Here is a 226567-nt window from a genome sequence, read left to right as displayed (position 1 = left end):
TGTCCCCGACCGACCCCATGAGCCGGGGCCAGCTGCGCCGCATGGCGGACCTGGCCCGGGACGAGGGGTACCGGGTGCGCTGGGAGAACGCGCGGGGCGGCACGACCGCGCCCTTCTCGACGATCGGCGGCCTGGCGGGGGCGCTCCGCCGGGCCGACCGCATCGTGATGGGAGACCCGTTCTCCCGCTACGTACAACTGCTGCTGACCATCACCCGGGCCCGCGACCTGGTCGTGGTGGACGACGGCACGGCGACGATGGAGTTCGTCGCCCAACTCGCCCGTGGCGAACGCCTGGTCCGCTGGCACCGCAAGGGCGGCCGCCCCGGCGCACGCGACCTGCTCTTCGCGCCGGTGTCATCCTCGGCCCGCCGCCGCCTCACGCCGAGCGCCCACCGCCGGGTGGAGGTCTTCTCCTCCATGCCGGTGACGGAGACCCCGGAGGGCGTGACGGTCACGGTGAACGACTTCTCCTGGACCCGGGCCCGCTTCGGCCCGCCGCGCATCACCAAGGGCGCGGACATGGTGGGCACGTCCCTGGTGGAAACGGGCGTCGTGGACGGCGACCGCTACGTGGAAGCGGTCCGCACCCTCTCCAAGGCCCACGGCGCGACCCGCTACTTCGCGCACCGCCGGGAGAGCGCGGAGAAACTCCACCGCCTGGCCGCCGAGACCGGCCTGCAGATCGTCCGCCCGGACCTCCCCCTGGAACTGATCGCCCGCCGCGGTCCCATCGGCCGTACGATCCTCAGCTTCCCGTCGACGGTCGTCCACACCCTGCCGCTGGCCCTGGTGGGAACCGGGGTGCGGGTGGCGGTCTGCGACATCGACCCGACATGGCTGACCGAGAACGCCTCCCCCCGGGCCCAGGGCTTCCTGGCGGGGGTCACCGGGACGGCCCGGGACGTACACAGGCTGGCGGCGGTGAGCCCGGCGTAGCCGGTGCCGCGGCGAGGGAGAGGGCCGTACGGCGCATCAGGCCGGTTCTTCGTCGGCTTCGTCCTCTTCGTCGGCTTCCGCCGCGGCCATGATCGCCGTCTCGTACACGTCGACGACCTGCTCCACGGTCCGGTCTGTGTACTTCGCGAGGTCGGCGACCGCCGCGACCGCCCAGTTCGCCAACGACAGGGCGAAGGCCAGCATTTCGTCCTCACTGCGAGTGCGCTTGACCGCCAGCAGGTAGGCCAGGTTCAGATAGGGCACGAGATCGGGCTCGGCGGCCTGTCTCCCGCTCGTCCGCACCATTTCGATCGTGGTCCGCGTCGCCTCCGCGCGGAGCGGCAGCAGCCGGTCCCGTTCGGCGTGCACCTCGCCGAGAAACCGCCGGCGCTCGTGCTTCTCCATACGTTCCTCCCGGACTTCGTCCCACCCACTGTTGCGGATCGGAGGGGGGCGGCACAGCCGATTCGATCCAACTGCTCGACTTGTCGGGTCGGCCGAGGGCACCGAGGAGGAACGGCGGGTGACGGGCGCCGGCGCCCGGGTTCAGGCGGGGTGGACCGGAGGCGGTTCAGTGCAGTTGGGGCGGGCCCAACAGCGGGTCGTCGGGGCCGCACACCTGCGCCCGCACATGGTGCCCCCGCGTGTCGGTCAGCTGCACGAGGGAGCCGTAGTCGTCGTGCGGGGCGCGGTGCGGTGGCGTCACGGAGATGCTCGGGTCGTACTCCGCCGAGATGTCGCAGCTCTCGGACGGCGAGCCGACCGCGTCGTAGAAGACCGGGAACGCGATGCTGTGGCCCGGCTTCAGTACCAGATGGACCGGCGTGGATTTCTTCGGCTTCGCGTCGCTCGCCGGTCCCTTGCCGACGAAGTATTCGAGCCCCGGGTAACCGTCGAAGGCGCAGGGCTTCGCTCCCTTGTGCGCGGCGCTGAGCATCGCAGTCGGCGTGTTGTGCGGCTTGCCCGGCAGAAGGGTCAGCTTCCAGCTCAGCTGGGACGATCCGCACACGGCGGGACGAGCGTCCGAAGAGCCTCTGGACGGCTGGGTGGCGGTGTCGTGCTCCTTGCCGCAGGCAGCGGCACCCAGCAGCACCACCAGGCTGAGAGCGCAGACCGCCCGTGTCCGCCGCGCCATGAGACTTCCCCCTGGTGAAGACATCCCCACGGGACCCGGTGTCACCGCTCCAGCCCCACCGCACGGAGAGATGCGGACCCTTCCAGGGAGGTTCCAGAAAGAAGTCTCAGTGGCAGGCGCCGGTACGGATGGCCTTGATGAAGGGGGTGAAGGCTTCGGTGGGGATGGTGAGGGTGCCGAGGGCGGGGTCCTTGGAGTCTCGGATGGCTATGTGGGTGGGGCGGGGGGCGATTTCCACGCAGTTGGCTCCGTCGTTGCCGCCGGAGTAGGACGACTTCCGCCAGTTGTCAGGTGCGGGCATCGCAGCTCCTTCGCCATGTGGTGGACCGGGTCGTTTCGCAGCGTCAGCCACCTCCTTCACACACGTGGCGTACTCGACGTATGCAACGAGCGCCGATGCCTCGCCAGGACGGTGCCTAGGCGCGCTGCGCCTCCTTCAGGGCTTGGATGAAGGGGGTGAAGGCTTCGGTGGGGATGGTGAGGGTGCCGAGGGCGGGGTCCTTGGAGTCTCGGATGGCTATGTGGGTGGGGCGGGGGGCGATTTCCACGCAGGAGTCTCCATCGCCGGGCCCGGAGTAGGACGACTTCCGCCAGTTGTCGGGGGTGCCCATGGGTGCCTCACAGCTCTTTCGCCAGCCTGTGGATGAAGTCACGTGAGCGCTCGGGGTCGAGCGACACGGTCTCCATTTTATGAAAGAGCGTTCGAAAGGCGCTGAGCTGGGCTTCTGAGTCGATGAAAGCCGCTCCATAGGGGCCGTCGCGCACGACCGTGTCCAACCTGGGTACGGCGCCCCCTGCGTACGTCATCGCGTTCGCGGCACCGGTGAAACCCTCTAGGCGGAACGGGATGACACGTACGGTGACGTGCCCTGCTTCAGAACGCTCCACCAAGTGCGCGAGTTGAGCCCGTGAGGCGGTGCGGTCGCTAACCATGATCCGCAGTGCGGCTTCGTGGATGACCGCCTCATATGGGGTACCTACGATGGCTGTCTTGCGTTGCATCCGGTGACGGACGCGCAACTCAATCTCCTCAGAGGGGAGTTCTGGAACTCTGTCGGAGAAGACGGCACGCGCGTAGTCCTCCGTCTGGAGGGGGCCGGGGACGAAGAGGAACTGGACCTCCCGCAGGCAGGTGGCGTGGTGCTCCAGCTCGGACAGGTCGAGGAACGGCTTGGGCAGTAGCCATCGGTACTCCTCCCACCAGCCGCGTGTCCGGTCGGTTGCCATGGCCACCAGGGCTGAGATCAGCTCCTCGTCAGTGCACATGTAGTGAGTGGCAAGCCGGCGCAGCCGCGCTTCGCTGACGCCTGCGAGTCCCGACTCGATCTGGTTGATCTGGACGGAACTCACGCCGAGCAGGTCTGCTGCCTCACGACCCTTGAGACCGGCCGCGTCGCGAAGTCTGCGCAGTTCGGCACCCAGACGCATCTGGCGTGCCGTCGGTTCGCGCCTCAAGCCCATCAACTGCTCCTCGGTCCAACACGCCTGAGTGTGTGACTCGTTCAGGGGCAGATTACGCGATCCGCTTGCTCGGTCTGCAAATAAAGGTCTACCGTCAGTGACGTAACACACGCAGAGCGGAAGTGCACCGCGCTGTCCTGCCATGACGGCTGCGGCAATGCCACCGCGCGCCAAATCCCCTCCTTTGTACCGGAGTTGATGACGCATGCCCGAAAATGAAGCCTGGGACTACACCCTCTACATCCCCAACGACCTCAGAGCCGTCACCGTCTGCCGCCGCACCCTGCGCCTGATCCTCACCCTGCACGGGCTGATCGGGATCGTGGACACCGCAGAACTGCTGGCGGCTGAGCTGGTCTCCAACGCCGTACGCCACACCAAGGGGCCTGCAGCCCTCAGGGTCCGCCGTACCCCGGAGGGCACCGTGTGGATCGGGGCGTGGGACACCGATCCCGCTCCGCCGGATCCGCCACGGTCGCTGGAGCAGGTGGCGGAGCTGGAGGACGGGCGGGGGCTGGGGCTGGTGAAGGCTTGTGCGGAGTACTGGGGGTGGCAGCCCACGGCGCGGTTCGGGGATCGCGGGAAGTACGTGTGGTGTGAGCTCGGGGCCGCGTGACCGTGGCAAACGCCGTACTCCGGTCCCGCGACCAGGCGAAACCCGGTCGTGGCGTCCACGGCCCGGTGGTGCGAGTCGTTCATCCTGTCTGATCCGAACAGTCGGTCGAGGGGCAAGGGGACGGCGCATGGAGTCGAACGGCAGCACGCTGCGCACGTCGCGGCGTGGGTTCCTCGTGGCAGGCGGCGTACTGGGCTCCGCTCTGGCCGAGGCTCCCGTGGCGCAGGCCCTCGACCGGCTCGGGGAGGACGGTCGCGGTGACGTGCCCGAGTCGCTCCAGCGGCCCGTGGCGACGCTCCCGGCGGACTGGCAGCCCGTGGCCGAGGCGCTGCGCGGGGTGGGTGGGCTGGGTGCGGACGGACTCGTGTTCCGCCTGACCTTTCCCCGCTACGACCTGAATCTGACCTCGCACGGGGTCGGTGGCCTGGTGGAGGGGTCGTTCGCGGCGTTCGCCCGTTACCCGGACGGCAGCACGATGCTCATGGGCGACGTGGTCGCCACCGAGGACGAGCTGCAGAGTGTCACCGACGCCCTGCAGGCCCATGATCTGGCGCAGACCGCGATTCACAAGCATCTCCCCGCCCATCGGCCGCCACTGTGGTGGACGCATGTCCACGGTGTCTCCGCCGATCCGCTGTCCCTCGCCCGCGCCATGCGAGCGGGGCTGGACGCCACGGCCACCCCCGGGCCCCGGGAGCCCGACACATCGCCGCCGGCCGGTCTCGACACCGCCGCCATCGACGCCGTGCTGGGTGCGAAGGGAAGGAGCGAGGACGGCTACCGTTTCTCCTTCGCCCGCCGGGAGACGGTCAGCGACGGCGGCCGTGTCGTGCCGGGCGCCATGGGAGTCACGACCGCTGTCACCTTCTTCCCCACAGGGGGTGGGCGTGCCGCCGCCACCGGGGACTTCGTCATGATCGCCGGCGAGGTGCAGCGGGTCATCAAGATCCTGCGAACCGGCGGGATCGGCGTGGTCGAGCTGCACAATCACTTTCTGGACGACCAGCCCCGCCTCTTCTACCTGCACTTCTGGGCCGTCGGTGACGCCGTCGCCCTGGCCCGAACCCTCCAGAGCGCCAAAGCGGCCACGAATCTCGTCTCCGGCTCGTGACCGCCGGACTGGTTCAGGCTTCGCCGGCGGGCCTGCGGGCCAGCACGAACGCCCTCGCCCGGCTCTCCTCCCCGGTCGGTTCCCGGCGTACGGTCGCCACCAGCTCCAGGCCCGCCTCCGTCAGCGCGGCGCTGACCTGGTCCGGAGTGCGCCAGTAGTAGTCGAGGTCGATCTCGTGGCCGAAGCGCTCGGGCAGGTGCAGACGGCCGGGCTCCGTGCCGGTCTGGAAGGCGAGGAGGACGTGGCCGCCGGGCAGCAGGGTGCGGTGGAATTCGGCGCAGGCCGCCGGCAGGTGGGCGTCGGGGACGTGGATCGTCGAGTACAGGGCGAGGATGCCGCCCAGGGTGGCGTCCGGCAGGTCCAGCGACGTCATCGAGCCGATGTGGAAGCGTAGTTGGGGGTAGGCGTCGCGGGCCAGCCTCACCATCGAGGGGGAGAGATCCACGCCGAAGGCGGGCACGCCCAGCTCGTCCAGGAGCGCGGTGACGTGGCCGGGGCCGCTGCCCAGGTCGGCCACGGGGGCCGAGCCGTGCTCGGTCACCAGCTCGGCGAAGGCGGTGATCAGGGTGCGGTCGAGTGGGTGCCGGCCGCCGGCCGGGAACTGGGCCGCGTAGTCCTTGGCGATCGTGTCGTAGGAGGTGCGGGTCGTCTGCAGGAAGGTCTCGGCCGCGGCGGAGGCCTCGGTCGGGCCGGTCAGGACGTTCTCGGTCGCGTCGGTCACGGGTGCGGACCCTACCGGCGGCGACCTCGGCACGGGGCCGGTTCGGCGGGGGCCGGTTCGGCGGAGTGGGGCTACGGCCCAGGTCAGCGGTCCGGGGTGGGGTGGATCCGGAGCGTGGACGCGGTCCGGTACCTGGACAAGTCGAGCGGGACTATGGCGAGGCGTGGTATGCGTGGAAGGAGAAACAGAGGTTTTACCCACCAGAGTCCGCCGCCATGCGTCCGCCGGTCAGATTTTCTTCCCCTAACGGGCTGAACTTTTGTTGATCGAGGGGTAGTTGACCATCCGGGCGTCCTACCCTTCAGAGGGTGAAGCAATTGATGTCCCTAGAGTCCGAGGCCGGTCTTGCGGGGGATGTGCTCCCCGGCGTGCTGAGCGAAGCCCTGCACGCCGAACTCGTCGCCTTCCGTCGCGACTTGCACATGCACCCTGAGCTGGGCAATCAGGAGTTCCGTACGACCGCCGCGATCAAGGAGCGGCTGGAGCAGGCAGGGCTTCGGCCCCGCGTGCTCGCCAAGGGAACCGGACTCGTCTGTGACATCGGCCTGACCGAGGGCAAGCGCCCGGCCGTGCCTCTCCTGGCCCTGCGCGCGGACATCGACGCCCTGCCCATCCCGGACACCAAGACCGACTGCGCCTATCGGTCGACCGTGCCGGACCGGGCGCACGCCTGCGGTCACGACGTGCACACGACCGTCGTACTCGGCACCGGGCTGGTCCTCGCCGACCTGCACGCCAAGGGCCTGCTGCCCCGGCCGGTACGGCTGCTCTTCCAGCCCGCCGAGGAGGTGCTGCCCGGCGGCGCCCTGGACGCCATCGAGGACGGGGTGCTGAAGGGGGTCGGGCGGATCCTCGCCGTGCACTGCGACCCTCGCGTCGACGCCGGGCGGATCGGGCTGCGGCACGGGGCGATCACCAGCGCGTGCGACCGGCTCGAAGTCGCCCTGGACGGGCCGGGCGGGCACACCGCCCGGCCGCATCTGACCACCGACCTGGTGAACGCCGCCGCCCGCGTCGCCGTCGACGTGCCCGCCGTGATCGGCCGCCGCGTCGACGCCCGCGTCGGCCTCGTCCTCACCTGGGGCCGGATCGAGTCGGGCCACGCGCCGAACGTGATCCCGCAGCACGCCGAGCTGTCCGGCACCGTGCGCTGCCTGGACCTGGAGGCCTGGCGGGACGCGCCCGACATCGTGCACGCGGCCATCGACGAGGTCGCGACCCTGCACCGGGCCAAGTCCGAGATCACCTATGTACGCGGGGTGCCGCCGGTGGTGAACGACAAGGAGTCCACCGAGCTGCTGCGCCGGGCGATGGTCGCGCGGCGCGGCCGGGACTCCGTCGAGAGCACCGAGCAGAGCCTCGGCGGCGAGGACTACTCCTGGTATCTGGAGCACGTGCCGGGCGCCATGGCCCGCCTCGGGGTACGGCGCCCCGGCGAGCGCACCGTGCGCGACCTCCACCAGGGTGACTTCGACGCCGACGAACACGCGATCAAGGTCGGCGTGGAGATGTTCACGGCGGCGGCCTTCCTGGAACCGAACGGCGTTCAGGGCTGAGCCACGTTCGGCCCCACGAGTCGGGCGGTCCGGCGTCACGCCGTTCGGCCCGACTCAAAAGGCGGTGGCGTGGGGCGCCCGGTCTTACGGGAATTCAAAAGTCATATTTATTGGCGTGACGTCCCGACGGCCGTTAGTTCGTGCGTCCGTGAGTCCGTGATCACTCCGTGCGGAGCCGCTGCCCGCAGCGCTCCCGCACCGCTCCCGAGGTGGGAAGCCGGGGCGGCGCTGAGGATGGACGGTGAGGGCGGACGCTGAGAGCGGGCGGTCCTGACGTGGGCTGCTCCGCCGTTCGGCGCAACATGCTCATAAGCCTTTTGCACATCGTGCGCAATAGCGGCGCGGCAGGGCTAAGACCCCGAGTTCAGGTGCTGTTTGCCTCGAATCGATAACGGCTTCGAGAGAGGGTTTTTTGCGACATCTACGCGCGTTACGATGCCGCGAAGCCGACGCCGAAGGGGCGTTTCGGCTCGAGCACTGGCATGGTGCTCACATCAAGCGCCTCCAGGGCGCTCAGGTCAGGTGAAGGAGCCTCCCGTGCGCCGGGTAGCCAAGCTTTCCGCTGCGTGTATCGCGACCGCAGCACTCGCCGTGACTGCCACCGCGTGTGGCAGCACGTCCTCTGACAACACTTCCTCTTCCTCCTCCTCGGGCGGCGGCAAGGGCGTCAAGATCGGTCTCGCCTACGACGTCGGCGGCCGTGGTGACCGTTCCTTCAACGACTCCGCCGCGCGCGGTGCCGACAAGGCCGAGAAGGAGTTCGGCGGTTCCATCAAGGAGCTGACCGCGAAGACCTCCGACACCCCGGCCGACCGCGAGCAGCGCCTCACGGACCTCGCCCAGGCCGGCTACAACCCGGTCATCGCGATCGGTTACACCTACGCGCCCGCCGTGGAGAAGGTCGCCAAGCAGTTCCCGAAGACCTCCTTCGGCCTGGTCGACTCCGTGGTGAACGGCACCAACGTCGACAACATCACCTTCACCGAGGAGCAGAGCTCCTACCTCGCCGGTGTCGCCGCCGCGCTGAAGACCAAGAAGGACCACGTCGGCTTCATCGGCGGTGTGGACATCCCGCTGATCAAGAAGTTCGAGGCGGGCTACGTCCAGGGCGTGCACGACACCAACCCCAAGGTCAAGGTCGACACCCAGTACCTGAGCCACGGCTCGGACACCTCCGGCTTCGCCAGCCCCGACAAGGGCAAGGAGGCCGCGCAGGGCATGCTGGACAACGGCGCGGACGTCATCTACTCCGCCGCCGGCTCCTCCGGCAACGGTGCGATCGAGGCCGTCAGCGGCGTCAAGGGCGCCTGGGCCATCGGCGTGGACTCCGACCAGTACAACATCCCGGGTCTGGCCAAGTACAAGAACGCGATCCTGACCTCGGCCGTCAAGAACGTCGACGTCGGTGTCTACGACCTGGTCCAGTCCGTGCACAACGGCAAGCCGCTGACCGGCAACAACGTCTACTCGCTCGCCAAGAACGGTGTCTCCCTGGCCACCAGCGGCGGCTTCCTCACCGACATCCAGCCCAAGCTGGACGCCGCGAAGCAGAAGATCGTCTCCGGCCAGATCAAGGTCAAGACCACCCCGTGACCCCGTGATCCGACGGACACAGGCTCGGCGCGGGGCGCCCTCAGGGAGCCCCTCGCCGAGCCATAACAATGTGTCAACTCTACGCGTGTAGCGTGGAGTTGCCGCGCTAGCGTCGCCGACGCCTGCCACCTCCCCTATGCAGCCCCTTTTCCCCGAGGAGAGTGCGCCATCAACGCGTCCAGCCCTCCCGCTGCCGTCGAACTGCGCGGCATCACCAAGCGTTTCCCCGGTGTCGTTGCCAACAAGGACATCGACATCACCGTCCGCACCGGAACCGTCCACGCCCTGTGCGGTGAGAACGGCGCCGGCAAGTCGACCCTGATGAAGATCCTCTACGGCATGCAGCAGCCGGACGAGGGCACCATCACGGTCAACGGGGAGCAGGTCGTCCTGCACAACCCCGGCGACGCCATCGCCCGCGGCATCGGCATGGTGCACCAGCACTTCATGCTCGCCGACAACCTCACCGTGCTGGAGAACGTCGTCCTCGGCGCGGAGAAGCTGTACGGCATCGGCGGCAAGGCCCGCGCCAAGATCAAGGAGATCTCGGACGCGTACAGCCTGAACGTCCGCCCGGACGTCCTCGTGGAGGAGCTGGGCGTCGCCGACCGCCAGCGCGTGGAGATCCTCAAGGTCCTCTACCGCGGCGCCAAGACCCTCATCCTCGACGAGCCGACCGCCGTGCTCGTGCCGCAGGAGGTCGACGCCCTCTTCGCCAACCTGCGCGAGCTGAAGGCCGAGGGCCTCACCGTCATCTTCATCTCCCACAAGCTGGGCGAGGTGCTCTCCGTCGCCGACGAGATCACCGTCATCCGGCGCGGTACGACGGTCGGCACGGTCGAGCCGCGGGGCACCACTCCCAAGCAGCTCGCCGAGCTGATGGTCGGCAGCGAGCTGCCCACCCCGGAGACCGCGGAGTCCACCGTCACGGACGTCCCGATGCTGAAGGTGGACGCGCTGCACCTCGCGCAGACCGACCTCGAGGGCATCGAGCGGATCATCCTGGACCAGATCTCCTTCACCATCCACAAGGGCGAGGTCCTCGGCATCGCCGGTGTGGAGGGCAACGGCCAGTCCGAGCTGGTCGAGGCGATCATGGGCATGCGCCACCCGGACGCGGGCGTGATCACGCTCGACGACGCCGACATCTCCCACGCCGCCACCCGCCACCGCCGCGAGGCCGGCATCGGCTACATCCCCGAGGACCGCCACCGCCACGGCCTGCTCCTCGAAGCCCCGCTGTGGGAGAACCGCATCCTCGGCCACGTCACCGAGAAGCCCAACTCCAAGGGCGGGCTCATCGACATCAAGGCCGCCCGCGCCGACACCGAGCGCATCGTCGAGGCGTACGACGTCCGCACCCCCGGTATCGACGTCACCGCGGCCTCGCTGTCCGGCGGCAACCAGCAGAAGCTGATCGTCGGCCGCGAGATGAGCCACAACCCCAAGCTGCTCATCGCCGCCCACCCCACCCGCGGTGTGGACGTCGGCGCCCAGGCCGCCATCTGGGACTACATCCGCGAGGCCCGCCGCGAGGGCATGGCCGTCCTGCTGATCTCCGCCGACCTGGACGAGCTGATCGGGCTCTCCGACACCCTGCGGGTGATGTACCGCGGCCGTCTGGTCGCCGACGCCGACCCCGCCACGATCACCCCCGAAGAGCTGGGCTCCGCCATGACGGGTGCGGCCACCGGCCACCTGGAGCACACAGAGGACGACGAGCGATGAACAAGCTGACCCAACGCATCGACAAGGAGCGGCTGCTCCTCGGCATCGCCGCGCCGCTGCTCGCGGTCGTCGCCGCGCTCGTCGTCACCGCCCTGGTGATCCTCGCGACCGGCAAGAACCCCGGCAGCGCGTTCAGCGACATGGTGACCTACGGCTTCGCCAGCGACAGCCAGGTCTACATCCTGAACAAGGCGACGACGTACTACCTCGCGGGTGTCTCGGTGGCCATCGGCTTCCGGATGAACCTGTTCAACATCGGTGTCGACGGCCAGTACCGGCTCGCCGCGTTCGTCGCCGGCGTCCTCGGCGGCGCGCTGACCATGCCCGGCTGGATCGCCATCCCGCTGATCATGATCTGCGCCATGGGGACCGGCGCCCTGTGGGCCGCCATCGCCGGCATCCTCAAGGTGACCCGGGGCGTCAGCGAGGTCATCGCGACCATCATGCTGAACTCGATCGCCACCGCGATCATCGCCTACCTCCTCCAGCCCGGAAGGCTCGGCGAACTCCAGCAGGGCGGCACCCTGGTCTCCACCAAGCCGCTGCCGTCGTCGTCGTACTTCTTCACCATCAACACGGGCCCGGCCGGCATCCTCGACGGCTTCATCATCGTCGCCGTGGTGGTCGGTCTCGCGTACTGGTTCGTGCTCGGCCGCACCCGCTTCGGCTTCGACCTGCGCACCGTCGGCCAGTCCGAGTCCGCGGCCTCCGCGAGCGGTGTGTCGGTGAAGAAGATGGTCGCCACCAGCATGATCATCTCGGGTGCGGTGGCCGGTCTGGTCGGCCTGCCCACCCTGCTCAACGAGAGCCACCAGTACGACGCGAGCTTCCCCACCGGCATCGGCTTCACCGGCATCGCCATCGCGCTGCTCGGCCGTAACAACCCGATCGGCATCGCACTCGGCGCCCTGCTGTGGGGCTTCCTGGAGCGCACCACCAACCACCTGGAGTTCCAGGGCTACGACAAGGAGATCCTCGGCGTCATCGAGGGCGTCATCGTCCTCTGCGTCGTGATCGCCTACGAGGTCGTCCGCCGCTACGGCCTCAAGCGCCAGCAGCAGAAGGTCGGCGCGGAACTCGCCGCTCAGGCCGCCGCGACGAAGAAGCAGGAGGTGGCGTGATGACTGCCACGATGACCGACACGCCGCCCCCCGCGGCCCCCAAGGCGGCGGGCGCCCCCCAGAGCACGGGCCGGTCGCTGGGCCAGATCCTCATGATCGTCGCCGGCGCCCTGCTGCTCGTCTCCGCCGTCCGCATGATCACCGGCTCCGACTCGCTCGACTCCGCCGGGCAGATCAGCGCCGCCCTCGGTCTCGCCGTGCCGATCGGCCTCGCCGGTCTCGCCGGCCTGTGGTCCGAGCGGTCCGGTGTGGTCAACATCGGCCTCGAGGGCATGATGATCCTCGGCACCTTCGGCGCCGGCTGGATCGGCTGGCAGTCCAGCCCCTGGCTCGGCCTGCTGATGGGCATCGCCTTCGGTGTCCTCGGCGGTCTGGTGCACGCCGTCGTCACCGTCACCTTCGGCGTCGACCACATCGTCTCCGGTGTCGCGATCAACCTGCTCGCGCTCGGCGCCACCCAGTACCTCGCCAAGCTGTTCTTCAACACCGGCAAGGCGGCCGACGCGGGCGGCAACCCCAAGCAGTCCCCGCCGGTCGACTCGCTGCCCCAGGTCACCGTGCCCGGCCTGTCCAGCGGCCTGAACTCGATCGAGAAGCACCACTGGTTCCTGGTCTCCGACCTCGCCGGCATCCTCGGCGGCCTGGTCACCAACCTGTCCGTGGTGACGATCATCGCCGTGCTGCTGTTCGTCGGCAGCTGGTGGCTGCTGTGGCGCACGCCGTTCGGTCTGCGGCTGCGCTCCTGCGGCGAGAACCCGACCGCCGCGGAGTCGCTCGGCGTCAACGTGTACTCGTACAAGTACGTGGCCGTAGCCGTCTCCGGTGGCCTCGCCGGCCTCGGCGGCGCCTTCCTGGCCCTGGTCACCTCGCACACCTACCTGGAGGGCCAGACCGGTGGCCGCGGCTACATCGGCCTCGCGGCGATGATCTTCGGCAACTGGCGTCCGGGCGGCCTGGCGATGGGCGCCGGCCTGTTCGGCTACTCCGACGCGCTCCAGCTGCGCAACGGCGGTACGACCGTGCACGCGCTGCTGCTCCTGCTGGTGGTCCTGCTCGTGGCCCTGGCAGGCTGGAAGCTGTACCGCAAGGCGATGCTGCAGGGCCTGATCAGTCTCGTCATGGCCGCGGTGATCCTGGTCTGGTACCTGCTCACCGACACGGTCCCGAGCGACTTCGTGGGCGCCACCCCGTACGTCGTCACCCTGCTGGTGCTGTCCCTGTCGGCGCAGCGCCTGCGGATGCCGAAGGCGGACGGTATGCGCTACCGGAAGGGCCAGGGCAAGTGACACAGCAAGCCGCCGAGTTCGACTGGGAGGCGCTCAGGGAGGTGGCGCGGGAGGCGATGTCCCACGCCTACGCCCCCTACTCCGGCTTCCCGGTCGGTGTGGCGGCCCGGGTCGACGACGGCCGCACGGTCACCGGCTGCAATGTGGAGAACGCCTCCTACGGCCTCGGACTGTGCGCCGAGTGCGGCCTGGTCTCGGATCTGCAGCGCTCGGGCGGCGGCCGCCTCACGCACTTCACCTGCGTGGACGGCACGGGCGCCCTGCTCGTGCCGTGCGGCCGCTGCCGCCAGCTGCTGTACGAGTTCGGCGGCCCGGACCTCCTCATGGACACCCCGGCGGGCGTCCTGCCCCTCTCCGAGATGCTGCCGCAGGCCTTCGGCCCGAACCATCTCACCAAGTAACGCCGTACGGCCCCTCCGAGCGCTGGTTTCGCCTTCGGAGGGGCCGTACGTTTCGCACTTCTTCGAAGGGAACGCCATGGCCATGGACGCCATCTCCGTCATCCGCACCAAGCGGGACCGCGGCGAGCTGACCGACGAACAGATCGACTGGGTCATCGACGCGTACACCCGCGGCGAGGTCGCCGACGAGCAGATGTCCGCGCTCGCCATGGCGATCCTGCTCAACGGCATGAACCGGCGCGAGATCGCCCGCTGGACGGCGGCGATGATCGCCTCCGGCGAGCGCATGGACTTCTCGGCCCTGTCCCGCCCGACGGCCGACAAGCACTCTACGGGCGGCGTCGGCGACAAGATCACCCTGCCGCTGGCCCCGCTCGTCGCGGCCTGCGGCGCCGCGGTCCCGCAGCTCTCGGGCCGGGGCCTCGGCCACACCGGCGGGACCCTGGACAAGCTGGAGTCGATCCCCGGCTGGCGCGCGCTGCTCTCGAACGAGGAGATGCTGCACGTCCTGGACACGACGGGCGCGGTGATCTGCGCGGCGGGCGACGGCCTGGCCCCGGCGGACAAGAAGCTGTACGCGCTGCGGGATGTGACCGGCACGGTGGAGGCGATCCCGCTGATCGCCTCGTCCATCATGTCGAAGAAGATCGCCGAGGGCACGGGCTCGCTGGTGCTGGACGTGAAGGTGGGCAGCGGCGCCTTCATGAAGACGCTGGACGACGCCCGCGAACTGGCGTCGACGATGGTCGGCCTCGGCACGGACCACGGAGTGAAGACGGTCGCCCTCCTGACAGACATGTCGACCCCGCTCGGCCTCACGGCGGGCAACGCGCTGGAGGTCCGCGAGTCGGTGGAGGTCCTGGCCGGCGGCGGCCCCGCGGACGTGGTCGAGCTGACGATCGCCCTGGCCCGCGAAATGCTGGACGCGGCGGGCGTGAAGGACGCCGACCCGGCGAAGGCCCTGGCCGACGGCTCGGCGATGGACGTCTGGCGCCGGATGATCGCGGCCCAGGGCGGCGACCCGGACGCGGCGCTGCCCACGTCCCGCGAACAGCACGTGATCAAGGCCCCGTCCTCCGGCGTCCTGACCCGCCTCGACGCCTACGACATCGGTGTCGCCGCCTGGCGCCTGGGCGCCGGCCGCGCCCGCAAGGAGGACCCGGTGCAGGCGGCGGCAGGCATCGAGATGCACGCCAAGCCGGGCGACACCGTGACCGAGGGCCAGCCCCTCCTCACCCTCCACACCGACACCCCCGAGCGCTTCGAGTACGCGCTGCAGTCGGTGGAGGGCTCGTACGACATCGCGGCCCCCGGCACCGACTTCACGGCATCGCCGGTGGTGCTGGAGCGCATCGCCTGAACAGGTAGTTTCTCGTTCGGGTGAAGGGGATCGGTGGACCCGCACCGGTCCCCTTCGGCATGCTGGGATCGGTGACGCACCGATAGGAGACCGCCATGAGCGCACTCACCGTGAGCCAGGACCCCGACCAGAACTGGGACGACCTCGTCCGGTACTGGGAGGAGATGGAATGGCCCGAGGGCAGCAAGGTGGAGATCATTGAGGGGATCATCACCGTGTCACCTTCTCCCGCGTTCCGCCACAACGTGATCGCGGAACGTATCCAGCGTCGCCTCTACTCCGTGATTCCGGACGACTGGGGGATCTTCCAGACACTGTCGATCGCCGTACCGTCACGGCTGGGCATGCTCGTCCCGGACCTGCTGGTCATGCCGGTGCAGGAGCACCTGGAGACGGACTCCTACGTCCCCGCCGCCCTCGCCGAACTCGTCGTCGAAGTGACCTCCAAGTCCAACGCCCGCCACGACCGCGTCAGCAAGGCCGCCGCCTACGCCACCGCCGGGATCCCGCTCTACCTCCTCATCGACCGCTGGGCCCCCGGAGGCCCCACCGCGACCCTCTACGGGGAACCGAAGGGCGATGTCTACCGGGTCCTCAGCGCCGTGAAGTTCGGCGATCCCATCAAGCTCCCGGCGCCGTTCGACGTCACGATCGACACCGGCGAGTTCCCCGTCGACTGACCTCACCTCGGGCCCTTGCCGAGGCGATGAGTTCGGTGTGCCCCGTCGGTCTACCGCACGTGGATGCCGAAACTCCCGCCGTGCTCGTGCCGGCCGGCCCCGTCGCCCGGGACGCGGTGGCGGCGCTGTGTGAGCAGGTGCGGACGAGGGTGGCGGGGGACGGGGAGCGGGTCGCCGTGTGTGATGTGGCCGGGGTCGGGCCGCCGGGGCTGGGGGTGGTGGATCTCCTGGCCCGGCTGGAGCTGGCCGCCCGCCGCAGTGGCGGGCGGATCCGGCTGCGGGACCCCGATCCCGCGCTACTCGGCCTGCTCGGCCTCGTCGGGCTCCGCTTCCAGGTGGAGGGGCAGGCCGAAGAGCGGGAACCACCGCTTGGTGTCGAGGAAGCAGTGGAAACCGGTGATCCGGCCGTCTGACAGCTCCAGCACCTGCACGGCCCAGGGGCTGAAACCGCCCTTCTCCTCGTCCGGCTTGTAGTGCGCGAACCCCGGCAGGCCGTTGACCTGCACCGGCAGCAGACGGGAACCGGCGCAGGAGGCACCGAGGGTGGTCATGAAACCGGTGATGTCACCCGGGCCGCGCAGCCACAGGTCGAACGGCGGCATCGTCATGACGGCGTCCTCGTGGAGCAGCGCCGTGAGCGCCGTCATGTCGTAGCCCTCGAAGGCTTTGACATACCGCTCCAGGAGTCTTTGCTGCTCCTCGTCCAGCGGGTCGGACACCGCGCCCTCGTCACCCGTGTCCGCGCGCTCCGCGAGCGTGGCCCGGGCCCGCTGCAGCGCGCTGTTGACCGAGGCGACCGAGGTGCCCAGCAGCTCGGCGACCTCGCTCGCCTTCCAGGCCAGCACCTCGCGCAGGATCAGCACCGCCCGCTGCTTGGGCGGCAGTTGCTGCAGGGCCGCCATGAAGGCCAGCCGGATCGACTCCTTGGCCACCGCCGCCTCCGCCGGGTCGTCGACCGACGGCAGTACGCGTGCGTCCGGCACCGGCTCCAGCCAGGTGTTGTCCGGGCGGGGGGACAGGGCCACCTGGGCGAGCGGCGTCGACTCGGTGAGGTCCATCGGCCGCGCCCGCTTGTTGCCCGCCGTCAGCATGTCCAGGCACACGTTCGTCGCGATCCGGTACAGCCACGAGCGCAGCGAGGAGCGGCCCTCGAACTTCTCGTAGCTCCGCCAGGCCCGTACCAGGGTGTCCTGCACCGCGTCCTCGGCCTCGAAGGAGGAGCCGAGCATCCGGTAGCAGTACCCGGTCAGCTCGGTCCGGTGTTTCTCCAGTGCGACGTCGAGGTCCGCCGTCGCCGTGCCCTTGCCCATCGTCCACCCACCCCTGTGGCCGGTCCTGTGACGCTCCTTCGCGCCACTTGGGAAGCTACCGCAGGGCACTGACAATGGCGCCCGGAGTGCGTAGAAGTGCAGGTGAGGGGTGGTGTGCCGGAGAACTCGGGTGGTGCGGTCCGCGGGCGGCCGCGGCTTCGCCGCGTGGTCGCCCGCACCCACGCGGCGAAGCCGCCCATCGATACGGCCCGCGCCCCCGAGGGCGCCTCAGTGTGCGTTGGCCACCAGCGAACTCCGGGCCGCCACCCGGGCCGCCCGGGTGCCGAACACCGTGATGGTGACGACGCCCAGCACCGCCAGCAGTCCCACGCCGACCGTGCCGCTCCAGCCCTCCGTGTGGAAGGCCGTCGCACCGACCATGCTGCCGGCGCTGGAGCCGATGTAGTACATGGACTGGTACAGGGCCGAGGCCTGGGCGCGGCCCTCGGTGGCCGTCTTGCTGACCGCCGAGGAGGCGACCGCGTGGCCCGCGAAGAAGCCCGCCGTGATCAGCACCAGGCCCAGCAGGACCAGCGGCAGCGCGGGAGCCAGCGAGAGCAGCAGGCCCGCCGCCGTCGTACCGCCCGCCAGATACAGCGCGCCCCGGCGGCCGAGCCGGCCCACCAGCCGGCCCGCCACGGACGCGGAGACCGTGCCCACCAGATAGACCAGGAAGATCGAGCCCGCGATGCCCTGCGGCAGCCCGAACGGCGCCTCGGTCAGCCGGTAGCCGATCACCGTGTAGACCCCGCCGAACACCGTCATGAACAGCGCGCCGATCGCGTACAGCCTGCGCAACAGCGGGTTCGCGAGATGGTCGCGGACCGTGCCGAGCAGGACGCGGGGCCGCAGCGAGCCCGCCGTGAAGTGCCGCGGAGCCGGCAGCAGCAACCGGAACGCCACCGCACAGCCGACCGCGATCACGCCGATCGCCCCGACGGCGACCCGCCAGCCCCACTCCTGGGCCACCCAGCCCGTGATCACCCGGCCGCTCATGCCGCCGACGCTGTTGCCCGCGACGAACAGGCCGATCGCCGTGATCAGCGCCTTCGGCCGGACCTCCTCGGCCAGATAGGCCTGCGCCGAGGCCGGCAGACCGGCGAGCGCCGCGCCCTGCACCGCCCGCAGCACCACCAGCGCGCCGAGCGACGGCGCGAACGGCACCAGCATGCCGACCGTGACCGCGACGGCCAGCGAGGCCGTCATCACCGTACGGCGGCCGTAGCGCTCGGACAGGGCGCTCATCGGCAGTACGAACAGGGCCAGTCCGCCGGTCGCGGCCGCCACCGTCCAGCTCGCCTCGCCCGGCGCGACCCCGAACTCACCGGAGATCAGCGGGAGCAGGGCCTGGGTCGAATACAGGAGGGCGAAGGTCGCGACTCCGGCGAGGAAGAGGGCGAGGCTCATCCGGCGATAGCCGGGGCCGCCCGGGGTCATACGGGTGTCGGAGTCGGTGGCGTCGACGGACGGGACGGGCAGGGTGGCGCCCACGGTGGTGGACGCCCCGGTACTGGCGGGAGACATACCTCGACCGTATGGACGGGCCACTCATCCGTCCAATGCATGGACTGGCCATAATCGTTCCCATGGCGCATCAGCAAAGCTCACAGGCTCGCCTGTCATCGAACAGTGACACAGAAGACATGTCTGAGATGTCGAGGGTGCTCGCGCCCCGCCTCGCCTACTTCGCCGGCGTGGCCCGCACCGAGCACGTCACCCGGGCCGCCCACGAGCTGAACGTCCCGCAGTCCACCCTCTCCCGTGCGATGGCCCGCCTGGAGCAGGACCTGGGCGTCGACCTGTTCGCCCGGCACGGCCGTACGGTCTCGCTGACCCCCGCGGGGCGCACCTTCCTCACCTCAGTCGAACGCGCACTCGCCGAGGTCGAGCGGGCCGTCGAAGAAGTGCGCGCCGACACCGACCCGGCCGCCGGCAAGGTCGCCTTCGGCTTTCTGCACACCATGGGCGCCGAGACCGTCCCCGGCCTCCTCCACGCCTTCCGCGCCGACCACCCGCGCGTCCGCTTCAGCCTGGTCCAGAACTACGGCGAGGCCATGCTGGAGCGCCTGCGCGCCGGTGAGCTGGACCTCTGTCTGACCTCGCCGGTGCCCGACGCCCCCGACCTGGTCGCGCGCCGCCTCGACGAGCAGAAACTCCGCCTGGTCGTCCCCGCCGACCACCGCCTGGCCGCCCGTCGCCGCATCCGCCTCGCCGAGGCGGCCGAGGAAACCTTCGTCACCCTGGAACCCGGTTACGGCCTCCGCCGGATCTTCGACGCCCTGTGCCGAGAGGCCGGCTTCCGCCCGCGAGTCGCCTTCGAGGGCGAGGAGGCCGAGACCCTGCGGGGCCTGGTGGCGGCGGGCCTGGGGGTCGCCCTCCTGCCCCCGCCCACGGTCCCGCGGCCGGGGGTGGTGGAACTGACGGTGACAGCCCCGAGGGCGGTCCGGGAGGTGGGTGTCGCCTGGCTGGCGGGCCGCCCGGACACACCCCCGGTGGCGGCCTTCAAGAAGTTCCTGCTGTCAAGAAGGGGCAACTTGCTGCCCACCTGAGGGGCAACCTGCTGCCCACCTGAGGGGCGAAGACGACATCCCCGGGCCCTACCACCGCAAAGACCGGCCGAATCCCACAGCCAGCGGCATCCGAAGCCCGATGGGCGGCGGAGCCGCCAGCGCATCCTCGACAGGCCGCGACACATGGTGCCCGAACAGCGCCCCCATCATGAAGTCGACGGCCAGATGGGCGACTTCATCCCGATGCCCGTTGAACCCGTGTCCGTCGGAGTGCACTTCGAACCGGCACACCTCCCGGTTCGCCTTCTTCGCCCGCGCCGCGTAGCGGAACGACAGCTCGGGGTCGGTCCGTTCGTCGTTCGTGCCGTGCACGATCAGCACCCGGCGCCCGGCCAGCTGCCGCACCGGCTCGGCGGGCGCGGCCACATCGTCCTCCGGGAGCCAAGGGGCAAGCGCCACGACCGAGTTGACGGCTTCGTGCCCGCCGGCCCGCAGTGCCGCCCGTCCGCCCATGTCCACTCCGACGAGGCATACGGGGACGTCGCCGTACCGTCGTACGACCTCGTCGGCGGCCCACTCCGCGTCCGCCGCCAGGTGGGCCTCGCTGCCGTTCCAGCCGCGGTACCGGTAGTGGACGGTATGGACGGCCAGCCCCTCGGCCCGCCCGGCGCGAGCGAGCCGGCGGCTCAGCGAGCGCAGCGTGATCGTCGCCCATACGGGGGACGGCTTGCGGGCGGAGACCTCCTCCCCGCCGGGGAGCAGCAGGACCGCTCCGCTCACCGCCGTCGGCGCCGGGCCGACCGCCTTCCCCAGCCCGGCCGTGCGGACCGGTGTCGCTTGCTGTCCCATGACAGAACAGTGTCAGAAGGGGCGGTGTACGAAACCCGTACATGCGGTCACCGTTGCGTATCGACGGGAAAGCGCCGGAAAAGTGCTGTGAACGAGCCGACGCGTTCACCGGGCCCTCTACGCGCGTAGGCGTTACAGTGCGGAGATGACGAGCGAGACCGCACCGACCGGGACCGTCTCGGCGAGTGTCCCGGCGCACGTTCCGACGCCGGACCAGATCCGCCGCGCACCCAAGGTTCTGCTGCACGATCATCTCGATGGCGGGCTCCGCCCCGGAACCGTCGTCGAACTCGCCCGGGAATCCGGCTACTCGGAGCTTCCCGAGGCCGATCCGGACAAGCTGGGCATCTGGTTCCGCGAGGCCGCCGACTCCGGCTCGCTGGAACGCTATCTGGAGACCTTCACACACACCGTCGGCGTGATGCAGACCCGGGAGGCGCTCGTCCGCGTCGCCCGGGAGTGCGCCGAGGACCTCGCCGAGGACGGGGTCGTCTACGCCGAGGTGCGCTACGCCCCCGAGCAGCATCTGGAGGGCGGGCTGACCCTGGAGGAGGTGGTCGAGGCCGTCAACGAAGGGTTCCGGCAGGGCGAGCGGCTCGCCCGGGAGAACGGCCGTCGTATCCGGGTCGGTGCCCTGCTGACCGCCATGCGGCACGCGGCCCGCTCCCTGGAGATCGCCGAACTCGCCAACCGCTACCGGGACGCCGGCGTCGTCGGCTTCGACATCGCCGGCGCCGAGGCCGGCTACCCGCCCACCCGGCACCTGGACGCCTTCGAGTACCTCAAGCGCGAGAACAACCACTTCACCATCCACGCCGGAGAGGCCTTCGGGCTGCCGTCCATCTGGCAGGCGCTGCAGTGGTGCGGCACCGACCGGCTCGGGCACGGTGTGCGGATCATCGACGACATCGAGGTCCGCGAGGACGGCTCGGTGCGGCTCGGCCGCCTGGCGTCGTACGTCCGTGACAAGCGGATCCCGCTGGAGCTGTGCCCCAGCTCCAACCTGCAGACCGGGGCCGCGCCCTCGTACGCCGAGCACCCGATCGGGCTGCTGCGCCGGCTGCACTTCCGGGCCACCGTGAACACCGACAACCGGTTGATGTCGCACACGAGCATGAGCCAGGAATTCGCGCATCTCGTCGACGCCTTCGGTTACACGCTCGAGGATCTGCAGTGGTTCTCCGTCAATGCCATGAAATCGGCGTTCATTCCTTTCGATGAACGGCTGGCGATGATTAATGACGTCGTCAAACCCGGATATGCGGAGCTGAAATCCGAATGGCTGTTTCAGTAGACGGCCTCCACCAGGGCATCTGGCGGGACTGAGAGATAGGGGCGGTGCGAGGGGGCTCGGGTTGTGAACAGCGCGTTCACAACCCGTCCGCATTTCGGTGTTTGCGGCGAGTGTTCGGCCGTGTTTACGGTCGAGGACCATTCATCGTTTTTGTTCCCCCGCCCCCTCGTTTCAAGGATGCATTTACCATGAAGCACTCCGCTGTCAGGACTCTCGGTGTCGCCGCTCTCGGTGCCGCCTTCGCCGCCCTCGGCGCGGGCGCGGCGGGCGCGGCCACGGCCGTCCCGGACGCGACCCCCCCGGCGCTGGACACCGTCACCCAGACTCTGCCGGGCGAGAACGTAGCCACGGCTCAGCCGGGCACCGCCGGCGCCCTGACCCGTGGGCAGGACGCCCTCAGCCGTGGCCAGGACGCCCTGGGCGCCGGGGTGGCCGCCACGCGGCCGGCCGTCGAGAACGCGCTGCAGGGCGGGCCGACCGCGCCGCTCCACAGCCGCATCGGCGGACTGCAGGCGCCGAGCCTGCCCGCGCAGGGCTTGCCGACGCAGGGGCTGCCCACGCCAGGGCTGCCGAAGGGGGTCACGCTCGGCTGACGTCCACCGCCTGCCGCACTACGCCGTCGGGGCGCTCCGGTCCGGTCCGGGAGCGCCCCGACGGCGTAGTGCGCAGAGCGGTCACCAGGCGGTGCGGGTCTTGTCCTCGGCCGGCAGCAGGATCCACAGCGCTATGTAGAGCAGGAACTGCGGGCCGGGCAGCAGGCAGGACAGCAGGAAGATCACCCGCATCGTCGTCGCGGAGGTGCCGAAGCGCCGGGCCAGCGCTGCGCACACTCCACCGATCATGCGGCCGTGGGTGGGACGGGCAAGGGCGGTCATGACGGCTCCTCCGTGGTCGTCGATTCGCTGTCCTTCAGCTGCTTTCGACGATACGGAGACGAACCGGGCGAAGCGTCACTCTACGGAGCTATTCCGACCCTGGGAATCGTCGGGGTGCGCCCCTGAGACAGCTCCTCCTGGACGGTGCCGGGCCGGGCCTCGGCGTCGTCGCCCGGCTCCCGCCGCCTGCGCAGCCGGGCGCGGCCCGCGGGCACGACGAGCAGGTGGGCCAGGAGCACGCCGGCGGTGTTGAGCAGCAGCGAGTCGACGTCGACCACCCTGCCGGGTACGCCGGTCTGCAGCAGGGCGATACCGGCGGAGATCAGGGCGCCGGCGGCGGTCGTACGGATCAGGGAGGCGAGCGGGGAGACGTCGAGCCTGCCGTGGGCCATCGGCAGCAGCACGCCCAGCGGGGCGAGCAGGGCGAGGCCCTCGCCGAGGGGCCGGGCGGCCTGCGGCCAGCCCAGGGCCAGGTCGGCGCGGATGCCGGCCAGGGGGTGCACGTTGGGCGGTGTCACCCAGGGCACGTCCAGAGGGCGCAGCATCAGCCAGGCGACGAGGGCGAGATGGGCGGCGAGGAGGATGCCGCCGGTCGCCCGGATGCGGATCGCGGCGCTGCCGCCGATGGAGCCTTGACGCTGCACGCCACCCAAGACGCGGCGCCGGGCCTTGGCGGTTCCGGGGGAGCCTGCGCTTCTTGGGCACCCGCTGGTCGTGCCCATGCGGCGGAGCCGCATATTGATACAGCCCGCGTCGATACAGTCCCGCGCCCCTTCGGGAGCTGCCGTGCCGTCGGCCCGGGACCCCTGCTACCTGCCCGCGACCCCGCTGGTGGGCGGCGCGTTGGTGCCCGGGCGGTCGCGGACGTCCGTGGTGCATTCGTAGCGGTGGAGGGGCCCGGTGTCGGGGCCGCCCAGGATGACCGAGCCGTCGCCTTCCGTGGCCGCCGAGTCGGACAGGGTGCAGACCAGCTGGGCGAGGGCGTAGGAGGTGAGACGGGACGGGGCCGTGCTCAGGCGGAGCGCGTCCTCGGGGTCCCTGGGGTGCGGTCCGGTCACGCTCAGCGCGCCCGGCACATAGGTCGTATAGCCCGCGGAGCGCTCCGCGGGCGACGGGGACGCCGCGAGCTGGTCCAGCAGGCCCTGCGCCACGATCACCCGGCGCCGGGCGTCCGGGGTGCCCACCGGGACGCGTACCGTCCGGTCGACGGCCACCAGGGACGCCCCGCAGAGCAGGAAGACCTGCACGGGGACGCCCTGCGTGCCCTGGGCGGACCGCTCCGGTCCGGCCAGCGAGCACGGCACCCGCGAGGGCGCGGCGCCGAAGTCGGTCGGCACCTGCGTGGAGCGGATGCCGCAGCCGCTGAGCAGCAGGCCCAGGAGGGGCAGCGCCAGCATGCGTCGTACGGTCACGACCCCTCCTTCCCTGAACATCCCGAGCTTCCCGAATTTCCTGCGTTGCCTGCGTTGCCTGCGTCTCCTGGAGCCGCTGGATTTCCTGCGGCGCCCTTGCCGCCGTTCCCGCCGTTCCCGTTCCCGCCGTTCTCGCCGTCGTCCGGCTCCTCCGTCAGCCGGGAGGCGTCCCGCGGCAGCCGCAGGGTGAACACCGCGCCGCCGTCGGGCGAGTTGGCGGCGGTGATCTCGCCGCCGTGGATGTGGGCGTTCTCCATGGCGATGGACAGGCCCAGGCCGCTGCCCTCGGAGCGCGGGCGGGAGGCGCTCGCCTTGTAGAAGCGGTCGAAGACGTGGGGGAGGACGTCCTCGGGGATGCCGGGGCCGTGGTCGCGGACCTGGATCACCATGTCGGCGTCCTCCGCGTCGGACACGCGCACCGACACCCGCACCGGCGACCCGCCGTGCTTGAGCGCGTTGCCGATCAGGTTGGCGAGGATGACGTCCAGGCGGCGCGGATCGAGGCGGGCGTGGATGCCGCGTTCGGCGTCCAGCTCGACCGCGTCCAGCCACGCGCGGGCGTCGATGCAGGCGGTGATCTGGTCGGCGACGTCGACGTCGTCCAGGACCAGCCGGGCGGTGCCCGCGTCGAAGCGGGTGACCTCCATCAGGTTCTCGACGAGGTCGTTGAGGCGGCGCGTCTCGCTGACGACCAGCCGGACGGCGGGCTCGATCATCGGGTCCATCGACCCCGACTCCGCCTCCAGCTCCTCCTCCAGCACCTCCGTCACCGCGGTGATCGCCGTCAGCGGGGTGCGCAGCTCATGGCTCATGTCCGCCACGAAGCGGCGGGACGCCTCGTCCCGCGCGGCCATCTCGGCGACCCGCTGCTCCAGCGCCTCGGCCGCGTTGTTGAACGTCCGGGAGAGGTCGGCGAGTTCGTCCGTGCCGGACACCCGCAGCCGGGTGTCCAGCCTGCCCTCGCCGAGCCGACGGGCGGCGACGCCCAGCCGGTGCACCGGCTTCAGTACGGTCGTGGCGGCGGCCTGCGCGAGCAGCGCGGCGCCGATCAGCGCGAGCCCGGTGGCGATGCCCAGCGACCAGGCCAGCGAGTCGAGGTCCTTCGCCTCCGGCTCCAGGGACTTGGCCATGTAGCCGGTCGGACCGCCGCCGATCACCTTCGAACCGGCCACCAGATACGGCGTGCCGTGCTCCACGACCCGCTGCCAGTACAGGTGGTACGGGTCCTTGTTGGTGTCGGACACCGCCTGCTGCTTGTTCACGGCCTTGCGCAGCGACTTCGGCACGTCCTCCAGCGAGAAGCCGTTGATGCCGCCCGAGTTGCCGTACACCGTCTTGCCGTGGGCGTCCTGGGCGACCAGGAGCACGCTGAAGCGCTGGCTGCTGGCCGCCATCTGGCCCGCCGCACGCTGCAGTTGGTCCTGCGTCGGATGCTCCGGCAGCGCGCCCGCGCGGTTCTGCATCTCCTGCCGGAAGTCACGCAGAACCGCGTCCTGGGCGCGGGTGAGCACCGCCTCCCGGTTCAGCCAGTACGCGATGCCCGACGCCGAGACGGCCGCCGTCAGCGCCACCAGCCCGAAGACGACGACCAGCCGCAGCCTGAGGCTGGTGAAGCGCAGTCGCGCCAGACTCTTCGCACGCCCCGCGGCCCAGCCGCGCAGCCCGCCGTGCTCTTCCGTCACTGAGGCGTGTCCAAGCGGTAGCCGACACCACGGACGGTACGGATCAGGGTCGGGGACGAGGGCACGTCCTCCACCTTGGCGCGCAGCCGCTGCACACACGCGTCCACCAGGCGCGAGTCACCCAGATAGTCGTGCTCCCACACCAGCCGCAGCAGCTGCTGGCGGGACAGCGCCTGACCGGGCCGCCGGCTGAGCTCCAGCAGCAGCCGCAGCTCGGTCGGGGTCAGCTGCAGATCCTCGCCGTTCTTCGTCACGGTCATCGCCGAACGGTCGATGATCACGTTGCCGAAGGTCGCCGAGTCGCTGGACTCGCGCTCCCCGCGCCGCAGCACGGCCCGGATCCGGGCGTCCAGCACCCGGCCCTGGACGGGTTTGACGACGTAGTCGTCGGCTCCCGACTCCAGCCCGACCACGACGTCGATGTCGTCGCTGCGCGCGGTCAGCAGGATGATCGGCAGCTGGTCGGTGCGCCGGATGCGCCGGCACACCTCGAAGCCGTCGATGCCGGGCAGCATGACGTCCAGCACGATCAGGTCGGGCCGCTGCTCGCGGAGCAGCTTCAGTCCGTCCTCACCGCTGGCAGCGGTCGCCACCCGGTGGCCCTGGCGCGTCAGAGAGAGCTCCAGGGCCGTCCGGATGGCGTCGTCGTCCTCGATCAGCAACAGGGAAGGCACGGGCTCATTCTGGCCCATGGACGGGGTGTCGTACGACCTGCGCGCACCAGGCCTTTCCTGCCGCCACCCACTGCGCACTTCCTGTGACAGCCCTGGGCAGGGCCCCTGTGACAGGTCTGTGACAGTCGACGGACACGGCCATGAACTGGCCCCGGCAGTCTTTTGGTCACGGGCAGGGCGGCCCACCGAACCGGCCCGGCAAGACCGAACCACCGCAAGTCCACGACGGGGAGCGCGAGATGAACACGCTGCACAGCATCAGCACCAGCGCCGTAATCACGCGTCTGCACGACGTGCACCGGGGTTCCGAGAAGTCCGGTGCCGATGGGGGTCCCTCCCGCGCGAGCGTGTTCGAGCGTGGGGGAGGGCGGGGGTGCGCTCGCGGCACCGGGCGTCAGCACACCACGTACATGACGGTGGTTGACGGCCACACGGGGGAAACGCACGGGGGAACCGCGTACAGGGAGGACTCGGGGGAGCAGCGCCGCTCCCTGACGGAGGCGGAGTTCACCGCCTACGTCCAGGAGCGCCGCGCCTCCCTGTACGCCACCGCCTACCACCTGACGGGCGACCGCTTCGAGGCCGAGGACCTGCTGCAGAGCGCGCTGTTCTCGACGTACAGGGCGTGGGACCGGATCAGCGACAAGGCGGCGGTCGGCGGATACCTCCGCCGCACCATGACGAACCTGCACATCAGCGCCTGGCGGCGCCGCAAGCTCAACGAGTACCCGACCGAGGAACTGCCGGAGACGCCCTCCGACACGGACGCGATGCGCGGCACCGAGCTGCGCGCGGTCCTGTGGCAGGCGCTGGCCCGGCTGCCCGAGCTCCAGCGCACCATGCTGGTCCTGCGCTACTACGAGGGCCGTACGGACCCGGAGATCGCGGAGATCCTCGACATCAGTGTCGGCACGGTGAAGTCCAGCATCTGGCGGTCGCTCCGCCGGCTGCGCGACGACGAGGTCCTCAGCTTCGGCCGTGACGAGGAGAACGCCTTCGGCGAACTGGTCGCCTGAAGGTCCGGGGTCACTGGGGGGTGACCCGCGGGGGGACACGGGGGAAAACGGGGGCCACCGGGGGGTGGGCCCACGGGGGACGGACGAGGGAGGGGAACGAGGGAGGGGAACGGGGAAACGGGGGAGCACCAGGAGCGGGACTGGAGGGCTGGGGGGCCTGTCCAGTCCCGCTTTGCGTGTCCGCCGCTGCTGCTTCTACGGCGGCTTCTACGCCGCCGTCTGCTGACGTGCCTGACGGCCCGCCGCTGCCGCCGCCAGCCGGCCCAGCGCCTCGTCCCGGCCGCACGGATGCGCGCCCAGGGACACCTGGCGGGCGACGATCGACCGCTCCGTGCGCATCAGCCGCCAGCCGCGGCGCAGCAGGAACGGCACCGACTTGCGGCCCTCCTTCAGGTCGCGCAGGAAGCGGCGGCGGAAGGTGGTGACGGGGCCCCGGGTCAGGCAGAGCGCGTCCGCCAGCATGCCCCGTTCACGGCAGCGCTCGACGATCTCCGCGGCGAAGATGCCCTCCGCGACGAACAGCGGGGTACGGCCGATGTGCAGCTGCTCCTCGCCCGTGCGGGCGCTCAGCGCGATGTCGTACACCGGTATCGGCGTGGAACCGGTGGCGCACAGCCGGGCGATGGCCTCGACCGCCCCGTCCGCGTCCCAGGACTCGGGGTGGTCCCAGTCGATGTCCGCGCTCCCGGCCACCAGGGGCAGCGTCGGGTCGTCGCCCTCCTTGTAGAAGTCGTCGAGGCGCAGCACGGGGAGCCCGGAACGGGCGGCGACGAGTGACTTGCCCGAGCCGGAGGGGCCGCACAGCAGCACGACACGGGCGGGGGACGGGAGATGAAGGCTCACGGAACACCAGTTTGACGCATGGGGGGCCGCCTGCCGACCCCGCGGGTCGGCTTTTGAGCGTGACCCTCACCTCAACTACTCTTCGTGTCGAAGTCGTTACCCAGTGCACAGGTAAGGTGGCCCCAGATGGCACGACACGCGTCCCCCCTCAACCGCACCGCGCAACGCGCCCTGATCGTCCTCGCGACCGCCTCGGCGACGCTGGGCGCGGGGGCGATGACGGCGTCCGCGGACGCGCCTCGCGCCACGGACGCCGCTCCCGCCGCGGAGGCACCCGGGCTGCCCGGCTCGTTCGGGGCGACGGCCGCGCCGGCCCGCACCCCGCTCGGGTCGATGGCCCCGCAGGGCGGCGCCCAGGTGCCGGGGGTGACCGACTACGCCGCCGTTCCCCTCCAGGCGCTGCAGTACACCCCGGTCGCCCACACCCGGGTCCTCCCGGTGGACGAGGGCGACCTCGGCGGCCTGACCGGTCCGCTCGCCCGGACCGGTCCGATCGGTGTCGCCCCGGTGGCGGAGGGGCTCAGCGGCGTGCTGGGCGGCATGGCCGGAATGGAATAGCCGACCGCAGGCGTCGGTGGGCGACCGCAGACGAGAGAGCCGCGCCTTCCCCGGACGGAGGGAAGGCGCGGCTCTCGGTCGTGCGGGCCGCGGTGCGGCCTCGGTGCGGGCTCGGTGTGAACTCAGTACGACGAGCCGGACGCGCCCAGCGAGCCCGTCGGGTGCCACACCGTCTTGGTCTCCAGGAACGCCGTCATCCGCTCGATGCCGGGCGTCTCGAAGTAATCCACAGCCTGTGGACGGAGCACCCGCTTCAGATTGTCGGCCGCCGCGATCTCCAGCTCCTTCGCCAGCGCCTCGTCGGCGCCCGCGAGGTCGATCGCGTTGACGTCCTGGTGCGCGGCCAGCGGGGCCGCGATCTCCGCCGTACGGCCGGACAGGACGTTGACCACGCCGCCGGGGACGTCGGAGGTGGCCAGCACCTCGGCCAGGGAGAGCGCCGGGAGCGGGGACCGCTCGCTCGCGATCACGACCGCCGTGTTGCCGGTGGCGATCACCGGGGCGACGACCGACACCAGGCCCAGGAAGGACGACTCCTGCGGGGCCAGGACGGCGACCACTCCGGTCGGCTCGGGCGAGGAGAGGTTGAAGTACGGGCCCGCGACCGGGTTGGCGCCGCCGGTCACCTGGGCGATCTTGTCGGTCCAGCCTGCGTACCAGACCCAGCGGTCGATGGTCGCGTCCACGACCGCGGCCGCCTTCGGCTTGGTCAGGCCCTCCGCGTCGGCCACTTCGCGCACGAACTGCTCGCGGCGGCCCTCCAGCATCTCCGCGACGCGGTAGAGGATCTGGCCGCGGTTGTACGCCGTCGCCCCGGACCAGCCGCCGAAGGCCTTGCGCGCGGCCACGACCGCGTCACGGGCGTCCTTACGGCTGGACCGCGGTGCGTTGGCCAGCCACTTGCCCTTCGAGTCGGTCACCTCGTACACCCGGCCGCTCTCGGAACGCGGGAACTTCCCGCCGACGTACAGCTTGTAGGTCTTGAAGACCGACAGTCGCGGTTCGGTCTTTTCGGTCTTCTCAGACATCGAGGTACGCCTCCAGGCCGTGGCGGCCGCCCTCGCGGCCGAAGCCCGACTCCTTGTAACCGCCGAACGGCGAGGTCGGATCGAACTTGTTGAACGTGTTGGACCAGACGACACCGGCGCGCAGCTTGTTCGCGACGGCCAGGATCCGCGAGCCCTTCTCGGTCCAGATGCCCGCCGACAGGCCGTACTGCGTGTTGTTCGCCTTGGCGACCGCCTCGTCCGGCGTACGGAAGGTGAGGACCGACAGCACCGGGCCGAAGATCTCGTCGCGGGCGATGGTGTGCGCCTGGGTGACGTTCGTGAACAGCGTCGGGGCGAACCAGTAGCCGGAGCCCGGCAGTTCGCAAGCCGGGGACCAGCGCTCGGCGCCCTCCGCCTCGCCCCGCTCGGCCAGCGCGGTGATCCGGGCCAGCTGCTCGGCGGAGTTGATCGCGCCGATGTCGGTGTTCTTGTCCAGCGGGTCGCCGAGGCGGAGCGTGGACAGGCGGCGCTTGAGGGAGTCCAGCAGCTCGTCCTGGATCGACTCCTGGACCAGCAGCCGGCTGCCCGCGCAGCAGACCTGGCCCTGGTTGAAGAAGATGCCGGTCACGATGCCCTCGACGGCCTGGTCGATCGGGGCGTCGTCGAAGACGATGTTGGCGCCCTTGCCGCCCAGTTCGAGGGTGAGCTTCTTGCGGGTGCCCGCGACGGTCCGCGCGATCTCCTTGCCGACGGCCGTGGAGCCGGTGAAGGCGACCTTGTTGACGTCCGGGTGCGCCACGAGGGCGGCGCCCGCGTCGCCGTAGCCCGGAAGGATGTTGACGACGCCCTTGGGCAGGCCCGCCTGGCGGCAGATGTCCGCGAAGAACAGGGCGGACAGGGGGGTCGTCTCGGCGGGCTTCAGGACGACCGTGTTGCCGGTCGCGAGCGCCGGGGCGATCTTCCAGGCCAGCATGAGGAGCGGGAAGTTCCAGGGGATGACCTGGCCCGCCACGCCCAGCGGACGCGGGTTCGCCCCGAAACCGGCGTGGTCGAGCTTGTCGGCCCAGCCCGCGTAGTAGAAGAAGTGCGCGGCGACCAGCGGGAGGTCCGCGTCGCGGGTCTCCTTGATCGGCTTGCCGTTGTCCAGCGTCTCCAGGACGGCCAGCTCGCGGCTGCGCTCCTGGATGATCCGGGCGATGCGGAACAGGAACTTGGCGCGCTCGGAGCCCGGCAGCGCCGACCACTTCTCGAAGGCCTTGCGGGCGGCCTTGACCGCACGGTCGACGTCCGCCTCGCCGGCCTGGGCGACCTCGGACAGCACTTCTTCCGTGCTGGGGCTGACGGTCTTGAAGACCTTGCCGTCGGCCGCCTCGGCGAACTCGCCGTCGATGAAGAGGCCGTAGGAGGGGGCGATGTCGACGACGGAGCGGGACTCGGGCGCCGGTGCGTATTCGAATACGGAAGCCATGTCGATCAGTCCACCGTCACGTAGTCGGGGCCGGAGTAGCGGCCGGTGGCCAGCTTCTGACGCTGCATCAGCAGGTCGTTCAGGAGCGAGGAGGCGCCGAAGCGGAACCAGTGGTTGTCCAGCCAGTCCGCGCCCGCGGTCTCGTTGACCAGGACCAGGAACTTGACGGCGTCCTTGGAGGTGCGGATGCCGCCGGCCGGCTTCACGCCGACCTGGACGCCGGTCTGGGCGCGGAAGTCCCGCACGGCCTCCAGCATCAGCAGGGTGTTGGCGGGCGTGGCGTTGACCGCCACCTTGCCCGTCGAGGTCTTGATGAAGTCGGCGCCGGCGAGCATGCCGAGCCAGGAGGCGCGGCGGATGTTGTCGTACGTCGACAGCTCGCCGGTCTCGAAGATGACCTTCAGCCGGGCGCGGTCGCCGCAGGCCTGCTTCACGGCGACGATCTCGTCGTACACCTTCAGGTACTTGCCGGCGAGGAACGCGCCCCGGTCGATGACCATGTCGATCTCGTCGGCGCCCGCGGCGACGGCATCGCGCACGTCGGCCAGCTTCACGTCGAGGGCGGCGCGGCCGGCCGGGAAGGCGGTGGCGACGGAGGCGACCTTGACGCCGGAGCCGGCGACGGCCTCCTTGGCGACGGCCACCATGTCGGGGTAGACGCAGACGGCCGCGGTCGTGGGGGCCGTCCGGTCCGTCGGGTCCGGGTGGGCCGCCTTGGCGCCGAGCGCCCGGACCTTGCCCGGGGTGTCCGCGCCTTCCAGCGTCGTCAGGTCGACCATCGAGATGGCGAGGTCGATGGCGTACGCCTTCGCGGTGGTCTTGATGGAACGGGTGCCGAGAGACGCGGCGCGCGCCTCCAGGCCGACCGCGTCGACGCCGGGCAGCCCGTGCAGGAAGCGGCGCAGCGTGCTGTCGGACGCGGTGACGTCCGAGAGAGCGTGAGCTGTGGGTGCGGTAGTGGGCATGGTCACCAGACGAGCATATCTACGCGCGTAGCGGCTGTACACCCCCGGCGCTCATATCCACTCGGAAGATCACAGCTGAGCGCCGGTTCCGGGGCGCATGGCGGCGCCGCCACCGGTGTCGTGCAGACTTGGGCCATGAGCACCCCGGACCACCCGTCCCCCGCGTCACCGCCGCCGGCTCCCGCCGCCAAGGACCGGATCTACCGCTCGCCCATGGCGCTCGTGGGCGGTGTGCTGCTGTTGCTCGTCGTCGGCTGGCTCGGCTTCGACGCGCTGTTCCAGGGCCATGGCCGCACGCCGTGGCTGGCGCTCGCCGGAATGATCCTGATCGTGCCGCTGGTGATCGCCTTCACGCTCCGCCCGGCGGTCTTCGCCGGCGAGGACCGGCTGCGGATCCGTAACCCGTTCCGGGTGATCGGCCTGCCCTGGGGCGAGGTCGCCGGGCTGCGCTCCGGCTACTCCAACGAGGTCGTCGCCAAGTCGGGTCGCAAGTACCAGCTGTGGTCCGTCCCCGTCTCGCTGCGGGCCCGCAAGAAGGCGGAGCTGCACAGGTCGCGGGCGGCGGCGGAGGCGGCACGCGGTGGCGCGGCGTCGAGCCGGGGGCTCGGCGGCCTGGGTGCCTTCGGCGGCTCCGGTGGCTCCGGCGCGGCGGGCGGACCGACCCGCGCGGACACCGACCAGGTCATGGACGAGCTGCGGGAGCTGCTGGAACGGCGCGGCACGGAGGAGACGGCACAGGGCGAGGTCACCGTGCGCTGGGCGTACGAGGTGATCGCACCGGCGGTGGCGGGCGCGGTGCTGCTCGTGATTCTGCTGGCGACCGGCTGAACGGGCGGGCCGACGGCCTCGTCGCGGAGTACGCGGCGTGCGCGGGGTGTACGCGGCGGAAGAAAGGGGTGCCCCGGGCTGGGGGCACCCCTTTGACGTGTTCGACGTGTGTACGGCTCAGAGGCCCGCGGCCGTCGACAGGTCGCGCTTCAGCGCGGTCAGCAGCTTCGCCGCGTGCGCGTGGGCGGCCGGCAGGCCGGCGTGCGCGGCGACCGGTACGACGACCTCCAGGTAGCACTTCAGCTTCGGCTCGGTGCCGCTCGGGCGGACGATCACCCGGGCCCCGTCGAGGGTGTAGCGCAGGCCGTCCGTGGGCGGCAGCCTGTCCGTGCCCCGGGTGAGGTCCTCGGCCCGGGTGATGGCCAGGCCCGCCAGCTCGGTCGGCGGCTGCTCGCGCAGGCGGCGCATCGCGTCCGCGATGACGGACAGGTCCTCGACGCGCACCGAGAGCTGGTCGGTGGCGTGCAGGCCGTGCTGTACGGCGAGGTCGTCGAGGAGGTCCAGGAGGGTACGGCCCTCCTCCTTGAGCACGGAGGCCAGCTCGGTGATCAGCAGCGCGGCCGTGATGCCGTCCTTGTCGCGCACGCCCTCGGGGTCCACGCAGTAGCCGAGGGCCTCCTCGTAGCCGTAGCGCAGGCCCTCCACGCGGGCGATCCACTTGAAGCCGGTCAGCGTCTCCTCGTACGGCAGACCCGCCTTCTCGGCGATGCGGCTGAGCAGGGAGGAAGAGACGATCGACTCGGCGAACACACCGGTCGCGCCCCGGCGGACCAGGTGGGCGCCGAGCAGCGCGCCGACCTCGTCGCCGCGCAGCATCCGCCAGTCGGCGCCGTCCTTGACGGCCACCGCGCAGCGGTCGGCGTCGGGGTCGTTGGCGATGATCAGGTCCGGGTCGGTGGCGCGGGCCTGCGCGAACGCCAGGTCCATCGCGCCCGGCTCCTCCGGGTTGGGGAAGGCGACCGTCGGGAAGTCCGGGTCCGGGTCGGCCTGTTCGGCGACCAGTACCGGCTCGGGGAAGCCGGCGCGGGCGAAGGCGGAGAGGAAGACGTCCTTGCCGACGCCGTGCATCGCCGTGTAGACGGTGCGGGCGGTGCGGGGGGAATCAGGGGCCAGTACGGCGTCCGTACGGGCCAGGTACGCCTCCAGCACGGAGTCGTCCAGGATCTCCCAGCCGGCGTCCGGGCGGGGTACGTCGTGCAGGGAGGCGATCGCGTCGATCTCGGCGGCGATCTCCGCGTCGGCGGGCGGCACGATCTGGGAGCCGTCGCCGAGGTAGACCTTGTAGCCGTTGTCCCGGGGCGGGTTGTGGCTGGCAGTGACCTCGACACCCGCGACCGCGCCGAGGTGCCGTATGGCGAACGCGAGGACGGGGGTGGGCAGGGGGCGGGGGAGTACGGCGGCCCGCAGACCGGCGCCGGTCATCACGGCGGCGGTGTCCCGGGCGAAGTCGGCGGACTTGTGGCGGGCGTCGTAGCCGATGACGACGAGGCCGGCTCGTCCTTCCCTCTGGGAGGGCTCGTTCTTCTTCAGGTACGCGGCGAGGCCGGCGGCGGCGCGGATGACCACGCTGCGGTTCATGCGCATCGGGCCGGCGCCCAGCTCGCCGCGCAGGCCGGCGGTGCCGAACTGGAGCGTGCCGCTGAAGCGGGCCGACAGTTCCGTGACGTCCCCGGCGTCGATCAGCTCGGCGAGTTCGTCACGGGTCTCCGTGTCGGGGTCCTCGGCGAGCCACGCCTTGGCCCGGGCGATGAGATCGTCGTGCACCTTGGGATCAACCTCTCCTAGTCTCCGCTGGGGGCTCCGCCCCCAGACCCCCGCTCGGCCCACCCGCCCACCCGACTCGGTCGGCTGGAAAGCGGGCGGGCAGGATCGCACTACCGCCACCGCGGCGCGCACCGTCGGCTTGCGCCACCGCGGCGTCCGCCTCGGCCGTGTGTGACCTTGGCGTCCGCCTTGGCCGTGTGTGACCGTGGCTTCTGCCTCGGCCATGTGTGACCGCAGCGTTTGCTACTGCCCTACTGCCCTACTGCCCTTCGGCATCGCAGCGTCCGCGACCGCCTCTCGCCATCGCAGCATCCGCGACTGCCCTGCGCTACCCACAGTGTCCGCGAGCGCCGTGGCTACCCGCAGCGTCTGCCTGAGCCGTGGCGACCGCAGTGTCCGCCTCGGCCGTGTGTGACCGTGGCGTCCGCCTTGGCCATGTGTGACCGCAGCGTTTGCTACTGCCCTACTGCCCTACTGCCCTTCGGCATCGCAGCGTCCGCGACCGCCTTTTGCCATCGCAGCCTCCGCGACCGCCCCGCGCCACCGCAGCGTCCGCGACTGCCCCGGGCTACCCGCAGCGTCCGCCATGGCCACGTGTGACCACATCATCCGCGACCGCCCACCGCCGCCGCGGTTGCAGCAGGGCGACCGCCCACCGCCACCGCAGTGCAGCCAGTACAACTGCCCTGCGTCACCACAGTGCAGCAGTAATAACCGCCCTGCGCCACGCAGCGCAGCAGTACAGCCGCCCCGGGCCACGCAGTACAGCCGCCCCGCGCCCCGCAGTGCAGCCGCCCCGCGCCCCGCAGTGCAGTCATCCCGCGCCCCGCAGTACAGCGGCGCAGCAGCACAACCGCCCACGCCCCGCAGCGCAGCGACACCACGGCCCTCTTACAGCTTGCCCAGAACCTGCGTCAGCAGCTCGCCCATTCGTGCGGCGGAGTCGCGGCCCGCCTGGAGGACCTCCTCGTGGTTGAGGGGCTCGCCGGTCATGCCGGCCGCGAGGTTGGTGACCAGGGAGATGCCCAGCACCTCGGCGCCCGCCTCACGCGCGGCGATGGCCTCCAGGACCGTGGACATGCCGACCAGGTCCGCGCCGATGACGCGGGCCATGCGGATCTCGGCCGGGGTCTCGTAGTGCGGGCCGGGGAACTGTGCGTAGACGCCCTCCTCCAGGGTGGGGTCGACCTCCTTGCACAGGGCGCGCAGACGGGGGGAGTAGAGGTCCGTCAGGTCGACGAAGTTCGCGCCGACGATCGGGGAGGTGGCCGTCAGGTTGATGTGGTCGCTGATGAGGACCGGCTGGCCGGGGCGCATGCCCTCGCGCAGGCCGCCGCAGCCGTTGGTGAGGACCACGGTCTTGCAGCCGGCGGCCACGGCGGTGCGCACGCCGTGGGCGACGGCGGCGACGCCACGGCCCTCGTAGTAGTGGGTGCGGCCCAGGAAGACCAGGGCGCGCTTCTCACCGAAGGAGTACGAGCGGATCTTGCCGCCGTGCCCCTGGACGGCCGGCGGCGGGAAGCCGGGCAGCTCGGTGACCTGGAACTCGGCGTCGGGTGCGCCCAGGGCGTCGACGGCCGGAGCCCAGCCGGAGCCCATCACGAGGGCGACGTCGTGGGTCTCGGCGCCGGTGAGTTCGCGCAGGCGCGCGGCGGCGGCGTCGGCGGCGGCGTAGGGGTCGCCCTGGATGTCGTCCGGAAGAAGAGATGCGTTCACGCCGACGAGAGTAGCTCGTCTTCGCCTACGCGCGTAGATGACAGAGCCCACGGGATGGCGATCGTTGTCTTGTCGTTTCCAACGAAAGAGCCCGCTTGATCGGCGCGGCGCGTCAGCAGGGGCGCTTGCGGAGTTCCATCACATAGTCGTGGGGCGCCCCGGCGGACTCCGCCGCGTCGGCGATCTCGCCCAGATAGCGCGCCGAGGGCAGACCGCCCTCGTAGCCGTTGAGGACGTACGTCCACGCCGCTTCCTCGCCGTCCAGGGTGTGCACGCGCACGCGGACCCGGCGGTAGAGGTCGTCGCCCACGCCCTCCCACCGGTCGAGGGACTCCTCGTCCAGCGGTGCGATGTCGTACAGCCCGACGAAGACCTGGGCGAGCGGGTCCTCGACGATCGTCGCCAGCGCGCCCTCCCCGGCCGGCTGCTGGCCGCCGAACGTCAGCCGCCAGCCGTTCAGCCAGCCCGTGGCACGCAGCGGGGAGTGCGGCGCGCGGAAGGCCATCAGGCGCGCGTCGAGATTGCCGGCGTACGCGGCATAGAGCGACATGGAGAGAGGGTACGGCAGGGATAGTAGGGAAAGTCCCGTCACTCGTGCCCCGGCAGACACTCTTGTGCGCCCCCGGGCAGTAGCACCTTGAAGCGTGCGGGACAATGGGGTACGTGACTCGGATCGTGATCATCGGTGGCGGACCCGGCGGATATGAAGCGGCCCTGGTAGCCGCACAGCTCGGTGCGGAGGTGACCGTCGTCGACTGCGACGGTCTGGGCGGAGCGTCGGTGCTGACCGACTGCGTGCCGTCGAAGACCCTGATCGCCACGGCCGAGGTGATGACCACCTTCGATTCGTCGTACGAAGAGCTGGGGATCATCGTCGCCGACGACACGCCGCCGCTGGAGCAGGCCGCCCGGGTGGTCGGCGTGGACCTGGGGAAGGTCAACCGCCGGGTGAAGCGGCTGGCGCTCGCGCAGTCGCACGACATCACCGCCTCCGTCACACGCGCCGGCGCCCGGGTCATGCGCGGGCGCGGCCGCCTGGAGGGCATGCAGGCCCTCGACGGGTCCCGCAAGGTCGTCGTCACCGCCGCCGACGGCGCCGAGGAGACCCTCACCGCCGACGCCGTCCTCATCGCCACCGGTGGTCACCCGCGTGAGCTGCCCGACGCCCAGCCCGACGGCGAGCGCATCCTCAACTGGACCCAGGTCTACGACCTCACCGAGCTGCCGGAAGAGCTGATCGTGGTCGGCTCCGGTGTGACCGGTGCCGAGTTCGCCGGCGCCTATCAGGCGCTGGGGGCCAAGGTCACGCTGGTGTCGTCGCGCGACCGGGTGCTGCCCGGCGAGGACCCGGATGCCGCCGCCGTCCTGGAGGACGTCTTCCGGCGCCGCGGCATGAACGTCATGGCCCGCTCCCGCGCGCAGTCCGCCAAGCGCGTCGGCGACCGGGTCGAGGTGACGCTGGCCGACGGCCGGGTCATCACCGGCTCGCACTGTCTGATGGCCGTCGGCGCCATCCCGAACAGCGCGGGGCTCGGCCTGGAGGAGGCCGGCGTCAAGCTGCGCGACTCGGGTCACATCTGGACCGACAAGGTCTCGCGTACGACCGCCCCGGGCGTGTACGCGGCCGGTGACGTGACGGGCATCTTCGCGCTCGCCTCCGTCGCCGCCATGCAGGGACGTATCGCCATGTACCACTTCCTCGGCGACGCGGTCACCCCGCTGAACCTGAAGACCGTGTCCTCCAACGTCTTCACCGACCCTGAGATCGCGACGGTCGGCTACACCCAGGCCGACGTCGACGCGGGCAAGATCGACGCCCGGGTCGTGAAGCTGCCGCTGCTGCGCAACCCGCGCGCCAAGATGCAGGGCATCCGGGACGGCTTCGTCAAGATCTTCTGCCGGCCGGGTACGGGCATCGTCGTCGGCGGTGTGGTCGTCGCGCCCCGCGCCTCGGAACTGATCCACCCCATCTCGATCGCCGTCGACAACAATCTGACGGTCGAGCAGATCGCGAACGCGTTCACGGTGTACCCCTCCCTTTCGGGGTCGATCGCGGAGGTGGCCCGGCAGCTGCACACCCGCAAGACGAGCGCGGAGGCCTGACGGCCGGATCCGACTTCCCGCTGGTCACGGGGAGTTGCCGCGCGTGCGTACGGCATAGTCGGGGCGGATCGGTCCTATACCACTTCCCGCCCCGCCATGCGAACAACTTCTGTTATTCGGCGCAAACTGCTGAAAGCAGACGGTCGCTGGGGTTACTGTCAGTTTCGTGTTCGCTGCTGAACGTCGCCAATTGATCCTCGAAATGGTGCGAGCGAACGGTGCCGTGTCGCTCCGTGAACTCGCCCGCGTCGTCCAGACCTCCGAAGTGACCGTACGGCGGGACGTGCGGGCACTGGAGGCAGAAGGACTCCTCGACCGCCGGCACGGCGGTGCCGTACTACCGGGTGGATTCACCCGCGAGTCGGGCTTCCCGCAGAAGTCCCATCTCGCGACCGCCGAGAAGACGGCCATCGCCGATCTCGCCGCGGGTCTCGTCGAAGAGGGCGAGGCCATTGTGGTCGGCGCGGGTACCACCACACAGGAGCTGGCCCGCCGGCTCGCGCGGGTGCCCGGCCTGACCGTCGTCACCAACTCCCTCCTGGTCGCCCAGGCGTTGGCCCATGCCAACCGGGTGGAGGTCGTGATGACCGGAGGCACCCTGCGCGGCTCCAACTACGCCCTCGTCGGCTCCGGCGCGGAGCAGTCCCTGCAGGGGCTGAGAGTGTCGAAGGCGTTCCTCTCGGGGAGCGGCCTGACCGCGGAGCGGGGTCTGTCCACGTCCAACATGCTCTCGGCGTCCGTCGACCGGGCCCTCGTCCAGGCCGCCGCCGAGGTCGTCGTCCTCGCCGACCACACCAAGCTCGGCACGGACACGATGTTCCAGACCGTGCCGACGGACGTCATCACCCGCCTGGTCACCGACGAGCCCCCGCCGCACGACGACCGCGCCGGAACCGAGTTGCAGGCCCTCGCCGACCAGGGGGTGCAGATCGCCGTGGCCGGGGCGAGCGGGGCCCCTCCGGGGGGTGAGCAGGCCCCGGCGCGGCGTGCGTCCCTGCCGGGGCCCAGGCGGGGTGCCCCGGGAAGTGGGCTGCGTGGAGTGCTCGGGGATCAGCCGACGGGGGCTGAGCGGGGGCGCGTCGCTGATCTGCGGCGCCGGTAGCTGTCGGGCTCGGCCGACTCTCGGTGCCCAATCGCCGTAGGACTCCGGGTTGTTGGGCGGGTGCGGGTTCGCCGTGGCTTGTCGCGCAGTTCCCCGCGCCCCTGGGTCGGCTGCCCCTCGCGTACTCGAAAAAGTGACGCCCGGTGGACCGAAAGCGGTCGGTCCACCGGGCGTCACTGTGAAGCGTGCCGTCAGTCCTTGATCTCGCAGATCGCCGCGCCCGAGGTGATGGAGGCGCCGACCTCCGCGCTCAGCCCCTTGATGGTGCCCGCCTTGTGGGCGTTGAGGGGCTGTTCCATCTTCATGGCCTCCAGGACGACGACCAGGTCGCCCTCCTTGACCTCCTGACCCTCCTCGACGGCCACCTTGACGATGGTGCCCTGCATCGGTGAGGCGAGGGTGTCGCCGGAGGCCACAGGCCCGGACTTCTTGGCCGCGCGGCGCTTCGGCTTCGCGCCCGCGGCGAGGCCGGTGCGGGCCAGGGACATGCCGAGGGAGGCCGGCAGGGAGACCTCGAGGCGCTTGCCGCCGACCTCGACGACGACCGTCTCGCGGCTCGTGTCCTCCTCCGCCTCCGTGTCGGCGGGGGTGGCGAAGGGCTTGATCTCGTTGACGAACTCGGTCTCGATCCAGCGCGTGTGGACCGTGAACGAGGCCTCGCTGCCGGTGAGTTCCGGGGCGAACGCCGGGTCCTTCACGACCGCGCGGTGGAACGGGATCGCGGTGGCCATGCCCTCGACCCGGAACTCGTCCAGGGCGCGCGCGGCCCGCTGCAGGGCCTCCTTGCGGGTACGGCCCGTCACGATCAGCTTGGCCAGGAGGGAGTCCCAGGCCGGGCCGATGACCGAGCCGGACTCCACGCCCGCGTCCAGCCGGACACCGGGGCCGGACGGCGCGTGGAACGTGGTGACGGTGCCCGGGGCGGGCAGGAAGTTGCGGCCCGGGTCCTCGCCGTTGATGCGGAACTCGAAGGAGTGGCCGCGCAACTGCGGGTCGTCGTAGCCCAGTTCCTCGCCGTCGGCGATGCGGAACATCTCGCGGACCAGGTCGATGCCGGAGATCTCCTCCGTCACTGGGTGCTCCACCTGGAGGCGGGTGTTGACCTCAAGGAAGGAGATCGTGCCGTCCTGGCCGACCAGGAACTCGCAGGTGCCCGCGCCCTCGTAGCCGGCCTCCTTCAGGATGGCCTTCGAGGCGTGGTACAGCTCGGCGACCTGCTCGTCGGAGAGGAACGGCGCAGGGGCCTCCTCGACCAGCTTCTGGTGCCGGCGCTGCAGGGAGCAGTCACGCGTCGACACGACGACCACGTTGCCGTGCTTGTCCGCCAGGCACTGGGTCTCCACGTGCCGCGGACGGTCCAGGTAGCGCTCCACGAAGCACTCGCCGCGGCCGAAGGCGGCGACCGCCTCGCGGACCGCCGACTCGTACAGCTCCGGGACCTCTTCGAGGGTGCGGGCGACCTTCAGACCGCGGCCGCCGCCACCGAAGGCGGCCTTGATCGCGATGGGCAGGCCGTGCTCCTCGGCGAAGGCCACGACCTCCTCCGCGCCGGAGACCGGGTCGGGGGTGCCGGCCACCAGCGGGGCGCCGGCGCGCTGGGCGATGTGGCGGGCGGCGACCTTGTCACCCAGGTCGCGGATCGCCTGCGGCGGGGGGCCGATCCAGATCAGACCGGCGTCCAGGACCGCCTGCGCGAAGTCGGCGTTCTCCGAGAGGAAGCCGTAACCCGGATGGACGGCGTCCGCGCCGGACTCGCGCGCCGCGTTCAGGACCTTCTCGATGTCCAGGTAGCTGGTGGCCGGGGTGTCACCGCCCAGGGCGAACGCCTCATCCGCGGCGCGGACATGCAGAGCGTCCCGGTCCGGGTCCGCGTAGACGGCCACGCTCGCGATCCCTGCGTCCCGGCAGGCCCGGGCCACGCGGACAGCGATTTCGCCACGGTTGGCGATGAGCACCTTGCGCACGATTGAGGCTCCCTCCTTGAAACAAGCCGAGTTTAGGGACTGCCGACACGGCACTTCGACCCGTCCCCAATGGTGAGCTTGCCCACACGGAGCGTGATTCGAGGCTCGCTCGACCCGCGAAAAGCCTTGTCGCACCTCGGTACGCAGCTCTCCTCCCGGAAACCCTAGCCCCGTCGTGTGGTCAAGGTCTCTGTGAGGGCGTGCTGCGGCCCACTCTGTTTCTTTGTCGAGTCCCTACGAATGGCCCAATGATTCTTTGCTGCCGCACGAACCCTTGTCCCGGGGTTTACCCGTTAGTAGCGTTCGTGATGTCCCGTACGTACCTGGGGTAACAGGCGCTGGCTTGAGAGTGGGTGGGGACCGGTGGTGCGCAGACCGGTGGCGTGGGTCGTCGCGATCGTCCTCCTGGCGGAGGCCTTCTTCATCGCGGCGCTGAACTGGTTCCTCGGCGTGGTCGTCGACCGTCAGGACATGTCCCTGGCCGGCCTCGACCCGTCCGTGATGGCGACGTCCTCGAAGATCGGCGGCGTCGTCTTCGGCCTCTACTTCGCGCTGTGCGCGCTGGTGGCCGTCCTGGTCGCGATACGGAACCGCGCGCCCGCCGGATTCGGCCGCGTCCTGCTGATCAGCGTGGCCGTCGTGCACGGCCTGCTCGGCGCGTTCGCCTGGAGCATGGTCGGCTGGACGGCGTTCCTGTTCCTGATGGTGGTGCTCGGTCTCGTCGTCCTGCTCCTGATGACGTACGACCATGAGGGCGGACCCCAGCCGGGTGCCTCCGGCGGCGGGGCGGGGGAGGGCGGCGCCCCGGACACCTTGACCGGGCCCGGGGCGGCCACGGCACCGGGCGCGGGCCCGGGTGCGGGCTCGGGTGCGGCTTCGAGTGAGGGCCCGGGTGCGGGCCTGGGGGCGGCCTTCGGGTGAGGCCCCGGGCGTGGCTTCGGGTGAGATGCCGGGTGCGGGCCCGGGTGCGACACCGGGTGTGGCCCCGGGTGAGGGCCTGGGGGCGGCTTCGGGTGTGGGCCTGGGGGCGGCTTTGGGTGAGGCCTCGGGTGCGGCTTCGGGTGGGATGCTGGGTGCGGGCTTGGGGACGGTGGCCCCGGGTGAGGGCCGGGGGACGGCTCCGGGTGCGGGCCTGGGTGCGGCTTCGGGTGTGGGCCCGGGTGCGGGCCTGCGGACGGCTTTGGGTGAGGCCTCGGGTGCGGCTTCAGGTGGGATGCCGGGTGCGGGCCTGGGGACGGTTTCGGGCGTGGCCCCGGGTGCGGGCCTGGGGACGGCTTCGGGTGCGGCTTCGGGTGGGGTGGCCGGGGCGGTGCCTCGTGCGGAGCGTACGGGCGGGGGCGAGGGGGCGCGGGGCTCCGTGTCCGGTCAGCTCATTCGGCCGGCGACCACAACTCCGTGATGCCGATGCCCAGTTCGGCCAGCAGCTTGCGCACCAGGGGCAGGCTGATGCCGATCACATTGCCGTGGTCGCCGTCGATGCCCTTGATGAACGGCGCCGAAAGGCCGTCCAGGGTGAAGGCCCCGGCGACGTAGAGCGGTTCGCCGGAGGCGACGTACGCGGCGATCTCCTCGTCCGTCGGCTCGCCGAAGTGGACGACGGTCGAGGCGGTCCCGGAGACGTAGCGCTTGGCCGCCGTGTCCCAGATGCAGTGGCCCGTCTGGAGGGTTCCGGCCCGGCCGCGCATCGCCTTCCAGCGGGCGGTCGCCTCCTCGGCGTCGGCGGGCTTGCCGAGGGCCTGGCCGTCCAGCTCCAGCACCGAGTCACAGCCGATCACCAGGGCGCCCTGCACCTCCGGCTTCGCCGCCACGACCGAGGCCTTCGCCTCGGCCAGCGCGAGCGCCAGCTCCGCCGGGGTGGGTGCGGTGAGGGCGTCCTCGTCGACCCCGCTCACGATCACCTCCGGTGAGAGGCCGGCCTGCCTCAGGAGGCCCAGGCGGGCGGGGGAGGCGGAGGCGAGGATCAGGCGGCGGCGGTGCGTTGCAGTCATGCGGTCAGGTTAGCCACGGCTGCCTGCCGGCTCACCTCAGGCCGATCACCAGCATCGTCAGGATCATCGCCACGGCCATGAAGAGGCCGAGCCGCCGAAGCATGTCCTGCGCTTCGCGCAGGTCCTTCGGCGGCTCGTCGTCCGGGTCTGACCACAGCATCCATCCAGCGTGCGGCCCGGTGGGGGGTGGGCGCCTGAGTAGCGGTACTCAATTGGCGCCCCGTGTTGTCCTGCTAGCTCGGCCAGTACGTGCGGGTCCAGGACGTCGGACCGGGCTTGGGCAGGTGGGCCGACGCGATCCGGGACGGGTCGGACCACGCGTCCCGCGGGGGCTCCGCGCCGGACGGCGTTGCCGCTGCCGCCGCGGCGCGGGCGCGGACCACCGCCAGGGCGGCGGCCAGCTCCTCGGGGGTCGGGTTGCCTCGTACGACCTTGATGTTCATGACGCTCCCAGGGGCAGCACGGCTTGGAGGGGACTAGAGGGGGATGTTGCCGTGCTTCTTCGGAGGCAGGGATTCCCGCTTCGTGCGCAGCTGACGCAGGCCGCGGACGATGTGGGCGCGAGTGTCGGACGGCATGATCACCGCGTCGATGTAGCCGCGCTCGGCCGCGATGTAGGGGTTGAGGAGGGTGTCCTCGTACTCCTGGATCAGCCGGGCCCGGGTGTCCGCGCCGTTTCCGGCGGACTCCGCCTCGGCGATGGTGCGGCGGTGCAGGATGTTGACCGCGCCCTGGGCGCCCATGACGGCGATCTGGGCGGTCGGCCAGGCCAGGTTGAGGTCGGCGCCCAGATGCTTGGAGCCCATGACGTCGTACGCCCCGCCGAAGGCCTTGCGGGTGATCACCGTGATGAGGGGGACCGTCGCCTCCGCGTAGGCGTAGATCAGCTTGGCGCCGCGGCGGATGATGCCGGTGTGCTCCTGGTCGACGCCGGGGAGGAACCCGGGTACGTCGACGAACGTCAGCACCGGGATGTTGAAGGCGTCGCAGGTGCGCACGAAGCGGGCGCCCTTCTCGGACGCGTCGATGTCCAGGCAGCCGGCGAACTGCATCGGCTGGTTGGCGACGATGCCGACGGGGTGGCCCTCGACCCGGCCGAAGCCGGTGACGATGTTCGGCGCGAACAGCGACTGGGTTTCGAAGAACTCGGCGTCGTCCAGGACGTGTTCGAGCACCGTGCGGATGTCGTACGGCTGGTTCGCGCTGTCCGGGACCAGGGTGTCCAGCTCCAGGTCCTCGGCGCTGACGGCGAGGTCCGACTCCTCCGGGAAGACCGGGGGTTCGGAGAGGTTGTTGGACGGCAGGTAGGAGAGGAGCTGCTTGACGTATTCGATGGCGTCCTTCTCGTCGCCCGCCATGTGGTGCGCCACGCCGGAGGTGGCGTTGTGGGTGCGGGCGCCGCCCAGCTCCTCGAAGCCGACGTCCTCGCCGGTGACGGTCTTGATGACGTCCGGGCCGGTGATGAACATGTGCGAGGTCTGGTCGACCATGACCGTGAAGTCGGTGATCGCGGGGGAGTACACCGCGCCGCCCGCGCAGGGACCGACGACCAGGCTGATCTGCGGGATCACACCGGAGGCGTGGGTGTTGCGGCGGAAGATCTCGCCGTAGGCGCCGAGGGAGGCGACTCCCTCCTGGATGCGGGCGCCGCCGGAGTCGTTGATGCCGATGACCGGGCAGCCGGTCTTCAGCGCGAAGTCCATGACCTTGACGATCTTCTGGCCGTAGACCTCGCCGAGGGCGCCGCCGAAGACGGTGAAGTCCTGCGAGAAGACGGCGACCGGGCGGCCGTCGACCGTGCCGTAGCCGGTGACGACGCCGTCGCCGTACGGGCGGTTCTTCTCCAGCCCGAAGTTGGTGGAGCGGTGCCGGGCGAACTCGTCCAGCTCGACGAAGGAACCCTCGTCGAGGAGGAGCTCGATGCGCTCACGGGCCGTCAGCTTGCCCTTGGCGTGCTGCTTTTCGACGGCGCGTTCCGAGCCGGCGTGCGTCGCCTCGTGGATACGGCGCTGCAGGTCCGCGAGCTTGCCCGCGGTGGTGTGAATGTCGATCTCTTCCGGCTCGGACATCGGGATGCGGCTCCCTGCCTGCTCAAAAGGGGGGACGGTTACTCATCCGTAGAGTAGTGCTGGGGCTTCGGGTCGGCAGTGCGGCGTTTCCCACACCTAGGGTGACTTGCATGACGCCGAACAATGCATCAGATGACGGCCGGGGCGACCGCCGGGGCGACCCCCAGGGTGAGAGTCGCTGGTCCGATCTGGATCGTCCGCCCCTGAACGCCGCGGCGCTGCGGCGTGCGCTGATCCGCGAAGGAAGTCTGTACCGGGCGGTGGACGTGGTGCAGCGCACCGGCTCCACCAACTCCGACCTGGCCGCCCGGGCCGTCGCCGGTCAGGCCGGCGAGGCCGACGAGGGGGTCGTGCTGGTGGCCGAGGAGCAGACCGCGGGCAAGGGGCGGCTGGACCGGCGGTGGACGGCGCCGCCGCGCTCGGGGCTCTTCTTCTCCGTGCTGCTGCGGCCCGCCGAGGTGCCGGTGGCCCGCTGGGGCTGGCTGCCGCTGCTCACCGGGGTCGCCGTGGCGACCGGGCTGTCCCGGGCGGCGGGCGTCGACACGGCCCTGAAGTGGCCGAACGATCTGCTCGTGACGGTCGGGGGCGAGGAGCGCAAGGCCGGCGGGATTCTCGCGGAACGCGCCGGGGAGGACGGCGTGGTCATCGGCGTCGGCATCAACGTCACGCTGCGGGCGGACGAGCTGCCGGTGCCCCAGGCGGGTTCGCTGGCGCTGGCCGGGGCGGTGGAGACGGACCGGGATCCGTTGCTGCGGGCCGTGCTGCGGGCGCTGGAGGAGTGGTACGGGCGGTGGCGGGCGGTGGCAGGTGACCCGGTGGCCTGCGGTCTGCAGGAGACGTACGCGGCCGGGTGCGCGACGCTGGGGCGCGCTGTGCGGGCCGAGCTGCCTGGGGAGCGGGCGATCGTGGGCGAGGCTGTGGCGGTCGACGGGGACGGGCGCCTGGTCATCGCGACGGAGGAGGGGGTGCAGGAGCCTGTGGGGGCGGGGGACATCGTCCATCTGCGGCCTGCGTGAGGGGGCGGGGGCGTCGTCGTGTCGCTGCGGCGGGTGTGTGGATGCCTGCGGCGCCGCTGCGGGTGGGTGGGGGTGCGTGTAGCGCCCAGTGCGGGGTTTGGGGTCGGGGCCGCGCCGGGGGGTGTCCGTCCTCGGAACGGCGCGGAATCGGTTGGCTGTCCAGGGCCCTGTGTTGACGCGCCAACCGCTGCGGGCGGACACCCCCCGACACGTCCCCTTCCCGCCGTGCGCGGCCGCCGCGCCATCGCCGTCGGGGCGCGTCGATCCGTCTTCCCGCCGTGGGTGGCTGCGGTGCCTTGCGGTCGACGGCACTGCAGCTCCCCAAGGGGCGCGGGGAACTGCGCGACCGGCCACCGTGGGCCCTCGCTCGGCGATGGCGGAGGCGTCCCCGGGCATGGCCCGATGCGGGGGTCTGGGGGCGGCAGCCCCCGGGGTGGCCAGCGGCAACGGCGGTGTGCGCGCCCGGCACCGGGGAGCGTGTCGTCGGCCGAACCCAACGGAGTGAGCTGGCGCACACCTGCCGTAGAGTTGAGGCCGGTCGATACCTGACCGCGGCAGATCGGAAGGGCAGCAGGCGTGACCGTCGACGACACGGGCTCCGGCGCGGACGCGGACGGCCGGGTGGACCCTCCCCAGGACGGGGGGAACGCCCATGCCGCCGATCCCGGTGAGGACCCGCTGGCCCTGCGCCTCGAACAGCTCATCCTGGGCGCCGAGCGCCGCTACACCCCGTTCCAGGCGGCCCGTAGCGCCGGTGTCTCCATGGAGCTGGCGTCACGGTTCTGGCGGGCCATGGGGTTCGCCGACATCGGGCAGGCCAAGGCGCTGACGGAGGCCGATGTGCTCGCCCTGCGCCGGCTCGCCGGTCTGGTCGAGGCGGGGCTGCTCAGCGAGGCCATGGCGGTGCAGGTGGCCCGGTCCACGGGGCAGACCACCGCCCGGTTGGCCGAGTGGCAGATGGATTCCTTCCTGGAGGGCCTGACCGAGCCGCCCGAGCCCGGCATGACCCGCACGGAGGTGACGTACCCGATCGTCGAGCTGCTCCTGCCCGAGCTGGAGGAGTTCCTGGTCTATGTGTGGCGGCGGCAGCTCGCCGCCTCGGCCGGGCGGGTCGTGCAGTCGGCCGACGACGAGGAGATGGTCGACCGGCGGCTCGCCGTCGGCTTCGCCGATCTGGTGGGGTTCACGCGGTTGACCCGCCGGATGGAGGAGGAGGAGCTCGGCGAGCTGGTCGAGGCCTTCGAGACCACCGCGGCGGATCTGGTGGCCGCGCGTGGCGGGCGGCTCATCAAGACCCTCGGCGACGAGGTGCTGTACGCGGCGGACGACGCCGGTACGGCCGCGGACATCGCGATGCGACTCGTCGAGACCCTGGCGAACGACGAGACGATGCCGGAGCTGCGGGTCGGCATGGCGTTCGGCACGGTCACCACTCGTATGGGTGATGTGTTCGGTACGACCGTGAACCTGGCCTCCCGGCTGACGTCCATAGCGCCCCGGGACGCCGTGCTGGTGGACAGCGCCTTCGCCGAGGAGCTGATCCGCAGCGGTGAGGCGCCCGTCTCCGAGGCGGAGGCGGCCGAGGCCGCCGCGGCCGCCGAGAAGGAGGGCGAGGAGCCGCCGGTGTACCGCTTCGCGCTCCAGCCGATGTGGCAGCGGCCGGTGCGCGGGCTCGGTGTGGTCGAGCCCTGGCTGCTGAACCGCCGTGAGGGGCAGTCGTAGTCTGGTCGGCTCCTAGTGGCTGGTGCCGTCGCGCAGGCTCACGCAGATGCCGAGCATCGGTACGCACAACCCGCCCGGACCGGGGGGCGTCGTGCTGTGGCTGGGCGCCGGGGTCGTCGGCGTGGGCCGGGGCGTCGGCGGGGCGGATGTCGGCTCCGGGGAGTGTGGGGTCGTGGCGGGCGGCCCGGACGGGAGCGTGGTCGGGGGCGGCGTAGTGGTCCCGGCGGATGGTGCGGGCGGTTTCCTCGGTCGCGTGCCGGTCGTGGGCGCGAGGCTTCTGCCGCCCATGGCCGACGTCGCCGAGGACAGTGCGGTCGGGGCGGTGGCGGCCGTGCCGGCGGTGTTCGCCGCGTGGTCCGTGCCGCCGTCGCTCGTGCTCGTGCCCAGGCGGGGCTCGGCCTCCGCCGTGCCCGGGGAGCCGGCGCCCGGATCCGGTGTGACCCGGACCAGGCTGAGCACCCCCGCGGCCAGGGCGAGACCGCCCGCGGCGAGCAGCACCTTGCGCGGGCGCGGCTTGCGGTGACGTCCGCGCCGTACGCCGGATGCGCCGCCTTCCGGATCGTCCGGACCGGACTGTGCAGGTATCGGTGACATGGTTCCCCTCCCCGCCGCGCGCCCGGGGCGCGCCGTGGCGGACGCACGCTATGCGGTCCTGTGGGCGATGTGGGGTGAGACGGGTGGGATGTCACTCGAACGGGCGTAGCCCCCTGGGGTTTCCCGAGCTCGGGTACGGCTGCGATGATCGGGCCGACAGGGCGTTAACCGGCGTTAACACGTGACGGAGGGTGTCATGAGCGAGGAGCGGTTCGGGGAGTTCGTGCTGGTACGGCGGCACGGGCCGGTCGCGGAGCTGGTGCTGGACCGGCCCAAGGCCATGAACGCCGTCTCGACGGAGATGGCCCGATCGCTCGTGGCTGCGTGCACGGCGCTGGCCGCCGACCGGGAGGCGCGTGTGGTGGTCCTGACCTCGTCCCATGAGCGGGCGTTCTGCGTCGGGGCGGATCTGAAGGAGCGGAACTCCTTCAGTGACGCGGACCTTCGGCGGCAGCGGCCGGTGACGCGCGGGGCGTACACCGGAGTGCTGGAGCTGCCGATGCCGACGATCGCGGCGGTGCACGGGTTCGCACTGGGCGGCGGTTTCGAACTGGCCCTGTCCTGCGACCTGATCGTGGCCGACCGTACGGCGGTGGTGGGGTTGCCGGAGGTGTCCGTGGGGGTGATCCCGGGCGGTGGCGGTACGCAGCTGCTGCCCCGGCGCGTGGGTGCGGCCCGGGCGGCCGAACTGATCTTCTCCGCGCGGCGGGTGGAGGCGGCGGAGGCGGCCCAACTGGGGCTGGTCGACCAGCTCGTGGACGAGGGCCGCGACCGGGAGGAGGCGCTGGCGCTGGCCGCCGGGATCGCCGCGAACTCCCCGGTCGGACTCCGGGCCGCCAAGCGGGCGCTGCGGCTGGGGCACGGGCTCGATCTGCGCGCCGGCCTGGAGGTCGAGGACGCCGCCTGGCGAACGGTCGCCTTCTCTGCGGACCGGGCGGAGGGCGTGGCGGCATTCAACGAGAAGCGCACGCCGCAGTGGCCGGGGGAGTAGTCGGCGCCATCGCGGTTCCCCACCGACGTAATCTGCGCCTGGCAACGGAGATGCCTGCTCAAGCTGGTGGGCGCGCGCGTATCCACCTGTTCGCCATGCCCATCTCCCCATCACCCCATATCGTCCCTAACCTGGAGTAATGGGTGAGGACAAGCGGCTCGCGGCCGTAGTCGCGCTGGCGCAGGGCATGGCCGCGGCACGCACCCCGCGGGACGCGTGGCAGGCCGCCGCACTCGGCGCCTGCCGGGCGCTGGACGGCAGCTTCGCCGCGCTGTCGGTGTGGGAGCGGGAGCTGGGCCGGCTGCGCGTCCTCGTCAACGTGGGGGACCGGCGCCCGGACGAGGAGGAGTTCCCCGCGGCCGAGGCCTACCCGGTGCACCAGTTCCCGGAGATCACCGAGTTCCTGCATGAACGGTGGGCCGGCGGGGGCGGGCCCAACGCCTGGGTGGAGACCGCCGAGGGGACCGCCGCCGGCACCCCCGGCTACTTCCATCGACGGGTCGCCGCCCTGCGTCGCCGGGGGCGCGGCTGCTGTGTCGTCGCCCCGGTCGTGTTGCACGGCAGGGCCTGGGGCGAGTTGTATGTCGCCCGCGCCGTCAAGGCCCCGGTGTTCGACCGGTCCGACGCCGACTTCGCCACCGTGCTGGCCGCCGTCGTCGCCGCCGGGCTTGCGCAGGCCGAGCGGCTGGAGGAGGCCCGCCGGCTCGCGTACACCGACGCCCTCACCGGGCTCGCCAACCGCCGCGCCGTGGACGTACGCCTGGAGGAGGCCGTCGAGCGGCACCGCAGGGAGGGTGCGGTCGTCAGTCTCGTCGTCTGTGATCTCAATGGGCTGAAGCGGGTCAACGACACCCTCGGGCACGCCGTCGGCGACCGGCTGCTGGAGCGCTTCGGCTCCGTGCTGTCGCTGTGCGGGGCGATGGTGCCGGGCGCGCTGGTCGCGCGGCTCGGCGGGGACGAGTTCTGTCTGCTGGCCGTCGGGCCGGCGGCCGATGACGTGGTCAAGGCCGCCGACGAACTGTGCCGCAGGGCCGGGGAGTTGGAGCTGGGGGAGGGGGTGGCGTGCGGGGTCGCGTCGACCGAGGACCCGATCGGGGAGGTGTGCGACGCCCGGCGGTTGTTCCGGCTCGCCGACGCCGCCCAGTACCGGGCCAAGGCCCTCGGCGCCGGGCGGCCGGTGGTCGCGGGCCGGGAGGGGCCGGAGGATCCGGTCGTGCGGCTGGCGGACGAGCCCTCGCCCTCGCGCGCCGAGCGGCGCCGGTTCCGGGGCCGACTGCCCTGAGGGTCGTGGTGCTGCGGGGCGTGACCCGAAGCACACCGGGTGGTAAGGGTTGCCCCCAGTTCCCACTAGTGACATCCCCGCATTCAATGCGTACGCTCCTGAATATGGATATGCACACTGTGGTGGTGGGGACGTCCGGTGTCACGGCGTCCGACGTTCTCGCCGTGGCGCGCGGCGGTGCTCGCATCGAGCTGTCGGCGGAGGCGGTCGCGGCTCTCGCGGCGGCCCGGGAGATCGTGGACGCCCTGGCGGCCAAGCCGGACCCGGTCTATGGCGTCTCCACCGGCTTCGGCGCCCTGGCGACCCGGCACATCAGCCAGGAACTGCGCGCCCAGCTGCAGCGCAACATCGTCCGCTCGCACGCCGCCGGCCTGGGGCCGAGGGTCGAACGGGAAGTCGTACGGGCCCTGATGTTCCTGCGGCTCAAGACCGTCTGCTCGGGGCACACCGGTGTCCGGCCCGAGGTCGCGCAGACCATGGCGGACGTGCTGAACGCCGGGATCACCCCGGTCGTGCACGAGTACGGCTCCCTCGGTTGCTCCGGCGATCTGGCCCCGCTGTCCCACTGCGCCCTCGCGCTCATGGGAGAGGGCGACGCGGAAGGGCCCGACGGGGTCGTACGGCCCGCCGGGGAACTGCTCGCCGCGCACGGGATCAAGCCGGTCGAGCTGCGCGAGAAGGAGGGCCTCGCCCTGCTCAACGGCACCGACGGCATGCTCGGCATGCTGATCATGGCCCTCGCGGATCTCGACACCCTCTACAAGTCCGCCGACGTCGCCGCCGCCCTCAGCCTGGAGGCGCTGCTCGGCACCGACAAGGTGCTCGCGCCGGAGCTGCACGCCATCCGGCCGCATCCGGGCCAGGGTGCCTCCGCCGCCAACATGCTGGCCGTGCTGAAAGGTTCCGGCCTGACCGGGCACCACCAGGACGACGCCCCGCGCGTCCAGGACGCCTACTCGGTGCGCTGCGCCCCGCAGGTCGCCGGCGCCGGACGCGACACGGTCGCGCACGCCCGGCTCGTCGCCGAGCGCGAGCTGGCCTCAGCGGTCGACAACCCCGTCGTGCTGCCCGACGGCCGCGTGGAGTCGAACGGCAACTTCCACGGCGCGCCCGTGGCCTACGTGCTGGACTTCCTCGCCATCGCCGCCGCCGACCTCGGCTCCATCGCCGAGCGCCGCACCGACCGGCTGTTGGACAAGAACCGCAGCCACGGGCTGCCGCCCTTCCTCGCCGACGACGCGGGCGTCGACTCCGGGCTGATGATCGCCCAGTACACGCAGGCCGCGCTGGTGAGTGAGATGAAGCGGCTCGCCGTACCGGCTTCCGCGGACTCCATCCCGTCCTCCGCCATGCAGGAGGACCATGTGTCCATGGGCTGGTCGGCCGCGCGCAAGCTGCGCACCGCCGTCGGCAACCTCACCCGGATCATCGCCATCGAGATGTACGCCGCCACCCGCGCCATAGAGCTGCGCGAGGGCCTCACCCCGGCGCCCGCCTCCCAGGCCGTCATCGAGGCCGCGCGCGCCGCCGGTGTGCGGGGTCCGGGACCGGACCGGTTCCTGGCGCCCGACCTGGCCGCCGCCGACGCGTTCGTGCGCGCCGGTCACCTCGTCGCCGCGGCGGAGAAGGTCACCGGCCCGCTGCAGTGACGCCCGTACGGAAACAGGGGCCCTGCCATGCGCGGGGCCCCTGTTCCTGTGTCGGCTCAGAAGCCCATGCGTTCGCGGCGCACCGAATACAGCACGAAGCCGGCGCCCACACCGAGGAAGAGGGTGCCGCCGACGACGTACGGCGTGGTGTCGGGGCTTCCGGTGTCGGCGAGTTGGGTGTCCTCCGCGGCCTCCCGGGCGGTCTCCGCGGTCGCCTGCGACACCGCCCTGGCCTGCTGGGTGACCTGCGTGAGCTGTGTCGTCGAGGAGGCCGACGAAGCCGCGGAAGTCGAGGAACCGGATGCGCTCGCTCTCGTCGTGGAGTCCTGCGAGGCGTTCGCGGACGGGACGAACCACAGTGCGCAGAGCAGGGTGCCCGCGGCGGTGGCGGTCAGCAGCGGACGGCGAGCGGATGACACGGAATATCGATCCCCTTGTGACGCTGGCGAATTGGCCGTGTGGAGCGATGTTAGTGAAAGTCGCGGGTCACAGGAAAGTCACGGGAGGTTTCGGTCGTACGCTCGCGCCATGAACGCTGAAGAGACATCACGTTTTGTACGGCTTCGGGTGGAGCTGGTCCTCGAAGTGGAGGACGAGGACGCGGTGGCCAAGGCCGCGTTGCGCCGGATCGCCGCCGATCCGGAGCTGCCGCAGGCCGAGCGGAGCCAGGCCGAGGGGGCTGTGACGGAAGACACCGCGGAGGCCCTCGCCTATCTCGTGGACCCGTTCGACCTGGTCAGCGAGGTGCCCGGGGTGGAGTTGCAGCAGGCGTCCTGGTCGAGCGAGCGGATCGACTACGACCCGGATTCGCCGGACTGGGAGCGGGACGAGGATGATGAGGAGGACGAGGACGAGGACGAAGGCGGGGGCGGCGTCGGCTGAGCGTTCCGGGGGGCTCTTCCCGACCCCGGACGGCAACCGCCGTCCGGGGTTTCGTCGTCTCAGGAAACGCACGGACCGATTCCCGCACCACGCGCGCACGGTGGACGTGGTGTGCCCCACAGATCCAGCGGATGGGGAACGGGGCGGTACGGCCGTAGCGTTGAAGGTTCTTACGGGGGCACTCGGGGTTTTTGGCGATCGGCGATGATGGAGAAGCGTGTGATGACGGTCAGTAAGCGGCGCAAGGGCCTGATGGCCGCGTCCGCTCTGCTCGGCGGTGTGCTGGTGCTCACGGCCTGTTCCGGCGGCGACGACAAGTCCTCCGGCAACGGCAAGGGCGACTCCTCACAGGCCCAGGCCGACGCGGCGGCGGCGAAGAAGTCCTCCCAGGCACAGATCACGATCACGCCGAAGGACGGCTCCAACAACGCGTCGATCAACAACTCCGGCACCGTCACCGTCAGCAAGGGCACTCTCACCGGCGTCACCATGACCACCGAGAGCGGCACCGCCGTCGCCGGCCAGCTCTCCGCCGACAAGGCGAGCTGGAAGCCCAGCGCCCAGCTGGACCGCTCCACCACCTACAAGGTCGCCGCCGAGGCCAAGGACTCCGAGGGCCGCATAGCCCACGAGAACGCCTCCTTCACCACGGTCTCCCCGGCCAACAGCTTCATCGGCACCTACACCCCGGACGACGGCTCCACGGTCGGTGTCGGCATGCCCGTCTCGATCAACTTCGACAAGGCGATCACCAACAAGGCGGCCGTGCAGAAGGGCGTCACGGTCAGCACCAGCAGCGGCCAGGAGGTCGCCTGCCACTGGTTCGACGCCAACCGCATGGACTGCCGCCCGGAGCAGTACTGGAAGGCAGGCTCCACCGTCACGCTGAAGCTGGCGCTCGACGGCGTCGAGGGCGCGCCCGGCGTCCACGGCGTCCAGCAGAAGACGGTCACCTTCCACATCGGCCGCAACCAGGTCTCGTACGTCGACGCGAAGACCAAGCAGATGAAGGTCACGCAGGACGGCAAGGTCGTCAAGACCATCCCGATCTCCGCCGGTTCCCCCGAGCACACCACGTACGAGGGGCAGATGGTGATCTCCGAGAAGTTCACCCAGACCCGGATGAACGGCGCGACGGTCGGCTTCAAGGACTCCGACGGCAAGGGCGAGTACGACATCAAGGACGTGCCGCACGCGATGCGCCTGACCAGCTCCGGCACCTTCATCCACGGCAACTACTGGGGCGCGTCGTCCGTGTTCGGCAACGTCAACACCAGCCACGGCTGTGTCGGCCTGCAGGACACCAAGGGCGCGGGCGACCCGAACACCCCGGCCGCCTGGTTCTACGGCCACACCCTGATCGGTGACGTGGTGGTCGTCCAGAACACCGGCGACAAGACGGTCGCGCCGGACAACGGCCTCAACGGCTGGAACATGGACTGGGCCCAGTGGAAGGCCGGTTCGGCCGTCTGACGGTCCGTCCGACAGCCGGTTCACAGCTCCTCCGGTGCCGCCCTTCGGGGCGGCACCGGTGTTTCCGGGCCCGGCCAGGGCCTTCTGACGCGCGCCGGGCATCGCGCTGGTCATCGTGTCAACTCCGTGTCCAGCGGCATGGGGAAGGCCCAGGACAAGGTCCTGCAGTCGCTGTACGGCCTGGGCACGGACATGACCGTCACCAAGGCGCAGTCGCCGAGCGGCAGCAGCTCGCAGTGGCCCCGCTTCCGGTTCGACGCGCGGGGCAACGACGACACGTCGACCCAGAGCAGCGACCGGGTCATGGTGCAGGGCTTCACCACCCTGGCCTCCTCGACGGTCGGCAAGGTCGCGAGCCAGACGGGCGTCTCGCAGGCCGTCGGCGGGCTCAGCCTCAACGTCTTCCGGGTGGACGGCCAGTTCACCCGCGGCCAGTTCCAGCAGAACGGAAGCGGCGGCGCCGGCGGGTTCCAGCGTGGCGAAGGCCAGCCGCAGGGCGAGGTCAGGGGCGGCGGCGCCGACTTCGCCATCAAGGTCGGCAGGTGGCTGTCGGTCGCCGTCCTGGTGGCCGCGTTCCTGGTCGCCGGCCTGCTGACCTCCTCCGCGGTCTCCCGCCGTCCAGATGCCCGGCGGCCTGGACCGCCCCACCTCGGGCGAGGTCGTCCTGGACGGCACCGACCTGGCCAAGCTCAGTGAGGCCAGGCTGACAAGGGTCCGCAGCGAGAACATCGGCTTCGTCTTCCAGTCCTTCAACCTCATCCCCACCCTCACCGCCCAGGAGAACGTCGAGACGGCCCTCGTCCCCCTCGGCATCAAGGCCAAGGAGCGCCGCGAACTCGCGGCCGACGCGCTGAACTCCGTCGGCCTCGGAGAACGCCTGGGCCATCTCCCCGGCGAAATGTCCGGAGGGCAGCAGCAGCGCGTCGCGATCGTCCGGGCCGTCGTCAAGAAGCCCAAGGTGCTGCTCGCCGACGAGCCGACCGGCAACCTCGACGAGGGCATGCGCGACGAGATCGACGAGATCATGGACGTACTCGAACGGCTCTGGAAGGAGCACGCCAAGGCAAGATCTCGGTGAAGGAGAACGCCGGCGCCTGAGCGCGGTCAACACCGCTTGTTCACCGCGCGTTTCGCGGGTCTGTAACGGTGTCCCGGCCACGGTGTTACAGTTTTCCTTCGCTCTTTCTTACCCTCCTTTTGTCCATTGAGCCGTCCGACGACCCCCCGGCATACTGCGTGCTCCCGGGGGGCGACGCGCCGGACGGACGCACGAGAACGCCCCCGACCGGGTCGAACGGGGGAATTCGCCCGGTACCTCCATCTCCAGGGGGAGAACTTGCGCAGACAAGTGAAAAGAGCTGCTGCGGCCGGCGTGGCCACGGCCGCAGTCCTCGCCCTCGCCTCGGGCATGACCAGCCCGGCGTCGGCGAAGCCCGCGGAGCGCACCCCGACCGCCGCCGCCGCGCTCGCCACGAAGACCTACGTCACCCTGATCACCGGTGACCGGGTCGCCCTCGACGCCAGGGGCCGGATCGTCGGCCTGGAGCGGGCCAAGGGCCGTGAGCGCATACCTGTCCAGGTCCGCCGGACCGCGGGCCACACGCTGGTCATCCCGGTCGACGCGGCCCACCTGGTGGCCTCCGGCACGCTGGACCAGCGGCTGTTCGACATCACCGAGCTGACCAAGGCCGCCACCCGCAGGGCCCAGAAGAACGGCCTGAAGGTCATCGTCGGCTACACCGGCTCGGCAGCGGCCGCCAAGGCGGACGTCCGGGCAGCCGGCCGGCTGCGCCGCAGCCTGTCCGCCCTCGACGCCGACGCCGTACAGACGCCGGTCCAGGACACCGCCAAGCTGTGGCATGCCGTCACCGACGGCGGCCGGACCGCCTCCGGTATCGCGCACGTCTGGCTCGACGGCGTCCGCAAGGCCTCCCTCGACAAGTCCGTGCCCCAGATCGGCGCCCCGGTCGCCTGGCAGGCCGGCTACACCGGCAAGGGCGTGAAGGTCGCCGTCCTGGACACCGGTGTGGACACCCGCCACCCGGACCTCAAGGACCAGGTGACCGCGTCCAGGAACTTCACCTCCGCCGCCGACGCCACCGACCACTACGGGCACGGCACCCACGTCGCCTCCATCGTGGCGGGCACCGGCGCCGCTTTTCCCGCGGGGTCCGGCGGCAAGTACAAGGGTGTCGCCCCGGACGCCGAGATCCTCAACGGCAAGGTCCTGGACGACACCGGATCCGGCGACGACTCGGGCATCCTCGCCGGCATGGAGTGGGCGGCCGCGCAGGGCGCGAGCATCGTCAACCTCAGCCTCGGCGGCACCGACACCCCCGGCACCGACCCCCTCGAAGCCGAGGTCGACAAGCTCTCCGCCACCAAGGGCATCCTGTTCACGATCGCCGCGGGCAACGACGGCCCCCACTCGATCGGTTCGCCGGGCAGCGCGGACGCCGCGCTCACCGTCGGCGCCGTCGACAAGCAGGACAAGCTCGCCGACTTCTCCTCCACCGGCCCGCGCCTCGGCGACGGCGCCGTCAAACCGGACGTCACCGCGCCCGGTGTGGACATCACCGCCGCCGCGGCCAAGGGCAGCGTCCTCGACCAGGAGGTCGGCGAGAAGCCCGAGGGCTACCTGACCCTCTCCGGCACCTCGATGGCCACCCCGCATGTCGCGGGCGCCGCCGCGATCCTGAAGCAGGAGCACCCCGACTGGGGCTACGCCGAGCTGAAGGGCGCGCTGACCGGCTCCGCCAAGGGCGGCAACTACACGCCGTACCAGCAGGGTTCGGGCCGGATCGCGGTGGACAGGGCCATCGGGCAGACCGTGATCGCCGACCCGGTGTCGGTGAACTTCGGGACGCAGGCGTGGCCGCACACCGACGACAAGCCGGTCACCCAGCAGGTCACGTACCGCAACCTCGGCGACAAGGACGTCACGCTCACCCTCGCCGGCACCGCCCTCGACCCCAAGGGCCACGCGGCCCCGGTCGGCTTCCTCAGGCTCGGCGCGCGCAAGCTGACGGTCCCGGCGCACGGCAAGGCCTCCGTCGGCCTCACCGTCGACACCAGGCTGGGCGGCACCCTCGACGGCGCCTACTCCGGGTATGTCACTGCGACCGGCGCCGGCCAGACCGTCCGCACGGCCGCCGCCGTACAGCGCGAAGTGGAGTCGTACGACGTCACGCTGAAGTTCATCGGCCGGGACGGCAAGTCGGCCACGTTCTACAACGCCGACCTCAGCGGTGTGTCCGGGGCGGCGAACGGCGTGGAGGTGAGCCCGTACGACCCGTCCGGCTCGGTGAAGGTGCGCGCCCCCAAGGGCACGTACATCCTCAACTCCTCCGTCTTCGTGGACCGGAACGGCACGAAGGGCGTCGACTGGATCGCCCAGCCCAAGCTGACCGTCGGCAAGAAGCAGACGGTCACCATCGACGCGCGCAAGGCCAGGCCGGTGGACGTCACCGTCCCGGCCGCGGGCGTGACGTCGCGGTTCGCCGCGCCCGGGTACGCCGTCACGATCGGCGGCAACCAGTACGGCTACAACTGGATCCTGGACTCCTACCAGGGCTTCCGCAGCGCCCACCTGGGCCCGCAGCTGCCCGCCGGCCTGCTGTTCCAGCAGTGGGACGGCCACTGGATCAAGGGCACCGGCGAGCAGTACGACGTGACGACCGGTGGCCCGGTCAAGAAGCTCGCCACCGGCTACACCAAGCACTACAAGGCGAGTGAGCTGGCCACCGTCAAGGCCCGGCTCGGTGCCTCCGCGAGCGGCAAGACCGGCTCGATCAGCGCCGCGGGCTGGCTGCCCGGCAGCCTGGGCGCCTCCTCGATCGACGTACCGCAGCAGCTGCCCGGCGCCCGCACCCTGCACCTGTCCGCCGGCGGCGGGGTCCTGTGGAACCTGGACTTCACCCAGTACGGCGGGACCGACCAGGACGGGTTCCCGGTCCCGGACGCGGGCTACTCGCTCGGCGAGTCCTCCTTCAGGGCCGGTCACACCTACACCAAGACGGTCGGCACCGCCGTCTTCGGCCCGCACATCGGCAAGGACCTCGGCCTCTTCCGCAGCGGCAACGAGATCTACGGCTCACTGCCGCTGTTCGCCGACGCCGCCCAGCACACCGGGTACTCGGACTTCAGCTCGGTGCACACGACCCTGTACCGCGACGGTGCCAAGGCCGGTGCCAACGACGACCCGCTGTTCGGCGAGGCGACCTTCAAGGTCCCGGCCGGTGACGCCGCGTACCGGCTGACCACCTCGGTCAGGCGCGCGGCGAAGGTCGCCCGGGCCTCCTCCCGGATCGACGCGACCTGGACCTTCCGCTCCCGGCAGGAATCCGGCACCCCCGTGCAACTCCCCGCCTCCGCGCTTCGCTACGGCATCACGACCGGCCTGGACAGCCGGGTCCCGGCCGGCCGGACGCTCACCTTCCCGGTCACCGTCGAGGGCGCGGCGGCGGGCGGCAACCTCAAGTCGCTGACCGTGTACGTCTCCTACGACGGCAAGACCTTCCAGCAGGCCGACGTCCGCGGCGGCAGGATCACGGTGAAGAGCCCGGCGAAGGGCAAGTCCGTCGCCCTGCGCTCGCAGATCACCGACAAGAAGGGCAACACGTCGGAGATCACGATCTACGACGCCTACTTCGGCCAGTGAGCGCGTAGCACCTTCTGACGAGGCGAGGGGCACCCGGAGGACATCTCCGGGTGCCCCTTGTCGTACGGCGACCGGCTAGGGCGAGGGCACGGTGGTGTGGGCCGCGTCCGTGCCCCAGCTGGCCAGGAGGCGGAGGGAGTCGGCGGACCGGGAGCCCGGCTCGGCGTGGTACGTGAGCAGCGACTGGTCCGAGCCGTCCGTCAGGCGGAAGGACTCGAAGTTCAGGGAGAGGTCGCCCACCAGGGGGTGGTGCAACCGCTTGACGCCGTGGTTCTTCTCCTTGACGTCGTGCGTCGCCCACAGCCGGCGGAACTCCTCGCTCTTCACGGAGAGTTCGCCCACCAGCGCCGACAGCCGCTGGTCGTCCGGATAGCAGCCCGCGTCCATGCGCAGGGCGCAGACGATGTCGATCGCCTTCTGCTCCCAGTCGACGAACAGATCGCGGTAGTCCGGGTGCAGGAACACCAGCCGGGCCCAGTTGCGCTCGCCCGGCGGCAGCTCCGCCCAGTCACCGAAGAGCGCCGCCGCCATCCGGTTCCAGGCGAGGATCTCCGAGCGGCGTCCGACGACGTACGCCGGTACGCCCTCCATCGTGTCCAGCAGCTGGCGCAGCGAGACACGGACCTGCTGCTGCCGCGCCGCCGGCTTCTTCTTGTGCGACTTCGGCTTGGCCAGGTGCGTCAGATGCGCGTGCTCCGCGTCCGTCAGCCGGAGCGCCCGCGCGATCGAGTCCAGGACCTCCGCCGAGACGTTCCGCCCGTTGCCCTGTTCGAGCCGGGTGTAGTACGCCACCGACACCCCGGCCAGCTGCGCCAGCTCCTCGCGGCGCAGCCCCGGCACCCGGCGGTGCCGGCCGAAGTCGGGCAGGCCCACGTCCTCCGGCTTCAGCCGGGCCCGCCGGCTGCGCAGGAACTCGCTCAGTTCGGCCCGCCGGTCCAGGGGCGGGGAGGAGGGCACGGGCTGGTTTTCCATACATCCAGTATTCACGGTCGTACGCGCAGGAACCTGACCCCGCCAGTGGTAGGCACGGGGGACGTACGCAGAAGCGTGGTCTGGGTGGCCGTCGTAGCGTGGGAGAGGCTGGTCGCGTACCCGGTGGAAGGCAACCGGGCACGCTGAACATCGCTAGGAGAACCCGGCATGACCACCACTGTTGCTGCTTACGCCGCGCCCGCCGCGAAGGCTCCGCTGGAGCGGACCACCATCGAGCGGCGCGCGGTCGGCGAGTTCGACGTCCTGATCGACATCGAGTTCGCCGGTATCTGCCACTCCGACATCCACCAGGCCCGGGAGGGCTGGGGCACGGCGATCTTCCCGATGGTGCCCGGCCACGAGATCGCGGGCGTCGTCGCCGAGGTCGGCGCGGGTGTCACCACGTACGCCGTCGGCGACCGGGTGGGTGTCGGCTGCATGGTCGACTCCTGCCGTGAGTGCGACAACTGCCGGGCCGGTCTGCAGCAGTACTGCACCGGCGGCGGCCCGACCTGGACGTACAACGCCGTCGGCAAGGATGGGCAGCCCACCTACGGCGGCTACGCGCAGAAGATCGTCGTGGACGAGAACTATGTCGTCCGCATCCCCGACGGCCTCCCCCTGGACGTGGCCGCGCCGCTGCTCTGCGCCGGCATCACCACGTATTCGCCGCTGAAGCACTGGAACGCCGGTCCGGGCAAGAAGGTCGCGGTCGTCGGCCTCGGCGGTCTCGGCCACATGGGCGTGAAGATCGCGGCGGCGCTCGGCGCCGAGGTCACCGTCCTGTCCCAGTCCCTGCGCAAGAAGGACGACGGCCTGAAGCTGGGCGCCACGCACTACTACGCGACCAGCGACCCGAAGACCTTCGAGGACCTCAAGGGCACCTTCGACATCATCCTCAACACGGTGTCGGCGCCGCTGGACTTCGACGGGTACCTGTCGCTGCTGCGCACGGACGGCGCGATGGTCAACGTCGGCATCCCGGAGGAGCCGGTCCGCATCCCGCTCTCCTCGGTCTTCGGCCACCGCCGCAGCCTGAGCAGCTCCGGCATCGGCGGCATCCCCGAGACCCAGGAAATGCTCGACTTCTGCGCCGAGCACCACCTGGGCGCAGAGATCGAACTGATCCGCGCCGACCAGATCAACGAGGCGTACGAGCGGGTGGTGCACAGCGACGTCCGCTACCGGTTCGTGATCGACACGGCGACGATCTGACGCCGTCACGCCTGCCGGGGCCCGCGGCCCAGCAGCCACAGCAGGTACGGGCCGCCGACCAGCGCGGTGAGTGCGCCGACCGGTAGGTCCAGCGGCGACGGCAGTGTGCGCGCCGGGAGGTCGGCGGTCACCAGCACCAGCGCGCCGGTCGGCGCCGAGCACAGCAGGGGCAGGGGCTGGGGCAAGGGCAGGGGCAGGTGCGGGGTGCGGGCGAGGCGGCGGGCCGGCTGCGGCGCGGTCAGCGCGACGAACCCGATCGGGCCCGCCGCGCCGGTCGCGGTGGCGGCGAATACGACACCGAGCACGGTCGGCGCGAGCCGGGTCCGGTCGACCCGTACCCCGAGCCCGGCCGCGGTCTCGTCCCCGAGCGCCGGCGGCCGGGCGGCCCGGCCGGCCCAGATCAGCCCGGGCAGACACAGCGCGAGGACGGCGGCCTGCGGCCCGGCCTGTTCCCAGCTCCGCCCGTTGAGGGAACCGGTCAGCCACAGCTTCACCTGCTCGGCCGCGTCCAGCTCGCTGTCCGCGAGATACAGCTGTACGACGGCCGACAGGACGACGCCGATGCCGACACCGACGAGCATGAACCGGCCGGCCTGGATGCCGCGCCGCCAGGCCAGCGCGTAGACCAGCGCGTAGACCAGCGCGTAGACCAGCGCGTAGACCAGCGCGGCGGCCGCGAGTCCGCCGGCGACGGACACGGCGGGCAGGGCGCCGGGGGACTTCGTCATGCCGGTGGCGAGCGCGAGCACGGTCGCCGCGGCGGCGCCGTGTCGTGCGACGCCGGACCCCGGGCGAAGCCCGCATTCCCCGACCCGGGCGGGCGTGGCCCGGACCGGTTCGACGGCCTCCATCCAGTGCAGTCCGCCCAGCCGGCCGACGACGAGCGGGACACGCGGGTGGCGGCGGGAGGGCGCGGCGAGCGTGCGCAGGTCCTCGGCGGTGGTGGGCGCGAACCCGTGCACGACGACCGGCAGCCCGCCGTGGTCGGCGGCGGACCGCAACATTGGTTCCAGCCGGTCCGCCGGCCCCGGCGCAGGCGTCAACTCCCCGATCCCGCACAGCCCCCGCCCCACCACGTCCTTGGCGACGGCCGCGGGCCTGCCGACCCGGGTGGTCGCCGCCCTGCTCCCCTGCACGGCCGACAGCGGCACGGGCCCCGCCCTCGCCCCCTGCCCCGGCGTCCCCGAGGCGCTGCGCAACCGACTGGCCGAACTGGACGACAGGGCGGCCCGATTGGCGACCGAGCGGGCGTAACTCCGCTTTCTGCTCGCGGATCTGACGGGAGCGGCCCCGGATTCCGGGCCTCACCCTCGCGGGTCCAGGCAGGCGTGAGCAGGCGGTCGGGGGCGAGCAGGGCATCGGGGCGGAGTTCAGCGGCATAGGGGCTGAGCGGGGCTGAGTTCAGCGGCGCGCCCGGCGTGCCCGGCCCGGCCGACCGAGCCGACGGACTCCCGCCGACGGCTCACCGGAGTGAAGGGGCTCGGTTCTCGCGAGCCGTCCGGTCGTCGGCCTGGGCTGTTGGAGTGGTCCTGAGGCCGACGGCACGTGCTGTCGGGGCGGGGGCCGGGCACTGCCGGTATGCAATGTCACTGTCCGTAACGCCGCCCGCCCCCATCCGGCTTCACCGCCCTCATCCGGCCTTGCCTGGCCCTACCCAGCCGCACCCGGCCCGGTCGGCCGCACCCGGCCCTGTCCGGACCCGTTCAGCTCCATCCGTCCCCGTTCAACCCTGCCCCGAAGAGGAGACCACAGGTGCCCAGGATCCGAGCCTCCATCGTGTCGCGAGTCGCTCTGGTCGTAGCGTTGTGTGCGGCGGGAGCGGCACCGGCCGCCGCCGACCAGCTACGGCCCCACCCGCGCACAACGACCGTGCGGCAGGAGTCCCCGAGGTCCCAGCGTGCCCTCGACGATCCATCCGACTCGGATCTGGCCGTCGTCTCCGTCAGCATCGGCGGCGCACAGCCCGGCGGCACGACCAAGCTGCGTGTACTCATCGCCAATTTGGGGCCGGACGTGACGGCTTCCCCTGTCACCGTCACTGTCACCGTGCCCAGCGGCGCCTCGGCCGTGGGGCCGTTCTTCCCCTCGTCCTGCACACCCAACGCGAACGCGAGCAGGGTCGTGTGCACCTTTGCCCCGGGGCTCTACCTGCTGAAGACCGCCACCGCGCAGATCCCCGTCCACGTTCAGTCCACCGCCGCGCACGGGTCCGTCCTGATGGGCGGCAGGGTGATGGTGAGCAGCCCGGACGACACGAACACCGGCAACAACACGGCGTCCTACGCCGTGCGGGTGGGGTGATGGTGATCCGCCGCCGAACCACTCCGCGCGCCGTCCTCTCGTTCCGCCTGTCGTTCCGCCATCGTGTCGGCCTCCTTGCGACGGCGATGCTGCTGGCCTTGGTCCCCGCCGGCCCTGCCTGGGCCGCACCCAGGGTCATCGAGGACTCCCTGACCCCCACGACCGCCTCGACGACCACACCGGTGAGCGCGAGATTGCGGGTCCACACCATCGGAGGATGCCTGACGGTCCAGCAACTGGGCGTGGCCGTACGCGACTCGGCCGGCAACAACCTCGACTTCCCAGGCTCGCGCGGCACCACCACGATCTGCGGCAACGGCCTGACCATGACCACCGCTCCGCGTACCTTCGCGCCGGGCACCTACACCGAGTTCGGCTACTACAAGACGTCCAGCGGCTATCACAGCCTGCCCTCCCGTACCCTCACCATCACCGGCCCCGGGCCGGGCTCACCCGCTTCGGGCAAGTCCCTCGCATTCGACGAGGAATTCGACGGCCCCATCGCCTTCGGCACCCGCTGGAACGGCTCCACCACCAGCGCCTACGAGTACGGCAACCACAACCCCAAAGACAGCAAACTCGACTGGCTGTCCCCCTCCGCCATCACCGTGACCGGTGGTCTGAGCACCTTCACGGCCACACCGGGCAGCAACATCCTGGAAAACGGCATGAGGTCGTGGAACACCGGATTGCTGACCACCGAGGGCACCACGCAGAACTTCCGGACTCGTCCCGGCGACTACGCCGAAATGCGCGTCAAGCTGCCCAGCGCCATCGGAGCCTGGCCCGCCGGCTGGACCTGGCTCGACGGGAACAACGAGGTCGACAGTTTCGAGTACCACCCCGACAACCCGAACCTGCTGGAGATCACCAACCACGTCCACCCGGCGGCCATCTACTACACCAACGCCAACAGCGTCTATCCGGGAGCGTGGATCACCGTAGGCGTCCACTACGGCGAGACCAACGACGACTGGTACGTGAACGGCACCCTGATCTACTCCGACCACACCGGCGTCGGCTCCACCTGGTCACCCAACATCATCCTCAACCTCTCCATCTCCGACGGCACCTACCACCCCGCCCCCGCATCCACCCCCATCATCTTCAACGCCGACTACGTACGCGTCTGGCGCTGACCGACCGGGTGGGACACCCCCGTAACCACAGGGGTGTAGGTGCGTGCCGGCCTGCGGGTGGTGCGGGACGTGACCCTTACGTCTCCCGGAGGTGTGCAGGTCGTCCTTGTACATCTCCGAGGGGATGTCACTTCCCTCTCTGTACGGACGTCACTTCGACACCCGCACCTACGTCGCGGCCTTCTTCGACCTCCACCTGCGGGGCGTCGCGGAGCCCCTTCTGAACGGACCCACCTCGGCCTATCCGGAGGTCGGCTTCCACACACCGTGACGAGCGACCGCCGAACACTGCTCCCCTCGCCCCCCAGCCGGCTCCAGATGTCCCTCGAACGTGAACTCGCTCGTCTGGCGATCAACGGATGTGTTCATGCGGGCGGCAGAGACTGCTCCGTCCAGACGGTCTTGCCGTCGTGGGTGTAGCGGGTGCCCCACCGCTCCGTGAGCTGGGCGACCAGGAAGAGTCCGCGTCCGCCCTCGTCCGTGCTCAGGGCCCGTCGGAGGTGCGGGGAGGTGTGACTGGTGTCGGACACCTCGCAGATCAGGCAATGCGTACGTATGAGGCGCAGGGTGACGGGGCCGGCCGCGTACCGGTAGGTGTTGGTGACGAGTTCGCTGGCGACCAGTTCGGTGGTGAAGGCCAGCTCGGACAGCCCCCATTCGGTCAGTTTCGCCGTGGTCAACTCCCTGGCACGGGCGGCGGAGGTCGCTTCCAGGGGCAGCTGCCACGAGGCGACATTCCGTGGCCGTAGCGCCCGGGTGCGGGCGATGAGCAGCGCGATGTCGTCGGTGGGGAGGTGGTCCTTGGGCAGCAGCGCCTCGACCACCATGTCGCAGGTGTGGTCGAGAGGTTCCGTGGTGCGGGTGAGACACGCGCGCAGGTTCTCCAGCGCGGTGTCTATGTCGCCGTTGCGTGCCTCCAGGAGGCCGTTGGTGTAGAGCGTGAGCAGGCTGCCCTCGGGGAGGTCCAGATCGTACGTCTCGAAGGGCAGTCCGCCCAGGCCCAGCGGCGGACCCGCGGGCAGATCGAGCACGGTCACCTCGCCGTCGGGGGTGGTCACCACCGGCGCCGGGTGGCCGGCGCGGGCGAGGGAGCAGCGCTGGGAGACCGGATCGTAGACGGCGTAGAGGCAGGTGGCCCCGAGCACCTGCTCGATGGCCGACTGGCTGCTGTCGTCGTTCGCCTCCTGTTCGGCGGCCAGCAGACTGACCAGATCGTCCAGCCGCGCCACCACCTCGTCCGGTTCCAGGTCGAGGCTGGCCAGGGTGCGCGCGGCGGCGCGCAGGCGGCCCATCGAGGCCGCGGCGTGGATCCCGTGGCCGACCACGTCTCCCACGACGAGGGCGACCCGGGCCCCTGACAACGGGATCACGTCGAACCAGTCGCCGCCGATGCCCGGTTCACCGCTGGCCGGGAGGTACCGGCAGGCCACCCCCACGGCCGGAAGGTCGGACGCCGCGCTCGGCAGCAGACTGCGCTGAAGCGTCAGTGCGGCGCTCTGCTGCTGGGTGAAGCGGCGCGCGTTGTCGATGCAGACGGCCGCGCGCGAGGAGAGCTCCTGGGCCACCGTGGCATCGGCGTCCTCGAAAGGCTCCGCGTTGCGTGACCGCCACAGGCTCACCACGCCCAGTACCAGGCCGCGCGCGGCCAGGGGCACCGCGATCAGCGAATGAACGCCCAGCCCCAAGGCGATCTCGACCCGCCGCCGGTCCATGGCGTACCACTCGGGGCGCAGGGCCAGCAGCCCTTCGAGGATCGGACGACGCTCGGCCATGCACCGGGCCTGCGGAGATTCCGGAAGCAGCGGGACCACATCGCCCTCCCGGAACGGGACGCGCTGTTCCGGCGGTGAGAAGGCGACCCGGAGCAGCGGAGCCGCCGTACCGGGAACCGGTTCGTCACCGAGTGTCACCGGCTTGAGGAGGTCCACCGAGCAGTAGTCGGCCAGGCCGTGGGTGGCCACCTCGGCCAGTTCCCGAGCGGTCTGTGTCACGTCCAGTGAGGTCCCGATCCGGGCGCTCGCCTCGTTCAGCAGGGCGAGCCTGCGTTGCGCCCGGTGGCGATCCGTCACGTCCTCGATCGTCTCGGCCACGCCGAGAACCCGGCCCGAGGGGTCCTCCATCCGGAACGCCGAGACGGACACGATCCGTTCCCGCCCCGGATCGTGGCGTGCCCGGGCGGACTGCTCCGTGAAGATCAACGGCTCGCCGGTCTCCAGGACGTGCCGTACCCGTTCCTCTGCCGGACCTGCGTCCTCGTCGACCATGAATTCGCGGGGGCGACGGCCCACCGGCGCCTCGGCCGGGACGCCGCTCGCCTTTTCGACCGCTCGGTTGACCCGTATCACCCTCCTGTCCGTGCCGTGGACGACGAGGCCGATCGGGGACCGGTGGTACAGGCCGTCCAGCAGCGCACGGTCCCGCTGCCAGGCGATCACCTGCGCGGCGGGAGCACCGACCAGGAGCCACTCCTGACCGCCCCCTTTCCTGGTGACCGCACGGGCCCGGAAACCCATCTCCACACGGCGTCCGTCGCGGTGCCGGACCGGCAGGACGCCGAACCATCCCCCCGCCTTCATGGCGTCCACGACGACGGACCGTACGACGGGCAGGTCACGGGCGTCGACCAGGAGGTCCTGCCACGCGCGTCCGAGCACTTCCTTGGCCGGATAGCCGAGCAGTTCCTGCGCACGTGGGGTCCAGCCGACCACAGTTCCGTGATCGTCGAGCACGGCCGAGGCACCACGGCCGAGGGCGAAAGGATCCTCGGGACTCTCGCTGAAATGCATCGACGGCGTCCCCATAGCCACCACCTTGCTTCCGTGACTCCGATGTTCCTCCCTGCGTTCTCCGCCCGCGACTCTCCTGTTCCTCTCTGTCCGGAGCTCCCCGTTGGCGTGGTCAGGTGCCAGGTCGGCTCTCTCCTGTCTCTCCTGTCTCTCCTGGCGGATCGTCCGTGGACGCGCAGTCCGAAGGCGCCGTCGGCGGTTCGGTGGGGGCGGGAGTCCAGGAGCAGGCCAGGGAGCCGCCGATCAGACCGGCGATCAGTCCGAGGAAGAGGCCGCCGAGGTTCGCGACCGGGAAGGAGAGGAGGGTGAGCAGGAGAGTGGCGATCCCGGCGAACACGCGGAGGTGCGGTTGGTACCAGAGGATGAGCCCCAGGGCGATGAGCAGGACCCCGATGACCAGGGCTCCGGCACCGGACGTGGTCGACATGGCCAGCGGAATTCCGCCCAGGTCCAGACGGGCGTACGGCCAGTACAGGATGGGCAGGCCCGCCATCGAGGTGAAGAGCCCGGCCCAGAAGGGGCGTTCGCCACGCCAGTCTCTGAACCTGTGCCGGGCGCGCGCCGCGGTGACGCGCCATCGGGTTCCTCTGCCGAAGAGATTGGTGATCACGTGTCTTCCTGATCAGCGGTGCGGCGAGCGCAGGGGCCGTGTGCGGCGGATGCGGGGGCATTCGGCAGGTTCGGCCCGCCCGGGGCTCAGGAGCATTCGTGGCGGCCTCGCTCGATCTGCACGCGCAGGCCGGGGATGTTGAACGTACCGGCGGAGAGCGCGACCGCGGTCACGTGCACGTCGGTCAGGGTGACCGACGTGGCCTGCTGCGCGAAGCCGTTGGGGTCGAACAAGCGCGAGTTGCCGTCGCCCGGGTTGATCGGCCCCTTGGAGATCTGCCCCTGCGCGATCCCCTGGTCGAGGCCCTTGAAATCCGCCTGGCCGGCCGACTGGAACGTCGTGTCGAGGAACAGGTTCGACGCCTCGACCGGTCGTTCGTTTCCGCCGGTGATCTTCAGCGTCTGCGGGCCCAGCACCGGGACCTCGATCAGCACGGACTGGCACAGCCTGGTGATCGTCGTGTGCCGGGATCCGGTGACCTGGACCGGCACCCGCTCGCCCTGCCTGGTCACGTCCAGCATGCCGTAGATGCTGAGTCCGCGAGCGGTCAGTTTGTCCGCGGTGACCTGGAACTTCTGGCCGGAAATGAGGAACGACGCGGCCAGTGCCCCCTGCCCCATGGCGATGCCCAGGGCTGCGCAGGCTGCGACGCTGGGTACCAGGACTGCCGCGAAGCGCCGCCAACGGGTTTTGCCGGCACGGTGCGACATCCCGTCTCCTTCGGTCATGGCGCGAAGTCGCCATACCTTGACAAAGCGCGCATTTCTCTCGACATCCCATGACGGATCCTAGGCTTCCGGCTGCGGCGACCGGCTGCATGCCGGGGCTGCCGTACGGGTGACGCACCTGTTGATCGGCCCTTCGGGCGACAGCCGGCGTCGAGTGCCTCATCCGGTCGGCAGACGTTCGGGGGGTGGTTCCGGACGACCGGGACGGGGGCCGGTCGTCCGGTCAGGGGTCAGGACGCCCTCGCCGCCGCCTGTGCCGTCTCGTTGCGGACCCGGCAGTAGTACGTCGCCGCCTCGTCGCCCCGGTAGCGCCACGGCACTGCGTCCACATACCCGTCGACCAGCCTGAACTGCTCCAGCGCGGCCTCGTGCCGGTCCTGCAGATGCAGATAGAACGCCAGCAGATGGCGCAGCTGCGCGAGGCCCGGCCGGCCGGGATCGGCGGCTGCCGCTGCGGCCGCGTCCGCAAGACCGGCGTCGACCCGGGCCACCATCTCGGGTGTGCCGTCGGCCGCGACATCGGTCGACCTGTCGTGCTCGAAGTGCGCGATCAGCGGCAGCGACGTCAGCAGACTGCCCACCGGCGCCTCGGCCGCCGCCCGCTCGGCGAAGTCGAAAGCCAGCTCCTTCGACCCCCGCCACTTCGCGCACCAGTACTGCAGGGCCGCGTGGTGGGCGCCGTAGTGGTGCGGGGCGCGGGTCGTGATCTCCGCCCACAGCTTGTCCATCTCCGCGTGCGGATAGCCCAGCCCGAGCGCCACCCATATCTCCGTGATGTACGGCGTCGGGTCGTCGGGGAGCAGCGCGGCCGCCCGTGCGATCTCCTCCCGCGCGGCGGCCAGTGTGCGGTGGAAGCCGTCGAACTGCTCACGCGTCGTGCTCTCGGCCCGCAGCGCACCCCGCAACTCCCAGGCCAGATACACCGTGCTCTGTGCCCGGACCACCGCCGCGTCCGGGTCCTCGGGGCGTGCCGCCTCCCAGTCGAGCAACCAGGCGTCCTCCTCGGCCGCGGCCGTGCCCAGCAGACCGGTGACCGTCGAACGGCGCTCCCAGTCCCGGCCGACGGCCCGCAGCAACTCGGCCGCGGGCTGCCAGTCGCCGCCGCGCACCGCGGCGAGAGTGGCCGACCACTCGTCCGGCAGCGGCGCGGAGTGCTCGGTGTCCTGCCGCTCGGCGGGCAACAGGCCGAGCCGCTCCGCCGTCTGCGCCGCCTCGTCCGGGCCGGGAGGGCTCGGTGAGAAGAGTTCCTTCACGAACGCGCCGGTGAACCACACGGCGGCGATCACGACGGGGAGAGCCAGGATCCCCAGGATCCAGAGGAGGACGGTCATCGGCGGTTCGATCCGTTCTTCGTTGTCGACAGTTGTTCGTCGTCGGTTGTTCGTCGACAGTTGTTCGTCGAGAGTCGTCACGTCGCGCGGTGGTGGTCGTGCGGCGCGCTTGTGCGTCGTTCGGCGGCGTGAACGTGCTGGTCGGATACGTGCTGGTCAGGCGTTCTGTGTCGCCGGTGGCAGCAGGGCCCTGAGGGGCGCGGTGTCGGGGTGGTCGGCGAGTGCCGCGGCCACCGCCGCGTCCAGTGCCGCTTCGGGGCCGTCGTTCCGCGTGGTCTGCGAGCCCCAGCCCGGCAGTCGTACGGCGGCCGGGCTGGACCAGGAGAACTCCCAGTGCAGCAGCGCACGCGCGCTGAACTCGGCCAGCACCATCGTCCGCACCGAACCGCGCATCACGGGCCGTGCGAACTCGCGGAACGCCCGCCCCTTCGCCGCTGCCGCCTCCTCCGACAGCGGCAGCTGCTCGGCCAGCTGCCACAACCGGCCCTCGTCGATGACCTCCAGCAGCGAGGCCAGCGTCGGCCGCTGCCCGGTGCAGGCGGCCAGGGCCCGGTGCAGCGGGGTGTTCGCCGAGGACAGGCCCGCCGCCATCGAGGCGTCCAGCAGCTCCGCCCAGTCGGCGGTGCGCCGGAAGGCGAGCACCTCGTCGACCAGCACGGCCTCCTCCAGCGCGGCCAGGGTCCGCTCCGGGTCGGTGAGGAGGGCGAGCGCCGCGCCCTTGGCATCCTCGGTGCGTCCGTCGGCGGGCAGCGCCTCGATCCGGCGCACGCGTTCGGCGATCGGCGGGTGGGAGTCGTACGGCGACGTCGGCTCCTCCGGCAACTCCGTGCGCAGCCGCACCAGTTCCGGCTCACGGGCCGTCAGCAGCTTTCCGAAGCCGCCGAAGAACTCGCCGCGCGGCGGCAGCAGTCCGGCCTGCAGACCCAGGGTGGCGTAGGAGTCGAGGTAGAAGCCGTGGGAGGCGGACAACACCGGGATCTCGCGCAGCGCCGACGCCGTCGCGTCGCGTCCGGCGACCCGTGCGGCGGACAGGTCGGCGGCGAACTCCTGACCGCGTGCCGTGGAGAGCGAGGCACGCATGTAGAGCTTGGCGTACGCGGTGTAGATCGCCGCCATCAGGCGGTACGTCGCCCCGGACCCGGAGGCGTCGACCTGCTTGGCCTTCTTGCCCTTGGCGATCCGCCTGGCCGCGGCCTGCTCCTGCCGGGCCCGTTCGGCGGCCACCTTGCCGTCCGCCTGGGCGTGGAACTGCCCGATGACCCGGGCGAGTTGTACCCGGCCACGCACGACCAGCGCGGACAGCCGGGTGTCGCCGCCGGTGAAGTGGCCGTATTCATGGGCGAGTACGGCCCGCAACTGGGCTTCGGTCAGGCCGGTCATCAGCGGAACGCCGAGGTGCAGGCGGCGCGGTCCGGGGAGCAGGCCGAGCAGCCGCGGCTCCTCGCTGACGGACGCGTTGACGTCGCCGGTGAGCAGGATCCGGTCGGGGACTCGGGTGCCGGCCGCGGCCGCGACGTCCCGGACGAGGGCCCACAGCCGGGGCTCGGTGGCCTCGGTGACCGGGATGCCGGGCTCGCCCTCGCCCTTGGGCGTGCGCAGCATGAACATGCCGCGCACGACGGGGGCGGCGAGCAGCACCGACACGATGGCGATCTTCACGGCGACCAGGCCGTGCCCCCAGCTGAACGCGACGACATCGAGACCGAGCAGTGCCGCAAGCAGTACGAGGCTCAGCAGATGGAAACCGAGCAGCAGAACGAGAGCACGCAGCGCGCGCAGAGTTGCGCCCATCGGGCAGATCCCCCCACAGGACCTCGGAAAACACAGGACCAGGACAACGGTGCAGCCGACACCACGCGGCACGTGCCGAGGCGACGGCGGCCGGTGTGTGTGGTGCGGTGTGGGGGGATGCCGGAGTATGCCCTACCGCAGGTCAGCAGGGCAACGCGGATTCGAGACCGGGCGGCGCCGGGCGGCGGGGGCACCGGGCTCACAGCGGCTGGGGCACCGGGTGGGACGGACGAGGTACGCCGGTGGTGGCAGCTGGTGGCTCAGGGGGATGGGTCACCGGGGCGGCGGTCGGCGGCCCGGTGGGGGAGGGGCGCTGGGGTGCCGCTCGTGGCCAGGGAGGGGCGGGGCACCCGGCTGCCGCTGTTCGGGCAGCCGGGCAGGGTGGCCGCGGGCCGGCGCCGGTGGCTCAGCCGGGCAGCGTGGCCGGGCTGCCCCCGTTGGCCTCGTAACCGGCCACCGCCAGGGCGCGGTAGACGGCGAACTCGGCGGCCGGGTCGGCGGACAGGATCCAGGGCAGCGCGCCGATGTGCCCGTCGACGTGTATCAGCTGGTGCATGGCCTCCTGCCAGCGCTCGGCGCGGACCAGGAAGAAGACCAGCAGATGGCGGACGTGCGCGAGCATCGGGTCGTCGGGGCGGGCGGCGTGCACCGCGTGCAGGGCGCCGTGCATCGCCTTGGTGACGACCTCGCTCTGGTAGAAGCTCGCCACCAGGTTCACCTCGGGGAGGTGTTCGTAGACCGCGAACAGCGGGAGCGCGGCGAGCAGCGAGCCCTGCGGGGCGCGGGCCGCGGCGGCCTCGGCGAAGGAGTACGCCTGCTCGCGCGAGCCGTGCCACTTCTCGCACCAGTAGTGCAGCGCGGCCAGATGCGCGCCCATGTGATGCGGGGCCCGGTCGAGGATCTTCAGCCACAGCTGGTCGAACTCGGCCTGCGAGTAGGCGAGTCCGCGGGCGATGGACAGCTCGATGATGTACGGCACCGGGTCGCCGGGGGCCAGCAGCGCCGCCTGCCCGCACGCGTCTCTGGCCTCCTCCATGATGATCCGGAAGTCGTCCGTGCCCGGCGTCGACGTCCGCCAGGCCTGCTGCACCAGGAACTCCGCGTAGACGGCGGCGGCGCCCGCGTCCTTGGGCTGCTCGGCCCGCCACACCCGCAGCCACTGGCCACCCGGCGTCTCGTGCACCCCGCCGGGCCGCTGCTGCAGCTCCAGCGCCGCGGCTCCCGCGAAGGCCTGCACCCGCTGCCAGCGCCGCTCTCCCGCGGACTCGGTGCCGGCCAGCAGCTGGGAGGCCGCGCGATAATCCTGTGTGCGCTGCACCAACTCCAGGACGTCCAGCAGGTCCTGGTCCGGGCCGGGCATGCGCACGTCCAGCTCTTCCTGGCGCACGAAGCCGTAGGCCGCCGGGTCGGCGGCGTCCGGGTGTCCCGGGGGAACCTGCTCGATCACCCCGCGCCTGCGCCGCATGAGCGGGAGCAGCACGAAGCTCAGCATGAGCAGCGCCATCAGCAGCCAGAGAATCGCCATGCACCAAGCGAACCAGACGCCGCCGACAAATGGCGAACCCCGCCACCAGGCTGTGGAAAACTCCGGTCCGGGTCATGACAGGAAGGCCATGACAGGAAGGTCATGGCAGGAAGGTCATCGCAGGAAGGCCCGACGGCCGGGCCGCCCGGGACAAGGCCCGGCCCGCACAAGGCTCGGCCCACACAGGGAAATCCCTCCGTCTGGAGCTCCCCTCGCCTCGGGGACGTCAGCGACCGGCCGAGCGGGCTACGCTCGGTGCACATGAGCGACAGGCACATCAGTCAGCATTTCGAGACCCTCGCGATCCACGCGGGCAACACCGCGGATCCCCTCACCGGCGCGGTCGTCCCGCCGATCTACCAGGTCTCGACCTACAAGCAGGACGGCGTCGGCGGGCTGCGCGGCGGCTATGAGTACAGCCGCAGCGCCAACCCCACCCGCACCGCCCTTGAGGAGAACCTCGCCGCGCTGGAGGGCGGCCGCCGCGGCCTCGCCTTCGCGTCCGGCCTGGCGGCCGAGGACACCCTGCTGCGCACGCTGCTCAGCCCCGGTGACCACGTGGTGATCCCGAACGACGCCTACGGCGGCACGTTCCGCCTCTTCGCCAAGGTCGTGACCCGCTGGGGCGTGGAGTGGTCGGTCGCCGACACCAGCGACCCGGCCGCCGTACGTGCCGCGATCACCCCGAAGACCAAGGCCGTCTGGGTGGAGACCCCCTCCAACCCGCTGCTCGGCATCACCGACATCGCCGCCGTCGCTCAGGTCGCGCACGACGCGGGCGCGAAGCTCGTCGTCGACAACACCTTCGCCACGCCGTACCTCCAGCAGCCGCTGTCGCTCGGCGCGGACGTCGTCGTCCACTCCCTGACCAAGTACATGGGCGGTCACTCGGACGTGGTCGGCGGCGCGCTGATCACCGCCGACCAGGGTCTCGGCGAGGAGCTGGCGTACCACCAGAACGCGATGGGCGCCGTCGCCGGTCCCTTCGACTCCTGGCTGGTGCTGCGCGGCGCCAAGACCCTCGCGGTGCGGATGGACCGGCACAGCGAGAACGCCACGAAGATCGCCGACATGCTGACCCGGCACGCGCGCGTGACGCAGGTGCTCTACCCGGGCCTGCCCGAGCACCCCGGCCACGAGGTCGCCTCGAAGCAGATGAAGGCGTTCGGCGGCATGGTGTCCTTCCGCGTCGAGGGCGGCGAGGAGGCGGCGGTCGAGGTGTGCAACCGCGCCAAGGTCTTCACCCTCGGCGAGTCGCTCGGCGGCGTCGAGTCCCTCATCGAGCACCCCGGCCGTATGACCCACGCCTCCGTGGTGGGCTCCGCCCTGGAGGTCCCGGGCGACCTGGTCCGCCTGTCCGTGGGCATCGAGAACGTCGACGACCTGCTGGCAGACCTGCAGCAGGCCCTGGGCTAGCCGAACGGACCCGGTTCCCGCCGGGCGGTGGCCGGTCGCCGGTCCGACGGCATACCCCGTCGGACCGGCGGCTCGGCTCACCAGCCGGTGACCGGCGGTGTCGTCTGGGAGGGCGGCTCCACCCACGGGTGCACCCGGGCCGCCCACACGCTGAACGCGACGGCCGCGGCACAGGCCAGCAGCCACAGCACCCGGCGGACGAGCAGCCTGCGCCGCAGCAGGCGCTCGCCACGGCGCACCGCCTCGGCGCACAGGTCCGGCGGCACCGGCGCCGGCGTCCGCTCCATGATCTGCCGCGCCGCAGCTTCCCGCTCGGCCCGGTTCACCCCGCCCTCCACATACGCCGAGGGCCCGATATCACCGCGCCCCGAGGGCCGTACGTGCCGCGAGGGCCGTCCACGCTCAAGGCACCCGCGACGCCCCTGAGGCTCTCTGCGCCGGGACCCCTCATGACGCCCGGCTCCCCCCTGGCCTCCCATCTCCTCACGGCACCCCACCCCGTCACGACGGTGCCACCTTCGGGCCCGCTGTTCTCGGGGGCGTCGGGCGGGCCGGATGCAGCAAGGTGGCTGTCGCGCGGTCGCACATGGTGTGAATGCGTTCCGTCGGCAGACCGAGGAGGGCCGCCGTCTGTTCTTCGGCGACGCCTTCGTAGAGGCGCAGTACGAGGATCAGTCGTTCCTGCGGGGTGAGCGCGGCGAGCGGGCTGCGTGGATCCGGGCGGGCGCGGCCGAAAGCGACGTACGGGTGGAGGTACTGGTGCACGTACTGGTGCCAGGTCGCGCGTGCGAAGCGCGTGGCGAGGTACTGGCGGGCACAGTCGTACGGGTCCTCGCCGTGCAGCCGGTCCCAGCGCGCGTAGGTGTGGGCGAGCGCGTGTGCCAGCAGACGCCGCGCGCGCGGGTTGGCGTCCGGCGCCTCCGCCGTGAGCAGTGTGGCGGCATGCAGCAGTCGCCCGGCCGCGCCCGCGACGAACGCCTCGAACTCCCGGGCCCGGCGGGTACCTCGGGACACCTGCCGATCACGCACCGCGCCTCCCCCTGCGGAGCCCTGTCCGGTACGGGACAGGTAAACCGCGTACGACACAGGACCCGGTCTCATATGAGGCCAGGGCGGGCCCGGGGTCAAGACTCCGGCACCGACCGGTGCGGGCGGGGAGGCGCCGGGGCGGCCGGTGCCCGTTGTGGCCGTAGTGGCCGCGGCCGGTGTGGCGGCTGCGTGTGGCCGCAGTGGCTGTGGCGGCCGCCGCGGTTCAGGACGCCGGAGGCTGGTCCGACACGGGCCCCTGCACCGTCATCCGGGCGGACAGCGCGCGGTTGAAGCGGGTCAGGAGCGTGCAGAACTGCTCGCGCTCCTCCGGGGCCCAGTCCTGCGTCAGCTCGGCCATCAGCTGACGCCGGGAGGAGCGCACTTCCTCCAGCCGGGCCACCCCGCGCGGGGACAGCTGCAGCACCACGGCACGCCCGTCCTCGGGGTGCGAGGTGCGCTTGACGAGCCCGGTGTCGACCAGCGGAGCCACCTGGCGGGTGACCGTGGAGGAGTCGATGCCCATGCTCGCGGCGAGCGCCTTGACGCCCATCGGGCCTTCCTTGTCGAGGCGGTTGAGCAGCAGATAGGCCGCCCGGTCCATGGAGTTGCGCACCTGCCCGACACCCCCGAGCCGCGTCTGTTCGGCACGGCGGGCGAACACCGCCACCTCGTGCTGGAGGGTGTCGAGAAGACCGGTGTCACCGACGGTCGTCATGTCCATCGACATTTCAGGTGTTGTGGGCATGGCCGGAGGCTCGCTTCATGAAGGGCTGCTGGGTTGGGGGACAGGGTACGCGGCCCGGCGGCGGGCCGTACCGGCGCTGCACAAACCGGTCTCGGAGCTTGGTCACACCCGTCGTGTACGACCGTGAACTGCGATGCTGGAGTCATGAGCTACGGCACGACTGACTCCTTGCGTTCCGTCACTCTCGACGATGTGCGCGGAGCCCGGAAGATGCTCTCGGGCGTCGCACGGGTGACGGCGATGGAGGGCAGTCGGTACCTGTCCCAGCTGATCGGTGCACCGGTGCAGCTGAAGTGCGAGAACCTTCAGCGGACCGGCTCGTTCAAGCTGCGCGGCGCCTACATCCGGATCGCCGGGCTGCTGCCGGAGGAGCGGGCGGCCGGGGTGGTGGCCGCGAGCGCCGGGAACCACGCGCAGGGCGTGGCGCTGGCCTCCGCGCTGCTCGGCGTGCACTCGACCGTGTTCATGCCGAAGGGCGCGCCGTTGCCGAAGATCAGCGCGACCCGGGACTACGGCGCCGAGGTGCGTCTGCACGGCCAGGTGGTCGACGAGACGCTGGCCGCCGCCGAGGAGTACGCGGCCGAGACCGGCGCGGTGTTCATCCACCCCTTCGACCACCCGGACATCATCGCCGGTCAGGGCACGGTCGGCCTGGAGATCCTGGAGCAGTGCCCGGAGGTGCGCACGATCGTCGTCGGGATCGGCGGCGGCGGGCTCGCGGCCGGGATCGCGGTGGCGGTGAAGGCGATACGGCCGGACGTCAGGATCGTCGGTGTGCAGGCGGAGGGCGCGGCGGCCTACCCGCCCTCGCTGGCCGCCGGGCACCCGGTGTCGGTGGAGAATCCGGCGACGATGGCCGACGGCATCAAGGTGGGGCGGCCGGGTCTGGTGCCGTTCGGGATCATCAGCGATCTGGTCGACGAGGTGCGCACCGTCAGCGAGGACCAGCTGTCGGCGGCGCTGCTGCTGTGCCTGGAGCGGGCCAAGCTGGTCGTGGAACCGGCCGGGGCGAGCCCGGTCGCGGCGCTGCTGGCCGCGCCGGACGCCTTCGAGGGGCCGGTCGTCGCGGTGCTCTCCGGCGGGAACGTGGACCCGGTCCTGATGGAGCGCGTGCTGCGGCACGGCATGGCCGCGCAGGGCCGCTACCTGGCCGTTCGGCTCCGGCTCACGGACCGCCCGGGCGCCCTCGCCACGCTGCTCGGGGTGTTGTCAGTCGTCGACGCCAATGTCCTCGACGTGAGCCACGTACGAACCGACCCCCGGCTCGGGCTCACGGAGGCGGAGGTGGAGCTGCACCTCGAGACGAAGGGCCCGGCACACTGCGCCGAGGTCGGCCAGGCCCTGCGGGACGCCGGTTACACGGTCATCGTCTAGCTAGAGCCTTCGCCCCCCGCCCCGCCCCGCCCCACAACCCTTGGCCCCTCGCATCGCAGGTCCGGGACACTCGTTCGAGTCAACACCGGACAAACCCATTGAGGAACGCGATACATCGCGTTATGGTGTGTGGCGTGGCCGTCGCGGCGCTTTCCCGCACCCGTAAATCAGGGGCGGCTCCGCGCCCGCAAACCTGGCCTTTCCGAGGAATCCCGGACGACAGAATCCCGGACGACTGAGATACCGGGCGACGAACCCCAAGGACGTGGAGGCAGACATGCCAGGCGCCATCCATGCCGAAGGCCTGGTCAAGACCTTTGGTGACGTAAGGGCTCTCGACGGCGTAGACCTTGACGTGCCCGAGGGCACCGTCCTCGGCCTGCTCGGGCCGAACGGCGCCGGCAAGACGACGACCGTCCGCTGCCTGACGACCCTGCTGCGCCCCGACAGCGGCAAGGCGGTCGTGGCGGGCGTGGACGTGCTGAAGCATCCCGACACAGTGCGTCGCTCGATCGGCCTGTCCGGCCAGTTCGCCGCGGTCGACGAGTATCTGACCGGCCGGGAGAACCTGCAGATGGTCGGGCAGCTCTACCAGATGAAGCACAAGGCGGCCAAGGCGCGCGCTGCGGAGCTGCTGGAGCAGTTCAACCTCGCGGACGCCGCCGACCGCCCCGCCAAGACCTACTCCGGAGGCATGCGCCGCCGCCTCGACCTCGCCGCGGCCCTCGTGGTCTCGCCGCCGGTGATGTTCATGGACGAGCCGACGACCGGCCTCGACCCGCGCAACCGCCAGCAGCTGTGGGAGGTCATCGAACAGCTCGTCTCCGGCGGTACGACCCTGCTGCTGACCACCCAGTATCTGGAGGAGGCCGACCACCTCGCTCACGACATCGCGGTGGTCGACCACGGCCGGGTCATCGCCCAGGGCACCTCCGACCAGCTCAAGGCCCGCACCGGCGGCGAGCGCGTCGAGGTCGTGGTGCACGAGCGCGACCACATCGCGAGCGCCGCCGAGGTGCTGCGCGGCTTCGGCAAGGGCGAGGTCACGGTGGAGGAGCACACCCGCAAACTCACGGTCCCCGTCACCGGCGGCGCCAAGCTGCTCGCCGAGATCATCCGCGAGCTGGACACCCGCGGGATCGAGATGGACGACATCGGGCTGCGCCGCCCGACCCTGGACGACGTCTTCCTGTCGCTGACGGGGCACGTGGCCGAAGCCGCGGGCCAGGACGGCCAGGACGGCCAGGACGCGAGTCACGCGAAGAACGGCGAGGAGGCCGCGAAGTGAGTGCCGTGAACGATTCCCTGGTGATCGCCCGACGGAACCTGATCCGGATGACCCGAATTCCTGAGATGGTCCTGTTCGGCCTGGTCCAGCCGGTGATGTTCGTGGTCCTCTTCACGTACGTCTTCGGCGGATCGATGAAGATCGGCAACAGCACCGACCCGGACGTCTACAAGAACTTCCTGATGGCGGGGATCTTCGCGCAGACCGTCACGTTCGCCACGGCGGGCGCCGGTGCGGGCATCGCCGACGACATGCACAAGGGCCTCATCGACCGCTTCCGCTCCCTGCCGATGGCGCGCGGGGCGGTGCTCACCGGGCGTACCCTCGCCGACCTGGTGCAGACGGCGGTGACGATGGTGGTGCTGGCCGTGGTCGCCCTGCTGGTCGGCTGGCGGGCCGGATCGGTCGGCTCCACGAACGTCGGCAAGGTGCTCGCCGCCTTTGGTCTGCTGCTCCTCCTGGGGTACGCCTTCACCTGGATCGGCGCCGTCATCGGGCTCTCCGTGCGTACCCCGGAAGCGGCGACTTCGGGTGGTCTGATCTGGCTGTTCCCGGTGACCTTCCTGTCCAACGCCTTCGTGGACTCCAGCAAGATGACGCCCTGGCTGCGGCACATCGCCGAGTGGAACCCCTTCAGCGCCACCGTCCAGGCGTGCCGTCGGCTCTTCGGCGACCCCGGCGTCTCCCCCTCGCACGCCTGGCCCATGGAGCATCCGGTCTGGGCCTCGTTCCTCTACTCGATTGCGATCATCGCGGTCTTCCGCACGCTCGCGGTCCGCAAGTACCGCTCGGCGGCCGGTTGATGGCTCTCCCGGCGCCTGGCCCCTGCGGCACCCCGTGCCGGCCTCGCCGATCTGGGCGCGCATTGGGGGGTTTTCCCCAGTGAGAGCGGGAGTGCGGCTCCGTAGGATCCCGGTGACCGATCGACGATTCAACTCGCTCCACACGGGGGACTTTCATGCGACGCCCGCAGACGCGCATTCTCACAGCGGTGGCTCTGGCTGCTCTCACTGCCGGCGGGCTGTCCGCATGCTCGACGCTCAGCCAGAAGACCTTCAAGGACGACACCAAGGTGTCGCAGAGAGTCACCTCGATCCGTGTCGACAGCAGGGACGGGGATGTGAAGGTGGACGCTTCGGCCGACGCCTCCACCGTCTCCGTGCACCGCAAGGTCAACTACCGCGGTGACAAGCCGAGCGGTACGTCCTTCCGCGTCAGCAACGGCGTCCTGACGCTCTCCGGCTGCGGCAGGAACTGCGGTGTCGACTACATCGTCAAGGTGCCTGCCGGTCTTCCGGTGACGGGAGGCAGCTCCAACGGTGACCTCACACTGAGCGAAGTCGGCACGGTCGACGTGCACACGAGCAACGGTGAGATCGCGGTGACCAACGCGACCGGCCCGGTGAAGCTGCGTACGTCCAACGGTGACGTCGACGTCAAGGACGTCAAGGGCGGCGGCATCGACACGCAGACATCGAACGGCGAGGTGACGATCCGGACGGCCACCCCGCAGAACATCCAGGCCCGTACGACCAGCGGCAACCTCACGGTCACGGCACCGTCCGCCAAGTACCGGATCTCGGTGAACGACTCCAACGGCGAGAAGCACGTGGCGTTCGCGAATGACCCGTCAGGCACGTACGGCCTGGACCTGTCCACGACGAACGGTGACGTGACCGTGAAGTCGGCTGCCTAGTCCGTGACCGTTCCCGAGGCCGGCCGCTGGATGCCGTCCTCCGCGGGACGGGCTCGGGCATGGCGAAGCCCCCGGTGTCCGGCCGGATCGGCGGGCACCGGGGGCTCGGGGGTCACTGGGGCTCGGTCAGCCCGAGTACGGATCGGCCTTCAGGATCTTCACCGAGGCCGTCTTGCCGTTGGGCAGTTCGTACGCCGCGTCCTCGCCCACCTTGTGGCCGATGACACCGGCACCGAGCGGGGACTGCGGCGAGTACGTCTCGATGTCGGCGCTCGCGTACTCGCGGGAAGCGAGCAGGAACGTCAGCGTGTCGTCCTCGTCACCGTCGAAGGCGATCGTGACGACCATGCCCGGCGCGACGGCACCGTCGGCGGAGGCCGGAGCCTCGCCCACCTGGGCCTTCTCAAGAAGCTGGGTCAGCTGCCGCACACGCAGCTCCTGCTTGCCCTGCTCCTCCTTGGCCGCGTGGTACCCGCCGTTCTCACGCAGGTCGCCCTCCTCGCGCGCGGCCGCGATCTTGGCGGCGATCTCCGTGCGCGCAGGACCAGTAAGGTGCTCAAGCTCGTCCTTGAGCTTGTTGTACGCCTCCTGGGTCAGCCAGGTGACGTTCTCGCTGGTCTGGGTCACAGGGTGCTCCTCGTCGGTACTGGGAATACAAAGCATCGCCCTACCCAGAAGAATGTTCCCTCTCGGGTGGGCGAAACCACGAGCCTAACAATTCAAGGCCGGAAGGGGGAGGACATAAGGCATCAGAATTACATCAACGCAGGTCAGCGTGTACGTATTCCGGGTGACGGCCGGGGAGTGTCCGGCTGCCGTCAGCCGTTTCGGGCTGCCGTCCCCCGGTGTGCCGCTGCCGTCACCCGGTGTGGCAGCCGAGCAGCTCGGCCGTCGTGCCCTTCGCCGTCGTACGGAGCGTGACGACCTGGTCGATGCGCGTGGCCGACCCGGTGAAGCGGAAGTCGGCCCGGCCCACCTCGGAGCCGTCCGCCGCCTGCGAGCGCAGGGTGCAGTAGCCGTCGGTGCCGGAGTCCTTGTGGACCTCCAGATGCACCTTGACCGCGTTGTCCGTGGCGTCGAAGGTGATCACCTGGGCGCTGATCCTGCTCTCGACGACATAGTGGTAGGCGAAGTAGCCGACCAGTGCGAGCAGGGCGGCGCCGAGCACCGCACCGGCGATCTTGAGCTTGCGGTCGGCACGCTCGTCCGAGGAGCGGCCGTAGCGGCCCTCGGGCAGCCGCGTGCTCGCCGTACTCATGATCGTCCTCTCGGCAGCAACCGGTCCGGAATTATTCGCCCCCCGATTCCGTCACTATAGAAGCCGCCGATCGCGCCGAGACCACGGGGCGCCGAGTTACCGAGGATTGAGTCTTGACTGACCAGCTGCGACTGATGGCCGTTCACGCGCACCCCGACGACGAGTCGAGCAAGGGCGCGGCCACCATGGCGAAGTACGTGTCCGAGGGGGTGGACGTGCTGGTGGTGACCTGCACCGGCGGAGAGCGCGGGTCCATCCTCAATCCCAAGCTCCAGGGCGACACGTACATCGAGGAGCACATCCACGAGGTGCGCAAGAAGGAGATGGACGAGGCCCGCGAGATTCTCGGGATCAAGCAGGAGTGGCTCGGCTTCGTCGACTCGGGCCTGCCCGAGGGCGACCCGCTGCCGCCGCTGCCCGAGGGCTGCTTCGCCCTGGAGGACGTGGACAAGGCGGCCGGCGAGCTGGTGCGCAAGATCCGCGCCTTCCGCCCGCAGGCGATCACCACCTACGACGAGAACGGCGGCTACCCGCACCCCGACCACATCATGACCCACAAGATCTCCATGGTGGCGTTCGAGGGCGCGGCGGACACCGAGAAGTACCCGGAGAGCGAGTTCGGCCCGGCCTACCAGCCGCTGAAGCTCTACTACAACCAGGGCTTCAACCGCCCCCGCACCGAGGCGCTGCACCAGGCGCTGCTCGACCGCGGCCTGGAGTCGCCGTACGGGGAGTGGCTCAAGCGCTGGAGCGAGTTCGAGCGTGCCGAGCGCACGCTGACCACGCACATTCCGTGCGCGGACTTCTTCGAGATCCGCGACAAGGCGCTGATCGCGCACGCCACGCAGATCGACCCCGACGGCGGCTGGTTCAAGGTGCCGATGGAGCTGCAGAAGGAGGTCTGGCCCACGGAGGAGTACGAACTGGCGAAGTCTCTCGTCGACACCTCCCTCCCCGAGGACGACCTCTTCGCGGGCATCCGCGACAATGCCTGACATGAGTGCAAGCGTGAGCCTGGCAGTGACGCACCTCGTTCCCCTCGCCAAGGAGGTCGACCAGAACAAGGTCACCCCCGGCGTCCTCGGCTTCATCGTCTTCGCGGTGATGGCCCTGGCGGTGTGGGGCCTGATGAAGTCGATGAGCAAGCACATGAACAAGGTCGACTTCAAGGAGTCATCGGAGTCCTCGGACGCCGAGGCGAACCAGGCCGAGAAGGCCGACTCCGCGGCGAAGCGGGGCTGACCCCGGCGTCAGCGCCCCGCCGGTACCGCCACCCCCATCACATCCCGGGCGTGGCGGTCCGGAGTCATGTGCAGGCGCCAGGCCTGCCAGCCGTCCTCCAGGCTGATGCCGCGCTCCAGCAGCAGGGTGTACGCCGAGACGTAGTCGGTCAGTTTCTCGTCCCGCAGCGGATGGCCGGCGAGGGACAGCTGGGACAGCTCCTCCTGGGCGACGGCCGTGCCCACCTCCACCCCGCCCGGCGCCGCGTACGGCAGCAGGGTGCAGCGCAGGAAGCGGGCCCAGTCCTCGCCGCGCCGGTCGCCGTAGGAGACGAACAGGTCCAGCGCCTCGTCGGACAGGGCCAGCGCCTGCTGGGTGCGGGCGTTGCCCGCGTCGACCACCGCCAGCTCCAGACAGGTCCAGGCCTCGCCGTGGGCGACGCCGATGCGCTGGAAGTCGGCGCGGGCGTCCACGAGGAGCTGCCGGGCGAAGCCGGAGTTGCGCAGCGAGCCGGTCTGCGCGGCCCGCTGGTCGCGGGTGACCCGGGCCGAGTGGTGCCGGGCGCAGGCCAGGCCGTAGACGTCCCGCATCCGGGAGAACATCGTGCGGGACCGCTCCAGATCGCGCACCGCCTGGTCCAGATCGCCGGTCTCCTCCAGCGCCTGGCCCAGGTAGTACAGGCTCCAGGCCTCGCCGCGCGCGTCCTCGTTCTCCCGGTGCCGGGCGGCGGCCTGCCGCAGCTCCTCGGCGGCCGGTGAGGCGTCGCCGGCCACCAGACGGGCCCGGGCCAGCTGGGTCAGCGCCCAGGCCTCGCCGCGCGCGTCGTGCGTCTGGCCGTACCGCTCCAGGGCCGCCCGCAGCTCCGTCCGGGCGCGCGGTACGTCGCCCATCCGCAGCGCCAGCTGGCCGAGCTGGAAGTGCGCCCACGCCTCGCCGTGCACCGAGCCGCCCTCGCGGTGCAGGACCAGGGAGCGGGTGAGCAGCTCCAGCGCCTCCGCGAGGCGGCCCCGGTCGCGCTGGACGGCGGCCAGCGCGTGCATCGTCCAGGCCCGGTCCGTCGCCAGCTCCGGTGGCGCCTGCAGCTCCAGCGCCTCCTGCAGCTTGGCCGCGCCCTCGGTGAGGTTGCCCTGGTGGTGCAGGGTGATGCCGAGCGAGCACAGGGCGCGGGCCGCTCCCGCGTCGTGGTGCGCCTGCCGGTACAGGTCCACCACCGAGGCCAGCGTGGTGCGCGCCTTGTCCAGCTCGCCCAGCTGCCGGGCCGCGATACCGGTACGCCACTGCACCGAGCGCACCAGCAGCCCCTGGTCCACGGACTGTGCCAGCTCGCTGATCTCGCCGAGCCGGTACAGGTCGCCGCGCAGCAGGCAGTAGTCGCACAGTGCGCCCAGCAGGTTCTGCACCGCCGACTGGTCCACGCCCTCCGCGTGCCGCAGGGCCGCGGTGATGAAGCTGGACTCGTCGTCCAGCCAGCGCAGCGCCTCGTCCAGCGAGGGGAAGCCGTGCGAGCCGAACTGGTGCGAGCGCGTCGACATGTTGCCATCGACCAGGCGCAGCACCGAGTCGGCCAGCTCGGCGTAGTTCACGATCAGCCGTTCCTGCGCCGCCGTGCGCTCGGCCGGGTCCTCCTCGTCCAGCAGCCGGGCCTGGGCGAAGGCGCGCACCAGGTCGTGCAGCCGGTAACGGCTGCCCCGCACATGGTCGAGGAGGCCGCCCCGGGCGAGGGCGGCCAGATGGCGCGCGGCCTCCGCCTCGTCCGTCGCGAGCAGGGCGGCGGCCGCGGCGGTGCCCAGCGAGGCGCGGCCCGCGAGCGCCAGCCTGCGCAGCAGCCGGCGCGCGGGCTCCGGCTGATCGGTGTAGCGCAGCCACAGGGCCCGCTCCACCGGTTCCACGGGGCCGTACGCCGCCAGGTCCGAGGCCAGCTGCCGGGGTGAGCGCGGGCCGAGCGCGGAGCCCGCGATCCTGAGCGCCAGCGGCAGCCCCGCGCACAACACGCGGATCCGCTCGGCGGACTCGGCGTCGTACGGACCCGAGGCGTCCTCGGCGGCCGCGCCGAGCAGTTCCTCGGCACCGACCGCGTCCAGCGCCTCGACCGGCAGGTGGTGCACCCAGGCCGGCAGGTCCGCGGGCAGATCGAGGGCCGTACGGGCCGTCACCAGGACCAGGCTGTCGGAGCGCTCGGGCACCAGCGCCCGCACCTGCTCCGGGTCCGAGGCGTCGTCCAGCACGATCGTCACCGGCAGGCCGGCCAGATGCCGGTGATACAGCTCGCCGAGCCGCTTGACCTGCTGGTCGGGGGCGGAGCGCTCCCGGAACAGCAGTTGCTCGCGGGGCGCGCCGAGCCGGTTGAGCAGATGCAGCAGCGCGTCCCGGGTCGCCAGCGGTGCCTCCTCGCGCCTGCCGCCGCGCAGATCCACGACCACCGCGCCGCGGAAGTGGTCCCGCAGCTCGTGGGCCGCGCGTACCGCGAGTGTGGTCCGGCCGGAGCCGGGCTCGCCGTGCAGCACGACCACCGTCGGCCGGGTCTCCGTGGCCGCCCGCGCCGCCTGCGCCCACTGCCGGATCCGCGCCACCTCCGCCCGCCGCCCCGCGAACGGCCCCTCCGCGTCGGGGAGTTGACCGAACGACTGCTCCAGCACCGTACGCCGGCGGGCCGCCGCGCTCTTGTCCGTGCCGCGCAGCGCCGGGCCGCCGGTCTTCTTCGGCCCCGTGGACGCGCTGAGCACCCGCTGCTGGTCGAGGAAGGGGCGGATGCCGCGCACCTCCAGGGCGGTCAGCCACTGCAGCCGCAGCTGCTGGGGCCCGCCGGGCTGGCCGGCCGCGCCCGCGTGGTGGTGCGCGGCGGGCAGATGGGAGCCGGCCACTCTCACCACGGAGGCGGCGGCGCCGACCACGCCCGCGGCGACGCCCGCGCCGACGGCCGTACCCGTACCGGTACCGAGGGACAGGTCGGCCACGGCGGCGGCCACCGCGGCGACGGCCGCCACCAGCAGGGCGGTGCCGGCGCCCGCGCGGGCGTACCGCTGCCCGAAGGTCAGCCGGCCCGCCTCGGCCTCGTCCAGCGCCCGGGTGTACGCCTCGTACTCCTCGCCGGCCGCGCCCGCCATCGCGTCCAGCGCGCCGCGCGCCCGCGACAGCAGCACCTGCCCGTCGATCCGCCCGCCCGAGCGCCGCACCTCCTCCTCGACGGCGCGCGCGAGCAGCCGCTCGGCCTCCGCCCGATGGCCGTCCTGCATGTCCCGTCCCCCCTCCGGCGTCAACTTCCTTGCCTATGAGTGTCCTTCGGGGGAGACGGGATGGCGAGGGGCTGGCGATCAGCGGGTGCGGTGAGGGTTTCGTGTCGACTTCCTGACGGGCGCCCACGAATGTCGTCAGATGGCTGCCAGGTCCACGGTGACGGGGAAGGGTGCGGCAGCCTTGATCACGCCGGTGAACATCTCGCCGTCCCGGTAGGCCTTGGTGGCGGGGTCGAGAACGTAGGTGTAGACGATCGGGACACCGGTGGCGGCCTGCTCGATCCGCCAGTAGAAGGGGATGCCGGCCTTGGCGTACTGGTCCACCTTCACGATCCGGTCCGTGGTCTCCGAGCCGGGCGACACGACCTCGACGACCAGGAGTACGTGTTCGGGGCGGGTGGGCGTGAGGTCGATGGTCTCCGCCCGGTAGACGATGACGTCCGGACGGCGGTTGGTGAGTGGAACGTCCTGCAGACGGACGTCGAAGTCCGTGTCGGCGTTCCAGTCCGTGCCTGCGGCGGCGTCGAGGGTATTGGCCAGGATCCGGGCCAGCCGGTTGTGCCGCTTGGAGGCGCTCGGGCTCACGACGACCATCCCGTCCACGATCTCAATGCCGGCACACTGTTCTTCGGACCAGGAGTCGTACTGCTCCGCAGTGATCTGGGTGTGCATCCACGCGGGCGCCACCATCTCGGCGGTCATGGTGTGCCTCCTTCGAGGAGCCTCGACAGTCCCAGCGCTGCTGGGCTCAGCCTACTGTCCCGCGATGCCGGGACGCCCGATTCCGGAAGAGCGCACCGGTCGTCCACCACGTCATGACGCATAGGCCGACGGGGCCGGGCGTTGTGAGAGGCTGGGCCGTATGAACCGGTTGGCTGGTGTGACCTCGCCTTATCTGCTTCAGCACGCTGACAATCCGGTCGACTGGTGGCCCTGGGCGCCGGAGGCTTTCGAGGAAGCACGACGGCGCGACGTACCCATTCTGCTGTCGGTCGGCTACTCGGCGTGCCACTGGTGTCATGTCATGGCGCACGAGTCCTTCGAGGACCACGCCACCGCCCGCTATCTCAACGAGCACTTCGTCAGCATCAAGGTCGACCGTGAGGAACGCCCCGACGTCGACGCCGTCTACATGGAAGCCGTACAGGCCGCCACCGGGCAGGGCGGGTGGCCGATGACCGTCTTCCTCACCCCGGACGCCGAGCCCTTCTACTTCGGGACGTACTTCCCGCCCGCGCCGCGACACGGCATGCCGTCCTTCCCGCAGGTGCTGGAGGGTGTGCGGCAGGCCTGGGACACCCGTCGTGACGAGGTCGCCGAGGTCGCCGGGAAGATCGTCCGGGACCTTTCCCAGCGGGAGATCAGCCACCAGGCCGCGCAGCCGCCCGGCGAGCAGGAACTCGCGCAGGCGCTGCTCGGGCTGACCCGCGAGTACGACCCGCAGCGCGGCGGATTCGGCGGGGCGCCGAAGTTCCCGCCGTCCATGGTGCTGGAGTTCCTGCTGCGCCAGCACGCCCGGACCGGCGCCGAGGGCGCGCTGCAGATGGCCCAGGACACCTGCGAGCGCATGGCCCGCGGCGGGATCTACGACCAGCTGGGCGGCGGGTTCGCCCGGTACTCCGTCGACCGGGACTGGGTCGTGCCGCACTTCGAGAAGATGCTCTACGACAACGCGCTGCTGTGCCGGGTCTACGCCCACCTCTGGCGGGCCACCGGATCGGATCTCGCCCGGCGCGTCGCCCTGGAGACCGCCGACTTCCTCGTCCGCGAACTGCGCACGGAAGAAGGCGGATTCGCCTCCGCGCTGGACGCCGACAGCGACGACGGCAGCGGGCGGCATGTCGAGGGCGCGTACTACGTGTGGACGCCCGAGCGGCTGCGCGCCGTCCTCGGCGACGCGGACGGCGACCTCGCCGCCCAGTACTACGGCGTGACCGACGAGGGCACCTTCGAGCACGGCCTGTCCGTCCTCCAACTGCCCCAGCAGGACACCCTCTTCGACGCCCGGAAGATCGCCTCCGTCAAGGAGCGGCTGCTCGATGAGCGGCGGCAGCGCCCCGCACCAGGCCGGGACGACAAGGTCGTCGCCGCCTGGAACGGCCTCGCCGTCGCCGCGCTCGCCGAGACCGGCGCCTACTTCGACCGGCCCGATCTGATCGAGGCCGCCCTCGGCGCCGCCGACCTGCTCGTCCGCGTGCACCTCGACGAACACGCCCGGCTCGCCCGCACCAGCAAGGACGGCCGGGTCGGCCCCAACGCCGGTGTCCTGGAGGACTACGCGGATGTCGCCGAGGGCTTCCTCGCGCTCGCGTCCGTGACGGGGGAGGGCGTCTGGCTGGACTTCGCCGGGCTGCTCCTCGACCATGTGCTCGCCCGCTTCACCGACCCCGAGACCGGCGCCCTGTACGACACCGCCGCCGACGCCGAACAGCTCATCCGCCGGCCCCAGGACCCCACCGACAACGCCACCCCGTCCGGCTGGACCGCCGCGGCCGGAGCCCTGCTGAGCTATGCCGCGCACACCGGCTCCGAGCCGCATCGGACCGCCGCCGAGCGGGCGTTGGGCGTGGTGAAGACCCTCGGGCCGCGCGTGCCCCGGTTCATCGGCTGGGGGCTCGCCGTCGCGGAGGCGCTGCTCGACGGGCCGAAGGAGATCGCCGTCGTCGGATCCGATCCCGCGGACGAAAGGACAACGGCCCTGCACCGTAAGGCACTTCTGGGCACCGCCCCCGGCGCAGTCGTGGCCATGGGTGTTGCGGAGAGTGATGAATTCCCGCTCGTTGCCGGCCGTCCACTGGTGGGCGGTCAACCTGCGGTTTACGTCTGCCGTCATTTCGTCTGTGACGCGCCGACGACCGATCCGGAACGGTTGCGGGCCCTGCTCAACAGTCACTGAGCTGCGCAAACGCAGGAGTAAAAGGATGGGCGAACTGTCCGAAAGTGAGCGGGTGTTCGGATAGATACCGCTTCCCATACCACCGTTCCGAAACAAGCTATTTATCGGAAGAGCTCCCGCACTTCACAGATCCCCCCTACGCTCTCCACAGCGACGCGACGGATGTGACCCACTGTCGCGTGCGCTGGGGGATATCAGGGGATCTGGGGGGATCTTTTTGCTGACGTCTGTCTTCATCGCTGCCGTCTCACTGGCCTTGTTCTGGATGGCGGCCTTCACCCTGTGGTGGCAGATGCACGCGTGGCGCACGCCCGAGGTGCTGGCCTCCACCCGGTTCGGCAGACCGGACGGGGGCGAGCACCTGTCCTTCTCGCTGCTCCTGCCGGCCCGGCACGAGCAAGCCGTGCTCGACCACACCATCCAGCGGATGCTGGAATCCACACACACCGACTTCGAGATCATCGTGATCGTCGGGCACGACGACCCCGAGACCACGGAGGTGGCCGAGAGAGCCGCCGCACGCGACGGGCGGGTCCGGGTCGTCGTCGACACCCACGAGAAGAAGAACAAGCCGAAGGCCATGAACACGGCGCTGCCGCACTGCCGCGGCGATGTCGTCGGGGTCTTCGACGCCGAGGACCAGGTCCATCCGGAGCTGCTCGCCCACGTCGACCACGCCTTCCGGACGACCCGGGCGGACGTCGTCCAGGGCGGCGTCCAGCTCATCAACTTCCACTCCAGCTGGTACAGCCTGCGCAACTGTCTGGAGTACTTCTTCTGGTTCCGCTCCCGGCTGCACCTGCACGCGCAGAAGGGGTTCATCCCGCTCGGCGGCAACACCGTCTTCGTACGGACCGACGTCCTCAGGGAAGCGGACGGCTGGGACCCCGACTGCCTCGCCGAGGACTGTGACCTGGGCGTCCGGCTCTCGTCCGTCGGCAAGAAGGTCGTCGTCGCCTACGACTCCGACATGGTCACCCGCGAGGAGACGCCCGGCAGCCTCATGTCGCTGCTCAAGCAGCGCACCCGCTGGAATCAGGGCTTCCTGCAGGTGTACCGGAAGAAGGACTGGCGGCAACTCCCGGGATTCGGGCAGCGGTTGCTCGCCCGGTACACGCTGATGACCCCGTTCATGCAGGCCTTCTCCGGCGTCATCATCCCGCTCAACGCGGCCGTCGCGCTCTTCCTCGACGTCCCCGTCGGCGTCGCCTTCCTCACCTTCCTTCCGCTCGTCACCGCCGTCGTCACCTTCGTCTTCGAGGTGGTCGGACTGCACGACTTCGGCGTTCAGTACGGCCTGAGGGTCCGCTTCGCCCACTACGTGAAGCTCATCGTGGGCGGCCCCTTCTACCAGGTCCTCCTCGCCGGAGCCGCGATCCGCGCCGTGTGGCGCGAGCAACGCGGCCGGAATGACTGGGAGTTGACCTCGCACGTCGGCGCGCACCTCACCGCGGCCGAGTCCCTTCGAGAGGACCTTCCTGCGTGACCTCCACACTTCCCGCGGTGACCGCAGCGACGGTCCCCGCGCAGCGCCAGGCTGCGCCCACGACCTGTTCGACCGGTCGAACGCAGCCTCCGGTACGACTCCGCTCCTCCCGCCCCGACCTGCTGCTCTGCGGCGCTCTGCTCACCGCGATCCTGGTCGTCCAGGGCTGGAACATCGCCGACTACCCGACCCTCAGCGACGACGAGGGCACCTACCTCGCCCAGGCCTGGGCCGTCCAGCAGGGCCGGGGCCTCGCCCACTACACCTACTGGTACGACCACCCGCCGCTCGGCTGGATCCAGATAGCCCTGGCCGGCTGGATACCCTCGGCCCTCAGCCCCGGCTCGATGACCGTCGGCACCATGCGGATCACGATGCTGCTGGTCGGCGGGGTCAGCGCGGTCCTCGTCTATGTCCTCGGGCGCCGGCTCTCCCTGCCCCGCTGGGCCGCCGGGCTCGGCATGGCCCTGTTCGGGCTCTCCCCGCTCGCGGTCGTGCTCAGCCGGGAGATCTTCCTCGACAACATCGCCGTGATGTGGCTGCTGCTGGCGTTCTGCCTGGCCGCCTCGCCCAGCCGCCACCTGTGGCACCACTTCGGCGCCGGCCTCGCCGCCGCCGCGGGCGTGCTCACCAAGGAGACGATGCTCGTCGTCCTGCCCGCCCTGTTCGTCACCATGTGGCGGCACAGCCACCGCGACACCCGCAAGTTCGCCCTCACCGGAGCCGTCACCGCCTGCGTCCTGATCGGCTTCTCCTACCCGCTGTTCGCCCTGCTGAAGGGGGAGCTGCTCCCGGGCGCCGGGCATGTCTCGCTGTGGGACGGCATCACGTACCAGATGTCCAGGCCGGGTTCGGGTTTCATCCTGGACCAGGGCTCCGGCTCGTACGGCGTCCTGCATTCCTGGCTGTACTACGACCGTGTCCTGCCCCTCGGAGGCCTCGCCGGAGCCCTGCTCCTGCTGCTCACCTGGCGCTGGTCGGTCACCGCCCGCGCCCTCGCCGGACCGGCGCTGACGGTCGCCGTCCTGGCGGTGGTCGCGCTGCGCCCGAACGGTTATCTGCCCGCCATGTACGTCATCGGCGCGCTGCCCTTCCTCGCGCTGGTGCTGGCCGGCGGCGCCGCCTCCGTCGCACACGCGGTCGTCCGCAGGTGGCGGGCCGAGAGCGAGAACAGGTACCTCACCGGCAGCCGGTACGCGCTCGCCGCCGTGCTCGCCCTCGCCGCCGGCGGCTACGTCGTACCGCACTGGTACGACGGCGACCGCACCGCCGTCACCGCCGACGCCAACAAGCCCTACCGGCAGGCCTCCCACTGGCTCAGCACGAAGGTGGCGGACCCGAAGGACACCCGGGTCCTCGTCGACGACGCCCTCTGGCTGGACCTCGTGCACGCCGGATACCGGCCCGGACTCGGCGCCATCTGGTTCTACAAGGCCGACCTCGACCCGGCCGTCACCAAGACCCTGCCGCACGGCTACCGGGACCTCGACTACGTCGTCGCCTCGCCGACGGTCCGCCGCGACGCCAAGGACCTGCCGAACGTCAGGGCCGCCATCCGGCACTCCACGCCGGTCGCCACCTTTGGCAGCGGCCCGGACCGCATCGAGATCCGCCGGATCCAGGCCGCGGGAGGCGCCCGATGAGCGAGTACACCGCCCCGATACCCGGCCTGGACGCCGCGGAAATAGCCGAGCCCGGCGCCGTCACCGTCGTGGTCCCGACCTTCAACGAGTCCGCGAACATCCGGCAGTTGCTGCGCCGGATCACCGAGTCGGTGCCCGCGCGGCTGCCCTGCGAGGTCCTCTTCGTGGACGACTCCACCGACGACACCCCCGAGGTGATCCGCGCGGCCGCCCAGGACTGCCCGTTCCCGGTAGCCGTACTGCACCGCGAGGAACCCGCCGGCGGGCTCGGCGGGGCGGTCGTCGAGGGGCTGCGGGCGGCGACCTCGGAGTGGATCGTCGTCATGGACGGCGACTGCCAGCATCCGCCGTCCCTGATACCGGAGTTGGTGGCCACGGGCGAGCGGGGGAACGCCGGACTCGTCGTCGCCTCCCGGTACATGGAGGGCGGCAGCCGGGCCGGGCTCGCCGGCGGCTACCGGGTGGCCGTCTCGCGCGGCGCGACCTGGCTCGCCAAGGCCCTCTTCCCGCGCCGGCTGCACGGCATCAGCGACCCGATGAGCGGCTTCTTCGCCATCCGGCGCAGCGCCGTCACCGCCGATGTGCTGAAGCCCCTCGGCTACAAGATCCTCCTGGAGCTGGCCGTCCGCAGCCGTCCGCGCCGGGTCGCCGAGGTGCCGTTCGTCTTCGAGGACCGGTTCGCGGGCGAGTCCAAGTCGACCGCGCGGGAGGGCTTCCGCTTCCTGCGCCACCTGGCGGGCCTGCGCACCGCGTCCCCCGTGGCCCGCCTGGCCGGCTTCGGGCTGATCGGCGCGAGCGGCTTCGTACCGAACCTCGTCGGACTCTGGGCGCTCACCGCCCTCGGCATGCACTACCTGCCCGCCGAGATCCTCGCCAACCAGCTCGGTGTCGCCTGGAACTTCCTGCTCATCGAGCAGCTGCTGTTCCGCGACCGGCGCGCGCACCGCCGCTGGTGGGACCGGCTCGGCCGGTTCGCCCTGCTGGCCAACGCCGACCTTGTCCTGCGCATCCCGCTGATCGCGCTGCTGGTCGGCCGGTTCGGCATGGGCGCCCTGCCGGCCACCGCACTCGCGCTGGTCATGACGTTCGTCCTGCGCTTCGTCGGGACCGAAGCGCTGGTCTACCTCCCCCGCCGCCGGGGGAGCCGAGCAAGGAGAGCCGCTTGAGCAAGTACCGCAGACGGACCGCGCTGATCGGGGTGGGCGCCCTGACCGCCGGTCTGCTCCTGGCCACGCCGCAGAGCGCCGAGGCCGCCAACCTGATCAAGAACCCGGGTTTCGAGACCGCCGGTACGGACGGCATGCCGTACTGCTGGGAGAAGTCGGGCTGGGGCGACAACGACTTCAGCTTCGAGACGACCTCGGACGCGCACTCCGGGGCGAAGGCCATGAAGGTCACGCTGACCCGCCGGGTCGACGGCGACCGCAAGGCGATGCTCACCGAGTCCGCCGACTGCGCACCGGCCGTGACCGTCGGCAAGCAGTACGACCTCGGGGTCTGGTACAAGACCACCACCCCGGACGCCAACGTCACACTGTTCCGGCACGATGCGACCGCCGGCTGGCAGTACTGGACCGACGTCAAGACCCTCGACATGGCCTCGGCCTGGACGCAGGCCACCGTCCGCACCCCCGAGATCCCGCCCGGCACCGACCGCATCACCTGGGGTGTCTCCGTCTACGGCACCGGCTCGGCGACCACCGACGACTACACCATGGACCAGGTCCCGGACGTGACCCCGCCGGCCCAGTGCACCGGCACCAACGACCAGTGCGCCAACGGAAGCTGGTCCGTCCTGCCGACGCAGAACCCGGTCCGCTCCATGCACTCCGTCGTCCTCAGCAACGGCAAGGTGCTGCTGATCGCCGGCTCCGGCAACAGCCAGGACGCCTTCAACGCGGGCACGTTCACGAGCGCGGTGTACGACCCCGCCGCCGGCACCTACAAGGTCATCCCCACGCCGAAGGACATGTTCTGCGCGGGGCACGTCCAGCTGCAGGACGGCCGGGTGCTCGTGCTGAGCGGCAACAAGTCCTATCCGGACCCCAACGGCACCCACGGCTACGAGGGGTTCAAGGACTCGTACCTCTTCGACCCGAAGACCGAGACGTACACCAGGACCAACGACCTCAACGACGGCCACTGGTACCCGTCGGCGACCGAGCTGGGCAACGGTGACGTCATCACCTTCGGCGGGCTCCGCGAGGACTCCACCGGGTCGGTGACCGCCGAGCGCTGGTCCGACAAGGACCAGCAGTGGCTGCCGACGTGGAAGGTCAACCAGACCTGGTCGTTCTGGGGCCTGTACCCGGCGATGATCCTGATGCAGGACGGCCGCCTCTTCTACTCGGGCAGCCATGTCTTCGGCAACAACATCCCGGGCACGGGCTCGGCGGTCTACGACTACGGCGCCAACACGATCACCCAGATCCCGGGCCTGCAGAACAAGGACCAGCGCGACCAGTCGTCGTCCGTGCTGCTGCCTCCGGCGCAGGATCAGCGGGTGCTGACGGTCGGTGGCGGCAACATCGACTCCAACCCGGACGCGAACCGCCTCACCGACGTGATCGACCTCAAGCAGCCGAACCCGTCGTACGTCGCCGGGCCGCCGATCCCGCAGGGCACGGTCGACCTGGGCAACGGCAAGGTCCCGGAGACCGGCAGCCAGGGCAAGATGTACGTCTCCACCGTGCTGCTGCCCGACGGCAAGGTGCTGGAGACCGGCGGCGCCCTGCACAACCGCGCCAACCCGGTGTACGAGTCCTCGCTCTACGACCCGGCCGCCAACACCTTCCAGCAGGTGGCCGCCGACCCCGAGGCCCGCGGCTACCACTCCTCGGCGTTCCTGCTGCCCGACGGCCGGGTGATGGCCACCGGCGACAACCCGGGCAACGGCAGCTGGAACCACAACGTGTCGATCTACACCCCGCCCTACCTCTACAAGGGCACGCGCCCGACGATCACCTCGGTGATCAGCCAGGAGTGGAAGTACGGCGACACCCAGCGGATCACCGTCGACCGCCCCATCGCCAAGGCGGAGTTGATCCGTCCGGCGGCGGTCACCCACTCCTCCGATCCCAACCAGCGCTTCGTCGACCTGCCGCTCTCGGTCAACGGCAACAACGTCGACCTGAACGTGACGAACAACCCCAACCTGGCGCCGCCCGGCTGGTACATGCTCTTCGCGGTCGACGCCAACGGGGTGCCCTCGGTGGCCCAGTGGGTGCATCTGACGGGCCCGGCGGCCCTCACCGCCGCCACCGCCTCCCCGCACATCCACGCCTTCGCCGACGGCCTCACCGGCAAGGTGTCGGGCCCCGCCAAGAAGCGCACGTCGCAGCAGGTCAGCCCGACCCTGTCCGGCTGCGACCGGCACTACGGCTCGATCAACGTGTGCGTGCCGACGGCCTTCCCGGCGCAGGTGAAGAAGACGACGGCGGCACGCTGTTCCTGGCTGCAGCGGAACGACTACGGCCGCCTGAAGGTCAACGGTGCGGACGATCCACTGGGGTTGGACCCGGACCGGAACGGAATCGCCTGTGACAAGGGCGATGTGAAGGGCGGTGGGAGCAGGCGCTAGCCGTGTTCCGCCAGGGCGCGCTCCACGATGGCCTCCAGCTGGTCGTGGTGCGCGCCCTTCCAGTACGCGCGGCCGCAGTCCGTGCACTGGGCGAAGACGTCGTACGACCGCTGGGTGCCGTGCTTGAGCTGGGCGGCGACCTCGTCCTTGGTGGCCTCCCTGAGCAGGCCGTTGCAGGCGGTGCAGCGGGTCCAGGGGGCGAGGGCGGGGGCGAAGCGGTCGAGGACGTCGTGCAACTGGTCGTCGGGGCGGGTGCTGTAGACGAACGCACCGGCCCACAGTTCACGGCGGTGCAGCAGGCCCCGGTCGCGGCTGAGCATGACCCGCTTCTCGGCCGCCGAGCGGGCGGCCAGCGCCGGGTCGCCGATGTCGGTCGACTCGTAGGCCGCGTCCACGCCGAGCAGCCGCAGTCGGCGGGCCAGGGTGCCGAGGTGGACGTCGAGGAGGAAGCGGAGCGGGGCGCCGGGGACCCGCTGGGGGCGCTCCACGGCCCGGACGCTCACCGTCTCGCCCGCCTTCGGGATGTGCGAGACCGGCACCGCGCTGCCGTCCACGACCAGTGAGCCGACCTCGGTCAGCGGGACGCCGAGGGACTCGATGACATGGCCGAGCGTCGAGACGCCGTCCGTGCCGAGCGGCGTGGCGCCGGCCCGTCGGGCGGCCGGCACGAACAGGTGGAGCGCGGGGGCGACTTCGACGTGGATCTCGACTCCGTTCACCTGGTCAGCATGGCACGGCCGGCGGCCGGAACCTCAGGGATTTCCGGCGGGCAGGCCGTGCTCCAGGACGCCGAGGGCACGGATCATGAGGTCCGACAGGTCGCCCTGGTGGTCGTTCTCCGCCCAGTACATGGAGACCTCCATCAGACCGCCGATGAGGGACATCGCATAGACCCGCACCTCCAGGCTGTCCTCCGCCAGACCCGAGCGTTCCGCGATGGCCCGGCGGAGCAGCAGGCCGGTGGCCGACATGCTCTCGATCATGCGGGCGCGCACGGCGGGGACCTTCGCGGTCAGGCTGGTCCGCAGCCGGGTCACCTCGGGTTCCTCGCTCATGCCCAGCGTGACGGCCTTGCGCATCACGTACTGCAGGGAGTCCGTCAGCGACTCGTCCGCGGGGCGGGCGCGCAGTTCCTCCAGCAGGATCGTGTCGTACTCGTCCGTGAGGACGATGTCCTCCTTGGTCGGGAAGTAGCGGAAGACGGTGGACGGCGACACCTCCGCCCGCTCGGCGATCTGGTCGATCGTCGTGGCGTCGTAGCCCTGTTCCTCGATCAGGGCGTACGTCGCCGCGCGGATCGCCTGCCGGGTCTTGATCTTCTTGCGTTCGCGCAGGCCAAGACGGGGCCGGTCGGCGGGGGAAGCGGAGGACTGTGCGGCCGTCATGCCCGTCATTGTCCGGCATGCCCCGCAGGCTCGGCCACGACCGGGGTCTCCTCGCGTTCCGTGCGTCGCGCGACCGCGGTGTTCGGCAGGAACGCGGCGGCCGCCAGGGCCGAGACCAGGGCCGCGATGCCGCACACCAGCAGGACCACCGTCATGCCGTGCACGTACGCGCCGTTCGCGGACGCGGCGAGGTGCGCGGATCCGGTCTTCTCGGCGATCAGACGCGCGGCGACGACCGAGTCCCCGGCGGTGCGGGCGGCCGGCGCGGGCAGGCCGGTCACGTCCAGCCGGTCGCGGAAGACGTTGGCCAGCAGGCTGCCGAGCAGGGCGATGCCGATCGCGGAGCCGACCTGGCGCAGGGTCATCAGCAGGCCGGAGCCACTGCCGGCCCGGTCCCGGGGCAGGGTCGCGAGGGCACCGGTCATGGCAGGCACGAGCGCGAGGCCGAAGCCGAGGCCCGCGACGGAGAGCCACAGGGCGGTGAAGCCGTAGCCCGAGCCGGTCGTCGTACGGCTGCCGAGCAGGGCGGCGAAGGCCAGCACGACCAGGCCCGCGGTGACCGCGGCGCGTGCCCCGAAGCGCGTCGCGAGCGGGGGAGCGAACTTCGCGGCGAGGGACAGGCCGACGACCATCGGCAGCATACGGACGCCGGTGCCGAGGGTGTCGTTGCGGAGGACGGCCTGCAGATAGGGCGGCAGCACGAACATCAGGCCGGACAGCACGAACATCACCAGGGTCGCGGCGACGGTGTTGAACAGGAAGCCGCGCTGGGCGAGCAGGCTCATGTCGAGCATGGGGCGCCGCACCTGGCGCGAGCGCAGCACCAGCCCGGTGATCAGGACCGCTGCCGCGGCGAACATGCCGAGGATCAGGGGATCGCCCCAGCCGCGGTCGGGGGCCTCGATGATCGCGTAGATGAGGGCGCCGAGCCCACCGGTGGTGAACGCGGTGGAGAGGCTGTCGACCCTGGGGGAGGCCGGGTCGCGGGTCTCGGGCAGCAGCAGGACGCAGGCGAGGACGCCGATCGCGACCATGGGGATGTTGATGAGGAAGACCGAGCCCCACCAGAAGTGGTCGAGCAGCCAGCCGCCGATGATCGGTCCCAGCGGCAGGCCCAGTGCCGAGCCGGTGGAGACGAGGCCGAGGGCCTTGCCCTGTTCGTCGGGGGTGAACAGCGACGGCAGCACGGACATCGCCAGCGGGGTGACCAGCGCGGCGCCGACGCCCATCACCGCGCGGGCTGCGATCACCAGGCTCACCTCGCCGGCCAGGGCGCCGAGCACGGAACCAACCAGGAAGATCACCAGCCCGGTGATCAGGATCAGCCGCCGCCCGAACCGGTCGCCGAGCAGGCCCGCCGGGAGCATCAGGGCCGCGAAGACGACGACGTAGGCGTCCGCCATCCACTGCTGCTGGCCGGTGGTGGCGCCGAGCTGCCCGACCATGGTCGGCAGGGCCACGTTGAGGATCGTCATGTCGAAGCCGAGCACCAGCATGCTCGCGACCAGGGCCCCGAGGGCCCACCAGCGGCGGCGGTCGTGCCGAGTGTCGTCGGTATGCGTGACAGTCATAAAATGAGAGTAGCTCTCAAAAGCTAGTATCTGTCAATCGAATTCTTCTGTCGGAACAGCGAAAGGCCACGGCTCGCGAGCCGTGGCCTGGGGTGGGAGGGGTGGAGAGGGTGGGGAGCGGAGGAGCTATGCGTGCTGGTACGCCACCAGCGAGATGCCGACGTAGTGGACGATGAACGCGGCGAGCGTGAAGGAGTGGAAGACCTCGTGGAAGCCGAACCAGCGCGGTGACGGGTTCGGGCGCTTGATGCCGTAGATCACGCCGCCGGCGCTGTAGAGCAGGCCGCCGACGATCACCAGGATCAGGACCGCGATGCCGCCGGTGCGCAGGAAGTCGGGCAGGAAGAAGACGGCCGCCCAGCCCATCGCTATGTAGCAGGGCGTGTAGAGCCAGCGCGGGGCGCCGACCCAGAAGACGCGGAAGACGATGCCGGCCGCGGCGGCGGCCCAGATGCCCCACAGCAGCCACTGCCCCTTCGCGCCGGGCAGGAGCAGCATGGTCAGCGGGGTGTAGGTGCCCGCGATGATCAGGAAGATGTTGGCGTGATCCAGGCGGCGCAGGACGCCGTCCATCCGGGGGCTCCAGTTGCCCCGGTGGTACAGCGCGCTGACACCGAAGAGCAGGCAGGCCGTCAGGACGTAGATCCCGCAGGCGATACGGCCTCTGGTGGAGTCGGCGAGGGCGGTGAGCACGAGGCCCGCGATGAGTACGGCCGGGAACATGCCGAGGTGCAGCCAGCCGCGGAGCCTGGGCTTGACCGGGTGCGGCAAAGAGAGCGCGACGGGACCGCGGCCGGCGGCCGGCGGGTCCATGGGCGCGTCGGGAGCGGACGCAGTCATGAGCCGCATCGTACCTACGGAACCGTAAGTTACGGATCAGTCTCGCACCCCGGAGTGGTCCGGAGTGGCCATCGTCTCATGAGCGACCTGGCCGACGTGTTCAAAAAGTCTTTCAGGCGAACTCAACGTGCACGTAAAGGAACGTGGAGATACGCAGGAAAGACGTGAAAACCGTGGCCTTCCTCACGCCGCTCACCTGTGACACCCCCTGGACATATGGGCACTCGGGACGGATGATCAAATGAGTGCGGTCGGCACCGGATGAGCGCCCACAGCCGAACAGGCTGCGAAGCATCCGGGCCGCAGCCCCCACGGGGCCCAAGGACAAATCCCTCACCAGGGCAAAATCCCTCATTTAGGAGCAATCGTGGCGCGCGACATCGCGGCTCCCGCCCCCACCAACCACCAGGAACTGATCTCGTGGGTCAACGAGATCGCCGAACTGACCCAGCCGGACAGCGTGGTCTGGTGTGACGGCTCCGAGGCCGAGTACGAGCGGCTTGCCGAAGAACTGGTAGCCAAGGGCACCTTCAGGAAGCTCGACCCGATCAAGCGCCCCAACTCCTACTACGCCGCCTCCGACCCGACCGATGTCGCGCGGGTCGAGGACCGGACCTTCATCTGCTCCGAGAAGGAGGAGGACGCGGGCCCGACCAACCACTGGAAGGCCCCCGCCGAGATGCGGGAGATCTTCAGCGGCGAGAAGGGCCTGTTCCGCGGCTCCATGCGGGGCCGCACCATGTACGTCGTCCCGTTCTGCATGGGCCCGCTCGGCTCCTCGCTGTCCGCGATCGGCGTGGAGATCACCGACTCCGCCTACGTCGCGGTCTCCATGCGCACGATGACGCGCATGGGCCAGGCCGTCCTGGACGAACTCGGCGACAACGGCTTCTTCGTCAAGGCCGTGCACTCCCTCGGCGCCCCGCTCGAAGAGGGCCAGGACGACGTTCCGTGGCCGTGCAACTCCACCAAGTACATCTCGCACTTCCCCGAGTCGCGCGAGATCTGGTCCTACGGCTCCGGCTACGGCGGCAACGCCCTGCTCGGCAAGAAGTGCTACGCGCTGCGCATCGCCTCCGTCATGGCGCGTGACGAGGGCTGGCTGGCCGAGCACATGCTGATCCTCAAGCTCACGCCGCCGCAGGGCGAGTCGAAGTACGTGGCGGCGGCCTTCCCTTCGGCCTGCGGCAAGACCAACCTCGCCATGCTGGAGCCCACGATCTCCGGCTGGACCGTGGAGACCATCGGCGACGACATCGCCTGGATGCGGTTCGGCGAGGACGGCCGCCTCTACGCGATCAACCCCGAGGCCGGCTTCTTCGGCGTCGCGCCCGGCACCGGTGAGCACACCAACGCCAACGCGATGAAGACCCTGTGGGGCAACGCCGTCTTCACCAACGTCGCGCTCACCGACGACGGCGACGTGTGGTGGGAGGGCATGACCGAGGAGCAGCCCGCCCACCTCACCGACTGGAAGGGCAACGCTTGGACGCCCGCGTCCGAGACGCCGGCCGCCCACCCCAACGCCCGCTTCACCGTCCCGGCCTCCCAGTGCCCGATCATCGCGCCGGAGTGGGAGGACCCGAAGGGCGTGCCGATCTCGGCGATCCTCTTCGGCGGCCGCCGGGCCACCGCCGTTCCGCTGGTGACGGAGTCCTTCGACTGGAACCACGGCGTCTTCCTCGGCGCCAACGTGGCCTCCGAGAAGACCGCCGCCGCCGAGGGCAAGGTCGGCGAGCTGCGCCGCGACCCGTTCGCGATGCTGCCGTTCTGCGGCTACAACATGGGCGACTACATGGCCCACTGGATCGAGGTGGCCAAGGGCAAGGACCAGTCCAAGCTGCCGAAGATCTACTACGTCAACTGGTTCCGCAAGAACGACGAGGGCAAGTTCGTCTGGCCGGGCTTCGGCGAGAACTCCCGTGTCCTGAAGTGGATCGTGGAGCGGCTGGCCGGCCGGGCCGAGGGCGTGGAGACGCCGATCGGCGTGCTGCCGACGCGGGACGCCCTGGACACGAACGGGCTCGAACTGGCCGACTCCGACCTGGACTTCCTGCTCTCGGTCGACAAGGAGGTCTGGCGCGAGGAGGCCGCGCTCGTCCCCGACCACCTCAACACCTTCGGCGGCCACACCCCGAAGGAGCTGTGGGACCAGTACCACGCGCTGGTGGCGCGCCTGGGCTAGTCCCGACACGGACTCCACGGCCGGCCGCCGTGCCCTGACCAGCGATCGTCCCGGCCGGCCGTGGTGACATGCCGGCGAGGCCCGCACAACGGAGTGGGGGTCCTGGGCCTGTCGTCACGTTTCCCGCTCGCCTGCGGGGAACACGACGGCAGGCCCTCGCCTGTCCAAGGGGCGCGGGGAACTGCGCGACCAGCCACGGCGGACGGGCAGTCGCAGGACGACACGAGCCACCACGGCGAGACGCGGGCCCGACCCACCGCACCGAAGAAACGCCCCGCCCCCAAGGAGCCGGCCAAAGCAAACGCAGTGCCATGGCTCCCGGTCCGCGCGTCGCTGCGGGTGCACGCGGACCGGGGCCGACAAGGGGACCCCGGGTGGGGTCAGTGGGTGGCGCTGAGTTCCTTCGGGTCGGCCAGCGCCGCGGTGTGGGCGTCCATCCGCTCGGCGGCGAGGATCGCTGCCGCGGTGTCCGCGCGGGACGCCGCGACGACGAGGGCCCGGCCGGCGAGGGCGTGCGCCCGCTGGTGCAGCGCCGCAGGGTCACCGGCCGCGGCCGGCACCGCACGCGCCGGTGCGTGGCTGCCCCGGAGCCGGCTCAGCTCGCCCGCCAGACGTTCCGCCGCGGTGTCCAGGTCGGCCGACGGAGTCAGTCCGCGCAGCTCGTCCGTCACGGCCAGCAACGCGGCGAGGTGGCCGGCGAGCTGGATGTCCAGCTCCTCCCCGCGCGACCGGTGGGGGAACTCGGAGGCGCTGTCGGCCACCGTGCTGTGGACCGACTTGGTGCGGATCGGTTCGTACATGGGGGATGGCCTCCTGTGCTCTGACAGGAAGCCATCCTAGCTTGGATTCCGTCTAAAGTTGAGTTGGATCACGGAATGGAGTCAATGGAATCCGTCGGCTACGGCTGGCTGTATCCGTCCAGGAAGGTGCCGATCCGGGTGATGGCGTCCCGGAGATCGCCGACCGTGGGCAGGGTCACCACGCGGAAGTGATCCGGCTCGGGCCAGTTGAAGCCCGTACCCTGGACGACCATGATCTTCTCCTGGCGCAGCAGGTCCAGGACCATCTGCCGGTCGTCCTTGATCTTGAAGACCTGGGGGTCGAGGCGCGGGAAGAGGTACAGCGCGCCCTTGGGCCGTACGCAGCTCACGCCCGGGATCTGCGTCAGTAGCTCGTACGCGGTGTCCACCTGCTCCTTCAGCCGGCCGCCCGGCAGCACCAGGTCGTTGATCGACTGGCGTCCGCTGAGCGCGGCGACCACGCCGTGCTGCCCCGGCATGTTGGCGCACAGGCGCATGTTCGCCAGGATCGTCAGGCCCTCGATGTAGGAGTCGGCATGGGCGCGTGGCCCGGAGATCGACATCCAGCCCACCCGGTAGCCGGCCACCCGGTACGCCTTCGACATGCCGTTGAAGGTCAGGGTGAGCAGATCCGGGGCGACCTTCGCGGTCGGGGTGTGCGTGGCGCCTTCGTAGAGGATCTTGTCGTAGATCTCGTCGGAGCAGACCAGCAGATTGTGCCGGCGGGCGATGTCGGTCAGGCCCTTCAGCACCGCCTCGTCGTACACCGCGCCCGTGGGGTTGTTCGGGTTGATGATGACGATCGCCTTGGTGCGGTCGGTGACCTTGCGCTCGATGTCGGCGAGATCGGGCATCCAGTCGGCCTGCTCGTCACAGCGGTAGTGCACGGCCGTGCCGCCGGAGAGGGAGACGGCGGCGGTCCACAACGGGTAGTCCGGGGCCGGTACGAGGACCTCGTCGCCGTCGTCCAGCAGGCCCTGCATCGCCATCACGATCAGCTCGGAGACGCCGTTGCCGATGAAGACGTGCTCGACGTCCGTCTCGATGCCGAGGGTCTGGTTGTGCATGACGACCGCGCGGCGGGCGGCCAGCAGGCCCTTCGCGTCGCCGTAGCCGTGTGCCGTCGACACGTTCCGGAGGATGTCCTCCAGGATCTCCGGGGGGCACTCGAAGCCGAAGGCGGCCGGGTTGCCGGTGTTGAGCTTGAGAATGCGGTGACCGGCAGCCTCCAGCCGCATCGCCTCCTCGAGCACCGGACCCCGGATCTCGTAACAGACGTTGGCGAGCTTGGTCGACTGGATCACCTGCATGCTCGTGAGCTTACGGCTCGAATTCGCTTCCCGGGGGGTGTTTCCCGCCACGCGAGACGCGGAGGTCTGCCCGGATATCGCCGTAAGCTGTCTCAGGAGCCACTTGCGTCCCTAGAATCCGCCGTCATGGCCACCGAGCGGGAGTACGAGTCAGGGGCGCGCGGCACGCGAAAGCGGGGCGACGCACTCCGGGGGCACCCGGACACCCCCCACGAGCAGTCGTCGTCTCCGGCCCAGCCGTACGTGTCCCACGAGCGGTCGTCGTCTCCGGACCAGCCGTACGTGTCCCACGAGCGGTCGTCGTCTCCGGGCCAGCCGTGCGTGTCCCGCGAGCCGTCGTCGTCCTCGGTCCAGCCGTGCGTGTCTCACGAGCCGTCGTCGTCCTCGGCTCAGCCGTGCGTGTCCCACGAGCGGTCGTCGTCTCCGGGCCAGCCGTGCGTGTCTCACGAGCCGTCGTCGTCCTCGGCTCAGCCGTGCGTGTCCCACGAGCGGTCGTCGTCTCCGGGCCAGCCGTGCGTGTCCCGCGAGCCGTCGTCGTCCTCGGTCCAGCCGTGCGTGTCCCGCGAGCAGTCGTCGTCCTCGGCCCAGCCGTACGCGCCCCGCGCTCAGCTCTCGTCCCCGGCCCGGCCGAACGTCTACCTCCCGCAGGCCCCCGCCCCGGCGTACGAGGGGTATGCCGACCCCGCTGCTGCTCACGGCTGGCAGAGCGCCTATGACGACACGCGCGAGCTGCCCCCGCTGATCGAACCGACGGAGCTGACGGAGCCGACCGAGCCGACTGGGCCGACAGGGCTTGCTGAGCCCGTAAGGCCGGTCGGGCCCGCGGCAGGGTTCGTTGAGCCGTCCCGGCTGGGCGAGGGGCGGGGTGCGCGTCGGCGGGCCGAGCGGCGCACGGGCGGTCGCCGCCGGGTGGTGGCCGTCGCCGGGGCGCTGGGGGCGGCCGGTGCGGTCGCGGTGATCGCGGCGCTCGCGGGCGGCTCGGATTCCGCCGCCCCGGACGGATCGGGTCGGGCCGGCGGCGGACGCGTCGCCGTCGACCGCTCCGCCACCGCGAGCCCCCGCACGGACACCGGCTCCCCGGCCGCCCCCGCCATGTCCCCGTCGGCCGCGCCGTCCCGCACGACCGTCAACCCGGCGGCCCGTAAGTCCCAACCTTCGGTGACCGCCGGCCCGGCCACCCCGCCCCCCACCGCGTCCCGCCCGCCCGCGTCCACCGGTACGACGGCGAGCCCGACGGCCTCCGCGTCCGGTTTCCCCGAAGGCTGGCGGCACGGTCACGGTGCCGGACGGCACCAGCACTGAACGGCGGGCGGCGGGAGGTGGCTTCGCGTCAACCGTGGTTCGTTACCGGCCACTTGGCCGACCGGCGTGCGGTGGCGGGTCGGCCGGCGGGTGAGAGTGGCCCGTATGACCGAGCACTCTGCTTCCTCTCCCGTCGGCAAGCCGGCGTCCTCTTCGGCTCCTTCCGACCTGCTCGCCTCCGACGAGGATCGCTAGCGCGTCGTCGAGCGGGTCAAGGCGGCCGTGGCGGACGGCCGTCTGCCGCTGGGCGAGTTGGACGACCGGCTCGGTCAGGTCCACGGGGCGCGGACGCTCGGCGAACTGGCGGTCGCCGCCCGCGGGCTGCCCGAACCGGGGCCCAGGGACTCCCTGGTGGTGGACGCGGCGCCCACATCCCGTTTCGCGCTGTGCCGGACGACATCGACGTCGACGTCAGGGGGGAGGCGCGTCACCCGGCCCGTGGCGCACAGGGAAACCCCTACGGCCTGAGCCGGCTTCTTGTTCGCATCCGCTTCCTACCTCGACAATGCGCATGACAAGCGAGCGGGCGGCCGGAAGATCTCCGGTCGCCCAAGTCGTCACAAGAGGGGACCCCCACATGAACAAGCCTCTCCTTGCCGCGCTCTCCTCCCTGGCCCTGGCCGGGCTGGGCGCCGCCCCCGCGGTCGCCGCGCCGCACACCGCCGTCAAGCCCAAGGCGACCGTCGACTTCGCCGGGACCGTCGCGCTGAGCAACTGCTCCGGCTCCGTGATCCGCTTCCCCAACTCGGCCGACAGCGACCCGGCGCTCGTGCTGACCAACGGCCACTGCCTGGAGACCGGCTTCCCGGACCCCGGCCAGGTCATCACCGGCCAGTCCTCCAGCCGTACCTTCGGCCTGCTCAACTCCTCCGGCAGCAAGGTCGCCACCCTCCGCGCCAACCAGGTCGTCTACTCGACCATGACGGACACGGACGTCACGATCTACCAGCTGACCACCACCTACGCGAAGATCAAGAGCGCGTACGGCATCAGCCCGCTCACCGTGAACGACAGCCACCCCACCGCCGGCACCGCCATCAAGGTCGTCTCCGGCTACTGGAAGCGCACCTACAGCTGCAGCGTCGACGGGTTCGTGTACCGGCTGAAGGAGGGCGACTGGACCTGGAAGGACTCGGTCCGCTACACCTCCGCGTGCAACACCATCGGCGGCACCTCGGGCTCCCCGGTGATCGACACCAGCACCGGCAAGGTCGTCGCCGTCAACAACACCGGCAACGAGGACGGCGAGCGCTGCACCGAGAACAACCCCTGCGAGGTGGACGAGAACGGCAACGTCACCATCCACCAGGGCATCAACTACGCCGAGGAGATCTACCAGATCCCGGCCTGCTTCACCACGGGCAACAAGCTGAACCTCGACGCGGCCGGCTGCACCCTGCCGAAGCCGTAAGGGCCAGCCGTCACACCGGTGTACGGCGGACGGACCGGCCCGCGAGCACGTCCGTCCGCTTCCCGTCCTCGATGACGAACCGGCCGTCGACGAGGACGTGCGGGATCCCGGTGGGCAGCGCCTTGGGCGCGGCGAAGGTCGCGCCGGGCGCCACCGTCGCCGGGTCGAACAGCACCAGGTCGGCCCGGTACCCCTCGCGCACCAGACCGCGGTCCGGCAGTCGCAGCCGGGCCGCGGGCCGTGCGGTGAGGTGGGCGACGCACTCCTCCAGCGAGAGCACGCCCAACTCCCGTACGTAGTGGCCGAGATAGCGCGGGAAGGTGCCGTAGGCGCGCGGGTGCGGCTTGTCGCCCTGGAGGATGCCGTCGGAGCCGCCGGTGTGGCCGCGGTGCCGCATGATCGTGCGGACGTTGTCCTCGTGGCCGACGTGCTGGAGGATCGTCGTACCGAGCCGGTCCTCGATCAGGAGCCGACGGGCCGTCTCCCAGGCGGAGTCGCCGCGCAGTTCCGCCGCCTCCCGGACGGTACGGCCCACCAGGTCCCCCAGTGCGGGGTCGCGGACGCCGGAGATCTCGATCGTCTCCCACTCCACGCGCACGCCGTGGCAGCCGTCCGAGCCGGTCACCTCCAGATGGTGCCGGATCCGCTCGGCGGTCGCCGGGTCGGCGAGCCGGGCCAGGATCTCCGCCGGGCCGCCCTCGCTCGCCCAGCTGGGCAGCAGCGCGGCCAGGGTGGTGCAGCCGGGGGTGTAGGGATAGGTGTCCAGGGTGATGTCCGCGCCGGAGTCCAGCGCCTGGTCGAGCAGGGCCAGCAGCTCGGGCGCCCGGCCCTCGTTCACGCCGAAGTTCATGGTGGCGTGCGCGAGGTGCAGCGGACAGCCGGCGTCCCGGGTGAGAGCGACCATCTCGGCGTACGCTTCCAGAGCGCCGGCGCCGTAGGAGCGGTGGTGCGGGCAGTAATAGCCGCCGTACGACGCCACCACCCGGCACAGTTCGGTCAGTTCGGTGTCCGGGGCGTACATGCCGGGCGTGTAGGTGAGCCCGGAGGACAGCCCGACCGCGCCCTGCGCCATCCCCTCGGCCACCGACTGCCGCATCCGGTCCAGCTCTTCGGGGGTCGCCGGGCGGTCCTCCCAGCCGACGACGAGGGCGCGGACCGTGCCCTGCGGGACGAGATAGGCCGCGTTCACGGCGATCCCGCGGTCCAGCCGGTCGAGGTACTCGCCGACCGACCGCCAGTCGAAGTCGAGGTCGTCGCCGTATCCGTTCCACCCGGTGATCGCCCGCCGCACCTCCTCCAGCGTGCGGTCGTCCACCGGCGCGTACGACAGCCCGTCCTGGCCGAGGACCTCCAGCGTGACCCCCTGCGCGGCCTTCGCGCTGTGGTCCGGGTCGCGCAGCAGGGCGAGGTCGGAGTGGGCGTGCATGTCGATGAAGCCGGGGGAGAGGACCAGGCCTTCGGCATCCAACTCGCGTACGGCACGCGGTCGTTGGCAGCCGGCCGCAGCGGCCTCCTTGACGATCGAGACGATCCGGCCGCCGTCGAGCACCACATCGGCCCGGTACGAGGGTGCCCCGCTGCCGTCGACGACATCGGCGTCCCGGATGACCAGGTCCTCCATGCCCCGCCTCCCTTTCCCCGGCTCCCTTTCCCGGGCTCCTGTAATTCCCCGGCTGCTAGAAGAACGTACGGATGTAGTCGACGACCGTGCCGTCCGCCTCCGCCACCGGGATCAGCTGCCACTTGTCGAAGGACGTGCACGGGTGGGACAGCCCGAGGCCGATCCAGTCGCCGACCTCGACGTCCGCGTCCGGGGCGGTACGCAGCCACAGGTGCTGGTCGGACAGGGCGCTCACCTCGATGCCGGTCGCCGGGCGCTCGGTGCCGTCCCGGCGTACCACGTGCGCCACCGGAAGGTCGAGGTCGTAGGCCGCGTCCCGCTTGCCGGCGTTGAGGAACGCCTGGTCGGCGGAGGGCCGGGAGACGACCTGGGCCCACAGCCGGAACGCGGGCTCCAGCGCGCCCTCCGCGGGCACCCGGTTGAACGGGGTGAGCCTGCGGTAGTGCACGTCGTCGTGGGAGACGTAGGCGCCGGAGCGCAGCAGCTTCAGGACGGGCAGCGAGAGGCCGGGGATCCGGGCGAAGACGTCGGCGACGGCGTCGAACCACTCGCTGCCGCCGGCGCTCACCACGATCTCGCCGGCGCCGGCGAACCGCCCGGCCTTGTCGAACTCCACGGCGAGCGCGACCAGCCTCTCCAGCCACTCGCGCACCAGCTCCGTGTCGGCGCCGGGCACCTGGGCCTCGTACCCCGCGACACCCACGAGCCGCAGGGTCCGCGTCCGGGCCACGGCATCGGCCACGGCGCGGGCATCCGCCTCCGTGCGCACACCGGTACGGGCGCCGTCGCCGGCGCCCAGCTCGATGACGACGTCCAGCGGGCGCCCGGTGTCCCCGAGGGCCGCGTCCATCAGCTCGACGCCGCGGACGGAGTCGACGTAGCAGATGAACCGGAAGCCGGGGTCGGCGGCGAGCTCGCCGGCGATCCATCGGAGGGCGGCGGCGTCCACGACCTCGTTTGCGAGAAAGATCCGCTGGACCCCGAACTCCCGGGCGACCCGCACCTGGTGCGGCACGGCCAGCGTGATGCCCCAGGCGCCGTGCTCGATCTGGCGCTGGAAGAGCCGCGGGGCCATGGACGTCTTGCCGTGCGGGGCGAACGCGAGGCCGTGCCGGGCGGTGTAGGTCTCCATGAGCGCGAGGTTGTGCTCCAGGCGCTCGGCGGACAGGGCGAGGACGGGCGTGGTGAAGCCGTCCGCCGGGCGGAAGAGGTTGCGGCGCTGGGCGGCCAGTTCGCCGACGGTCAGGCCGTCGGCGTCGGGCGGGAGGCCCTTGAAGCGGTGGTCGACACGTTCCCCGGCCAGTCGGGCGAGCGCTTCGGTGCGCATGGAGCCCCTCTCCTGATCGTTGCAATATGTGCAACGGTCATTGCATGTCTTGCTAACTGGTGTCTAGCATCTCGCGAACACCGGGTCAACGGAGCCGTCACCCGGACATCGACAGGAGCCATCATCGACGACGCTGCTTACGCCGGGATCGTTGCGCACGCGTGGGTGGACGTCGTAGCGCTCGGCGAGTCCATGGTCACCTTCCTGCCCAGCCGCCCGGGGCGCCTCGCGGACGTGCCCTCCTTCGACCGCGCGATCGGCGGTGCCGAGTCCAACGTGGCCTGCGTGCTGGCCGCCGCCGGGCACTGCGTGCGGTGGGTGAGCCGGGTGGGGGCGGACGGGTTCGGGCAGCACCTGGTGGAGGCGGTCGCCGGGTACGGCGTCGACGTCATGTCGGTCGACCGGGACCCGGCCCGGCCCACGGGGGTGTACTTCCGCACGGCCGCCGACCGGGGCACGGGCGAGCACGAGGTGGCGTACTACCGGGCGGGCTCGGCGGCATCCGCGATGAGCGTACGGAACGTGGACCTGGCGGCGGTACGGGCCGGGCGGGTCCTGCATCTGTCCGGCATCACGGCGGCGCTGTCGCCCGAGTGCCACGCGCTGCTGCGCGAACTGACGGCTCCTGGCCCGCACCGCCCCCTGCTGTCCTTCGACGTGAACCACCGACGGGACCTGTGGCGTACGGCCGAGGGACCCCTCGCGCTGCTGGAACTGGCCCGGCGCGCGGATCTGGTCTTCGTGGGCGAGGACGAGGCGGCGGAGGCCTGGGGCGTCAGCGGCGGACCGGAGGCGATCCGGGAAGCGCTGCCCGAGCCGGGAGTTCTGGTGGTGAAGCAGGGGGCGAAGGGAGCGACGGCGTTCGCGTGCGGTCGGCCGCCCGCCTCCGAACCGGCCCCGGCCGTGGACGTCGTGGCCGCCACCGGCGCGGGTGACGCCTTCGCCGCGGGATTCCTCTCCGCGACCCTGCGCGGCCTCCCCCTCGCAGCCCGCCTTCGCCAAGGCCACCTCTTCGCCGCCGCCGCCCTCACCACCCCCGGCGATGTGGCCCCGCCCCCCACCCGGGACCACGCCGACCGCCTGACCGCTCTGGACGGCACCGCATGGGGGAGACTTCGACTCGCCCCCGGCTGGACGCAGGCCGAGCGGGTCACCGAGGAGGCGAACACCCCATGAGTCAGACCGTCGACCGCGCCCTGAGCATCCTGCCGCTGCTCGCCGAGGGCCCCGCCGACCTCGGCCAGGTCGCCGACCGCCTGGGCGTGCACAAGTCCACGGCGCTCCGCCTCCTGCGCACCCTGCACGAGCACGGCCTGGTCTACCGCCAGTCCGACCAGCGCTACCGCCTCGGCGCCCGCCTCTTCGCCCTCGCCCAGGAGGCGATGGAGAACCTCGACATCCGCGAGATCGCCCACCCCCACCTCGTACGGCTGAACGAGGCCTGCGGCCACACCGTGCACCTCGCCGTGTACGAGGAGGGCGAGGTCCTCTACATCGACAAGGTGGAGAGCCGCTACCCGGTCCGCATGTACTCGCGGATCGGCAAGCCCGTCGCCATCACGGTCGCGGCCGTCGCCAAACTCCTCCTCGCCGACCTGCCCGAACCCGAGCGCCACGCCCTCGCGGACAAGCTCGACTACCCCCTGTACACGGCCCGCTCGACCCCCAACGCCCCCGCGTTCCTGCGGGAGTTGGAGAAGGTCCGCGAACAGGGCTGGGCCACCGACCTCGGCGGCCACGAGGAGTCCATCAACTGCGTCGCCGCCCCCATCCGCGGCGCCGATGGCCGGGTGGTCGCCGCGATGTCGGTGTCCGCGCCGAACGTCGTCGTCACCGCCGAGGAACTCCTCACCCTGCTCCCGCAGGTCCGCCGCACCGCGGACGCGATCAGCGGGGAGTACTCCGGAAGAACGCCAGTAAGGGACCCCGAATGACGGACAAGATCGCGCTCACCCCGAAGACCCACACCACCCCGCCCGCGAAGTTCTCGCACGGCGTGAAGAAGGGCAACATCCTCCAGGTCGCCGGCCAGGTCGGCTTCCTGCCCGCCGAGGAGGGCAAGCCCCCGACGCCGGCCGGTCCCACCCTGCGCGCACAGACCCTGCAGACCCTCGCCAACGTCCGGGCGATCCTCGAAGAGGGCGGCGCGAGCTGGGACGACGTGATGATGATCCGCGTCTATCTGACCGACGTGGACCACTTCGCCGAGATGAACGAGATCTACAACGGCTACTTCGAGGAGCAGGGCCTCACCCAGCCGCCCGCCGCCCGGACCACGGTCTACGTCGGTCTCCCGGCCGGCCTCCTCATCGAGATCGACGCGCTCGCCGTACTCGGCTGACGGCCGGTCAACTCCCGCACTCCGTACGTCTGTCACGGCACGGCGCCTTCCGAGGTGCCGTGCCGCGCTCCCCCCTACCCAGAAGCAGGATGCATTCAAGAAGAGGACCCCCGTATGTCCCACTACGTTGCCGCAGCCACCCCCACCGCACCGCCACCACCCCACACCGGAGGCCTGCTCCTCCTCCTCGACGGCACCCCCGGCCTCCTCACGGTCGCGGCACTGGGCATAGCCCTCCTCCTCTTCCTGATCATCAAGGTCAGGCTCCAGCCGTTCGTGGCCCTCCTCGCCGTCTCCATAGCCGTGGGCCTGCTGGCCGGTCTGTCGGTCACCGAACTCTTCGGCACGGTCCAGCGCTCCGACGCCGTCTCCACCATCGAGTCCGGCATGGGCGGCATCCTCGGCCACGTCGCGATCATCATCGGCCTCGGCACGATGCTCGGCGCGATCCTGGAGGTGAGCGGCGGAGCGGAAGTGCTGGCGGCCCGGCTGCTGGCGTTGTCCGGCGAGAAGCGCGCCCCTCTCGCCATGGGCCTGACGGGCCTGGTCTTCGGCATCCCGGTCTTCTTCGACGTGGGCATCTTCGTCCTGGCCCCGCTGGTCTACGCGGCGGCGAAGCGCGGCGGCAAGTCGATCCTGCTCTACTGCCTGCCCCTGCTGGCGGGCCTGTCGATGACCCACGCCTTCCTGCCACCGCACCCCGGCCCGGTGGCGGCCGCCGGTCTCCTCCACGTCCAGCTCGGCTGGGTCGTCCTCATGGGCATCGTCTGCGGCATCCCGGCCGTGCTGGCGGCCTGGGCGTTCTCGGCCTGGATCGGACAGCGGATCTTCGTCGCCGTACCGCAGGACATGGCCGAGGCGGCGGAGGAGGCGAAGCGGGCGGTGGTGGCCGAGCAGCGCGCGCAGGGCGTGGAGCCGCAGGAGCATCCGGCACCGCTGGGCACGGTGTTGCTCATCATCGGAACGCCGCTGATCCTGATCCTGGCCGCGACCTTCTCCTCGATCGCCCTGGCCCCGTCCCCCACCCGCTCGGTCCTGGAGTTCTTCGGCAGCCCGTTCGTGGCCCTGACACTGGCCCTGCTGCTGGCGTACTGGCTGCTGGGACTCCGCCGCGGCTGGTCCCGCAAGTCCCTGGAAACGGTGTCCACTTCATCCCTGAAGCCGGTGGGCAACATCCTGCTGGTGGTCGGCGCGGGCGGGATCTTCGGCGCGGTCCTGAAGACGAGCGGGGTGGCCCAGGCGCTGTCGGACACGTTCCACGGCGTGGGCCTGCCGGTGATCGTCCTGTCGTACCTGATCTCACTGGTCCTGCGGGTGGCGCAGGGCTCGGCGACGGTGGCGATCGTCACGACGGCGGGCATCGTGGCCCCGCTCCTGACGGAGGGCGACCACTCTCAGCCATTCGTGGCCCTGGTCATCATGGCCGTCTCGGCGGGCTCCATCTTCGCCTCGCACGTCAACGACGGAGGCTTCTGGATGGTGGCGAAGTACTTCGGCATCAGCGAACGCGACACCCTGAGGACCTGGACGGTCCTGGAGTCGGTGCTGTCGGTGGCGGGGTTCGCGGTGGCGGCGGTGGTGAGCGTGTTCGTGTGAACGTGACGTGAGTGCACCCTGGGATGGGCGGGCTGACTGGTTCCGGCACAGGGATGTCGTCCATACTGCCGCCGTGGAGCAGCGCATAGGAGCGAACAGCAAGCCGTCCGAGGCCGAGCCGATGAAGGCCGAGCCCGTGACGGGCGCCGGTTTCGACCCGGCGTTCATCCCCGGACTCACGGTCCCGTCCCAGGCCAAGCGCGAGGAGCCGGAGCCGCAGGACACGGAGGCCTCGGCAGAGCCGGAGGACGCGACCGTGTCCGAGGGGTCCGAGGGGCCCGAGGAGCCCGAGGAGACCACGGAGGACGACGGCCCGGACGCCGACGGCCCGGACGACGGCCCGGTCTTCGAGGCCTCCGACCGCCGAGCGAAGATCGCGGCCGACCGCAAGGGCGTCCGGCTCCGCCTGGACGAGGAGTCCTGCGAGTTCACCTGGGACGAGATCGCCGCGGTCGAGACCGAGTCCCCCCGCTTCGGCAAGCGCTACACGATCACCGTGCACACCCCGGACCGCCGCTGGTACCCGATCGAGATCGAGGCGACGGCCAGGTCCCGCTTCAAGGAGTGGGACGACCAGCTGGACGCGGTGCTGGACGCGTACTTCGAGGACGGCGACTGACCACCCGGGCGGTGGGAGGCATCCTCAGGACCGGCGCCGCTCGACACGGTCGAGGTCGCCGGCGAGCAGATCGCGGTGATCGACAGCTCCGGCTGGAGCACCGGTCGCCGTTGCCCGGGCACGCGAGCGAGGGCGGCCCCCAGTCCATGCCGTCGGTCTCCGCCTCCTGCGGGGCGACGGCATCGACCATCCGGCGCAGGACGTCGTCGGCACTCCCGACGGAGACGAACTGCTCAGGCGCCGGCTGCCGGGTGGGCAGATACAGGCGTGGTCGGTCATGCGTGCCGCACCGTTCCCCGGTCCGGGGCCGCGGCCGCCAGATCCGCGATGCTGCCGGACATGATCGTGCGCACGTGCTCGGTGATGTGCTCCACGGGCCAGTCCCACCAGGCCACCGCCGGCAGGCGGGCGATGTCCCGGTCGTCGTAGTACGAGTACTCCCCGACCTCGATCAGCGGGGACTTCACCAGCGGCTTGAGCAGCACCACCCGCGGCTGCTCGGGCATCGGATGGAGGACCGTCGGGTCGGCGGGTACGGGCATGGCGGGCTGTTCCTCAGTGGTTGGTCGTGTGTCGGTGGCGTCGGTTCATGATCGCAATGTGCGGCCGTCCGGGCCACTGAAATGACAGAGCCCGGGCCGCCGTTGCGGACCCGGGCTCGTCGTCAGCCGATTCTCATGTCACGGCAGTACGTGCACATGCGCCCCCACCGAGCCCGACCACGCGTTCCCCGCCGCCGCGTCCCAGTTCGTGGACCAGGTCATCGCGCCGCGCAGGTCCGGATACGTCTTCGACGGCTTGAAGGAACCGCAGTTCGTGCCCACCGTCAGGCAATCCAGCGCGTTGTTCACCACCGAGGGAGATACGTAGCCGCTGCCCGCCGCGCTCGTGGAAGCCGGGAGGCCGAGGCCCACCTGGGACGGGGCCAGGCCGCCCTGCAGCTGGATGCAGGCCAAGGCCGTGAGGAAGTCCACCGACCCCTGGCTGTACACCTTGCCGTCGCAGCCCAGCATGGAACCGCTGTTGTAGTACTGCATGTTGACGACGGTCAGGATGTCCTTCACGTTCAGCGCCGTCTGGAAGTAGGCGTTCGACGTCGACTGCATGTCGATCGTCTGGGGGGCCATCGTGATGATCAGGGACGAGCCCGCCTTCGCCGACAGGTCGCGCAGCGCCTGCGTCATGTACGTCGCGTTGAGGCCGTTCTCCAGGTCGATGTCCACGCCGTCGAAGCCGTACGTCTGCATCAGCGAGTAGACCGAGTTCGCGAAGTTCGTCGCCGAGGCGGAGTCGTTGATCGACACCGTGCCGTTCTGGCCGCCGATCGAGATGACGACCTTCTTGCCGGCCGCCTGCTTCGCCTTGATGTCCGCCTTGAACTGGTCGACCGTGTAGCCGCCCAGACCGGACGAGTCCAGGGTGAAGGTCACCGCGCCCGGCGTCGACGCCGCGTCCGCGAAGGCCACCGCGATGATGTCGTACGACGACGGGACGTCCGACAGCTTCTGGACCGTCGCGCCGTTGTTGAAGTTCTGCCAGTAGCCGGTCACCGCGTGCTTGGGGAGGGCCGCTCCGGTTCCGCCGCCACCGGTGCCGGTGGACGCCGTCGTGCCCGTCACCGACGCCGACTTCGCCGACTCGCCCGCCGCGTTCGCCGCCGTCACGGAGAAGGTGTACGACGTGGCGGCGGACAGTCCGCTCACCGTGGCCGACGTTCCCGTCACCGCCGTCACCTTCGTGCCGTCGCGGTAGACGTTGTAGCCCGTCGCGCCGGAGACCCCGGTCCACGCCAACGACACCGACGAGGACGTCGTACCGGAGACGGACAAGCCTGACGGCGTCGCCGGGACCGTCGGGGCCGGATCGCCGCCCGAGCCGCCGTCGGGGCCGTAGACCGAGACGTCGTCGGCGTAGTAGGCCGCCTGGCCGTACCAGCCGTGGGTGTAGACGGTGACGGAGGTCGTGGACGCGCCTGTGGTGAAGGTCGTCGACAGCTGTTTCCAGGCCGTGGTGTCGGGAGTCCAGGTCGAGACGTCCGTCGTGCCGGTGCCCGTCACGCCCAGGTAGGAGTAGCCGCCCTGCACCCACGCGCTGAGCGTGTACGTCGAGTTGGGCTTGACCGCGACCGTCTCGGTGCACTGGGCGTCGTCCTGGCCGGCCGGGGTCGCCTTCAGGGCGGCACTCCCGCTGTGCACCGGGGAGGAGACCGTCGTGCCGCTGCCCGCCGTACAGGTCCAGCCGGACAGGCCCGACTCGAAGCCCGCGTTGCTGACGTTGTTGACGTCCGCCGCGGAGGCCGGGCCGGCGGCCGCGGTGAGGCCCGCGACGGAGAGGGCGAGCGCGGTGGCGGCGGACCACAGGGTGATTCGCCGTCCGCGGGGTCGGGGTATGCCTGGTGCGTGGTCCACTGGGGCCTCCGGTGGGGAGTTCGGCTGGGGGGCCGGAATCGAATGGGCTTCGCGATACATCGACTTCGCGGCACTTGAGCGCGCGGGGAGGGGTGAGAGACGGTGGCCACCGTTGGCGTACAAGTTGGTCCAGACCAATCGGGGTGTCAAGAGGTCCAGGCCAGACGCGTTACCGTGTGCTCGCTCAACCTGTCCGGATTTGGCGGGACTTGCGCAGAGCGAGTTCCACGCGAGCTTCACAAACGCTGTTCTCCGGTCATTCGGCCGTGGATACAGTGCTCACGTAGTCACGCAGTGAAGTCGTCCCGGGCCGCGGGAGTTGCTCCGGTGGACCGGCGGGTGTGAAGAGCGGGGAGCTGCGCGTGCCAACTGCCATTGCCGTGACCAGTGCCGACATGGCACTGCCGGCGCAGGACGAACGGACCATGCCGGCCGTCGTGCTCAGCGGCCTCGACCAGCGGCCGCTGGAGCACGCGCTCACCGAACTCCACACCCTGACCGAGCAGTACGGGTATGTGGTGGTCGTCTGTTCCGCCGCCACCCCGGAGCCCGTCCTGCGGCGGCTGCACACCCTGCGCTCGCTGCTCGAAAGCGACCGCATTGCGTTCTTCCGGCCCGATCTGCCGCCCCTCGGCATCGCCGTACTCGCCCGGCAGCTGCGCCAGCTCGCCTCCTGCGATCTGAGTCCGGGGGTGCTCGCCTCCGCCGGACGGCTGCTCACCCACTACATCCACGCCGGGGCCGTGCTCGGCTCCGTGGCCCGGCTGGACCGGGTGCCGGTCGGGCTGAAGGCGCACGCCAAGTCCTGGATGCCCGGCAGCCAGTTCGCCGTCCTCGCGCATCCGGAGCCGCAGCTCGTCAAGGTCGGTCCCGGCGCCACCCTCAAGGGGCCCGAGTTCAACACCTGGATGCTCGTCGCCCGAGGGCAGCAGACGCAGGGTGACTGGGTCGCCGGGCTCGCGGGACAGTGGAGCGTGCACGGACTGCGCGAAGTCCCGCTGCCCGCCGAGTCCCCGGTGTGGTGGGGGACCGGCCGCATGACCGAGTTCTGCAGCTACCTCGCCGATCTGTCCGTGCTGTACCAACTGGTCACGTCCGTACGGCAGACCAGCTGCCACTGGTGCGGCATGGACGTCATCGGCGACAGATGCGTCTTCTGCTCCGCCACCCCGCCCGTGCACGAACCCGCCCCGCTCCGCGCCCTGGAACAGCGCACGCCCGCCTGACCCGCCCGCACCTGATCCGCATCCCGCTCGACCGATTCCCCCCAATGAGGTTGCACGGTTCATGAACTCCCGTCAGCGCCGCGGCGTGATACTCCTGATCCTGTCGGTCCTGTGCGCTCTCGGCGCGTTCGCCGGCGTGCTCTCCGTCGTCCACGACGTGAATTCCAAGGTCGGGCCCGAGGTCACCGCCTATCGGGTCAGGTCCGACGTCAAGCCGTACACCGCGCTGGACACCGGCCAGTTCGAGAAGGTCAGGATGCCCCGGCGGTGGCTGTCCGGTACGGCCGTCACCGATCTCCGCCAGATCCAGGGCAAGATCGCCGTCACCACGCTGCGCGCCGGGTCCCTGCTCCAGTCCGACATGATCGTCGACCAGCCCGCCCTCCAGCCCGGAGAGCAGGAGGTCGCCATCATGATCGACGCGGCGACGGGCGTGGCGGGCAAGATCACTCCGGGGTCCCGGGTCAACGTCTACGCCACCTTCGCCGGGAAGAAGGACGCCGACGCCGACCAGTCGAAGATCATCGTGACGAACGCGCGCGTGCTCGACGTCGGCCGGATCACCGCCCTGGACCCCGCCAACAGCAAGAACCAGCAGCAGCCCAGCCAGGCCGTCCCCATCACCTTCGCGCTGTCCACCCTCGACGCCCAGCGCCTCACCTACGCCGAGTCCTTCGCCCAGCGCGTCCGGCTCGCGCTGGTGGGCCCCGGCGGCGAGACCAGCGTCCCCGGCAAGGACCGCACCTACGAACTCGCGACGGACAAGTGAGAGGCGGCCCGCATGCCCACCAGGATCCTCCCGGCCGGCGCGGACCCCGACGCGGTCCGCTCCCTCGTCACCCTCCTCAGCCAGCTCCCCGACGCCGAACCACAGCCACCGGTCGGCGACTCCACCCAGCTGGTCGACACCCTCGCCCACCTCGCCGCCGAGTCCGTGGACGAACTGCCCGAGGTCGTGGTCGTCCACGAGCGGATCGGCCCGGTACCGGCCCTGGAGCTGATCCGCGAGGTCGCGCTCCGCTTCCCGGCCGTCGGCGTCATCCTCGTCACCACCGACGCGAGCCCCGGCCTGTTCTCCGCCGCCATGGACTCCGGCGCCCGCGGCCTGGTCGCGCTCCCGCTGTCGTACGAGGAACTCGCCAGCCGGGTCCAGGCCGTCGCCCAGTGGTCGACCGGCGTACGACGCCATCTCGGCCACGGCGCCGACGTGTTCGGCGGCGTCGGCGGTACGGTCGTCACGGTCAGCGGCGCCAAGGGGGGTGCCGGAGCCACGCTGGCCGCGATCCAGCTGGCCCTCGCCGCGCAGGCATCCGGGCGGCCCACCGCCCTGGTCGACCTCGACCTCCAGACCGGGGACATCGCCTCCTACCTGGACATCCAGTTCCGGCGGTCCGTGGTCGACCTCGCCACCATCACCGACATCTCGCCGCGCGTCCTCGCCGACGCCGTCTTCCGCCACGACACCGGGCTCGTGCTGCTCCTCGCCCCCGCCGAGGGCGAACGCGGCGAGGAAGTCACCGACCGCGCCGCCCGCCAGATCGTCAGCGCCCTGCGCTCCCGCTACGAGGTGGTCGTGGTCGACTGCGGCGCCCAGCTCAGCGGGGCCGGGGCGGCCGTGATCGAGATGGCCGACACCGCCCTGCTGGTGACCACCCCGGACGTCATCTCCGTACGCGCCGCCAAGCGGACGGTACGGATGTGGGACCGGCTGCAGATCCGCAAGGCCGAGGAGACGACGACCGTCGTCAACCGGCATTCGCGCCATACGGAGATCCAGCCCGCGCTGGTGCAGCGCATCACCGGTACGGCGCTCGCGCGTACCGCCGTACCCGCCAATTTCAAGGAACTCCAGGGCGTCGTGGACGCGGGGCGGGTCCATGAACTGGACAGCAGGAGTTCCGTGAAGCAGGCGCTGTGGGCGCTCGCCGGGGAACTGGGGCTGGTGAAGGCCGGCGAGGGCGGCCATCGCGGGGGCCCGGGCCGGGGCACGGTCGGATTCCGGCGGCGGAAGGAGTGAGCGGGCCGTGAGAAAGCCGGATGGGGACCGGGGACAGGTCAGCATCGAGTTCCTCGGGATGACACCGCTGATCATTCTGACCTTGGTGCTCGTGTGGCAGGCCGTGCTCGTGGGGTACACCTTCACGCTCGCCGGGAATGCTGCCGACGAGGGGGTGCGGGCGGGTACGGCCGCGGCGCCGGGCGGCGCGCGACAGGCGGCCTGCTCGGCGGCGGGGATGAAGCATCTGTCGGCGGCGTGGAAGGGGGACGCGACGGTGAACTGCAGCCCGTCCGGCTATGTCACGGCCGACGTCTCGCTCCGGGTCCCGGTGCTCTTTCCCGGGGTGTTCTCCCTGCCCGCCACCGTGCACGGCCACGCGGGCGCGGTCGAGGAGGTGAAGCACTGAGATGCCGCAGAGGCGCAGAGGGCGCGACGCGGGCCAGGTCGCCATCGAGTACCTCGGGTTCATCCCGGTGCTGCTGATCGTGGGCATGGCGGGCATCCAGATCGGCGCCGTCGCGTACGCCGCCGAGCAGGCCGGTACGGCGGCGCGGGCGGGGGCGCGGGCGGCCTCTCTGCGGCAGGACGCGCAGCAGGCGTGCGCCGGAGCCGTCAGCGGCGCGCTCACCGTGACGTGCGGCGAGACCGGGGGAGGGGGCGGCTCGGTCACCGTCACCGCCAGGGTGAAGATCCCGAAGATCGTCTGGGACTTCGGCTACGCCACCAAGTCCGCCACCATGCCGCTCGACCACTAAGCGAGGAGCCATGAGTCTGCGGGCACGCATCAGCACTCCGGAGGAGCACGGCAGCCGGGGCGAGGACGGGCATCTGGTCGCCTCCTACCGGGCCAAGCTGCTGGAGGAGATCGACCTCGCGGAGATGAGTTCGCTCGCCGCCGCCGACCGCCGCGCGCGCCTTGAGCGGGTGCTCGGGCACATCATCAGCCGCGAGGGCCCGGTGCTGTCGACGGTCGAGCGCTCACAGCTGATCCGCCGGGTGGTGGACGAGGCGCTCGGCCTCGGCATCCTGGAGCCGCTGCTGGAGGACGCCTCGATCACCGAGATCATGGTGAACGGCGCCGACGCGATCTTCGTGGAACGCGGCGGCCGCGTCGAGCAGTTGCCGATCCGGTTCGCCTCCGCCGACCAGCTGATGCAGACCATCGAGCGGATCGTGTCGACGGTGAACAGAAGGGTCGACGAGTCGAACCCGATGGTCGACGCCCGCCTGCCCTCCGGCGAACGCGTCAACGTCATCATCCCGCCGCTGTCGCTGACCGGACCGATCCTCACCATCCGCCGCTTCCCGCGCTCCTTCACCCTGCAGGAGCTGATCTCCTTCGGCTCGCTGGACGAGCACCTGGTGTTTCTGCTGGCGGGGCTGGTGCAGGCGAAGTTCAACATCATCGTGTCGGGCGCCACGGGCACCGGGAAGACGACCCTGCTCAACGCGCTCTCGGGGCTCATCCCGTCCCACGAACGCATCATCACCATCGAGGACTCCGCCGAACTCCAGCTCCAGCAGACGCATGTGGTCCGCCTGGAGTCGCGGCCGCCGAACGTCGAGGGCAAGGGCCAGGTCACCATCCGCGACCTGGTCCGCAACTCCCTGCGGATGCGCCCGGACCGGATCGTGGTCGGCGAGGTCCGCGGCGGTGAGTCCCTCGACATGCTGCAGGCGATGTCCACCGGCCACGACGGATCGCTGGCGACCGTGCACGCGAACAGCGCGGAGGACGCGCTGACCCGACTGCAGACCCTCGCCTCCATGTCCGACGTCGAGGTCCCCTTCGTAGCGCTGCACGACCAGATCAACAGCGCCGTCGACGTCATCGTCCAGCTCACCCGGTTCGCCGACGGCGCCCGCCGGATCACCGAGATCGCCCTCCTCGACAGCCACGGCGGGGAGCCGTACCGGCTCGCCACCGTGGCCCGGTTCGACGCCCAGCCCATGACCCCCGACGGCCGCGTGTACGGCGCCTTCCAGTACTTCCCGCTGCCCCGCCGCACCGCCGACCGGCTCTACATGGCGAGCCAGCCCATCCCGCAGGCCTTCGGCGTCGCTCACACGGCGGCCCAACTCACCACCCGAGAAGCCAGGTAGGTCCAGGACCATGGAACTCCACACCCTCGTCCAGCTCACCACCGGCGTGGCGCTGCTGACCTGCGTCCTGGCGGTGGCCGGCGTGCACACCTACGCCTCGGGCCGGGCCCAGCGCGCCGCCCTCGTGGACCGCCTCACGCACACCGGCCCGGTGCCGGCGGGCGGCCGCAGGCGCCGCTTCCGCGATCTGGACCGGCGGCTGCGCCGCACCCGCTTCGGCCGCTGGCTGGAACTGCGCCTCGCGGCGACCGGGCTGGACGTCACCCCGGGCGAGTTCTTCGTCTACATGCTGGCCACGGTCGCCGCGCTCTGGCTGATCGGCCAGGCCACCCTGGCCCCCTTCTTCGGCCCCCTCGCCGGAGTGCTCGGCATCTGGGCGGCGGTCCAGTTCCTCAACTGGCAGCGTCAGAAACGCATCGAGCGCTTCATCAACCAACTCCCCGAACTGGCCCGCATCCTGGCCAACGCCACCCAGGCGGGCCTGGCCCTGCGCACCGCGATCGGCATGGCGGCGGAGGAGCTGGAGGCCCCGGCGGGCCAGGAACTGGGCAAGGTGGCCGACCAGTTGGCCATCGGCCAGTCTCTGGACGACGCGCTGGGCGAGCTGGCCGACCGCCTCCCCTCCCGCGAACTGGTCGTCCTGGTCACGACGCTTGTGCTGTCCAACCGGGCCGGCGGCCAAGTGGTCGGCGCCCTGCGCAACCTGACCGAGACGCTGGAGGAGCGCAAGGAGACCCGGCGCGAGATCCGCACCCAGCTTTCCCAGGTGACCATGACGTCGTACGCCGTCCCCGTCCTGGGCGTCGGCGCGCTGTTCCTGATGAACGGTGTCAAGGACGGCGCGCTGGCGCGGATGACCGGCTCACCGGTCGGCCAGGCCTGCGTGATCATCGCGTTCGGTCTGTACGCCGTCGGTTTCCTCCTCATCCGCCGCCTGAGCCGTATCGACGTCTGAAGGGGGCTCGGACTCCATGGCATTCCTGCTCGCGCTGCTGATGGGCCTCGCCGTCGGGGGCGCCTTCACCGGTATCCGCATGTACCGCGCGGACGCCAAGCTCCCCGGAGACCTCGCCGTCGCCCTGGAGGTCGGCGCCACCCGCACCGGCGCGGTCGGCTCGGTCATCGACCGCATGGGCATGCGCTACGCCCCCGCCGTACTGCGGCTGATGGGCCCGCGCCTGGTCGCCAAGTACCGCCGCAAGATCGACGCCGCCGGCAACCCCGGCGGCCTGACCATCGACCGCTACGCGGCCCGCCGGGCGGTCTACGGCGCGCTGGGCGCGGTCGGTTTCCTGGTGTTCCTGCTCCGGGGCCAGTGGTTCGTGGCGGTCTTGTTGCTGCTCTTCGGGGCGTTCTGGACGGAGGTCGGCATCTGGTCGGCGATCCGGGTCCGCAGGGACGTCATCGAGCGCACCCTGCCGGACTTCCTGGACGTGCTCGCGGTGGTCGTGAGCGCGGGGCTCGGCTTCCGCCAGGCCCTGGACCGGGTGGCCACCCGCTACGAGGGCCCCTGGGCCGACGAACTCCGCATCACCCTGCGCCAGATGGACCTCGGCATGAGCCGCCGCCAGGCCTTCGCGGAGCTGCGGCGCAGGAACGACTCCGAGCAGGTGGCGATGTTCGTGACGGCACTGCAGCAGGGGGAGGAGCTGGGCGCGCCGATCGTCGACACGCTCGTCTCCCTGGCGAAGGACATGCGCCGCACCGACGCCCAGAACGCTCGTCGCAAGGCCGCCCGCGCGGTGCCCAAGGCCACGCTGATGATCACCACGTTCATGGTCCCGGCCACGATGCTGCTGCTGGCCGCGGGCCTGATCCTGGGCTCCGGGGTGGACTTCGGCTCACTCACGGGGAAGTGAGGCGGCGATGGCGGTGGCCGGGATGACCGGGAGGGGCGGGGGGTCTCTCGGTGCGTGGCCGAGGCTGAAGGGGATCACCGGCCGGTTCCTGGGCCGAGTGAAGGCGACGGGCGCTACGAGGGCACCCGCGGCGGGGGCCGAGCACGCCGCCCCGTCAGGTGCTGCGCATGCCGCTCCGACCGGCGCCACGGCGGCCGCCGCGCCGGCTGTCACGGCGGCCACCCTGCCCGAACCCTCCATGAAGATCCAGGTCAGCGCGTTGCAGGCGATGTGCCGGCAGGTCTTCGGCTTCCGTCTGGCCATGATCGCCGTAGCCGCCCCCGCCGCGCTGCTCCACGCGGCCCCGGGCCTGGGCGTCCGTCTGGTCGGCGCGGCCGTGGTCGTCACGTTCATGGTGTCGTACGTCCTCTTCCGCGACTGGGAGCGCTTCGGCCCGCTCCTGCTGCGCCACCCGTCCCTCCTCGCGGCGGACACCCTCTTCGGCTCCCTCCTGCTGATCTCGGCGGGTCCGGACACCACCCTCGCCTACGTCAGCGTCTGCACCCCGCTGCTCGCGGGCCTGGTCTACAGCTGGCGGGGCGCGGCCTTCTTCGCCTCCCTCCAGTCGCTGATCCTGCTCCTGGTCCACGCCACCCTGAAGGCCGACCGGCACGCCCCCGTCGCCGAGGCCCTCCTCCTGCCCGGCCTGTGCGTCATCGCCGGCGCCATGGGCTCGACCCTGCGCAACCTGATGCTCCGCTTCGGCGCGGCGACCCAGGCCCTGACGAGCGTCCAGGCGCGCCTCGCGGCGGCGGAGGCGGTGAGCGCGGAACGCGCCCGGCTGGCCCGCGAGATGCACGACTCCGTGGCCAAGACCCTGTACGGCGTGGCGTTGGCGGCGGACGGCCTGGCGGCCACGGCCTCGACGGAGGCCCCCGATCCGGCCCGCATAAGGGCCCAGGCGGACCTGGTGTCCCGCTCGGCGCGCAGGGCGGCGGCGGAGTCGAGGGAACTGCTCAGGGACCTGCGCCGCGAGGCGACGCCGCAGGAGCCGGAGACACCCCTGTGGTCCGAACTGCACACCTGTGCAAGGGACTTCACGGCACGCACCGCATTGAAGGTCACCTGCACCGCCCTCCCGCCCCCCGGCATCCCTGCCCTGCCCTCCGCCCTGGCCCGACACCTGCTCTCCATCACGGCGGAGGCGCTGGAGAACGCCCACCGGCACGCGTCCGCGACCCACGTGGACATACGCGCCGCGGTCCACGGCGACCTGCTGCGCCTGTCGATCCACGACGACGGCCGAGGCCTGCCGCCCGGCACCACGCTCGAACGGCTCCGCGAATCCGGCCACTTCGGCCTGCTCGGCATGGTGGAACGGGCGGCACAGATGGGCGCGCGGATCCGTATCGGCCGAGGCGGGCATGAACGGGGCACGGAGGTGCGCGTGGACATACCTCTGCAGTGCCTGAACCGCCCCGACCGCACCCACCCGGAGTCCCGAGAGGAGGCACCATGAAGCACAGTCCCCCTTGGCCGGAGGCCGCCTCGCCGTCGGCCCCTGCTCCCCTGCGGCTGTTGGTGGCCGACGACAACCCCGTGGTCAGGGCGGGCCTGACGGCCCTGCTCTCCGGTCGCGCGGACACGACGGTGGTGGCGGAGGCGACGGACGGCCGCGAGGCGTACGAGGCCGCGCTACGGCACCGCCCCGACGTCATCCTCCTCGACGTCCGTATGCCGGGAGTCGACGGAATCTCGGCATTGCCGCACCTGGTGCGGCTGGCGCCGGTCATGATGCTCACCTACAGCCACGAGACGGAGACCGTGCGGGAGGCGTTGCGGCTGGGGGCGGGGGGATACCTGGTGCACGGGGAGTTCACGACGGAGCAGTTGGTGCGGGCGGTGCGGGATGTCCGCGAGGGGCGGCCGCATGTGACGCCAGGGGCGGCGAAGGCGTTGCTGACAGCGCTGCGTACAAATGCATCTGCACACACAGAACCGCAAGTCCCCTATTTTCTAGGCGAAAACTCACCTCAAGCGCTTTCGCAACTGCAATCCTCTGTGGGACAGTCGTTCCGTTCACGTTTCCGGCTGAGTGCGAGGGAGGCGGAGATCATGGACCTCATCGCGTCCGGCATGACCAACCAGCAGATCGCCGCCGCCTGCTTCATCTCCGAGAAGACGGTCAAGAACCACATCAACCGCATCTTCGCCAAACTCCAGTCCACCACCAGGTCCCAGGCGGCCGCGAAGTGGCTGGGGGTGGCGTGAGGTGAGGGCGCGCGGGAGTGCCAAGGACGGGGAATGGGCCCGGCGTTGGGCCCTGGGGCCCTCCGGCGCTGGCCGCGCTGCGGCCTACGTTGTGCGGATCGGAGGCGAACCCGGAGGGGACCACCATGAGCAACTGGTTCAACACCACCGTCGCACACCTGCAGGCCCGGGTTGCCCGCAGCGACCGGGGGCAGACTGCGGTGGAGTACCTCGGCATCATCGCGGTGGTGGTGGCGATCGTCCTGGCGATCACGGGGACGAGCATTGGGCAGACGATCTTCGATGCGATCCGGAACAAGATCACCCAAGTCACCGGTGGCTGATTCCTCCACATCGCGACACAGGGCAGGCCTTCCCCATCTACATCACGGTGGTGGCGGGTCTGCTCTTTCTCGCGTTGGCCTACCTTGCGGTCGGCCAGGCCGCGGTGAACAGAAGTGGCGCCCAGACGGCGGCCGATGCGGCAGCGCTGGCAGCGGCCCAGAAGCGCCGAGGCGACCTGGCGGGACAGTGGCTGGTGGTCTTGAAGGATCCGGCCAAGTGGCAGGACATCTTCGACGGCAAGGTGGACTTCGGCCCGTCGTGCTGGCGAGCCGATGAACTGGCCGCGCAGAACGACGGCCATGTGGAAGCCTGCGACGATTCCCAGGCCTTGAAGATCACGGTCTCGGTCAAGACCGACAAGCGGGTGGGAAATTCCGTCGTCCCCGGTGTGCAGGACAAGCAATCCGTAGCGCAGGCCACTGCCGTGATCGAACCCCTCTGCATCAAGCCCCCCGATGCCGGTGCCAAGGGCGCTGACCTGCCCCCACTCACCTGCAAGGGCAAGGTCTGGCATCTGAAGCCGGACGACACGACAGGGCTCCCGAAGCCCGAAGACCTCTTCGACGTCCATCTGGCCGACTCACCGGCGAACGATCAATGACGAAGGAAGCGGAGCGATGAGCATTCGGTTCACTGCGAAGGCCCGCAGGGGGATGGTCGCATTGACCGTTGCGGCTGGTCTGGCCGTCGGTGTAGCCGGTTGCGGCGGAAGCGGTGGCGGGGACGGCAAGAAGCCGGACCGTTCGGCGTCCGCTTCCCGGTCAGCCGGCCCCGACCCGAGCAGCCAGGAGGGGCAGTCGGACCAGCCTCTGGCCGAACTGAAGGGTACGGACGGTCTGTTGCTGCAGATCACCTCCGCGCATCGCGATTCCGGTGGCTTCGTCACCGTGAACGGCACCTTGAAGAACGACGGGGCCAAGCAACTGCTCATCCCGTCCGCGCTCAGCGGCAATGAAACCGAGATCACCAAGCACGGCCCGTCCCTGGGCGGAGCCACCCTGGTCGACTCCAAGGGCAAGAAGCGTTACTACGTCCTGCGCGACACCGATGGCGGCCCGCTGACCACCACCGGCTTCGACACGCTCAAGGCGGGTCAGTCGCTTGCTGTCTTCATGCAGTTCCCCTCCCCGCCCGCGGACGTCTCCGAGGTGGCCCTCCAACTGCCGACCTTCTCCTCCGCCACCATCAAGATCTCCGGGTGAGGCCGAAGTGACCACCGCCCGTCTCGCGCTCGCCCTCACCGCCATGACCCTCCTCCTCGCGACGACGTCGGCCCAGGCCCAGGACACGGACCCGAGTCAGCCCCCCGTGACCGAGCCTTCCGCCGGCGCCCCGGTGAAGATCGACCCCACCGACCCGGACCTCAAGCTCCCCGAGGGAGCCACCCTCGCCCCGCCCAAGGTGCTGGACATCAAGTCGGTCGTCGAAGACCAGAGCGGGGACGAGCGGCGCGAGGACACCAACGCGGATGTCACCTTCGCGCTGCAGGCCGAAGTCCTCTTCAGCAAGGACAGCGCCAAGCTCAGCGACGACGCGAAGGCCCGGATCGCCACCATCGCCGACGAGGTCAAGAAGCAGAACGCGACCCGGATCCGCGTCTTCGGCTTCACCGACAACCTCGGCTCCGCCGCCCACGGCGACATCCTCTCCAGGCAACGCGCCAACGCCGTCCAGGCCGTCCTGGACCAGGACCTGAACGACCCGAACGTCACCTTCGAGGTCCGCGGCTACGGCGAGCAGTACCCGGTCGCCGACAACTCCACCGAGGAGGGCCGGAGGAAGAACCGACGCGTCGAGGTCTCCTTCCCCCGCAGCCAGGGGTGACCTCGCAGCGAAAGCCCGCTACTCAGCCACCTCGTACTCGAACCAGATCCGATGGGTGTCGTCCGCGTCGACCGCCATACCGCCGGCACCCCGGATGCCGGCCAGCGCGCCCGTACCGCTCCCCGGCACGATCACGAAGAACTCGGCCTGTCTGCCCTCCCCGAGGGTCGTCGCCGAGTGGGCGAAGTTGAAGGAGCCGCTTCGCTCACCCAGCGTCCCCTCGAAGGACTCCATGGCGACATAGGTGCCGGTCCCACTGGACTGGTCGTACGCCGCGGTGAACAGCGTCGCCGACGCTCCGGCGACCTCACCCTCGTACCGCTTCCGCATCGTGGCCACGCCGACCGGCACCGCCGTCTCGACCACCGGCTCCGGCAGCCGCACCTCAGCCGGAGTGAACCCCTCGACCTTGAACGTCCCTGAAGCTCTCATGCCGCGATGCTAGGACGTGCCACTGACAACGGCGTCCACCTCGACACCGACCCGCATCCCCGCCCGCAGCCCCCACCCGGCCATGGTTCCCGCCTCCGCCTCCAGGACGTGCCGTGCGCGCAGCCGGGGCAGGCCGAGGCGGCCCGGTCGCATCGTGCGGACGGCGAGAACGGTCAGCCGGCGGTCCAGGTAGGCGACGTCGATCGGGATCCGCATCCCGAACGTGTGCACCCCGCTCGCCGGTGACAGCAGCAGCGCCCCGTCGACCGCGTCCCGGCCCAGCAGCCCTTTGGTCCGGGCCCGGTAGGAGACCGCGATCTCCAGGGGCAGAGCCACCGGGGTCTCCCTCGGCACGATCAACTTCCCGGTCCCGTCCCGCCAGCGTCTCCCCATGTCCCCTTCGTCCCCTCCCGCACAGGCGCCGCGCCGCCAACTGCCGGTCGGCCAAAACCAGTTGTCACCCCACTTCCTCCCCACTAGGAAGGGGTCCATGACTGGACTCGGTGTCGTGTTCCGCCCCCAGCTTCCGCCCGAGCGGCTGCGGGCGGTCGCTCGCGTCGCCGACGACGTGGGGCTCGAGGAACTGTGGCTGTGGGAGGACTGCTTCCGGGAGGGCGGGATCGCGACCGCCGCCGCGGCGCTCGCGTGGACCGAGCGGGTGCGCGTCGGCGTGGGACTGCTGCCCGTGCCCCTCAGGAACGTGGCTCTGACCGCGATGGAGGCGGCCTCCCTGCACCGGATGTTCCCCGGCCGCGCGACCCTCGTCGTCGGCCATGGCGTGCAGGACTGGATGGGGCAGGTCGGCGCCCGTGCGGGCTCCCCGCTCACCCTCCTCGGTGAGCATCTCGACGCCCTGCGCGCCCTGTTGCGCGGCGAACGGCTCACGGTGCGGGGCCGGTACGTCTCGCTGGACGACGTCGCCCTCGACTGGCCGCCGGAGCGGGCGACGCCCGTGCTCGCCGGCGCCACCGGGCCGCGTACGCTCCGCCTCTCCGGCGCCAGGGCCGACGGCACGCTCCTCACCGCATCCACCTCCCCGGACGGCTTACGGCAGGCCCGGCAACTCATCGAGGAGGGGGCGAAGGAGGCGGGCCGCGGCGAGCCGCACCAGCTTGTCGTCCATCTGCTGGCCGCCACGGGGGCCGACGCCGAGGCCCGGCTGCGGGCCGAACGCGTCGCGGAGGGCCTGGCGCCGGCCGCGGATGTAGGCGTGGCGGGCGATGCGGGCGTCGTGGCCGCGGCCGTACGGCGGCTGGCCGAGGCCGGTGCCGACACCGTCGTACTGCAGCCGACCGGGGACGAGCCCGACCCGGAGGGGTTCGTGCGGTTCGCCGCCGAGGAGGTCCGGCCGCTGGTGGTGTGAGTCGGTGGGGAGGCGTTGTCAGTGGCGGCTGCCACACTGCCTTGCATGACCGAGGAGCACAGCGAAGTGAGCCTGCGAGGTGTCACGGACGAGGACCTGTTCGTCCTCCTCGCCTACGAGCACGACCCGGAAGCCGTCCGGCGGTCGAGATTCACGCCCCGGCCGCGGGACGCCTTCCTCAAGCACTGGCGCGAGCGCGTGCTGGGCGATTCCGACTGTCTCGTGCGGGCGGTCACCGTGGGCGGCGAGGTCGCCGGGAGCGTCGTCTCCTGGACGGCGGAGGGGCAGCGGCGGTTCGTCGGGTACTGGCTGGGCCGGCCGTACTGGGGCCGCGGCATCGGCACCCGCGCCCTCGGCCACTTCCTGGAACTGGAGCGGGTACGGCCTTTGTACGCCGACCCGTTCCACGCCAACACCGCCTCCGTCCGGCTCCTGCAAAGACACGGCTTCGAGCAGGCCGGCACCGTCCGGCACGGCACCGACGGCCACATCCTGCTCGTCCTCCGCGAGCAGCACGACGCCGGCTGACGACGACGCCGGACCTCGTCGCCCTGCCCGCTCCCTGGCAACTGCCCTTCGAGCTCGCCTGGGAAGCACTGCGGGCCGGCAGCCGCCCCGCCGGCGCGGTGCTTACGCCCCGGAGGGCGACGACGTCGCGGCAGCGCGCAATCGCAGCCTCGGGCGGGTCCCGCAGGCCGGTGGTGCGATCGCCGCACGGTGGGTGCGGTGTGAGGGGTCGTTGGCGGGGGCGCTGCGGCCGCTTGCGCGGTTCGGCGGGCTGCTCATGGAGGTGTTGGGAGGCGCTGCACCGGCCGGAGCGGGTGCCGGCCGAAGCTCCCGCCCCGCGATTGCCGGACGCCGGGCTGCTCGACGCGCCGAGCGCACGTGCGGCGTATGACCTGGCCGCACCGGTTCTGGTCAGCCCGTGCCGGTGACCGGTGGGTGGTCGCCCGTCGTGCCGTCGATCAGTTCGCGCAGGATGTCCATGTGTCCGGCGTGCCGGGCGGTCTCCTCGATCATGTGGACCAGGGTCCAGCGCAGGCTCACGGTGATGTCGCGCCAGGTCGGGTGGCCCTGGGCGTCCAGGGGCAGCTCGGTGATCATGGCATCGGCGGCGGCGCGGGCACGGCCGTAGAAGGCGATGATCCGTTCCGTCGTCTCGTCGGGGGCGATCCGCAGGTCCTCGTTCTCGTACGGGTCGAACCACAGGGCTTCCGCCTCGCCCCCGAACGTCTCCACGAACCACCCGTACTCGACCGAGGCCAGATGCTTCACCAGGCCCAGCAGGTTGGTGCCGGTCGGTGTCATCGGGCGGCGCAGCTGCTCGTCGTCGAGGCCCTGCAGTTTCCACAGCACGGCGTGCCGGTGCCGGTTCAGGCTCGTGTGCAGCGTCTGCTTCTCTCCGGCGGAGTAAGGCGTCATACGGGCGGAAATTAGCAGGCCGGCTCAGTGGTGTCCTGCGATCATGACCGGCATGGCAGCTCACCGTTCCTTCGAGGACCTCGTGACCGAGGGCGCCGCCGTACCGACCGAGGGCTGGGACTTCTCCTGGTTCGAGGGGCGGGCGAGCGAGGCGCGGCCCTCGTGGGGGTACGCCGTGTCGGCGGGGGAGCGGCTGGCCCGGGCGGAGGCCGCGCTCGACATCCAGACCGGTGGCGGCGAGGTGCTGGAATTCGCGCTGGGTCGCGCCGCGCCTGCCCGGCCGGTGCTGGCCGCCGCGACGGAGGGCTGGCCGCCGAACGTGGCCAAGGCCACCGCCCTGCTCCGGCCGCGCGGCGTGGTGGTCGTCGCCGCCCCGGACGACGCGCCGCTGCCGTTCGCCGACGAGACGTTCGACCTGGTGCTCAGCCGGCATCCGGTACGCCCGCACTGGGCCCAGATCGCACGGGTGCTGCGGCCCGGCGGCACCTACTTCGCCCAGCATGTCGGGCCGGCCAGCGTCTTCGAGCTGGTCGGGTACTTCCTCGGGCCACAGCCGGCGGAGGTGCGCACCGCCCGGGACCCCGAGCGTGAGCGGGCCGACGCCGAGGCGGCGGGCCTGGAGGTGGCCGGGCTGCGGGCGGAGCGGCTGCGGATGGAGTTCCACGACATCGCCGCAGTCGTCCATTTCCTGCGCAAGGTCGTGTGGATGGTCCCCGGCTTCACGGTGGCGGCGTACGAGCCCCGGCTCCGTGCGCTGCACGAACGGATCGAGCGGCAGGGCCCGTTCGTCGCGCACAGCACCCGGCAGCTCTTCGACGTTCGCAAGCCGGCTCACTGACGAACCGGGCGTGAGGAACATATCGGCTGAAAACCGTTGCGATTCACCCGGCATTCCCCTCGGGTTTCCGCATTGTTATCTAGCCAGGTTCACATCTGTCCCACCCGTCACGTAAGTTCAGACCAAGGTTATTCGCGCACGCAAAGCTGCGCGGGCGGCACCGCGCAGTGGAGGGGGCTGCGCGGTGCCGTGAAACCCGGCGACGTCCCCGCATCCGCGTAGCGGAATGGTCAAGTCACCATTCGCTGACCGGGTAGCCCGTCGGGGGGACCCCGGGGCAACTCGCCGACACATCCCCAAGACGGCCCAAACCGCGTGGATCCCTCCGAATCACTTCGTATCCGACCGGTTCTCCCTGAGATTCCGCTGTGAATCGGCCATGCGGCACCCCTGAATCCAGCGTTCCGCGCCCACCGGGGCGTCGCCGGACGATTCCGGAGAGTAGTTGTGTGCCGCCGATGCACCCACCATCCCTTACGAAGGGTTATGGTGGAAACCCCCCCTCGGGCCGGTCCGTCTCCCCCCCACGGACCGGCCCGTTTTTTCATGCGGCCGACGGGAACCGCCCGGCGTGGGCCCGGCGTCCTCATCAGGAGGGGCTGGGAGGGACGCGGGGCAGCGCCCGATACGCGGTCCCGCCGCGCGGGCAGGCTCACCCCCCACCCGGCCGCACTCGACGGCGGAACCGCACCGCCTTCGCACCTCACTCCCCAAACCCCGGGCCGGAACCAAGCTTCCAGCGGGGGTAGGCTCAACGGCTCCGGCACCCACCGCACCGAAATCCCCCGCCAATCCCCCGGAGGGCCACGTGAACCTGCGCGACAACCTGCGCAGCCTGCTCGTCAGGCTCTACGCACGCCGGGTGGAGGGCCACCTGGACCACGATCAGGTGCCCAAGCACATCGGCGTCATCATGGACGGCAACCGCCGCTGGGCGAAGGCGTCCGGCTCCACCACCGTCCACGGCCACCGCGCCGGTGCGGACAAGATCGAGGAGTTCCTCGGCTGGTGCACCGAGACCGATGTCGAGGTCGTCACCCTGTGGCTGCTGTCCACGGACAACTTCGACCGGCCGCAGGACGAACTCGGCCCGCTGCTCGGCATCATCGAGAACGTCGTCCGCACCCTCGCCGCCGACGGCCGCTGGCGCGTGCACCACGTCGGCGCGATGGACCTGCTGCCGGGCGCCATGCAGCACACCCTGAAGGAGGCGGAGGAGTCCACCGCCCACGTCGACGGAATACTGGTCAACGTGGCCATCGGCTACGGCGGCCGGCAGGAGATCGCCGACGCCGTGCGCTCCATGATCCTCGACGCCAAGGACAAGGGCGTCCCGATGGAGGACCTCGCCGAGTCCGTCGACATCGACATGATCGGCCGCCACCTCTACACCGGCGCCCAGCCCGATCCGGACCTCGTCATCCGCACCAGCGGAGAGCAGCGGCTGTCCGGATTCATGCTCTGGCAGACCGCGCACTCGGAGTACTACTTCTGCGAGGTCTTCTGGCCCGCCTTCCGCAAAGTCGACTTCCTGCGCGCCCTGCGCGACTACGCCGCACGTCACCGCCGTTACGGCGGCTGAGGCTCCATCGGACACCCCGCTGACCACCACGGCAGCGGGGTGCTCCGTATACCCCGGTTAGGGTGGATGTAACAAGGAGTTCACCGGCGCGCTGTTGGCTGCTTTTGCATGGCAGTGCATGTTCGAGGGCATAAGGCAGACAGGTCGACGCCCGAACCACGGGTGTCGGATCTCAGCGGACGGCACGGGGCCGTCCGCCCGGGAGGCCCTTTGCACCAGCCCGATCGTGCGGTCACTGCACGGAAGCAGCCGCGGAGGGCCGGTTCGCGGCCCGCCGTACGCGGGGGCCGGACACCGGCCGTGGCATCCCCACCCTCCTGGACCGGCTTCCACTCCGTCGCTCCCCGACCTCATCCGAGGGGGTACGTCCTTCCGTGGTGACCAGCACAAAGCGCCACAAGCCAGACCGGCGCACCTATGTTCTCGACACCAGCGTCCTGCTGGCCGACCCGAACGCCCTGACCCGCTTCGACGAGCACGAGGTCGTGCTCCCGATCGTGGTGGTCACGGAGCTGGAGGCCAAGCGGCACCATCCGGAGCTCGGCTACTTCGCCCGCCAGGCCCTGCGCCTGCTGGACGACTACCGGGTGAAGAACGGTCGCCTCGACGCCCCCATCCCGATCGGGGAACTGGGCGGGACCATCAGGGTCGAGCTCAACCACTCGGACCCCAGCGTGCTGCCCACCGGCTACCGCCTGGGGGACAACGACTCCCGCATCCTCGCGGTGGCCCGTAATCTGCAGGCCGAGGGGTACGACGTCACTGTCGTGTCGAAGGATCTGCCGCTGCGGATCAAGGCGTCCTCGGTCGGACTGCTCGCCGAGGAGTACCGCGCCGAGCTCGCCATCACGGAGAACTCCGGCTGGACCGGGATGTCCGAACTGACCCTCTCCGGCGAGCAGGTGGACATCCTCTTCGAGGAAGGCCATGTGTATGTCCCGGAGGCCTCCGACCTCCCGGTGCACACGGGCCTGACCATCCAGTCCGAGCGCGGAAAGGCGCTCGGCCGGGTGAGCGCCGAGGGCAATGTCCGGCTGGTGCGCGGCGACCGGGAGGCGTTCGGCATCAAGGGCCGCAGCGCCGAGCAGCGCATCGCGCTCGATCTGCTGCTCGACCCGGACGTCGGGATCGTCTCGATGGGCGGCCGGGCCGGCACCGGCAAGTCGGCGCTGGCGCTGTGCGCGGGTCTGGAGGCGGTCCTGGAGCGCCGCCAGCACCAGAAGGTGATGGTCTTCCGGCCGCTGTACGCGGTCGGCGGGCAGGAGTTGGGCTATCTGCCGGGCAGCGAGGCGGAGAAGATGAGCCCATGGGCGCAGGCCGTCTTCGACACGCTCTCCGCGGTCACCAGCCGCGAGGTCATCGAGGAGGTCACCGCGCGCGGGATGCTGGAGGTGCTGCCGCTCACTCACATCCGCGGCCGCTCGCTGCACGACGCGTTCGTGATCGTGGACGAGGCGCAGTCCCTGGAGCGGAATGTCCTGCTGACCGTTCTGTCCCGGATCGGCGCCAATTCACGGGTCGTTCTCACCCATGACGTGGCACAGAGGGACAATCTGCGGGTCGGTCGCTACGACGGTGTGGTCGCCGTCGTGGAGAAGCTGAAGGGACACCCGCTCTTCGCGCACGTCACGCTGACGCGGTCCGAGAGGTCCCAGATTGCCGCGCTTGTGACCGAAATGCTGGAGGACGGTCACATCTGACCTCACTCGCACAGCAGTTGGCGCCGTCCGGCAAAGGCCAAGAGCCTATCCGGGCGGCGCCGTCGCGTGTGGAGCTTTCCAGAAATCCCCAGGGGCAAACGAGATGTGAGCTTTCACACTCAACGCAGAATTGCCACGCGGCGTCCGGTTGCGGCAGAGTCTCACTCCTGTCAGGCCCCGCATACGACACAGCAGTACCGCCAGCGGTACAGCGCCACAGCAGCACCACCAACTCCATACAGTTCGTCGTATGCCGCCCGAGCACCACGCGGCGCTTCCCCGAGGGGGAGTTGCCCACCGGGCCCGTGCCTCCCGTGACCCCGCAGTTGGGAGGCCAGTGTCAGGGGCACGATTGCGTCCGCCAGGGTCACCGAAGCGGGCGATGCTGGAAGGAAACCGTGTGAGCCGGATTTCGGTCCGGGGATTCGCAGTGGCTTCGGCCACCGCGGTCACCGCCGTCGGAAGCGTCGTCGGAGTTGCCTCGGGCAGCGTCGCGCAGCAGAACAACAACGACGCCGAGGCGACGGCAGCCGACACCACGCTCCTGGCGGACATACCCGCGGGTCAGCAGGCCCAGGTCCAGTCCGCGTCCCTGACGCAGCAGGCCGACTCCCAGGCCATCGCCGCGGATGCGAGCGCCAAGAAGGACGCCGAGGAGGCAGCCCGCAAGGCGGCCGCCGAGACGGCCATCGCGAAGCAGGAGGCCGCGAAGAAGGCGGCCGACGACGCCAAGCAGCGTGCCGAGGCCAAGTCCGCCGCGGCCAGCCGTGACAGCTCCCGCGACTCCAGCGACTTCCCGGTCCAGAGCAGCTACACGGTGGAGCAGGTCCAGGCCATCGCACGGCAGATCGTGCCGGCCGGCCAGTTCCAGTGCTTCAGCAACATCGTGGACCACGAGTCCACCTGGAACTACCAGGCGGTCAACGCCTCCTCCGGCGCCTACGGCCTCGTCCAGGCCCTGCCCGCCGGCAAGATGGCCTCCGCGGGTGCCGACTGGCGGACCAACCCGGCCACCCAGATCAAGTGGGGTCTGAGCTACATGAACGACCGGTACGGCAGCCCCTGTGACGCCTGGTCGTACTGGCAGGCGAACGGCAACTACTGAGCCGCGCCGCCGCTCTCAACCTCGCGTAGCCCCTCCCCGTCCTCAGGGGAGGGGCTTTCGCCCTGTACGGTCGTACCGAAGTACCTCCAGGGGGAGGAGAGGTGGCGAGCACCCGGGGACGCGGGGGAAGAGGACGGATCATGTCGCGAGTGCCAGGGTGGCTCGGCCGGCTGGGCGCCGGTCTCACCGAGATGAGCGAGCGCCTGGACCAGCGGCGTGCGGAGGTGGAGCGCGAGCAGACCACGCAGCCCCCGGACGCCCCGCCCCCCGCACCCGAGCCGGCCGGTCCGGCCGATCCGGTCGACACGGCCCCCGCCGCCGCGGCCGAAGCTGCCGCGGCCGAAGCCGCCGCACCGCCCGCCCAGCGGCCCGCGCCGGCGGCCGGCCCCCGTCCCGACCCCGCCCAGGCCGTGCCCTGGGGCGTGCGGGTGGCGGCCGAGGCCGGCTGGCGGCTGCTGGTCCTCGCCGGCACCGTCTGGGTCCTGATGCGGGTCATCAGCGCGATCCAGCTGGTGGTGTTCGCCTTCGTCATCGCCCTGCTCGTCACCGCGCTGCTGCAGCCGACGGTCGCCCGGCTGACCCGCCGCGGAGTGCCGCGCGGCCCGGCCACGGCGCTCACCGCGATCAGCGGGTTCGTCGTCATAGGGCTCATGGGCTGGTTCGTGACCTGGCAGGTCATGGAGAACATCGACTCCCTCTCCTCCCAGATCCAGTCCGGCATCGACGACCTGCGCAACTGGCTGCTGAAGAGCCCGTTCCACGTCACCGACAAACAGATCAACCAGATCGCCAAGAACCTGCGCGAGGCGATCGGCGCCAACGCCGACCAGATAACGTCCTTCGGCCTGGAGGGCGTTCAGGTCATAGTCGAGACCCTGACCGGCATCCTGCTGGTGTTCTTCTCGACGCTGTTCCTGCTCTACGACGGCAAGCGCATCTGGGAGTGGTTCCTGAAGCTGGTGCCCGCCGCGGCCCGCCCGGGCGTGGCCGGCGCCGGCCCGCGCGCCTGGCGCACCCTGACCGCCTACGTCCGCGGCACCGTCCTGGTCGCCCTGATCGACGCGACCTTCATCGGGATCGGCATCTACTTCCTGGACGTGCCGATGGCCGTCCCGCTGGCCGTGTTCATCTTCCTGTTCTCGTTCATCCCGCTCGTCGGCGCCGTCGCCTCCGGCGCGCTCGCGGTGATCGTCGCGCTGGTGACCCAGGGCGTCTTCACGGCCGTCATGACGCTGGTGGTCGTCCTCGCGGTCCAGCAGATCGAGGGTCATGTCCTGCAGCCCTTCATCCTGGGCCGCGCCGTCCGCGTCCACCCGCTGGCGGTCGTCCTCACCGTCGCGGCCGGCGGCATGGTGGCCGGCATCGGCGGCGCGGTGGTCGCCGTACCGCTGGTGGCGGTGACGAACACGGTGGTGGGATACCTGAAGAAGTACTCGGAAGAGCTGCAGCAGCAGAAGGCGCTCGCCCCGCTCGCGGACGCGCCCGTGGGGGAGAACGCGGAAGACCCCGCCCACCAAGGGTGAGCGGGGTCCGGGCAGTTCGGCCTACTCGGCCAGCACGGCCTCCGCGTCCAGCGTGACGCCCACGGCCTGAACCACCGAGGCGATCTTGAACACCTCCTGGATCACGTCGCGCTCCACGCCCGCCTTGCGCAGCACCTGCTCGTGCGAGTCCAGGCACATGCCGCAGCCGTTGATCGCGGAGACCGCGAACGACCACAGCTCGAAGTCGACCTTCTCCACGCCCGGGTTGCCGATGACGTTCATCCGCAGACCCGCGCGCAGGGTGCCGTACTCGTGGTCGGACAGCAGATGACGCGTCCGGTAGAAGACGTTGTTCATCGCCATCACCGCGGCGGCGGCCTTCGCGGCCGTGTAGGCCTCCGGCGACAGCTGCGCCTTCGCCTCCGGCTCCAGCTCACGCAGCACGATCGGGGAACGCGAGGCGATGGCGGTCGCCAGTACGGTGCCCCACAGCTGCTGCGCCGGCAGCTCGGAGTTGCCGATGACCGAGCCCAGGTTGAGCTTGAGGTCCTTGGCGTAGTCCGGGACGCGGGACTTCAGCGAGTCGAGCGACATGGGTCACTCACCGGCCAGCAGCGCGACCGGGTCCAGAGTGTCCTCGCCCTTGCTCCAGTTGCAGGGGCACAGCTCGTCGGTCTGCAGGGCGTCCAGGACCCGCAGGACCTCCTTGGGGTTACGGCCCACGGAACCGGCGGTGACCATGGTGAACTGGATCTCGCGGTTCGGGTCGACGATGAAGACGGCGCGCTGCGCGAAGCCGTCCTCGCCCTCGATGCCGAGGTCGCGCATCAGCTCGTGCTTGGAGTCGGCCAGCATCGGGAACGGCAGGTCGGTCAGGTCCGGGTGGTCCTTGCGCCAGGCGTGGTGGACGAACTCGGAGTCACCGGAGAAGCCGAGGATCTGGGCGTCGCGGTCGGCGAACTCGTCGTTCAGCTTCCCGAACGCGGCGATCTCGGTCGGGCAGACGAAGGTGAAGTCCTTCGGCCACGCGAAGACCACCAACCAACCCTTCTTCTCGCGGTTGAGCTTAAGCCATTCGGCGTCGATCCGCTCGAACTCCTTGCCCTTTTCCAGGGAGACGCACGCCATGAGGTCGAAGTCAGGGAACTGGTCACCGACAGTAAGCACGTAGTGGCCCTTCAGGTGTTACTTGGGTTGGACAGGCGTAACCCTGTCAGACGCTCCTGTCTTACGTGAAATCGATCAACCTGGGCTAATTGATCAGCGATGCCGATCAATGTGGAGCTATGCATGCGGAAGCCCCCTTGCCCCGACCTGAACTGGGGCAAGGGGGCTCAGCTGCGCCTTGCGTATCTACTTCACGGAGTTGATGAACGTAGCCCAGGCCGAGCGGCTGACGACCAGGGCAGCGCCCTCCTTGTTCTTCGAGTCCCGGACGGGCACGGCCGACAGTCCGTCAACGACCTCGACGCAGGCGCCACCGTTGTCGGCGCTGTAGCTGCTCTTGCGCCATGCCGCCTCGGGCAGACTGTTTGCGCGGATCACGTTGTTTCCTTCATGACGTCGGCGATCAGATCGATCGACGCTTGCACGGACAGGGCGTCGCCCATGAGCAGATCATAGGCCCGTTGAGCCGCTTTGAAGTCGGCAGGATCCGCCAAAAGCTGACCTCGCAAGAAGCCATCGACATGGACGATTGGCAGCGCCGGAGCGTCCTTGATGCCTTCTTTGAAGGTGAGGGTATGGAAGGCCCCAGCGATACCGGCGTGGGCGCCGATGCTGCACGGGACGACCTGAATCACGATCGACGGCCGTTCGGACATATCCATCAGGTGCTTCAGTTGCTCGCGCATGGCCCTGTCGTCACCCACCCTCAGCCGCAACGCGTTTTCGTGTACGACGGTCCACAGCTCAGGCGGGTCGTCGCGTTCGAGGATGGTCTGTCGCTCCATGCGAGCATCGAGCAGCGTGTCCACGTCGTTGTTACGGCGGACCGTCAGGGTCGCTCTGGCGTAGTTCCGCGTCTGTAGCAGACCGGGCACAAGGGTCGGCTCAAACGTACGGATGACAGTCGCTTGTTTCTCTAGTTCGACGAACGGCCTGAACCACTTCGGGTACGCGTAGAGGATGACGAGCGGCCACAGCCGACTCAAGTGGTCGTCAGCGTCGAGGAATGCATCGGCGTACTTGGCGAAGTCCTTCGAAGGCACCCGGACCGCGTTCTCGATCTTGTTGACCAGGGTTCTCGTGCAGTGGGTGGCCTTGGCCAACGCGTCCTGAGAGACCCCCTTCTTGCCTCGGAGCCGCTGCACCTCGGACCCGAAGAAGGTCAGCATCGAGTCCCTTTCCTTCAGGTCCTGTTCCTCGATCGTCATCCCCAACCCTCCGTGTGACAGGGCGCGTTGTCACGGTGACCAGCGTATCTGTCACCGCGAAGCCCCTGTTGAGCGTACCGCCGGACGGCAACGATGTGACTACGAACGGTGATAAGCCGAGAGGCCGCAGAACAGAGACCCCCGCGACGCGGCGAACGTCCGGGGGCGTGGCCACCAACCACCAGGGGGTTGACGACAGTGCCCAAAGCTACAACCACACTCCTCAGGTTGCGACAGGGGCCAGCGGGCACCGACGCACGGCAGTGGGAATACACGACCTACGCCCCCGCCGGTGAGACGTGCCCGGCATGCGGCGTGCCGATCAAGACCCTTGAGAGCTGCCGCCGGGGGATGCTTTCCCGCCGTGATGCTTCTCCGATCGTGGCCTACTGGCACACGGCATGCGCACCGAAGGAGACGGGGCGGTGATTCCCATGGAGCACTACAAGAGCAGCAAGAAGGCCGCTGCTGACGCGCATGAGAAGCTGCGACAGGCACTGCTGGCCATCGGGATTCCGAACCGGGACCTTGGCTGGCTGGCTCCTCGCGTAGCGCCGGACGGCCGTCCGATGGTAGCCATGGGAACGTGGAACGCTGACGTGGTGCAGAGGGTGGCGGCGCATCTGATGGCGTCGCCTGCGCGCGTCCAGACGGCGCCGGACGGCCGTGTCGTGGCCGATCACGCCCGCGTGACTCGCGAGGAGTAGACCCCGGCGCGCTGAGTGACGGCGAATCATGCCTCAGTGCGTCGGCTGCCCCGTCTGTGACCTCCCCCCGGTGGTCATGGGCGGGGCTCTCTGCTGTTTGAGCCTGTAGTGGCGTGACGTTGCGCGTGGGCACGCCGCCGGCCGTAGAGGATTTTGGGCTGGAGCTGCCATGGGGCGAGTGAACAGGGGGCCTTACGCTCGCCAGCGGATCGGGCAGTCTTTGGGACCTGCCCGCAATAGCCCGATCGGCCCCCTGTTCTTCGAGGCTCGCCCCATGGTGGCTGCCTAAAATCCTCGGAGGCCGTCGGCCCCGGCCACAGAGGGGTGAACCTCCGCTCAGAGTCCGCCGGTGGTCGTCGGCGGGGTCGAGCTGTGCGATGCCGGACGGGACAGGATCAACGGGCAAACCGGTGAGCGGAGTCAGAGCCCGTGGCGGCGGGGAGTAAGGACTTCGCCTTCATGCAGCTCGCCTCCCCAATGACCGACAGGGCAGACGACGAAGTCCCTCGCGACGATTCCGCGGGAGACTTCGCTGCTTGGTCGGGTGCGGTGGCGGTGTCGGGCGGCTGGCCGACCGGACGGGACCGGCCGAAGGCCGCATGCCCGGCCGAGGCGGCCAGAGCCGCCCGGCGCGCCGAAGGCGCGCCCTTGAGCAAGTAAAGAGAAGTTACTCCGATTGGGATCGGCGTCGGGTGGCGCGTCCGGCGGCTGCCTTCGTCGGCGTCATGGGGTAGGTGAGCTGGCATGTACTGGCGGGGGCCTTCAGCTCCTCGCACAGCAGCGGGCGGTCCTGGTCCGCATCGCCGGTCACGCGGTAGGTGATCAGGAGAGGGCTGGCGTCGCTGAGTCCGAGCGCCGTCCGTTCATCGGGGTACGGAGTGCGGGCGGTGACATGCTCGGTGAAGGACAAGCTGAGTCCAGCGTCGGCAAGCTGTTGGTACAGGTCGCTTACCTCGGCGTCGGGCTGCTCGGCGAGTGAAGGAACGTCGGCTGCGGTGGCCATCGGGATCAGAACACGGTGGGCCATGCGGGCGCCGGTGGCCGGATCGTGGATCAGGCGGTCCACACTGATGGCGTCCTGGTCCTGCTGGTCCAACAGCAGTGCCGGAGGCCCGTCGAGTGTGGTCCTGCTGACGGCGGGCGGCTCCGCCTCGATTGCCTCCGGCAGGCTCCAACTCCCCTTTGTCGTACGGTGGATGGAGCGAACAACCTGGGTGGCGGGCAGGACACCTGCGGAGGGAAGGACGATGCTGCCCTTGCCCTGCTGGGACTCGGCCAGTCCCATGCGGCGCAACTCGGCGACGGCGGCCCGTGCGGTGTGCTTACCGATCCCGTACATCGCCACCATCTGAGTCTCGGACGGCAGCAACTCACCGGGCTTGTAGCGGCCTCGCCGGATGTCATCGGCGATGCGCTGGGCTACCTGCATATACATGGCCGGTGCGCGTTCGATGTGCTCTCGGATTGCCATGGCTTGTGCCCTTCCGGGATGGCATGGGTGCGGCGTTGCTTGTCAGTGGCCGGTGGGGCAGGCGCGGCCACTCATGAGGATATGTGGTTGACCACCTGACCAGTCACTCAGCAACTCATCCGGATATGTGGTTGACCTGGATCCAGTGGCAGGGCGACGATGATCGTCCAACTCATCCGGATGAGTGGCTGGCTGGATGGGTTGTGACCGCTGTGCCCATCGCTCGTGGGAGGGGGCCTTGACGAAGGAAGAATGGTTGGCGCGCGAACTAGCCAAGATGCCTGAACGCAGCGAGGCTTGGCGCGCACGTGTGATGAAGACGTGGGGGCTGAAGCCGGTCGCCAAATAAGAAGAGCCCTCCCTTCTCAGGGAGGGCTCTCTTTTCACTTTAGGTGTCGGCCTTTTCTTCTTCTGGTTCCTCGTGCCATACGATCTCGATGAACTCGGGATCGAACCTCTTGCCTCTTCCGACTGGGTGGATGACTACAGACCTGATGCTCTGAAGGAGTCGGGTCCGCTTCTCCTCCATGGCCAGGTCGTTCCAGTCGGCCAGGGCATCGGAAGACAGCAGTTTCTTTTTCTTCTTACGAAGTGCAAGCTTCCCGCGCTTGGCCTGAAGCTCTGTCCGCTCGGCCTCAAGCTCTTCGATGGCGTCCAGAGACTCACCCATGGAGATGCGTTTCTCGCGTCGGCGCTGCCGTACGTCGTCCATCTCCTTGGCGATCTCATCCAGGCGCGCGTCATGGATCGTCTCATCGATCTCTTCGGCCGCCAGCTTCTTGACAGCCTCACCGAGTCCTTCGCGGGTCCCCAGGAGGAACACGGACTCAACCAGATCGTCAACGGGCGGGCCAACCCGCGTGACTCCGCCGCAACCACCGTAGGTGCTCAGGCATGCGTACCGGAAACCGTAGCGCTCATAGTTGGCTGTTCCCTTGGTGTAAGGGTTCTGGTACATCGGCGTGAGGCACTTCCCGCATCGTGCGATGCCTGAGAGGAAGTATTTGGTGCTGGTGTCGTGGGGTTCCTGCTTGCCTTCCTTGTTCCCGTCCTTGCGCCGCTTGATCTCGTTGACGCAGGCCCAGTAATCGGCAGGTGTGCACGCGGCTTCCCAGTCACCTGTGACCGGGTGTCCCTCGGAGTCGAGAACGATGTAGTCCGGGAGCCACAGGCGGCCAGCAGCCCGCCGCTCTTCCTGAGGGGCGTACATGCGGAACCCGGCGTTGCGCGGGTTCGTCAGGATCGCTTCGGCGGCACTGTGCTGGATCTCTCGGCCTCCCTCTGTGCGAGATCGCTTAGTCGTCCGAGGCTCGTAACCGAACTCCGTGAGCTGCCTGCGGAAAGTCCCGACTTTCAGGCCGCCAGGGACGGCCTTGATCGCCTTGAGTAGGAAGGGGGCCTCTGTCTCGTGCAGGGTCTTCCTGTCTTCGCTCCATCCGAAGGGGCGGGGCGCCCCGTGCATGACGCCCTTGTTGGCGATGCGACGGTTCGTCCGGCTGGTTCGGCGCTTGATGTTGCCGATCTCCATGTTGCCCATGGTGGCCTGCATGACGAACATGCCTCGGCCTTCGATGGTTGAGAGGTCGACGCTGCCCTCAACGGAGCGGCCGATGTAGTCGGGGTGCATCTCGAAGATGCGGCAGATGCGAGCGGCATCGTAGACGAGGCGGGCCAACCGGTCGGAGTGGAGGAAGAGGAATCCCTTGATCACTCCCGCTTCGAGGTCCCGCAGCATGGCCTCGAAGTCTTCCCGCACGATGAACGGATCGGAGGCTGGCGTGTCGTTGTCGCAGTAGTCGCGGACGATGACAGCGCCCTTACGAACCAGCTCGGGGTCATGCTCTGCAAGGAAGCGGATCGCTTGCTCTTGCTCCTTGACCTGCTCCTGGACCTCACGCCACGTTGACTCGACGCCTGCAAGGGCCTTGTCGAAGGAGACTCGGCGGTACATGCCGAGAGGTATGCAGGTGTCCGAGACGATCTCTTGGAGAACTACCAACGGTGTGTTCCCTGTCTGCTTGCTGCGCTGACGCAGGTGTCCATGCTGGTCAGCGGCCTACAAGCAGCTTCCCCGAGCGCCAGTATCGCACTCAGGTTCGACAAGCTAGAAGTGTATTTAGCTTGCCTTCGGCCATGCGAACACGACCAGCCACTTGCCCTCGTAGGACTTGTGGTGGATCTGCTCGAACTCCTTGCCCTTCTCCAGCGAGACGCAGGCGGTCAGTTCGAACTCGGGGAACTTGTCACCGACAGTGAGCACACGCTCTCCTTGCAGCGAAGAAAGACCCCTTTTGAGGATCTTTCCCATGGGTTGGACGGTGTCGATGGTGGCACAGGCTGGATTGATTAGGGAAATAGCTATACTCGGTCATGTTGATCGGAGGTGGTTATCAGTGACCATCAGTAACGGCAAGCGGAGGCAGCCGAGCCTCGCCCAGCTGCGGGCCTTCGCCGCCGTGGCCGAGCATCTGCACTTCCGGGACGCGGCGGCCGCCATCGGGATGAGCCAGCCCGCCCTGTCGGGCGCGGTCTCGGCCCTGGAGGAGATCCTCGGGGTGACCCTTCTCGAGCGTACGACGCGCAAGGTGCTGCTCTCGCCCGCCGGTGAGCGCCTCGCGGTGCGGACGAAGGCGGTGCTGGACGCGGTCGGGGCGCTGCTGGAGGAGGCCGAGGCGGTCCGGGCGCCGTTCACGGGCGTCCTGCGCCTCGGGGTGATCCCGACCGTCGCGCCGTATCTGCTGCCGACCGTGCTGCGGCTGGTGCACGAGCGCTATCCGCATCTCGACCTGCAGGTGCACGAGGAGCAGACCGCCAGCCTGCTGGAAGGGCTCAACTCCGGCCGCCTGGACCTGCTGTTGCTGGCGGTCCCGCTCGGGGTGCCCGGGGTCGTCGAACTCCCGCTGTTCGACGAGGACTTCGTGCTCGTCACCCCGCTCGACCACTGGCTCGGCGGCCGCGAGGGCATCCCGCGCGAGGCCCTGAAGGAGCTGAACCTGCTGCTCCTGGACGAGGGCCACTGCCTGCGCGACCAGGCCCTCGACATCTGCCGGGAGGCCGGGCGGGAAATCAAGGGGGCGGGGCGAAGCCCCTCGGTTGAGGGTGGTGGTGGGCGACGGGAGGGCGCGCCGGTGACCACGACAGCCGCCGGGCTCTCCACCCTCGTCCAACTCGTCGCCGGCGGTCTCGGCTGCACGCTGCTCCCGCGTACGGCGCTGAAGCTGGAGACGACCCGCAGCAGCCAGCTCCTCACCGGCGCGTTCGCCGAACCCGCCCCGAGCCGCCGGGTCGCCCTCGCCATGAGAGCCGGGGCGGCGCGCTCCGCGGAGTACGAGGAGCTCGCCTCGGCCCTGCGCGGAGCGCTGCGTTCACTTCCGGTGCGGGTGCTGGACTAGCACTCCGGGGAGGGTGATTCCGGAGTGGCGGCTGTGCCGCCTACTCCGTCTACTCGGTCCGCAGCCCCTCCGGGCGCATCATCCGGATCAGCGGCGGCAGGCTCAGTGCCGTGACCGTGAGGACCACCGCCGCGCCGGCGCCGGTCAGGGACAGCACGCTCGACCAGTCCACGCCGACCGTCGCGCCCGCCATATTCAGCAGGACCGCGCCCAGTGTCAGTCCGACGGCCGAGGCGAGCAGCAGGCCCAGGGCGATCGGGATCGCCGTCTGCCACAGCACCGACATGCTCAGCGTGCGCCGCCGGGTGCCGAAGGCGACCAGCGACGACAACAGCTTCCTGCGCTCACGCAGCTGCTCCAGCTGGGAGACCAGCAGGCTCGCGCCGATCAGCGCCAGCACACAGATGGCGCCGGCGAACGTACCGGTGCGGATGGAGGTGAACCGCTGCGACCGCTCGGTGGCCGACCAGACCATCGCGTCCGCCAGCGGGTCGATCCGCGCGGCCGTGTTGCGGACGTATTCGCCGGCGTCCGGCAGCGACATGTCCATCGAGAGGAACACCGATCCGGTCAGCGTGGCGCTCATCCGCTGGGACACGGCCGCCGGTGTCATCAGCACGCCGCTCTCCTTGTACCCGGTGAGACCGGTGAGCGCGCGCCCCCGCTTCAGGTCGCCCGGTACGGTCCACACGACGTCCGGGCCGCCGCCCGTGCCGTTGCTCGCGTCGAGGTGGAGCGTGCGGCCGGGCCGGGCCAGCTTCGCCACGTCGGCGTCCCGGTCCCCGCCGGTCACCGCGAAGACGTCCCCGTCACGGCAGGTCGGCAGGTCGGCCATCGCACGCAGCGAAGCACAGGTGCCGACGGTGAGTCCGACGCTGTTGTCCGGCCCCTTGTCGGGGCTCCAGCGCCGGTCGCCCAGTTCGGTGCTGCCCAGCGCAATGGCCTTCCGTACGCCCCTGGTCGCGGCGAACTTCTCGGCGGCCGGGAGGAAGGGAACCCCCCGGGGCAGGCTGGCCTGCATCTGCGCCCGGTCGGTGTCCCGCGCGGTGGACTTGGTGTAGTCGCCCTCGACGCCCGCGAACAGCATCTGCAGCGCGATCGCCCCGGCCACCGCGACGGCGATGCCGTTCACCATGCGCGCCGCCGTACCGCTGCTCAACTGCAGCCTCCGTACGGCCAGTTGCCAGGCGACACCGCCCCGGCCCAGCCGGGCCACGACCGCCTCGACGACCCACGGCAGCAGCGCGGTGACGCCGACGAGCAGCAGCAGGACGCCGCCGATCACCAGGTACTGGTTGAAGTTGCCGTTGTTCCGGCCCTGTCCGACCATCGGCGTGAGGCACGCCAGTCCGCCCAGCGGCAGCAGCAGCCGCCACCACAGCCGGCGACGCGTGGGCTTGGCCGCACGGACCACGCCCAGCGGTTCGATGACCACCCCGCGCAGCGCGAACAGCGTGACCAGCACCGCCGCCGCCGGAACGGCGATCGCGACCAGGGCGGCCAGCGCGGGCGAGGGGTTGAGGTAGCTGGGGAACACGCTGATGCCGACGACCTCGACCGAGCCCGCGAGGTCGCGCCCGAGCAGGAAGAAGCCGGTGCCGAAGGCGAGTCCGACGAGCGCTCCGGCGAGTGCCTCGCCCGCCGCGATCCGCCGGGTCATCCGGCTGTCCGAGCCCACCAGCCGCAGCGCGGCCAGCCTGCGGTCGCGCCGCTCGCCGCCGAACCGTACGGCGGTGGCGATGAACACGGCGACCGGCATCAGCAGCACCGCGAAGACGACCAGCACCAGCAGGATCAGGACCGGGTCCATCGGGTTGGTGGAGGGCGAGGTGTCCGGGCGCCCGAACGCGGTGATCCGGGCCGTCCGGTAGGTGTCGATGCGTGGGGCCAGGTTCTTCGCGCCCGCGTAGTAGGCGAGCTCCTGCGAACCGACCAGCCCTCTCTCGCCGATCGTCCCGGTGATCCGGTACGGCAGTCGCTCGCGCAGCAGCTTGCCGTCACCGGAGCCGAGCAGGTCCTTCAGGGCGGGGGAGACGACCATCTCGCCCGGCGCCGGGTACTTCGACAGGCCCGGGGCGAGCGGTGCCCGCGGCCCTTCGGGCTGCACCAGCCGGCCGCGGACGTCCTTGCCGTGGTACGTCGTGTCGGCGTCGGATATCACCAGGGTGTTCGCGGCCTTCGGCCGGTGCTGGCCGTAGGTGTAGTCCTGGCGGGCGTCGTTGCGCTGGTCCCGTACCGCCAGCGCGTTCGGGATCGCGGTCGTCAGCAGCAGCAGCGCCACGCCCAGGCCGACGCCGACCGCCGTCAGCAGCATCCGGATCCAGCCCTCGCGCCCGCCGGTGACGGCGAACCGGACGCCCATGGACAGGTCCCGTGCCCATCGACGTGTCATCACAGCGCGCGCTCCATGTCCCGCGACTTGCCGTCACGTACGACGATCTCCCGGTCGGAGTAGGCGGCCACCCGGGCCTCGTGCGTGACCAGGACGACGGCCGCGTTGGCGGAGCGGGCCGCGTCGGTCAGCAGCTCCATCACGCGCTCGCCGTTGAGGGAGTCGAGCGCGCCGGTCGGTTCGTCGGCGAACACCACGCGCGGTTCGGTGACCAGCGCCCGCGCCACGGCGACGCGCTGCCCCTGGCCGCCGGAGACCTCGCCGGGCCGCTTGCCCTTGAGGTCGTCCACCTCCAGGCGCTCCATCCAGGCGAGCGCGGCCTTCTCGGCCTGCTTGCGGGAGGTGCCGTTCAGCCGCAGCGGCAGGGCCACGTTCTCCACGCAGGTCAACTCGGGCACCAGCTGCCCGAACTGGAAGACGAAGCCGAACTCGGAGCGCCGGAGGGCGCTGCGCTCGGCGTCGCTCATGCCGGCCAGTTCGCGGCCGTCGTAGACGATGGACCCGGAGTCGGGCGGCACGATGCCGGCGAGGCAGTGCAGCAGCGTCGACTTGCCGGAGCCGGAGGGGCCCATCACGGCGACGACCTCGCCGGGGTGGATGGAGAACTCGGCGCCGTCCAGCGCGACCGTGGGGCCGTAGGCCTTGCGCAGGTTCTCGGCGGTGAGCAGGGAGCCGGCGGGGGGAGGGGTCACTTGGCCACCGCCTCACGGAGCTTGTCCAGGCGCGCGGCGGTCAGTTCCAGCCAGCGCAGATCGGCCTCCAGGTGGAACAGGGCGTGGTCGCAGATCAGCTGGTCCGCGAGATCGCCCTTGCGCTTGCGGTCGGTCAGGATCCGCATGCTGCGCAGGTGCTCGGAGCGCTGGGCGTCGAGGATGTCGGCCGCGTTCCGGTGGGTCAGCAGCGCGAGGACGACCTTGGTGTACAGGGTCGACTGGAGGTACTCCTCGGGCTTCTCCGGGGTCGCGAGCCAGCGCTCGACGTCGGTGATGCCGGCGTCGGTGATGGCGTACCGCTTCCGCTCGGGGCCGCCGCCCGCCTCGATGCCGTCGACCTCCACATGGCCGTGCTTCAGCAGCCGGGACATCGTGGAGTAGACCTGGCCGTAGTGCAGCGGCCGGTCGTGACCGAACTTCTCGTCGAAGGCCCGCTTCAGGTCGTAACCGTGACGCGGGCCGGACTCCAGGAGCCCCAGGAGAGTGTGACCGATGGACATGAGCAGCACTCTACACACGGTGTATACGCCCCATGTATACGCGGAGTGTGCAGATCATGGCCCGTAGTGCGGTGGTGCAGGTGGGAGGTCATTGTCATGGTTCGGTAACGAAAGGCAGCCCGTACGGCGATGAAAGACAGCCCGTCCGGCGATGAAAGACGGTCCGTCCGGCGACGGGGGACGAGGCCGTTCAGGTCGACGGGGGTTCGGGGGCGGAACCCCCGGGCGGCCGCCCCCGGCGCGGCAGCGGACCGGCCTCCCGGGGCAGCCGCCCCGCGTCCGCCAGCGCCTTGCGCAGCAGGAACTCGATCTGCGCGTTGGCCGACCGCAACTCGTCCCCGGCCCATCGGGCCAGTGCCTCGTACACCGACGGGTCGAGCCTCAGCAGCACCTGCTTGCGCTGCTGAGGCCGACGGCGGGGGGCCGAACCCCCGGAGGGATCCGTCACTGGTAGAGGGATCCCGCGTTGAGGACCGGCTGCGGGGCCCGGTCCCCGCACAGCACGACCATCAGGTTGGACACCATCGCCGCCTTCCGCTCCTCGTCCAGTTCCACGATGTCCTGCTCGGCGATCCGGGCGAGCGCCGCCTCGACCATGCCGACCGCGCCGTCCACGATCTGCCGCCGCGCGGCCACGACCGCCCCCGCCTGCTGCCGCTGGAGCATCGCCGAGGCGATCTCGGGAGCGTACGCGAGATGCGTGAAGCGCGACTCGATGATTTCGACCCCGGCCGCCTCCACCCGCACCTGCAGCTCGACGGCCAGCTTCTCGGTGATCTCCTCGGCGTTGCCGCGCAGCGAGAGGCCGTCGTCCTCGTGGGCGTCGTAGGGGTACTCGATCGCGATGTGCCGGACGGCCGTCTCGGTCTGTGTGGCGACGAACTCGGTGAAGTCGTCCACCTCGAACGTGGCCTGCGCGGTGTCCTGGACCTTCCAGACCACGACCGCGGCCAGCTCGATCGGGTTGCCGTAGGCGTCGTTGACCTTCAGTACGGCGGTCTCGTGGTTGCGCACCCGGGTGGAGATCCGGGTCCGCGAGGTGAAGGGGTTCACCCAGCGCAGGCCGTCCTGCCGGATCGTGCCCCGGTAGCGCCCGAAGAGCTGGACGACCCGGGCCTCGCCGGGCGCGACCGTGTTCAGGCCGCGCAGCGAGATGATCGCGGCGAGGAAGACGACGACCCCGGTGACGATGAGCCCGGCCTTGGCGCCGGTGGCCGAGGCGGCCGAGGCGCCGGCGAACAGCGCGACGGTGGCACCGAGCCCGAGCAGGCCGAGCAGCAGGGCGAGCCCGCCGCCGATGCTGTGCGCGGTGAACTCGCGGACCTGTGGCGCGGGCATCTCGGGTACGTCGGCGGTGCCGGCCGGTTCGTGTGCGGACATGGGGTCCCCGTTTCTCATGAGGCCTGCCGCGGCAGGCCTAGCTTGCTTCTATCCAAGTGATATCACTTTTTGCGCCCGAAGCAACCCTGTGGCCTCCAGAGTCGTCGGTTCCCTTGGAGCAGGTGCTGATTGTCACGTCCGTAAAAGAACGGATCGGACGACCTTTGTCATATAGAGGGGTGTTAGCTTTCGGAGCTGACCCCGAGACGGAAGTGAGCGTAGGAACCGATGGGACGAGCGGAAGAGAGACGAGCGCGACAGCGCGGTGGCCACCGCGCGGCCCCCAGGCGCCGCCGCTCCGCACCCACGGCAAGCCCGGCCGGTGCCGGCCCCGCCGGCAAACCCGCGCGGAAGAGCCTCATACGCAGGCTCTTCACCTGGAAGAAGATCCTCGGGACGTTCTTCGGGCTCTGTCTGCTGGTGATCGCGTCCTTCATCGGGCTGTACCTGTACGTGGACATCCCGGAGGGGAACGCCAGCGCCCAGTTGCAGAGCAACATCTACAAGTACAGCGACGGCACGATGCTCGCCCGCACCGGCGACCTCAACCGTGAGAGCGTCGACCTCGCCGACGTCCCCAAGGACGTCCAGCGCACCTTCGTCGCGGCCGAGAACAAGTCCTTCTACCACGACGCCGGCGTCGACCTGAGGGGCACCGCCCGCGGTGTGCTCAACACCGTCATGGGGCGCGGCACACAGGGCGGTTCGACGATCACCCAGCAGTACGTCAAGAACTACTACCTGGACCAGAACCAGACCGTCACGCGCAAGCTGAAGGAACTGGTCATCTCGCTGAAGCTGGACCGCCAGAAGTCCAAGGACTACATCCTCGCGGGCTACATCAACACCAGCTACTACGGCCGCGGCGCCTACGGCATCCAGGCCGCGGCACAGGCGTACTACCACAAGGACGCCAAGAACCTCACCGTCCAGGAGGGCGCCTACCTCGCGGCGCTGCTCCAGGCACCGAACCAGTACGACTGGGCGCTCGCCACCGACACGGGCAAGAAGCTGGCGCAGGCCCGCTGGAACTACGTCCTGGACAACATGGTCAAGCAGGGCTGGCTGGACGCGAGCAAGCGCCAGGCCATGACCTTCCCGCAGCCGAAGGCGCCCAAGGCGGCGCCCGGCATGAAGGGCCAGACCGGCTACCTGGTGGACGCGGCCAACGCGCAGCTGGAGAAGCAGCTGGTCGCCCAGGGCAGGGCCAACTCCCTCGGGGACGCCGAGGCGTTGGTGAAAAAGGGCGGCTGGACCATCACGCTCAACATCGACAAGAAGAAGCAGCGCCAGCTGGAGCAGGCCGTCAAGGAGCAGCTGACCAGCAAGCTGGACCCGAAGAAGCGTTCCGTCGACGGCGACGTACAGCCCGGTGCCGTGTCCGTCGACCCGAAGACGGGCAAGGTCCTCGCCCTGTACGGCGGTGCGGACTACTTCAAGCACTTCACCAACAACGCGACCCGCCGCGACTACCAGCCCGCCTCCACCTTCAAGCCGGTGATCCTGGCCGCCGCGCTGGCCGAGGGCGCCCAGACACAGGACGGCCAGCCCATCACGGCGAGCACGGTCTACGACGGCACCAGCGGCCGCCAGGTCGTGGACCACGGCAGCAAGGTCGGCTTCGGTCCCCCCAACGAGGACCACGCCGACTACGGCCCCGTCACCGTCCAGAAGGCCATGAACGACTCCGTCAACTCCGTCTTCGCACAGATGGGCGTCGACGTGGGCATGAACAAGGTGATGTCCGTGGCCGGCAAGCTCGGCATGGACACCAAGGGCATGCAGGCGGTCCCCGCGCAGACGCTGGGCTCCATGGGCGCGAGCCCGCTGGAGATGGCCGGCATCTACGCGACCCTCGCCAACCACGGCGAGAAGGTCACCCCGACGATCATCAAGTCGGCCGACCACAAGGACAGCAGTGTCACCCTGCCGGACCCGATCGGTGACCAGGTGATCCCCCGCGAGGCCGCCGACACGGTCACCTCGGTGCTCACCGGCGTGGTCGACGACGGCACGGCCAGCCAGTCGGTGGCGGACAACCCGGCGCGCAACGGCCAGCAGGTGGCCGGCAAGACGGGTACCTCCGACAACAACAAGTCGGCTTGGTTCACCGGCTACACGCCCGGCCTGGTCACCTCGGTCGGCCTGTTCGGCGAGTCCGCCACGTCCCATGCCCAGGTTCCGCTGACGGGCGCCACGGGCCTCATCACCACGGGCGGCGGCCGTATCAACGGTGGTACCTATCCGGCGAAGATCTGGGCCGCCTACACCTTCGAGGCGATGGGCGACGTCAGCAAGTTCGACCTGAACACCACGCAGGGCGCGGCCGTTCAGCCGACCTACACGCCGACGCCCTCCGCGACACCGTCCCGCACGCCGTCGCACTCGCCGTCGACCTCCACGTCGCCGTCCCACAAGCCGTCGCACACGCCGACCCAGTCGCCGACCCAGTCGCCCACGCAGTCGCCGACGCAGTCCCCCACGCAGTCGCCGACGCAGTCGCCGACGGGCGGGGTCTCGGACAACCCGCTCGATCCGGGCGGCGGCCAGAACTTCGGTCAGTAGGAGCGCACACGTGAGGGGCGCCCGGGGAATCCCGGGCGCCCCTCACGGCACAGCTCCGCCGGAGCGGCTCAGCTACGGTTCAGCTCGAACCAGACCACCTTGCCGGTGGACAGCCGGGTCGCGCCCCAGCGCCGGGCCAGCCGGTTGACCAGGTACAGTCCGCGCCCGCCCTCGTCCGTGGCCCGCGCCTGGCGCAGCCGCGGCAGCTGCGGCACGTCGTCGCCGACCTCGCAGCGCAGCACGTCCGTGCGCAGCAGCCGGAGCGTCACCGGCCGCGACGTGTACCGTACGGCGTTCGTCACGACCTCGCTGACCAGCAGCTCCACCGAGTCCGACAGGTCCTCCAGGTCCCAGCGGGCGAGCGCGCGCCGGGCCAGCCGGCGGGCCTGGCCGGGGGCCGTCTCCTCCGGCTCCAGCCGCCAGAACGCGACATCGCTCGGCGCGATCCCGTCGAAGCGGGCCGCGAGCAGCGCGATGTCGTCGTCCCGGTCGCCGGGGCCGAGCATGTCCAGCACCTCGTCGCACAGGGCTTCCAGCGGCGGCGGATGGTCGGGCCCGGTCAACTGGGCGGTGGCGGCGAGCTTTTCACGCAGCTGCTCTATGCCGGTCCACACGTCCCGCAGCCGGGACTCCACCAGGCCGTCGGTGTAGAGGAGCAGCGTGGCCCCGGCGGGCGCGTCCAGCTCGACCGCCTCGAAGTCGACGCCGCCGACCCCGATGGGCGCGCCCGGCGGCACCCGCAGCACCTCGGCCCGGCCGCCCAGGTGCAGCAGCACGGGCGGCGGATGGCCGGCGTTGGCGATGGTGATGCGGTGCGTGACCGGGTCGTAGACGGCGTACAGGCAGGTCGCCATGCGGTCGGTGCCGAGCCGCTGCGCCTGCTCGTCCAGGTGGTGCAGCACCTCCTGCGGCGGCAGATCGAGCCCGGCCAGCGTCTGCGCGGTCGTGCGCAGCTGGCCCATGATCGCCGCCGAGGTCATGGAGTGCCCCATGACATCGCCGACGACGAGCGCGACCCGGCTGCCCGGCAGCGGGATCGCGTCGTACCAGTCGCCGCCGACCCGTGCGGTCTCGGCGGCCGGCAGATAGCGCGAGGCCAGCCGCACCCCGGTCGGGCGGGGCAGGGTCTCGGGCAGCATGGTGCGCTGCAGCTCGTCGGCGATGTAGGCCTCCCGGCCGTACAGCACCGCCTTGTCGATGCCGAGCGCGCTGTGCGTGGCCAGCTGGGCCGCCACCAGCAGGTCGTCGGCCTCGAACGCGAGCCGCTCCGGGCGGCGCAGGAAGAGGGCCGCGCCGATCACCCGGCGCCGGCCGCGCAGCGGCGCGAGGATCGCGTGCTGCCCGGAGGGTACGACCGCCTCGCTGTCCTCGCCGAGCAGCTCGGGCAGCGCGGCCCGGGCTGCGGGCGCCTCGGCGAACACCGGCCGCACCCCGCGCAGCACCTCGTTCAGCGCGCCGCCGGGCCGCACCTCGCACAGCTCGGTGGTGAGGGAGGACAGCTCGGCCAGCGCGCTCGGCTCCGGCTCCGGCTCGAAGGCGGGCGGCAGCAGCACCCCGTCGGTGTCCCGCTCCTCCGGTATCCGGTCGGTACGGCGCAGCCGCAGCACCACGGGCCCGGTGGGCCGCTCGTCGCCGACCGGCAGCGGGTCGCGCAGATAGACCAGGATCGCGTCCGAGAACGTGGGTACGGTCGCCCGGCACAGGCCCATCACGATCTCGTCCAGATCGAGGCCGCGCGCGATCCGCCGGGTGGCCGCGCCCACGAATCTCAGCCGGTCCCCGTCGCGCCGCATCGGCGTCGGCCGGCCCGGCGGCAGAGCGCGCCCGGTACGGCGGTCCGGACCGCCCGGCGCCCGCTCCTGCTCGGCGCCGGGCTGCGGCGGAATGCCCTCCGGCGCGGGGCGCGGGCGGTGTGCGCCGGGCTCGGCGGCGGCGGGCTGGGAGTGCTCGGGGCCGTTGACTGGGGGCTCCTTCCCCTTGTTCCCCTTGCCGCAGGGCGTGCTCGTCCCCGGACCGGAGGGCGTGCCGTCGGTCCGGGCCTGGACCGGTAAGGCGGCGGACCCACCGAGCTGCTTCGGGGTATGCCGGAGCGCCCCGCGGCCCTCCGCGGGGTCGGCGCCCTGGGGGCGCTCGAAAGAGGTGGGCTGCTCCGTCACGCGTGTCGCATCCATCCGTACGGCACTGCGCGCCGGGCGCGCAGTTGCTCCCGCAGAAGTCCCGATACCCGCAATACGTGCCCCAGGAACGGAATTGCCGCGTGCTCAGAGGTTTCTGTGCCGCCTCCGATCGCGGTGGTGACGCCGTCGTACCCCTCGCTCACGTGCTGCCGCCCCTCGGTGACGATCGGTCAGGCCCGGTGCATGCTCCGGTCGTTGCTTGCGTGCGCCCTTGCGGAGGACGATCCTACGTTTTATGCCCGGGGGCGCATCAAGGGTCTCATGAGGACACGTGCGCGGGCGTACGGTCCCAGTCCTCGGGGAGAGAAGGTACCGCCCAGGACGGGTCCGGGCGCCAGTGCGGCCAGCCGTCCGAGAACGGCGGCCCCCAGGCCTCGATCGCCGCCACCGCGTCCCGGCCGGCCGCCCGGACCCGCTCGGCGGTCCGTGCGTCCATCAGCCCGTCCCGCTGGGCCTGCGCGAACTCGTCCTCGTCGCGCCACTGCCAGCTGCGGTCGGGGTGCACGGAGATGTCCAGGAAGTAGTCCTCGGAGTCCACCCCGTCCGCCCAGCGGACCAGGGGCTGCTCAAGGTTGACGTACCAGTTCTTGAACCGCCAGCCCGGGTCCCAGAACAGCCACACCGACCAGGGCCGGCCGGGCTGGGCCAGCTTCAGCACGCCGGTGCCGAACCAGCGGTCCCGCTGCACCGTGCGCGGTTTGGTGTAGCGGGACTGAAGCGGCTCCAGGTGCACGGGTGTGCCGTCGGCCAGGGCCGGCTTCATGCACTCGGTGCCGGGGGCCAGCCAGACCGCGAGCAGTTCCTCGTCGTCGCGTACGACGGTGACGGGCCGGGCGATGTGGAAGTGCTCGCCGGCGTTCTCCCGGTAGCGCCACAGGATCCTGGTCCCCGGGGCCCAGTGCGTCGCAGGTCCCGCGTCCACGCGTGTCATCGCTCCGTCGTCCGTCATGGACAGATATTAGGTGCCGTAGGCATACGACGCTGCGGTGCACGTCACGGTTCTGGGCGGCCGGGCGACCGGTGGCCGGAAATGTTCGCTCGCGGTTACGGACGCGTCATCCGCAGGACATCCAGCGCCTCGTCGAGCTGTTCCAGCGTCAGATCACCGCGCTCGACGTACCCGCCCTCCAGGACGACCTCCCGGATCGTCTTCCGTTCGGCGAGGGACCTCTTGGCGACCTTCGCGGCCTCCTCGTAGCCGATGTACCGGTTGAGCGGGGTGACCACGGACGGGGAGGACTCGGCGTACTCGCGGGTCCGTTCCCGGTCGGCGGTGATGCCGTCGACCGTCCGGTCGGCCAGCAGCCGCGTGACGCTGGCGAGCAGCCGGATCGACTCCAGCACGTTCTTGGCGATGACCGGGAGCATGACGTTCAGCTCGAAGTTGCCGGCGGCGCCGGCGGTGGCGATGGTGGCGTCGTTGCCGATGACCTGTGCGGCGACCATCAACACGGCTTCCGGCACGACCGGGTTGACCTTGCCGGGCATGATGGACGAACCCGGCTGGAGGTCCGGGAGCCGGATCTCGGCGAGTCCGGTCCTCGGCCCCGACGCCATCCAGCGCAGATCGTTGGCGATCTTCGTCAGCCCGACCGCGATGGTCCGCAGCTGCCCGCTGGTCTCCACGATCCCGTCCCGGGCGCCCTGCGCCTCGAAGTGGTCGCGGGCCTCGGTGAGCGGCAGCCCGGTGGTCCGGGCGACCTCCTGGATGACCGCGGCGGAGAAGCCGGGCGGGGTGTTGATGCCGGTGCCGACGGCGGTGCCGCCCAGCGGCAGCTCGGCGAGGCGGGGGAGGGAGGCCTCCAGCCGCTCGATGCCGTAGCGCACCTGGGCCGCGTACCCGCCGAACTCCTGGCCCAGTGTCACCGGGGTCGCGTCCATGAGGTGGGTCCGCCCGGACTTCACGACATCGGCGAACTCCACGCTCTTGCGGGCGAGGGCGTCGGCGAGATGCGCGAGGGCCGGGATCAGATCGTGGGTGACGGCGGCGGTGGCGGCGATGTGGATCGAGGAGGGGAAGACGTCGTTGGACGACTGCGAGGCGTTGACATGGTCGTTGGGGTGCACGTCCCGGCCCAGCCGCTCGCTCGCCAGGGTCGCGACGACCTCGTTGGTGTTCATGTTGGACGAGGTGCCGGAACCGGTCTGGAACACGTCCACCGGGAAGTGCTCGTCCCACGTCCCCGCGGCGACCTCCGCGGCCGCCTCCTGGATCGCCTCGGCAACGTCCTTGTCCAGCACGCCCAGTTCGGCGTTCACCTTCGCGGCGGCCGCCTTGATCCGCGCCAGCGCCTCGATGTGCGCCCGCTCCAGCCGCTGTCCGGACACGGGGAAGTTCTCCACGGCGCGCTGGGTCTGCGCCCGCCACTTGGCATGGGCCGGGACCCGGACCTCGCCCATCGAGTCGTGCTCGATCCGGTACTGCGGCTCTTCCGTCGTCATCGTCGTACCTCCGAAAAAGTGAGCACATGTCGCCGCATGTGTATTCCCTCTGCGACTACCGGCCAGTAAATACCGGGGGTAACACCTGTTTCTGCTTCGGGGAGGCGTCATGCAGCGCGTCAGATCCAGAATCAGATCCACGGCCGTCGCCGTCGCGGCGGCCGCCACCGTGTTCGCGGGCCTCACGGCGCCCGCCGCCCACGCGGCCCAGACCGCCACCGTGCTGCCGCCCGACCTGGAACGCATCCGCGCCGCCGAGGCCAGGGCCCTCTACGGCGACCCGGCCGAGCGGCCCCTGGCCGACCGCAGGACCGCCCTGATCTCCCTCGGCGACAGCGAGATCTCCGGCGAGGGCGTCGGCACCTACGAACCGGGCACGAACGGCCCGGACAACTGGTGCCACCGCTCGCCCGACTCCGCCATCCACCGCACCGGCATCCCCGCGGATCTCACCTACAACGTCGCCTGTTCGGGTGCCTCCACCGGCAACATCCGCATCGGCGGCAGCAAGCAGTACGCCGACGAACTCGTGCAGAGCGACAGCCTCGCCATCAAGGCCCGCAACACCCGGATCAAGATGATCGTGCTGGTCGTCGGCGCCAACGACGACCTCCAGTTCGGCCCTGTCATGACCGACTGCGTCACCCGCTACGTCACCCTCCAGGGCCCTTGCGAGCCCACGTACGCGCCCGGCTGGCAGGCCCGTGTCGACGGCCTGGTCCCGAAGGTGGAGGCGACGGTCGCCGACCTGAAGACGGTCATGCGGGACGCGGGCTACGGCGACGACGACTACAAGCTCGTCCTCATGGGCTACCCGAGCCCCATCGGCCCCGACATCCACGACAACCCGAACTTCCCGGGCAAGCTCCCGGGCGGCTGCATGGGCTACGACTCCGACGCCGCCTGGGGCCGGAACACCGCCGTCCCGCTCTTCGAACGCGGCATGCGCGAGGCCGCCGAGCGGAGCGGCGCGTACTACCTCGACGACTCCCGCCTCCTCCACGGCCACGAGGTCTGCATGGAGGACACCTGGGCGCGCGGCCTGTACGTCGACCTCACCAACCCCTTCCCGCCCGACTCCAACTCGGTACGGCAGTCCGTCCACCCCGACTACCGGGGCCACGGCGCCTTCGCGTCCTGCCTCACCCAGCTCTACGACTCCGGCTACCGCGAGGCGGGCTGCGCCGACCCGGCGAGCACCGGCAGCCCGAAGCTGTACCCGGGCGCCTGGGACGACGCGTTCCGGCCGCTGACCGACCGGGCCACGGGCAACTGCCTGGACGCGTCGGGGGGTTCCAGCGCGAACGGTACGGAGATCCTCGGCTGGGACTGCCACGGCGGCCGCAATCAGGGCTGGTGGTACGACCCCGGGCAGCGGTCCTTCCATGTGGAGCTGACCCACGACCGGTGCCTGGACGTGCCGGGTGCGTCCTACACCGCTGGTACCGGCCTGATCATCTGGAACTGCCACGGAGGCGCCAACCAGCAGTTCGTCCGGGAGTCGGGGACGATACGGCCGGCGGCGGCACCGGAGCTGTGCGTGACGCAGGCGGCGCCGAGGGACCGGATGCGGCTGCGGAGCTGCGACGGATCGGCTGCCCAGAGCTTCAGCTGACCTGCCAGGGGGGTCCGCCCTCTGGCCCCCGCTTCCGGAAGCGTTTCGGAAGCGGGCCACGGCTGTCGGTGGAAGCGAGCTCCGGCCTTTCCTGGGGGAGTGACCGGATCAGCGCACCGCCGCCGGCGGGGAGGCCGGACCCCGCTCGTCCACGCCGCGCAGGAACGCCTCGACCGCCGAGAGATCGGTCCGTTCCAGCTCGTCGGCGCGGATCACGACCCGCAGCTCCGGGGAGACGGCCGGGTCCTGCCGGAGGCTCTCGGTGAAGGTCTCGACGATCAGGAGCAGAAGCTGGGTGCGGTCCAGCTCGACGATGCGGGACAGGCCCGCGCCGATCAGCGGTATCGCCACCGGCTTGAACAGTCCGTGCCGGGCGACCGACGGCCACAGCCGCTCCAGGCTCAGGCGCAGGTCCGCCGGGCCGGACCGGGCCCGCAGGTCGTTGCCCAGCCGGGAGTAGGCCACGGCGAAGACCCGGCGTCTGCCGACGGGCACCGCCACCACCGTGCCGATGGGGAACCGGGTGCGGCGGCCGCGCCGTTTGGTGTGGACGCTCTCCCTGCCCAGCGGGGTGAACTCGCCCAGACCGCGGCGCAGTTTGTCGTCCAGGAGCCGGTGCCGGCCCTGGAAGAGACGGTCGACGAGCTGGCCCTGCACGCTCTCCCGGCTGATCACGACGTCGTCGGGGAAGGTGTCGAAGGTGTCGGAGAACCCCACGACCAGGTTGGCGTCCGCCTGCTCGAACAGGTCGCCGCGCACCACGACCACGTCCACCCGCAGCCCGCGCAGGGTGTGGCGCAGCAACTCGTCGCCGTGCCGCTCGCGCAGCCGGGCGTTCAGCCGGGCGAGGACGGCGGCGGCCTCGGGGTCGTCGGGCCGTTCCCGTACGGTCTGTTCGGCCACCGGCAGGGCAAGGTCGTAGCGGGCCAGCGCGGTGTGTCCGTGGATCAGTTCGCGCAGCGCGGTCTCCCGGAGCTGGGCCAGCCGCCGGACCGGTGCGTACGCGAACTCCTCGTCGTGCACCTCGGTCAGCGGTCGGCCGCGCCAGAGCCGCAGCGCGTCCGCGAGCAGCCGGACGGCCGAGGCCGGTGCCGCGTGCAGCGCGTCGCCGACCAGCCGGGTGAACTCGGCGCTGTCCAACTCGTCTTCTGTGAGGTCCAGTTGGTAGGTGCTCTGGGCGCCGCGTGCGGACGGCAGCTGTCCGGTGCGGATGATCCGGGCGCCGTACCCCGGCCCGGCGAGGTCGAACGCGCGCCGCAGCTCCAGGATCCTCTTCTGCACCTCGTTGCGGTTGCGCAGTTCCTGGCGCGGCAGCTCGACGGTCTGCTGCCAGACGTCCTGGTAGAGCCGGCGGGCGGTCACGGCCTCGCCGTCGGCGGCGACCAGCCGGACCAGCAGCCGGGCCGTCAGCGGAGTGAGGCGCACCGGAGTGCCGTTCACATCCAGCCGTACAGGACCCAGAACACTCACGCGTACCGGGGATATGCGGATCTGCACGCGCTTCGCCCCCTCCGCCGCGTGACTGTGCGTCAGCGTAGCAACAGGACCTGGAGGGAATCATGCGATTGTCCGTTTCGCGGCCGGCCGGTTCGCGATGGTCGCGGCGCGGACGGCGGGCGTTCGCGGGCAACGTGCTGGCGGCCTTCGGCGCCGTGTCGGCCCTCGTGCAGTTCGTGGGGCAGCTGTTCCCGGCCGCCGTGTCGCCTCCGGGGCCGGTCCTGGCCGGTTCCGTCGCCCTGTGTCTGGCCTGGGGACTGGCCCGGGCGCGCCCGCAGTCCGCGGTACGGCAGGAGTTCGGGCGCCCCGGTATGACGGTGGTGGTCGAGGAGGGCGACCTCTTCGACCAGCCGGGCCATCTGGTGGTGGGGTTCACCGACACCTTCGACACCGTCGTGGACGACGGTGTCGTCATCAACGACGGTAGTGTGCAAGGGCAGTTGCTCGACCGTCACTACGCGGGGGACGCCGGGCGGCTGGACGCGGAGCTGGCCGCGGCGCTCGACGGGACGGCTCCGGTGGCGCGGGAGCGGGTGGAGGACAAGCCGCGGGGCAAACGGGAGAGGTATCCGGCCGGGACCGTCGCCGTCCTCGGCGGCAGGCCCCGGCTGGTCTTCGCCGTCGCCTACAGCCGGATGGGCAACGACTGCGTGGCCTCCTCCAGCGTCCACGACCTGTGGTTCGGCCTGGACCGGCTGTGGGACGCGATCCACCGGCACGCCCAGCTGGAGCGGGTCACCATGCCGCTGACCGGCGCGGGGCTCGCCCGGCTGCACGATCTCGACGAGGACAGCCTGCTGCGGCTGATCCTGCTGTCGTTCGTCACGCACTCGTGGGAGCGGCTGGTCTGCCGTGAACTGCACGTCGTCGTCCGCCCCGGCGAGCTGGACCGGATCGACCTGCCGGAGACCGGCGCGTTCCTGGCGGGCCTCGCGGCGGGTGCCCGGCGGCACGTCTGACGCCGGGCACCCGCCGGGGAGTGCCGGAGCGGTACGGGCCCGTCCCCCGGCCAGCGGGCCCGTACCGCGGCTTCAGCGGGCCGGCGGCACCGACCGCCCGGAGCGGGCGTACGCCGACAGATGGCGGTACGGCCAGGTCTGGCGCCAGTCCGAGCCGGTGTCGTTGACCCGGCAGCCCGCCAGCTTCAGCCGTTCGACGATCTTGCCCAGCGCGGTCGCCGAGCCGTCGAACCGGATGATGTTCATGCCCCCGATGTCGGAGATCTGACGCACCGCGCCGATCTCCACCAGCAGCGTCCGCTCCGGGTAGGCCATCAGCACCATGCCCAGCTCGATCAGCACGTTCGGCCGCGGCTGCCCGGTCGGCTCGCTCTCGTACGGCGGCTCGTTCGGGCCCTGCAGATCCGGATGCAGCTGGACGATGTCGTCCGGGGTGAGCAGCACGAGCGCCGCCTGGGCCTGCGCGGGGGCCTGGGCGATGACCTCGCCGAGGAACGGCGCCGTCTTGCCGGTCGCTCTGACCAGGTCCTCCCACTCCAGCGGACGCAGATCGAGCAGGCGCAGCAGGTCGTACACCTTGAGCCGCGCCTCTTCGTCGCGTCCGTGGACGACGAAGACGTTGCGGCTGCGGTCCGGGGCGGGCCCGAGACCGCCCTGGGCCGGGGCGCCGGCCGCAGTGGCGGCTGGGGTGCCGGCTGGGGTGGCGGCCGGCGTGGCGGCCGCCGCCGTGCTGCCGTGGAAGGTCTGCGTCCCCGAGTTGACGTTGCCGCCGTTGTTGTTGTTCACGTAGTTGCTGTGGTGCCCCAAGTCAGGACCGCCGCTCATGAGGTTCCCGCCCCCTGTCCGCCCTCGGGACCGTGGTGGAAGTTCTGCGCCCCGGAGTTGACGTTGCCGCCGTTGTTGTTGTTCACGAAGTTGTTGTTGTTCCCGTAGGAGTTGAGGATGTTCGTCTGGCGCGCCTCGTGCTCCGCCACGTCCACGTTGTGCTCGTGCAGGAAGTCACGGATGACCTGCAGCAGCTGGCGCTCCAGGATCTGCGTGTACTTGATCGTGTCCGTCTCCTGGAAGAAGACGTGGAAGTCGTCGCTGGTCGCCATCTCCCGGATGCTGGTGAGCGCCCCGCGGTTCAGCACGGTGTCCGCGTAGCGGCCGAGGCGGAACTCGCTGGTGTCGAGCGGCTGCAGCACCTGGATCCGGGTCTTTCCCCACCGCCAGGGCAGCAGGCCGGGCAGCCGGGAGCGCAGCTGGGCGAGGACGGGGCGCAGCGTCGCCTCGGGCGTGGCGCGCAGGGTGTGCCACGCCACCTTGAGCAGCAGCCGGCCGTTCAGGGCGGCGGGCAGCCGGTCCACCAGGTGGAAACTCGCCTGGATCGGCGCCAGCACATACGAGTAGAACTCGGTGTGCAGGGTGTTTCCCTTGAGGTCGAAGCCGACGAACGCCGTGGTGACCAGCTCCTGGTTCCAGGTGCCGACCCGGACGCACAGGTAGGCGCGCGGTGCGCCGTAGCCGTCCTCCCAGTGGCCGTCGCGCTTGTCCCGGACGGGCTCCCACACCCCGCGCCGGGTCGTGACGTCCGTGGTGAACGTGGAGCGCTCGACGGCGAGTCCGGCGATCCGCTCCGACTGGCGGGCCCGGTCGCGCAGATCCGCGGTCATGCGTTCGGCGACATAGGCGGTGATCTCGTCGGCGGTGAAGGCGACGACCTCCTTCCGCTTCGGCTCCTGGCCGTTCGCCGCGGGGGCCGGGGGCATCCCCGGGAAGCGGTGGTGCTGCTCCAACACGGGCGCCGGCGCTCCGATCAGCAGCTCGGCGGTGGACCAGCGCCGCACCGGCTCACCGGCGCCGACGAACGGCTTGTAGCCGCCGTAGCGGATCAGGCTGCCGTCGGCCGTCTGCTCCCGGTCGATCTTGGCCACGAGTTCGGCCGTCAGCGCGGGATGCTCGGGGTAGGCACCGTCGAAGGCGCCGGCCCTGCCCGCCGGGTCGGTACGGCGGCGCAGCCGGGTGATCAGGGTCTGCAGGGTGACGACCCGGCGCAGATACGCGGTGACCCACACCAGCCACAGCGCCGCCGGCCAGCCGGCGGCCGCGTCGAGGACACCGGCGGCCATGAGGACGACCGTGAGGACGAGACCCGCGCCGAGGACGGCCAGCCGGGCGCGGTGCAGCCGGCGCGCGGTCAGCGCGTGCGCGAGCACGGGCACCGCGTCGTACCCGTACGACGGTGCCACCACCCGGAACCGGTGGGTGAGCAGCTCGCGGATGACGGTGGCCCGGTAGACCGGGTCGAGATAGGTCCCGGCGCACAGCAGCCGGGTGGCGTTGCTCGTGGCGTCCCCGGACGGGCGGCCCGGGGCGGGCCCGGTCGGCTCCGGCGGCGGAGCGGAGCGGGAAAGGATGTCACTGGCCATGTCTTCGTTGCTCCGCTCTGCTCAGCCGGCCGGGGCTATGGAGGCGCCGGTGATGACCCCGTCGACCACCGTGTACCGGCCGCGGTACGACTTCCGCGTGCCGTCCGTCTGCGTGGCGACCAGGCTCACCGCGACGGTCGTGCCGTCCACGGAGTCGACGGTGGCGTCGTCCCGTTCGGTGCCCTGGAAGCCCGCGACGAAGGAGGAGTAGGACGCGTCGAGGTTCTTGCCGCCGAGGTCCCAGGCGGTCTGGAAATCACGGCTGTTGATGGCCTCGAAGTACTTGGTGACCGTCGCGCCGGGACCGTCCGTACCGGCCGTGCCCGTCGTGCTCCCGGTGTCGGTCGGACTCGGGGAGAGGTCGGTGGTGGCGTCGGTGCCGGTGCTGGGCGCCTCGGGTGTCGCGCCGAAGGCCGTGGAGATGTCCGGTGTCGCCGGTTCCGTGGAGGAGGGCTCGTAGGAGGGCTGGAGGGAGGGGGAGAGGGAGGGGTCGTAGGGCGGCTGGTAGGAGTAGCCTCCCTGACCGGTCACGGCGGTGCCCGTGGATCCGCCGCCGTCCGAGGCCAGTTGGGGCAGGACGGTGGTCAGCAGGATCAGCAGAAGCGGGACGCCGGCGATGATCAGTGCGTACGTCCGTTCCTGGCCGGCGGAGGGTAACAGGCTCGGCGGCTTGTAGATGTGGTTCATGGGTCCTCGCAGCTCCCGGCAGACCGCCGGGTCTCGCTCGTCTCTTCGGTACGAACGGAGTTACCTTGCCCGACAACCGCCGGGCCGGAGCCGGTTTCCCCGCTTCCGAAGCGCTTCCGATCCGGGTGTGGCGACCGAGCCGCTCAGCCGCGCCGGAACGGACAGAGCCCCTGGCGGCGGGCCAGGGGCTCTGCAGAAGAAGTCGTTCGACTTGTTCGTCCGACGGGACCAGCCTGCCTGTCCGGGGGTGCCCCCTCTGGGGGAGTTCGAGGACGAGGCCGCTGATGCCGAAGCGGGGTCGAAGGGGCGGAGCCCCTGGGGAGGGGACGGGTAGGGGCGGCGGGGGCGAGATCCATTCCCGCCGCCCCGGAGGCACTACGCCAGGCCGGGCCCACGCACCGGGATCGAAGTGAACGTCGGCGCCGGGGCCGGGTCCTGGAAGAAGTCGTTGCCCTTGTCGTCCACCACGATGAACGCCGGGAAGTCCTCGACCTCGATCTTCCAGACGGCCTCCATGCCCAGCTCCTCGTACTCCAGGACCTCGACCTTCTTGATGCAGTCCTGGGCGAGGCGGGCGGCGGGGCCGCCGATGGAGCCGAGGTAGAAGCCGCCGTGCGTGCCGCACGCGTCGGTGACCTGCTTGCTGCGGTTGCCCTTGGCGAGCATCACCTTGGAGCCGCCCGCCGCCTGGAACTGCTCCACGTAGGAGTCCATGCGCCCGGCGGTCGTGGGACCGAAGGAACCGGAGGCGTAGCCCTCGGGGGTCTTCGCCGGACCGGCGTAGTACACCGGGTGGTCCTTCAGGTACTGCGGCATCTCCTCGCCCGCGTCCAGCCGCTCCTTGATCTTCGCGTGCGCGATGTCACGGGCGACGACCAGCGGGCCGGTGAGTGAAAGCCGGGTCTTGACCGGGTACTTGGTCAGCTCGGCGAGGATCGTGTCCATTGGCTGGTTGAGGTCGATCCGCACCACGTCGGAGGACTCGTCGAGGTGCTCGTCGGTCGTCTCCGGCAGGAAGCGCGCCGGGTCGGTCTCCAGCTGCTCCAGGAAGACGCCCTCGGCGGTGATCTTCGCGACGGCCTGGCGGTCGGCCGAGCAGGAGACGGCGATGGCGACCGGGCAGGACGCGCCGTGCCGGGGGAGCCGGACCACGCGGACGTCGTGGCAGAAGTACTTGCCGCCGAACTGCGCGCCGATGCCGATCTTCTGGGTCAGCTCGAAGACCTTCTCCTCCAGCTCCTTGTCCCGGAAGCCGTGGCCGAGCGGGGAGCCCTCGGCCGGGATCTCGTCCAGGTAGTGCGCGGAGGCGTACTTCGCGGTCTTCAGCGCGTACTCGGCGCTCGTGCCGCCGACGACGATCGCCAGGTGGTACGGCGGGCAGGCGGCCGTGCCGAGCGAACGGATCTTCTCCTCCAGGAACTTCATCATGGAGGCCTCGTTCAGGACCGCCTTCGTCTCCTGGTAGAGGAAGGACTTGTTGGCGCTTCCGCCGCCCTTGGCCATGAACAGGAACCTGTAGGCGCCGCCGTCGGTCGCGTACAGCTCGATCTGGGCCGGCAGGTTGGAGCCGGTGTTCTTCTCCTCCCACATGGTGAGCGGAGCCATCTGGGAGTAGCGCAGGTTCAGCTTCGTGTAGGCGTCGTAGATGCCGTGCGACAGGTGCTTGGCGTCCTCACCTTCGGTGAGGACGTTCTGCCCGCGCTTGCCCATCACGATCGCCGTGCCGGTGTCCTGGCACATGGGGAGCACACCGGCCGCCGCGATGTTCGCGTTCTTCAGCAGGTCGAGCGCGACGAACTTGTCGTTGCCCGACGCCTCGGGGTCGTCGATGATGCGCCGCAGCTGGGCCAGGTGCGCGGGCCGCAGATAGTGCTGGATGTCGTGGACGGCCTCCTCGGCCAGCTTGCGCAGCGCCTCCGGCTCCACCTTGAGGAACGTACGGCCGTCGGGCCCCTCGACGGTGGAGACGCCCTCGGACGTCACCAGCCGGTACGGGGTGGTGTCCTCTCCTTGGGGGAGCAGATCGGTGTACGCGAACTCAGGCATCTCAGCCCATTCCTCACTCTGACGGACGGCCGCCCGCCGACGCTGGCGGGCCTCACCAGCCTAGAACCTGCCGCCGACACGGAACCTGTGAGGTAAGGCTCAGTTCGACACGCCCTGGTTTTCCACACCCCTAGTCGCGATCTATCGCGTTTCGGTACGCTGCTGTCGTGGACCTTCAGAAGCCCGCCCGTACCCAGGACGCCGCACCGGGCGTCACCGAACTGCGCGCCTCGGACGCCGACCGCGACCGGATCGCCGACATCCTGCGCGAGGCCCTCGCCGAGGGCCGGCTGACCGCCGACGAGCACGCCGAGCGCGTCGAAGGAGTGCTGCACGCCAAGACGGTGGGCGAGCTGGAGGTCTTCATCCGCGACCTGCCCGCCGCCCACCAGCGCCCCGCCGCCCCCGCCTACGCGCCGGTGCCGCCCCGCCCGGCCCCGGGCGCGATCCCGCCCGAGGCCGATGCCAACGTGGTCGCGGTCCTCAGCAGCGCGGTCCGCCGTGGCCGCTGGCGCCCCGGCCGCCGGCTGCACGCGTACTCGGTCTTCGGCAGCGTCGAGATCGACCTCAGCGAGGCGATCTTCGAGTACCAGCAGGTCGTGATCAAGGCGATATCGGTCTTCGGCGACGTCCAGATCCGCGTCCCGGAGAACGTGACGCTGCGCGGCACCGGAGGCGGCGTCCTCGGCAACTTCGAGGTGGACACGCTGGACTCGGTCGAGCCCGACGCGCCGGTCGTCTACGTCGACGGCTGGTCCGTGCTCGGCAATGTCGAGGCGCGCCCCAAGCGCGGCAAGCGCGTGGCGGACATCCTGGATCGCGTCCAGGACAAGGTCGACCGGAAGCTGCGCAAACACCTGGGCCGTTGACGGTCGCGAATCCGCCGGTGACCGGAAGGTTCCGCTCCGCCCCTGTCGCCGCGGTAGGGGCGCGAACGAGCCGCCGCGCGCCTGCCGTTGGGAACGCTGTGCATAGGCGCGCGCACAGCGGGTAGGCCTTGCTGCATCGTCTCTCGCTCGCGAAGCCGTCGTCAGGAGTAGACCGTGCTGCAACCGCCGCATTCGTCCCTGCAGGTAGCTGCCGTTCCAGCCCAGCGGGTGCCAGAGCGAGACAGGGATCAAGACGCACCCTGGCACACCGAGGCGGTGTGCCGGCGCGACGAGGCAGGCCTGTTCTTCGCTCCCTCGAAGGAGCCGACCGCCGCCCGGCTGTCCCGTGAGGAAGCGGCCAAGCGTGTCTGCGCCCGCTGCCCGGTGATGGTCGAGTGCCGCGAACACGCCCTCCTCCAGCCCGAACCGTACGGCGTCTGGGGCGGCCTCACGGCAGCGGAACGCCGCGTGGTCCTGGCGAGGCGCCGCCGCCGCGAGATGGAACTGAAGAAGGCGGCACGAGCGACGGCGGCGAACCGCATAGCCGGATAAGCGCACAAGGGGCGCCCCCTCCGCACAGGGGGCGCCCCTTGTTCACTTGCGGTTGTTCACTTGGGCGCTGTCCGCCCCGGAACTACTTGGCCCGGTCGAAATCGATCGCGCTGTAGGCCCGCAGCTTGCTGAGCCGGTGCTCGGAATAGATCTTCCGCACGGTCCCCGACTTCGACCGCATCACGATCGACTCGGTCAGTGCCTTCTCCGACCCGTACTGAACACCCCGCAGCAGCTCGCCGTCGGTGATCCCGGTGGCGACGAAGAACACGTTCTCGCCCGAGACCAGGTCGTCCGTGGTGAGCACCCGGTCCAGATCGTGCCCGGCGTCGATCGCCCGCTGCCGCTCCGCGTCGTCCTTGGGCCACAGCTTGCCCTGGATCGTGCCGCCCAGGCACTTCACGGCACAGGCCGAGATGATGCCCTCCGGCGTGCCGCCGACACCGAGCAGCAGATCGACGCCGGTGCCCTCGCGCAGCGCGTAGACCGACCCGGCGACGTCACCGTCGGAGATCAGCTTGATGCGCGCACCCGCCTCCCGGACCTCCTTGATCAGGCCCTCGTGGCGCGGCCGGTCGAGGATGACGACGGTGACGTCCTCCGGCGTGGCCTTCTTCGCCTTGGCGATCCGCCGGATGTTCACGGCCACGGGCGCGTCGATGTCGACGAAGTCGGCGGCCTCCGGGCCGGTGACCAGCTTGTCCATGTAGAACACGGCGGACGGGTCGAACATGGCGCCCCGCTCGGCGGCGGCGAGGACGGCGATCGCGTTCGGCATGCCCTTGGCCGTCAGCGTGGTGCCGTCGATCGGGTCGACCGCGATGTCGACCTCCGGACCGGTGCCGTCGCCCACGCGCTCCCCGTTGAAGAGCATCGGGGCCTCGTCCTTCTCGCCCTCGCCGATGACGACGACGCCGTTCATCGACACGGTGGAGACGAGGGTCCGCATGGCGCGCACGGCGGCGCCGTCGGCGCCGATCTTGTCACCGCGCCCCACCCAGCGTCCCGCGGCCATGGCGGCGGCTTCGGTCACCCGGACGAGTTCCAGGGCGAGGTTGCGGTCGGGAGCCTCGGAGGGAACATCGAGCTCGGACGGCAGATGATGATTTTCGGTCATCGGAGCGCACCTTTCTGATACGACGACGGCCGGATGAGGGTGTTGGCCCTGACTCTATCGTTAGGCAGACAAAATGAGCAGGGGACCCCACGGATGAGCACCCGGGGCACCTGCGACGATGGAGGGCGTGGCAGGTTCGAACGGCAAGCAGAAGACGGCCCGGGACATGGTTCTCTCCCTGGCCCTGATCGGCATCGCGGCGATGGTCGTCTGGTTCTTCGCCATCCCGCACAACGATCACGCCCCCGACCTCAAGCGGGTCGACTACCAGGTCGAGCTGCTCACGGCCCGCCGCGCGGCAGGCTACCCGGTGGCCGCCCCCGAGGGCCTGCCGAACACCTGGAAGGCCACCTCCGTGCGGTTCCAGGGCGAGAGCGGCGACCGCTGGCACCTGGGCTTCCAGACCCCCGACAGCCAGTACGTGCAGATCGAGCAGTCCACGGAGAAGCGGGCCGCCTTCATCGACGAGGCCAGCCAGGGCGCGTCGGCGACGCAGCAGACCGAGACGATCGACGGCCGCACCTGGACCCGCTACACCGGCGGCCGCTACGACGCCCTCGTCCTGAACGGCGCACAGGGCGCCACGACGGTGGTGGCCGGCACCGGGTCCTTCGCGGACCTGACGACGATGGTGACGGCGCTCAAGATGCGGTGAGCCCGCGCACATGGGACGCCCGCGCACGCGGGATGCCCGCGCACGCGAACGAGGCCCCCGGCGGTGCTGGGGGCCTCGTCGTGTTTCCGGCGGAGCCGGCTCAGACGGTCGTGACGACGTCGTCGTACGCCAGGCGCGGCGAGCGCGGGTACCAGGCGTCCGGGCCCGGCCGGCCGATGTTGACGACCATCAGCGGGGTGTGGTCGTCGTCCAGGAACTCCTTGCGGACGCCCTCGAAGTCGAGGCCGGTCATCGGGCCGGCGGCGAGGCCGGCGGCGCGGACGCCGATGATGAAGTACGCGGCCTGCAGGGCGGCGTTCAGCGCGGCGGCGCCCTCACGGGCCGGACGCTCACTGAAGAACACGTCCTTGGCCTGCGGGAAGTGCGGGAAGAGGGCCGGCAGCTCCTCGTGGAACTCGTTGTCCGCGGCGAGGATCGCGACCAGCGGGGCGGTGGAGGTCTTGGCCTGGTTGCCCTCGGCCATGTGCCGCACCAGGCGCTCACGGGCCTCGGAAGAGCGGACCAGGGTGATGCGCAGCGGGGACTGGTTGAAGGCGGTGGGGCCGTACTTGACCAGGTCGTAGATCGCCTGGACCTGCTCCTCGGTCACCGGCTCGTCGGTGAAGGTGTTCGCGGTGCGGGCCTCGCGGAACAGCAGGTCCTGGGCGGCAGGGTCAAGAACGAGAGACATGCGTGAACTTTCTGGTGGCGCCTTGATCCGACGTACCGGACCGCGGTCCGGATCGGCTGACAGGGCGACCCTACGCCAGTGAAGTTCAACCTTCAACAAATGTCGGGGTGCGGTGACTCGCTTCACAACCTCGGGTCGACGCCTACTCGGCGTCCTCCTCCTCGGCCTCCTCGGCGAGCGCCGCGTCCAACCGGGCCCGCGCCCCCTCCAGCCAGCGCCGGCACACCTTGGCCAGCTCCTCGCCGCGCTCCCACAGCGCCAGGGACTCCTCCAGCGACGTACCGCCCGCCTCCAGGCGCCGTACGACCTCGATCAACTCGTCCCGCGCCTGCTCGTAGGAGAGCGCCTCTTCCACCTTGCCGGTCATTCACCCAACCCTAGTTGTCGACTCGAACCGAGAACTCGCCCTCGGCGACCCGCGCCCGCAGCGTCTCGCCGCCGGTCACCTCGTCCGGGCCGCGCACCACATGCCCGTCGGCCTTCTGCAGCACCGCGTAGCCCCGCCGGAGCGTGGCCGCGGGGGAGAGGGCGACCACGCGCGCGTGCGTGTGAGTCAGCTCGGAGTCCGCGCGGTCCAGGAGATGGCCGAGGGTGCGCCGGCTCCGCTCGGCGAGGGAGTCCACCTGGTCCGCGCGCTCGTCGATCATCCGGTGCGGATCCTCTATCGAGGGGCGGGCCAGGGCGTGGGCCAGCCCCCGCTCCTCGCGCGCCACGAACGCCTCCACGCACCGCCGGGCCCGGTCCCGCAGCATCCGCACCCGCTCGGACTCCTCGCCCACGTCCGGCACGACCTTCTTGGCCGCGTCGGTGGGCGTGGAGGCGCGCAGATCGGCGACATGGTCCAGCAGCGGGTTGTCGGGCTCGTGCCCGATCGCGGAGACGACGGGCGTACGGCACTCGGCCACGGCCCGTACGAGCTGCTCGTCGGAGAACGGCAGCAGATCCTCCACGCTGCCGCCGCCGCGCGCGACGATGATGACGTCCACGGCGTCGATCGCGTCCAGCTCCTTCACCGCCTGCACGACTTGCGGGACGGCGTGCACGCCCTGCACCGGGACGTTGCGCACCTCGAAGCGGACGGCGGGCCAGCGGTGCCGGGCGTTCTCCAGCACGTCGCGCTCCGCGGCGGAGGCGCGGCCGCAGACCAGCCCGATCAGCTGCGGCAGGAACGGCAGCGGCTTCTTCCGCTCCGGTGCGAACAGGCCCTCGGCCGCGAGCGCCTTCTTCAGCCGCTCCAGCCGGGCCAGCAACTCACCGACGCCGACGGGTCTGATCTCGGCGGCGCGGAGGGACAGCTGGCCGCGCGGGGCGTACCACTCCGGCTTGGCGAGCACGACGACGCGGGCGCCCTCGCCGACGACGTCCGCGACGCCGTCGAACACCTGCCGATAGCAGGTCACGCTCACGGAGATGTCGTACGACGGATCCCGCAGCGTCAGAAACACGACCCCGGCACCGGGCCGCCGCGACAACTGCGTGATCTGCCCCTCGACCCACACCGCCCCCAGCCGGTCGATCCACCCACCGATCAGCCGGGAGACCTCGCCCACGGGGAGGGGTGCCTCGGGAGTCGTGTTCGCAGCCATGCGCCGAGCGTAACGGTCCCCTCTGACACCCGGCTCCGGAGCGCCGCCGGGTTTGCGGCCGCGTGCTGTCCGGAGCGCCGCCGGGCTTGCGGCCGCGGGCCGGGTGCGGGTCCGGTGTCGCGGGTCGCGCAGGTCCCCGCGCCCCCGGGGAGCTGCACTGCCGTCGGCCGTCATGCCGACGGGCACCCCGTCGGCGCGGGCAAGGGAAACCCCACGGGCCCGGCACCAGCCGGCCTCAGCTACTCGGAGGCCGCCACGCGTCCCCGCTGCCCCACCAACACCAGCACCCGCACGACCAACCACACCGCCCCCACCACCTGCGCCACCCCGCTCGCCTCCACGATCACCCCGCCGTGATAGCCGCCCCCACCCCCGGCACCAGCACATGCCGCCACCAGCCGACCCGCCCCTCCCGCCGCCGTACCGCGAAATACCCCACCACGCTCGCGTGCAGCAACGTGAACGCCGTGAGCGCTCCGATGTCGACCACCGAGACGAGTCTGTCCAGACCGTCGTCCCGGCGCGCCGCCCACCCCGCCGCGACCAGCGTGATCACCGCCGAGCACAGCAGCGCGACCCGCGGCACACCGGCATCCGTGCGGGACAGGGCCCGGGGCAGCCGGCGGTCCCGGCCCATCGCGAACAGCAGGCGTCCCGCCGCAGCCTGCCCGGCCAGCGCCGCGAACGCCGCCCCGATCGCCTTGCTCACGGCCACCAGATCGTGCAGCCAGCCCCCGACCGAGGCGTCCACGGCGTCGTAGAAGGCCGAGCCCTGCTTCCCGGGATCCGCGGCCGGCTGCGCGGACGTCGTCGGCTCCAGCAGCGCCACCAGATACGTCTGCGCCACGAACAGCACCCCCGCCAGCGCCAGACAGAACAGCAGCGCCCGCGCCACCTTCGCCGACCCGCCGGTGACCTCCTCGGCGAACGTCGCGATCGCGTCGAAGCCCAGATACGACAGCACCGCCACCGACACCGCGCCGATCACCGCCGACACCGCGAAGGGGCCCTGCGTGCCATCGTCCGACAGCGGCGACCACGGCCCCCGCGCCGCCCCGTCCCGCGCCGGCACCACGAGCGCCGCCACCACGAACACCAGCAGGACGACGATCTCCAGAGCCAGAACGAGGAAACCCACGAGCGCGGCCGCCCGTACGCCCCACAGGTTCAGCAGTGTCGTGACCACGACGGCCAGCGCGGTCCACACCCACCGGGACACCTGCGGGACCAGCGCGTTCATCGCGATGCCGGAGAAGAGACAGGCCACGGCCGGGATGAGGACGTAGTCCAGCATCGCCATCCAGCCCGCGATGAACCCGGCCTTGCTGCCGAGCCCCACGCGCGCGTAGGCGAACACCGACCCGGCTTGCGGCACCACCCGCACCATCTGCGCATAGCTGAATGCGGTGAATCCCATGGCGACCGTCGCCACCACGTAGACCAGCGCCACCGCGCCGTGCGACCTGGCGTCCAGGGTGCCGAAGACGCCGACCGGCGCCATGGGCGCGATGAAGAGAAGTCCGTAGACCACGAGGTCCCGGAAACCGAGGCTGCGCCGCAGCCGGTGCCGCTCATCCGCCGGAGAGGCCGTGGTTTCCGTGTCGGACATGGCACCCAGCGTTCCCCCGCACGGCACCGGGGACGCGATCTCGGCGCCGCCGAACGCGGCCGTACGATGGGACGCATGACCGCTTCGCCTGGCCGCCGTGTCCTGCTCGCCGCCCCCCGGGGCTACTGCGCCGGTGTGGACCGCGCCGTCATCGCCGTCGAGAAAGCCCTCGAACAGTACGGGGCCCCCGTCTACGTCCGGCACGAGATCGTCCACAACAAGTACGTCGTGCAGACCCTGGAGAAGAAGGGCGCGATCTTCGTCGAACGGACCGAGGAGGTGCCGCCGGGCAACATCGTCATGTTCTCGGCCCACGGCGTCGCCCCGGTCGTGCACGAGGAGGCCAAGCAGGGCCGCCTCGCCACCATCGACGCCACCTGCCCCCTGGTCACCAAGGTCCACAAGGAAGCCGTCCGGTACGCGAACGAGGACTACGACATCCTCCTGATCGGCCACGAGGGCCACGAGGAGGTCATCGGCACCTCCGGCGAGGCCCCCGACCACATCCAGCTCGTCGACGGCCCCGAGGACGTCGCCAAGGTCGAGGTCCGCGACCCGTCGAAGGTCGTCTGGCTGTCCCAGACCACCCTCTCCGTGGACGAGACCATGGAGACCGTCGACGCCCTGAAGACCAAGTTCCCGGGGCTCGTCTCCCCGCCCAGCGACGACATCTGCTACGCCACGCAGAACCGTCAGCTCGCCGTGAAGCAGATGGGCGCCGAGGCCGAGCTCGTCATCGTCGTCGGCTCGCGCAACTCCTCCAACTCCAAGCGGCTCGTCGAGGTCGCCAAGCTGGCCGGCTCCCGCGAGGCCTACCTGGTGGACTTCGCCGACGAGATCGAGGAGGCCTGGCTGGAGGGCGTGACGACCGTCGGCGTCACCTCCGGCGCCTCCGTCCCGGAGGTCCTGGTCGAGCAGGTCCTGGACTGGCTCGCCGAGCGCGGCTACGGCGACGTGGAGATCGTCAAGGCGGCCGAGGAGTCCATCACCTTCTCGCTGCCCAAGGAGCTGCGCCGCGACCTGCGCGAGGAGGCGACGACCCTGGTCGCCGAGCGAGGCGGCACCGGTCCTTCCGAGGCGTGACTGTCAGTCCCGCGTCGTAACGTAGTGCCATGCAGATCTTCGGCGTGGACATCGGCGGATCCGGGATCAAGGGTGCCCCTGTGGACCTGGACAAGGGCGACCTCGCCCAGGAGCGCCTCAAGGTGCTCACCCCGCACCCGGCGACACCGGACGGCGTGGCCGACGGGGTGAAGCAGGTCGTGGACCACTTCGGCTGGACCGGCCCGGTCGGACTGACCTTCCCCGGAGTGGTCACGGGCGGCGCGACGATCCGTACGGCGGCGAACGTCGACAAGAGCTGGATCGACACGGACGCGCGCGCGTTGTTCACCGGCAGACTGGGCGGCCTGCCGGTGGTGGTCCTCAACGACGCGGACGCGGCGGGCGTCGCCGAGATGGAGTTCGGCGCCGGCCGGGACCGCAAGGGCACGGTGATCCTGCTCACCTTCGGCACCGGCATCGGAAGCGCCGTCTTCGTGGACGGCGTCCTCGTCCCGAACACGGAACTGGGCCACCTGGAGCTGAACGGCCACGACGCCGAGAAGCGGGCCTCCAGCAAGGCCAAGGAAGACCACGAGCTGAGCTGGGAGCACTGGGCGCAGCGCGTCCAGAAGTATCTGGAGCATGTGGAGATGCTGTTCTCGCCGGAGCTGTTCATCATCGGCGGCGGGGTCAGCCGCAAGGCCGACAAGTTCCTGCACTTCCTCGACGGCATCAAGGCCGAGATCGTCCCGGCCCAGCTGCAGAACAACGCGGGGATCGTGGGGGCGGCGATGAGAGCGGCCCAGCTGGTGTAGCGCCCGCACAGCGACAGCCGGCGCCAGGGCCCGTCAGAGCGCCGGGAATCGGCTCAGGTCCGCCGTCGGCGCCGCCGCACCCACTGCGCCCGGCGTACGAGCACGATCACTCCGGCGAACAGCGTCCCGGTGTACAGCCAGGCTGCCTGGGTGGCGAGCCCGGTGAACAGCCCCATCAGCCGGCCGAGCAGCCCCCCGTTGCCGTCGACGACGGGGATCAGCCCCCAGGCGAACGCGATCGGTACGACCACCGGGGCGGTCAGCGCGTCCCCCACCCGCACCCACAGCGCGGTCAGGACACACACCGGCAGGAACAGCACGCCGTACACGGGCAGGTACCCGCCGAACAGCAGCGCGTCCAGACAGCCGAGCAGGAACATCACGACGACACAGAACAGCCCGCTGCCGAGACCGGTGAGCCGAGGGTTCGGCAGGCGCGGTCCCGGCCCCTGCCGGGTGCCCCGCATCATCCGCGCGCCGCGCTCCGACCGCTCTGCCCCTGCCCCGAATCTGGCCTCGTCCCCCGGCCGGCGCCGGCCCTGTGAGGGCAGGTGCGCGGGCTGCGGCGTGCCACGTCGCGGTCCGTCGTTCGAGGGTCGCGATCTGTGTTGCTCCACTGGACCAACTTAGGTCTGTTTATGTGCCGAATCACCCATCAGACACGCCGGTGGGAAGAGCTTGGGCAGGCGTTCGAAGCTCCCGTGGGCCCGGTGACGTGGACGCCGTAAACTGGGGGATCGGCCAGTGTCGGTCTCTGGCCCCTGGCACCCTCTGGCCCACTCATCTACGGGAAGTCGCAACGTGTCGCTCACGATCGGAATCGTCGGCCTGCCGAATGTCGGCAAGTCGACCCTGTTCAACGCCCTGACCAAGAACGACGTGCTGGCGGCCAACTACCCGTTCGCCACGATCGAGCCCAACGTCGGCGTGGTCGGCGTCCCCGACGCCCGTCTCGCCCAGCTGGCCTCGATCTTCAAGTCGGAGCGCCTCCTCCCGGCCACGGTCGACTTCGTCGACATCGCCGGCATCGTGCGCGGCGCTTCCGAGGGTGAGGGCCTCGGCAACAAGTTCCTCGCGAACATCCGTGAGTCCGACGCGATCTGCCAGGTCATCCGCGCCTTCAAGGACGAGAACGTCGTGCATGTCGACGGCAAGGTCTCGCCGAAGGACGACATCGAGACGATCAACACCGAGCTGATCCTGGCGGACCTCCAGACGATCGAAAAGGTCCTCCCGCGCCTCCAGAAGGAGTCGCGCATCAAGAAGGATGTCGCCCCCAAGGTCAAGGCGGTCGAGGAGGCCAAGGAGATCCTGGAGAAGGGCGACACGCTCTTCGCGCACGGCATCGTCCAGGGCACCGAGCGCAACGAACTCCTCCACGACCTGCACCTGCTCACGACGAAGCCCTTCCTCTACGTCTTCAACGTCGACGAGGACGAACTGGTGGACGAGGACTTCAAGAACGAGCAGCGCGCCCTGGTCGCCCCCGCCGAGGCGATCTTCCTCAACGCCAAGCTGGAGGCCGACCTCGCCGAACTGGACGAGGAGGAGGCGCTGGAGCTGCTGGAGTCCGTCGGCCAGCACGAGCCCGGCCTCGCCACCCTCGCCCGCGTCGGCTTCGACACCCTCGGCCTGCAGACCTACCTCACGGCCGGCCCCAAGGAGTCCCGCGCCTGGACGATCAAGAAGGGCGCCACGGCTCCCGAGGCGGCCGGCGTGATCCACACCGACTTCCAGAAGGGCTTCATCAAGGCCGAGGTCATCTCCTTCGCCGACCTCCTCGAAACCGGCTCGGTCCCCGAGGCCCGAGCCAAGGGCAAGGCCCGCATGGAGGGCAAGGACTATGTCATGCAGGATGGGGATGTGGTGGAGTTCCGGTTCAATGTGTGATCGCTGCTTCACTGAGCGCTAACTGATTCGTCGAGCGCGCAGGTCAGAAGGGGCCGGGCTCTGGCGAGCCAGGCCCCTTTCGCGTTCTTGTACTGACTTGGTGCTGACTTCAGTTGCCCCGCGATGGGGTGAGCTTGTCGAGGTCCACGTTGATCTCGAAGGGCACAGGGCGCTCAAGGGTGCCCCGGAAGATGCCTGCGGGCGCGTAGACGCCAGTCGGTTCGTCGAGTTCGTAGACGTGCACGACAGGAGCGCCGCCCTCTTCCTCGATGCACCAATAGTGCGGGATCTTGGCTTCTGCGTACTTGTGCAGCTTCACCGTGCGGTCACGGTGGGCGGATTCCGGTGAGACGACCTCGATGACGAGCCGGACCTCTTCCGGCGCGTACCACGTGCGGTCCGGGTCGTAGGGTGCGGTCGTCACGAGCAGATCCGGCTCCGGCCGGTTTCGCTCGTCGAGGCGGATCGTCATCTCCCGTTCGACCTCGAAACCGGCGGGCGCGGTGGCCATGAGTGTGGTGGTGAGGGAGGTGACGAGGCGGCCGTCCCAGGACCGCTGGGGCGACATCATGAAGACGAGGGCTCCGTCGATCAGCTCGGTGTGGCGCGGTGCCTCGGGAAGGCGGTCCAGGTCCTCCGCGAACCAGCCTTCCTCGCGCGGCGGGCGCATCCAGTCGGGCAGTGCGGTCATGGCTGAACCGTAGCGATTCGACGAGGCGCGGGCCACGAGATCGTCACCGGGGCGCTGCCCTTCTGACGTCCTGAAGCCCCAGACTTGCCGTCGGTGCTGATTCTGAGCTGACTTGAATCTCCCAGTAGCGTGTTTTCGCAGGTTGGAGCACCGCCACCGGCGTTCCGCTTCAGTGCGTGAGTGGTTCATTGCTGCGAGCTAGGGGCTTTGTCAAGTTCTCAGTAGGCGAGGGGCATCACTTGCCTCGGGCGTGGTCGAGGCGGATCGATGACGGGCACTGTCTCGTCTACAGGTCAGTTGTGGGCGTAGCGCTCCCACGCGGGCCACGGGGCCGGGGCGGCGCGGGCCTGCGGAGGGCGGTGGCTTGCGTTCGGGAGGGACGTGCGGGGCGGTCGAGGTCGCGCCAGCTCCAGGGGCGGGCCGGAGCACCGTCGGTCTTCAAGCCGTACGGGTTGTGCGCACGTGGCGGTGCAGGTGGCGATGCCGGTTTCGCGTCGGGAGCCGGTGGGCTTGGGCGGCTCGGTGGTGCCATGGCTTTGAGACGCTCGGCGGCCTCGGTCTGCTCCAGGTGCTCGGCGGCTTGCTCGGTCAGGGCCTGCGCGTAGTGGGTCCAGCCGTGCGCGCGGAACACCTGGAGCAGACCGAGGAACGACGAGCCCGTCAGCGAACTCGCGGTGGTGATGGCTCGCCGGGCGAGCCGGTCGAGCGATTCCGGCTGGCCGTGTCGCTGCAGGGAGCGGGCCAGGAAGCCGAGCCCGGCCTTGTTGAGGGGACCGAGGGCGTAGCGCAGTTCCTCGCGTAACGCGGCCAGAGCAGCTTCTCGGTCCTCGGCGTCGTCGCCACCCGGCATGCGCCCTCCCCTGCGGCCTGGCCGCCCCACCGGTGGTGCCACGACGCATGCGAGGAGCCGCCGGCGGAGCGACACAGGAGGAACCAGCCCCGCCGAGTCCGCCCCCCTTCCCTCGCCGCGTCACATCCCCGTCACCCGCGCCACCGTGAACGGCGGGGTCGGTGTGCCCTGGCCCATCGGGCCGCCCTTGTCGAACTGGGAGCGGACGACGAGGAGGCCGTGGGGGGTGTGGGCCAGGGTGGTGGGGATCTGGAGGGTGGGGGTGGTCAGGGTGCGGGTCAGGTGGGCCTCGGTGCCGTTGGGGGAGAGGTGCCAGCGGGTCAGGGTGTTGCTCGCGTTGTGGGCGGCCCACAGGGTGCGGTGGGACAGGTCCAGGCCGTCGCCGTGCAGCAAGTTGCCGCCGTGCAGGGCGACTTGGCGTACGGAGCCGTCGGTCACGTCGACCCGGTACAGGCCGCCGCCGGTCATGTCGACGACGAACAGCAGGCGTCCGGTGGCGTCGGCGGCGATGCCGTTGAGGGTGTAGGCGTTCGGCCCGTGCGAGGGGACGGCTCCGCTCAGGTCGTACGTCGCTGTCAGCGGTGCCCGGCCGCCCCGGGCGTGGGCCAGGTCGGCCGGGGTGATCCGGTAGATCACCGGACGCACGCTGTCGGTCGCGTACACCGTGCCGTCCGCCGTGATCACGAGGTCGTTCAGGAAGTGCTGGTCGCCCTCCGGTGCCTCGAAGCGGGCCAGCAGGGAGCGGTCGTGCAGGTCGTACACGTCGATCCCGGTGGTGTGGTCGATGACCCAGAGGCGTCCCGCCCGGTCGGCCTTCAGGCCGTTGGCCGTCGTACGGCCGTCCGTGCCGGCCGGCAGGAAGATCTCGGCGGCCGGCAGGAATGCCTCGGCGGCGCGGCTGCCGGCGGTGGCGCGGTAGATCGCGCCGGTCGTGTAGGAGCCGACGTACGCGTCGCCGGTGCGGGGGTCGAGGGCGATGCCCTCGGGGTAGGCGCGGTCGTCGGGGAGGGTGAAGGCGGTGGAGATGCGGGGGCCGGCGGCCGCGGCCGCCCGGGGCGCGGCGACGGCGACGGCCGCGGCGGCGGCGCCGGTCAGGAAGGTACGGCGGTGGATCGAACGGGACACGACAGGCGCCTCTCGGTTCGGCTACTCACTGGATGGCGAAGGCAAAGCTATATTAGTACTCTAATCATCGCTAGTGCATTAATCGCCCGGAGAGTATTCATCCTGGCCAAGGCATTAATGTGGTCCGGTGACCTCCATGCCCGCGTCCGAGCGCCTCGGTTCCCATCTCAAGCGGGCCGAGCAGGCCCTCAACGCGACCAAGGCGGCGGTCCTGAAGCCCGCGGGCGTGACCGTCGCCCAGTACGCCGCGCTGCTCCACCTCGACGAGAACCCCGGCATCTCCGCGGCCGCCCTCGCCCGGCTGTGCGGGGTCACCCCGCCGACCATGAACACGGTCCTGAAGAACCTCCAGGACCGTGGTCTGATCACCCGCAGCCCGCACGAGTGGCACAAGAACGTCCTGGAGACCCGCCTCACCGACGCCGGCCGCGCCGTCCTCGCTGCGGCCGACACCGCCGCCGTACGCGTCGAGCGGGCCCTCGGCGCGGAGTTCACCGAGGCGGAGCGGGACGCGCTGACCGGGCTGATCGCCCGCTGTGTCAGAGTCCTGGAGGAACAGCGCCCGGGAAGTTCATGACGGGCTCCGGCGCCGGATCCGTCACCCAGCCCGCCACCAGCACCAGCCGGGACTCCCGGTCGACGGCGAGAAAGCCGAAGGGGCGGTCGAAGACGGCCCGCACGACCGTCGACTCGTAGCGGTACTGCGGCGGCGCGCTGCCGTACGGCACCGCCACGGCCGTCACCGCCGCCGCCCGGAACCCCAGCGGACCGAACTGCGCCAGCGCCGACTGGCGGGCCTGGCCGATCGCGAGGGGGTGGTCACTGATGCCGGGGAAGTGGCCGTGGTGGGTGTCGGCGGCCGCCGTGAGCCCGAACAGCCCGGCCAGGGCGAGCAGATCGTGATCGGCGCGCACCTCGTACGCCACCGTCCGCACATCCAGCGTCAGCGGCGTCGGCTCGACGGCCGGCTGCTGCTCCACGTACAGGCCCGGCCCCACATGCCCGTGCGGCAGCCCGCCACCCCCGGTGAGCGGCAGCGCCCGCTCCACGATCCCCACCCCGGCGTGCAGCACCTGCCCCGGCGTCATGTGCTCCTCGCCGAGCACCAGATGGACGTCGATGCCGTTGTCACCGGGCACCGTCAGCGCCGTGACGAAACCGTCCGGCGTGCCCGTCACGCCCACCCGGTCCGGCCGTGGGCTGCGCCGGTGCAGCCCACGCAGGGTACGGCCCTGCCAGGGGCCCGCCTGAGGCCTGAGCGGCTGCTCGTCGAAGGGCTGTCGCCAGGTCGTGCGCAGCGCGAGCGCGCTGGCGAGCACCATCCGCGCGTCCCGGGTCAGCGTCACCGGCATGCGCTCGACCAGCCCGCCGGTCCGCTCGGCGGCCCAGGCGTCCAGCCGTTCCTGCGCGGTGACGAGGTCGTCCCCGAACACCCCGTACGTCCCGGCGGGCAGCCCGGCCCGCCACTCGTCGCGCAGCGCCAGCCCCTGGTACGTCCACAGGCCGAGCGCCGCGTCCAGGCCGGACACCGAGGCGAGCGCCACCAGCAACTCCCGTGCCGCACCGGCCGCTTGCTCGGCCGGCACGCCCAGCGCACCGGCCAGCTCGGCGCGCGCCGGGCCCGCCGCGCCGTCGGCCAGGAAGGCCAGCAGGGGCCAGACCCCGGGCGCGGAGAAGACCGTGCCCTCGGGCAGGGTCTGTGCCCAGCGGCTCGTCAGCCCGTTCACCTGGCGTACCGTCTCGGCGGTCACCTTGCTCACTCGTCGTTCTCCCACGCGTTGTTCATGTGCTTCCCGTCCGGGTACTGCGGGAACGGCAGTGGATCTGTCACCCATCCCGCTGCCAGCACCAGTCGTGAGTGCCGGTGCAGGGCGAGGAAGCCGAAGGGCCGGTCGAAGGTGGCGTCGATGCGTGTCGTGACATACCGCAGGGCAGGCGGCAGGCCGGCCCCGACCGCCCCGAACGCCGTGACCGCGGCGGCGCGGAAGCCCAGTGCCCCGAACCGGGCCAGGGCGCTCTGCCCGGCCGCCCCGACGGCGAGCGGGGCGGCGCTGACGCCGTGGAAGTGCCCGGCGCTCGTGTCCCGCGCGGCCGTCAGGCCGAACAGCTCGTGCCGCGCCAGCAGATCGTGGTCCGCCGTCACGTCGTACGCCGCCGTCACCACGTCCAGGGTCGGCGGCTCGCGCCGTGCGGACCGCTCCTTGACCACCCGCAGCCCCGGGCCCGCCTCGCCGTACGGCAGCCGGGAGCCGGGTACGACGGTGCGCGGCCGGTGCAGCAGGTCCACGCCGGCGCCCAGCACCCGGCCGGGCGCCATCCCCTCCTCGCCCAGCAGCAGATGGACGTCCAGCCCGCCCGTGCCGAGCACCTTCAGTTCGGTGACCCAGCCGTCGGGTGTGCCGGCGACCCCGACCCGGTCCAGTACGGCGCTGGTCCGGCGCAGGCCCAGCCGTTCGACGTCGGCCCAGGGCGCGTACGCCGTCTCCAGCGGCACCTCCGTGAAGGGCCGCAGCCAGCGGGTCCGCAGCGCCAGTGCCCCGGCCAGCACCAGCTCGGTGTCCTCGATCGGCGCGACCGGCATCGCGCCGATCAGTCCGCCGGTCCGCTCCGCCGCCCAGGCGTCCAGCGCCCGCCGGTCCGCCGCGAGGTCCCCGGTGAGCACCCCGTGCGCCTCGGCGGGCAGCCCCGCCTTCCACTCCGGGACCAGCTTCAGCGTCCGCTTGGTCCACAGGCCCACGGCGGTGTCCACGCCGGGCAGGGCGGCCAGCGCGCCGAGCAACTCCCGGGCCGCGCCCGCCGCTTGATCCGCCGGCAGGCCGAGGGCCTCGCTCAGCTCCGTCCGTGCCGGGCCCGTCGCGCCGTCGGCCAGGAAGGCCAGCAGGGGCCAGACCCCGGCGGCCGAGAAGACCGTGCCGCCGCGCGCGGTCGCCGCCCAGCGCCGGGTGAGTCCGTTCACGGCCCGGACGACCTCGGCGCCCGCCCGGCCCCCGGTACCGGCGTTGCCGCCCGTCCGGCCCCCGGTCAGGGTCCCCACCCTCATTCCGCCCCCGTTTCCGCCCCGCTCGCCCTGCGCCCAGTGGTACGTCCGCCGGGCCACCGGCCGTTCAGCGGTCCCGGGCTGTCGCCGCCCGGCCCAGGAGCACGGTACCGGTGTCCCTGCCGCCGCCCTCCGGCCCCACCAGCCAGAAGCCCCGTTTCGGCCACTCCGCCCGCGCCCGCGGGGCCCGTCGGTGTCACCGCCGTACCCCCAACAGCCGGGCGGTCCCCGGGTGTTGCCGCCGTAGCGGCCATCGACACGGGGCCACGGCCCTTTCGGCCACGCGACGTCAGGTGTGAGCGCACCTATACGGGGGAGAAAGTGCCTGGGTAAAGCCCTCCCACCCCCCTTGTCATCACATCGAGTGATTCTCTGGCCTTTGCTTGCGTGGCACAACCCACGGTTGCCAGGCTGTTGCTGTCTGTACAACCTGATGGGAGCGGCCAGTGACTTTCGGTGAGCAGCCGGCGTACCTGCGCGTCGCGGGTGATCTCCGCAAGAAGATCGTCGACGGTTCACTGCCGCCCCACACCCGGCTGCCCTCCCAGGCCCGTATCCGCGAGGAGTACGGCGTCTCGGACACGGTCGCGCTGGAGGCGCGCAAGGTGTTGATGGCCGAGGGGCTGGTCGAGGGCCGTTCCGGCTCCGGGACGTATGTGCGCGAGCGGCCCGTGCCCCGGCGGGTGGCCCGCTCCGGGTACCGCCCGACCGGCGGTGCCACGCCCTTCCGGCAGGAGCAGGCCGACGCGGCGGTGCGCGGCACCTGGGAGTCGAGCAGCGAGCAGGCCGAGGCCGGGACCGCGATCGCCGACCGGCTGTCCATCCAGGTCGGCGACCGGGTCATGCGCACCAAGTACCTCTTCCGGGAGGCCGGCGAGCCGATGATGCTCTCCACGTCCTGGGAGCCGCTCGCCGTCACCGGCCGTACCCCGGTGATGCTGCCGGAGGAGGGGCCGCTCGGCGGGATGGGTGTGGTCGAGCGCATGCGCGCCATCGACGTCATCGTGGACAACGTCACCGAGGAGGTCGGCGCCCGCCCCGGCCTCGCCGAGGAGTTGCATGTGCTGGGCGGGGTCCCGGGCCATGTGGTCGTGGTCGTCCAGCGCACGTACTACGCCTCCGGCCGCCCGGTGGAGACGGCCGATGTGGTCATCCCGGCCGACCGGTACCGGGTGGCGTACCACTTGCCGGTGAGGTGACGGCCGGGTTCGCGAGGCAGGGGGTACGGCCGAGTCTGCCGGCGAAGTGGCCGCCGGGTCTTTCGCGCCGGTGCGCGCGCCTCGCTGAGTGAGGTAGCGCACACCCTGGCGCGCCCGGGCCCCATGTCCCGGTCGCGCGGCCTCGGTCGCGGGTCGGACGGGTGCTGCAATCCGGCCGTTTTCCCAGGTGAACACGGGTCACTCGGATATGCCTACGACTCGGGAGGGCGGCGCTCACAACGGCGCGTTCACTCCCGTGCGCCCCCGGTGTTCTGGCTGGTTGCGTACCTCTTTGTGAAAAGGCGTATTCGCTGCGTAAAGGTTGGGCGTACGCTCGGGCATATGCGGATTGCGGTTTCCTTATACGGGGCGCGACCGGGGCCCGGGACGGGACGGGGATCCCCGCGGGCGAGCTCGGCCGAGCGTGGGGGAGGGCGGGGCGGTGCAAGAAGGGGCAACGCGGGCGGTGGGGGCCATGAGTGAGGGGACGGTCTCCCTGCCCTGGATCGTCATACGGCAGGACGACAACGGCAATCGCTATCGCGTCGGGCGGTACGCGACCCGCGCCGAGGCTCAGAAGATCGCCGACAGCCTCGACGACCGGGGCCACAAACAGCTCTACTGGGTCGAGCGCATCGGTCAGAACGGGGACGGCGGCCGCAACTGACCCCGCGGACCCTCCCGTAGGCTCCGCCCCATGACGCCCATGACGGACCGGATGACACCCGAGGCGGACCGGATCGTGGTGGTGGGAGCCGCCCTGCTCGACGGCGGCCGGCTGCTCGCCGCGCGCCGCAGCGCCCCCGCCGACCTCGCCGGACGCTGGGAGCTGCCCGGCGGCAAGGCCGAGCCGGGCGAGCGGCCCGAGGACGCCCTGGTGCGCGAACTGCGCGAGGAACTGGGCATCGACGCCGAACCCGTCGAGCGCGTACCCGGCCAGTGGCCGCTGCGGGCGCCGTACGTCCTGCAGGTGTGGACGGCCCGCCTGCGCCCCGGCTCGCCCCCGCCCCGGCCCCTCCAGGACCATGACGAGCTGCGCTGGTTGACCCCGGACCAGATCTGGGAGGTGAACTGGCTCGACCAGGACGTCCCGGCGGTCCAGGAGGTAACCGCCCGATCGAAAGCGGGGCGAAGCCCCCGCTAGGGGCGCGGGCCGCGGCCGGCCGAGACGAACCCGCAGTCGCACAGCACCCGCACAGCACCCGCATCACCCGCACCCCCCGGGCTCTTGGGCGCACGGCGGAACCCGCGGAGCCATTCGTGCCACTGTGCGCCCTCCCGCGCGGTACTGCCCCCGGGATATCGGGTATGTGCCCATTAACCCCATGAAACCGGACATGGGTGGGCTCGCTGGCCTGGGAAGTGATCGGCGTGATCGACACCGATGGCGACTGCGCCGAGTGGAGCTTTCCCGCGGAACCGGGCGCCGTACGCACCGCACGCGCCGCGGTCCGCGGGCAACTGCACGGCTGGGACCTCGACTGCCTTGCCGACCTTGCCGTGTTGCTGGTCAGCGAGCTGGTCACCAACTCGCTGCGGCACGCCACCGGCCCCATCGGCGTACGGCTCGTACGCCCCGTGGGCCTGGCCGACACCCTGCTGGTGGAGGTCTCCGACCCGCTGCCCGACCCGCCGCGCGAGCGCGTCGCCCGCGACGAGGACGAGAGCGGGCGCGGTCTGCAACTGGTCGCCGGCTCCTCGCGCCGCTGGGGCACCCGGCCCGGCGCGAGCGGAAAGACCGTCTGGTTCGAGCTGGCGGTGCCGGGCTGAGCCGGGAGCATCCGCGGAAGCACGAGGGGAGCAGGGGGTGTACGGGGGACGGCGGTGAGCCCCTCGTGCGCCCCGGGCGCACGGTCGACCCCGGAGTGCGTGATTCGAGGGCGTGTTCCCTGGTTAGAAGAGTGGAAGTGTTGTCGCGGAACGGTCCTGAAATCATCTGGACCGAGCTGTGATCGTGAACACCGTGTCGTGCGGCGCCGTAGTGCTGGATACTGCGGGCAGCCGCCTCCGGTGACCGGTGCCGGGTGCGGTGAGCTGGAGGGGACGGTTCGCGTGAGCGAGATACCAGCGAAGGCCACGGAGTCCGAGGACCCGTCGGACGGCGCGAGGGACCCGGCCGCGGAGGCCGCCGCGGCACCCGGCGACGCCATGTGGCAGAGCAGTCCGCCCGGTTCGATCTACGACTACATCAAGGTCGCGTCCTTCTCCATCAGCCCCGGTGGGCTGGTCGACCAGTGGAGTCTGCGCGCCGAGCAGCTCTTCGGCATCCCCGCCGCACGCGCCGTGGGCATGGATCCGATAGAGGCCTTCATCGACCCCGATCTGCGCGAGCGCGGCCAGCGCAAGATGGCCGAGATTCTCGACGGGCGGGAGTGGACCGGGGTCGTGCCCTTCCGGATGCCGGACCAGGCCGACGGCTCGCGCGGCGAGGAGGGCCTGGCCGAGGTCTACGTCATGCCCACCCGCACCGCCGAGGGGGACAAGGCCGCCGTCTGCATCGTCGTGGACGTCCGCACCCTGCGCAGCATCGAGACCGATCTGGCCGCCTCGCAGGCCATCTTCGGGCAGTCCCCGTTCGGATTCCTGCTGATCGACATCGATCTGAGGGTCCGTCGGGCCAACGAGCGGTTCGCCTCCATCTTCGGCGGCACCCCGGACGACCACCGGGGCAACGGCGTGCACGACTATCTGCCGCGCGGCGAGGCAGAGCGGGTTTCGGCCACGCTGCGGCGGGTCCTGGAGACCGGCCAGTCCATCACCGACATGCATGTCACGGGTCATGTCCCCGGCTCCGAGGAACGCCGGCACTGGTCCGTCAACCTCTACCGGGTGCACGGCGGTACCGGGCGCCCCATCGGCATCGCCTGGCTCGGCACCGACATCACCGCCCGCCGAGCCGCCGCCCGCGAGGCCGCCAACGCCCGGCGCAATCTCGCCCTGCTCAACGAGGCCGGCGCCCGCATAGGGAACTCCCTCGACCTGGAGACCACCGCCCGGGAACTCCTCGACGTGGTCGTCCCCGGCTTCTGCGACCTCGCCACCGTCGACCTCTACCAGGGCCTGCTCACCGGCGACGAGACCCCGCCCGGCCTCACCGACGGCAGCGCCGAACTGCGCCGCGTCGCCTTCGCGAGCGCCGTGTCCGACGCGCCCTTCAGCGACTCCGGCGACCCCGTCGCGGTCGGCGCGGTCCACCACTTCCCCTTCAACTCGCCCTGCGCGGACGCCCTGCGCACCGCCCGCCCGCAGCGCGTCCCCGCGGAGGACGGGAGCCTCGTGCAGTCCACGCTGGCGGTTCCGATGGTCGCCCATGACACCGTCGTCGGCCTCGCCCGGTTCGCCCGCACCAAGGGCAGCGAGCCGTTCGGCGACCGTGACCGGGACCTGGCCGTGGAGCTGGCCGCGCGTGCGGCCGTCTGCATCGACAACGCGCGCCTGTACCGCCGGGAACACGAGCGCGCCCTGATCCTGCAACGGTCACTCCTGCCGCCGGGCGCCCCCGAGGCCTCGGGCCTGGACATCGCCTGCCGCTACCTCCCCGGCAACGCGGCGACCGAGGTCGGCGGCGACTGGTTCGACGTCATCGAACTGCCCGGCCACCGTACGGCGTTGGTGGTCGGCGACGTGATGGGCCGGGGTCTGCGCGCGGCGGTGGCCATGGGCGAACTCCGCACGGCGGTCCGCACGCTGGCCCTGCTGGACCTCGAACCGGCCGAAGTCCTCTCGGCGTTGGACGAGATCGCCCGCGGACTCGGCACCCCGGGCGGCGTCCAGCAGGCCACGCGCACGGCCCGCCAGTCCCGGGACGCCGACCTCTCCGAGGTCTACCTGGCGACCTGTGTGTACGCCGTGTACGACTCCGTCACCAGACGCTGTACGTTCGCCAACGCCGGCCATCTGCCACCGGTCCTGGTCGAGCCCGGTGAGCCGGCCCTGATGCTGGACGTGCCGCCCGGCATGCCGCTCGGCGTGGGCGGCGAGCCCTTCGAAGAGGTCGAGGTGGAACTCCCCGAGGGCGCGCTGCTGGCCCTCTACACCGACGGCCTGGTCGAATCCCGCGACCATCCCCTGGACGAGGGCCTGCAGGCCTTCGTGGGCGCCCTCACGGACCCCTCCCGTCCCCTGGAGGACGTCTGCGACCACGTCCTCAACACCCTCGACACCCACCACGGCGAGGACGACATCGCGCTGCTGATGGCCCGGGTGCAGGGCCTGCCGGCCGACTCGGTCGGCGACTGGACGCTCCCCCGCGAGCCACGCAGCGTGGGCCGGGCCCGCGAGTACGCCCGCGCCCAACTGCTCAGCTGGGACCTGGAGCCCCTGGTCGACACGACGGAACTCCTGGTCAGCGAGCTGGTCACCAACGCCCTGCGGTACGGCGAGGGCGAGATCCGCCTACGGCTCCTCCTGGACCGCACCCTGGTCTGCGAGGTCTGGGACTCCGGGCTGGTCCAGCCCCGGCGCCGGCGCGCCCGGGACACCGACGAGGGCGGCCGGGGCCTCCAACTCGTCGGCCTGCTCAGCGCGGCCTGGGGTTCCCGCCGGACGCCGCGCGGCAAGACGGTGTGGTTCGAGCTGCCGTTGCCAGGGGGCGAGACGGGGCTCACCGACCCGGCGGAGGCGCTGCTGAGTCTCTTCTGACGTGCGGATGAGCACCCTTGAGGGCGCGGAGGAGCTCCGGGATCCGGGGCCCCTCAGCGCTTTCAGGTCTGGTACTCGCCGACCCAGGAGCGCTTCAGAAGGGCCCTCGGGAGGTACTCGGACTCGACGTCGATCGGCATGTCGGCGTCGTGGGCCATGCACGCGATGGCGAGCGGAGCGAGGGCGACCAGCCCTTCGCCGCTCAGGGAGCGGGCCTCGTTCGCGGTCCAGTACTCCTTGTGCCAGGTGAGGGCGTCCACCAGGGACGCGTTGAACTGTTCGGTCTCCCGGCGCAGATAGCGGTGGAAGAGTTCGAGTGGCGGGTAGAGGATCTTCAGCATGAGTTCCGGGCCGGCGATCCGGGCGGCCTCGGGGGCTGTGCCGTTGATGGCGGTGGTCAGGGTGTCCCAGGTCTCCTGTCGCCCGAACCAGAAGTTCTGCAGGGTTTCCACCCAGGCGTAGAGGTACTCGTCGAACTCCGCGCCGGACGCACGCAGGAAGGAGACGGGCACCTGGGCCAGCTGGTTGACCCGGTCGTTCTCGCGGCAGATCACCGCGAGGGAGAAGGAGGTGAGCCAGTTGCCCGCGTGGAGATAGTCCTGGGGGCCGGTGGCGGGAAGGTGCTTCACCTCGCCCGTGCTGCCGACACGGCAGGGCACGGGCCCCTCGGCGGCCGTACCGGCGGCGAAGAGCCCGCAGCCGACCTGCATGGCGGTGACCCATGCTTCCCAGGTCGGAAACTCACCGGCCGTTGGGTTGGTCAGGCAGCGCCACTTCGCGAGAGTGAGCGTGGCCGGCAGCGCGTCGTAACGATCGTCCTCCGAGGTCTCGACGTGGTCGAGTACGTCCTTCGTGCCCTTGATGATCGGCGCCATGAGCTCCTCCGCGTTGTCTGTGCGGAACTCATGGCGGGGGATGCGGGTGACCACTTGCTCTCCTCGGACTGGAACGTGAAGTGTTCCATGACGGCTCCGGCGTAGGTGTGGCCCGTGTTGTCAACCGCCTTCACCAGCACGTACTGCAGCTTGCCCTCACGCAGCGCGGTACGGAGCTTCGAGGCGATTTCCGCATCCTTTCCACCACGATTGGTCATCTCGGCCAGGATCGTGCGGATATATGGCCTGGTTCCCTGCTTCACCTTCATACCCTGGGCTCCGCCGTCATGGGCGGTCGGGTCGAGCGGATCGGGATCGGCGTCGACGGCAGTGCGTCGAAGGCCTTTTCGGCGTTGAGCAGGTTCAGTGACAGCCTGCGGTTCCGCGCCGCCTCGTTGAGGTCCGGACGACTGTGCTCGGGGGCCGAGTCCGGGCCGAGAGGCGTGGGGTTGAACTTGGTTTCCGACGGCCCGTGCGGCATGTCGTGGGCGGCCATCCAGCCGCCGCCCGGCTTCTCGGTGAGCTGCGGCAGTTCCTGGCCGTCGACCAGCCTGTCGACGCTGTCGCGCTTGCCGGGCCCCCACTTGTCGTAGTGCTCCGCGCGCCAGGCCGGGTCCTCGTTGGCGAGCCGGACGTGCTCGCGGCTGATCGCTGCCCGTTCGTCGGCCGTCCGCTGCTCGGCAGGCTTCTCGCGGGCCGCCTCGTATTCCGCACGGTGCCGTGCCGCTTCGTCCGCATGGTGCGCGGGGCCGTGTGTGCCGTGCGTCGCGTCGTCGCCGGCACCTCCTGCGTGGTCGAGCGCGTCATTGCCGATCCCGCCGGCACCGCCCGGACCGGTGTGTGGTTCGGCGCCGTGGCCGGGCAGGTGGGTGTCGCCGCCGTGGCCCGGCAGCCCGTGGCCGGGGGTGTTGACGTCGCCGGTGTGGCCACCGGGCACGTGGTCGCCCGACCCGGGAGCGGGCACCGCGTGGTCGCCGGTGCCGGCGGGGGCGTGGGTGTCGACGCTGTTCGTCGGCGTGTGGGCGTCGGCCCGACCGCCCGGCAGGTGGTCGGCGGTGCCGCCGGGCAGGTGGTCGCCCAGGCCGCTGCCGCCGCCCAGAACGCGGCCACCGCCGCCGTGACATCGTCACGGAGCTGGTTGTTCTTCTTGACCTTGTCCTCGTCGTACTCCCAGTCGTGATCATCCTTGACCGAGTCGACGAACGACGTGGCCTCACGCTTGAGATCCGCCAGCTTCACCCGCGGAGCGGATGTTCCCGGCGTCCTTCTTCAGCGCACCGTAATCCTTCTCCAACTGCACTTACGGGGAGTCAGGGGCGTGGTGCGTCGTGACGTGCTCGTGTGGTCGGGCCGCCGAAGCTTGTCGGGGGGCCTCCGTCCTGTCGTTCCGCCAGCAGTACGCCGCCCAGGACCGCACCGGCCAGTCCGGGCTCGGTTCCGGCGGTGCCCGCGTAGGGGTTGCCGTGGGCTCGTACGTCCCGTTCGGCCAGGTCCCGGGCCTCGCGGGCCAGGGAGTCGGCGCCCTCGGCGCGGTCCGCGCCCAGCTCCCGCTCCGCCTCCGCCAGGAGGACCCGCGCCTCCGGGCCCACGGCGCCCCGGTGCACCGCGATGAAGTCGTCCGCCCCGGCGACGGAGCTCCGCGCCACGAGCAGCGCCGCTGCGGCCGGCGCGCCGAAGTGGCCCGTCTCCAGCCGTTCCACGGCCCGCGCGATCCGGCGCAGGGCGTCCAGCGGGTCGTACGGGCCCGTCGTCAGTTCCTCCCGTACGGCGGCGAGTACGGCGTCCGCGTGGGCCAGCCGGGCCCGCAGTTCGCCGTTGGTCAGAGGTTTGTGTGCGCCCCCGTGCCGGGCCGCCGCGAGCACCGACTCGGCGCCGGTCAGGGCGGCCGGCACCAGTCGCGCCGCCTCCCGCAGCTCCGTCGCGAGCCGTTCCACCGCGGTCACCAGGATCTCGGCCTGGGCCACCGCGCCCTCGGCGGCGCGCAGCTGCCCGGCGGCCCGCTCGCCGGCGTCCGCGTCGGCCGCCTGGCGGGCCTCGTTGAGCTGAACCGTGGCGAACACCAGGCGGTCCTTGGCCTGTTCGACGTACCCGGTGACGGGCGCGGTGGCCGTGGGCGTGCTGTGGCCGTGCAGCGCGGTCAGGGTCTCCTCGGCGGTCACCGTGCGCGCCGTCAGCTCCCGGAACCGTCCCTCGGCCGTCTCCAGCGCCCCGGCCAGCCCCGGCCCCTCCAGCTCCCGCAGCACGTCCAGCGCGGCGGCCTCCGCGTCCAGCCGGCGGCCCGCCTCCGCGCACCGGCCGACCACGCCGACCAGCGCCTGCCGGCGCGCGGCGGCGTCCTGCGGCACCCCCTGCTCGTACCGCCGCCAGATCGCGCACGCGGCCGTGAGTTCGGTCTCGGCGGCGCGCAGGGCATGCACGAAGGGCTGGGTCTCGGCGTCCGTGAACCTCTGCTGGACGAAGGAGAGTTCCTCCCGGCTCGTCCGTACGCAGTCGTCGGCCAGGACCAGCGCCGCCCGGGCCTGGCGCTCGAAGTCGGCCGGGGTGGGGGTCGGCGGGGCGGGGGAGACGGTTCCGGGGGTCGTACGGGTGCGGGCACGGCGGGTGCGGCGCAGGTAGCCGTATCCGGCCAGCACCACGGCCGCCACCCCCGCGACGAGCGGCAGCACCAGGTCGGCGGCGGACGTCCCGCCCTGCTGCGGCGCGGCAACGGTGGAGGCGCGGGCGGAGACGGAGGGCGCGGAGACGGCGGCGGCACCCGCGACCGTCCCGGCGGGCGCCGCCGGAACCGGATCTCGCGCACCGACCGTCATCACCGGCAACACCAGCCAGCCGACCCCGACCACGGTGCCCAGCACGGCATACGCCACCCGCACCCATATGTGCGCCGTGGCGCTCCGAGGTCGGCCCCGAATCAGGGAGGACGTCACATTTCGGAGCGTATGGGCAGGTAGGCGCCTTCGCGAGCGGGGCGGATACGGGTGGGGGACGAGACGGACAGGCGGTCAGAAATGGACACCCGAGGAGTGGACAGCAGAGGAGTGGACAGCAGAGGGGTGGATCCCAGTGGAGCGGACTCCAGAGGAGTGGATCCCCGAGGAGTGGTCGGCGCCCTCTTGCACCGCGTCCGCCGCCGCCCCCTCCGTCACACCCTCGCCGCCCTCACCCTCCTGCTCCTCCCCTTCCTCACCGCCGAAACAGCCCTCCGCCTCAACTACACCGGCACCCCGGAACCCGGCACCACCACCCGCCACCAGGACGCCCTCTGGCTGGGCCACGCCTGGGTCGACGGCCGTAAGACGGACGAGGACGTCCAGGCCCTCGCCCGCCGGCTGAAAGACACCGGTATCCGCGACCTGTACGTCCACTCCGGTCCGCTGGAGCACGACGGCACGCTCCCCGGCTCCGCCTACCCGAAGGCCCGGCGGCTGATATCGGCGCTGCACCGCGCGGCACCCGGCGTCCGGGTCCAGGCCTGGCTCGGCGACAAGCTGGCCACCGAGAGCCCCGACGGGCTCCACCTGGACCGACCCGCCACCCGAGCCGCGATCCTCGGCTCCACCCGTCACGTCCTCGCCGCCGGTTTCGACGGGGTGCACTTCGACCTGGAGCCGCTGCACTCCGGCGACCGCGACTACCTCGCCCTCCTCGACGACCTGCGCGCCCTCACCCACGCCCGGCACGCCGTCCTCTCCGTCGCCGCCCACCAGATCGACCCGCTGCCCGCGTTCCACTCCTTCTGGGGCGCGACCACCGGGCACCCCAAGTGGTGGTCGCAGGCCTTCTTCGGGCAGGTGGCCCGCCGGGTGGACCAGATCGCCGTCATGTCGTACGACACCATGCAGCCGCTGCGGAGTCTCTACGGAGGCTACGTGGCCCAGCAGACGAGCCTCGCCCTGGAGGTCACGCCGGACACCACCGATCTGCTCATGGGCCTGCCCTTCTACCACGAGAACCGTTTCGGCCACTGGGCCCACGCGGAGACCGTCCCGGCCGCCGTACGCGGTGTCCGCCTCGGCCTGTCCCGCACCGACGCCGACCGCGTCCGCTTCGGCGTCGCCCTGTACGTCGACTTCGCGGCGACGGAGGCGGACTGGCGGGCCTACCGGGAAAACTGGGTTCGCTGAGCGGAGCCGAACTTTCCCTTTGCGGAATCCATGCGCGGTATCGCCGGGCACAATCTGGCGGCGGTGCTCGGCCTGGTGGGAACATGATCGCCATGGACATGTTCTTGGCGCCGGCTGCCGCCGTCGTCTACGGGCTGCTCGGCGCGGCCGGGATCGCGGGCATCACGACCGGCTGGGTCGTGCCCTGGAGTCGCGCCCGCGTGCTGCGCCCCAGGCTGTGGGGCTACGGCTGTCTCCTCGCGGCCTCCGGCGGGCCGGTGTTCCTCTACCTCGGCCCGCTCGGCTCCCTGGGTCCGCTCGCCCCGGAGCAGTACGGCTTCCTGCCCTGGCTCGGCTGGCTCGGCTTCATGGCCGGGCTGGGCCTGCAGATGCTGGCCCAGCGACCCGGCCGTGCCGTCACGAAGACCGTCTCCTGATCTTCGAGCCCAGCCACACCAGCGGGTCGTACTTGCGGTCGACCGCGCGTTCCTTCAGGGGGATCAGGGCATTGTCGGTGATCTTGATGCCCTCGGGGCAGACCTCCGTGCAGCACTTGGTGATGTTGCAGTAGCCGAGGCCGTGTTCGTCCTGGGCCGTGCTTTTGCGGTCCAGGCCGGATTCCGCCGCCGCGTCCAGGGGGTGCATGTCCAGTTCCGCGATCCGCATCAGGAAGCGCGGGCCCGCGAACGCCGTCTTGTTCTCCTCGTGGTCACGCACCACATGGCAGGTGTCCTGGCACAGGAAGCACTCGATGCACTTGCGGAACTCCTGCGAGCGGTCCACGTCCTCCTGCATCATCCGGTACTCGCCGGGACCGGCACCGGCCGGCGGCACGAAGGCCGGGACCTCCCTGGCCTTCTGGTAGTTGAAGCCGACGTCGGTCACCAGGTCGCGGATGACCGGGAAGGCGCGCAGCGGGGTGATCGTGATGGTCTCCTCGCGCGTGAACACCGACATGCGCGTCATGCACATCAGGCGCGGGCGGCCGTTGATCTCCGCCGAGCACGAACCGCACTTGCCGGCCTTGCAGTTCCAGCGCACGGCCAGGTCGGGCGCCTGGGTGGCCTGGAGGCGGTGGACGATGTCCAGGACCACTTCGCCGTCGTGGACCTCGACCGTGAAGTCGTCGAGGCCACCGCCCTCGACATCGCCCCGCCACACCTTGAAGCGGGCCTCGTAGCTGCTCACTCGTACAGCTCCTCTTCGGCGAGGTACTTGACCAGCTCCTCCTTCTCGAAGAGGGCGAGCAGGTCCGGGCGGATGGGGTCGGTGTTCTCGCGGGTGAGGCGGATCTGGCCGCGGCCGGGGTCGGTCGCCGCGAGGCCGCCGGCGGGGTCGGCGAGCGCGCAGAGCAGGTTCACATTGCGCCAGGCGCGGTCCATCGTCGGGTGGTCCTCGCGGGTGTGGCCGCCGCGCGACTCGGTGCGTTCCAGCGCCGCGCGGGCCACGCACTCGCTGACCAGCAGCATGTTCCGCAGGTCGAGGGCCAGGTGCCAGCCCGGGTTGAACTGGCGGTGGCCCTCGACCCCTGCCCGGCGGGCGCGTGCCCGCAGCTCGCCGAGCCGGTGCAGGGCCTGCTCCATCTCGCCCTCGCGGCGGATGATCCCGACCAGGTCGTTCATGGTCTGCTGGAGTTCCTGGTGCAGGGTGTACGGGTTCTCCGGCGGGCCCTCCTCGGCCGCCCGGTCCGCCTCCGCCGAGAAGGGCCGCAGGGCTTCCGCGGACGCCGCGTTCACCTGGGCGTCGTCCACCGGCGGGCGCTCGTGTGCCTGCGCGTACTGCGCCGCGTGCCAGCCCGCCCGGCGCCCGAACACCAGCAGGTCCGAGAGGGAGTTGCCGCCCAGGCGGTTCGAGCCGTGCATACCGCCGGCCACCTCGCCGGCCGCGAACAGGCCCGGCACCCCGCGCGCCGCCGCCGTGTCCGATTCGACCGCGATGCCGCCCATCACATAGTGACAGGTCGGCCCGACCTCCATCGCCTCCGCGGTGATGTCGACGTCCGCCAGCTCCTTGAACTGGTGGTACATGGAGGGCAGCCGGCGCCGGATCACCTCGGCGGGCATCCGGGTGGACACGTCCAGGAAGACCCCGCCGTGCGGCGAGCCGCGGCCCGCCTTCACCTCGGCGTTGATGGCGCGGGCCACCTCGTCGCGGGGGAGCAGTTCGGGAGGGCGCCGGTTGTGGTCCGGGTCCTCGTACCAGCGGTCGCCCTCCTCCTCCGACTCCGCGTACTTCTCCTTGAACACGTCCGGGATGTAGTCGAACATGAACCGCTTGCCCTCGGAGTTCCTGAGCACCCCGCCGTCCCCGCGCACCGACTCGGTGACCAGGATGCCCTTCACCGACGGCGGCCAGACCATGCCCGTCGGATGGAACTGCACGAACTCCATGTTGAGCAGGGGCGCTCCGGCCAGCAGCGCGAGCGCGTGGCCGTCGCCGGTGTACTCCCACGAGTTCGAGGTGACCTTGAAGGACTTGCCGATACCGCCCGTCGCGACCACGACCGCGGGGGCCTCCAGGACGAAGAAGCGGCCGCTCTCGCGCTCGTAGGCGAAGACGCCGGAAACACGATCGCCGTTTTTCAAGATCCTGGTGACCGTGCACTCCTGGAAGACCTTCAGCCGGGACTCGTAGTCCCCGGTCTCCTTGAAGTCCTCCTGCTGCAGCGCGACGATCTTCTGCTGGAGCGTGCGGATCAGCTCCAGGCCCGTACGGTCGCCGACGTGGGCGAGGCGCGGGTACTCATGGCCGCCGAAGTTGCGCTGGGAGATCCGGCCGTCCTTCGTACGGTCGAACAGCGCGCCCCAGGTCTCCAGCTCCCACACCCGGTCCGGGGCCTCCTGCGCGTGCAGCTCGGCCATCCGCCACTGGTTGAGGAACTTGCCGCCGCGCATGGTGTCGCGGAAGTGGACCCGCCAGTTGTCGTGCTCGTTGACATTGGCCATGGCCGCGGCGATGCCGCCCTCGGCCATCACCGTGTGCGCCTTGCCGAACAGCGACTTGCAGATCACCGCCGTACGGGCGCCCCGCTCGCGCGCCTCGATCGCGGCGCGCAGCCCGGCGCCGCCGGCACCGACCACGACGACGTCCCACTCCTGGCGGTCGACCACGGACATCGGCTCAGATCCTCACTGGGTCTCTAGAAGAAGCGCGGGTCGGCGAAGACCCCGGACGCGACGAGATAGACGTAGAAGTCGGCGAGCGCCACGCTCAGCAGCGACGCCCAGGCCAGCTGCATATGGCGGGCGTTGAGCCTGCCCACGAACTGCCATGCCTTGTAGCGCGCCGGATGCTTCGAGAAGTGCTTGAGCTTGCCGCCGACGATGTGCCGGCAGGAGTGGCAGGACAGGGTGTATGCCCAGATCAGCACGATGTTGACCAGGAAGACGAGGGTGCCGAGACCCATGTGGCCCCACCGGTAGTGGGTGTCACGGAAGGACAGCACCGTGTCGTAGGACAGCACGCCGGCGACCAGCAGGGCGGCGTAGAAGAAGTACCGGTGGACGTTCTGCAGGATCAGCGGGAAACGGGTCTCGCCGGTGTACTTCTTGTGCGGCTCGGCCACCGCGCAGGCGGGCGGGGACGCCCAGAAGCTGCGGTAGTACGCCTTGCGGTAGTAGTAGCAGGTCAGCCGGAAGCCGAGCGGGAAGATCAGGATGATGATCGCGGGGGAGATGCCCCACCAGCTCCCGAAGAGGTCGGCGTTCGGGCCGGCGTGCATGGTCTTGCAGTTCTGCGCCAGGCACGGCGAGTAGAACGGCGAGACGTACGGCGCCGCGTAGTAGTCGGCGTCCGCGAAGGCCCGCCAGGTCGAGTAGACGACGAAGGCGAACAGACCGGCCGCGGTGACGGCGGGCGCCAGCCACCAGCGGTCGGTCCGCAGATGCGGGGCGGTGATCGCGGCGCGCGTACCGGTCCGTACGCCGCCGCTGTTCTGTTGGGGTTCCGTACCAGTGGCCAAGGCGGGACTCCGGTAGGTCGGGGGTCAGGGGGCGCGGCGGTCGCGGGCGCCCAGGCCTTCGTCGTCCGTGTCCGTCCACAGGCTGATGTCGTAGGGCGCGTCGGAGATGGTGACGAGGTCGGGGCGGCGGGGCGCGTCCGAGGTGTCGGCGGTCGCGCGCAGCAGCGCCACGCTCTCGCGCAGATGGTCGGCGTCCAGTCGGACCCGGCGCATCTCCAGGCCGCCGCTGCCGAGCTGGTGCTCCAGGCGCCCCAGCGACCGGTACAGGTCGTCGAGAGAGCGCTGGACCGAGGTGATGTCGTCGTGCACGGACATGACTTGCCCTCACTTCCGCGGGTCCGGCGGGCCCTGGGCGGCAACGTTCATGCGCCTTGGAGTGTTGCGCTTCACACCTGCCGGTGTGAAGTCATGTGCAGCGATTGGCGGAGGCGTATGGGTGCATCACCGGTTGTGTTGCGCCACACGGGTGGGGTTACCGCCCGTCGTCGTCGTGTCGCCCGCTGTTGCCGGATCCTTTCCTCTTCAGTGGGCCGCATAGATCTGATCAGCTCCATATACCGCCAAACGTGATCATAACGCTCGCGGCTTCCCGGAGGTAGCAGAGATGTCCCACGACGGCGTCGGCGCCCAGTCGGCGAGGGCAGGGCAGCGCCCCCAAGGGGCGCGGGCAACTGCGCGAGCGGCCACGACGGGCCCGCGGACGACCGACGGCGCATCGCGGCACCACCCCTCACCGCGCCTCCAGCGGAGCGTCACCGCCTTTCTCGCCGCGGGCGTGCTGGCCGTGCCGTTCCTCGCCGGCTGCGGCGCGGACGAGGACAAAGCCGGCAAGCCCCTCGCCGGGCAGGACATCGTCCCCGCCGCCCGGGACCTGGTCGCCGACGGCGCCGTCCTGAAGTGGGCCGTCGACGCCGTCCCCGAGACCCTCAACGCCTTCCAGGCCGACGCCGACGCCGGCACCAACCGCATCGCCCAGGCCGTGCTGCCGTCGATGTTCCGGCTGGATGCCGCGGGCCGCCCGGTGCCCAACCCCGCCTACCTGGAGTCGGCCAAGGTCATCGAGACCGAGCCGCGCCAGGTCGTGCTGTACAAGCTGAACCAGCAGGCCGTCTGGAGCGACGGCCGGGAGATCGGGGCCGCCGACTTCCTCGCCCAGTGGCGTGCCCTGTCCGGCAAAAACAGCGCCTACTGGACCGCCCGCAACGCCGGCTACGACCGCATCGAGAAGATCGAGCGCGGCGCCAGCGACCTCCAGGTCCGGGTCACCTTCTCCCGCCCCTACGCCGACTGGAAGTCGCTGTTCTCGCCGCTGTACCCGAAGGAGGTCATGGGCACCCCGGCCGCCTTCAACGACGAGGCCCGCCGCAAGCTGAAGGTCACCGCCGGCCCGTTCACGGTGGACAAGGTCGACACCGCCGGCAAGGACGTCGTCCTCACCCGCAACCCGCGCTGGTGGGGCAGGTCCGCCAAGTTGTCCGAGATCGTGCTGCACGCCGTACCCCGCGACAAGCGGGCCGCGGCGCTCGCCGACGGCAGCGTGGACGTCGCCGACGTCGACCCCGCCGACGCCCAGCGGATCGGGCTCGCCGCCCACGGCACCGTGAACCCGCTGCAGGGCTCCGGCCGGACGTCCGTGAAGAAGCTGCGCGCCTGGGCGCTCGCGCACGACTTCGGCGCCGACTCGGCCAAGGCCGGCAAGAAGGAGCTGCGCAAGGCCATCGCCGCGTACCTGGACGAGCAGCTGGCGCTGCGCGGCGTCGAGGTGCGCAGGTCGCTGGAGCCCGCCTACACCCAGCTCGCCCTGAACGGCTCCGAGGGTCCCCTCGCCGACGAGCGCGTCCGCCGGGCCGTCGCCCGTGCCCTGGACCGCAAGGAGCTGGCCCGGCTGGTGCTCACCCCGCTGGGCCTGCCCGCCGTCCCGGTCGGCAGCCATCTCGCGCTGGCCGGGCAGGCCGCCTACGCCGACAACAGCGGCGCGGTCGGCGGCCAGGACGCCAAGTCGGCGCAGGCGCTGCTCGGCGACGCCGGCTGGGTGCCGGGCGGCCCGGTCAAGCCGGCGAAGAAGGGCGAGAAGGCCGCCGGCTCCGAGAGCGACCAGGGGGGCAGGAGCGGCGAGGAGGGCAAGGGGGACAAGGGTGACAAGTCCGACGGTGGCAAGGACGGCGAGTACATCGTCGGCGAGGACGACAAGAACGGGGACGGCAAGAACGGGGGCCGGGGTGACGACGGGGACCGGCATCTGGTGCAGGAGGGCAGGCACGGGGGAGCGCCCGGCGCGTACGCCCCCAAGGGCACGGCCGCGCCCGGCGCCGCGCCGGCGGCCCCGCTCGCCAAGGACGGAAAGGCGCTCGCGCTGCGCTTCGTGCTCCCGTCCGGCTCCGGCTCCGAGACGCTGAACTCGGTCGCCGAGCGGATCTCGGCCATGCTGGACCGGCTCGGCATCCGGACGACGATCATCAAGGTCTCGGACGAGAGCTACTTCAAGGACCACATCGCCTCCGGCGACTACGACCTCGCGCTGTACTCGTGGCCGTCCTCCGCGTTCCCGGCGACGGACGACCGGCCGGTCTTCGCGAAGCCGGTGCCGGCCGCGGACGGCTCGGTGAACGTCGAACAGAACTACACACGCGTGGGGACCGACCAGGTCGACCAGCTCCTCGACCAGGCCGCGGCGACCCTGGACGAGGGCGAGGCGGTCTCGCTGATCCGCAAGGCCGACGCACGGATCTGGGCGGCGGCCGGGTCGATTCCGCTGTATCAGCGGCCCCAGCTGGTGGCAGTGCGGAAGAACCTGGTCAACGTGGGTGCGTTCGGTTTTCAGACGCCCGTGTACGAGGACATGGGATTCCTGAAGAAGGGGGCGAAGGTTTCGGCGGCTCCCACCAAGGGGTAGAGCGGATCGTTCGGCCCGGCGAGCCCCAGCTGCCGAGGCCACGTAACATGGGGTGAGGCCGTGGCATGTCAAGCCCGGCAAGGCCCGCGTAACGCAGACGTACGCGCAGGCTTTCCTCACACTCCGGGAGTACGGCAACCTATGGCCACGCGCCACGACATCCGCAACGTCGCCATCGTCGCTCACGTCGACCACGGCAAGACCACCATCGTCGACGGCATGCTGAAGCAGGCCGGCGCGTTCGCCGCCCACCAGCTCGACCAGGTCGACGACCGGGTCATGGACTCGAACGACCTGGAGCGTGAGAAGGGCATCACGATCCTCGCCAAGAACACGGCGGTGAAGTACCACCCCAAGGACGGCGGGGACCCGATCACCATCAACATCATCGACACCCCCGGCCACGCCGACTTCGGTGGCGAGGTCGAGCGCGGTCTGTCGATGGTGGACGGTGTCGTGCTGCTGGTGGACGCCTCCGAGGGCCCGCTGCCGCAGACCCGCTTCGTGCTGCGCAAGGCCCTCCAGCAGCGCCTGCCCGTCATCCTGTGCATCAACAAGACGGACCGCCCGGACTCCCGCATCGACGAGGTCGTCAACGAGACGTACGACCTCTTCCTGGACCTGGACGCGGACGAGGACCAGATCGAGTTCCCGATCGTCTACGCCTGCGGCCGTGACGGCGTCGCCTCGCTGACCAAGCCGGAAGACGGCACCGTCCCCGCCGACAGCGACAGCCTGGAGCCGTTCTTCTCCACGATCCTGGAGCACATCCCGGCCCCGACCTACGACGAGGCCGCCCCGCTCCAGGCCCACGTCACCAACCTCGACGCCGACAACTTCCTCGGCCGTATCGCGCTGCTCCGCGTCGAGCAGGGCGAGCTGCGCAAGGGCCAGACCGTCGCCTGGATCAAGCGCGACGGCACCATCAGCAACGTCCGCATCTCCGAGCTGATGATGACCGAGGCGCTCACCCGCAAGCCGGCCGAGAAGGCCGGCCCCGGTGACATCTGCGCCGTCGCCGGTATCGCGGACATCATGATCGGCGAGACCCTCGCCGACACCGAGAACCCCGTCCCGCTGCCGCTGATCACGGTCGACGAGCCCGCGATCTCCATGACCATCGGCACCAACACCTCCCCGCTGGTCGGCCGGGGCGGCACCGGCAAGGGCGCGGACGCCAAGGCGGCCGTGAAGGACCGCAAGGTCACCGCCCGCCAGGTGAAGGACCGGCTCGACCGCGAGCTGATCGGTAACGTCAGCCTCCGGGTCCTGGACACCGAGCGCCCCGACGCCTGGGAGGTGCAGGGCCGTGGCGAGCTGGCGCTGGCCATCCTGGTCGAGCAGATGCGCCGCGAGGGCTTCGAGCTGACCATCGGCAAGCCCCAGGTGGTCACCAAGGATGTCGACGGCAAGACGTACGAGCCCGTCGAGCGCATGACGATCGACGTGCCCGAGGAGCACATGGGTGCCGTCACGCAGCTCATGGGCGTCCGCAAGGGCCGCATGGACAACATGTCGAACCACGGCTCCGGCTGGGTCCGCATGGAGTTCGTCGTGCCGTCCCGCGGTCTGATCGGTTTCCGGACCGAGTTCCTGACCCAGACCCGCGGCACCGGCATCGGCCACTCGATCCACGAGGGCTTCGAGCCCTGGTTCGGCACCCTGCAGACGCGCAACAACGGCTCGCTGGTCGCCGACCGCTCCGGTGCCGTCACCGCGTTCGCGATGACGAACCTCCAGGAGCGCGGCGTGCTCTTCACGGAGCCGGGCACCGAGGTGTACGAGGGCATGATCGTCGGCGAGAACTCGCGCTCCGACGACATGGACGTGAACATCACCAAGGAGAAGAAGCTCACGAACATGCGGTCGTCCTCGGCCGACTCGTTCGAGGCGATCGTGCCGCCGCGCAAGCTCTCCCTTGAGCAGTCGCTGGAGTTCTGCCGCGACGACGAGTGCGTCGAGGTGACCCCGGAGGCCGTTCGCATCCGCAAGGTCAACCTCGACCAGCGGGAGCGGGCGCGCGCCGCGAGCCGCGCCAAGCACGGCTGATCCACCGGCAGTTGAGCCCGGGTGCCCCCATCGTGGGGGTGCCCGGGCTTTTTGCAACCCATTTTCTGGCGCCCTATGTCCGGCATGCGGACATCGCTGCCCGATACCCATGTAACAAGTCCGTTTCGTGGCTTCTTTCATCGAACAGTTTGTCCAGATTTTGGAAGGTCCAGCCGCGATCCGTGACTGAATTGAGATCTACCGGCAGTGGTCGGTAGTGGACCCATGGCAGATAGTTAGCCGCGAAGCGCTCGGGTCAATGGGTCTCGCACTGTGGGGACAGTGCGCCGACTCACGAGCAAGCACCAGGGGGTGTCTGACCCTCCGTCAGGGGTGTCGGAGGGAAGGCAGAAACCCTCTTCTTGTTGGTGAACGCGTGGAGTCACTCATACCTTGAAACGGACGAACCGTGACAAGTCCTATCGACATTGAGGGTGGCGGGACTTCGGTCGACGTCGACGGAGAACCAGGGCCGGAGACACAAGGCGAGGCCGTCAAGCTCGCGGGCCGGTCCCCCGGCCAGCTGATGTGGCTGCGTTTCAAACGCGACCGCACAGGCGTGATCTCGGCCTACGTCGTGGGCTTCTTCTTCCTGATCGGACTGCTCGCCCCGCTGATCGCCAAGCTGTACGGAAAGAACCCGTACACGGTGTACGCGGACGAACGTCCGGAGCTCTTCGACAGCGCCGGTGTGCCGGTGCAGCCCAACGGAGGTATCGGCGGCGACTTCTGGTTCGGCCTCGAACCCGGCAACGGCTACGACGTCTTCACCAAGCTGATCTACGGCATCCGCACCTCGCTGATGATCTCGGTCGCCGTCACCGTCGCGGTCGTCCTGACCGGCATCCTGCTCGGCGTCACCGCGGGCTATGTCGGCGGCAGGACCGACTACTTCATCGGCCGGGTCATCGACTTCCTGCTTGCCTTCCCGGCCCAGCTGTTCTTCATCGCGAGCATGCCGGTCGTGGTCTCCCTGTTCGTCAGCCCCCGCGACGAGACCCCCACCTATGTCCGGGTGGTGGCCCTGATCATCGTCCAGTGGTTCCTGGGCTGGATGGGGCTCGGCCGTATCCTGCGCGGCACCGCACTCGCCCTGCGGGAACGGGAGTTCATCGAAGCGGCCCGGGTCAGCGGTGCCTCGTCCTGGCGGATCATCCGCAGGGAGATCCTGCCGAACGTCGTCACGCCGCTGCTGGTGCAGGCGACGTACCTGCTGCCCGGGTTCGTGACGGCCGAGGCCGGTCTGTCCTTCCTGGGCGTCGGCATCGTCGAACCGACGCCGGACTGGGGGCAGATGTTCTCCAAGGCGTCCACCGAACTGGTGATGCAGAACGACATCACCTACATGTTCTTCCCCGGCGTCTCGATGATCATCTTCGTCGTCGCGTTCAACCTGCTCGGGGACTCGGTCAGAGACGCCTTCGATCCCAAGACCGCGCGCTGACCCGGCACCACGTCAACCACACGGATCGTCACTTTCACAGATGGGTGGGAATCTTCGTGATGAGTAGGGGCGGACGCCACGCATACGGCGCACTCTCCGTGCTCGCGGCCGGAGCACTCGTGCTCACCGGCTGCAGCAAGGGCGGCAGTGACAGCGGCGGCAACGGCAAGAAGGACCAGCAGGACGCCAAACGGCAGCAGGCGTCCATCAAGTTCGGCGGCGCGGCCGACTCCAACGGCCCGGCGACGCCCGTGCCCGGCGCCAAGTCCGGCGGCGCGATGGAGGTGCTGCAGCGGGACTCGTACGCACACCTCGACCCGGGCCAGATCTACGTCTCCGACATGATGTCCGTCGCACAACTGCTGCACAGAGGCCTGACCGGCTACAAGGCCACGAGCGACGACGGCCACCAGCACGAGGTGGTCGGCGACCTCGCCACCGACTCCGGCACCACCACCGACGGCGGCAAGACCTGGAAGTACACGCTCAAGGACGGCATCAAGTTCGCGGACGGCACGCCGATCACGTCCCAGGACATACGCCACACCTTCGAGCGGCTCTTCGCGCCGTTCATCAACCAGGGTCCCACCTACATCCAGCAGTGGCTCGCGGACACCTCCGGCGCCGCCTACCGCAAGCTGCTGCCGGACGGGCCGTACAAGGGCAAGCACCTGCCCGACTCCGTCCTGCAGACCCCGGACGCGAAGACGATCGTCTTCCACTTCAAGACCCCGCACCCGGACCTGCCCTACGCGCTGGCCATGGCCGGCTACTCGGCGGTCTCGGAGAAGGGCGACACCAAGGAGAAGTACGACAAGAATCCGGTGGTGTCCGGCCCGTACAAGATCCAGTCGTTCAAGTCCGGCAAGTCGATGGTGCTCGTCAAGAACACCAACTGGGACCCGAAGACGGACCCGATCCGGCACCAGTACGTGGACCAGTTCAACATCACGTTCAACCAGCAGTTCGAGACCTCCACCAAGGCCCTGCTCGCCGACAGCGGCGCCGACCAGGCCGGCCTGAGCTTCAACAACCAGGTCGACGCGGGCAACCTGTCCCAGGTCCTCAAGGACCCGAAGATGAAGTCCCGCACGGTCTCCGGCTACCAGCCCTACGTCGGCCAGATGAACATCAACATGAGCCACCCGGCCATGAAGGACAAGACGGTCCGCGAGGCCATCGCCTACGCCCTGCCGATCACCCCGTTCGTGCGCGCCTACGGCGGCACCGACGCGATGGAGGTCGCGGGCGGCCTGATCTCCCCGACCGTCTCCGGCTACGACCCCTCCTTCGACCCGTGGGGCAAGAAGAAGAACCCCGCCGGTGACCCGGCCAAGGCCAAGGCGCTGCTGCAGAAGGCCGGCAAGCTGGGCATGAAGCTGACCTTCGGCTACATCAACACCCCCGAGGGCCAGCAGTACTCCACCGCCATGGCAGCGGGCCTGCAGAAGGCCGGCTTCAACGTCCAGCGCCAGGAGATCCCGGCCGAGACCTACTACGACCAGGTCTCCAAGCTCAACAACAACTACGACATCTTCCACACCGCGTGGGGTGCCGACTGGCCGTCCTCCCTGACCGTGATCCCGCCGCTGTACGACGGCCGGGTGATCGCCGACGGCGCGCAGAACTACTCCCAGGTCAACGACCCGAAGATCAACAGCGAGATCGACCGGATCACCAAGATCACCGACCCGGTCAAGGCGGCGGCCGAGTGGGAGAAGCTCGACGAGTACATCGTGAAGGACAGCGTCAACGTCGTCCCGACCGCGTACTACAAGCAGAGCCAGATCGCCGGTTCCAAGGTCGGCGGCCTCGTCTACGACGACGTGATCGGCGGCGTCGACCCGCGCCGCCTCTTCATCAAGTAACCGTCCCCGTCCGGCACCCGGCGCGCCCCCGCCACAGCGGAAGGAGCGCGCCGGGTACCGCCCGGGCCGCCGACGTCTGAGAGCTGCCCTGTCATGCTGCGCTTCCTCGTGCGCCGGTTCATCGGTGCCGTCGTCATTCTCTTCCTGCTGAGCATGGTCACGTTCGTGCTGTTCTTCGGGGTGCCCCGGGATCCGGCGCTGCTGATGTGCGGCAAGACCTGCAACCCGGACAGCATCGCGAACATCCACCATGTGCTCGGCCTGGACAAACCCATCACCGAGCAGTACTGGATCTTCCTGCACAACCTCGTCGTGGGCAGCAGCCAGTTCGCCCAGGGACCGTGCCCCGCCCCCTGCTTCGGCTACTCGTACCACACCAACGAGCAGGTCTGGGCCACCCTGATGGACCGGCTGCCCACCACCGTCTCCCTCACCCTGGGCGCGGCCCTGTGCTTCCTGCTCGTCGGCCTCGGCACCGGGCTGCTCGCCGCCTGGCGGCGCGGCACGCTGATCGACAAGACGGCCACCGCCGGCGCCATGGTCATCAGCTCGCTGCAGATCTACTTCCTCGGCCCGCTGGCCCTGGCGATCCTCGTCTACCAGACCCACTGGTTCGACAAGCCCGCCTACAACGAGTTCACCCACGACCCCCTCTCCTGGTTCGCCGGGCTGATCATCCCCTGGGTGGTGCTGTCCACGATCTTCGCCGCGCAGTACACCCGTATGGCGCGCTCCTCGATGATCGAACAGCTCCAGGAGGAACACGTCCGCACCGCCCGCGCCAAGGGCATGTCCCGGGCCTACGTCTTCTTCCGCTACGCCTGGCGCGGCTCGCTCATCCCGATCGTCACCATCTTCGGCATCGACCTCGGCTCGCTGTTCGGCGGCGCCATCATCACCGAGTACACCTTCGGCCTGCCCGGTCTCGGCAACCTCGCCGTCCAGTCCGTCTTCTTCAGCGACCTGCCGCTGCTGCTCGGCGTGATGCTCTTCTCCGCCAGCATGATCCTGCTGTTCAACATCATCGTCGACGCCGCGTACGCCTTCATCGACCCGCGCGTGCGGCTGTCCTAGGCCGCATGAGGAGACTGTGAGACTGTCGTGACCACTCTGACCAAGGAAGCCGGAACCCCGGACCCGGCCGGCTCCGGCCCCCTGCTCTCCGTGCGGGACCTGCACGTCAGCTTCAAGACGGAGGACGGCGTCGTACGGGCCGTGGACGGGCTCTCCTTCGACCTCGAACGCGGCAGGACGCTCGGCATCGTGGGCGAGTCCGGCTCGGGCAAGTCGGTGACCAACCTGACCATCCTCGGCCTGCACAACCCCATGTTCACCACGGTCGAGGGCGAAATCCTCCTGGACGGCCGGGAGTTGACCACGGCCCGCGAGTCCGAACTGGAGAAGCTGCGCGGCAACAAGGTCGCCATGATCTTCCAGGACCCGCTCACCGCGCTCTCCCCGTACTACACGGTGGGCCGCCAGATCGCCGAGCCGTACATGAAGCACACCGGCGCCGCCAAGAAGGAGGCCTGGCATCGCGCCGTGGACATGCTCGGCAAGGTCGGCATCCCGAACCCCAAGGAGCGGGCGAAGGACTATCCGCACCAGTTCTCCGGCGGAATGCGCCAGCGCGCGATGATCGCCATGGCGCTGGTCTGCGACCCCGACCTGCTCATCGCCGACGAGCCGACGACGGCCCTCGACGTCACGGTCCAAGCCCAGATTCTCGATCTGCTCAAGGACCTGCAACAGGAGTTCGGATCCGGCATCATCTTCATCACCCACGACCTGGGGGTGATCGCCGACATGGCCGACGACATCATGGTGATGTACGCGGGCGGCGCGGTGGAGCGGGGCACGACCGACGAGGTGCTGCGCTCGCCCCGGCATCCGTACACCTGGGGCCTGCTGAACTCGATGCCGCGCCTGGACTCCGACCTGGGCGGCCGGCTGTCCCCGATCCCCGGCACCCCGCCCTCGCTGCTCACCCCGCCCTCCGGCTGCCGCTTCCATCCCCGCTGCACCTTCCAGGACCGGGTCGAGGGCACGGGCCGCTGTGTGCGCGAGCGCCCACTGCTGGCGCCGGACCGGGCCTCCGCGTGCCATCTCACGGAGGACCAGAAGCGGACCGTCTTCATCGAAGAGATCAAGCCCCGGCTGGGCTAGGAGGACAGTGTCATGACAGAGGAGAACGTCCTCACGGCCCCGCGAGGGAAGAGCAGCGGCGCGGACGGGGAGCCGCTGTTGCGGGTCTCGGGTCTGACCAAGCACTTCCCCGTCAAGGGCGGCTTCCCGATCCGCCGGACGATCGGCGCGGTGCAGGCCGTGGACGGCATCGACCTGACCGTGCACGCCGGGGAAAGCTTCGGCCTGGTCGGCGAGTCGGGCTGCGGCAAGTCGACCACGGGCCGGCTGATCACGCGTCTGCTGGAGCCGACGTCCGGGTCGATCACCTACCGCGGCCAGGACATCAGCCACGCGAACCGCAAGCAACTGGCACCGATCCGCTCCGAGATCCAGATGATCTTCCAGGACCCGTACTCGTCGCTGAACCCGCGCCAGACGGTCGGCAAGATCATCTCCGGCCCGATGGAGATCAACGGGATCCAGCCGGAGGGCGGGAGGGAGAAGCGAGTCCGCGAACTCCTGGAGATCGTCGGCCTGAACCCGGAGCACTACAACCGCTTCCCGCACGAGTTCTCCGGCGGCCAGCGCCAACGCATCGGCGTGGCAAGGGCGTTGGCCCTGGAACCGAAGCTGATCGTGGCGGACGAACCGGTCTCGGCCCTGGACGTCTCGATCCAGGCCCAGGTGGTCAACCTCCTCCAGAAGGTCCAGAAGGAACTGGGCATCGCGTTCGTCTTCATCGCCCACGACCTCGCGATCGTCCGCCACTTCTCGCAGCGGGTGGCCGTGATGTACCTCGGCAAGATCATCGAGGTGGGCGACCGCGAATCCATCTACACCCGGCCGCGCCACCCGTACACCCACGCCCTGCTGTCCGCGGTCCCCGAGGTGAACCTCACGGACGAGGACACGGGCGGCCGCGAGCGCATCCGCCTGGCCGGCGACGTCCCGTCCCCGATCTCCCCGCCCTCCGGCTGCCGCTTCCGTACGCGCTGCTGGAAGGCCCAGGACACGTGCGCGACCGAGGAACCACCGCTGATCCAGCTCTCCGGCAACCACGAGGGCCATCTGACGGCCTGCCACTTCCCGGAGGAGCCGACGACCGAGGCGCGGGACGAGGACATCGTGCTGGATCCGGCGCTGGCGGCGCTGGAGGAGGAGGGGACGGACTAGGCGTATGGCCCTGAGCTGTTCGCCTCACGCGGCAAACGGATCACCCATCACACCACAGAGCCGCACGAGCCCCGGCCGTCCCTCGTCACTGACCTGCGCATAGACCGTGTACGTCCATCCCTGCGACTCCGCTTCGCGCCGTGTCCAGTCCAGCACTTCGTCGACATCGGCCTCTGACACTTGGTATTCGTGCGACTGATTACTGGCCGTGTCCCAGAAGTAGACGCGGTAGACGGCACGGTCCTGCTCCCAGGCCATATCCCTGGGATCTACTGGACGAATGTGCATGGTTCGATCTTAGAACCCGAGACTCCGGCGCCCTGAGATCAATCCGGGCTTGACCTCAGGGCGCGGTGAAGAAGGAACTCATGCCGTCGACGTCCGAGAGATAGCTGTCGATGGCGGTGATACGTCCGTGGTGCGTGGTCAGCACGGTCGCGAGGTACTCGTCGAGCCGACGGCCGTCAGGGGCGGTTGCCGTGTTGTGGAGCGAGAGGGCGGCGCCGTGCGCGCCGACGAGTACATGCAGCAGCTCGGTGTGCAGTCCCCTGCTCGCGATGTGCCGAGCCCGGTCCACGACCGCTTCGGCGCCGTGGACGGTGCCGGAGATCGTGCCCGTTCCCGGCATGCTCCAGGCGATGTCGTCAGCCAGCAGACCCCGCAGCGCCTCCCAGTCCCGGGCCTGGAAGGCGGTGAGGAAGCGTTCGGCGATGGTCGCGATGGTCAGAGCGGCGCTGTTCGTGGACATGGCTCCCCGGTTTCTCCACCGACTGCCGTCAATTCCCTGACGAGCCTATGCGGATCGTCCCCGCGGTGAGCCCCCGTAGCGGGGTGCTCTCACCACCCGGCAGCCGACGGCGGTACCTCGACGACGAAGAACAGGAAGTTGGGCTTGGTCGAAAGGTCGTGGAAGCCGTCGGGAAACAGTTCACGGGCGGCCGGGTCGGGCCGCGGCTCGCTGATGACGGCAAGGCGGAAGCCGGCGGTGGTGAAGGCATCGGTCATCGCGTGCAACGGCCTGCGCCAGAACCGCATAGGGAAGGACTGCCCGTTGAACGTCCAGTCGAAGGTATAGCTGGTGGTCGCGAAGTAGTCGGGCCGAGGATCCTCGATCGTGTAGGCCACGACAGGGTGGTCCACCGACGCGATCAGCCGGCCGCCGGGCCTGAGCACGCGCCGTATCTCGGCCAGCGTCGGCTCACGAGGTTGTTCTCGGTCTCCGCCGAGTACGCCTCGGCGAAGCGGTCGTAGTCGTTCGCCCGGGCCGGATCCGCAGGCCGGGCGAGACTCTCGGGTACGTCGGTTAAGCGTTCCATTGTCGCAGCAGCCTAGTGGTCACATGATCCGCCGGGCAGAACCCGGCTGGGCTCGTCGGGCCACGGTGATGATCTCGGGGCTGGCGGGGGTGAGCGGGTTCCGGCCCCAGTCCCCGTACTGTTCGACGACGGCCAGCCCGGCCTCGGCCAGGAAGGCCGTGAGGGAGTCCGGATCCAGGAAGCGCAGGACGCTGTGGCAGACCCGTGGGGTCGGCCAGGGGGCGCCGGCGTAGGTCTCCGTGAAGCGCACCCGGCCCCCGATGAGCGGCTGTTGGACCTCGTGCCACACCCGTACCGGAGTGCCGTCATCGGCGGTGATCTCGTAGATCCGCTCGGGTGTCCAGCGCTCCCAGGCACGGGCGGCCGGATTGCGGCTCTCGAAGACGAACCGTCCGTCGGCGCCGAGGGCCGCACGGACCGCGCGCAGACACGACCGGATCTCCTCGTCGCCGACCAGTTCCTGGAACGCGTGCCCGGTCATGACGACGAGGTCGAACTCCCCGTCCCAGCGCCGCACTCGGGTGTCACCGAGCACCCACTCGACGTCCGGCCGGGCCCGCCGCGCCTGTACGAGCATGGCCGGGGCCGGATCCAGACCCATCAGCCGGCCCTGGTGCCCCTCGGCCCGGGCCCGCCGCAACAGCCGCCCGGTGCCGCAGCCGATGTCCAGCACCGAGCGGGCCTCCCGCACCAGACCGAGGTAGAAGTCGTCACCCGGTCCCCAGGGGTTGAGGTGGTCATAGAGCGCGGCGAGCGCGAGATCGGTGAACGAATGATCTACCACCGCGGCAGTCTGACACACGATGTTGAACGGTGTGTCAGGTTCCGGTGCACTTCTTGAGCGTCTCTCAACTCCGGTGCTGCTTCAGAGTGTTGATGAAGGGGGTGAAGGTGCTGGGGGGGAAGGTGAGGGTGGCTCTTGCCGGGGCCTTGGAGTCGCGGACTGCTATGTTGGCGGGGCGGATGGAGACCTCCACGCAGGCATTGCCCTCACCGCCGCCGGAATAGGACGACTTGCGCCAGTGGTCGCGGATGGCCATGAGTGCCTCACAGTTCCTTCGCCAGTCCGTGGATGAAGTCGCGTGAACGTCCGGGTTCGAGCGACACCGCTTCCAGCCTACGGAAGAGTGCGCGGAAGCGGTTGAGTTGTGCTTCGGCGTCGATGAATCCAGTCCTGTGGGGGCCGTCGCGAACCACTGTGTCCAGCTTGGGCACCGGACCACCCGCGTACACCATGGCGCTTCCGGCTCCGCCGAAGTCGTCCAGGTCGAAGGGGATGACGCGCACGGTGATGTGGTCGCGTTCGGAGAGTTCCAGTACATGGGCGAGTTGAGCCCGCGCCGCGGCACGGTCGCGGACTCTGATGCGCAGCGCCGCTTCGTGGACCAGGGCCTCGTACGGAATCGGGTCGGCACGCTGGATGACGACCTTGCGCCGCATCCGGTGTTCGGCCCACAGCTCCAGCTCGCTTTGGGGGTGATCCGGGTTTACGTACGAGAAGAGTCCTCGGGCGTAATCCTCGGTCTGGAGAAGACCTGGGACGTGCAGGAAGTCCACGTCCCACCGGTAGCTGGCGTGGTGCTCCAGCTCGGACAGGTCCAGGAACGGTGTAGACAGGCGGCCCCGGTACTCCTCCCACCAGCCTCGCGTGCGGTCCGTGGCCATGGCCACCAGGGCCTCGATGAGTTCGGGGTCAGAGCAGGCGTAGTTGGCGGCGAGGCGACGTAGCCGGTTCTCGCTCACACCCGTGTAGCCGGCCTCGATCTGGCTGATGTGGGGAGGGCTCACTCCGAGTAGTCTCGCCGCCTCCCGTGCGCTGAGGCCTGCCGCGTCACGGAGCCTGCGCAACTCTGTCGCCAGGCGCATCTGACGTGCCGTCGGCTCGTCCCTCAATGCCATCGGCGGATCCTCTCAACACGTCCGTGAACTCGACTCGTTCGGGCGTCAGATTACGCGACCAGCTTGCGATGCATTAACAGTAAGCCTTACCGTCGGTGATGCAATGCACACGCAGCGGAAGCGCACCGCGCTGTCCTGCCGTGACGGCTGCGGCAAGGCCACCGCGTGCCAAATCCCTCTCTCTGTACTGGAGTTGATGACGCATGCCCGAAAACGAAGCCTGGGACTACACGCTCTACGTCCCCAACGACCTCAGAGCCGTGACGGTGTGCCGTCGCACTCTGCGTCTGATCCTGACCCTGCATGGGTTGATCGGGATCGTGGACACGGCGGAGTTGCTGGCGGCTGAGCTGGTGTCCAATGCCGTGCGGCATACGAAGGGGCCGGCGGCGTTGAGGGTGCGTCGTACCCCGGAGGGCACGGTGTGGATCGGGGCGTGGGACACCGATCCCGCTCCGCCGGATCCGCTGCGTCCGCTGGAGCAGGTGGCGGAGTTGGAGGACGGGCGGGGGCTGGGGCTGGTGAAGGCGTGTGCGGAGTACTGGGGGTGGCAGCCTACGGCCCGGTTCGGGGACCGGGGGAAGTACGTGTGGTGCGAACTTGCGGCGGCGTAGCTCGTTGATCACCGCGATGGAAAGGAGAGCTGATGGTCGGCTCGTCGCATGAGGCGTTGCATCGGATCTTTCAGAAGGATCCGACGCTGCTGACGAAGGCGTTACAGAAGGTGCTGCACGTGCCGTTCCCCGAGCCTCGGGAGATCGCCGCGCTGAACGTGGACCTCACCGAGATCGAACCGGTCGAGCGCCGGGTGGACACCCTGCTGCGGGCGGAGACGGACAAGGGCACGTACCTGCTGGTCGTGGAGTCGCAGGGGAAGGTGGACGAGCGCAAGCGGGGCAGCTGGCCCTACTACCTGTCCTACCTGCACGAGAAGTACCGCTGCGAGCCCGTGCTCATCGTCATCACCCAGAGCAGCAGGACGGCGCAGTGGGCATCGAAGCCGATCCGGTTCGGCTTCCCGGGCTGGGACTCGATGACGGTACGGCCGCTGGTGCTGGGTCCGGACAACGTGCCGGTGATCTCGGACGAGCGGCAGGCCGAACGGGACGTACCTCTTGCGGTGCTCTCGGCCATGACACACGGGCGTGGACCGCAGGCCGACGCCATACTGGAATCGCTGGCAGCCGCCCTGCGGACCATTGACTCAGAGACTGCCGCGGTCTTCGTGCAGTTTGTCGACTCCTGCCTGGCCGATCCCCAGGCGAAGCAGATGTGGAGGGATTTGATGACGGCAATCCAGTACTTCTGGCGGCACCCGCTGGCAGAGCAGGTGCGGGAGGAAGGCCGCGAAGAAGGCCGCGAAGAGGGACGGGAGCAAGGCCGGGCCGAGGCCAAGGCCGAGATGGTGCTCCGCGTCCTGGAATGGCGCGCTGTCCCGGTGCCCGACTCTGTCCGCGAGCGAGTGAGCGCCTGCACTGACCTGGCCCAGCTGGAGGTGTGGGCCCAGCGCGCCGTACACGCCACGAGCGCTGCGGCGCTGTTCGACGCCGAGTGACGAGGATGGCGATCCAGTACTTCTGGCGACACCCCCTGGCGGAGCAGGTGCGCGCGGAAGGCAGGGAACAAGGCAGGGAACAAGCCAGGGAAGAGGGCAGAGCCGAGGGCCGTATCGAGGGTCGCAGGGAGATGATCCTGCGCATCCTGGAGTGGCGCGGCATCCCGGTGACCGACGGGGCCCGTGAGCGAGTCACCGCCTGCACGGACCTGGATCAACTGGAGGTCTGGGCCCAGCGCGCCGTACACGCCACAGACGCGGCGGGGTTGTTCGGCACGGAGTGAGCAGCCCGGTCCCTTGGGTGTGCCGAAGGCCCGCGTCCGGGAAGACGCGGGCCTTCGTCCCTGGAAGCGGACGATCAGGGGCTCGGGTCAATGGGCCGGTGACAGTCCCTTCCGCAAGGGGCGGCTGACGGAAAAGGGGTGTGTCAGGCCGCCGCCTCGGGGTCCTTGGAGAGAGGGTCCTTGGAGGCACGGGGGGCCGGGACCGTGTCCGCCGTCTCCGGGTAGTGGCACGCCGTCAGGTGGCCGGGCTTGTTGCCCTCCACCTGGACCAGCGGCGGGGCCTCCGTCGCGCACTTCTCCGTCGCCTTCCAGCAGCGGGTGCGGAAGCGGCAGCCGGAGGGCGGGTTGATGGGGGACGGGACGTCGCCGGCCAGGCGGATGCGCTCGCGCGGCTCCGCGTCCACCGTCGCCTCGGGCACGGCGGAGAGCAGGGCCCGGGTGTAGGGGTGGCGCGGGTTGCCGTACAGGTCCTCGCGGTCGGCGATCTCGACGATCTTGCCGAGGTACATCACGGCCACGCGCTGCGAGAAGTGACGGACGATCGCGAGGTCGTGGGCGATGAAGACGAACGCGATGCCCAGTTCCTTCTGGACCTTCTGGAGCAGGTTCACGACCTGCGCCTGGATCGAGACGTCCAGGGCCGAGACCGGTTCGTCGGCGACGATGAGCTTCGGTTCCAGGGCCAGGGCGCGGGCCACGCCGATGCGTTGGCGCTGGCCGCCGGAGAACTCGTGCGGGAAGCGGTTGTAGTGCTCCGGGTTCAGGCCGACGATCTCCAGGAGTTCGCGGACCCGCTTCTCGCGGCCGCCCTCCGGGTTGATGTCGTTGATCTCCATCGGGCCCGAGATGATCTTGCCGACCGTCTGGCGCGGGTTCAGCGAGGCGTACGGGTCCTGGAAGATCATCTGGATCTCGGAGCGGATCGGCGCCAGATCCTTGCGGCCCGCGTGCGTGATGTCCTGGCCGCGGTAGGTGATCTTGCCGCCGGTCGGCTCCAGCAGGCGGGTGATCAGGCGGCCCGTGGTCGACTTGCCGCAGCCCGACTCACCGACGAGGCCCAGGCTCTCGCCCTCGGCCACCTGGAAGTCCAGGCCGTCGACGGCCTGCACCGCGCCGACCGTACGGCGGATGGGGAAGCCGCCCTTGATCGGGAAGTGCTTCGTGAGGCCGGAGACGTCCAGGAGGGGGTTCGTGTTGCTCATGGTCGTGAAGTCCCGTCTGGTTTCCGTCAGTTGTGCCGGGTTGCGGCGAAGTCGGCGAAGAGGTCCTGCTTCTGTCCCGAGGTGAGGTGGCAGGCGGAGCCGCGGCCCTCGGCCACCTCCAGCAGCGGGCGCTCCGTCGAGCAGAGCCCGTCGGCGACCTTCTCGGCGAAGGTGCAGCGCGGGTGGAAACGGCAGCCCGACGGCGGGTTGAGCAGCGAGGGCGGCGAACCGGGGATCGGCGTCAGCGGTACGTCCACCGGCCCGTCCAGGCTCGGCATCGAGTTCAGCAGGCCCAGGGTGTAGGGGTGGTCCGGGGTGCTGAGCACCTGCTTCTTGGTGCCGCGCTCCACGCACCGGCCGCCGTACATCACGAGTACGTCGTCCGCGATGTCGGCGATGACACCGAGGTCGTGGGTGATGAAGATGATCGCGGTGCCGAACTCCTGCTGGAGGTCCTTCAGGAGGTCCATGATCTGGGCCTGGACCGTCACGTCGAGGGCCGTCGTCGGCTCGTCGGCGATCAGCAGCTCCGGGTCGCAGACCAGCGCCATGGCGATCATCGCGCGCTGGCGCATACCGCCCGAGAACTGGTGCGGGTAGTCGTCGACCCGCATGTCCGGCTGGGGAATGCCGACCCGGCGCAGCATCTCGATCGCGCGCTTGCGCGCCTCGGACTTGGAGCAGCCCGTGTGCTTGCGGTAGGTCTCGCCGATCTGTGCGCCGATGGTGTGGTACGGCGACAGCGAGGCCAGCGCATCCTGGAAGATCATGGACATCTTGTTGCCGCGCAGCCGCTCCAGCTCCTTCTCGGAGGCGGTGAGCAGCTCCTTGCCGTCGAGGAGGATCTCGCCCTCGATCGCCGTGTGCGCACGGTCGTGGAGGCCCAGGATCGTCAGGTTGGTGACCGACTTGCCGGAGCCGGATTCGCCGACGATGCCGAGCGTCTGACCCTTGGCCAGGTCGAAGCTGAGTCCGTCGACTGCCTTGACGATGCCGTCCTCGGTGGAGAAGTGGACTTTCAGATCCCGGATGGAGAGGAACGGCTGCTGATCGGTGCTCGTCACGGTGACGCTCCTGGGGGTGATGCGAGGGGTAGGGGGTGGGCGGAGGTCAGGCGAGCCGGATCCGCGGGTCGATGAGGGCGTAGACGGCGTCCACGACGATGTTGAAGACCACGATCGCGCTGGCCGCGAGCAGCGTGACGCCGAGCACCATCGGAAGGTCGCTCTTGTTCACGGCGTCCACCGCGAGCCGGCCGACGCCCTGGAGGCTGAAGACGGACTCGGTGATGATCGCGCCACCGACCAGCTGGGCGAGGTCGATGCCGAAGATGGTGACGATCGGACCCATCGCGCCGCGCCAGGCGAACCGGAAGAAGACCGTGCGGCGGGACAGGCCCTTGGCGCGTGCCGTGCGCACGTAGTCCTCGGTGAGCGTCTCGGCCAGCTGGGAACGCGTCATACGGGTGTAGTTGGCGGTCCAGATCAGCGACAGCACCAGCCAGGGCAGCAGGAGTCCGGAGGCCCACGCGACGGGGTCGTCGGTGAGGGAGGTGTACGACGGGTTGTCGAGGACGTTCGCCTTCGCGACGAGGAAGTACATCGCGATGTAGCCGACGAAGTAGATCTGCAGCGAGGAGGCGATCAGCGAGCCCGAGCTGGCCACCTTGTCCTGCCACTTGCCCTGCTTGACCGCCGCGATCATGCCGGAGCCGACACCGATGATCAGGAAGACCACGGCGGAGCCGAAGGCGAGCGACAGGGTCAGCGGGAGCCGGTCCAGGATCGTGCCGAGGACGGGCTGGCGGTTGGCGAACGAGTAGCCGAGGCAGGGGGCGTTGCAGTTGCCGAAGTCGCCGTAGCTGCGTCCGACGAAGATGCCCTTGAGCCAGTACCAGTACTGGACCGGGATCGGGTGGTCGGTGCCCAGGTTGTGCCGGACCTGCTTGAGCATGTCGGGCGTGCAGTTCCTGCCGCACGACATGATGGCAGGGTCACGCGGAACGGCGTAGAAGAGCCAGAAGGTGACGGCGCTGATGATCAGGAGAATGACCAGCGCGCCGAGAACTCGACGGACAAGGAAGCGGAGCATGGGGGCGTGACTTTCCGGACGGGGCGCCGTCGCCGGGGCTAGGGGGGTGGGCCGGAGGGGGCGGCCGGGTCATGGCCGCCCCCCGAGGGTCTGGCGCGCTTACTTCATCGCGTACAGCTTGCAGAGCGCGACGCAGGTGTTGCCGGCGTCGTACACGACGTTGCCGACCTTGGAGCCGTACATCCAGTTGCGGATCTTGTTGTAGTCCGGGACACACGCCGCCAGCTCCATGATCTGGCGGTCGATGGCGCCCCAGGCCTTGTTGGCGGCGGTGACGTCGCTGAGCGCGGCGGCCGCGTCGATCGCCTTGTTCACGCTCGGGTCGTTCAGCTGGGCGTAGTTGCTGCGGCCGTCGCCGATGTTCTTGCCGCTGAAGCACGGGTAGAAGTCGGAGTAGCCGTTCGGCCAGTCCGGGCTCCAGCCGGCCGCGAACAGGTCGAAGCCGTTGTTGACCTTGCCGATCTGCGTGTAGAAGGTGGTCTTGTCGACCTGCTTGTTGACCACCTGGAAGCCGGCCGCCTCCAGCGCGTTCTTGATGGCGACGGCCATCTTCACCGAGGTGTCCGACTGCTGGTAGGCGATGACCAGCTTCTGGCCGAGCTTGCCGGCCTCCTTCAGCAGGGCCTTGGCCTTGTCCGGGTCGCCACCGGGCTTCGTGGTGGCCTCGTAGAGGTCGAACTTCTGGTAGCCGGGGGTGACCGGGCTCATGATGGTGCTGGCGATCACGTTGGCGGCCGGGCCGCCGTTGATGGTCTGGATCTGCTGGTGCGGCCAGGCGTAGTTGATGGCCTGGCGGACCTTGACGTCCTTGATCCGGGTCGTGTTGATCGGCCAGTAGTAGGTGACCGTGTCGAGCTGGGTGAGCACGCGCTTCTTGAGCGCGGCGTTGGTCATGACCTGCGCGACGCGCTCGGGCGCGACCTCGTTGAAGATCGACATGGTGTACTGGTCGTTGCCCCGGTCCGCGATGTAGCGGTCGGTGGAGGCGACCAGCTCGAAGCCGAACTGGAAGACGTACTGGTCCGGGTAGGCGTTGCGGATCGAGTCCGTCTTCGGGTCCCAGTGCTCGTTGCGCACGTAGGTCAGCGACTTGCCGATGTCACGGCTGCCGATCTTGTACGGGCCGAGCGCGAAGGGGCGCTTGTCGTACTTCTCCTTGGTGTCGTTCTTCTTGTTGACGAAGCTGTAACCCGCCATCGCCAGCGTGTAGTTGAAGTCGGCGCGCGGCTCGGTCAGGTGGAAGGTGACCGTCTTGCCGGAGATCTCCAGCGAGTCGAGGTGCTTGCCGTCGTACGGGCCCTTGTACTTGTCGCCGCCGATCAGCCAGTTCTGGACGTAGCGCGGACCCTCGGTCACGAAGGAGGCGAAGAGGCGCTCGAAGGTGTGCTGGACATCGTCCATGGAGAGGTCGGAACCGTCCTCCCACTTGATGCCGTCCTTGATCGTGAACGACCAGGTCTTGCCGCCGTCCTTCATGGTGCCGGCGTCGGTGGCGCAGTCACCGACGAGCGTGCAGCCGCCCTTGTCGTCGACCTTGTAACCGGTCAGGCCGCGCAGGATCGGGCGGGTGATGGCCTGCTCGGTCGCGACGTAGATCTGCGCCGGGTCCAGGTGGTCCATGTCGAACTGGTCGAGCGAGTAGATCGTCCCGCCCTTGACCGCGCCCGGGGTCTCGGGGGCCGGGCCCGTCGAGTCGGCCTTGGTGCCGACCGGGATGTTCAGGGTCTTGGCGTTGGCGACCGACGGGATGCCCTTGCCGGTGGAGCTCTTGCCGCTGCTGCAGGCGCTCAGCACAGTCGTGGAGGCCGCGGCCACACCGGTGGCGATCAGGAAGTTTCTGCGAGAAAAGGACATGCTGAGCCTGCCTAGAGGGGTCGATTCGGACGGTGGGAGCCAGCCGGACGCCATCGAGCCGGACCGGGTGGAAAGAGGGGTGCTAGCGCTTGGACTTGGGGTCGAGCGCGTCGCGCACGGAGTCGCCGAGCAGGTTGAACGCAACCACGAAGATCACCATCGAGATGCCCGGGAAGAGCATGAAGGTGATGTCCTGGGAGTAGAAGGAGGCGCCTCGGGCGATCATCACGCCCCAGTCGGGGGTCGGGTCGATCATGCCGACGCCGAGGAAGGAGAGCCCGGCCTCGGTGGTCACCATGGTCGGGAGCAGCAGCGTGGACTGGATGATGATCGGCGTCCACAGGTTCGGCAGGAGCTCCTTGAACACGATGCGCATCGGGGAAGCGCCCGTGACCTTGGCCGCCTCCACGAACTCGCGCTCGCGCAGGGCGAGTACCTGACCGCGCAGCAGACGCGCGATGGTGGACCAGCCGAACGCGGTCAGCACCACGATCAGGGCGGTGGCGCGCAGCCAGGTCGGGATGTTGTCGTCGGGGGCGACGAAGATCGCGTAGACGACCGGCATGAACGCGATGAAGAACAGCGTGGACGGGAACGACAGCAGGATGTCGATGATCCGGCTGACGATGTAGTCGGTCTTGCCGCCCAGGTAGCCGGCCGTGATGCCGACGACGACACCGAGCGTCACGGTGAGGACCGTGGTGGCCAGGGCGATGCCCAGCGAGGTCCGGATGCCGTAGAGCAGGAACGTGAAGACGTCCCGGCCGAGCTGCGGCTCGATGCCGAACCAGAAGTCCGGGCTCATGCCGCCGTTGGGGCCTGCGGGGTACGAGAAGGCGTCGAGCAGGCTCGGGTCCTGGCTCGCGTACGTGGTGTACGGGTTCTTGCCGTACAGCTTCGCGATGAGCGGCGCAGCGATCGCGATCACGAAGAAGAAGATCACGACATAGGCGGAAATAACGCCCGTCTTGTCACGCTTGAAGCGCTTCCACGCGAGTCGTCCCGGGGAGCGGCCTTCGCTGCCCTGCGCACCGCCGGAAGTGGTCGACTTCTGGGCGGCCTCGTCGGTCACCTCGAGCGGGGCGGCCGCGGATGGAGTTGGGGGGGTCATGGTGCTCCTGGCCCAAGGGAGGGTCTGATGACTCCGCAGGGCGCTCCCCTACGGGCTACGCCGGACTTTTTCAACGCAATTCATTCAAGGTCAATAAATTCTCGACGCCCTTGGTTGCCTATTTACCTTCTTTACTCTGCCTTGACCATTCCGTAGCTACGCGGGTAGCGCGCCGTAATCAATCCGTGCTTCACATTGGACTTACCGGATCAATCGGGCAATGAGTTCGATATGCGGACGGTGGTGTGCCGAAATGCGTACATCGGCACGTCGCAATCCAACGTTTCGGCATCGTTACGCGGAGATCTGTTGCGCGGTGCGCAGAAGATCGTCTGAGAGGCCTTCCCCCGGCTCCTCGCGTTCACCCCCTCCGGCCGCCTGCATTCGTATGACGTGTCCCTCTAAAGGCCCCTCAATCCGGCGGCGGGCATGCGATACGCGGCGCATGAGTCGATATTGACCGGTATCGGATCTGCGATCGCGGAGGAGGCAGCCATGCGGGGACGCACGCCCGCCCGAGGGGCCGCCTGTGTGATCGCCGCGGGGCTGCTGGCCTCCGCCTGCGGGGGCAGCGGCGGCTTCGGCGGCGCCGGGGTGCTGACCTCCTCCTGGGGCGACCCGCAGAACCCGCTGGAGCCGGCCAACACCAACGAGGTACAGGGCGGCAAGGTCCTCGACATGATCTTCCGGGGCCTGAAGAAGTACGACCCGCGGACCGGCAAGGCCCAGAACATGCTCGCCCAGCGGATCGACACCCCGGACTCGCGGAACTTCACCGTCACCCTCAAGACCGGCTGGAAGTTCAGCAACGGGGAACCGGTCACCGCCCGCTCCTTCGTGGACGCCTGGAACTACGGGGCCAGTCTGAGGAACAACCAGAAGAACGCGTACTTCTTCGGCTACATCGAGGGCTACGACAAGGTCCACCCCGACAGCGGCCCGCAGACCGCCGACACCCTGTCGGGGCTGAAGGTGGTCGACGACCACACTTTCACCGTCCGGCTGGGCCAGAAGTTCTCCAGCTTCCCCGACACCCTCGGCTACGCCGCCTACGCACCGCTCCCGCGCGCCTTCTTCACCGACCACGCGGCCTGGGTGAGCAAGCCGATCGGCGACGGGCCCTACCGGATCGAGTCGTACACCAAGGGCTCGGCCATGACCCTGAAGAAGTGGGACGCCTACCACGGCCCCGACCCGGCGCAGAACGCCGGCGTGACCCTGCTGGTCTACACCGACAGCAACACCGCCTACACCGATGTCCTGGCCGGCAACCTCGACCTGGTCGACGACGTGCCCGCCACCCAGCTCAAGAACGTCGACACCGACCTGAACGGCCGCTACATCAACACCCCGGCCGGCATCCTGCAGACCCTGGCCTTCCCGTACTACGACCCGAAGTGGAACACCCCGGGGGCGCGGAAGGTCCGCACGGGCCTGTCCATGGCGATCAACCGCAAGCAGATCACCGAGACCATCTTCCGGGGCACCCGCACCCCGGCCACCGACTGGACCTCGCCGGTCCTCGGCGCGGCCGGCGGCTACCGGGCCGGACTGTGCGGCCACGCCTGCGACTACGACCCCGCCCAGGCCAAGAAGCTGATCCAGGAGGGCGGCGGCATCCCCGGCGGCCGGCTGAAGATCACCTACAACGCGGACACGGGCTCCCACAAGCAGTGGGTGGACGCCGTGTGCAACTCGATCAACAACGCGCTCGACAACGACCAGGCCTGCGTCGGCAACCCGATCGGCACCTTCGCCGACTTCCGCAACCAGATGACCCAGCACAAGATGTCCGGTCCCTTCCGGGCCGGCTGGCAGATGGACTACCCGTTGATCCAGAACTTCCTCCAGCCGCTGTACTACACGGGCGCCTCCTCCAACGACGGCAAGTGGTCCGACGAGCAGTTCGACCGGCTCGTCGACCGGGCCAACGCCGAGACCGGCAGGGGCGCCGCCGTCCGGCTCTTCCAGCAGGCCGAGGAGGTCGTCCGCGACAACATGGCGGCCGTCCCGCTCTGGTACCAGAACGGCAGCGCCGGCTACTCCGCCCGGCTCTCCCATGTGGCGCTCAATCCGTTCAGCGTGCCGGTCTACAACGAGATCAAGGTGGGCTGAGCGACATGGCGCGCTATGTGGCACGGCGGCTGCTGCAGATGATCCCGGTGTTCATCGGGTCGACGTTGCTGATCTTCCTCATGGTGAACGTGATGGGCGACCCCATCGCGGGCCTGTGCGGCGAGCGGTCCTGCGACCCCGCGACGGCCGCCCAGCTGCGCCGGGAGTTCGGCTTGGACAAGCCGCTCTGGCAGCAGTACGCGACCTACATGGGCAACCTCTTCACCGGCGACTTCGGCACCGCCTTCAACGGCCAGAAGGTGACCGAGCTGATGGGATCGGCGTTCCCCGTCACCATCCGGCTCACGATCGTCGCCATCCTCTTCGAGATCGTCATCGGCGTGACGCTGGGCGTGCTGACGGGCCTCAGGCGCGGCCGGCCCATCGACACCGGGGTGCTGCTGGGGACCCTGGTGGTGATCTCCGTGCCCACCTTCGTCACCGGTCTGCTGCTCCAGCTGCTGCTCGGCATCAAGTGGCAGTGGATCAGCCCGTCCGTCCGCTACGGCAGTTTCGACGAGCTGATCGTGCCCGGCCTGGTCCTCGCCTCCGTCTCCCTCGCCTACGTCACCCGGCTGACCCGCACCTCCATCGCGGAGAACAAGCGGTCCGACTACGTCCGTACGGCCGTCGCCAAGGGCCTGCCCCGGCACCGCGTGATCGTCCGGCACCTGCTGCGCAACTCCCTGATCCCCGTGGTCACGTTCATCGGCGCCGACATCGGGGCGCTGATGGGCGGTGCGATCGTCACCGAGCGGATCTTCAACATCCACGGCGTGGGCTTCCAGCTCTACCAGGGCATCCTGCGCCAGAACACCCAGACGGTCGTCGGCTTCGTGACCGTCCTCGTCCTCGTCTTCCTCGTCGCCAACCTCCTCGTCGACCTCCTGTACGCCGTACTCGACCCGAGGATCCGCTATGCCTGAGCAGCCGCACGAGCACGAGGGGGCGATCGCCGGGACCGGCATGGGCGGGGCGATGGACCTGGGCGCGAGCGAGGCGGCGACCCTGGAGCGCACCCCCGGGGGACCGCAGGGCACGGGCCCGGCGGGCCGGCCCCGCTCCCTCTGGTCGGACGCGTGGCGGGACCTGCGCCGCAACCCGGTGTTCCTCGTCTCCGGACTGGTCATCGTCTTCCTGGTCCTCATCTCGCTGTGGCCCTCGGCGATCGCCTCCGGCAGCCCCCTCAAGTGCGACCTCGCCAAGGCCCAGGACGGCCCGGGCCCGGGTGCGCCCTTCGGCTACGACGGCCAGGGCTGCAACGTCTACACGCGCACCGTGTACGGCGCCCGTACGTCCGTCACGGTCGGCGTGCTGGCGACGCTCGGGGTGGCCGCCGTCGGGTCGGTGCTGGGGGCCCTGGCGGGCTATTTCGGCGGCATCTGGGACTCGATCCTGTCCCGCGTCACCGACATCTTCTTCGCGATCCCGGTGGTCCTCGGCGGTCTGGTCCTGCTGTCGGTGGTGACGAGCAACACCGTCTGGCCGGTCATCGGGTTCAT

208 protein-coding genes and 8 pseudogenes (2 of these 216 cut by a window edge) are annotated in these 226567 nt (G+C 70.4%); 111 read left to right on the top strand and 105 right to left on the bottom strand.

What is annotated here, in order from left to right; all coding sequences use genetic code 11:
- Positions 1-938 carry the 3' portion of a hypothetical protein gene (locus AB5L52_RS17045; protein WP_351021353.1) on the top strand. Its footprint begins 211 nt before the window's first position, so only the last 938 of its 1149 coding nucleotides appear in the window; its start codon lies off the left edge, out of view; the stop codon is at positions 936-938.
- Between the two features lie 36 nt (positions 939-974).
- Here the strand turns inward: AB5L52_RS17045 and AB5L52_RS17040 are convergent, their stop codons facing one another.
- The 5 genes from AB5L52_RS17040 to AB5L52_RS17020 all read right to left on the bottom strand — a co-directional run bounded on the left by AB5L52_RS17040 (position 975) and on the right by AB5L52_RS17020 (position 3534).
- A complete protein-coding gene (locus tag AB5L52_RS17040) occupies positions 975-1343 on the bottom strand; it encodes a hypothetical protein (protein ID WP_351021352.1) in 369 nt (122 codons plus the stop codon).
- Between the two features lie 166 nt (positions 1344-1509).
- On the bottom strand, positions 1510-2073 hold the full coding sequence (locus tag AB5L52_RS17035; protein WP_369364842.1) for a DUF4232 domain-containing protein: 564 nt from the start codon (positions 2071-2073) through the stop codon (positions 1510-1512).
- A 106-nt stretch (positions 2074-2179) separates the two neighbouring features.
- The gene (locus tag AB5L52_RS17030) at positions 2180-2374 is read right to left on the bottom strand and encodes a DUF397 domain-containing protein (protein ID WP_369364841.1); all 195 of its coding nucleotides are present in this window, start codon (positions 2372-2374) and stop codon (positions 2180-2182) included.
- A 115-nt stretch (positions 2375-2489) separates the two neighbouring features.
- Positions 2490-2684 carry a DUF397 domain-containing protein gene (locus tag AB5L52_RS17025; RefSeq protein ID WP_351021346.1) on the bottom strand — a complete coding sequence of 65 codons (195 nt, stop codon included), beginning with the start codon at positions 2682-2684 and terminating at the stop codon, positions 2490-2492.
- A gap of 7 nt (positions 2685-2691) precedes the next feature.
- Positions 2692-3534 (bottom strand): helix-turn-helix transcriptional regulator, encoded by an 843-nt coding sequence (locus AB5L52_RS17020; RefSeq protein ID WP_351021345.1) that lies wholly within the window; start codon positions 3532-3534, stop codon positions 2692-2694.
- A 205-nt stretch (positions 3535-3739) separates the two neighbouring features.
- On the opposite strand from AB5L52_RS17020, the gene AB5L52_RS17015 reads away from it, so the two are divergent.
- Both AB5L52_RS17015 and AB5L52_RS17010 read left to right on the top strand, forming a co-directional pair.
- Complete coding sequence (locus AB5L52_RS17015) at positions 3740-4150, top strand: ATP-binding protein (RefSeq protein WP_351021343.1); 411 nt, start codon at positions 3740-3742, stop codon at positions 4148-4150.
- 127 nt (positions 4151-4277) lie between these two features.
- A complete protein-coding gene (locus AB5L52_RS17010; RefSeq protein WP_369364839.1) occupies positions 4278-5261 on the top strand; it encodes a DUF1259 domain-containing protein in 984 nt (327 codons plus the stop codon).
- A 13-nt stretch (positions 5262-5274) separates the two neighbouring features.
- Here the strand turns inward: AB5L52_RS17010 and AB5L52_RS17005 are convergent, their stop codons facing one another.
- On the bottom strand, positions 5275-5958 hold the full coding sequence (locus AB5L52_RS17005) for a class I SAM-dependent methyltransferase (protein ID WP_351021654.1): 684 nt from the start codon (positions 5956-5958) through the stop codon (positions 5275-5277).
- 344 nt (positions 5959-6302) lie between these two features.
- Between AB5L52_RS17005 and AB5L52_RS17000 the strand changes: the two genes are divergently transcribed.
- The 9 genes from AB5L52_RS17000 (at position 6303) to AB5L52_RS16960 (ending at position 16120) form a co-directional block, all read left to right on the top strand.
- A complete protein-coding gene (locus AB5L52_RS17000) occupies positions 6303-7538 on the top strand; it encodes a M20 family metallopeptidase (protein WP_351021339.1) in 1236 nt (411 codons plus the stop codon).
- Between the two features lie 537 nt (positions 7539-8075).
- Positions 8076-9131, top strand: a complete 1056-nt coding sequence (locus AB5L52_RS16995) for a BMP family ABC transporter substrate-binding protein (RefSeq protein ID WP_351021337.1) — start codon at positions 8076-8078, stop codon at positions 9129-9131.
- A 201-nt stretch (positions 9132-9332) separates the two neighbouring features.
- Positions 9333-10859, top strand: a complete 1527-nt coding sequence (locus AB5L52_RS16990; RefSeq protein WP_351021652.1) for an ABC transporter ATP-binding protein — start codon at positions 9333-9335, stop codon at positions 10857-10859.
- Positions 10856-11980: an ABC transporter permease gene (locus tag AB5L52_RS16985; RefSeq protein WP_351021335.1), complete on the top strand. Its 1125-nt coding sequence runs from the start codon at positions 10856-10858 to the stop codon at positions 11978-11980. Before AB5L52_RS16990 ends, AB5L52_RS16985 begins: the two co-directional genes overlap by 4 nt.
- On the top strand, positions 11980-13266 hold the full coding sequence (locus tag AB5L52_RS16980; RefSeq protein ID WP_351021333.1) for an ABC transporter permease: 1287 nt from the start codon (positions 11980-11982) through the stop codon (positions 13264-13266). The genes AB5L52_RS16985 and AB5L52_RS16980 overlap by 1 nt, the downstream gene beginning before the upstream one ends.
- Positions 13263-13667: a cytidine deaminase gene (locus AB5L52_RS16975; RefSeq protein WP_351021331.1), complete on the top strand. Its 405-nt coding sequence runs from the start codon at positions 13263-13265 to the stop codon at positions 13665-13667. Before AB5L52_RS16980 ends, AB5L52_RS16975 begins: the two co-directional genes overlap by 4 nt.
- Before the next feature lie 76 nt (positions 13668-13743).
- Entirely contained in the window at positions 13744-15027 is a 1284-nt protein-coding gene (locus AB5L52_RS16970) for a thymidine phosphorylase (protein ID WP_351561700.1), read from the top strand.
- Between the two features lie 95 nt (positions 15028-15122).
- Positions 15123-15707 (top strand): Uma2 family endonuclease, encoded by a 585-nt coding sequence (locus AB5L52_RS16965; protein ID WP_351021327.1) that lies wholly within the window; start codon positions 15123-15125, stop codon positions 15705-15707.
- Between the two features lie 26 nt (positions 15708-15733).
- Entirely contained in the window at positions 15734-16120 is a 387-nt protein-coding gene (locus AB5L52_RS16960; protein ID WP_369364836.1) for an STAS domain-containing protein, read from the top strand.
- Here the strand turns inward: AB5L52_RS16960 and AB5L52_RS16955 are convergent.
- Both AB5L52_RS16955 and AB5L52_RS16950 read right to left on the bottom strand, forming a co-directional pair.
- Positions 16004-17017: a sigma-70 family RNA polymerase sigma factor gene (locus AB5L52_RS16955; protein WP_369364835.1), complete on the bottom strand. Its 1014-nt coding sequence runs from the start codon at positions 17015-17017 to the stop codon at positions 16004-16006. The genes AB5L52_RS16960 and AB5L52_RS16955 overlap by 117 nt on opposite strands.
- 228 nt (positions 17018-17245) lie before the next feature.
- A complete protein-coding gene (locus AB5L52_RS16950) occupies positions 17246-18541 on the bottom strand; it encodes an MFS transporter (protein WP_351021321.1) in 1296 nt (431 codons plus the stop codon).
- 62 nt (positions 18542-18603) lie between these two features.
- On the opposite strand from AB5L52_RS16950, the gene AB5L52_RS16945 reads away from it, so the two are divergent.
- On the top strand, positions 18604-19566 hold the full coding sequence (locus AB5L52_RS16945) for a LysR substrate-binding domain-containing protein (protein ID WP_351561711.1): 963 nt from the start codon (positions 18604-18606) through the stop codon (positions 19564-19566).
- A 48-nt stretch (positions 19567-19614) separates the two neighbouring features.
- Here AB5L52_RS16945 and AB5L52_RS16940 read toward each other — a convergent pair whose 3' ends face one another.
- Complete coding sequence (locus tag AB5L52_RS16940; protein WP_351021317.1) at positions 19615-20376, bottom strand: prolyl oligopeptidase family serine peptidase; 762 nt, start codon at positions 20374-20376, stop codon at positions 19615-19617.
- Between the two features lie 145 nt (positions 20377-20521).
- On the opposite strand from AB5L52_RS16940, the gene AB5L52_RS16935 reads away from it, so the two are divergent.
- Together AB5L52_RS16935 and AB5L52_RS16930 are read left to right on the top strand one after the other, a co-directional pair.
- Positions 20522-21670 carry an adenosine deaminase gene (locus AB5L52_RS16935; RefSeq protein WP_369364832.1) on the top strand — a complete coding sequence of 383 codons (1149 nt, stop codon included), beginning with the start codon at positions 20522-20524 and terminating at the stop codon, positions 21668-21670.
- Between the two features lie 188 nt (positions 21671-21858).
- Entirely contained in the window at positions 21859-22263 is a 405-nt protein-coding gene (locus tag AB5L52_RS16930) for an ATP-binding protein (RefSeq protein WP_351021313.1), read from the top strand.
- 81 nt (positions 22264-22344) lie between these two features.
- Here the strand turns inward: AB5L52_RS16930 and AB5L52_RS16925 are convergent, their stop codons facing one another.
- From AB5L52_RS16925 to afsQ1, 5 genes are all read right to left on the bottom strand, one after another.
- Complete coding sequence (locus AB5L52_RS16925; protein WP_076087760.1) at positions 22345-22545, bottom strand: PspC domain-containing protein; 201 nt, start codon at positions 22543-22545, stop codon at positions 22345-22347.
- Between the two features lie 80 nt (positions 22546-22625).
- Positions 22626-23189 (bottom strand): VanZ family protein, encoded by a 564-nt coding sequence (locus tag AB5L52_RS16920; RefSeq protein WP_369364830.1) that lies wholly within the window; start codon positions 23187-23189, stop codon positions 22626-22628.
- Positions 23190-23354: 165 nt separating this feature from the next.
- Positions 23355-23957 carry a hypothetical protein gene (locus AB5L52_RS16915; protein ID WP_351021309.1) on the bottom strand — a complete coding sequence of 201 codons (603 nt, stop codon included), beginning with the start codon at positions 23955-23957 and terminating at the stop codon, positions 23355-23357.
- A complete protein-coding gene (locus tag AB5L52_RS16910; protein WP_369364828.1) occupies positions 23954-25639 on the bottom strand; it encodes an ATP-binding protein in 1686 nt (561 codons plus the stop codon). Before AB5L52_RS16910 ends, AB5L52_RS16915 begins: the two co-directional genes overlap by 4 nt.
- Entirely contained in the window at positions 25636-26313 is a 678-nt protein-coding gene (afsQ1, locus tag AB5L52_RS16905; protein ID WP_351021305.1) for a two-component system response regulator AfsQ1, read from the bottom strand. Before afsQ1 ends, AB5L52_RS16910 begins: the two co-directional genes overlap by 4 nt.
- A gap of 239 nt (positions 26314-26552) precedes the next feature.
- On the opposite strand from afsQ1, the gene AB5L52_RS16900 reads away from it, so the two are divergent.
- Entirely contained in the window at positions 26553-27329 is a 777-nt protein-coding gene (locus AB5L52_RS16900) for a SigE family RNA polymerase sigma factor (RefSeq protein ID WP_351021303.1), read from the top strand.
- Between the two features lie 207 nt (positions 27330-27536).
- Here AB5L52_RS16900 and AB5L52_RS16895 read toward each other — a convergent pair whose 3' ends face one another.
- Positions 27537-28172, bottom strand: a complete 636-nt coding sequence (locus AB5L52_RS16895) for a uridine kinase (RefSeq protein WP_351021301.1) — start codon at positions 28170-28172, stop codon at positions 27537-27539.
- 126 nt (positions 28173-28298) lie between these two features.
- On the opposite strand from AB5L52_RS16895, the gene AB5L52_RS16890 reads away from it, so the two are divergent.
- Entirely contained in the window at positions 28299-28730 is a 432-nt protein-coding gene (locus AB5L52_RS16890; protein WP_369364825.1) for a hypothetical protein, read from the top strand.
- A 122-nt stretch (positions 28731-28852) separates the two neighbouring features.
- On the opposite strand, the gene AB5L52_RS16885 is transcribed toward AB5L52_RS16890, so the two are convergent.
- The 3 genes from AB5L52_RS16885 to deoC are packed head-to-tail and all read right to left on the bottom strand — an operon-like array spanning position 28853 to position 32152.
- The gene (locus AB5L52_RS16885) at positions 28853-29758 is read right to left on the bottom strand and encodes an aldehyde dehydrogenase (RefSeq protein ID WP_369364824.1); all 906 of its coding nucleotides are present in this window, start codon (positions 29756-29758) and stop codon (positions 28853-28855) included.
- Entirely contained in the window at positions 29751-31187 is a 1437-nt protein-coding gene (locus AB5L52_RS16880) for an aldehyde dehydrogenase family protein (protein ID WP_351021295.1), read from the bottom strand. Before AB5L52_RS16880 ends, AB5L52_RS16885 begins: the two co-directional genes overlap by 8 nt.
- A gap of 5 nt (positions 31188-31192) precedes the next feature.
- Positions 31193-32152, bottom strand: coding sequence for a deoxyribose-phosphate aldolase (deoC, locus tag AB5L52_RS16875; protein WP_351021650.1), 960 nt, complete (start codon positions 32150-32152; stop codon positions 31193-31195).
- A gap of 135 nt (positions 32153-32287) precedes the next feature.
- Between deoC and AB5L52_RS16870 the strand changes: the two genes are divergently transcribed.
- A complete protein-coding gene (locus AB5L52_RS16870) occupies positions 32288-32980 on the top strand; it encodes a PH domain-containing protein (protein WP_369364822.1) in 693 nt (230 codons plus the stop codon).
- A 117-nt stretch (positions 32981-33097) separates the two neighbouring features.
- Here AB5L52_RS16870 and AB5L52_RS16865 read toward each other — a convergent pair whose 3' ends face one another.
- The 3 genes from AB5L52_RS16865 to AB5L52_RS16855 all read right to left on the bottom strand — a co-directional run bounded on the left by AB5L52_RS16865 (position 33098) and on the right by AB5L52_RS16855 (position 37010).
- Positions 33098-34744 carry a phospho-sugar mutase gene (locus AB5L52_RS16865; RefSeq protein WP_369364820.1) on the bottom strand — a complete coding sequence of 549 codons (1647 nt, stop codon included), beginning with the start codon at positions 34742-34744 and terminating at the stop codon, positions 33098-33100.
- 891 nt (positions 34745-35635) lie between these two features.
- Complete coding sequence (locus AB5L52_RS16860) at positions 35636-36460, bottom strand: purine-nucleoside phosphorylase (RefSeq protein ID WP_351021290.1); 825 nt, start codon at positions 36458-36460, stop codon at positions 35636-35638.
- Positions 36461-36572: 112 nt separating this feature from the next.
- Positions 36573-37010, bottom strand: coding sequence for a gamma-glutamylcyclotransferase (locus tag AB5L52_RS16855; RefSeq protein WP_351021289.1), 438 nt, complete (start codon positions 37008-37010; stop codon positions 36573-36575).
- Positions 37011-37114: 104 nt separating this feature from the next.
- Here AB5L52_RS16855 and AB5L52_RS16850 point away from each other — a divergent pair, with 104 nt between their 5' ends.
- Together AB5L52_RS16850 and AB5L52_RS16845 are read left to right on the top strand one after the other, a co-directional pair.
- Positions 37115-38563, top strand: coding sequence for an NAD(P)H-quinone dehydrogenase (locus tag AB5L52_RS16850; protein WP_351021287.1), 1449 nt, complete (start codon positions 37115-37117; stop codon positions 38561-38563).
- 166 nt (positions 38564-38729) lie between these two features.
- Positions 38730-39665: a DeoR/GlpR family DNA-binding transcription regulator gene (locus AB5L52_RS16845; protein ID WP_369364817.1), complete on the top strand. Its 936-nt coding sequence runs from the start codon at positions 38730-38732 to the stop codon at positions 39663-39665.
- Between the two features lie 191 nt (positions 39666-39856).
- Here AB5L52_RS16845 and AB5L52_RS16840 read toward each other — a convergent pair whose 3' ends face one another.
- A complete protein-coding gene (locus AB5L52_RS16840) occupies positions 39857-41629 on the bottom strand; it encodes a biotin carboxylase N-terminal domain-containing protein (protein ID WP_369364815.1) in 1773 nt (590 codons plus the stop codon).
- A gap of 363 nt (positions 41630-41992) precedes the next feature.
- Between AB5L52_RS16840 and AB5L52_RS16835 the strand changes: the two genes are divergently transcribed.
- Positions 41993-42550 (top strand): hypothetical protein, encoded by a 558-nt coding sequence (locus tag AB5L52_RS16835; protein WP_369364814.1) that lies wholly within the window; start codon positions 41993-41995, stop codon positions 42548-42550.
- A 449-nt stretch (positions 42551-42999) separates the two neighbouring features.
- Here the strand turns inward: AB5L52_RS16835 and AB5L52_RS16830 are convergent, their stop codons facing one another.
- The 4 genes from AB5L52_RS16830 to AB5L52_RS16815 form a co-directional block, all read right to left on the bottom strand.
- On the bottom strand, positions 43000-43617 hold the full coding sequence (locus AB5L52_RS16830; RefSeq protein ID WP_351021281.1) for a nucleoside triphosphate pyrophosphatase: 618 nt from the start codon (positions 43615-43617) through the stop codon (positions 43000-43002).
- Positions 43618-43648: 31 nt separating this feature from the next.
- The gene (gene mmpB / locus AB5L52_RS16825; RefSeq protein ID WP_023547155.1) at positions 43649-43777 is read right to left on the bottom strand and encodes a morphogenic membrane protein MmpB; all 129 of its coding nucleotides are present in this window, start codon (positions 43775-43777) and stop codon (positions 43649-43651) included.
- Between the two features lie 73 nt (positions 43778-43850).
- On the bottom strand, positions 43851-44060 hold the full coding sequence (locus AB5L52_RS16820; protein WP_369364812.1) for an acyl-CoA carboxylase epsilon subunit: 210 nt from the start codon (positions 44058-44060) through the stop codon (positions 43851-43853).
- 33 nt (positions 44061-44093) lie between these two features.
- Positions 44094-45686 (bottom strand): acyl-CoA carboxylase subunit beta, encoded by a 1593-nt coding sequence (locus tag AB5L52_RS16815; protein ID WP_351021277.1) that lies wholly within the window; start codon positions 45684-45686, stop codon positions 44094-44096.
- A 110-nt stretch (positions 45687-45796) separates the two neighbouring features.
- On the opposite strand from AB5L52_RS16815, the gene AB5L52_RS16810 reads away from it, so the two are divergent.
- Positions 45797-46702 carry a biotin--[acetyl-CoA-carboxylase] ligase gene (locus tag AB5L52_RS16810; protein ID WP_369364810.1) on the top strand — a complete coding sequence of 302 codons (906 nt, stop codon included), beginning with the start codon at positions 45797-45799 and terminating at the stop codon, positions 46700-46702.
- Positions 46703-47278: 576 nt separating this feature from the next.
- Positions 47279-48424 carry an adenylate/guanylate cyclase domain-containing protein gene (locus tag AB5L52_RS16805; RefSeq protein ID WP_351021273.1) on the top strand — a complete coding sequence of 382 codons (1146 nt, stop codon included), beginning with the start codon at positions 47279-47281 and terminating at the stop codon, positions 48422-48424.
- A gap of 12 nt (positions 48425-48436) precedes the next feature.
- On the opposite strand, the gene AB5L52_RS16800 is transcribed toward AB5L52_RS16805, so the two are convergent.
- Entirely contained in the window at positions 48437-49018 is a 582-nt protein-coding gene (locus AB5L52_RS16800; protein ID WP_369364808.1) for a hypothetical protein, read from the bottom strand.
- A gap of 196 nt (positions 49019-49214) precedes the next feature.
- Between AB5L52_RS16800 and AB5L52_RS16795 the strand changes: the two genes are divergently transcribed.
- The 3 genes from AB5L52_RS16795 to hutH all read left to right on the top strand — a co-directional run bounded on the left by AB5L52_RS16795 (position 49215) and on the right by hutH (position 52940).
- Positions 49215-50009 (top strand): enoyl-CoA hydratase-related protein, encoded by a 795-nt coding sequence (locus tag AB5L52_RS16795; RefSeq protein WP_351021269.1) that lies wholly within the window; start codon positions 49215-49217, stop codon positions 50007-50009.
- A 139-nt stretch (positions 50010-50148) separates the two neighbouring features.
- Positions 50149-51291, top strand: a complete 1143-nt coding sequence (locus AB5L52_RS16790; protein WP_351021267.1) for a GGDEF domain-containing protein — start codon at positions 50149-50151, stop codon at positions 51289-51291.
- A gap of 110 nt (positions 51292-51401) precedes the next feature.
- Positions 51402-52940: a histidine ammonia-lyase gene (gene hutH / locus AB5L52_RS16785; protein ID WP_369368903.1), complete on the top strand. Its 1539-nt coding sequence runs from the start codon at positions 51402-51404 to the stop codon at positions 52938-52940.
- Between the two features lie 56 nt (positions 52941-52996).
- On the opposite strand, the gene AB5L52_RS16780 is transcribed toward hutH, so the two are convergent.
- Positions 52997-53359, bottom strand: coding sequence for a hypothetical protein (locus AB5L52_RS16780; protein WP_369364806.1), 363 nt, complete (start codon positions 53357-53359; stop codon positions 52997-52999).
- Between the two features lie 109 nt (positions 53360-53468).
- Here AB5L52_RS16780 and AB5L52_RS16775 point away from each other — a divergent pair, with 109 nt between their 5' ends.
- The 5 genes and pseudogenes from AB5L52_RS16775 (at position 53469) to AB5L52_RS16755 (ending at position 59955) form a co-directional block, all read left to right on the top strand.
- Entirely contained in the window at positions 53469-53822 is a 354-nt protein-coding gene (locus AB5L52_RS16775) for a hypothetical protein (RefSeq protein ID WP_351021263.1), read from the top strand.
- Positions 53823-54044: 222 nt separating this feature from the next.
- The gene (locus AB5L52_RS16770; protein ID WP_351021261.1) at positions 54045-55295 is read left to right on the top strand and encodes an Ig-like domain-containing protein; all 1251 of its coding nucleotides are present in this window, start codon (positions 54045-54047) and stop codon (positions 55293-55295) included.
- Between the two features lie 117 nt (positions 55296-55412).
- Positions 55413-55826 (top strand): annotated as a pseudogene (locus AB5L52_RS16765) (ABC transporter permease); the annotation flags it as partial.
- Positions 55827-55911: 85 nt separating this feature from the next.
- Positions 55912-56349, top strand: a pseudogene (locus tag AB5L52_RS16760) (ABC transporter ATP-binding protein); the annotation flags it as partial.
- A 354-nt stretch (positions 56350-56703) separates the two neighbouring features.
- The gene (locus AB5L52_RS16755) at positions 56704-59955 is read left to right on the top strand and encodes a S8 family serine peptidase (RefSeq protein ID WP_369368901.1); all 3252 of its coding nucleotides are present in this window, start codon (positions 56704-56706) and stop codon (positions 59953-59955) included.
- A gap of 75 nt (positions 59956-60030) precedes the next feature.
- Here the strand turns inward: AB5L52_RS16755 and AB5L52_RS16750 are convergent, their stop codons facing one another.
- Complete coding sequence (locus AB5L52_RS16750; protein WP_369364804.1) at positions 60031-60927, bottom strand: helix-turn-helix domain-containing protein; 897 nt, start codon at positions 60925-60927, stop codon at positions 60031-60033.
- 168 nt (positions 60928-61095) lie between these two features.
- On the opposite strand from AB5L52_RS16750, the gene AB5L52_RS16745 reads away from it, so the two are divergent.
- On the top strand, positions 61096-62142 hold the full coding sequence (locus AB5L52_RS16745; RefSeq protein WP_351561766.1) for an NAD(P)-dependent alcohol dehydrogenase: 1047 nt from the start codon (positions 61096-61098) through the stop codon (positions 62140-62142).
- 5 nt (positions 62143-62147) lie between these two features.
- Here AB5L52_RS16745 and AB5L52_RS16740 read toward each other — a convergent pair whose 3' ends face one another.
- The gene (locus AB5L52_RS16740) at positions 62148-63146 is read right to left on the bottom strand and encodes a FecCD family ABC transporter permease (RefSeq protein WP_369364803.1); all 999 of its coding nucleotides are present in this window, start codon (positions 63144-63146) and stop codon (positions 62148-62150) included.
- 76 nt (positions 63147-63222) lie between these two features.
- Between AB5L52_RS16740 and AB5L52_RS16735 the strand changes: the two genes are divergently transcribed.
- From AB5L52_RS16735 to AB5L52_RS16720, 4 genes and pseudogenes are all read left to right on the top strand, one after another.
- On the top strand, positions 63223-63396 hold the full coding sequence (locus AB5L52_RS16735; RefSeq protein WP_369364802.1) for a hypothetical protein: 174 nt from the start codon (positions 63223-63225) through the stop codon (positions 63394-63396).
- 498 nt (positions 63397-63894) lie between these two features.
- Positions 63895-64443, top strand: a complete 549-nt coding sequence (locus AB5L52_RS16730; protein ID WP_369364800.1) for a hypothetical protein — start codon at positions 63895-63897, stop codon at positions 64441-64443.
- Entirely contained in the window at positions 64443-65582 is a 1140-nt protein-coding gene (locus tag AB5L52_RS16725) for a hypothetical protein (protein ID WP_351021249.1), read from the top strand. Before AB5L52_RS16730 ends, AB5L52_RS16725 begins: the two co-directional genes overlap by 1 nt.
- Before the next feature lie 160 nt (positions 65583-65742).
- Positions 65743-65853, top strand: a pseudogene (locus tag AB5L52_RS16720) (alpha/beta hydrolase); the annotation flags it as partial.
- A gap of 94 nt (positions 65854-65947) precedes the next feature.
- On the opposite strand, the gene AB5L52_RS16715 reads toward AB5L52_RS16720, so the two are convergent.
- From AB5L52_RS16715 to AB5L52_RS16690, 6 genes are all read right to left on the bottom strand, one after another.
- Complete coding sequence (locus AB5L52_RS16715; RefSeq protein ID WP_369364798.1) at positions 65948-68383, bottom strand: SpoIIE family protein phosphatase; 2436 nt, start codon at positions 68381-68383, stop codon at positions 65948-65950.
- 97 nt (positions 68384-68480) lie between these two features.
- Positions 68481-68978, bottom strand: a complete 498-nt coding sequence (locus tag AB5L52_RS16710) for a DUF6114 domain-containing protein (protein ID WP_369364796.1) — start codon at positions 68976-68978, stop codon at positions 68481-68483.
- An 86-nt stretch (positions 68979-69064) separates the two neighbouring features.
- Entirely contained in the window at positions 69065-69688 is a 624-nt protein-coding gene (locus AB5L52_RS16705) for a DUF6230 family protein (RefSeq protein WP_351561780.1), read from the bottom strand.
- Between the two features lie 248 nt (positions 69689-69936).
- Positions 69937-71037, bottom strand: a complete 1101-nt coding sequence (locus AB5L52_RS16700) for a hypothetical protein (protein ID WP_369368900.1) — start codon at positions 71035-71037, stop codon at positions 69937-69939.
- A gap of 156 nt (positions 71038-71193) precedes the next feature.
- Complete coding sequence (locus AB5L52_RS16695) at positions 71194-72828, bottom strand: M48 family metalloprotease (RefSeq protein WP_369364794.1); 1635 nt, start codon at positions 72826-72828, stop codon at positions 71194-71196.
- 406 nt (positions 72829-73234) lie between these two features.
- Complete coding sequence (locus AB5L52_RS16690) at positions 73235-74353, bottom strand: hypothetical protein (protein WP_351021233.1); 1119 nt, start codon at positions 74351-74353, stop codon at positions 73235-73237.
- A 261-nt stretch (positions 74354-74614) separates the two neighbouring features.
- Here AB5L52_RS16690 and AB5L52_RS16685 point away from each other — a divergent pair, with 261 nt between their 5' ends.
- Positions 74615-75769 carry a cystathionine gamma-synthase gene (locus AB5L52_RS16685; RefSeq protein WP_351021232.1) on the top strand — a complete coding sequence of 385 codons (1155 nt, stop codon included), beginning with the start codon at positions 74615-74617 and terminating at the stop codon, positions 75767-75769.
- 77 nt (positions 75770-75846) lie between these two features.
- On the opposite strand, the gene AB5L52_RS16680 is transcribed toward AB5L52_RS16685, so the two are convergent.
- The 3 genes from AB5L52_RS16680 to AB5L52_RS16670 form a co-directional block, all read right to left on the bottom strand.
- Positions 75847-76095: a hypothetical protein gene (locus tag AB5L52_RS16680; protein ID WP_351021230.1), complete on the bottom strand. Its 249-nt coding sequence runs from the start codon at positions 76093-76095 to the stop codon at positions 75847-75849.
- A 175-nt stretch (positions 76096-76270) separates the two neighbouring features.
- Entirely contained in the window at positions 76271-76798 is a 528-nt protein-coding gene (locus AB5L52_RS16675; protein WP_351561791.1) for a sigma factor-like helix-turn-helix DNA-binding protein, read from the bottom strand.
- Between the two features lie 223 nt (positions 76799-77021).
- Positions 77022-77525: a MarR family transcriptional regulator gene (locus AB5L52_RS16670; protein WP_351021644.1), complete on the bottom strand. Its 504-nt coding sequence runs from the start codon at positions 77523-77525 to the stop codon at positions 77022-77024.
- Positions 77526-77687: 162 nt separating this feature from the next.
- Here AB5L52_RS16670 and ilvA point away from each other — a divergent pair, with 162 nt between their 5' ends.
- The 4 genes from ilvA to AB5L52_RS16650 all read left to right on the top strand — a co-directional run bounded on the left by ilvA (position 77688) and on the right by AB5L52_RS16650 (position 81901).
- A complete protein-coding gene (gene ilvA / locus AB5L52_RS16665) occupies positions 77688-78917 on the top strand; it encodes a threonine ammonia-lyase (protein ID WP_369364791.1) in 1230 nt (409 codons plus the stop codon).
- Between the two features lie 277 nt (positions 78918-79194).
- Positions 79195-80205 carry an ATP-binding cassette domain-containing protein gene (locus AB5L52_RS16660; RefSeq protein ID WP_369364789.1) on the top strand — a complete coding sequence of 337 codons (1011 nt, stop codon included), beginning with the start codon at positions 79195-79197 and terminating at the stop codon, positions 80203-80205.
- Positions 80202-81008 (top strand): ABC transporter permease, encoded by an 807-nt coding sequence (locus AB5L52_RS16655; RefSeq protein WP_369364788.1) that lies wholly within the window; start codon positions 80202-80204, stop codon positions 81006-81008. Before AB5L52_RS16660 ends, AB5L52_RS16655 begins: the two co-directional genes overlap by 4 nt.
- A gap of 188 nt (positions 81009-81196) precedes the next feature.
- Positions 81197-81901: a DUF4097 domain-containing protein gene (locus AB5L52_RS16650; protein WP_369364786.1), complete on the top strand. Its 705-nt coding sequence runs from the start codon at positions 81197-81199 to the stop codon at positions 81899-81901.
- A gap of 126 nt (positions 81902-82027) precedes the next feature.
- On the opposite strand, the gene greA is transcribed toward AB5L52_RS16650, so the two are convergent.
- Both greA and AB5L52_RS16640 read right to left on the bottom strand, forming a co-directional pair.
- A complete protein-coding gene (greA, locus tag AB5L52_RS16645) occupies positions 82028-82528 on the bottom strand; it encodes a transcription elongation factor GreA (RefSeq protein WP_351021218.1) in 501 nt (166 codons plus the stop codon).
- Between the two features lie 232 nt (positions 82529-82760).
- Positions 82761-83159, bottom strand: a complete 399-nt coding sequence (locus AB5L52_RS16640; protein WP_351021217.1) for a DUF4307 domain-containing protein — start codon at positions 83157-83159, stop codon at positions 82761-82763.
- 113 nt (positions 83160-83272) lie between these two features.
- On the opposite strand from AB5L52_RS16640, the gene mca reads away from it, so the two are divergent.
- Complete coding sequence (mca, locus tag AB5L52_RS16635) at positions 83273-84154, top strand: mycothiol conjugate amidase Mca (RefSeq protein ID WP_351021215.1); 882 nt, start codon at positions 83273-83275, stop codon at positions 84152-84154.
- Positions 84147-84401: a hypothetical protein gene (locus AB5L52_RS16630; protein ID WP_369364784.1), complete on the top strand. Its 255-nt coding sequence runs from the start codon at positions 84147-84149 to the stop codon at positions 84399-84401. Before mca ends, AB5L52_RS16630 begins: the two co-directional genes overlap by 8 nt.
- Before the next feature lie 8 nt (positions 84402-84409).
- Here AB5L52_RS16630 and AB5L52_RS16625 read toward each other — a convergent pair whose 3' ends face one another.
- Together AB5L52_RS16625 and AB5L52_RS16620 are read right to left on the bottom strand one after the other, a co-directional pair.
- Complete coding sequence (locus AB5L52_RS16625; RefSeq protein WP_369364782.1) at positions 84410-87613, bottom strand: tetratricopeptide repeat protein; 3204 nt, start codon at positions 87611-87613, stop codon at positions 84410-84412.
- A 135-nt stretch (positions 87614-87748) separates the two neighbouring features.
- Positions 87749-88315: a Uma2 family endonuclease gene (locus AB5L52_RS16620; RefSeq protein WP_369364780.1), complete on the bottom strand. Its 567-nt coding sequence runs from the start codon at positions 88313-88315 to the stop codon at positions 87749-87751.
- 160 nt (positions 88316-88475) lie between these two features.
- On the opposite strand from AB5L52_RS16620, the gene AB5L52_RS16615 reads away from it, so the two are divergent.
- The 5 genes from AB5L52_RS16615 (at position 88476) to AB5L52_RS16595 (ending at position 97218) form a co-directional block, all read left to right on the top strand.
- Entirely contained in the window at positions 88476-90509 is a 2034-nt protein-coding gene (locus AB5L52_RS16615; protein WP_369364778.1) for a thioredoxin domain-containing protein, read from the top strand.
- Between the two features lie 217 nt (positions 90510-90726).
- Positions 90727-91995 carry a glycosyltransferase gene (locus AB5L52_RS16610; RefSeq protein ID WP_369364776.1) on the top strand — a complete coding sequence of 423 codons (1269 nt, stop codon included), beginning with the start codon at positions 90727-90729 and terminating at the stop codon, positions 91993-91995.
- Positions 91992-93638 (top strand): glycosyltransferase family 39 protein, encoded by a 1647-nt coding sequence (locus AB5L52_RS16605; protein ID WP_351021203.1) that lies wholly within the window; start codon positions 91992-91994, stop codon positions 93636-93638. The genes AB5L52_RS16610 and AB5L52_RS16605 overlap by 4 nt, the downstream gene beginning before the upstream one ends.
- The gene (locus AB5L52_RS16600; protein ID WP_351021201.1) at positions 93635-94804 is read left to right on the top strand and encodes a glycosyltransferase family 2 protein; all 1170 of its coding nucleotides are present in this window, start codon (positions 93635-93637) and stop codon (positions 94802-94804) included. The genes AB5L52_RS16605 and AB5L52_RS16600 overlap by 4 nt, the downstream gene beginning before the upstream one ends.
- Positions 94801-97218: a galactose oxidase-like domain-containing protein gene (locus AB5L52_RS16595; RefSeq protein ID WP_369364774.1), complete on the top strand. Its 2418-nt coding sequence runs from the start codon at positions 94801-94803 to the stop codon at positions 97216-97218. Before AB5L52_RS16600 ends, AB5L52_RS16595 begins: the two co-directional genes overlap by 4 nt.
- Here AB5L52_RS16595 and AB5L52_RS16590 read toward each other — a convergent pair.
- The 4 genes from AB5L52_RS16590 to AB5L52_RS16575 all read right to left on the bottom strand — a co-directional run bounded on the left by AB5L52_RS16590 (position 97215) and on the right by AB5L52_RS16575 (position 101014).
- Positions 97215-97937, bottom strand: coding sequence for a Mut7-C RNAse domain-containing protein (locus AB5L52_RS16590; RefSeq protein WP_351021197.1), 723 nt, complete (start codon positions 97935-97937; stop codon positions 97215-97217). The genes AB5L52_RS16595 and AB5L52_RS16590 overlap by 4 nt on opposite strands.
- Positions 97938-97970: 33 nt before the next feature.
- Positions 97971-98612, bottom strand: a complete 642-nt coding sequence (locus AB5L52_RS16585) for a TetR family transcriptional regulator (RefSeq protein WP_351021195.1) — start codon at positions 98610-98612, stop codon at positions 97971-97973.
- Positions 98609-100174 (bottom strand): DHA2 family efflux MFS transporter permease subunit, encoded by a 1566-nt coding sequence (locus tag AB5L52_RS16580; RefSeq protein ID WP_369364772.1) that lies wholly within the window; start codon positions 100172-100174, stop codon positions 98609-98611. The genes AB5L52_RS16585 and AB5L52_RS16580 overlap by 4 nt, the downstream gene beginning before the upstream one ends.
- A gap of 126 nt (positions 100175-100300) precedes the next feature.
- A complete protein-coding gene (locus tag AB5L52_RS16575; protein WP_351021192.1) occupies positions 100301-101014 on the bottom strand; it encodes a hemolysin III family protein in 714 nt (237 codons plus the stop codon).
- 367 nt (positions 101015-101381) lie between these two features.
- On the opposite strand from AB5L52_RS16575, the gene AB5L52_RS16570 reads away from it, so the two are divergent.
- Entirely contained in the window at positions 101382-103199 is a 1818-nt protein-coding gene (locus AB5L52_RS16570) for a phosphoenolpyruvate carboxykinase (GTP) (protein WP_369364771.1), read from the top strand.
- Between the two features lie 380 nt (positions 103200-103579).
- Here AB5L52_RS16570 and AB5L52_RS16565 read toward each other — a convergent pair whose 3' ends face one another.
- Entirely contained in the window at positions 103580-103999 is a 420-nt protein-coding gene (locus AB5L52_RS16565; RefSeq protein WP_351021188.1) for a hypothetical protein, read from the bottom strand.
- A gap of 98 nt (positions 104000-104097) precedes the next feature.
- The gene (locus tag AB5L52_RS16560) at positions 104098-105309 is read right to left on the bottom strand and encodes a pyridoxal phosphate-dependent aminotransferase (protein ID WP_351021186.1); all 1212 of its coding nucleotides are present in this window, start codon (positions 105307-105309) and stop codon (positions 104098-104100) included.
- Positions 105310-105825: 516 nt separating this feature from the next.
- Between AB5L52_RS16560 and AB5L52_RS16555 the strand changes: the two genes are divergently transcribed.
- The 3 genes and pseudogenes from AB5L52_RS16555 to AB5L52_RS16545 all read left to right on the top strand — a co-directional run bounded on the left by AB5L52_RS16555 (position 105826) and on the right by AB5L52_RS16545 (position 108022).
- Positions 105826-106611, top strand: coding sequence for a hypothetical protein (locus AB5L52_RS16555; RefSeq protein ID WP_369364769.1), 786 nt, complete (start codon positions 105826-105828; stop codon positions 106609-106611).
- A 207-nt stretch (positions 106612-106818) separates the two neighbouring features.
- Positions 106819-107079, top strand: a pseudogene (locus AB5L52_RS16550) (DUF1707 domain-containing protein); the annotation flags it as partial.
- Positions 107080-107188: 109 nt separating this feature from the next.
- The gene (locus AB5L52_RS16545; protein ID WP_369364767.1) at positions 107189-108022 is read left to right on the top strand and encodes a serine protease; all 834 of its coding nucleotides are present in this window, start codon (positions 107189-107191) and stop codon (positions 108020-108022) included.
- A 10-nt stretch (positions 108023-108032) separates the two neighbouring features.
- Here the strand turns inward: AB5L52_RS16545 and AB5L52_RS16540 are convergent, their stop codons facing one another.
- Positions 108033-109643 carry an amidohydrolase family protein gene (locus tag AB5L52_RS16540; protein WP_369364765.1) on the bottom strand — a complete coding sequence of 537 codons (1611 nt, stop codon included), beginning with the start codon at positions 109641-109643 and terminating at the stop codon, positions 108033-108035.
- Positions 109644-109698: 55 nt separating this feature from the next.
- Complete coding sequence (locus tag AB5L52_RS16535; protein WP_369364764.1) at positions 109699-110970, bottom strand: amino acid deaminase; 1272 nt, start codon at positions 110968-110970, stop codon at positions 109699-109701.
- Positions 110971-111135: 165 nt separating this feature from the next.
- Between AB5L52_RS16535 and AB5L52_RS16530 the strand changes: the two genes are divergently transcribed.
- The 5 genes from AB5L52_RS16530 to AB5L52_RS16510 all read left to right on the top strand — a co-directional run bounded on the left by AB5L52_RS16530 (position 111136) and on the right by AB5L52_RS16510 (position 115526).
- Positions 111136-112146, top strand: a complete 1011-nt coding sequence (locus AB5L52_RS16530) for a sugar kinase (RefSeq protein WP_351021175.1) — start codon at positions 111136-111138, stop codon at positions 112144-112146.
- Positions 112143-112904, top strand: a complete 762-nt coding sequence (locus AB5L52_RS16525; protein ID WP_351021174.1) for an IclR family transcriptional regulator — start codon at positions 112143-112145, stop codon at positions 112902-112904. Before AB5L52_RS16530 ends, AB5L52_RS16525 begins: the two co-directional genes overlap by 4 nt.
- Complete coding sequence (locus AB5L52_RS16520) at positions 112901-113311, top strand: RidA family protein (protein WP_351021172.1); 411 nt, start codon at positions 112901-112903, stop codon at positions 113309-113311. The genes AB5L52_RS16525 and AB5L52_RS16520 overlap by 4 nt, the downstream gene beginning before the upstream one ends.
- Positions 113312-113425: 114 nt before the next feature.
- Positions 113426-114907 (top strand): GntP family permease, encoded by a 1482-nt coding sequence (locus tag AB5L52_RS16515; protein ID WP_369364761.1) that lies wholly within the window; start codon positions 113426-113428, stop codon positions 114905-114907.
- A gap of 73 nt (positions 114908-114980) precedes the next feature.
- Positions 114981-115526 (top strand): hypothetical protein, encoded by a 546-nt coding sequence (locus AB5L52_RS16510; protein WP_369364759.1) that lies wholly within the window; start codon positions 114981-114983, stop codon positions 115524-115526.
- A gap of 275 nt (positions 115527-115801) precedes the next feature.
- Here the strand turns inward: AB5L52_RS16510 and AB5L52_RS16505 are convergent, their stop codons facing one another.
- Complete coding sequence (locus AB5L52_RS16505) at positions 115802-116068, bottom strand: hypothetical protein (RefSeq protein WP_369364757.1); 267 nt, start codon at positions 116066-116068, stop codon at positions 115802-115804.
- A 138-nt stretch (positions 116069-116206) separates the two neighbouring features.
- Positions 116207-117934 (bottom strand): chitinase, encoded by a 1728-nt coding sequence (locus AB5L52_RS16500; protein WP_369364755.1) that lies wholly within the window; start codon positions 117932-117934, stop codon positions 116207-116209.
- Positions 117935-118329: 395 nt separating this feature from the next.
- Here AB5L52_RS16500 and AB5L52_RS16495 point away from each other — a divergent pair, with 395 nt between their 5' ends.
- The 14 genes from AB5L52_RS16495 (at position 118330) to AB5L52_RS16430 (ending at position 129519) form a co-directional block, all read left to right on the top strand.
- The gene (locus tag AB5L52_RS16495; protein ID WP_369368898.1) at positions 118330-119160 is read left to right on the top strand and encodes a hypothetical protein; all 831 of its coding nucleotides are present in this window, start codon (positions 118330-118332) and stop codon (positions 119158-119160) included.
- Positions 119161-119221: 61 nt separating this feature from the next.
- A complete protein-coding gene (cpaB, locus tag AB5L52_RS16490) occupies positions 119222-119929 on the top strand; it encodes a Flp pilus assembly protein CpaB (RefSeq protein ID WP_369364753.1) in 708 nt (235 codons plus the stop codon).
- Positions 119930-119941: 12 nt separating this feature from the next.
- Entirely contained in the window at positions 119942-121177 is a 1236-nt protein-coding gene (locus tag AB5L52_RS16485) for a P-loop NTPase (RefSeq protein WP_351021161.1), read from the top strand.
- A 58-nt stretch (positions 121178-121235) separates the two neighbouring features.
- Complete coding sequence (locus tag AB5L52_RS16480; RefSeq protein WP_369368897.1) at positions 121236-121565, top strand: pilus assembly protein; 330 nt, start codon at positions 121236-121238, stop codon at positions 121563-121565.
- Between the two features lies 1 nt (position 121566).
- A complete protein-coding gene (locus AB5L52_RS16475; protein WP_351021159.1) occupies positions 121567-121914 on the top strand; it encodes a TadE/TadG family type IV pilus assembly protein in 348 nt (115 codons plus the stop codon).
- Positions 121915-121924: 10 nt separating this feature from the next.
- Positions 121925-123262, top strand: coding sequence for a CpaF family protein (locus tag AB5L52_RS16470; RefSeq protein ID WP_351021157.1), 1338 nt, complete (start codon positions 121925-121927; stop codon positions 123260-123262).
- A 10-nt stretch (positions 123263-123272) separates the two neighbouring features.
- Positions 123273-124217, top strand: a complete 945-nt coding sequence (locus AB5L52_RS16465) for a type II secretion system F family protein (RefSeq protein ID WP_351021155.1) — start codon at positions 123273-123275, stop codon at positions 124215-124217.
- Positions 124218-124233: 16 nt separating this feature from the next.
- On the top strand, positions 124234-125121 hold the full coding sequence (locus AB5L52_RS16460; RefSeq protein ID WP_369364750.1) for a DUF5936 domain-containing protein: 888 nt from the start codon (positions 124234-124236) through the stop codon (positions 125119-125121).
- Positions 125122-125359: 238 nt separating this feature from the next.
- The gene (locus AB5L52_RS16455; protein ID WP_369364749.1) at positions 125360-126619 is read left to right on the top strand and encodes a sensor histidine kinase; all 1260 of its coding nucleotides are present in this window, start codon (positions 125360-125362) and stop codon (positions 126617-126619) included.
- A complete protein-coding gene (locus AB5L52_RS16450; protein ID WP_369364747.1) occupies positions 126616-127371 on the top strand; it encodes a response regulator in 756 nt (251 codons plus the stop codon). The genes AB5L52_RS16455 and AB5L52_RS16450 overlap by 4 nt, the downstream gene beginning before the upstream one ends.
- Positions 127372-127496: 125 nt before the next feature.
- Positions 127497-127694: a hypothetical protein gene (locus AB5L52_RS16445; protein WP_351021150.1), complete on the top strand. Its 198-nt coding sequence runs from the start codon at positions 127497-127499 to the stop codon at positions 127692-127694.
- A 50-nt stretch (positions 127695-127744) separates the two neighbouring features.
- Positions 127745-128296 carry a pilus assembly protein TadG-related protein gene (locus tag AB5L52_RS16440; protein WP_369364745.1) on the top strand — a complete coding sequence of 184 codons (552 nt, stop codon included), beginning with the start codon at positions 127745-127747 and terminating at the stop codon, positions 128294-128296.
- A 16-nt stretch (positions 128297-128312) separates the two neighbouring features.
- Positions 128313-128897 (top strand): hypothetical protein, encoded by a 585-nt coding sequence (locus AB5L52_RS16435; RefSeq protein ID WP_369364743.1) that lies wholly within the window; start codon positions 128313-128315, stop codon positions 128895-128897.
- 43 nt (positions 128898-128940) lie between these two features.
- Entirely contained in the window at positions 128941-129519 is a 579-nt protein-coding gene (locus AB5L52_RS16430) for an OmpA family protein (RefSeq protein ID WP_369368895.1), read from the top strand.
- Between the two features lie 18 nt (positions 129520-129537).
- On the opposite strand, the gene AB5L52_RS16425 is transcribed toward AB5L52_RS16430, so the two are convergent.
- Entirely contained in the window at positions 129538-129951 is a 414-nt protein-coding gene (locus tag AB5L52_RS16425; RefSeq protein WP_369364742.1) for a DUF3224 domain-containing protein, read from the bottom strand.
- A gap of 9 nt (positions 129952-129960) precedes the next feature.
- Positions 129961-130344 carry a DUF192 domain-containing protein gene (locus tag AB5L52_RS16420; RefSeq protein WP_351021142.1) on the bottom strand — a complete coding sequence of 128 codons (384 nt, stop codon included), beginning with the start codon at positions 130342-130344 and terminating at the stop codon, positions 129961-129963.
- Here AB5L52_RS16420 and AB5L52_RS16415 point away from each other — a divergent pair.
- Positions 130343-131314 (top strand): LLM class flavin-dependent oxidoreductase, encoded by a 972-nt coding sequence (locus tag AB5L52_RS16415; RefSeq protein WP_369364739.1) that lies wholly within the window; start codon positions 130343-130345, stop codon positions 131312-131314. The genes AB5L52_RS16420 and AB5L52_RS16415 overlap by 2 nt on opposite strands.
- A gap of 45 nt (positions 131315-131359) precedes the next feature.
- Positions 131360-131842, top strand: a complete 483-nt coding sequence (locus AB5L52_RS16410; protein ID WP_369364737.1) for a GNAT family N-acetyltransferase — start codon at positions 131360-131362, stop codon at positions 131840-131842.
- A 390-nt stretch (positions 131843-132232) separates the two neighbouring features.
- On the opposite strand, the gene AB5L52_RS16405 is transcribed toward AB5L52_RS16410, so the two are convergent.
- Positions 132233-132736, bottom strand: a complete 504-nt coding sequence (locus tag AB5L52_RS16405; RefSeq protein WP_369364735.1) for a DinB family protein — start codon at positions 132734-132736, stop codon at positions 132233-132235.
- A gap of 52 nt (positions 132737-132788) precedes the next feature.
- Between AB5L52_RS16405 and AB5L52_RS16400 the strand changes: the two genes are divergently transcribed.
- The 5 genes from AB5L52_RS16400 to AB5L52_RS16380 all read left to right on the top strand — a co-directional run bounded on the left by AB5L52_RS16400 (position 132789) and on the right by AB5L52_RS16380 (position 139484).
- Complete coding sequence (locus tag AB5L52_RS16400) at positions 132789-133574, top strand: methyltransferase domain-containing protein (protein WP_369364733.1); 786 nt, start codon at positions 132789-132791, stop codon at positions 133572-133574.
- An 808-nt stretch (positions 133575-134382) separates the two neighbouring features.
- On the top strand, positions 134383-135156 hold the full coding sequence (locus AB5L52_RS16395) for an isoprenyl transferase (protein WP_351561905.1): 774 nt from the start codon (positions 134383-134385) through the stop codon (positions 135154-135156).
- 374 nt (positions 135157-135530) lie between these two features.
- Entirely contained in the window at positions 135531-136856 is a 1326-nt protein-coding gene (locus tag AB5L52_RS16390) for a PhoH family protein (protein WP_351021129.1), read from the top strand.
- 400 nt (positions 136857-137256) lie between these two features.
- A complete protein-coding gene (locus AB5L52_RS16385; RefSeq protein ID WP_351021127.1) occupies positions 137257-137961 on the top strand; it encodes a transglycosylase SLT domain-containing protein in 705 nt (234 codons plus the stop codon).
- A 140-nt stretch (positions 137962-138101) separates the two neighbouring features.
- Positions 138102-139484: an AI-2E family transporter gene (locus AB5L52_RS16380; RefSeq protein ID WP_369364730.1), complete on the top strand. Its 1383-nt coding sequence runs from the start codon at positions 138102-138104 to the stop codon at positions 139482-139484.
- Positions 139485-139505: 21 nt separating this feature from the next.
- Here the strand turns inward: AB5L52_RS16380 and AB5L52_RS16375 are convergent, their stop codons facing one another.
- From AB5L52_RS16375 to AB5L52_RS16360, 4 genes are all read right to left on the bottom strand, one after another.
- Positions 139506-140039, bottom strand: a complete 534-nt coding sequence (locus AB5L52_RS16375; protein ID WP_369364729.1) for an alkyl hydroperoxide reductase — start codon at positions 140037-140039, stop codon at positions 139506-139508.
- A 3-nt stretch (positions 140040-140042) separates the two neighbouring features.
- Positions 140043-140612, bottom strand: a complete 570-nt coding sequence (locus AB5L52_RS16370) for a peroxiredoxin (protein ID WP_369364727.1) — start codon at positions 140610-140612, stop codon at positions 140043-140045.
- Positions 140613-140798: 186 nt separating this feature from the next.
- Entirely contained in the window at positions 140799-140990 is a 192-nt protein-coding gene (locus AB5L52_RS16365; RefSeq protein WP_369364726.1) for a DUF397 domain-containing protein, read from the bottom strand.
- Positions 140987-141820, bottom strand: coding sequence for a Scr1 family TA system antitoxin-like transcriptional regulator (locus AB5L52_RS16360; RefSeq protein ID WP_369364724.1), 834 nt, complete (start codon positions 141818-141820; stop codon positions 140987-140989). The genes AB5L52_RS16365 and AB5L52_RS16360 overlap by 4 nt, the downstream gene beginning before the upstream one ends.
- Positions 141821-142254: 434 nt before the next feature.
- Between AB5L52_RS16360 and AB5L52_RS16355 the strand changes: the two genes are divergently transcribed.
- A complete protein-coding gene (locus AB5L52_RS16355; RefSeq protein ID WP_369364723.1) occupies positions 142255-142527 on the top strand; it encodes a hypothetical protein in 273 nt (90 codons plus the stop codon).
- A 667-nt stretch (positions 142528-143194) separates the two neighbouring features.
- Here AB5L52_RS16355 and AB5L52_RS16350 read toward each other — a convergent pair.
- The 3 genes and pseudogenes from AB5L52_RS16350 to AB5L52_RS16340 all read right to left on the bottom strand — a co-directional run.
- Positions 143195-143998 (bottom strand): GntR family transcriptional regulator, encoded by an 804-nt coding sequence (locus AB5L52_RS16350; protein ID WP_369364721.1) that lies wholly within the window; start codon positions 143996-143998, stop codon positions 143195-143197.
- A gap of 388 nt (positions 143999-144386) precedes the next feature.
- Positions 144387-145997: a recombinase family protein gene (locus AB5L52_RS16345; RefSeq protein WP_369364720.1), complete on the bottom strand. Its 1611-nt coding sequence runs from the start codon at positions 145995-145997 to the stop codon at positions 144387-144389.
- Between the two features lie 126 nt (positions 145998-146123).
- Positions 146124-146258 (bottom strand): annotated as a pseudogene (locus AB5L52_RS16340) (redoxin domain-containing protein); the annotation flags it as partial.
- A 133-nt stretch (positions 146259-146391) separates the two neighbouring features.
- Between AB5L52_RS16340 and AB5L52_RS16335 the strand changes: the two are divergent.
- Positions 146392-147390 carry a hydrogen peroxide-inducible genes activator gene (locus AB5L52_RS16335; RefSeq protein WP_351021121.1) on the top strand — a complete coding sequence of 333 codons (999 nt, stop codon included), beginning with the start codon at positions 146392-146394 and terminating at the stop codon, positions 147388-147390.
- A gap of 49 nt (positions 147391-147439) precedes the next feature.
- On the opposite strand, the gene AB5L52_RS16330 is transcribed toward AB5L52_RS16335, so the two are convergent.
- The 5 genes from AB5L52_RS16330 to AB5L52_RS16310 form a co-directional block, all read right to left on the bottom strand.
- A complete protein-coding gene (locus tag AB5L52_RS16330; RefSeq protein ID WP_369364718.1) occupies positions 147440-149785 on the bottom strand; it encodes an ABC transporter permease in 2346 nt (781 codons plus the stop codon).
- On the bottom strand, positions 149782-150474 hold the full coding sequence (locus AB5L52_RS16325) for an ABC transporter ATP-binding protein (RefSeq protein WP_351561922.1): 693 nt from the start codon (positions 150472-150474) through the stop codon (positions 149782-149784). Before AB5L52_RS16325 ends, AB5L52_RS16330 begins: the two co-directional genes overlap by 4 nt.
- Positions 150471-150995, bottom strand: a complete 525-nt coding sequence (locus AB5L52_RS16320) for a PadR family transcriptional regulator (protein ID WP_351021115.1) — start codon at positions 150993-150995, stop codon at positions 150471-150473. The genes AB5L52_RS16325 and AB5L52_RS16320 overlap by 4 nt, the downstream gene beginning before the upstream one ends.
- Before the next feature lie 190 nt (positions 150996-151185).
- Entirely contained in the window at positions 151186-151443 is a 258-nt protein-coding gene (locus AB5L52_RS16315) for a hypothetical protein (RefSeq protein WP_351021113.1), read from the bottom strand.
- Entirely contained in the window at positions 151440-152375 is a 936-nt protein-coding gene (locus tag AB5L52_RS16310; protein WP_351021111.1) for an SPFH domain-containing protein, read from the bottom strand. Before AB5L52_RS16310 ends, AB5L52_RS16315 begins: the two co-directional genes overlap by 4 nt.
- 228 nt (positions 152376-152603) lie before the next feature.
- On the opposite strand from AB5L52_RS16310, the gene AB5L52_RS16305 reads away from it, so the two are divergent.
- A complete protein-coding gene (locus AB5L52_RS16305) occupies positions 152604-154940 on the top strand; it encodes a transglycosylase domain-containing protein (RefSeq protein WP_369364712.1) in 2337 nt (778 codons plus the stop codon).
- Positions 154941-155008: 68 nt separating this feature from the next.
- Here the strand turns inward: AB5L52_RS16305 and AB5L52_RS16300 are convergent, their stop codons facing one another.
- The 3 genes from AB5L52_RS16300 to AB5L52_RS16290 all read right to left on the bottom strand — a co-directional run bounded on the left by AB5L52_RS16300 (position 155009) and on the right by AB5L52_RS16290 (position 159559).
- Positions 155009-157096, bottom strand: a complete 2088-nt coding sequence (locus AB5L52_RS16300) for a SpoIIE family protein phosphatase (protein ID WP_351021107.1) — start codon at positions 157094-157096, stop codon at positions 155009-155011.
- 280 nt (positions 157097-157376) lie between these two features.
- Positions 157377-158066, bottom strand: a complete 690-nt coding sequence (locus AB5L52_RS16295) for a DUF402 domain-containing protein (protein ID WP_351021105.1) — start codon at positions 158064-158066, stop codon at positions 157377-157379.
- Positions 158067-158161: 95 nt separating this feature from the next.
- Complete coding sequence (locus AB5L52_RS16290) at positions 158162-159559, bottom strand: class II fumarate hydratase (RefSeq protein WP_369364709.1); 1398 nt, start codon at positions 159557-159559, stop codon at positions 158162-158164.
- A 109-nt stretch (positions 159560-159668) separates the two neighbouring features.
- Between AB5L52_RS16290 and AB5L52_RS16285 the strand changes: the two genes are divergently transcribed.
- The gene (locus AB5L52_RS16285; RefSeq protein ID WP_369364707.1) at positions 159669-161174 is read left to right on the top strand and encodes a ricin-type beta-trefoil lectin domain protein; all 1506 of its coding nucleotides are present in this window, start codon (positions 159669-159671) and stop codon (positions 161172-161174) included.
- Between the two features lie 108 nt (positions 161175-161282).
- Here the strand turns inward: AB5L52_RS16285 and AB5L52_RS16280 are convergent, their stop codons facing one another.
- On the bottom strand, positions 161283-162644 hold the full coding sequence (locus tag AB5L52_RS16280; RefSeq protein WP_351021099.1) for a macro domain-containing protein: 1362 nt from the start codon (positions 162642-162644) through the stop codon (positions 161283-161285).
- Between the two features lie 89 nt (positions 162645-162733).
- Between AB5L52_RS16280 and AB5L52_RS16275 the strand changes: the two genes are divergently transcribed.
- Positions 162734-163630: a macro domain-containing protein gene (locus tag AB5L52_RS16275; RefSeq protein ID WP_369364704.1), complete on the top strand. Its 897-nt coding sequence runs from the start codon at positions 162734-162736 to the stop codon at positions 163628-163630.
- A gap of 72 nt (positions 163631-163702) precedes the next feature.
- On the opposite strand, the gene AB5L52_RS16270 is transcribed toward AB5L52_RS16275, so the two are convergent.
- The 4 genes from AB5L52_RS16270 to AB5L52_RS16255 all read right to left on the bottom strand — a co-directional run bounded on the left by AB5L52_RS16270 (position 163703) and on the right by AB5L52_RS16255 (position 168774).
- A complete protein-coding gene (locus AB5L52_RS16270) occupies positions 163703-164455 on the bottom strand; it encodes a TIR domain-containing protein (RefSeq protein WP_369364702.1) in 753 nt (250 codons plus the stop codon).
- On the bottom strand, positions 164452-166041 hold the full coding sequence (locus AB5L52_RS16265) for a hypothetical protein (RefSeq protein ID WP_369364700.1): 1590 nt from the start codon (positions 166039-166041) through the stop codon (positions 164452-164454). The genes AB5L52_RS16270 and AB5L52_RS16265 overlap by 4 nt, the downstream gene beginning before the upstream one ends.
- Before the next feature lie 21 nt (positions 166042-166062).
- Positions 166063-166728, bottom strand: coding sequence for a hypothetical protein (locus AB5L52_RS16260; RefSeq protein WP_351021091.1), 666 nt, complete (start codon positions 166726-166728; stop codon positions 166063-166065).
- Between the two features lie 375 nt (positions 166729-167103).
- Positions 167104-168774, bottom strand: coding sequence for a fumarate hydratase (locus AB5L52_RS16255; RefSeq protein WP_369364698.1), 1671 nt, complete (start codon positions 168772-168774; stop codon positions 167104-167106).
- 167 nt (positions 168775-168941) lie between these two features.
- Between AB5L52_RS16255 and AB5L52_RS16250 the strand changes: the two genes are divergently transcribed.
- Positions 168942-169643: a DUF1707 domain-containing protein gene (locus AB5L52_RS16250; protein WP_351021087.1), complete on the top strand. Its 702-nt coding sequence runs from the start codon at positions 168942-168944 to the stop codon at positions 169641-169643.
- A gap of 174 nt (positions 169644-169817) precedes the next feature.
- On the top strand, positions 169818-170195 hold the full coding sequence (locus tag AB5L52_RS16245; protein ID WP_351021085.1) for a WhiB family transcriptional regulator: 378 nt from the start codon (positions 169818-169820) through the stop codon (positions 170193-170195).
- Positions 170196-170277: 82 nt separating this feature from the next.
- Here AB5L52_RS16245 and glpX read toward each other — a convergent pair whose 3' ends face one another.
- Positions 170278-171312, bottom strand: coding sequence for a class II fructose-bisphosphatase (glpX, locus tag AB5L52_RS16240; RefSeq protein ID WP_351021083.1), 1035 nt, complete (start codon positions 171310-171312; stop codon positions 170278-170280).
- A 127-nt stretch (positions 171313-171439) separates the two neighbouring features.
- On the opposite strand from glpX, the gene AB5L52_RS16235 reads away from it, so the two are divergent.
- On the top strand, positions 171440-171967 hold the full coding sequence (locus AB5L52_RS16235) for a DUF4245 domain-containing protein (RefSeq protein WP_351021081.1): 528 nt from the start codon (positions 171440-171442) through the stop codon (positions 171965-171967).
- Between the two features lie 100 nt (positions 171968-172067).
- Here the strand turns inward: AB5L52_RS16235 and AB5L52_RS16230 are convergent, their stop codons facing one another.
- The 4 genes and pseudogenes from AB5L52_RS16230 to AB5L52_RS16215 form a co-directional block, all read right to left on the bottom strand.
- On the bottom strand, positions 172068-172658 hold the full coding sequence (locus AB5L52_RS16230) for a malonic semialdehyde reductase (protein WP_351021080.1): 591 nt from the start codon (positions 172656-172658) through the stop codon (positions 172068-172070).
- A 142-nt stretch (positions 172659-172800) separates the two neighbouring features.
- A complete protein-coding gene (locus AB5L52_RS16225) occupies positions 172801-173025 on the bottom strand; it encodes an exodeoxyribonuclease VII small subunit (protein WP_351021078.1) in 225 nt (74 codons plus the stop codon).
- A 10-nt stretch (positions 173026-173035) separates the two neighbouring features.
- The gene (gene xseA, locus AB5L52_RS16220; RefSeq protein WP_369364693.1) at positions 173036-174244 is read right to left on the bottom strand and encodes an exodeoxyribonuclease VII large subunit; all 1209 of its coding nucleotides are present in this window, start codon (positions 174242-174244) and stop codon (positions 173036-173038) included.
- A gap of 239 nt (positions 174245-174483) precedes the next feature.
- Positions 174484-175853: pseudogene (locus AB5L52_RS16215) on the bottom strand (APC family permease).
- Positions 175854-175919: 66 nt separating this feature from the next.
- Here AB5L52_RS16215 and AB5L52_RS16210 point away from each other — a divergent pair.
- On the top strand, positions 175920-176936 hold the full coding sequence (locus tag AB5L52_RS16210; protein WP_351561965.1) for a 4-hydroxy-3-methylbut-2-enyl diphosphate reductase: 1017 nt from the start codon (positions 175920-175922) through the stop codon (positions 176934-176936).
- Between the two features lie 29 nt (positions 176937-176965).
- Complete coding sequence (gene ppgK / locus AB5L52_RS16205) at positions 176966-177712, top strand: polyphosphate--glucose phosphotransferase (protein ID WP_351021070.1); 747 nt, start codon at positions 176966-176968, stop codon at positions 177710-177712.
- Between the two features lie 53 nt (positions 177713-177765).
- Here the strand turns inward: ppgK and AB5L52_RS16200 are convergent, their stop codons facing one another.
- Complete coding sequence (locus AB5L52_RS16200) at positions 177766-178329, bottom strand: DUF6542 domain-containing protein (protein ID WP_369364690.1); 564 nt, start codon at positions 178327-178329, stop codon at positions 177766-177768.
- 184 nt (positions 178330-178513) lie between these two features.
- Between AB5L52_RS16200 and ychF the strand changes: the two genes are divergently transcribed.
- Complete coding sequence (gene ychF / locus AB5L52_RS16195; protein ID WP_351021067.1) at positions 178514-179602, top strand: redox-regulated ATPase YchF; 1089 nt, start codon at positions 178514-178516, stop codon at positions 179600-179602.
- A gap of 109 nt (positions 179603-179711) precedes the next feature.
- Here ychF and AB5L52_RS16190 read toward each other — a convergent pair whose 3' ends face one another.
- The 3 genes from AB5L52_RS16190 to AB5L52_RS16180 all read right to left on the bottom strand — a co-directional run bounded on the left by AB5L52_RS16190 (position 179712) and on the right by AB5L52_RS16180 (position 182268).
- Entirely contained in the window at positions 179712-180293 is a 582-nt protein-coding gene (locus tag AB5L52_RS16190; protein WP_369364688.1) for a Uma2 family endonuclease, read from the bottom strand.
- A gap of 286 nt (positions 180294-180579) precedes the next feature.
- Positions 180580-181143 (bottom strand): hypothetical protein, encoded by a 564-nt coding sequence (locus AB5L52_RS16185; RefSeq protein ID WP_369364686.1) that lies wholly within the window; start codon positions 181141-181143, stop codon positions 180580-180582.
- Positions 181144-181263: 120 nt separating this feature from the next.
- Positions 181264-182268 (bottom strand): SMP-30/gluconolactonase/LRE family protein, encoded by a 1005-nt coding sequence (locus AB5L52_RS16180; protein WP_369364684.1) that lies wholly within the window; start codon positions 182266-182268, stop codon positions 181264-181266.
- A gap of 136 nt (positions 182269-182404) precedes the next feature.
- Here AB5L52_RS16180 and AB5L52_RS16175 point away from each other — a divergent pair, with 136 nt between their 5' ends.
- Positions 182405-182845: a MarR family winged helix-turn-helix transcriptional regulator gene (locus AB5L52_RS16175; RefSeq protein ID WP_369368893.1), complete on the top strand. Its 441-nt coding sequence runs from the start codon at positions 182405-182407 to the stop codon at positions 182843-182845.
- Here the strand turns inward: AB5L52_RS16175 and AB5L52_RS16170 are convergent.
- Together AB5L52_RS16170 and AB5L52_RS16165 are read right to left on the bottom strand one after the other, a co-directional pair.
- Entirely contained in the window at positions 182808-184019 is a 1212-nt protein-coding gene (locus AB5L52_RS16170; RefSeq protein WP_369368891.1) for a serpin family protein, read from the bottom strand. The genes AB5L52_RS16175 and AB5L52_RS16170 overlap by 38 nt on opposite strands.
- Before the next feature lie 5 nt (positions 184020-184024).
- Positions 184025-185224 (bottom strand): serpin family protein, encoded by a 1200-nt coding sequence (locus AB5L52_RS16165; protein ID WP_369368889.1) that lies wholly within the window; start codon positions 185222-185224, stop codon positions 184025-184027.
- A 527-nt stretch (positions 185225-185751) separates the two neighbouring features.
- Here AB5L52_RS16165 and AB5L52_RS16160 point away from each other — a divergent pair.
- The 5 genes from AB5L52_RS16160 to AB5L52_RS16140 all read left to right on the top strand — a co-directional run bounded on the left by AB5L52_RS16160 (position 185752) and on the right by AB5L52_RS16140 (position 191145).
- Positions 185752-186504, top strand: a complete 753-nt coding sequence (locus tag AB5L52_RS16160; RefSeq protein WP_351021051.1) for a GntR family transcriptional regulator — start codon at positions 185752-185754, stop codon at positions 186502-186504.
- Positions 186505-186979: 475 nt separating this feature from the next.
- Positions 186980-187171 carry an SPOR domain-containing protein gene (locus tag AB5L52_RS16155; RefSeq protein ID WP_076091109.1) on the top strand — a complete coding sequence of 64 codons (192 nt, stop codon included), beginning with the start codon at positions 186980-186982 and terminating at the stop codon, positions 187169-187171.
- A gap of 39 nt (positions 187172-187210) precedes the next feature.
- The gene (locus tag AB5L52_RS16150) at positions 187211-187648 is read left to right on the top strand and encodes a (deoxy)nucleoside triphosphate pyrophosphohydrolase (RefSeq protein WP_351021626.1); all 438 of its coding nucleotides are present in this window, start codon (positions 187211-187213) and stop codon (positions 187646-187648) included.
- Positions 187649-187845: 197 nt separating this feature from the next.
- A complete protein-coding gene (locus AB5L52_RS16145) occupies positions 187846-188274 on the top strand; it encodes an ATP-binding protein (RefSeq protein ID WP_351021049.1) in 429 nt (142 codons plus the stop codon).
- A gap of 282 nt (positions 188275-188556) precedes the next feature.
- Positions 188557-191145, top strand: coding sequence for a SpoIIE family protein phosphatase (locus AB5L52_RS16140; RefSeq protein ID WP_351021047.1), 2589 nt, complete (start codon positions 188557-188559; stop codon positions 191143-191145).
- A gap of 62 nt (positions 191146-191207) precedes the next feature.
- Here AB5L52_RS16140 and AB5L52_RS16135 read toward each other — a convergent pair whose 3' ends face one another.
- Complete coding sequence (locus AB5L52_RS16135; protein ID WP_369364677.1) at positions 191208-192074, bottom strand: immunity 49 family protein; 867 nt, start codon at positions 192072-192074, stop codon at positions 191208-191210.
- Between the two features lie 211 nt (positions 192075-192285).
- Positions 192286-192984, bottom strand: coding sequence for a hypothetical protein (locus AB5L52_RS16130; protein WP_369364675.1), 699 nt, complete (start codon positions 192982-192984; stop codon positions 192286-192288).
- A gap of 3 nt (positions 192985-192987) precedes the next feature.
- On the opposite strand from AB5L52_RS16130, the gene AB5L52_RS16125 reads away from it, so the two are divergent.
- On the top strand, positions 192988-193200 hold the full coding sequence (locus AB5L52_RS16125; RefSeq protein ID WP_369364673.1) for a hypothetical protein: 213 nt from the start codon (positions 192988-192990) through the stop codon (positions 193198-193200).
- A 130-nt stretch (positions 193201-193330) separates the two neighbouring features.
- Here AB5L52_RS16125 and AB5L52_RS16120 read toward each other — a convergent pair whose 3' ends face one another.
- The gene (locus tag AB5L52_RS16120; RefSeq protein WP_369364671.1) at positions 193331-194947 is read right to left on the bottom strand and encodes a hypothetical protein; all 1617 of its coding nucleotides are present in this window, start codon (positions 194945-194947) and stop codon (positions 193331-193333) included.
- 81 nt (positions 194948-195028) lie between these two features.
- On the opposite strand from AB5L52_RS16120, the gene AB5L52_RS16115 reads away from it, so the two are divergent.
- Both AB5L52_RS16115 and AB5L52_RS16110 read left to right on the top strand, forming a co-directional pair.
- On the top strand, positions 195029-196144 hold the full coding sequence (locus AB5L52_RS16115) for a hypothetical protein (RefSeq protein WP_369364668.1): 1116 nt from the start codon (positions 195029-195031) through the stop codon (positions 196142-196144).
- Positions 196145-196236: 92 nt separating this feature from the next.
- Entirely contained in the window at positions 196237-196560 is a 324-nt protein-coding gene (locus tag AB5L52_RS16110; protein ID WP_351562002.1) for a hypothetical protein, read from the top strand.
- Here the strand turns inward: AB5L52_RS16110 and AB5L52_RS16105 are convergent.
- The 4 genes from AB5L52_RS16105 to AB5L52_RS16090 are packed head-to-tail and all read right to left on the bottom strand — an operon-like array spanning position 196541 to position 200399.
- A complete protein-coding gene (locus AB5L52_RS16105; protein WP_351021036.1) occupies positions 196541-197311 on the bottom strand; it encodes a succinate dehydrogenase/fumarate reductase iron-sulfur subunit in 771 nt (256 codons plus the stop codon). The two genes, AB5L52_RS16110 and AB5L52_RS16105, sit on opposite strands and share 20 nt — an antisense overlap.
- Positions 197308-199239: a fumarate reductase/succinate dehydrogenase flavoprotein subunit gene (locus AB5L52_RS16100; protein ID WP_369364664.1), complete on the bottom strand. Its 1932-nt coding sequence runs from the start codon at positions 199237-199239 to the stop codon at positions 197308-197310. The genes AB5L52_RS16105 and AB5L52_RS16100 overlap by 4 nt, the downstream gene beginning before the upstream one ends.
- 23 nt (positions 199240-199262) lie before the next feature.
- Positions 199263-200084, bottom strand: coding sequence for a hypothetical protein (locus AB5L52_RS16095; RefSeq protein WP_369364661.1), 822 nt, complete (start codon positions 200082-200084; stop codon positions 199263-199265).
- Positions 200085-200108: 24 nt separating this feature from the next.
- Complete coding sequence (locus tag AB5L52_RS16090) at positions 200109-200399, bottom strand: hypothetical protein (RefSeq protein WP_351021030.1); 291 nt, start codon at positions 200397-200399, stop codon at positions 200109-200111.
- Between the two features lie 289 nt (positions 200400-200688).
- On the opposite strand from AB5L52_RS16090, the gene AB5L52_RS16085 reads away from it, so the two are divergent.
- The 7 genes from AB5L52_RS16085 to AB5L52_RS16055 all read left to right on the top strand — a co-directional run bounded on the left by AB5L52_RS16085 (position 200689) and on the right by AB5L52_RS16055 (position 211638).
- Positions 200689-202977 carry an ABC transporter substrate-binding protein gene (locus AB5L52_RS16085; protein WP_369364659.1) on the top strand — a complete coding sequence of 763 codons (2289 nt, stop codon included), beginning with the start codon at positions 200689-200691 and terminating at the stop codon, positions 202975-202977.
- 141 nt (positions 202978-203118) lie between these two features.
- Positions 203119-205026, top strand: coding sequence for a translational GTPase TypA (gene typA, locus AB5L52_RS16080; protein ID WP_351021026.1), 1908 nt, complete (start codon positions 203119-203121; stop codon positions 205024-205026).
- A 409-nt stretch (positions 205027-205435) separates the two neighbouring features.
- The gene (locus AB5L52_RS16075) at positions 205436-206470 is read left to right on the top strand and encodes an ABC transporter permease (protein ID WP_351021024.1); all 1035 of its coding nucleotides are present in this window, start codon (positions 205436-205438) and stop codon (positions 206468-206470) included.
- A gap of 59 nt (positions 206471-206529) precedes the next feature.
- Entirely contained in the window at positions 206530-208338 is a 1809-nt protein-coding gene (locus AB5L52_RS16070) for an ABC transporter substrate-binding protein (RefSeq protein WP_351021022.1), read from the top strand.
- A gap of 93 nt (positions 208339-208431) precedes the next feature.
- Positions 208432-209412 (top strand): ABC transporter permease, encoded by a 981-nt coding sequence (locus AB5L52_RS16065; RefSeq protein WP_351021020.1) that lies wholly within the window; start codon positions 208432-208434, stop codon positions 209410-209412.
- A gap of 27 nt (positions 209413-209439) precedes the next feature.
- Entirely contained in the window at positions 209440-210504 is a 1065-nt protein-coding gene (locus AB5L52_RS16060) for an ABC transporter ATP-binding protein (protein WP_369364652.1), read from the top strand.
- 12 nt (positions 210505-210516) lie between these two features.
- Positions 210517-211638: an ABC transporter ATP-binding protein gene (locus AB5L52_RS16055; protein ID WP_369364650.1), complete on the top strand. Its 1122-nt coding sequence runs from the start codon at positions 210517-210519 to the stop codon at positions 211636-211638.
- Between the two features lie 24 nt (positions 211639-211662).
- On the opposite strand, the gene AB5L52_RS16050 is transcribed toward AB5L52_RS16055, so the two are convergent.
- The 6 genes and pseudogenes from AB5L52_RS16050 to AB5L52_RS16025 form a co-directional block, all read right to left on the bottom strand.
- Positions 211663-211926, bottom strand: coding sequence for a hypothetical protein (locus AB5L52_RS16050; protein WP_369364648.1), 264 nt, complete (start codon positions 211924-211926; stop codon positions 211663-211665).
- Positions 211927-211981: 55 nt separating this feature from the next.
- Complete coding sequence (locus AB5L52_RS16045) at positions 211982-212386, bottom strand: nuclear transport factor 2 family protein (RefSeq protein WP_369364646.1); 405 nt, start codon at positions 212384-212386, stop codon at positions 211982-211984.
- Positions 212387-212475: 89 nt separating this feature from the next.
- Positions 212476-212954 (bottom strand): annotated as a pseudogene (locus AB5L52_RS16040) (hypothetical protein).
- 19 nt (positions 212955-212973) lie between these two features.
- Positions 212974-213738, bottom strand: coding sequence for a trans-aconitate 2-methyltransferase (locus tag AB5L52_RS16035; protein ID WP_369364643.1), 765 nt, complete (start codon positions 213736-213738; stop codon positions 212974-212976).
- Positions 213739-213802: 64 nt separating this feature from the next.
- On the bottom strand, positions 213803-213994 hold the full coding sequence (locus AB5L52_RS16030) for a DUF397 domain-containing protein (protein ID WP_369364640.1): 192 nt from the start codon (positions 213992-213994) through the stop codon (positions 213803-213805).
- Positions 213995-214001: 7 nt separating this feature from the next.
- Positions 214002-214853: a helix-turn-helix transcriptional regulator gene (locus AB5L52_RS16025; protein WP_369364638.1), complete on the bottom strand. Its 852-nt coding sequence runs from the start codon at positions 214851-214853 to the stop codon at positions 214002-214004.
- A gap of 203 nt (positions 214854-215056) precedes the next feature.
- Here AB5L52_RS16025 and AB5L52_RS16020 point away from each other — a divergent pair, with 203 nt between their 5' ends.
- The 3 genes and pseudogenes from AB5L52_RS16020 to AB5L52_RS16010 all read left to right on the top strand — a co-directional run.
- The gene (locus AB5L52_RS16020) at positions 215057-215467 is read left to right on the top strand and encodes an ATP-binding protein (RefSeq protein WP_369364637.1); all 411 of its coding nucleotides are present in this window, start codon (positions 215057-215059) and stop codon (positions 215465-215467) included.
- A 32-nt stretch (positions 215468-215499) separates the two neighbouring features.
- Complete coding sequence (locus tag AB5L52_RS16015) at positions 215500-216408, top strand: hypothetical protein (RefSeq protein ID WP_369364636.1); 909 nt, start codon at positions 215500-215502, stop codon at positions 216406-216408.
- An 8-nt stretch (positions 216409-216416) separates the two neighbouring features.
- Positions 216417-216692, top strand: a pseudogene (locus tag AB5L52_RS16010) (hypothetical protein); the annotation flags it as partial.
- A gap of 143 nt (positions 216693-216835) precedes the next feature.
- Here AB5L52_RS16010 and AB5L52_RS16005 read toward each other — a convergent pair.
- The 5 genes from AB5L52_RS16005 to AB5L52_RS15985 all read right to left on the bottom strand — a co-directional run bounded on the left by AB5L52_RS16005 (position 216836) and on the right by AB5L52_RS15985 (position 222950).
- A complete protein-coding gene (locus AB5L52_RS16005) occupies positions 216836-217894 on the bottom strand; it encodes a dipeptide ABC transporter ATP-binding protein (protein ID WP_351562042.1) in 1059 nt (352 codons plus the stop codon).
- A gap of 26 nt (positions 217895-217920) precedes the next feature.
- Entirely contained in the window at positions 217921-218958 is a 1038-nt protein-coding gene (locus AB5L52_RS16000) for an ABC transporter ATP-binding protein (RefSeq protein ID WP_351562045.1), read from the bottom strand.
- Between the two features lie 46 nt (positions 218959-219004).
- Positions 219005-219985, bottom strand: a complete 981-nt coding sequence (locus AB5L52_RS15995) for an ABC transporter permease (protein WP_351562048.1) — start codon at positions 219983-219985, stop codon at positions 219005-219007.
- 99 nt (positions 219986-220084) lie between these two features.
- Positions 220085-221839: an ABC transporter substrate-binding protein gene (locus tag AB5L52_RS15990; RefSeq protein WP_351562051.1), complete on the bottom strand. Its 1755-nt coding sequence runs from the start codon at positions 221837-221839 to the stop codon at positions 220085-220087.
- A gap of 82 nt (positions 221840-221921) precedes the next feature.
- A complete protein-coding gene (locus AB5L52_RS15985) occupies positions 221922-222950 on the bottom strand; it encodes an ABC transporter permease (protein WP_369364633.1) in 1029 nt (342 codons plus the stop codon).
- A gap of 495 nt (positions 222951-223445) precedes the next feature.
- Here AB5L52_RS15985 and AB5L52_RS15980 point away from each other — a divergent pair, with 495 nt between their 5' ends.
- The 3 genes in view from AB5L52_RS15980 to AB5L52_RS15970 are tightly spaced (at most 5 nt apart) and all read left to right on the top strand, a layout consistent with a single transcriptional unit that may run on beyond the window.
- The gene (locus AB5L52_RS15980; RefSeq protein ID WP_369364632.1) at positions 223446-225065 is read left to right on the top strand and encodes an ABC transporter substrate-binding protein; all 1620 of its coding nucleotides are present in this window, start codon (positions 223446-223448) and stop codon (positions 225063-225065) included.
- Positions 225066-225070: 5 nt separating this feature from the next.
- Entirely contained in the window at positions 225071-225991 is a 921-nt protein-coding gene (locus AB5L52_RS15975; RefSeq protein WP_351033092.1) for an ABC transporter permease, read from the top strand.
- Positions 225984-226567, top strand: partial view of an ABC transporter permease gene (locus AB5L52_RS15970; protein ID WP_369364629.1) — the 5' portion only. It continues 397 nt past the right edge of the window; only the first 584 of its 981 coding nucleotides appear in the window; it begins with the start codon at positions 225984-225986; the stop codon falls past the right edge of the window. The genes AB5L52_RS15975 and AB5L52_RS15970 overlap by 8 nt, the downstream gene beginning before the upstream one ends.

The organism is Streptomyces sp. CG4 (assembly GCF_041080655.1).
Lineage (GTDB): Bacteria > Actinomycetota > Actinomycetes > Streptomycetales > Streptomycetaceae > Streptomyces.
The sequence above is the reverse complement of the archived record's forward strand: the minus strand, read 5'-3'. Positions and strand labels throughout refer to the sequence as shown.

Excerpts from the sequence above, each read along its gene's own strand:
- AB5L52_RS17040 (WP_351021352.1), bottom strand. The coding sequence starts at position 1,343 with ATGGAGAAGCACGAGCGCCGGCGGTTTCTCGGCGAGGTGCACGCCGAA.
- AB5L52_RS17035 (WP_369364842.1), bottom strand. The coding sequence starts at position 2,073 with ATGGCGCGGCGGACACGGGCGGTCTGCGCTCTCAGCCTGGTGGTGCTG.
- AB5L52_RS17030 (WP_369364841.1), bottom strand. The coding sequence starts at position 2,374 with ATGCCCGCACCTGACAACTGGCGGAAGTCGTCCTACTCCGGCGGCAAC.
- AB5L52_RS17025 (WP_351021346.1), bottom strand. The coding sequence starts at position 2,684 with ATGGGCACCCCCGACAACTGGCGGAAGTCGTCCTACTCCGGGCCCGGC.
- AB5L52_RS17020 (WP_351021345.1), bottom strand. The coding sequence starts at position 3,534 with ATGGGCTTGAGGCGCGAACCGACGGCACGCCAGATGCGTCTGGGTGCC.
- AB5L52_RS17015 (WP_351021343.1), top strand. The coding sequence starts at position 3,740 with ATGCCCGAAAATGAAGCCTGGGACTACACCCTCTACATCCCCAACGAC.
- AB5L52_RS17010 (WP_369364839.1), top strand. The coding sequence starts at position 4,278 with ATGGAGTCGAACGGCAGCACGCTGCGCACGTCGCGGCGTGGGTTCCTC.
- AB5L52_RS17000 (WP_351021339.1), top strand. The coding sequence starts at position 6,303 with ATGTCCCTAGAGTCCGAGGCCGGTCTTGCGGGGGATGTGCTCCCCGGC.
- AB5L52_RS16985 (WP_351021335.1), top strand. The coding sequence starts at position 10,856 with ATGAACAAGCTGACCCAACGCATCGACAAGGAGCGGCTGCTCCTCGGC.
- AB5L52_RS16980 (WP_351021333.1), top strand. The coding sequence starts at position 11,980 with ATGACTGCCACGATGACCGACACGCCGCCCCCCGCGGCCCCCAAGGCG.
- AB5L52_RS16970 (WP_351561700.1), top strand. The coding sequence starts at position 13,744 with ATGGCCATGGACGCCATCTCCGTCATCCGCACCAAGCGGGACCGCGGC.
- AB5L52_RS16965 (WP_351021327.1), top strand. The coding sequence starts at position 15,123 with ATGAGCGCACTCACCGTGAGCCAGGACCCCGACCAGAACTGGGACGAC.
- AB5L52_RS16960 (WP_369364836.1), top strand. The coding sequence starts at position 15,734 with ATGAGTTCGGTGTGCCCCGTCGGTCTACCGCACGTGGATGCCGAAACT.
- AB5L52_RS16955 (WP_369364835.1), bottom strand. The coding sequence starts at position 17,017 with ATGGGCAAGGGCACGGCGACGGCGGACCTCGACGTCGCACTGGAGAAA.
- AB5L52_RS16950 (WP_351021321.1), bottom strand. The coding sequence starts at position 18,541 with ATGTCTCCCGCCAGTACCGGGGCGTCCACCACCGTGGGCGCCACCCTG.
- AB5L52_RS16945 (WP_351561711.1), top strand. The coding sequence starts at position 18,604 with ATGGCGCATCAGCAAAGCTCACAGGCTCGCCTGTCATCGAACAGTGAC.
- AB5L52_RS16940 (WP_351021317.1), bottom strand. The coding sequence starts at position 20,376 with ATGGGACAGCAAGCGACACCGGTCCGCACGGCCGGGCTGGGGAAGGCG.
- AB5L52_RS16935 (WP_369364832.1), top strand. The coding sequence starts at position 20,522 with ATGACGAGCGAGACCGCACCGACCGGGACCGTCTCGGCGAGTGTCCCG.
- AB5L52_RS16930 (WP_351021313.1), top strand. The coding sequence starts at position 21,859 with ATGAAGCACTCCGCTGTCAGGACTCTCGGTGTCGCCGCTCTCGGTGCC.
- AB5L52_RS16925 (WP_076087760.1), bottom strand. The coding sequence starts at position 22,545 with ATGACCGCCCTTGCCCGTCCCACCCACGGCCGCATGATCGGTGGAGTG.
- AB5L52_RS16900 (WP_351021303.1), top strand. The coding sequence starts at position 26,553 with ATGAACACGCTGCACAGCATCAGCACCAGCGCCGTAATCACGCGTCTG.
- AB5L52_RS16890 (WP_369364825.1), top strand. The coding sequence starts at position 28,299 with ATGGCACGACACGCGTCCCCCCTCAACCGCACCGCGCAACGCGCCCTG.
- AB5L52_RS16885 (WP_369364824.1), bottom strand. The coding sequence starts at position 29,758 with ATGTCTGAGAAGACCGAAAAGACCGAACCGCGACTGTCGGTCTTCAAG.
- AB5L52_RS16880 (WP_351021295.1), bottom strand. The coding sequence starts at position 31,187 with ATGGCTTCCGTATTCGAATACGCACCGGCGCCCGAGTCCCGCTCCGTC.
- deoC (WP_351021650.1), bottom strand. The coding sequence starts at position 32,152 with ATGCCCACTACCGCACCCACAGCTCACGCTCTCTCGGACGTCACCGCG.
- AB5L52_RS16870 (WP_369364822.1), top strand. The coding sequence starts at position 32,288 with ATGAGCACCCCGGACCACCCGTCCCCCGCGTCACCGCCGCCGGCTCCC.
- AB5L52_RS16855 (WP_351021289.1), bottom strand. The coding sequence starts at position 37,010 with ATGTCGCTCTATGCCGCGTACGCCGGCAATCTCGACGCGCGCCTGATG.
- AB5L52_RS16850 (WP_351021287.1), top strand. The coding sequence starts at position 37,115 with ATGGGGTACGTGACTCGGATCGTGATCATCGGTGGCGGACCCGGCGGA.
- AB5L52_RS16830 (WP_351021281.1), bottom strand. The coding sequence starts at position 43,617 with ATGACTGCAACGCACCGCCGCCGCCTGATCCTCGCCTCCGCCTCCCCC.
- mmpB (WP_023547155.1), bottom strand. The coding sequence starts at position 43,777 with ATGCTGTGGTCAGACCCGGACGACGAGCCGCCGAAGGACCTGCGCGAA.
- AB5L52_RS16820 (WP_369364812.1), bottom strand. The coding sequence starts at position 44,060 with ATGAACATCAAGGTCGTACGAGGCAACCCGACCCCCGAGGAGCTGGCC.
- AB5L52_RS16815 (WP_351021277.1), bottom strand. The coding sequence starts at position 45,686 with ATGTCCGAGCCGGAAGAGATCGACATTCACACCACCGCGGGCAAGCTC.
- AB5L52_RS16810 (WP_369364810.1), top strand. The coding sequence starts at position 45,797 with ATGACGCCGAACAATGCATCAGATGACGGCCGGGGCGACCGCCGGGGC.
- AB5L52_RS16800 (WP_369364808.1), bottom strand. The coding sequence starts at position 49,018 with ATGTCACCGATACCTGCACAGTCCGGTCCGGACGATCCGGAAGGCGGC.
- AB5L52_RS16795 (WP_351021269.1), top strand. The coding sequence starts at position 49,215 with ATGAGCGAGGAGCGGTTCGGGGAGTTCGTGCTGGTACGGCGGCACGGG.
- AB5L52_RS16790 (WP_351021267.1), top strand. The coding sequence starts at position 50,149 with ATGGGTGAGGACAAGCGGCTCGCGGCCGTAGTCGCGCTGGCGCAGGGC.
- hutH (WP_369368903.1), top strand. The coding sequence starts at position 51,402 with ATGCACACTGTGGTGGTGGGGACGTCCGGTGTCACGGCGTCCGACGTT.
- AB5L52_RS16775 (WP_351021263.1), top strand. The coding sequence starts at position 53,469 with ATGAACGCTGAAGAGACATCACGTTTTGTACGGCTTCGGGTGGAGCTG.
- AB5L52_RS16770 (WP_351021261.1), top strand. The coding sequence starts at position 54,045 with ATGACGGTCAGTAAGCGGCGCAAGGGCCTGATGGCCGCGTCCGCTCTG.
- AB5L52_RS16755 (WP_369368901.1), top strand. The coding sequence starts at position 56,704 with ATGACCAGCCCGGCGTCGGCGAAGCCCGCGGAGCGCACCCCGACCGCC.
- AB5L52_RS16750 (WP_369364804.1), bottom strand. The coding sequence starts at position 60,927 with ATGGAAAACCAGCCCGTGCCCTCCTCCCCGCCCCTGGACCGGCGGGCC.
- AB5L52_RS16745 (WP_351561766.1), top strand. The coding sequence starts at position 61,096 with ATGACCACCACTGTTGCTGCTTACGCCGCGCCCGCCGCGAAGGCTCCG.
- AB5L52_RS16740 (WP_369364803.1), bottom strand. The coding sequence starts at position 63,146 with ATGTTGCGGTCCGCCGCCGACCACGGCGGGCTGCCGGTCGTCGTGCAC.
- AB5L52_RS16725 (WP_351021249.1), top strand. The coding sequence starts at position 64,443 with ATGGTGATCCGCCGCCGAACCACTCCGCGCGCCGTCCTCTCGTTCCGC.
- AB5L52_RS16715 (WP_369364798.1), bottom strand. The coding sequence starts at position 68,383 with ATGGGGACGCCGTCGATGCATTTCAGCGAGAGTCCCGAGGATCCTTTC.
- AB5L52_RS16705 (WP_351561780.1), bottom strand. The coding sequence starts at position 69,688 with ATGTCGCACCGTGCCGGCAAAACCCGTTGGCGGCGCTTCGCGGCAGTC.
- AB5L52_RS16700 (WP_369368900.1), bottom strand. The coding sequence starts at position 71,037 with ATGACCGTCCTCCTCTGGATCCTGGGGATCCTGGCTCTCCCCGTCGTG.
- AB5L52_RS16695 (WP_369364794.1), bottom strand. The coding sequence starts at position 72,828 with ATGGGCGCAACTCTGCGCGCGCTGCGTGCTCTCGTTCTGCTGCTCGGT.
- AB5L52_RS16690 (WP_351021233.1), bottom strand. The coding sequence starts at position 74,353 with ATGGCGATTCTCTGGCTGCTGATGGCGCTGCTCATGCTGAGCTTCGTG.
- AB5L52_RS16685 (WP_351021232.1), top strand. The coding sequence starts at position 74,615 with ATGAGCGACAGGCACATCAGTCAGCATTTCGAGACCCTCGCGATCCAC.
- AB5L52_RS16670 (WP_351021644.1), bottom strand. The coding sequence starts at position 77,525 with ATGTCGATGGACATGACGACCGTCGGTGACACCGGTCTTCTCGACACC.
- ilvA (WP_369364791.1), top strand. The coding sequence starts at position 77,688 with ATGAGCTACGGCACGACTGACTCCTTGCGTTCCGTCACTCTCGACGAT.
- AB5L52_RS16660 (WP_369364789.1), top strand. The coding sequence starts at position 79,195 with ATGCCAGGCGCCATCCATGCCGAAGGCCTGGTCAAGACCTTTGGTGAC.
- AB5L52_RS16640 (WP_351021217.1), bottom strand. The coding sequence starts at position 83,159 with ATGAGTACGGCGAGCACGCGGCTGCCCGAGGGCCGCTACGGCCGCTCC.
- AB5L52_RS16630 (WP_369364784.1), top strand. The coding sequence starts at position 84,147 with ATGCCTGACATGAGTGCAAGCGTGAGCCTGGCAGTGACGCACCTCGTT.
- AB5L52_RS16625 (WP_369364782.1), bottom strand. The coding sequence starts at position 87,613 with ATGCAGGACGGCCATCGGGCGGAGGCCGAGCGGCTGCTCGCGCGCGCC.
- AB5L52_RS16620 (WP_369364780.1), bottom strand. The coding sequence starts at position 88,315 with ATGACCGCCGAGATGGTGGCGCCCGCGTGGATGCACACCCAGATCACT.
- AB5L52_RS16615 (WP_369364778.1), top strand. The coding sequence starts at position 88,476 with ATGAACCGGTTGGCTGGTGTGACCTCGCCTTATCTGCTTCAGCACGCT.
- AB5L52_RS16600 (WP_351021201.1), top strand. The coding sequence starts at position 93,635 with ATGAGCGAGTACACCGCCCCGATACCCGGCCTGGACGCCGCGGAAATA.
- AB5L52_RS16585 (WP_351021195.1), bottom strand. The coding sequence starts at position 98,612 with ATGACGGGCATGACGGCCGCACAGTCCTCCGCTTCCCCCGCCGACCGG.
- AB5L52_RS16580 (WP_369364772.1), bottom strand. The coding sequence starts at position 100,174 with ATGACTGTCACGCATACCGACGACACTCGGCACGACCGCCGCCGCTGG.
- AB5L52_RS16575 (WP_351021192.1), bottom strand. The coding sequence starts at position 101,014 with ATGACTGCGTCCGCTCCCGACGCGCCCATGGACCCGCCGGCCGCCGGC.
- AB5L52_RS16565 (WP_351021188.1), bottom strand. The coding sequence starts at position 103,999 with ATGTACGAACCGATCCGCACCAAGTCGGTCCACAGCACGGTGGCCGAC.
- AB5L52_RS16560 (WP_351021186.1), bottom strand. The coding sequence starts at position 105,309 with ATGCAGGTGATCCAGTCGACCAAGCTCGCCAACGTCTGTTACGAGATC.
- AB5L52_RS16545 (WP_369364767.1), top strand. The coding sequence starts at position 107,189 with ATGAACAAGCCTCTCCTTGCCGCGCTCTCCTCCCTGGCCCTGGCCGGG.
- AB5L52_RS16540 (WP_369364765.1), bottom strand. The coding sequence starts at position 109,643 with ATGGAGGACCTGGTCATCCGGGACGCCGATGTCGTCGACGGCAGCGGG.
- AB5L52_RS16535 (WP_369364764.1), bottom strand. The coding sequence starts at position 110,970 with ATGCGCACCGAAGCGCTCGCCCGACTGGCCGGGGAACGTGTCGACCAC.
- AB5L52_RS16525 (WP_351021174.1), top strand. The coding sequence starts at position 112,143 with ATGAGTCAGACCGTCGACCGCGCCCTGAGCATCCTGCCGCTGCTCGCC.
- AB5L52_RS16520 (WP_351021172.1), top strand. The coding sequence starts at position 112,901 with ATGACGGACAAGATCGCGCTCACCCCGAAGACCCACACCACCCCGCCC.
- AB5L52_RS16515 (WP_369364761.1), top strand. The coding sequence starts at position 113,426 with ATGTCCCACTACGTTGCCGCAGCCACCCCCACCGCACCGCCACCACCC.
- AB5L52_RS16505 (WP_369364757.1), bottom strand. The coding sequence starts at position 116,068 with ATGCCCGTACCCGCCGACCCGACGGTCCTCCATCCGATGCCCGAGCAG.
- AB5L52_RS16495 (WP_369368898.1), top strand. The coding sequence starts at position 118,330 with ATGGCACTGCCGGCGCAGGACGAACGGACCATGCCGGCCGTCGTGCTC.
- cpaB (WP_369364753.1), top strand. The coding sequence starts at position 119,222 with ATGAACTCCCGTCAGCGCCGCGGCGTGATACTCCTGATCCTGTCGGTC.
- AB5L52_RS16485 (WP_351021161.1), top strand. The coding sequence starts at position 119,942 with ATGCCCACCAGGATCCTCCCGGCCGGCGCGGACCCCGACGCGGTCCGC.
- AB5L52_RS16480 (WP_369368897.1), top strand. The coding sequence starts at position 121,236 with ATGACACCGCTGATCATTCTGACCTTGGTGCTCGTGTGGCAGGCCGTG.
- AB5L52_RS16475 (WP_351021159.1), top strand. The coding sequence starts at position 121,567 with ATGCCGCAGAGGCGCAGAGGGCGCGACGCGGGCCAGGTCGCCATCGAG.
- AB5L52_RS16470 (WP_351021157.1), top strand. The coding sequence starts at position 121,925 with ATGAGTCTGCGGGCACGCATCAGCACTCCGGAGGAGCACGGCAGCCGG.
- AB5L52_RS16465 (WP_351021155.1), top strand. The coding sequence starts at position 123,273 with ATGGAACTCCACACCCTCGTCCAGCTCACCACCGGCGTGGCGCTGCTG.
- AB5L52_RS16460 (WP_369364750.1), top strand. The coding sequence starts at position 124,234 with ATGGCATTCCTGCTCGCGCTGCTGATGGGCCTCGCCGTCGGGGGCGCC.
- AB5L52_RS16455 (WP_369364749.1), top strand. The coding sequence starts at position 125,360 with ATGAAGATCCAGGTCAGCGCGTTGCAGGCGATGTGCCGGCAGGTCTTC.
- AB5L52_RS16450 (WP_369364747.1), top strand. The coding sequence starts at position 126,616 with ATGAAGCACAGTCCCCCTTGGCCGGAGGCCGCCTCGCCGTCGGCCCCT.
- AB5L52_RS16445 (WP_351021150.1), top strand. The coding sequence starts at position 127,497 with ATGAGCAACTGGTTCAACACCACCGTCGCACACCTGCAGGCCCGGGTT.
- AB5L52_RS16435 (WP_369364743.1), top strand. The coding sequence starts at position 128,313 with ATGAGCATTCGGTTCACTGCGAAGGCCCGCAGGGGGATGGTCGCATTG.
- AB5L52_RS16430 (WP_369368895.1), top strand. The coding sequence starts at position 128,941 with ATGACCCTCCTCCTCGCGACGACGTCGGCCCAGGCCCAGGACACGGAC.
- AB5L52_RS16425 (WP_369364742.1), bottom strand. The coding sequence starts at position 129,951 with ATGAGAGCTTCAGGGACGTTCAAGGTCGAGGGGTTCACTCCGGCTGAG.
- AB5L52_RS16415 (WP_369364739.1), top strand. The coding sequence starts at position 130,343 with ATGTCCCCTTCGTCCCCTCCCGCACAGGCGCCGCGCCGCCAACTGCCG.
- AB5L52_RS16420 (WP_351021142.1), bottom strand. The coding sequence starts at position 130,344 with ATGGGGAGACGCTGGCGGGACGGGACCGGGAAGTTGATCGTGCCGAGG.
- AB5L52_RS16410 (WP_369364737.1), top strand. The coding sequence starts at position 131,360 with ATGACCGAGGAGCACAGCGAAGTGAGCCTGCGAGGTGTCACGGACGAG.
- AB5L52_RS16405 (WP_369364735.1), bottom strand. The coding sequence starts at position 132,736 with ATGACGCCTTACTCCGCCGGAGAGAAGCAGACGCTGCACACGAGCCTG.
- AB5L52_RS16400 (WP_369364733.1), top strand. The coding sequence starts at position 132,789 with ATGGCAGCTCACCGTTCCTTCGAGGACCTCGTGACCGAGGGCGCCGCC.
- AB5L52_RS16380 (WP_369364730.1), top strand. The coding sequence starts at position 138,102 with ATGTCGCGAGTGCCAGGGTGGCTCGGCCGGCTGGGCGCCGGTCTCACC.
- AB5L52_RS16375 (WP_369364729.1), bottom strand. The coding sequence starts at position 140,039 with ATGTCGCTCGACTCGCTGAAGTCCCGCGTCCCGGACTACGCCAAGGAC.
- AB5L52_RS16360 (WP_369364724.1), bottom strand. The coding sequence starts at position 141,820 with ATGACGATCGAGGAACAGGACCTGAAGGAAAGGGACTCGATGCTGACC.
- AB5L52_RS16355 (WP_369364723.1), top strand. The coding sequence starts at position 142,255 with ATGGAGCACTACAAGAGCAGCAAGAAGGCCGCTGCTGACGCGCATGAG.
- AB5L52_RS16350 (WP_369364721.1), bottom strand. The coding sequence starts at position 143,998 with ATGGCAATCCGAGAGCACATCGAACGCGCACCGGCCATGTATATGCAG.
- AB5L52_RS16320 (WP_351021115.1), bottom strand. The coding sequence starts at position 150,995 with ATGTCCATCGGTCACACTCTCCTGGGGCTCCTGGAGTCCGGCCCGCGT.
- AB5L52_RS16310 (WP_351021111.1), bottom strand. The coding sequence starts at position 152,375 with ATGTCCGCACACGAACCGGCCGGCACCGCCGACGTACCCGAGATGCCC.
- AB5L52_RS16305 (WP_369364712.1), top strand. The coding sequence starts at position 152,604 with ATGGGACGAGCGGAAGAGAGACGAGCGCGACAGCGCGGTGGCCACCGC.
- AB5L52_RS16295 (WP_351021105.1), bottom strand. The coding sequence starts at position 158,066 with ATGACGGACGACGGAGCGATGACACGCGTGGACGCGGGACCTGCGACG.
- AB5L52_RS16290 (WP_369364709.1), bottom strand. The coding sequence starts at position 159,559 with ATGACGACGGAAGAGCCGCAGTACCGGATCGAGCACGACTCGATGGGC.
- AB5L52_RS16285 (WP_369364707.1), top strand. The coding sequence starts at position 159,669 with ATGCAGCGCGTCAGATCCAGAATCAGATCCACGGCCGTCGCCGTCGCG.
- AB5L52_RS16275 (WP_369364704.1), top strand. The coding sequence starts at position 162,734 with ATGCGATTGTCCGTTTCGCGGCCGGCCGGTTCGCGATGGTCGCGGCGC.
- AB5L52_RS16270 (WP_369364702.1), bottom strand. The coding sequence starts at position 164,455 with ATGAGCGGCGGTCCTGACTTGGGGCACCACAGCAACTACGTGAACAAC.
- AB5L52_RS16265 (WP_369364700.1), bottom strand. The coding sequence starts at position 166,041 with ATGGCCAGTGACATCCTTTCCCGCTCCGCTCCGCCGCCGGAGCCGACC.
- AB5L52_RS16260 (WP_351021091.1), bottom strand. The coding sequence starts at position 166,728 with ATGAACCACATCTACAAGCCGCCGAGCCTGTTACCCTCCGCCGGCCAG.
- AB5L52_RS16255 (WP_369364698.1), bottom strand. The coding sequence starts at position 168,774 with ATGCCTGAGTTCGCGTACACCGATCTGCTCCCCCAAGGAGAGGACACC.
- glpX (WP_351021083.1), bottom strand. The coding sequence starts at position 171,312 with ATGACCGAAAATCATCATCTGCCGTCCGAGCTCGATGTTCCCTCCGAG.
- AB5L52_RS16230 (WP_351021080.1), bottom strand. The coding sequence starts at position 172,658 with ATGTCTCTCGTTCTTGACCCTGCCGCCCAGGACCTGCTGTTCCGCGAG.
- AB5L52_RS16225 (WP_351021078.1), bottom strand. The coding sequence starts at position 173,025 with ATGACCGGCAAGGTGGAAGAGGCGCTCTCCTACGAGCAGGCGCGGGAC.
- xseA (WP_369364693.1), bottom strand. The coding sequence starts at position 174,244 with ATGGCTGCGAACACGACTCCCGAGGCACCCCTCCCCGTGGGCGAGGTC.
- AB5L52_RS16210 (WP_351561965.1), top strand. The coding sequence starts at position 175,920 with ATGGGACGCATGACCGCTTCGCCTGGCCGCCGTGTCCTGCTCGCCGCC.
- ppgK (WP_351021070.1), top strand. The coding sequence starts at position 176,966 with ATGCAGATCTTCGGCGTGGACATCGGCGGATCCGGGATCAAGGGTGCC.
- AB5L52_RS16190 (WP_369364688.1), bottom strand. The coding sequence starts at position 180,293 with ATGACCGCACTGCCCGACTGGATGCGCCCGCCGCGCGAGGAAGGCTGG.
- AB5L52_RS16185 (WP_369364686.1), bottom strand. The coding sequence starts at position 181,143 with ATGCCGGGTGGCGACGACGCCGAGGACCGAGAAGCTGCTCTGGCCGCG.
- AB5L52_RS16175 (WP_369368893.1), top strand. The coding sequence starts at position 182,405 with ATGCCCGCGTCCGAGCGCCTCGGTTCCCATCTCAAGCGGGCCGAGCAG.
- AB5L52_RS16155 (WP_076091109.1), top strand. The coding sequence starts at position 186,980 with ATGAGTGAGGGGACGGTCTCCCTGCCCTGGATCGTCATACGGCAGGAC.
- AB5L52_RS16150 (WP_351021626.1), top strand. The coding sequence starts at position 187,211 with ATGACGGACCGGATGACACCCGAGGCGGACCGGATCGTGGTGGTGGGA.
- AB5L52_RS16115 (WP_369364668.1), top strand. The coding sequence starts at position 195,029 with ATGGACACCCGAGGAGTGGACAGCAGAGGAGTGGACAGCAGAGGGGTG.
- AB5L52_RS16110 (WP_351562002.1), top strand. The coding sequence starts at position 196,237 with ATGGACATGTTCTTGGCGCCGGCTGCCGCCGTCGTCTACGGGCTGCTC.
- AB5L52_RS16100 (WP_369364664.1), bottom strand. The coding sequence starts at position 199,239 with ATGTCCGTGGTCGACCGCCAGGAGTGGGACGTCGTCGTGGTCGGTGCC.
- AB5L52_RS16090 (WP_351021030.1), bottom strand. The coding sequence starts at position 200,399 with ATGTCCGTGCACGACGACATCACCTCGGTCCAGCGCTCTCTCGACGAC.
- AB5L52_RS16085 (WP_369364659.1), top strand. The coding sequence starts at position 200,689 with ATGTCCCACGACGGCGTCGGCGCCCAGTCGGCGAGGGCAGGGCAGCGC.
- typA (WP_351021026.1), top strand. The coding sequence starts at position 203,119 with ATGGCCACGCGCCACGACATCCGCAACGTCGCCATCGTCGCTCACGTC.
- AB5L52_RS16070 (WP_351021022.1), top strand. The coding sequence starts at position 206,530 with ATGAGTAGGGGCGGACGCCACGCATACGGCGCACTCTCCGTGCTCGCG.
- AB5L52_RS16065 (WP_351021020.1), top strand. The coding sequence starts at position 208,432 with ATGCTGCGCTTCCTCGTGCGCCGGTTCATCGGTGCCGTCGTCATTCTC.
- AB5L52_RS16055 (WP_369364650.1), top strand. The coding sequence starts at position 210,517 with ATGACAGAGGAGAACGTCCTCACGGCCCCGCGAGGGAAGAGCAGCGGC.
- AB5L52_RS16050 (WP_369364648.1), bottom strand. The coding sequence starts at position 211,926 with ATGCACATTCGTCCAGTAGATCCCAGGGATATGGCCTGGGAGCAGGAC.
- AB5L52_RS16045 (WP_369364646.1), bottom strand. The coding sequence starts at position 212,386 with ATGTCCACGAACAGCGCCGCTCTGACCATCGCGACCATCGCCGAACGC.
- AB5L52_RS16030 (WP_369364640.1), bottom strand. The coding sequence starts at position 213,994 with ATGGCCATCCGCGACCACTGGCGCAAGTCGTCCTATTCCGGCGGCGGT.
- AB5L52_RS16025 (WP_369364638.1), bottom strand. The coding sequence starts at position 214,853 with ATGGCATTGAGGGACGAGCCGACGGCACGTCAGATGCGCCTGGCGACA.
- AB5L52_RS16020 (WP_369364637.1), top strand. The coding sequence starts at position 215,057 with ATGCCCGAAAACGAAGCCTGGGACTACACGCTCTACGTCCCCAACGAC.
- AB5L52_RS16015 (WP_369364636.1), top strand. The coding sequence starts at position 215,500 with ATGGTCGGCTCGTCGCATGAGGCGTTGCATCGGATCTTTCAGAAGGAT.
- AB5L52_RS16005 (WP_351562042.1), bottom strand. The coding sequence starts at position 217,894 with ATGAGCAACACGAACCCCCTCCTGGACGTCTCCGGCCTCACGAAGCAC.
- AB5L52_RS15995 (WP_351562048.1), bottom strand. The coding sequence starts at position 219,985 with ATGCTCCGCTTCCTTGTCCGTCGAGTTCTCGGCGCGCTGGTCATTCTC.
- AB5L52_RS15990 (WP_351562051.1), bottom strand. The coding sequence starts at position 221,839 with ATGTCCTTTTCTCGCAGAAACTTCCTGATCGCCACCGGTGTGGCCGCG.
- AB5L52_RS15985 (WP_369364633.1), bottom strand. The coding sequence starts at position 222,950 with ATGACCCCCCCAACTCCATCCGCGGCCGCCCCGCTCGAGGTGACCGAC.
- AB5L52_RS15980 (WP_369364632.1), top strand. The coding sequence starts at position 223,446 with ATGCGGGGACGCACGCCCGCCCGAGGGGCCGCCTGTGTGATCGCCGCG.
- AB5L52_RS15975 (WP_351033092.1), top strand. The coding sequence starts at position 225,071 with ATGGCGCGCTATGTGGCACGGCGGCTGCTGCAGATGATCCCGGTGTTC.